Source organism: Ferrovibrio sp., from assembly GCF_964218355.1.
Taxonomy (GTDB): Bacteria; Pseudomonadota; Alphaproteobacteria; order Ferrovibrionales; family Ferrovibrionaceae; genus Ferrovibrio.
This window is the reverse complement of sequence record NZ_CAXPMC010000009.1, coordinates 1-227078: the sequence shown is the minus strand read 5'-3', so window position 1 is coordinate 227078 and position 227078 is coordinate 1. Positions and strand designations below refer to the sequence as shown.

Genomic DNA, 227078 nt, shown 5'->3' with positions numbered 1-227078 from the left:
TGCTGGGTGTCGCATTCGAGGCGGTGCTCGGCGACATCGCCAAGGATTTTGGCCTGGTGATGCTCGGTGTTTTTGCCCTGGTGGGCATCATCCTGTTCTTCGTGCACCGCCGCAGCAAAGCGCGGTTCGAAGCCCGCATCGCCGCCTCCCAGCAGGGCAAGCGGGATACCTCGCCACCGTCCGAGCACTGACCGCAAAGCGGCGCGTCAGCCGTCTTTCTTGGGCAGTGCGCCTTCCTGCACGAGAATCTCGTGAGCGGCCTTGAAGGCCTCCAGCCCCGCCGGGATGCCGCAATAGGCGGTGGCGTGCAGCAGCACTGCCTTGATCTCATCCACCGTCACGCCATTGGTCAGCGCGCCCTTCACATGCAGCTTCAGTTCATGCGGCTTGCCGAGCGCGGTCAGCATGGCGAGGTTGATCAGGCTGCGCGACCGGCGGTCCAGCGTCGGATCGCCCCAGGCCCAGCCCCAGGCCCAACTCGTGGTGGCACGCTGGAACGCCATCATGAAATCGTCGGCCTTGGCCAGCGAGGTATCAACATAATCGGCGCCGAGCACCTCGCGGCGGATCGGCAATCCCTTCTCGAACAATGCGTCATCGGCAGACATGGCCGTTCTCTCTCCCTTCCCCGACCCCTCGACGGTCAGGATAATTCATCCATCCGGCGGTTCAGCTTGTCGATGATACGGTCAAGCTGGGCCGCCTCCTCCGGCTCGAGCGCGGTCAGCAGATCCCGCTCGAAGCCGAGCGCCAGCGGTGCAATCTCACCATAAACGGCCTGCCCGGCCGCCGACAGGGTCAGGTGTGAACGCCGCTTGTCCCCGTCGTCGCGCATCCGGTCCAGCAGACCCTTGCGCTCCAGCGCCGCCACCGCGCGGCTGACCGTCACCTTGTCCATGGCCGAGCGTTCGGAAACCTGGTTGGCACTGAGACCGGGATGGCGCCCGAGATTGGCGATCACCCGCCATTCCGGGATGCTGATACCGAATCGCGCCGCATAATGCCGCGACAATGCGCCACTGATCCGGTTGGTAATCACCGACAGCCGGTAAGGCAGGAATTTTTCCAGTATCAGCGGCCCTTTGGCCATGTCGTCCCCCGAAACGGGCCACAGCCCTTGAAACTAGTTTCAAGTGTAACTATTATGCGACTCAACTGCAATGCCGATCATGGCGCAAACCATAATCCGGGAGGACACCTCTCATGACCGATCTTTTTGAAAATCCCATGGGCACCGACGGCTTCGAGTTCATCGAATATGCCGCTCCTGAGCCCGACAAGCTGGCGGCCCTGTTCGAGCGCATGGGCTTCCAGGCGGTCGCCCGCCATCGGTCGAAGAATGTCACGCTCTACCGGCAGGGCGATGTCAACTTCATCCTGAATGCCGAACCGGCCAGCTTCGCCCAGAGCTTTGCCCGCATCCATGGCCCGTCGATCTGTGCCATGGCCTTCCGCGTCAAGGATGCGGCCCGGGCATTCAAGCGGGCCACCGAATTGGGCGCCTGGGGCGTCGAGCAGCATGTCGGCCCGATGGAACTGAATATCCCGGCCATCAAGGGTATCGGCGACAGCCTGATCTATCTGGTCGACCGCTATGGCAGCCGCGGCACCATCTATGATGTCGATTTCGTCCCGATCGAGGGTGCCGAGCGCAATCCGAAGGGCGTCGGCCTTACCTATGTCGACCACCTGACCCACAACGTGCATCGCGGGCGGATGAACGAATGGGCGGAATTCTACGAGCGGCTCTTCAATTTCCGCGAGATCAAGTATTTCGATATCGAAGGCAAGCTGACCGGCCTGAAATCGAAGGCGATGACCAGCCCCTGCGGCAAGATTCGCATCCCGATCAATGAAAGCTCCGACGACAAGTCGCAGATTGCCGAATACCTCAACGCCTATCACGGCGAAGGCATCCAGCATGTTGCCATGGGCACCGACGACATCTACGGCACCGTCAGCACCATGCGCGGTCGCGACGTGCCGTTCCAGTCGACGCTGGACACCTATTACGACCAGGTTCCGGACCGCGTTCCGGGCCACAACGAGGACCTCGCCCGCCTGAAGGAACTGCAGATCCTGATCGATGGCGCGCCGACCGAAAACCAGGGTCTGCTGCTGCAGATTTTCACCGATACGGTGATCGGCCCGATTTTCTTCGAGATCATCCAGCGCAAGGGCAATGAAGGTTTCGGCGAGGGCAATTTCAAGGCGCTGTTCGAATCGATCGAACTCGACCAGATCCGCCGCGGCGTGCTGAAACCGAACGCCTGAGCTGCAAGACACCCGGGAGGTGACGCCATGGCAAAGACCTGGATTCCGATGATGCATGCGGAGGGCACGGCTTCACGCCAGGCCCATGTCGCCCTGCCCGCCGGCACCTACGAACGCGAGATGGGCAAGGAGGGTTTTTTCGGTCCCGCCGCCCATCTCTATCACCAGAACCCGCCAACCGGCTGGATCGACTGGGAAGGCCCGCTGAAACCCCGCGCCTTTGACACGGCGAAGTTCGCCGAAGCCGCCGACTGCCCCTGGAAGGCACGGCTTCTGATGGGCAATGCCCATGTCAAATACCGCCATCTGCTGCTGACCGCGCCGATGGATCATCTGGTGCGCAACGGCGATGGCGACGAGCTGCTGTTCATCCATGATGGCAGCGGCGAGCTGTTCTGCGATTTCGGTCACCTGTCCTATTCCGAAGGCGACTACGTCATGCTGCCGCGAGGCACCATGTGGCGCCTGGAGCCGGCCACTCCCAGCAAAATCCTGCTGATCGAGGCGACCAACGACAGCTACCGCCTGCCGGAAAAAGGCCTGGTCGGCCCCCATGCGATCTTCGATCCGGGCATCCTGCAGATCCCGGCTCTGGACGACGCCTTCCGCGCCCAGCAGCAGAAGGGTCCGGTTTCCGGGGGGCACAACTGGCGCGTGGTGATCAAGCGGCGCGACCAGCTTTCCACAGTCACCTACCCCTACAACCCGCTCGACGTGGTCGGCTGGAAGGGCGATCTGGCCGTGGTGAAGCTGAACTGGCGCGACATCCGCCCGCTGATGAGCCACCGCTATCACCTGCCGCCCTCGGCGCACACCACCTTCCTTGCGTCGCGCTTCGTTGTCTGTACTTTCGTGCCACGCCCGATCGAGAGCGATCCGGAAGCCCTGAAGGTGCCATTCTTCCATAACAACGACGATTACGATGAGGTCATCTTCTATCACCGGGGCCAGTTCTTCAGCAGAGACAACATTCATCCAGGCATGATTACCCTGCATCCCTGCGGCTTCCCGCATGGCCCGCATCCGAAGGCCTTTGCGGCCGGCGCGAAAGCGGCCCGTAAGGAAACCGACGAAGTGGCGGTGATGATCGATACCCGTGATGCACTGGATGTCGCGCCGGCTGCGGAAAGCGTCGAATTCAAGGGCTATGTCGGCAGCTGGAACCCGGAAGGGTTCCGCCAGGCCGCCGAGTAATCATTTCCAAGTCTGGGGAGTAAACGCGATGAAACTCGCCTCGCTGCGGCATGGCCGCGACGGCCGCCTTGCCGTTGTCAGCCGCGACCTGAAAACCATGCTGCCGGTGGACCAGCTCTGCCCCACCCTGCAGATGGCTCTCGACACATGGTCGGTGATGGCGCCGCGCCTGCAGGCGGTATCGGACGCGCTGAATGCCGGCAAGGCGGCCGGCGCCGTACCTTTCGACGCGGACAAGCTGGCCAGTCCCCTTCCTCGTGCCTATCAGTGGTGCGATGGCTCGGCCTATCTCAATCATGTCGAACTGGTGCGCAAGGCGCGCGGTGCCCAGATGCCGCCGGAATTCCTGCATGACCCGCTGATGTACCAGGGCAGCTCGGATGACTTCCTGCCGCCCACTGCCGACATCCCGGTGGCCGACGAGGCCTATGGCATCGATTTCGAAGGCGAGGTCGCGGCGATCACCGGCGACGTGGCGATGGGGTCGTCTTCGACGGAGGCCGCAAACCAGATCCGCCTGCTGATGCTGGTGAACGATGTCAGCTTGCGCAACCTGATTCCCGGCGAGCTGGCCAAGGGCTTCGGCTTCTTCCATGGCAAACCCAGCACTGCCTTCTCGCCGGTGGCGGTCACGCCCGACGAGCTCGGCGATGCCTGGAAGGATTCGAAAGTCTGCCGGCCGCTGGTCACGCATCTGAACGGCAGGACATTCGGCGAACCCGATGCCGGTGCCGACATGCAGTTCAGCCTCGCCGACCTCGTCGCCCATGCGGCGAAGACCCGCAACCTGAAGGCCGGCTGCATCGTCGGCTCGGGCACCGTCTCGAACCGCGATGCCTCAAAGGGTTTCTCGTGCCTGGCCGAGATCCGCATGATCGAAACCATCAAGGATGGCAAGCCGAAGACCCCGTTCATGAGCTTCGGCGACCATGTCCGCATCGAGATGTTCGATGCCGCCGGCCAATCCATCTTCGGCGCCATCGACCAGGCGGTGGTGAAATATAAGGGCTGACCGGCGCCGGTCGGTCAGCCCGCCCGCCCCAGTGCCCGGTCCGACACGAAGGGGTTGACCTGCCGCTCCTGCCCGAAGGTCGAGAGCGGGCCGTGGCCGGGAACGAAGGTGATGTCGTCGCCCAGCGGAAACAGCCGCTCGCGGATCGAGCGGATCAGGTCGGCATGGTTGCCCTTCGGGAAATCGGTGCGCCCGATCGAGCCCTGGAACAGTACATCGCCGACCAGCGCCACCCGTGACGGCGCATGCACGAAGACCACATGGCCCGGCGTATGGCCCGGGCAGTGGACGACATCGAGTTTCAGGTTGCCCACTTCCACGACATCGCCGTTCTCCAGCCAGCGGTCAGGCGTGAAGCTGCGGCTGGGCGGAAAGCCATACTGCTTTGCCGCCTGTGGCATGCCGTCGATCCAGAAGGCATCGTCGCGATGCGGCCCCTCGATGGGAAGGTTCAGTTTTTCGGCAATGTCCTTCACGGCGCCGGCATGGTCGAGATGACCATGGGTGACCAGCAGTTTTTCCAGCGTCACGCCACGGGCTTCGGCCGCAGCCAGCAGCTCCTCCGGCGCGCCGCCGGCATCCACCAGCGCGCCCTTCATGGTTTCCGGGCACCAGATCAGCGAGCAATTCTGCTGGAACGGCGTGACGGGGTGGATTTCGGCATGCAGGCGTGGAGGCTGGGCTGTCGTCATTGCCTTCCCGGCTTAATCCTCCGGAGCCGCCGGCGCAATGCCCCGGTCAGGGGTCAGGCGCGGGCGTCATAGAGCTGGCCGGCGCTGCCGAAGCCGCCATACAGGCTGCCACCGACAGGATCTGACGGCCGGGCGGCAGCCGCGCCGTCATCCTCAGCAGGGCCGATACGCGTCCGCGACGCCTCGCCATCGGCGCGGATCACGAAACGGTTGCCGCGTTCCTCGTCGTCCTGCTCTCCGGGCGGCTGTACCAGGTAGGTCAGGCTGGGAGTGGCCGGCGGCGGTTCCGACAGTTTCTGTAACGGCTTCAGCTGGTCCTGCACCGACTGGTAGACCGTCACCACCCGCTGCACGATTTCCAGCCGCGGCACCAGAGTGGTTTCCTCCAGCACGCTGACCTCGCGGTCAGGCGGGGTCGGTGGCGTGGCCGGCTGGCCCGGCGTGACGGTGGTCTGGGTGGTCTGGGTGACCGTGGTATACCGGTCGAGGATATCCTGCAGGCCATCGACCGCCCGCTCGCGCAGGCGGTTGTCGCGGCGGCCGGGGAGATTCGGCAAGTCGCCGATCTCGCCGATTGCATCCTGCAGGCGCTGCACTGCCGCGGCGTCGAGGCTGCCATTCTGCAGGTCGGTCAGCGCGTCGCCGAGAATGCCGGCGATCCGGCGGGCATAGCGGCCGTAATCGCCGGGGTTGCCGCCCTGGCCACCGCTCTGTCCGCCGCCGACCCGGCGATCCTGCAGCAGATCGAGGAAATCGTCGACCGCACGGGCCGCATTGCCGTTGCCGGCCAGGCTGTCAGCCAGCTGGTCGATGGCCTCGCCGACCCGGCGTGTGCCGCGGCTGTTGGCGCTGCCATTGCCGAAGGCCGGATCGCCAACGGCGAGGATCAGGTTGCCCAGCGCCTGCGTCGCCCGGCTGCTGCCGGTCTGGCGCTCGAAGTTGCCGAGTCCCTCGATCAGCGTGCCGAACAGGGCCGGGTCGCGGAACAGGTCGAAGAAATCGAGGCCGCCCTTCCCGATCACGCTGTTTTCCAGCCGGCCTATCACCTCGCCGAGATCGCGGCCGGCCCCGCCGCTGCCGAGCCTGTCGCTGAACCGCGCCAGATTGTCCTGCAGGCCGGCAAGGACGGTGCGGTCATAGCCGCCACCGTAACCGCCGCCATGGTCGCGGCCGTAGCGATAACCGCGATCATCATCGCGACCGCGGCCGGAATCGTATCGGCGGCCATAATCACGGTCACGGCCATAGTCGTCGCCGCGCCCATAGCCATAACCATTCCGGTCATCACGGCCCCGGCCATGGTCGTGGCCGTGATGACCATGGCCATGACCGTAGCCGCCGCCGAAGCTGCGGATCAGCACGGCAAGGGCATCCAGCGCGTCGGCCGACAGACTGGTCTGCGTGACCGTGGTCGTCGTCACCTGGTCCGGTGTGCCCGGGCTGCCCGGGCTGCCCGGCGTTTCCGTCTCGACAACACGCCGGCGCAGTTCGAGTTCCAGCGCCTCCCTTTCGACGCCGACCACCTCCTGCCGGGCCACGCTGAGCAGGGCAGAATTCTGCAGCGTGCTGAACACGCCACTGCTGATGCGCGGCACATCGAAACGCAGAATCGGTGACGCCCGCTGTGCGCTCCCCTGCTGGGAGGACGACAACGGGGTCGGCAGCAACGGATTCTTCCGTGTGCTTGTCTGGTTCGCCGAGGAAAGTCCTGTCAGTGAGGCGAGCGCTGCTCGACCCGTGACGGCGTCAACCATGCATTAAGCATAACACCACTTAATATTTCGCGGAATACAGCCATTAACGGGTATTTCGGATTGCACCACCACCCTTAAGGGTGGTTTAAATATCCGAACCCGTTCTAGCACTAGTAAAGGCGACGCTGGGCTGGCGCAGGCGTTCCCGCGGCACCAGCACGGCGATCTCAGTCCCCTTTCCGGGCTGGCTGCGGATCACCAGGTCGCCGCCATGCAGCCGCACGAACTGTCTGGCCAGTGGCAGGCCAAGCCCGGTGCCCTGCACCTTGCGGGCCAGGACCCCGGAAGCCTGCCCGAAAGGGACCAGCGCCCGTTCGAGATCCGCCTCGGACATGCCGATGCCGCTGTCCTGCACCAGCACCCGCAGGGCTCCCTGCTCGGCCAGTTCGGCCCGCATGCTGATCCGCCCCTGTGCCGGCGTGAACTTGATGGCATTGCCCACCAGATTGAGCAGGATCTGCCGCAGCAGCCGCTCATCACCCCAGACCAGCGGCAGGTCGGGATCGCACGCGACGTGCAGCTCCAGCCGGCCCGCCTGCAGCTGCTCACGCAGCAAGCCGCGCACCTGCTCGGTCACACCCTCGATATCGACGAGGCTTTCGACCAGTTCGTAATGTCCGGCCTCGACCTTGGAGAGATCGAGAATGTCGTTGATCACGGCCAGCAGGTGACGGCCGCTGTCGAGGATGCTGGCCGCATATTCCCGGTAGCGTTCGCCGAGCGGGCCGAACATCTGCTGGGTCAGGATTTCGGAAAAACCGATCACCGCATTCAGCGGCGTCCGCAGCTCGTGGCTCATATGGGCCAGAAACTGCGATTTGGCACGATTGGCTTCCTCAGCGACCCGGCGGGCCGACTGGGCTTCCTGCTCGCTGGCGGCCAGTGCTGCTGCCGCCGCCACCGAGGCACGGTACATGGCCAGATCCGCCCGGTAACCGAACCATTCCCGCACAGCCAGCACCACCACCAGCAGGGCTGCTGGCGGCAGCAGCCATGGCATGATGGCCACATCGATATCGTCATGCCGCCAGAAGACCAGGGCGACCAGAACCGCGATCACCCCGACCGGCAGCAACCGGTCGAACACGTAAAGCCCCCGCCCCGCCTTATCGCTGCCGGCCGTGGCAATGACATCCCGGCGCAGGCGGTATTCAAGGGCGGCCCATGAAATGAACCCGAATGCGATCAGCCAGAATATTGAAATGCTGTCGCCGCTGCTGAATGTGCTGTCGAGAAGGCTGGCACAATAGGCACTCGTCACCAGTCCGTGCAGGATAATGCCCAGCAGCAGCAGCAGCAGCGGCAGCCGCTTTGGCCCCCAGCGGAAAACGCCATAGCAGAAGAAGCCGAACAGCAGCGCCGCCAGATACACCACGAGATAGACCAGTGCCAGCGCCACCGCATCGGCCGGCAGTTGTGTCACGCGCAAGCGGTCGGACAGCAGCAGCGGCACGGCGATCAGCAGGCCGCAGAGCAGGATCAGCAGGTTGCAGACCTGCTGCACCGTAACCCCGGGCCGGCCACGCAGCGGCCTGTACAGGGCGATGCCCAGTGCGAAGACTGGGGCAAAGGGCAGGAAGAACCAGTCCGCCGGGGAGGGAAAGGGCGTGAACTGTCGCGTGACCAGTTCCAGCCAGGTCCAGATCAGCTGTCCGCCGAGCCACAGCAGGCAGGCCAGCATGATGACAAACCACGCCCTGGCATCGCTGCGCAGCAGGCTGCTGCGCCAGGCCTGCCAGGCCGAAACCGCCGCCGCCGCCGCCGCCAGCAGCCAGGCCAGATCCGTCCAGGCCGCCTCCAGATAGGGAAACCCGATGAGGCCAACCTGCCCGACCACATACACCGCCAGGCCAAAGCCCCAGGCGGCAAGCAGCAACGTGCGGGAGTGGAAGGTCATCGCGGCCAGATTAACCACAACCGCAGCGCGGGTATAGCTGCAGTATTCTGCGCGAAAGCCTTTCCGGCCCGGCCTTCCGGCCGACGACCCTCCGGGAAACAAAAAACGAACTGGCCGGTTATCATCCGCCGCCCCCTCGCCGGGCCGGCACCGGGCCAACGGGTTGCCCGGCGCCAGCCGATGGTGTACGGCAGGCGCTCGGGCCGGCAGCCGGCCGGATGGAGCGATTCGACGCATGGCAAAGCAACGGGACAAGGCTGGTCGCAGCGGACGCGCAGCAGGCCGCACCGTCTACGTGCTGAACGGCCCCAACCTGAACCTGCTGGGCAAACGCCAGCCCGAAATCTACGGCCGCGACACCCTGGCAGATGTCGAGGCTCTGTGCCGCAAGACCTGCACCAGGCTCGGTCTTGCCCTCGTGTTCCGCCAGAGCAACCACGAGGGCGAACTGGTCGACTGGATCCAGGAAGCGCGCGAGAAGGCCTGCGGCATCGTCATCAATGCCGGCGCTTACACCCATACCTCGGTGGCCCTGCTCGACGCCCTGACGGCGGCAGAAAAACCGGTGATGGAAGTCCATCTTTCCAACATCTTCCGGCGTGAAAGTTTCCGCCACCATTCCTATATATCACTGGCGGCCAGGGGCGTGATCTGCGGCCTCGGCCCGAAGGGCTATGTGCTGGCACTGGAAGCGCTGGCAGAACCGGCCTGATCCTGCAACACCACGCATTATTGGACATCGACTAAGGAGTATCCCATGGCCTCGGCGCCGAAGGACAAGGACAGCAAGTCCGCCAGCAGCCGTATCGATCAGCAGATGATCCGCGATCTGGCGGACCTGCTGAACGAGACCGGTCTGACCGAGATCGAATGGAGCGAGGGCGCGCTGAAGGTGCGCGTCACCAAGGGAGGCAGCATTGCCGCCCCGGTCTATGCCCCGGCCCCGGCCATGGCTGCCGCCCCTGCTGCCACCACGGCGGGCACGCCTGCCGCCGATGACCTTGGCGGGCACCCGGGCGCAGTGAAGTCGCCGATGGTTGGGACGGTCTACGTGGCTGCCGAGCCGGGCGCCGCCGCCTTCGTGAAGGTCGGCGACACCGTGAATGCCGGCCAGACGCTGCTGATCGTCGAGGCGATGAAGACCATGAACCCGATCACCGCCCCCAAGGGCGGCCGGGTCAGCCGCATCCTGATCGAGAACCAGCAGCCGGTCGAATTCGGCCAGGTGCTGATGATCATCGAGTAAGGCGGTCCGCACCATGTTTGACAAGGTGCTGATCGCCAACCGCGGCGAGATCGCGCTCCGCATCCATCGCGCCTGCAAGGAGATGGGCATCCACACCGTGGCGGTGCATTCCACCGCCGATGCCGATGCCATGCATGTGCGCATCGCCGATGAATCCGTCTGCATCGGCCCGCCGCCCTCGAACCAGAGTTACCTGAACATTCCGGCGATCATCTCGGCCGCCGAGATCACCGGCGCCGACGCGATCCACCCTGGCTATGGCTTCCTGTCGGAGAATGCCAAGTTTGCCGAGATCGTCGAGGCCCACGATATCGTCTTCATCGGCCCGACCTCCGAGCATATCAAGCTGATGGGCGACAAGATCACCGCCAAGGAAGCGGCGCGCGATCTCGGCATTCCGGTCGTGCCCGGCTCGAAGGGAGCCGTCGAGGACGAGGCACAGGGCCTGAAGCTGGCGGCCGAGATGGGCTATCCGGTGCTGATCAAGGCCACCGCCGGCGGCGGTGGCCGCGGCATGAAGGTGGTGCGGTCGCCAGAGGAATTCGGCCCGGCACTGGCGCAGGCCCGCACCGAGGCGCGCAACGCCTTCGGCAACGACCAAGTCTATGTCGAGAAATACCTGGCCCGCCCGCGCCATATCGAGATCCAGATATTCGGCGACGGCCAGGGCAGCGCCGTGCATCTGGGCGAACGCGACTGCTCGCTGCAGCGGCGCCACCAGAAGGTACTGGAGGAAGCGCGCTCGCCTGCGCTGAACGAGGCTCAGCGCAGGAAAATCGGCGACATCGCCGCCAAGGCGATTGCCAAGCTGAACTACCGCGGCGCCGGCACCATCGAGTTCCTGTACGAGAACGGCGAATTCTATTTCATCGAGATGAACACCCGCCTGCAGGTGGAGCATCCAGTGACCGAGGCGATCACCGGCCTCGACCTGGTGCGCGAACAGTTGCGCATCGCCGCCGGCGCCCCGCTCGGTTACACCCAGGACGATATCAAATTCAGCGGTCACGCCATCGAGTGCCGCATCAATGCCGAGAACCCGCGCACCTTCGCGCCCTCGCCCGGCCGGGTGACCGAATACCACATGCCCGGCGGCCTCGGCGTGCGGGTCGACAGCGCGCTGTACAGCGGCTACCAGATCCCGCCGCACTACGACAGCCTGATCGGCAAGCTGATCGTGCACGGGACCAACCGCAACGAGTGCCTGATGCGGTTGCGCCGGTCGCTGGAGGAATATGTTATCGGCGGCCTCGAGACGACCATCCCGCTGCATCTGGCCCTGATCAACGAGCCCGACTTCGTCAACGGCGCCTACGACATTCACTGGCTGGAAGAATTCATCGCCCGCCAGGGCTGACCGCGCCGGTGCCGGCTGACGCGCGGCCCGGGCTGCCGTAATCTGTCCGGTGATGAGCCATCGTCAGGAAGCGCTGACCCCGAATCTGCTGCTGCAGGCGTATGCCCGCGGCTATTTCCCCATGGCCGATTCCGCCGAGGATCCCGGCTATTACTGGGTCTATCCGCGGCATCGCGGCATCCTGCCCCTGGAACGCTTCCATCTGCCGCGCCGCCTCGCCCGGGTAGTCCGCAGCAGCCGTTTCCGCGTCGTCGCCGACCGCAATTTTGCCGGTGTGATCGCCGCCTGTGCCGAGCCGACCGACCATCCGCTGCGGCAGAATACCTGGATCAATGCGGCCATCCGCGAGGCCTATACCGGCCTGCACCGCATGGGTTTCGCCCACAGCATCGAAACCTACGATGCCGAGGACCGGATGGTGGGCGGGCTGTATGGCGTACGCATCGGCGCGGCATTTTTCGGCGAGAGCATGTTCAGCCGGCAGACCGATGCCTCGAAGCTGGCACTGGTCCATCTGGTGGCACGCCTGAAAGCCGGCGGCTTCCGCCTGCTCGACACCCAGTTCGTCACCCGGCACCTGACGCAGTTCGGCGCGCTTGAAATTCCCCGTGCCGAGTATCTGGAATTGCTGGCCGCCGCACTGGCACGGCAGGGCGATTTCTACTGCTTCGGGGCAGAAGTGCCGCCGGGCGCCGCCTTGCAGTCGATCACCCAGACATCGTAGACGGGGTGCTCAAGTGAATTGAGCGCCGGCGTGGATGCGAACATCCAGCCATGGAAGCGTTCCACTGGCTGCTCGCCGGGCCGTTGTTCGACGATATCCAGATAGGCGGCGCTTTCCGGCGGATATTCCGGCGGCCGCTTGCGACAGACCCGGACCGTCACCTTCAGGGTGCCGAAGCCGATCGTCTCGCCGACCGGCGCCTCGAAGGTGTAGATGCGGGCCGTGATCTTGTCGAGCCCCTGCAGCACCGTCACCGGCAGCGGGGACGAAGGGTATTCCGGCGTGTTGTCCGGCGGCGTCTGCGCAACGGCCGGCCGGCCGGCCGTGGCCAGACTGGCCGTCAGCAGCAGAAACGCGGCAGTGCGATACAGGAAAACCGTCACGCGGTCAGTTGGCCGTCGGTGCCGGCGTCAGCCCCGGGGGGGCATCATCCTTCGGTTCCTTCGACCCGCCGGCGCCGGTGGCGCTGAAGATCGCCTGGCCGATCAGATCCATCAGATTCACCGATCCCTGGGTGAACTGCACGGCGGCACCGGGCTTCAGCATGGTTTCGCTGCCGCCGGGCTCGACCGACAGATAGTTGCCGCCGAGCAGGCCCTCGGAGGCGATCTTCACCGCCGTGTCCTCTGGCAGCTGGTAACGGCTGTCGACGGTGAAGGTGATGACCGCATCGTAGCTCTTGGGGTCGAGCTTCTGGCCCGTAATGGTGCCGATCTTGATGCCGCTGAGCCGCACATCGCCGCCGGTAACCAGACCGTCGGCGCGGCTGAAGCGGGCCTGCAGTTCATAGCCCGAGACACGGCCGCTGCCGACGCCGGCGGTAGAATAGGCGAAGGCCAGAAAGAAACCGGCGACGGCAAGCACCACCGCACCAATCAGGGTTTCCACCAGATTGCCGCTCATGCTGCCCTTCCTCTGTCACTGACCGTGATGCGTGATGCCGGCATGCCGGCTATTCCGGCTGCCAGGCCTGGTAGTCACCGGTGGCATGCGGGCGTTCGCCGCCCTTGGCGACACTGCCCTGCGGCCGGTAGGCGAAAGGCGTACCCGACAGGTTCGGCAGGTGCTCCTTCTCCCACGGCTTGTGTTCGACACCGTGTACCGGCGCGTCGTCCACCGTGTGATGCAGCCAGGCGTGCCATTCCGGCGGTACCTTCGAGGCTTCCGGCAGGCCCTTGAAGATCACCCAGCGCCGGCGGCCGCCCTTCTCGCGGAAGTAGCGGTTGCCGAACTGGTCCTTGCCGACCAGCTCGCCCTTCCACCAGGTGAAGAGCTTGGTGCCGAGAAGACTCATGGGGGTGCCTGCCTCACGCGGAATCCATAGCCGAAAGTCGGCCGGACTATGGCATCCCGGCCCCGGGCAAGCAAGCCCTGCCCGCCTGCCCGGCCGTGCCGGAAGGGGTCCCGGAATACCTGGATCAGGCCCTCTTTTCAGCCAGATAGCCGCGCCGCACGGCCTCGTCCAGCAGCGCCTCGACATAGGCCCAGAGCCGTGGCGAGGCATCGGCGATCAGCCGCTTGCGGCTGCGGACCTGATCAAGAGTGACGCCGTATTCGCGCCAGGTGCCACCCTCGGTGTGGAAGTTGTGCAGCATCGGCTGGACCCGGTCGAGCGCCCGGGCGAAACGGGCATCGGCGGTCTCGCGTGCCTCGAATTCGTCCCATAAGGCGCGGAAGCCATCGCCCTGCCCGTCCGGCAGCAGGCCGAACAGGCGTTCGGCCGCCTGCTGTTCCCGGGCTTCCTTGTCCGCTTCGGCCACCGCGTCGTAGAGGAAGGTGTCACCGGCATCGATCTCGACCAGGTCATGCAGCAGCAGCATCCGGATCACCCGGCCGATATCGACGCCCGGTTCGGCATATTCCGCCAGCACCATGGCCATCATCGCCAGGTGCCAGGAATGCTCGGCGTCGTTCTCGCGCCGAGACCTGTCGATCAGCAGGGTTCGCCGCAGGATCAGCTTCAGCTTGTCGATCTCGAGGATGAAACCGACCTGCCGGTGCAGGCGGTCGGCGGTGTCGATATCGTCAGACATCCGGTCCATGACCGCGGCCTCCTTCATCGCGCGGTGATCAGGGCGATTTCCTGGGCGAATTCGCGGGCCAGCTCGGCCCTGGCGCTGCCCTCGAAGGCCGGGTATTTCGCCGCCGCCGCCTGCAGCGCCGGGTTGTCGCGCGGCAGGTCCTCCGGCCGCAGGATGTCGCTGCCCTTCACCTGGCCCCTGCTGCCCAGCCCGAGCACGGCCCGGGTGATCGCCGTGGTCAGCAACCGCTGACCCTCGCCGCTGGCGAAATAGGCATCCAGCGCATCCAACTCGCCACGGGTGTAGCTGGCCGCTGCCGCATTGACCACGGCGCTGCGGAAGCGCGGGCCGGCTGTCGGCGCCCGCTCCTTCAGGGTGGTGCTGCGCGCCTTCTGTTCCGGCGTCTCGGCCGGCAGGAAGTTCAGATACAACTGCACGATGGTATCGACCCGTTTTTCCAGCCCGATGGTGGTCATCAGCCGCTCCGCGGCGGCGCGCGTGGCCGCTTTGCCGCCGCCGGCACCGGGCGCGGTCTGGGCCCCGGCCGGCAGGGCCGCCAGGACCAGAAAAAACAGGCCGGCAAGAACAAAGGCGCGACGCATCGGCGAATCCTCACTAACTCAACGAGTCATCTGACAGGGGGAATATGGCAAAACCCTGTCAAATCAGAAATCTACCATATACGGGGGTATGTTTGGTTGACCCTGCGGACCCCGTTCACCTAGATTTAGCAACCGTTGCGGCAGAATGGCGCTAGATGTTGGGTTTTTTCGCCCAGACCGGTCGCCTGCAGAGACCACAACATGTTGTTTTGATTAGGCGACTCGAACCGGGCGGGGAGAATCACGCGATGCGTATCCAGCGGTATTTCACGGTGGCAGGCGACGATGCTTATGCGGGCCTGGAATGGAAGACAACCGCCAGCGAAATCCGCAATCCCGATGGCAGCACCGTGTTCCGTCTCGACCAGCTGGAGGTGCCGGCCCAGTGGTCGCAGGTGGCCGCCGACGTGCTGGCCCAGAAGTATTTCCGCCGCGCCGGCGTGCCGGTCGCACTGCGCGCCGTCCCCGAGGAGGACGTGCCCGAATTCCTGTGGCGGCGCGAGGCCGATGCCGAGGCGCTGGCTGCCCTGCCCGAGAAGGACCGCACCACCCAGGAGATGAGCGGCCGCGAGGTGTTCGACCGGCTGGCCGGCACCTGGGCCTACTGGGGCTGGAAGGGCGGCTATTTCGACAGCGAGGAAGACGCTGCTGCCTATTTCGACGAGATGCGCTTCATGCTGGCCGCACAGATCGCCGCGCCGAACTCGCCGCAATGGTTCAACACTGGCCTGCACTGGGCCTATGGCATCGACGGCCCGGCCCAGGGCCATCACTATGTCGATTTCAGAACCGGCGAGCTGACCCGCTCGGCCTCGGCCTACGAACATCCGCAGCCCCATGCCTGCTTCATCCAGTCGGTACAGGACGACCTCGTCAACGACGGCGGCATCATGGACCTGTGGGTGCGCGAGGCACGCCTGTTCAAATACGGCTCGGGCACCGGCAGCAACTTCTCGAAGCTGCGCGGTGAAAACGAGCGACTGGCCGGCGGCGGCAAGTCGTCAGGCCTGATGAGCTTCCTGAAGATCGGCGACCGTGCCGCCGGCGCCATCAAGTCAGGCGGCACCACGCGCCGCGCCGCCAAAATGGTGATCTGCGACATCGACCATCCGGATATCGAACAGTTCATCGACTGGAAGGTCATCGAAGAGCAGAAGGTGGCCGCACTGGTGGCCGGCTCCAAGCTGGCCAACCGGCACCTGAATGCCATCATGCAGGCCTGCGAAGCCAATAACGGCGATGCCGGTTATGATCCGAAGAAGAATGCGAAGCTGCGCCGCGAAATCGTTGCCGCGCGCAAGGCGATGCTGCCCGAAAACTACATCCAGCGCGTCATCCAGTTTGCCAGGCAGGGCTATACCGAGATCGACTTCCCGACCTACGACACCGACTGGGATTCCGATGCCTATCTCTCCGTCTCGGGGCAGAATTCCAATAACTCGGTACGCGTGTCGGACGACTTCCTGCGTGCCGTCGAGCTGGACCGCGACTGGACCCTGACCCGTCGTGTCGACGGCAAGGTCGCCAAGACCGTCAAGGCCCGCGATCTGTGGGAACGCGTCGGCCATGCCGCCTGGGCCTCCGCCGATCCGGGCATCCAGTTCGATACCAGCATCAACGACTGGCATACCTGCCCGGCCGACGGCCGCATCAACGCGTCGAATCCGTGCTCGGAATACATGTTCCTTGACGACACGGCCTGCAACCTTGCCTCGCTGAACCTGATGTGCTTCCGCCAGGCCGATGGCCGCTTCGATGTGGCCGGGTTCCAGCATGCCGTGCGGCTGTGGACCGTGACGCTGGAAATCAGCGTGCTGATGGCACAGTTCCCCAGCCGCGAGATTGCCGAGCGATCCTACAGGTTCCGCACGCTCGGCCTCGGCTATGCCAATCTCGGCGCGCTGCTGATGTCCTGCGGTCATTCCTACGACAGCGACCAGGGCCGCGCGCTCTGTGGCGCCATCTCCGCGCTGATGACCGGCGTATCCTACGCCACTTCAGCCGAAATGGCCGGCGAACTCGGCCCCTTCCCCGGCTATGCGGCCAATGCCGACGCCATGCTGAAGGTGATCCGCAACCATCGCCGCGCTGCCCAGGGAGACCATTTCGGCTATGAGGACATCGCCACCGCGCCGGTGCCGCTGGATCATGCCAGCTGCGGCGATGCCGCCCTGCTCGCCGCAGCCGAACAGGCTTGGGACCAGGCACTGGAGCTGGGCAGCGAACACGGCTTCCGCAATGCCCAGGTCAGCGTGATCGCCCCCACCGGCACCATCGGCCTGGTGATGGACTGCGACACCACCGGCATCGAGCCGGATTTCGCGCTGGTAAAGTTCAAGAAGCTGGCCGGCGGCGGCTATTTCAAGATCATCAACCGCACGGTGCCGCTTGCCCTGCGCACGCTGGGTTACAACGAAGGCCAGATCGCAGCCATTGTCGACTATGCGGTCGGCCACGGCACCCTGAAGGATGCGCCCGGCATCAACCACGAGACGCTGAAGGCGAAGGGCCTGACCGACGCCGATCTCGCCAGGGTCGAAAAGGGCCTGCGCGGCGCCTTCGACATCAAGTTCGTGCTCAACCGCTGGACGCTCGGCATCGAGGCCTGCCGCGCGCTCGGCTTCACCGACGAGCAGGCCAGCGACCCGGCTTTCGACCTGCTGTCCGCACTGGGCTTCACTGCGGCCGAGATCGCCGCCGCCAATCTCTACTGCTGCGGCGCGATGACGCTGGAAGGCGCGCCCGGCCTGCGCGAGATGCATCTGCCGGTCTTCGACTGTGCCAATCCCTGCGGCAAGGAAGGCACCCGCTTCCTGTCGGCCGAAAGCCATATCCGCATGATGGCGGCGGCGCAGCCCTTCATCACCGGCGCCATTTCCAAGACCATCAACATGCCGAACCTCGCCTCGGTCGAGGATTGCAAGCTGGCCTACATGCTGGCATGGAAACTCGGCTGCAAGGCGATCGCGCTGTATCGTGACGGATCCAAACTGAGCCAGCCGCTGCAGGCGCAGATGCTGGAGGATGATGCGGCCGACGACGCCGTGGCAGAGACCGTCGCCGAGCAGATTGCCGAGGCCCCGGCCGCCCAGCGCGCCCAGATCATCGCCGAGCGCATCGTCGAGAAGCACATCGCCGGCCGGCAGAAGCTGCCCCTGCGCCGCAAGGGCTATACCCAGAAGGCCGTGGTCGGCGGCCACAAGGTCTATCTGCGTACCGGCGAATACGACGAAGGCAAGCTGGGCGAGATCTTCATCGACATGCACAAGGAAGGCGCCGCCTTCCGCAGCCTGATGAACAATTTCGCCATCGCCATTTCCATCGGCCTGCAGTATGGCGTGCCGCTGGAGGAATTCGTCGATGCCTTCACCTTCACCCGCTTCGAGCCGTCGGGCATGGTGGAGGGCAACGACGTCATCAAGATGTCGACCTCGATCCTCGACTACGTGTTCCGCGAGCTGGCGGTCAGCTATCTGGGCCGCACGGATCTGGCCCATGTCCAGCCCGACGACCTGCGCCACGATGCCCTGGGCCAGAAGGAAATCCCGGCCGCGGCGAAAGTCCAGGTCGAGAATGAGATCATCAAGGTGGCGTCCAACGGCTATATCCGCTCCAACCTCTATGTGCTGAAGGGCGGAGCCGGCCGCACCGCCACCGCGGAGCTGCAGGCCACCGGCACCGATGGCCCTTCGGTGGGCGGTCCCGTCATGCATGTTTCGGCCGACAGCCACACCCGTGTCGAGATTTCGGCACCGCTCGGCACCATGGACAAGACGATGGAGCGTATCGCCGAGGCCCGCATGAAGGGCTACGAAGGCGATGCCTGTCCCGAATGCGGCAACTTCACCCTGGTGCGCAATGGCACCTGCCTGAAATGCGACAGCTGCGGCAGCACCACCGGCTGTTCGTAATCCTGCACAAGTTCTCTCCTCCAGAGAAAACCCCGGCCGCCCAGAACAGGCGGTCGGGGTTCCTTGTTTGCGCCCGCCTGCTGTTCCTGCTGGCCCTGCCGGCGGCCTGCGCCCCGGCACCAGCCCCGCCAGCCGCCAGCCCGCAGGCCGCTCCGGCACCCGCCCATCAGGCCAGGCCCGCACCGATGCCGGCACCGCCCATCCTGCTGGCGGTGAATGCCGCACGGCAGCAGCACGGCCTGCCGCCGCTGTCCTGGGATGAACGGCTGGCCGCCGCCGCCGCCCGCCATGGCCAGGACCTGCAGGTCTGCGGCGTCCTCAGCCATACCGGCTGCGACGGCAGCGACCTGGCGGCCCGGCTGCGCGCCGCCGACTTCCCCTACCGCTCCGGCGCGGAGAATCTGGCGGTCTGCGCCTGCGATGCCGCCGAAGCGGTCCGGTTGTGGATGGGCAGTCCCGGCCACCGCGCCAACCTGCTGCAGCCCGAGGCGACGCTGATGGGCGCCGACCGCCGAACCGATGCCGCCGATCCGCGGCGCGAGCAGTGGGTGCTGGTGCTGGGGCGCGAGAGGCCCTAGGCCTGCTCGAAGGCCAGCCTGAGCGCCACGCCCATCTCCGCGATGGCCTGGCCAGCCTGCGGCAGCACCTTGCCCAGCACGACGAAACCATGGATCTGGCCGGGAAATTCGCGGAAGACCACCGGAACCCCTGCCTTCTTCATGGCCATGGCATAGGCCTCGCCCTCGTCACGCAGCGGGTCATGGCCAGCCACCAGCACATAGGCCGGCGGCAGACCTTTGAGCTCTTTCGCACGCAGCGGCGAAGCCCGCCAGTCGTCGCGATCCTGCGGGCCGTTCAGATACTGCTGCTGGAACCAGTCCATTGCCGTGCGGGTCAAGAGATGCCCCTCGCCGTAACGGCGATGCGAGTCGGTGTCCATGTACATGTCGGTGCCGGGATAGATCAGCAGCTGGTAGGCGATCTTCGGCACATGCCCCCTGTCGCGCGCCAGCAGGCTGACCACCGCGGCGAGATTGCCGCCAGCTGAATCACCCCCCACCGCCAGCCGCGCCGCATCGACGCGGAGGAACCTCGCCTCCTCGGCCACCCATTTCGCGGCGGCATAGGCATCATCCACCGCCACCGGAAATTTCGCCTCGGGTCCCATGCGGTAATCGACCGAAACCACGGCACAGCGCGCTTCCGTCGCCAGCAGGCGGCAGACCACGTCATGGGTATCGAGATCGCCGATCACCCAGCCGCCGCCGTGATAGAAGACCAGCACCGGCAGCGCTTCCCGCTTCGGCAGTCCGGCCGGCCGGTAATACCGCAGCGGGATCGGACCATGCGGGCCGGGTGCCGCAAGGTTGTCGACCTCCGACATCTCGGGCGGCTCCGGCGTCACCGCACCACGGGTTTCCTTGTAGAGCTTGCGGGCATCAGCCGGCGACATGGTCGAAAAGTCCGGCCGGTTGGCCAGCCTGACGGCTTCGAGGAAGGCTTGCGCTTCTTTGTCCAGCATGGCGAGGCGTACTTTCTGTTCTGATACCGGTCGCTCTGATACTGGCGGCTCTGAGACCGGCATTCCGTTGCCGGATATGCGCGACCGCCTCAGCCGAGGCCGGGAAACAGGCCGCGCAACCCGTTGGCGAAGATTTGAACCGCTACCGCGGCGAGCAGCAAGCCGAAAATGCGGTTGAGGATGTTCAGGCCGGTCTGGCCGAGTCGGTTGCCGATCGGTTCGGCCGCCTTCAGCACCACCCAGACTGCCAGGCAGATCATGGCCAGCACCCCCACGCTGAGAGCATCATGCACCCAGCCATGCCCCTTCTGCATGTGGATTACCGTTGCGGAAATCGACCCGGGACCGACCAGCAGCGGCAATGCCAGCGGCACCACGCCGACCGCCTCGCGGTCGCCGGCTTCCGCGCTTTCTTCCGGTGTCTGCTGCTGGGGACTGAGCTTGGCATTGATCATGCTGAGCGACATCATGAACAGCACGATGCCACCGCCGACCTGGAAAGCCGGCAGACTGGTGCCCAGCAGCCGCAGGATCAGGTCGCCGGAAAATCCGGCCACCACCAGGCAGACGAACACGGCCAGTGCGGCGGTGCGTGCGGTGCCGGCCCGGTATTTCGCCGAACGGCCGTCAGTCAGCAGCAGAAATAACGGGATTGCCGCGAAAGGGTCGAGAATCGAGAACAGGGTGACGGCGAAGCGGACATAATCGAGAGTGTCGAGCATGTCGCACCGCCGTCACATGATCAGGATTTCTTTTCCGCGTCGGGGGCAACGACGCGGATATGCAGCTCGCGCAGCTGCTTCATCGTCACTTCGCTGGGCGCCTGCATCATCAGGTCCTGCGCCTGCTGGTTCATCGGAAACAGCACGATCTCGCGGATATTCGGCTCGTCGGCCAGCAGCATGACGATGCGGTCGATGCCCGGCGCGATGCCACCATGCGGCGGCGCGCCATACTTGAACGCATTCAGCATGCCGCCGAACTTGCCTTCCACGACCTCGGGGCCGTAACCGGCGATCTCGAAGGCCTTGTACATGATCTCGGGCTTGTGATTCCGGATCGCACCGGATGACAGTTCGACGCCGTTGCAGACGATGTCATACTGGAAGGCGTTGATGGTCAGCGGGTCCTGCGTGTTCAGCGCTTCGAGGCCGCCCTGCGGCATCGAGAAGGGATTGTGACTGAAATCGATCTTCTTCTCATCCTCGTTATACTCGAACATCGGGAAGTCAACGATCCAGCAGAATTTGAAGACGTTCTTCTCGCAGATGTCCAGCTCGTCGCCGATGCGGATGCGGGCCTGGCCGGCCAGTTTCGCGGCCGGCAGTTCCTTGTCGCAGGCGAAGAAGATCGCGTCGCCGTCCTTGACGTTGCCGAGCTGCTTCAGCAGCGCGACACGGTCGGCATCGAGGAACTTGGCGATGGGCCCCTTGGCTTCGCCGTTGTCGAAGATGATATAGCCCAGTCCGGCGGCGCCTTCCTGGCGCGCCCAGTCGTTCATCTTGTCGAAGAAGCTGCGCGGCCGGCCGGCCGCACCTGGCGCCGGAATGCCACGCACGACCGCACCGTTCTCGATATTGCGCACGAACACGCCGAAGCCGGAGCCGCGGAACACCTCGGTCACATCGGCCAGAAGGATCGGGTTGCGCAGGTCCGGCTTGTCGGAACCGTATTTCAGCATCGCTTCGCGATACGGGATGCGCGGGAAATCCACCGGGCCGCAGTCGCGGCCATTGGCGAATTCCTGGAACACGCCATGGATCACCGGACCGACGGCGTTGAACACGTCGTCCTGCTCGACGAAGCTCATTTCGACATCGAGCTGGTAGAATTCGCCCGGGCTGCGGTCCTTGCGGGCATCCTCGTCGCGGAAGCAGGGCGCGATCTGGAAATAGCGGTCGAAGCCCGACACCATGATCAGCTGCTTGAACTGCTGCGGCGCCTGCGGCAGGGCGTAGAAGCGGCCGGGATGCAGGCGGCTCGGCACCAGGAAGTCGCGCGCGCCTTCCGGCGACGACGCCGTCAGGATCGGGGTCTGGAATTCCATGAAGCCCTGATCGGTCATGCGGCGGCGGATCGAGGAGATCACCTTGCTGCGCAGGATGATGTTGTTGTGCAGCCGCTCGCGCCGCAGGTCGAGGAAGCGGTACTTCAGGCGGATGTCTTCCGGGTATTCCTGCTCGCCGAACACCGGCATCGGCAGGTCGGCCGCCTCGCCCAGCACCTCGATCTGCGAAACCACGACCTCGATGCCGCCGGTCGGCAGGTTCGGGTTCATGGTTTCGGCGGTGCGGGCCACCACCTTGCCGGTGACGCTGACCACGTATTCCGAGCGCAGGGCCTCCATGGCGGCAAAGGCCGGGGCGCCGGTTTCGGTGACGCACTGGGTGACGCCGTAATGGTCGCGCAGGTCAATGAACAGCAGGTTGCCGTGATCCCGCTTGCGGTGGACCCAGCCGGCCAGCTTGACCTCGCTGCCGACCTGTTCGGGACGCAGCTGACCACAGGTATGGGTGCGGTAACGGGACATGGCAACCTTCAGCAAGCTTGGGCGGGAATCCGCAGGAAAACCGTGAAAATAGAGGGGGAACAGGCCCTGTCGGGGCCTGAAAGTCAAGACCGATCCTAGGGTAAAATCCGCCGCCCTGCACCTGCCCGGCCATTGGGCAGACGGCCCGGCCATGCTATCAGCCCTGTCATGCATGCCGATCCGACCCCGATTGTCTCCACCGACGACCTGACCCGTTTCTGTGCCGGCCTCGCCACGGCCTCCTATGTGACCGTGGATACCGAGTTCATGCGGGAAACCACCTACTGGCCGAAGGTCTGCCTGATCCAGATCGCCGGCCCCGACGAGGCCCGGGTGATCGACCCGCTGGCCGACGGCCTGTCGCTGGAGCCGCTCTTCGCCCTGCTGCGCAACCGGTCGGTTCTGAAAGTGTTCCATGCCGCCCGGCAGGACCTGGAAATCTTCACCAAGCTGATGGGCGAAGTGCCGGCGCCGCTGTTCGATACCCAGGTCGCCGCCATGGTCTGCGGCTTCGGCGACCAGGTCTCCTACGAGCAGCTGGCCGCCAAGCTGGCCAATGCCCAGATCGACAAGTCGTCACGCTTCACCGACTGGGCACGCCGGCCGCTGACCGAAAAGCAGACCCGCTACGCCCTCTCCGACGTCACCCACCTGCGCAAGGCCTACGAGAAGCTGGCCGCCCGGCTGGAAAAGTCCGGACGGGCCAACTGGCTGGATGCGGAGATGGCGATCCTCGCCGATCCTGCCACTTACGATCTGCCGCCGGAGAATGCCTGGAAGCGGCTGAAGCCGCGCACCACCAAGCCGGAATACCTTGCCGTGCTGCAGGCCGCCGCCGCCTGGCGCGAGGTCGAGGCCCGCAACCGCGACATTCCCCGCCAGCGCATCCTGCGCGACGAATCGCTGATGGAAATCGCCGCCCATCCACCGAAAAGCCCGGACGACCTCGAACGCATGCGCGGCCTGTCGAAGGGCTTTGCCGAAGGCAAGATGGGCACCGGCCTGCTGACCGCCATCGCCGCCAAGCTGGCGGCACCGAGAGACAGCTGGCCGGCGGTCGAGCGCGAGCCCGAGCTGCCGCGCGGAATCGGGCCGCTGGTCGAGCTGCTGAAAGTGCTGCTGAAGATGAAATGCGACCAGCATGACGTGGCCCAGAAGCTGGTCGCCAGCTCGGCCGATCTCGACAAGATTGCCGCCGACGACAATGCCGATGTGCCGGCCATGCAGGGCTGGCGCCGCGAATTGTTCGGCAGCGACGCCCTGCGCCTGAAGCATGGGGAACTGGCACTGGCTGCCAATGGCAGCAAGATCAGGCTGGTCGAACTGAAAGGCTAGTCAGCCAGCGGCCTTCGCGGTCGCCAAACGGATACTCAGCCCGACCAGGATGATGCCACCGCACCAGCAGATCAGCCGCTGCACGCGCTTGCTGCCGCGCAGATGCATCATGGCCCGGTCGGCAAGCAGCACGGTAGCGAGGTCTGCCGAAGAAAAGGCCGCATTCACCACAATGCCGAGCAGCAAGAACTGCAGCCAGACAGGAAAGGCCGCCGCCGGGTCCACAAATTGCGGCAGGAAAGCGAGAAAGAAAATCGCTGCCTTGGGATTCAGGATTTCGACGACAATGCTGTCGAGAAAGGCGCGCCTAGGGCTGTTCGGAGCGAGCTGGGACGCGGCACTGTCCTGGTCACGATGTCGAAGCAGCGACACGCCGAGCCAGGCCAGGTAAAGCGCACCGCCGATTTTCACTGCCAGGTAAAGTGGCGGCACCAGTTCGAACAGTGCCGATAGGCCAAAGACCGCACCCAGCACATGCACATAGCCGCCGCAATGGATGCCGAACGCCGCCATCAGACCGCCACGCCGGCCGCGCGTCATGGTCTGCGCCGCGGCATAAAGCATAGCAGGGCCGGGCATATAAGCGAAAATCGCGGTGGCCGCAGCAAAGGCGAGCATCAGGTCGAGCGACGGCATCGCACCTCCAGATCAGTGGGCCTTGACGATCCGCACCTCGCCGGTGCGGTTCATCGCCTTGGCCAGGGCCTCGACGCGGCGCTGCACCGCCTCGCCATCCAGCACCGCATGCTGGGACGGGATTTCCAGCAGGATGCCGTTGCCGTTCGGCCGCAGCCGGCAATCGGCCAGGATGCCCGGCACACCGCCCGACAGCGTATGGGCCAGCCGGATCGCCAGCCCGATGCGCAGCGCATTGTCGATATGCGGCGCATCCAGCAGCTGCCAGGCAGCGGCGGCGGCCGGGTCGCTGGTGGTGCCGGCATAGCGGGCGAACATGGTCAGCGCCAGCAGCGCGCGTTCGGACTGGGTGATGGCACCGAACGGCGCATGCAGGATCAGGCCCAGCGACTGCTCGCCGCGATAATCGGGATGCACCCGCCACGAGACATCGAACAGGATGCAGGCAGCCAGCCGGATGCGCTGCAGCGCTGCATTATCCTCCCCGAACAGCGGCGCGATGAAGCTGTCGATCTCCTTGCCATGCTCGCCGAAGCGGCTTTCGCGCATCGCCATGTGGATGCAGCTGGCCAGCAGCGGGTCCTCGGCACGCTGCTTCTCGTCCAGCAGCGCATAGGCCAGGCCTTCGCGCAGGCCGTTGGCCGAGAAAACGACCTCTTTCGGGTCCAGTACCTTGAGCAGGCGCCGCAGCACCAGCGCCGCCAGCGGCAGCGAATCCTGGCGTCGCCGCGGCACCCCCTCGACGCGGGCCATCGCCTCGCGGCTCTGGCGGGCGATCAGCCGCGAGAAATCGACCGCCTCGGTACGGCCGAGCGTATACTGGTGGATGATATGCAGCGGACTGTGCTTCTGCGCCATATGCACCCGGGCGATGGCGCGCCACGAGCCTCCGACGGCATAGAGCGTCTTGCCCTTCCACTGCTTCAGCCAGCCGGCCTCGGCGATCTTCTCATCGACGAAGGCCTTCAGCACGCTGTAGGGACCGAGGCTGGCGATGCGCAGCGGCCCGAGCGGCAGGGTGATGCTGTCGCCCAGCTTGTGGCCGTCCAGCGCCACCAGTTCCAGACTGCCGCCGCCCAGATCACCCATCACGCCGCAGGCATCGGGGATGCCCGACAGCACGCCATAGGCGGAATACATCGCCTCTTCATTGCCGGTCAGGATGCGGACCGGCTCGCCGGTATCGCGCTCGACCTGGGCGACGAAGGCCGGGCCGTTGCTGGCATCGCGCACGGCGGCGGTGGCGACGATCTGCAGGCTGTGCACCTGCATCCGCCGCGCCAGCGTGACGAAACGGCGGATCGCCGCCAGGGCCAGCAGCGTTCCCTCGCTGTCCAGCGCGCCGGTCTCGCTGAGGCCGCGCCCGAGGCCGCACAGGACCTTTTCGTTGAACATCGCGGTCGGCAGCCGCAACGGCTCGTCGAAGACGACGAGGCGGACCGAATTGGACCCGATATCGATGACGCCGAATGGCAGTACCGACTGCGCGGGGACAGACTTCAGAACCGATTGCGCAACTGCCATCCGTGATCCGTTACTGTTTTCCGGCAGCGGCTTTCAGCTGCAGGCGTGGAATCGCCTCCGGCTTCTTGAGGGCCTTGCCGCGGCCGGACAGGCTGGGATTGGTCATGAAATAGGTATGGGCACTGAATGCCTCGGGTTCCGACGAGGCGCGGGAATAGAGGTCATCAGGCCCCAGATACCAGCTCTGCGCCTGGTCCTTCAGGTTGGCAACCATGATCTGGTCGAGGATCTGCTCGTGCACCGTAGGGTTCTCGATCGGGATCAGCACCTCGACGCGGCGGTCGAAATTGCGCGGCATCCAGTCGGCCGAGGAGATGAAAATCTTGGCGTCGGCCGAGGGCAGGCCCTTGCCGGCGCCGAAACAGACGATGCGCGAATGTTCGAGGAAGCGCCCGATCAGGCTGCGCACCCGGATATTCTCCGACAGGCCCTTCACGCCCGGCCGCAGGCAGCAGATGCCGCGCACGATCAGGTCGATCTGCACGCCGGCACGGCTGGCCTCGTAGAGCGCGTCGATCACCACCGGGTCGACGACACTGTTCATCTTCGCCCAGATCGCGGCCGGCCGGCCGGCCTCGGCATGGCGGATTTCCTCGCGGATCAGCTCCAGCAGCCGCGGCCGCAGGGTATAGGGCGAGATCGCCACCTTCTTCAGGTTTTCCGGCGGCGCGTAGCCAGTGAGGAAATTGAACAGGTAGGTGGCATCGTGGCAAAGGTCCGGATCGTCGGTGAAGAAGCTGAGATCGGTATAGACCCGCGCCGTATAGGGGTGATAGTTGCCGGTGCCGAAATGGGCATAGGTGTTGAGCAGGCCGCCTTCGCGACGCACCACCAGCGAAATCTTGGCATGGGTCTTCAGCTCGATGAAGCCATAGACCACCTGCACGCCGGCGCGCTCGAGATCGCGGGCCCAGCGGATATTCGCCGCCTCGTCGAAACGGGCCTTCAGCTCGACCAGGGCCGTCACCGACTTGCCGGCCTCCGCCGCCTCGATCAGGGCACGCACGATCGGGCTGTCGTCCGAAGTGCGGTACAGGGTCTGCTTGATCGCCACCACCTGGCTGTCGGCCGCCGCCTGGCGCAGGAACTGCACGACGACATCGAAGCTTTCGTACGGATGGTGGACGACGATGTCCTTGTGACGGATCGCCGCAAAGCAGTCGCCGCCGAAATCGCGGATACGTTCGGGAAAGCGCGGACTGAAGGGAGGGAATTTCAGCTCCGGCAGGTCGTCGACGATTAGCTTCTTGGTATCGGCCAGGCCGAGGATGCCATCGACAACGATCACCGCCTGCGGACTGACCTCGAGTTCCTCGCAGACGAACTTGCGCAGGTCGTCCGGCATCTCGGCATTGATCTTGAGGCGGATCACGCTGCCACGGCGACGGCGCTTCAGTGCCGTCTCGAACAGGCGGACCAGATCCTCGGCCTCTTCCTCGATCTCGATGTCGCTGTCGCGGGTGACGCGGAACTGCCCCTTGCCGAGAATCTCGTAGCCCGGGAACAGCTTGCCGATGAACAGGCCGACCAGCTTTTCCAGCGACAGGAACCGGATCCCCTCGCCCGGCAGGCGCACGAAGCGCTCGACCTGGCCGGGCAGCGGCAGCAGTGCATTCAGGCTGCGACCGTCACGGATCCGTCGCATTTGCATCACCATCGCGAAACCCAGATTGGGGATAAACGGGAAGGGATGCGCGGGATCGATGGCCAGCGGTGTCAGCACCGGAAACACCTGCTCGAGGAAATAATCCTCGAGCCAGCGGATGTCGTCGGGCTTCAGCTCGTTCCGCTCCAGCACGAAAATCCCGGCTTCCGCCAGTTCCGTGCAGAGCGATTTCCAGCAGGCCTGCTGGCGGATCATCAGGTCGCTGGCCGCCTCGTTGATGCGGGCCAGCTGCTGCGCCGGGGTCAGGCCGTCCTGGCTGACTTCCTCGATGCCGGCCTTGACCTGGCCATGCAGGCCGGCGACGCGGACCATGAAGAATTCGTCGAGATTGTTGGCCGAAATCGACAGGAAGCGCAGCCGCTCCAGCAGCGGGTAGCGGGTGTTGTTGGCCTCTTCCATGACCCGCAGATTGAAGGCCAGCCACGACAATTCGCGGTTGATGTACCGCTCACGCGGGCTCAGCTCGCCGGCCGGCCGGGCCGGAACCGCCGCCGTATCTGCCGTCTGGAGATTTTCCGCAATCTGCTGCATATCCATGCCTCTGCCGTTACCGGCGGCCGGTACCCGGCGCGGGACCCTCTGTTCCTGCACCGGCCGGCGCCTTCGGGTATAGGTCTAACGATGCTTTGTGTCAAAGCGGCGACACCGGGCCGGAACGCCGGCCATGCTCCGGAAAAAGAAGGATAACCCGATGCTGCGTCTCTGGCTTCTGCGTCACGCCAAATCGGCCTGGGACGACCCCGGCCTGGACGATTTCGCCCGGCCGCTCAGCCCGCGCGGCAAGAAGGCCTGCCGCCGGCTGGGCCGCCACATGGCCGAACGCGGCATCCGGCCCGACCTCGTGCTCTGTTCGCCCGCCGCCCGCACCCGGCAGACCTGGGAACGGCTGGAAAAGCGCGTCGCCGCCCCGTCCGGCGACGGCGGTGACGGCCCCAAGGTGCGCTTCGAGCCGGCCCTGTATCTGGCCGAGCCGCCGGCCCTGTTCGCCCTGGTCCGCGCCGCCCCGAAACGCTGCCGCGAGCTGATGGTGATCGGCCACAATCCCGGCCTCGAGGATCTCGCCCGCGACCTCGCCGGCAGCAGCAGCGGCGACGCGCTGGAGCGGATGGGCGCCAAATTCCCGACCGCGGCACTGGCCGAGATCGCCTTTCCGGCCATGACCTGGGGCGAAATCACTGCGGGCTCCGGCTTTCTGGCCAGTTTTGTCGTCCCGGCCCAGCTCGACGACTGATTTTCCGGATCTTTTGCCCGCCACCGGCGCGACTTTCGGAGCCAGTTGCGAGCCAATTGCAGCCCATTCCCGCCAATTGGCGCCCATTCCATGCCAATGCGGTCCAATGGGATGCCAGTTCCATCCCATCGGCAGCCGGTTACAGCCGGTGCAAACCAGGCCCGGCCGGAAAACCCGGCCGCCGGCCGCACCCGATGAATAAAGAACATATAGGGATCATCAGGTCGGTTTCAAGGCCCATCGTAATTCATGATTCCGATCACACATATCTGATTAATCGTCTTGCTCGAATTCGCTGGCCGACGCAGTATTGCGATCAATTCGCAACTGAGGGCCCCGCCCATGTCCGCACTCATCACCGCCATCGCCGCCCGCGGCGATACCGGCCGCAGCCCCGCCCTGCAGGCCTATCTGCGCCGGCTGGTCGGACCCGGCCTGCTGGTCGCGGTCGGCTATATCGATCCCGGCAACTGGGCCACCGACATTGCCGGCGGCACCGGCTACGGCTATGCCCTGCTGACCGTGGTGGTGGTGGCCAGCCTGCTGGCGATGGCGATCCAGAGCCTGGTGGTGCGCATCACGGTCGCCACCGGCGAGGACCTTGCCACCCTGACCGGCCGCCTGCTGCCCCGGCCGCTGGCCCTGCTGTCCTGGGCCGCCGGCGAGGCCGCCATCCTTGCCACGGCGCTGGCGGAACTGGTCGGCGGCGCCATCGCCCTGCGCCTGCTGGCCGGCCTGCCGCTGGAAACCGGCCTGGTGGTGACGGCGGCCGCCACGCTGGCGGTGCTGACCCTGTCGAAGCACCGTGCCGGCCTGCAGGAAAGGCTGGTCAGCCTGCTGCTGGGCCTCGTCGCGCTGTCCTTCGTCGCCCTGCTGGTGGCGGCACGGCCGGATGCCGGCGCCATGGCGCGCGACATCGCCGGCGCGGGTCAGGTGCTGGCCGGCGACACCGGTGCGCTGCTGATCGGCCTGGGCATCCTGGGCGCCACCATCATGCCACATAACCTGTATCTGCATTCCGGCCTACTGGCCGAACGCCTGCGGGACCTGCCTGCCGATCTGCGCCGCAGCGGCGAACGCCAGGCCCTGCGCACCGCCACCGGCGACACCGTGCTGTCGCTGGGCCTCGCCATGCTGGTGAATGCGGCGATCCTGATCGTTGCCGCCGCCTCGCTGACCGGCGGCGATTTCACGGTGACCAGCCTCGACGAGGCCCATGCCGCGATGCAGGTGGTGCTGGGTGGCGTGATGGCCACCCTGTTCGCCGTGGCCCTCTATGCGGCCGGCCAGTCTTCGGCGATCACCGGCGTGCTGGCCGGCCGCATGCTGACCCGCGGATTCCGCGGCCGCGAGAGCCGCGGCTGGCTGCGCGGCATCGTCACCCGCGTCATTGCCGTGGCCATCGGCTTCGCGCTGCTGACCCGCGGCGGCGGCCACAGCCCCGACGACCTGCTGGTGCTCAGCCAGGTGGTGCTCTCGCTGGCCCTGCCCTTCGCGCTGGCGCCGCTGGTGCTGATCGCCGCCCGCCGCGACCTGATGGGCCGGCTGGCGCTGGGCCGTGCCAGCATTGCGGCGGCAGCGGCGGTCACCGCGCTGATCATCGGGCTGGACCTCTGGCTGCTGGCCGACGCCCTGCTGTAACGGCGGCGGCTTCGGTGTAGGATGGCGCGACAACCGGGCAACGGGATGGATGCATGGCCGACGTGATCAACCTGAACAAGGCGCGCAAGACGCGGGACAGGCAGGATGCGAAGGCCCAGGCCGCAGCCAACCGGGCCAAGTTCGGGCAGGACAGGGCCGCGAAGGATGCCGCCCGCCGGGAAGACCGGCGCGCCGCCCGCGATCTCGACGGCAAGAAGATCGAAGACTAGCCGTCCGCTTCGAGCAGCCGGCGGGCCAGAACCACGGTCACTGCCCGCCCCTCGGCCAGCGCCGCCGCATCCAGTGCCGCCACCCAGTGCCGCGCGGCGTGGAACGACCGCTCGATGCGCGGCACCAGATAGCGGATCACCTCCTCGCCGACGGCCAGCTGGCGGTCGGCGAACAGTTTGACCAGCACCGCGCCGAGCAGCGCATCGTCCGGCTCGGCAATGCCGACGGCCTGCATCGCCTTCAGCCGCGACATCAGGTCGGGCAGCGTATAGGGCCATTGTGCCGGCGGACGGCTGCCGGTCAGCAGCAGGCCGTGGCCGCGTTCGCGCATCAGGTTGACCAGGTGGAACAGGGCGACCGGATCGGCACTGCCGTCGGCATCGTCGAGGCAGAGCGGCTGGCGCGCCAGCGCATCGACCGTATCGGCCCGCAGGTCGGCCGGGGCGATGATGCGGCCGCCGGCAGCCGCGGCCCAGACATGGGCCAGATGGGTCTTGCCGCAGCCCGGCGCGCCATGCAGCACCAGCGTATGCTGCGGCCAGTCCGGCCAGCGGTCGAGCCAGCCCAGCGCCGCCTCGTTGCCGGGCGCGACAAGGAAGTCCTCGCGCAACCAGGAAACCGGCAGCGCGAGGCCGAGGCTGAGCTGGGCCCTGGTCATGGCTGTGCGGGTGGCCTGCCGCCGTGGAACAGATGGCTGTCGCGGTAGCGCTGCAGCGTGTAGCGGGTCAGCACGCCGATCACCGCCGCCACCGGCACCGCCAGCAACATGCCGAGGAAACCGAACAGCGCGCCGCCGGCGAACAGGCCGAACATGATCCAGACCGGGTGCAGGCCGACACGGTCGCCGACCAGCTTGGGCGTGATGAAGTTGCCTTCGAGGAACTGGCCGAGCGCGAAGATGCCCGCCACCACGGCGATCCAGATCCAGTCGGGCCAGAACTGTGCCAGCGCCACGCCGATCGAGACCAGGAAACCGAGCCCGGTGCCGACATAGGGAATGAAGGAGATGGCGCCGGCGCTCAGGCCGATGAACAGGCCGAACTGCAGGCCGGCCAGTGACAGGCCGATGGCATAGAAGCCGCCGAGGATCAGGCAGACCAGCATCTGGCCGCGCACGAAGCCGGCCAGCACCTGGTCGATCTTGCGCACTTGCTCGCGGATGGTCTCGGCATGGTCGAGCGGCAGGAAGGCGTCGATGCGGGCGACCATGCGATCCCAGTCGCGCAGCAGGTAGAAGCTGACCACCGGGGTCACCACCAGCAGCGACAGCAGGTTGAAGATCGCGGCACCGCCACCCAGCAGGCCGGCGATCAGGCCGTCCAGCACCTTCATCGCCTGGCCGGAGCCACTGCCGATGGCCTGCTTGACGTCGCCGTTCAGGTCGATGCCGAGCCGGCCGATGATCCCCTGCAGATAGGGCAGCACGGTTTCGCGGAAGGCGGCGGCATAGCGCGGCAGATGGGCGATGAAATTATCGAGCTGGTGCTGGACCACCGGCACCAGCACCAGCACCAGCGCGATGGCGGCGGCGAAGAACAGCGCGATGATCAGCAGCGTGGCCAGGGTGCGCGACAGGCCGCGCGCCTCCAGCCGGTCCGCCACCGGGTCCAGCAGATAGGCAATCGCCATCGCCGCCACGAAGGGCAGCAGGATGCCGCGCAGCAGCACCAGCATCAGGATGAAAACGGTGAGGATGACGCCCCAGGCGATCCATTGCTGGCGGGCGGTCACGGCTTGCGCTCCCGCAGGATCCAGTAGCCGTCGCGCTGTTCCAGCACCACGTCGCGCTGCGCCAGCGCCACCGCCAGCTGGCCGGTCTCGCCGTAATAGTCGAGCACCACCTGGGCGTCGCGGTGCGACAGGCGCTGCACGTCGACCCGGCGGATCACCGGCATGGCGCCCAGCGTGGCGCGCAGCCTGGTCCATTCCGCCAGACCGCCAAACACCACGGCGGCAGACAGCTGGCCCTGCTTTTCGAGGTCGAAAACCGTGCTGCGCTTCCAGCGCGCCTCGATGCGCCGCGCGATTTCGATGGCGCCGCCGGTCAGCGCCTCTTCCATCGTGCCGCCGACCGACTGGTAGGTCTGCAGGCGGTCGAGGAAATCGGCGCTGCCGACATGGAAGGGATAGATCTCGACCAGCACGTTGCCCGGCTCCTGCCGCTGCAGCGTCGCCGAAACGACGATCACGTCGTCGAAGCCGCGGCGGCGCGCGAAGGCGGCCAGTTCCTCGGCACTGCCGAGCAGACGGTCGAGCGGCGGGGCATCGGCGCCGTCGACGGCGGCCGGCGCGATGGCCAGCGGCACCAGGCCATCGGCTTCCGGCCGGCGGATCCAGGCCTCGCGCCAGGGATTGTCGGCCTCCCACAGCCGGTTGCCGTCCGGCGCTTGCCAGACCGGCACCACCAGGATCTGCCGGCTGCGGGTCTCGGAATAGGCCAGCCGGTTTTCCTGCAGCAGCTGGCGCACGGCATCCGGGCGGAACTGCACGGTGATCTTCGCGATGTAGCGGGTGGCGGAGGTGCGCTCCTCGCCGATCTCGAAACCGGTGATGATGGCGTTCAGCAGCGCCTCGCTCGGACGCGGCAGGCGCCCGGCATCCTCCGGCAGGGTCAGGCGGCGCAGCAGCAGGATGAAGGCGCGGCGCTGGCCCTCGGCGATGGCCAGCGGGCGGGCGGCGGCGGCGCTGTCGGCACTGGCATCCACCGGCACACCGGCGACGGTGAAGGGATCGGCCGGCCGCGCCGCAGCCGGGGCGGCCATCTGGGCGGGCGCCGGATTCTGCGCCGGTCCCGGCCCGGCCGTCTGGCCATGGACCGGCCATAGCGGCAGGATTGCCAGAAGCGAGGCAAAAAGGATGGAAATACATACCCTTGGCGGGCGGGCCTGGAGCATTGCAAACACAGGGGGAATAAGTATGTTGGCCGGCATCCACCATAGCCCATCGTGGAGGCCACCATCAACACGTCGCCGCTCTATAAGGCCGCCGGGGTCGATATCGACGCCGGCGAGGCTTTGGTCGATGCCATCAAGCCGCTGGCCGCCGCCACCCGCCGCAAGGGGGCCGATGCCTCGCTCGGCGGTTTCGGTGCCCTGTTCGATCTCAAGGCCGCCGGCTTTGCCGATCCGATCCTCGTGTCCTCCACCGACGGCGTCGGCACCAAGCTGAAGATCGCCATCGAGACCGGCCGCCATGACGGCGTCGGCATCGACCTCGTCGCCATGGTGGTCAACGACATCCTGGTGCAGGGCGCCGAGCCCCTCTTCTTCCTCGACTATTTCGCCACCGGCAGGCTGGAGGTCGAGACCGCGAAAAGCGTGATCGCCGGCATCGCCAAAGGCTGCGAGCAGGCCGGCTGCGCCCTGATCGGCGGCGAAACCGCCGAGATGCCGGGCATGTATGCCGCCAAGGATTACGATCTCGCCGGCTTTGCCGTCGGCGCCGCCGAGCGCGGCCGGCTGCTGCCGCAGGACGTGAAGGGCGGCGACGTGCTGCTCGGCCTCGCCTCCTCGGGCGTGCATTCCAACGGCTTCTCGCTGGTGCGCAAGGTGATCGCCGATAACGGCCTCGGTTTCGAGAGCCCAGCGCCCTTCGCGGCCGGCCACAGCCTGGCCGAACTGCTGATGGCGCCGACGCGCATCTATGTGAAGAGCTGCCTGCCGCTGGTACAGGACGGCCTGATCAAGGCGATGGCGCATATCACCGGCGGCGGCCTGGTCGACAATATCCCGCGCGTGCTGCCCGACGGCACCGATGCGATCATCGACGCCACCGGCTGGGACCTGCCGCCGGTCTTCCGCTGGCTGAAGACGGCCGGAAAGATCAACGATGCCGAGATGGCCCGCGCCTTCAACTGCGGCATCGGCCTCGTGGTCGTCGCGGCGGCCGACAAGGCCGAGATCGTCGAACACAAGCTGAAGGCCGCCGGCGAGCAGATCTTCCGCATCGGCGTGATCGAGGCGCAGGAAGACAAGGCCGCCGAGCCGATGGTATCGATGCGCAACACCGATACCGCCTGGGCCTGAGCCATGACGGCCACCGGGGCGGCTTCCGCGGCGGCCCGCAAGGCGGTCGCGATCCTGATCTCGGGGCGCGGCAGCAACATGGCCGCGCTGATCGACGCAGCCGCGGCTGCCGGCTATCCCGCCCGCATCGCGCTGGTGATCTCCAACCGCGCCAACGCGGAAGGGCTGGCCGAGGCCAGGGCGAAGGGCATCGCAACAGCGGTGATCGAGAGCAAAGGCAGGGACCGCGCGGCTTTCGACGCCGAACTGGATGCGCGGCTGAAGCAGGACGGCATCGAGATCGTCTGCCTGGCCGGCTTCATGCGGCTGCTGACGCCGGGCTTCGTGCAGGGCTGGCAGGGCCGGATGATCAACATCCATCCCTCGCTGTTGCCCGCCTTCAAGGGGCTGGACGTGCATCGCCGCGTGGTCGAGGCCGGCGCGAAGATCACCGGCTGCACCGTGCATTTCGTGGTGCCCGAGATGGATGATGGTCCGATCATCGCCCAGGCCGCCGTGCCGGTGCCCGACGGCGCCACGCCGGACGACGTCGCCGCCGCCGTACTGGCACAGGAACATGTGATCTATCCGGCCGCCCTGCGCTGGCTGGCGGAAGGGAAGCTGGCCGTCAGCGGCAACAGCGTGACGATGCGCGGCGCAGGATCGGCAGAAGGCGCACTGATTTCTCCGCGTCCGTAACCGTCACCCTCGGGCTTGACCCGGGGGCCCCATTCAATGGGATGCCCAGATCAGGTCCGGGCATGACAGACAAGAAACGAAAAAGGCCCGGCATCGCTGCCGGGCCTTTCGCATTCCGAAGTCCGGAAAGATTTAGCCGACGATCCCGTCAGCCAACAATTTCCGTGCCCGAGAAGAAGTAGGCAATCTCGACCGCGGCGGTCTCGGCGGCGTCCGAGCCGTGCACCGAATTGGCCTCGATGCTCTCGGCGAATTCCTTGCGGATGGTGCCCTCGGCCGCATTAGCCGGGTTGGTGGCGCCCATCACGTCGCGGTACTTGGCGATGGCATTCTCGCCTTCCAGCACCTGCACGACCACCGGGCCCGAGATCATGAACGAGACCAGATCGTTGAAGAAGGGCCGCGCCTTGTGCACGCCGTAGAAGGTCTCGGCCTGTGCCTTGCTCATCTGGATGCGCTTCTGGGCGACGATGCGCAGGCCGGCAGCCTCGATCTTGGCGTTGATGGCGCCGGTCAGGTTGCGGCGGGTGGCATCCGGCTTGATGATCGAGAAAGTGCGTTCCAGCGCCATGATCGGAAATCCTTTGGGTCTTGGCTAAAATTCGGTGGCGGGTATATAGAGGCTCCGTTCCGTGGCCGCAACTGCCGGCAAAGCCGCCGCCACATTTCCCGATCACCGGCCGCCCTCCCCGGCCCTCGACTTAAGTTGTTATAAATGCTGTCTTTTCGCGACCTGACCTACCGGATTGCCGGGCGTGTGCTGCTGGACCATGTCTCGGCGACGATCCCGGCCGGGCATAAAGTGGGCCTGGTCGGGCGCAACGGCACCGGCAAATCCACCCTGTTCAGGATCATCACCGGCGAGCTGCAGACCGAGACCGGCGGCGTCGAGCTGCCCAACGACTGCAAGATCGCCAAGCTGCCGCAGGAACCGCCGGGCGGCGAGCAGACGCCGCTGGCCTATGTGCTGGCCGCCGACAGCGAACGCGAGGCGCTGCTGATCGAGGCCGAGGCCCTCGAAGACGCCACCAGCATGGAGGATGCCGAGCGCATCGCCGCCGTCCACATGCGGCTGGCCGAGATCGACGCCCATTCGGCACCGGCCCGCGCCGCGGTGATCCTCGCCGGCCTCGGTTTCGACGAGGCGATGCAGAACCGGCCGCTGGACAGCTTCTCGGGCGGCTGGCGCATGCGCGTGGCGCTGGCCGGCTGCCTGTTCTCGGAACCGGACCTGCTGCTGCTGGACGAGCCGACCAACCATCTCGACCTCGAGGCCGCCCTGTGGCTGGAAGGCTATCTGAAGACCTATCCGCGCACGTTTCTTCTCATCAGCCACGACCGCCATTTCCTGAATTCGGCCATCGAGCACATCCTGCATATCGACAACACAAAGCTCGTTCTCTATCGCGGCAATTACGACACCTTCGAGACCGAACGCCGCCTGCGCATGGAACAGCAGTCGGCGTTTGCCGCGCGCCAGGCCGAGCAGCGCAAGCATATGGAAGAGTTCGTCGCCCGCTTCCGCGCCTCGGCCTCCAAGGCGCGGCAGGCACAGAGCCGCCTGAAGATGCTGGCCAAGATGCAGCCGATCGCCGCCGCCATCGAGGATCCGACGGTGATCTTCCGCCTGCCCGATCCGGAGGAGCTGCCGCCGCCGCTGATCGTGCTGGACGGGCTGATGGCGGGATACACGCCGGACCGGCCGGTTCTGCGCAACCTCGACCTGCGCATCGACATGGAAGACCGCATCGCCATGCTGGGCGCCAACGGCAACGGCAAGTCGACCCTGGCGAAAATCCTCGCCGGCACGCTGAAGCCGCAGGCCGGCCGCATCCAGCGCTCGGGCAAGCTGCGCATCGGCTATTTCGCCCAGGACCAGGACGAGGTGCTGGACGAGGCGCGCACGCCGGTCGAGCACCTGGCCGACCTGATGCCGAAATGGACCGTCGAGCAGCTGCGCACCCGGCTGGGCAGTTTCGGCCTGACCCGCGAGAAGGCGCAGACCGCCGCCGGCAAGCTGTCTGGCGGCGAGCGCGCCCGGCTGCTGTTCGCCATGGTCACCCACCATGCGCCGCATCTTCTCATCCTCGACGAGCCAACCAACCATCTCGACATGGATACCCGCGATGCGCTGGTGCAGGCGGTGAACGAATTCAAGGGCGCGGTGATCCTGGTCAGCCATGACCGCCACATGGCCGAGGCCTGCGCCGACCGCTTCTGGCTGGTCGGCGATGGCACCGTGAAGGACTTCGACGGCGATCTCGACGATTACGCCAGGCTGCTGGCCGACCGCCGTCGCGCCGCCGCCACCGTCAAGCTGAAGGGCGGCGGCAAGGGCAGCGCCGATCTTTCGGCATCCGACCGCAAGGCGGATCGCAAGGCCGCCGCCGCCGCGCGGCAGGCCCTCGCCCCCCTGCGCATCGCCGTGCAGAACGCCGAAAAGGCGATGGCGAAGCTGAATGCCGAAATGACGAAGCTGGACGCGAAGCTGGCCGACCCGAAAACCTGGGAGACGCTCTCGCCAGCCGCGCAGGCCGAGCTGCAGAAGCAGCATGCCGAGACGGCGAAAAAGGTCGAGGCCGCCGAGGAAGCCTGGCTCGACGCGCAGGCAAAGCTGGAAGAAGCTCAGGCCGAGGCGGCGTGAGCTTCACCCTTCCGCCTTCTTGACCCAGCCGCCGGTATCTTCCGACTGCTGCCAGTAGGTGAGCTGGTGGCCGGCGTCTTTCGCGCGTTTCCAGCGGCCGCGGGCAGCCTGCACCGCCGCTTCGTCATTGCCGTCGAACAGATCGCAGACCCGCGTATAGGCCGAAACATCGGCGGCATCGGCGCCATCGACCAGGAACAGCAGCTCGGCGTTGTTCGGCCGTTCGTCCTCGATGGTCAGGTAGATCGGCTGGCGGTCGCTGAACCCGTCGGCCCTGATGCCGTGCGGCAGGAAGCTGGCGCGGCCATAGGTCCACAGCTCGCTGTTCAGCTGGGCGATGCGTTCTTCCGATCCGCCCTTGACCACCGCACGCCAGCCGCGCTGTAGGGTTTTCTCCAGCAGCTCCGGCAGCACCTGTTCCAGGCGCCGCCGGGTCAGGTGGTAGAACAGCATTTCAGCCACAATACGCCCCCACATGCTCCCTGCCCGTCATGCCCGGACTTGATCCGGGCATCCCATTCAAAAATGGGACCCGCGGGTCAGGCCCGCGGGTGACGAAAGGAGACATCGGATCAGCGGTCCTCGTAATGGTCGGCAACCAGGCGGTTCAGCAGGCGCACGCCGAAACCGGTGGCGCCCTTCGGCACCGTGGCCCTGTCCTTCTTGCTCCAGGCGGTGCCGGCAATGTCGAGATGCGCCCAGGGCGTCTTGTTGACGAAGCGCTGCAGGAACTGCGCCGCGGTGATCGACCCGGCGCCGAAACCCGGGCCGGCGATATTCTGCATGTCGGCGATCGGCGACTTCAGGCCCTCGTCATAGGCATCGCCAAGCGGCAGGCGCCACAGCGGCTCGTCCTCGGCCTTGCCGGCCGCCGCCAGCCGCTCGGCCAGCACGTCGTTATTGGAGAAGAGGCCGGCATGCTCATGGCCCAGCGCGATGATGATGGCGCCGGTCAGGGTGGCCAGGTCGACCATGAACTGCGGCTTGAACTTCTCCTGACAGTACCACATGGCGTCGGCGAGGATCAGGCGGCCTTCGGCATCGGTATTCAGCACCTCGATGGTCTGGCCGGACATCGACGTGACCACATCGCCGGGGCGCTGGGCATTGCCGTCGGGCATGTTCTCGACCAGGGCCACCACGCCGACGGCATTCACCTTCGCCTTGCGGCCGGCCAGAGCCGCCATGGTGCCGACCACCGCACCGGCGCCACCCATGTCCCATTTCATGTCTTCCATGCCGGCGGCCGGCTTGATCGAGATGCCGCCGGTGTCGAAGCAGACCCCCTTGCCGACGAAAGCGACCGGCTTGCCGCCCTTCTTGCCGCCCAGCCACTGCATGACGACCAGCTGCGATTCGCGCTCCGAGCCCTGGCCGACGCCAAGCAGCGCGCCCATGCCGAGCTTTTTCATCTCGGCCTCGCCCAGCACCTGCACCTTGACGCCAAGCTTGGCCAGCTTGCGGCATTCCGCCGCCAGGCTGGCCGGATAGATCACGTTGGCCGGCTCGGTCACCAGGTTGCGGGTCAGCTCGATGCCATCGGCCAGCTTTGCCAGCGGCAGGTGCAGTTTTTTCGCCAGCGCCACGGCGTTGCTCAGCACGGTGACGGACTTGAGCGACGGCTTGTCCTTCTCCTTCAGCCGGGTGCGGTATTTGTCGAACCGGTAGCTGCCCAGCCGGGCGCCCAGGGCAGCCCGGGCGGCAGCCTCCGCGGCCGGCAGCACGGCGCCCTTCGGCACCTCGGCGGCAATGGCCAGCTCGGTCTCGCCCGACAGTGCCAGCCGGCGCACGGCATCGCCGCCCAGGGCCTCGAAGCCGGCCGGCTTCACCTCGGTCGGCTTGCCCAGGCCCGCCAGCAGCACCCGCGCCAGCCCGCCCCCCGGCACCAGCAGTTCCAGCCACTGGCCCTTCGCCCCGGTAAACCGCGGGGCCGCGGCCATGGCCCGGGTCAGCGCCCCGGCCAGCGCCTTGTCGGCAGCCTGGCCAAAGGTTCCCAGATGCCGGCCCTCGGTAACGGTGAGAACCAGGCTGCCCCGCTTGGGCATCTTGCTGTCGGCAATCTCGATTTTCATGGCATCAATCCGCTGTTTTCACCCGGGCCGGGGGCCGGCTTTCTGCCGCCACTATAGCGGCCGGGGCGGCGCCCGATCAATTGGTCGGGATGCCGCGAATCGCCGAATCTTCTTTATGGACCAAGCCCTTCTTTTCAGTTCGGGGCGGTGGCGGCAGGGCCCGGAATCGGTATACTGCCGGCCATGCGCGGGGTCACGTCCTACATCATGCGGCAGATTGCCTGGCCGCTTGTTTTCGCCACGCTCACCCTGACCGGGGTGATCTGGCTGACCCAGTCGCTGCGTTTCATCGATCGCATCGTCAACAACAACCTCGCGCTGGGCAGCTTCTTCTACCTGACCATGCTGGTGCTGCCGAACGTGACCGCGATCATCCTGCCGGTCGCCACCTTCTGTGCCACCCTCTATGCCTTTCACCGGCTGGCGACCGATTCCGAACTGATCGTGCTGTCGGCATCGGGCTTCAGCCGCTATGCCCTGGCCCGCCCCGCCCTGTATATCGGTGCCGGCGTGATGGTCGCGATGTATGCGATCACGCTGTACCTGCTGCCGCTGTCCTCGCGCACCCTGCGCGACACCCAGTACGAGTTCCGCAACGATCTGGCCGGCATGGCCCTGCTGGAGGGCGTGTTCAACACGCCAACCGACAACCTCACCGTCTATATCCGCGAACGCGAGCCGAACGGCACCATGCTGGGGGTGCTGGTGCATGACAATCGCAACACGGCTTCCCCGGTCACTATGATGGCTGAAAAGGCGACCCTTCTGCGCACCCCGGAAGGCCCCCGCCTGTATATGGTCAACGGCAACCGCCAGCAGGTTGACCCGCAGCGGCATTCCCTGTCGCTGCTGTATTTCGACAATTACAGCCTCGATCTCGATTCCTATGCCAAGAAGGAAACGGAAGGCTGGCGCGAGCCCTCCGAGCGTTTCATCACCGAGCTGTTCAGCCCCGACATGAACAACCCGTCGGATGTCAGCAACTACAACAAGCTGATTGTCGAGGGGCATCGCCGGCTGGTGGCACCGCTTTATGTGCCGGCCCTGATCCTGGTCGCCGTGGCTGGCGTGATCGGCGGGGAATATAACCGCCGCGGCCACGGCCGCCGACTTGCGCTGGGTGCCGTCGCCGCCATCACCCTGCAGGTTCTCAGCCTGGTGGTCGGCTATCTTTCGACCAAATCCACCATCCTGCTGCCGCTGATGTATATCACCCCGGTCATCTTCATTCTGGGTGCCCTGCTGCTGCTGCGCGAACCGGGCCGGGTTCTGTCGGCCAGGAGCGCCTGATGCGGCAGTCGCTGACGCTGACCCTGTATCTTGGCCGGCAGTATCTGGTCGCGATCCTGTCGATCATCATTGTCCTTGCGGTCCTCGCCTACAGCTTCGACACCATAGAATTGCTGCGCCGGGCCAGCAGCCGCGCGGATGCGACGCTGGATCTCGTGCTGCAGATGTCGCTGCTGAAGCTGCCGACGCTGACAACCAAGCTGTTTCCATTCGCCGCCCTGTTCGGCGGCATGCTGGCACTGAGCCGCCTGACCCGCTCGCAGGAACTGACGGTGGCGCGTGCCGCCGGCGTGTCCGTCTGGCAGTTCCTGTTTCCGGGACTCGCCATCACCTTCCTGCTGGGCGCTTTCGTCGTCACCGTTTACAATCCGCTGTCGGCTGCCATGCTGGCCCGCTACGAGAATATCGAGGCCAAGGTCCTGCGTGGCCGCAGCAGCATGCTGGCGCTCTCTCCCTCCGGCCTGTGGCTCCGCGAGGCCGATGCCAGCGGCCAGGTCGTGGTCCATGCCCTGCGAGCCGCGCAGCAGGGTGTCCAGCTCTACGACACGATCCTCTTCTATTATGACAGCAGCGACCGTTTCGTGAAGCGCATCGACGCCGCCACCGCCTTTCTGGAAAATGATCACTGGAGCCTGCAGCAGGCAGTGGTCAGCTATCCGGATCGCCCGGCGGAATGGCACCCGGCCATGACCGTGCCGACAACGCTGACCTTCGACCGGATACAGGAGAGCTTTGCCTCCCCCAGCACGATTTCATTCTGGCAGCTCTCGTCCTTCATCAGCACGCTGGAGTCCGCCGGCTTTTCGGCGGTACGGCACCGTCTGCATTTCTACAGTCTTCTGGCGACACCCGTCCTGCTCTGCGCGATGCTGCTGATCGCGGCCAGCTTCAGTCTGCGGCTGACCCGCGGCGGCGGCATCGGCCTGATGCTTGCCGGCGGCGTTGCCGTGGGCTTCCTGCTGTATTTCAGCGTGGAACTGATGCAGCCCTTCGGCCTGAACGGCACCCTGCCTGCTCCACTGGCCGCCTGGGCACCGACCATCGTCTTTGCCATGCTGGGTATCTCGCGGCTGTTTCATCTGGAGGACGGATGATCCGGCGCCGCCTCGCACTCCCCATCACCCTGCTATCGGTTTCGGTCTGGCTGACATCCGCCCTGCCGGCACGGGCGCAGTCCGACAAAAACCCGGCGCTGGTCACCGCCGACACCCTGAAATACGACCAGTCGCTCGGCCTCGTCACCGCGGAAGGCGGCGTCGAGCTGTCGCAGGACGGCCGTACCCTGCTGGCCGACCTGGTCAGCTACAGCGAACGCGATGACAAGGTCATCGCCAGCGGCAGCGTGTCTCTGATGGAAGCTGACGGCACGGTGCTGTTTGCCGACTACATGGAGCTGACCGGCGGCATGCGCAACGGCTTCATCCGCGATGCAGCCCTGCTGCTGTCCGACAATTCGCGCGGCGCCGCAGCCTATGCCGAACGACGGGATGGCAACCGGACCGTCCTGCGCAAGGCTGTTTATACGACCTGTTCACTCTGCGCCGAAGACCGCAGCAGGGCGCCTCTCTGGCAGTTGAAGGCAGACCGCGTCGTTCACGATCAGCAAGCCCAGGAGATCGTGTACCGCGACGCCCTGTTCGAGATGTTCGGGGTGCCGATCCTGTACATGCCCTATTTCAGCCACCCGGATCCAACCGTAAACCGGCGCAGCGGCCTGCTGCCGCCCAATTATCAGTCGGATACGTTTTTCGGCCAGGCAATCCGCATCCCTTACTATTACGTCATCGACGATTACAGTGACGTCACCATCTCGCCCATGGCCAGCACCAAGGAAGGCGGCCAGCTCTATACGGAATACCGCCAGAGGCTCGCTACCGGCGAGATCCACGCGGACGGCAGCTTCACCTCCAAGGTCGACAAGCGGGATGACAACGGCAACCGTCAGGAGGGCGAGCAGATTCGCGGCCACCTGCGTGCCAATATGGCATTCCGCGCCAATGACGACGTGACATGGGGAGCCAGCATCTTCCGGGCCACCGACGATACCTATGTCAGTCGCTACAGCATCCCTGACCGCCCGTCCTCGAATGCCCTGACCAGCCGCGTCTTTGCCGAGGCCATCAACGACCGGCATTATGCGGCGGCCAATGCCTTCGCCTTCCAGAACCTGCGAACCGGCACATCCGCGGTGGAAGAGCCTCTGGTCGCACCGATCCTGCAATATGCGGTGACAACCGAGCCCGGTGACTACGGCGGTCGCTGGAACTTCGATGTCAACATGGCTGCACTTTATCGGCAGGATGGTGCCGACAGTCGGCGCCTGTCCGCCACGACTGCCTGGTCGCAGCCCTACTTCGCGCCAAGCGGCGAAGTCTATACGGCCACGGCGATGCTGAAGACCGACGGTTACTGGCTGAACAACAGCGAGGAATCTCTGGGCGCCGCCATCAATTCCGGAAATGATGATTTCGCAGGGCGCGCCATCCCGCTTGTGGCCCTCGACTGGCGCTACCCGCTGGTCCGCGATGATGGCAGATACCGGCAACTGATCGAACCCATCATCATGGGCGTCGTTACGCCCTATGGCGGCAATCCGAAAAACATCCCGAACGAGGATTCCCTTTCCTTCGAATTCGATGAAACCAACCTGTTCAGCCTCAACCGGTATCCCGGCTATGATCGCTGGGATGGCGGACCGAAGCTGAATTACGGCCTGCGCAGCGCGGTCTACGGGCCGAGCGGCGGTTATTCCGAACTGCTGGTCGGGCAGTCCCTGCGTGCCAAAGCCGATGATACTTTCGCAGCATCTTCCGGGCTGAACGATCAGCTTTCGGATTATGTCTCCCGACTGACCGTATCGCCGGGACGCTATGTCAGCCTCGTCAACCGGCTGCGCCTCGCACAGAACAAGCAGCTAAGCGTGCAGCGCCATGAAACCAGCGTTACACTGGGAACCGGCCAGACAAACCTGTCAGTTGCTTATGGAAAACTTGGGCCGACCGCTTTCCTGGCCGATTCCGAAGAACGCGAGGCCGCATCTCTGTCCACCCGCCTGCAGCTGAGCCAGTACTGGAGCACTGAATTGCGGCATACCCGCGACCTCGGCGATGAGGGCGGTTCCCTGCTCAATTTCGCCGGCCTGCGCTATACTGACGAATGCTTCGACATCATGCTGTTTGCGCAGCGCACCTTCACCATCAACCGGGATATCCAGCCGACGACGACCGTGGGCCTGCGCTTCCGCATTGCGACTTTCAACTGAGCCGATCATGAAACGCCTGACAGCCGTTACAATCCTCATCGCCTGCATCGGCCTTCTGCCGCTGTGCCGCACCGCCATGGCCCAGCAGCAGAACCAGGACCTGCAGCGCATTGTCGCCCTGGTGAATGACGATGTCATATCCATGCGGGATCTGGTCGAGCGGTCACGCGTCATCATGGTGACTGCGCGACTGCCCGATAACGCCGAGGTTCGCCGGGCCGTGCGCGACCAGGCCATGCGCTCGCTGATCGACGAACGCCTTCAGATGCAGGAAGCCAAGAAACGCGGCATCAGTGTTTCGCAGGAAGAAGTCGATGCCGCCATTGCCCGCCTTGAGGAGCAGAACCGGATTCCGGCCGGGCGGTTCGAGGACTTCGCCATCCGGGCGGGAATCGACCCCGCCATCATGATCAGCCAGATTCGTGCCGAACTGACCTGGGCCCGCATGGTACGGTCCCGCCTTGCCGCGACCACCGTGGTCACGGACCAGGAAGTCGATGAGGCGGTGGCCAAGCTGAAGGCCTCGGCCGGACAGACCGAGGACCTGCTGTCGGAAATCCTCATTCCGGTCGATTCCCCCGATCAGGAAGAACCGCAGCGCCAGGCTGCCGAACGCATCATCGAGCAGCTGCGCAATGGCGGCGCAAGCTTCCCGGCACTGGCCCGCCAGTTCAGCCGCGGCACCACCGCCTCGAATGGTGGCGACATGGGCTGGGTAACCCGGGGAACCCTGCCGGAAGAAACCGAAGCGGCCGCCGCCCGCCTGCAGAAAGGCGATATCTCGGCCCCCATCCGCACCATTGGCGGCTACCAGATCATCGCCCTGCGCGACCGGCGGCGCATCGCGCTGCCGGGTGCCGAAGAAGCCAGGGTCACGCTCAAGCAGATTCTGCTGCCCCTGCCCGCCAATGCCAGCCAGGGCGATATCCAGTCAACGCTCGACCTGGCGCGCACCGTCCGGCCCGGCATCCGCGGCTGTGACGATATCGAGCCGCTGGCCGCCCAGCTGAAGGCCCCGGGTTCGGGATCGCTGGGCACCCTGCGCCTTGCCGATCTGCCGGAGAATTTCCGGCAGGCGGTCGGCAGCCTGAAGGTGAACGAAACCTCCGACCCCGTCGCCACCCCCCGGGCGGTTCACCTTTTCACGCTCTGTGCCCGCGAGGAACCCGACGCCTTCGACCGGAACCAGATTCGCCAGCAGCTGCTGATCCGCAAGGCGGAGCAGCTGTCGCAGCGCTACCTGCGGGAATTGCGGCGCGATGCCACCATCGAGTTCCGCTGAACCCGGCATCCGCCCGGCCGGCCTGCCGCTGGCCGTCACCATGGGCGAGCCGGCCGGTATCGGCGGCGAGATCGCCCTGCAGGCCTGGCTGCGCCGCAACACCGACCGCCTGCCCGCGTTTTTCCTGCTCGACGATCCGGACCGGCTGGCCGCGCTGGCCGCGCGCCATGGCTGGCAGGTTCCGCTGCGACCGGTCGCCACCGCCGCCGAGGCTGCCGGTATCTTTCCCGAATCCCTGCCGGTGCTGCCGGTCCGGCTGCCGGCCGCCGTCACGCCCGGACATCCGGACCCCGCCAATGCCGCCGCCGTTCTGGCGGCAATCGAGCGCGCCACCACGCTGGCCCTGTCTGCCGAAGCCGGCGCGGTCGTGACCAACCCGATCCACAAGGCCGCCCTCTATGGCGCCGGCTTCCGCTATCCGGGCCATACCGAATTCCTTGCCGCCCTGTGCGGCAATGTCACCCCGGTGATGATGCTGGCCTCCGACCGACTGCGCGTCGTGCCGGTAACCATCCATGTCTCGCTGCGCCGGGCCATCGACCTGCTGTCGGCCGACCTGATCGTCGAAACCGCCCGGATCACGGCCGCCGACCTGCGCGAAAAGTTCGGCATCCCGCAGCCGCGGCTGGCCATCGCCGGCCTCAACCCCCATGCCGGCGAGGCCGGCAGCATGGGGGAGGAAGATGCCGCGATCGTGGCGCCGGCTGTCGAACGGCTGCGCGCGGAGGGGCTGGATGTCGCCGGACCGCTGCCGCCCGACACCATGTTCCATCCCGCCGCCCGCGCCGGCTACGACGCGGCCATCTGCATGTATCACGATCAGGCGCTGATCCCGATCAAGACGCTGGATTTCGACAGCGGCGTCAACGTGACGCTCGGCCTGCCGATCATCCGCACCTCGCCCGACCACGGCACGGCCTTCGACATTGCCGGCCAGGGCATCGCCCGCGCCGACAGCCTGGTCGCCGCTTTGCGCATGGCCGGCGACATGGCCCTGCATCGCCAGCATGTCCGCAGCCATTGAGGCCCTGCCGCCGCTGCGCGAGGTGATCGCGCGGCACGACCTGGCGGCGCGCAAGGCGCTGGGCCAGAACTTCCTGCTCGACCTCAACCTCACCCGCAAGATCGCCCGCGCCGCGATGCCATGGACCGGCGCCACCGTGATCGAGATCGGCCCCGGCCCCGGCGGCCTGACCCGCGCCCTGCTGCTGGAAGGCGCGCCGGCGGTGGTGGCCGTGGAACGCGACGAGCGCTGCCTTGCTGCCCTGGCCGACCTGGTAGCGGCAGCGGACGGGACATTGCGGCTGCATCCCGGCGATGCGCTGGAAACCGATTTCGCCGCCCTTGCCCCGCCGCCCTGGCAGGTGGTGGCCAACCTGCCCTACAACATCGCCACGCCGCTGATCCTCGGCTGGATCGCCCGGGCGGAGTGCTTCAGCCGCATCACCGTGCTGGTGCAGAAGGAAGTGGCCGAACGGCTGGCGGCTCCGCCGGGCGGCAAGGATTACGGTCGGCTGGCGGTGGCCGCGCAATGGCGCTGCAGCGTGCGTCTGCTGTTCGATATCGGCCCGAAGGCCTTCGTGCCGCCGCCGAAGGTCACGTCCACCCTGGTTGAACTGGCCCCGCGGCCGGCGCCACTGGCCGAGGCCGACCCGAAGAAGCTGGAGCGCGTGACGGCGGCCGCCTTCGGCCAGCGCCGCAAGATGCTGCGCGCCGCCCTGAAGGGCCTGTGGCCCGATGCCGATGCAAAGCTGGCTGCCGCCGGCATCGATCCGACCCGGCGGGCGGAAACCCTGTCGATCCCGGAATTCTGCAGCCTGGCCCGGCTGCTGTGATCAGCCGCCCTCGCGCAGCCGCTTGACGAAATCGACCAGCCCGAGGCCGCGATGGCGCTTCAGGCGTTCGGCACGCAGGATGGCGTAAACCTGTGCCAGGCAGCGGTCGACATCGTCATTGATCACGATGTAGTCGTATTCGGCCCAGTGGCTGATCTCGTCGGCGGCCTTGCCCATCCGCTTGGCCACCACTTCGGCCGGGTCCTGTGCCCGGGTATGCAGGCGCTTTTCCAGGTCACGCATCGAGGGCGGCAGGATGAAAACGCTGACCAGATCGTCGCGGGCCCGCTGGCGCAACTGCTGGGTGCCCTGCCAGTCGATGTCGAACAGGATGTCCTGCCCCGCCGACAACCGGCGCTCGACCTGCTCTTTCGGCGTGCCGTAGTAATAGTCGAACACCTTGGCATGCTCGAGCAGTTCCTGCCGGTTCACCATCAGGCCGAAATCCTCGGTGCTGATGAAGTGATAGTGCTTGCCGTCTTCCTCGCCCGGGCGGCGCTGCCGCGTGGTGACCGAAACCGACAGGTGCAGGTCGCGATCCATCTCCAGCAGCCGGCGGGAGATCGTGGTCTTGCCCGCGCCGGATGGCGAGGACAGCACCAGCATCAGGCCGCGGCGGGCAATCTCGGCGGGGGTGACGGCATCGGTCATGGCAGCGCCGTCCCTATTCCACGTTCTGGGCCTGCTCGCGCAGGCGGTCGATCACCAGCTTCAGGTCAAGGCCGGTGGCGGTCAGGGCCGCATCGAAGGCTTTCGAGCAGAGCGTATTGGCTTCGCGGTTGAATTCCTGGGCCAGGAAATCGAGCTTGCGCCCCACCCCGCGGGCATCGCCGGCAACGATCAGGCTCCGCACCGCCCCGACATGGGCGTCGAGACGATCGAGTTCCTCGCGCACGTCCAGCCGGGTGATCTGCATGGCCAGCTCCTGCGCCAGCCGGTCCTCGCTGACCGGCGGCTGCAGCGCCAGCAGGTCGTCGAGCTGCTGGCGCAGCCGGCGGCGCAGCGCCTCGGGCCGCACCGCTTCGGTCTCGCGGGCCTTCCCGGCCAGAGCGGCGATCTCGTCGAGCATGCCCCCCATCAGCACCGCCAGCTTGCCGCCCTCGGCGGCACGGCTTTCCACCAGCCGGTCCAGTGCCTGCGCGAAGCCGGCCTTCAGCGCGGCCTCGAATTCCTTGCGGGCGGTCTCGTCCTCGGCAGTGGCGACCGGCTCGACCACGCCGCGTACGGCAAGCAGGCCGTCCAGCCGCGGCGCGCCCACACCCCGGCTTTCCAGCCGGGCCGACAAAGCCAGCAGCTGGTCGAGCAGTCCTTCATTGAGCCGGTAGGCCGGGCCGGCATCGGCTGCCTCGGCGACCTGCAGGTTCAAGGTGATGTTGCCACGCACCAGCCGCGCCTGGGCCTGGGCCCGCAGCTCCGCCTCCAGGCTGTCGAAACCCGGCGGCAGCCGGAAGCGCAGTTCCAGCCCGCGGCCATTGACCGATTTCAGTTCCCAGATCCAGGTCTTGCCGGCCGCACGTCCATCGACGCGGGCGAAGCCGGTCATGCTGATCAGCGACACGGTTCCCCCAAGGGTGTTAATTTGCGCCGAACTATAGTGGCAAACGCGCGGAGGGTCGAGGCTAAGGCATGGCAGAACAACCCCTTTCAGGCATCCTGATCACTGGCGCCTCCAGCGGCATCGGCGAGGCGCTGGCCCGTCTCTATGCCGGCCCGGGCATCCTGCTGGCCCTGACCGGCCGCGATGCCGGACGACTCGACGCCGTGGCGGCTGCCTGTCGTGCCGCCGGTGCCGAAGTCGACGCCCGCACGGTGCCGGTCACCGATACGGCTGCCATGAAGGCTCTGGTGGAGGAGACCGCGGCCCGCGGCCGACTCGATCTGGTGATCGCCAATGCCGGCGTGTCCGGCGGCTTCAGGAGCTGGGAGACGTTCGACTCATATGTCCGCAGCATCACGGCCGTGAATATCGACGGGGTGCTGAACACGGTGAACCCGGCGATTCCGGTGATGGTGCGACAGGGCGGCGGCCAGATCGCCATCGTGTCCTCGATTGCCGGCCTGCTCGCCATGCCCGGCGCAGTGCCCTATTCCTCGACCAAGCATTTTGCCCGCGCCTATGCGGAAGAACTGCGCGGCCGGCTGGCACCGGAGGGCATCCGGGTTTCGGCAATCTGTCCGGGCTTCGTGGTCAGCCGCATGACCGACCGCAACAAGTTCCCGATGCCGTTCCTGATGGAGACGGACAAAGCAGCCCGCATCATCCGCGACGGACTGGCAAGGAACCGCGGCCGCATCGCCTTCCCCTGGCCGATGCTGGCCATGGTGCGGCTGCTGGGTCTGCTGCCCTATCCGCTGCTGGACCGGCTGCTGCGCCGGGCACCGGGCAAGGACTGACCCGGCTGCCTACTGTTTCTGGCTGGCCCGCCAGGCTGCCACATTGCGCAGATGCTGCTCATAGGTTTCGGCAAAGGTGTGACCGCCCTTGCCGCTGGCGACGAAATACAGAAAGCCGTGCATCTCCGGATGCAGCACGGCCAGCAGGCTGGCCCGTCCCGGATGGTTGATCGGCGTCGGCGGCAGACCGTCGATCGCATAGGTGTTCCATGGCGAGGGCTGCGCCAGATCGGCACGGGTCAGCGGCCGGTCACGCTCCGGATCGCCCTTCGTGATGCCGTAAAGTACGGTCGGGTCGGCCTGCAGCCGCATCCCGCGTTTCAGGCGGTTCAGATAGACGCCGGCAACCCGCGGCCGCTCGGCTTCCAGCGGGGTTTCCGCCTCGACGATAGAGGCGAGGATCACGGCCTGCTCCGGGCTGTCCAGCGGCAGGCCCGCATCCCGCTTCGGCCATTCCGCCGCCAGCAGGGCCTGCTGTGCCCTGTGCATGCGCGCAACCAGGTCCGCACGGCTGTCGCCGCGGATGAAATGATAGGTCTCCGGCAGCAGGCTGCCCTCCGGCACCGACAGCGCCGGCCAGTTGCCGGACAGGGTGTCGGCGCCCTCCACGAGCTGCCGGATGGCAAGACTGCTCAGCCCTTCGGGTATGGTCAGCCGGTGTACCAGCACCCTGCCCGCCGCCATGCGTTCCAGCGCCGCCCGCGGCGTCTCCCCCGGCGGGAAGGCGTATTCGCCGGCCTTCAGCTGCGCGGCCAGGCCAGTCTGCCAGGCTGCCAGTTCCAGCAGACGGGCTTCCCCGACCACGCCGGCCCGCTGCAGGTCGCGGGCAATGATGCCAAGGCCGGCGCCGCGCGGAACAAGCACGACGGTTTCATCATGCAGTGGCCCCGGTGCATCCAGCCAGGACAGGAACCAGACATAACCGCCGGCACAGGCCAGCAGCACCGCCAGCATGACCGCCAGCAGGCTGCGGATCGCCGCTTTCATCGGAAGGGTTTAGGCGTCGTACCGCTTCAGCACCAGCGACGCATTGGTGCCGCCGAAGCCGAAGGAGTTCGAGAGAGCCGCCCGCACATCGCGCTGTTTGGCCTTGAGCGGTACCAGGTCGAGTCCCTCGGCCTCTTCGGTCGGGTTCTCGAGATTCAGCGTGGGCGGCACGATGCCGGTCTTGACCGCCAGGGTCGAGAAGATCGCTTCGACCGCACCGGCAGCACCAAGCAGATGGCCGATGGCCGACTTGGTCGACGACATCGACAGGCTGGCCACGGCATTGCCGAACAGCCGCTTCACGGCCTTCAGCTCGATCTCGTCGCCCAGCGGCGTCGAGGTGCCGTGGGCATTCACATAATCGATGTCGGAGGGCTGCAGGCCGGAGCGCTTCAGCGCCGCCTGCATGCAGCGGAAGGCACCGTCACCGCTCTCGTGCGGTGCAGTGATGTGATAGGCATCGCCGGACATGCCGTAGCCGACCACCTCGGCGTAGATCTTGGCGCCGCGGCGCTTCGCATGCTCAAGCTCTTCCAGCACGACGATGCCGGCACCCTCGCCCATGACAAAGCCGTCGCGGCCCTTGTCCCAGGGGCGCGAGCCGGCAGCCGGATTGTCGTTGAAACCGGTCGACAGGGCGCGGGCGGCGGCAAAGCCGGCAACGCCGAGCGGACCGATGGTCGCCTCGGCACCGCCGGCAACCATCACATCGGCATCGTCCCACATGATGATGCGGGCCGCATCGCCGATCGCATGGGCGCCGGTCGAACAGGCCGTCACCACGGCATGGTTCGGGCCTTTGAAACCGTATTCGATGGAAACATGGCCGGAGACGAGGTTGATCAGCCGGCCCGGCACGAAGAACGGGCTGATGCGGCGATGGCCCTTTTCCTTGAGGGTGATCGCCGCTTCCTCGATCCCGTTCAGGCCGCCGATGCCCGAGCCGATCAGCACGCCGGTGCGGCAGCGCTGCTCCTCGTCGGCCGGCTCCCAGCCGGAATCCTGCACGGCCTGCTTCGCCGCCGCCAAGCCGTAGACAATGAAGTCGTCGACACGCTTGCGTTCCTTGGCTTCCATCCATTCGTCGGGATCGAAGGCATCGGCCCGATCCGGGAAATCCGCCTTCAGCGGCACCTGGCCGGCAATGCGGGCCGGCATTTCGGATGCGTCGAACCGGGTGATCGGGCCAAGGCCCGACTCACCATTGATCAGCCGGGTCCAGGTCGCTTCAACGCCGCATGCCAGCGGCGTGACGAGGCCGAGGCCGGTGACGACGACACGACGCATGGCGAAACCTTTCGCGACAGGATCGGACGGAAGAAACTGGCGGCGGCGTCCGCAGGACTTACGCTGCGGAGCGCTCCTTGATGAAGTCGATCGCGTCCTTGACGGTCAGGATCTTCTCGGCCGCGTCGTCGGGAATCTCGACGCCGAATTCCTCTTCGAACGCCATCACCAGCTCGACCGTGTCCAGGCTGTCCGCGCCCAGGTCATCGATGAAGCTGGCAGTCTCGGTAACCTTCTCTTCCTCGACGCCCAGATGCTCGACGACGATCTTCTTCACGCGCTCAGCAATGTCGCTCATTTCCTAAGTCCTTGTGGTTGTGGCTGCCCGCGCCGTCCGAAACGGGGGCAGCCGGCAGATGGGGGCCTCCCTTAGCATAGAAACCCCGCGCTTCCAAGACGTTCCACCGAGGGCGGAACGGCCGATTCCATGCCGGATTTCCGGCTTAAATCATGGCCATACCGCCGTTTACATGCAAGGTCTGGCCGGTCACATAGGCCGCTTCCTCCGAGGCCAGATAGACCACCGCGGCGGCGATTTCCGGGGCCTGGCCGAGTCGGCCGGCCGGAATTTTCTGGGAAATCACGTCTTTCTGCTGGTCGGTCAGAACATCCGTCATTGCCGTCTGGATAAAGCCGGGGGCGACGCAGTTGGCCGTGATGTTCCGCGAGGCGACTTCCTGGGCCAGCGACTTGGTCAGGCCGGTCAGGCCGGCCTTGGCAGCGGCATAGTTCAGCTGGCCCGGATTGCCGGTCGCGCCGACCACCGAGGTGATGCTGACGATGCGGCCCCAGCGGCGCTTCATCATGCCTTTCAGCGAGGCCCGGGCCAGCCGGAAGGCGGCCGAAAGGTTGACGTCCAGAACGGTCTGCCAGTCTTCATCTTTCATCCGCATGGCAAGGCCGTCGCGGGTGATGCCGGCATTGTTCACCAGGATGTCGACCTGGCCCATGGCGGCTTCGGCCTGGCCCACCAGGGCATTCACCGCCTCGGCATCGGCGAGATTGCAGGGCAGCACATGGGCGCGGCCGCCGAGCTTGCCGGCCAGGTCCTGCAGCACCGCCTCGCGGGTGCCGGACAGGGCCACGGTGGCACCCTGGGCATGCAGTGCCTCGGCGATGGCGCCGCCGATGCCGCCGGTGGCGCCGGTGACAAGGGCGAATTTACCGGTCAGATCGAACATGCAGTCTGTCTCCTTGCTGAGGCCTGCTGCTTACAGGCTTTTCGCCCAGGCTTCCAGTTCGGCCGGCGCGCCGACACTGGTCCCTTCGACTTCCTTGTCGATGCGCTTGATCAGTCCGGCCAGCACCTTGCCGGAACCGAGCTCGACGATCTGGCCGACGCCCTGTCCCTTCAGCCACAGCATGCTCTCGCGCCAGCGCACCAGACCGGTCACCTGCTGCACCAGCAGCTTGCGGATGTCATCGGGATCCGACTCACCCTTCGCCGTCACGTTCGAGACCACAGGCAGCTTCGGCGCGGTCATCGTCACCCGGCCCAGTGCCTCGGCCATGGCATCGGCCGCAGGCTGCATCAGGGCGCAGTGGAACGGCGCGCTGACCGGCAGCAGCATGCCCCGCTTGACGCCCTTGGTCTTGGCCAGCTCGATCGCCCGTTCGACGGCGGATTTTTTGCCGGAGATCACCACCTGGCCGCCGCCATTGTCGTTGGCACAGCCGAGCACATCGCCCTGGGCAGCCTCGGCCACCACCTGCTGCGCCAGGTCGAGTTCGGCCCCCAGCAGGGCGGCCATGGCGCCCTCGCCCACCGGCACGGCTTTCTGCATCGACTGGCCGCGCAGCTTCAGCAGGCGCGCGGTATCGGCAACCGACAATGCCCCCATGGCGCAGAGCGCGGAATACTCGCCCAGCGAATGGCCGGCGGCGTAACTTCCTTTGGCGGCAAAGTCGACGCCGAAATCCTTCTCGGCAACACGCACGACAGCCAGGCTGCAGGCCATCAGGGCCGGCTGGGCATTCTCGGTCAGGGTGAGATCCGCTTCGGGGCCACCGAACATCAGGGCCGACAGCTTCTGCGACAATGCGTCGTCGACTTCCTCGAAAACCTGACGGGCCGTGGCGAAAGCCTCGGCCATATCCCTGCCCATGCCGACAGCCTGGCTGCCCTGGCCCGGAAACACGAAGGCGCGACTCATATGCAAAAGCTCCCGATTGCGACCGGCCCCCGGCGGGGTGGCCCGAAATGCCGCGCCAGTCATAAGCGCCGGTCCGGCCCTGTCAAGCGTCCGCTCAGGCGGCGCGGCCCAGCGCCCGTTCGTAAGCTGCTGATATGTCTGCAGTTGTCGGCGTCCGCCAGCGGGCAGCCACATGCTGGTCGGGGCGCAGGAGATAAGCCGTGCCCGGACCAGCGCCATAGCGCCGCGCTGCCGGGCCGTCGGCGGGCAGAACCGCGCGGGCGATGCGGGGATCGGATACCGCAGGCCCGTCGCCGAAGGCGAGCAGCGTGAAGCCGACGTGACAGCGGCCCAGCAGCCAGCCGTCACCATCCGGAGCGTCGATCGCGGCCGCGCCCGGAGGCGGCCCCGCCGCGAAGGCGTCGCGGTCCGGCGTCGACAGCGGTGTGTCGCGGTAGGTCGTCGGCATCGAGAGACGCCCCGAATTCACCATCCGGCGGGCAAAGGGATAGCCGGCGGCAAGCTCAAGCACCGCGTTGCGGAAATGCCGTGCCATGGCATTGCGCGGCACGATGAAATCGGTGCTGCGGGTCGAGTGGCCGATATTCTCGTCGGCAGCCGCGATCCGTTCGCCGTCATAGGTGTCGAGCAGACTGTCCGGCGCCTCGCCACGCAGCACATGGGCCAGTTTCCAGACCAGGTTATCGGCATCCTGCACGCCGGAATTGGCACCGCGGGCACCGAAGGGCGAGACCTGGTGCGCGGAATCGCCGATGAAAAAAACGCGGCCATGGCGGAACCGGTCGAGCCGGCGGCACTGGAAGGTATAGACGCTGACCCACTCGAGTTCGAAGGGCACGTCCTTGCCCAGCATCGCCTTCAGGCGCGGAATCACCCGCTCGGGCTGGCGCTCCGTCTCGGGGTCGGCGTCCCAGCCGAGCTGCAGATCGATGCGCCAGATATCGTCGGGCTGCTTGTGCAGCAGGGCCGAGCCGCCGGCATGAAAAGGCGGATCGAACCAGAACCAGCGTTCCGACGGAAAGCCGGCTTTCATATGCACGTCGGCAATGAGGAACCGATCCTCGAAGACCTGACCGCGGAAATCGAGCCCCAGGCTGCGGCGCAGGGTCGACCGGGCGCCGTCTGCCGCCAGCACATAATCGGCAACCACCGTGTAGGGGCCGTCCGGGGTCTCAACGGACAGACGCACACCGTCATTCCCGGCAATGGCACCCGTCACCCGGTGGCGCCAGCGCAGGTCGACGCCCGTCATCCGGCGGGCTGCTTCAACCAGATACAGCTCCGCGTAATACTGCTGGAGATTGATGAAGGCCGGATACTGATGGCCGCTTTCCGGCAGCAGGTCGAAGCTGTAACGCTGGTCGGGCCCGTGAAAAACCCGGCCAACCTGCCAGGTCACGCCCTTGTCGAGCATGCGCGGACCGATGCCGAGCCGGTCCCAGATTTCCAGGGTACGCTTGGCATAGCAGATCGCCCGGCTGCCGGAGCTGACTGTGCTGTCCTCGTCCAGCAGCACGCAGTCGACGCCATGATGGGCCAGATCCAGCGCCGCGCTCAGCCCGACCGGGCCACCGCCGACAATGGCCACCCGGCAGCGGTCGATGCCGCCGGAGCCTGCCCCGGGCGCGCGATAGCCAAAATCCGGATAGGCGAAATCCGCCATCCTGTCCTCCCCAGACTGCCCTTTTTGGTTACATATGAAACCAAATATAGCGCCCCGACCCGGCTTCCGCGAGCCGGATTTTAACCATACCCGTCAAGAAGATGCGTGAATTTCCTTGGCCCGTGCGGTCCGCACTGGTATTCTTGTTAAGAATTGATCGGAGCATCCCGTGGAAGCGACAGGCGTCAAACAGGAACTGTATCTCGTCGGCCTCAAGGTGGCCCGCGACTCGCAGCTGGCTGTGCTCAGTGCCGTCACCGCCGGGCTCGAGAATATCAAGCAGATCACCAAGGCGGCCGGCCCCACTGCTGCCGGCGTCGGCGGACAGGTTGACATCAGCGTCTGACACCGGAAGCCCGTTACAGGCCGGCAATCCGGCCTGCAATACAAAAGCCGGCCCACAGGGACCGGCTTTTATCATGTCTGCGGCGCCGGCCGGCCGCCGGGAAATGGCTTACTTCTGGTCGAAAGCGCCCGAACGGATCGTATCCGGCAGCTTCTCGAGCCCATGGGCGGTCACCGCCTTGCCGAAGATCGAGGTCAGCTCAGCCAGGGCCATGCTCATGGCAATGGCCGCCACGACCTCGCGGCTGACGCCGCCATTCACCAGAGCTTCCCAGGTCGCGACGAAGGACTCGCGGGTGACCTTGCTCTGCTCTTCTTCCGTCATCGACATTGGGTATCCCCCTCTATTGCGATTCGCAGCGCGTTATTTCGCCACCGTCTTCCTCGCATAATTTGGTTACCGAAACCTGAACCACGCGGCGAAGCGGCAAAACCGGGTTCAGATACTAGCAGATTCCCGCCAGCAGGCGAAGCCGATCCGCCCCTTCAGGGGCGCAGGCCGGCCAGTATCGCCTCCAGCATCGGCCCGGCCCGGGCGATCAGGTCGGCCGTCGTCTCGCCGCGGCCGCTGCGGCAGATATGCACCGAGCCGTACCAGGGGGTCGCCTGCCCCTGCCATCCCCAGTACCAGAGAACCCCCTGTTCATCGGGCAGCAGCAGCAGGGTCGGCCGCCCCAGCGCGCCCGCCAGATGGGCGGCCGCCGTGCTGATGGTGATCACCAGGTCGAGGGCCGCGATCTGGGCCGCCTGATCATCGATACTGGCGATCGGGTCAATTGCGGCATCGTACAGGACCGTCCGTCCGGTGCTGCGTTCTAGTGCGGCGATATCATCCCCGGGGCGGCCATATTGCAGCGAAACCGCCCGCAGACCGGGCCGGCCGAACAGCCCGGCCATATCGGCGAGGTCGAGCGACTTCTTGGCACCATAGGCCCGGTTGCGGCTGCTCCAGGCGATGCCGGCCAGCAGGTCGCCCGGGGCCGCATCGCCAAGATAGCGCTGCCGCAGACGATCTCGCAGGTCCGTATCCACCTGCAGATGCCCGTGCTGCGGATGGCGGGCGAAACTGGCCGCGTCCGGGCGCAGCAATCCGCCGAGATCGCCCAGCGGCCGCTGGCAGGCCAGCCGCAGCGACGCCGGGTCGAGAGTGGCGTCATCGGCGACCACGGTGATGCCGGGGAACGAGCGCCCGAACAGCGGCACGAGGCGCGGATCGGTGGCCAGCACCACATCGGCCCCGGTCGCGGCCAGGTCTGGCAGCAGGCTGCTGTACAGAATCTCGTCACCGACACCCTGCTCGCGCCAGACCAGCAGCCGGCCGGGCGGCGGATGGCTGCCATCCCAGCGGGGCAGCCCGCGACTGCCGGTGGTCGGCGTCGTCCAGCCCGCGCTCTTCCAGCGCCAGTCGTAATGCTGCCAGCCCTCGGCATAGCGCCCCTGCCGCAGCAGCTGTATCCCAAGATTGTTATGGACGGTCGCATCGTCCGGGTCGGCGGCCAGCAGGGACCTGTACAGCTCCTCCGCCTCGTCGAAACGCCTCTGCAGGCCGAGGATATTTGCCAGGTGGGCGCGGGCCACGCCCAGGCCCGGATCAAGCCGCAGGGCTTCCTGGCAGGCCGCCATTGCCGCATCGAGATCGCCGCACCAGGCTTCGGCCGGCGCCAGATCGGCATACAGGCCGGCCCGCTTCGGGTCGAGCCGGATCGCCTGCCGGTAGGCGTCCCGGGCGCCGGCATAATCCTGCTGCCGGAATAGGGCATGGCCCAGATCGAGCCAGACGGACGGCTCGTCCGGCTGCTGCTGCAGAAGCCGGCGCAGCAGGGGAACCGCCTTGCCATAGGCGCCCGTTTCGACCAGCGCACGTCCCAGCAGCGACAGAATCCGCGGGTCGTCGGGCCGGGTCGTGGCTGCCGGCTCCAGCAGCGTCACGGCCTCGGCATAGGCACCGCGCCGGCACAGCAATCCGCCGAGCAGTTCGACGCAGTCCGGCTGACCGGGGGCAAGCAGCAGCGCCCGGCGGCAGTCCTCTTCCGCCGCGCTGTCGTCATTCTGGTTGACCGCGATGGCGGCCTGCAGGAAATACCGCTCGGCGGCGGGAAGCGCATCGGGGGCCATCAGGTCAAGCAGCTGCCTGGCGGCAGCGGCATCCCTGAGACCGAGGCTGCGCTTCACCAGGGCCGTGATCTGCCGCGCGAAGGCCGGCGCTCCGTGCAGGACGGTCCGGAATTCCGGCAGCGCCGCTTCCGGCCGGCCGTCCAGCCAGTCGGTGACGGCCATGTTGAAGCGGGCGGCGGCATAGCCCGGCTCTGCCTGCAGGGCCGCGGCAAAATGTGCCCGTGCGGCATCCCAGGCCATCGTCTCCTGGGCCAGCAGGCCGAGATTGTTGTGGGCCTCCGACAGCGACGGGTCGAGCCGGACGGCGGCAGCATAGGCAGCGCGGGCCGCATCGCGGTTGCCCAGTGTCTTGTGAATGTTGCCGAGGGTGTTGCGGTAGGCCGCCGCATCCGGATCCAGCCCGACCGCCCTTTCGGCAAGCGGCAGCCCCTGTGCCGCCTGGCCGGCCTGCTCCAGCGCCATGGCGAGCAGATGCAGGGCATCGGTATTGTCGGGGCTCGCCGACAGCACGGCCCGGTACAGCGCGACCGCCTCGCCCAGCATGCCACGCTGGTGCCGGTCGACGGCCTGCCGGAGCTGCTGGTGCCAGTCTGCGACCATCCCGCAGCCTCCGCAGCGAATGGCGTTACTTCAGGCCATCCATGATGTTGCGGTTGATCGCGATCAGCGGCTCGATATCCGTCGTCTGGCCCTGGGTGATCCTGTCGGTGTGCTTGTTGACGAAGATACAGATATTGATCAGCGCAACCTTCAGGTCCTTGGACATCGGGTTGGCTTCGTCGAGCACTTCCGGCATCAGATGATTCCAGACATCCCGGTTCCAGCCGATGGCCGAGGCAATCTGGGCCACCTCGGCCGGAAGCTTGCTTTCCATCAGCGGCCGGACATCGATCAATGCACGGGTCACCGAAGAAAACAGCCGGTACTCAATCTGACGGGGGCTTTCCAGCTTGTTTTGAGCTGTCAGGTAGGGGTTTTTTCCCGACATCGATCAGTCTCCTCTCCACCTCGATCAGGCGCCGAGCCAGTTTCAGGAGCTGGAAGTAATCCTTTTGGACCAAAGCGGCCCCAATGCTGGCAACTACCGCATGAGTACTCGGTGCAGCCTTAACGAATTCCAAACAGGCATCCTTGATCTGGGGATAGTATTCGTCGAAGCGTTCTTCCCACAGATAGGCAAGCTGGCACAGATAGTAGATTTTCTTCGCCAGAGTGTCGACGTCCTCCGGCTTCATAATGTGCTTTTCGCGGAGAAACGACGCCTTGTTCTCGATGATGATGCTGGCCGATTTCGAGAGGCTGAGCACCGCCCGGTTGAGGATGAACTTCTCCCCGGCCTTAAGGGTAATAATCAGCGGCACATGCGTCCGGAAGGACCCTGAGCCCCTCCCCTCCGACAGTTAAATCTTTCACAGGGCTATCCGGCTTCGGGGCCGGCGTCAAGGAACCTTGCCGCCGGAGCCCTCACCTGATGCAGGGCCGGCAAAAAAAGAAAGGGGGCCAGAGGCCCCCTTTCCGGTCTGCTTATCGGCTTGCCGATTAGCGGAACAGGCTGAGCAGCGTGTTGGGCTGCTGGTTGGCGATCGACAGCGCCTGGATGTTCAGCTGCTGGCGGACCTGCAGGGACTGCAGGGTCGCGCTTTCGGCCGCCACGTCGGCATCGACCAGAGCGCCGAGGCCCTTCTTGGTCGCGTCGACGAGGTCGTTCACGAAGCCCTTCTGCAGGCTGATCGAGCGGGTCTGCGCCGCAACGGCTGCCGAGATGGAGTTGACGAAGCCTTCGAAGGTCGTCAGCGCCGAGATGGCAACGTTGTAACGGCTGGCAGCGGTGAACTCAGCACCGAACTGGCTGTTGAAGTTGCTGACCTGGGACGACAGGTCGGTACCGACGGTCGAGATGGTCAGGGTGGTGCCGCTGACGTCGGCCACGAAGGTCACGGCCGTACCGCCGGTGCTGGCGCTCAGCAGGTTCTTGCCGTTGTAGGTGGCCTGGCTGACGTAGTTGGTGATCTGACCGATCAGCTGCTTGACGTCGTTGGTGTACACCGCGCGCTGGGTCGCATCCAGCGAGCCGTCGGCGAGGTTGGCGAACTTCGCCTTGATGTCACCGATCAGGTTCGAGATGCCGGTCAGCGCGGCCGCGGTGACCTGGCCGAGGCCTTCACCGGCCGACAGCGAGGACTGCACCGAGGCATAGGCCTTGATGTTACCACGGATGCCCTGGGCAACCGCGAACACGGCGGCGTCGTCCGAAGCATCGGCAACGCGGAAACCGGTCTGGACTTTCTTGGAGGTCTTGTCGAGCTCGCTGTTGATGCCACGCAGAGACGACAGGGCGACGAGGGCGCCAGTGTTGGTATTGACGGAATTCGGCATGACTTTATCTCCTGTTCTAGGATCGAGTTAAGTTGCCTTCTTTTGAAGACTGGGCCGTTAGACCAGATTCCGTCAGCAAGGTCAATATGGAATCTGCTGCCGGCCACTGTGCCCGGGGCGCCTGTTACTGAATTTCAATGCCGGCGGCCGGCACAAAATCCGCGGTGCGCCGTCGCCGGGCGTCCTTGAATTCACAACAACCATTTGAAATATATTGCTAAATCCTCTCATTCCCCAGCTCATCCAGGGCGGCCGGCAGCCTGGCAACCAGCCCCCGCCAGTCACCGGGGGCGGGCTGCCGGACGATCTGCAGACTGCCGTACCAGCGGCTGGCAGTCCCCTCGGCCGGCCAGTACCACAATCTGCCGCGGCCGGCGGGCAGCAGCAGAAGGCCGTCCCGGCCGAGGGCGCCGGCGACGTGAATGCCCGTGCTGCTGACCGAGACCACACCGTCCAGTGCCGCGACCTGAGCGGCAAAGCCATCAAGGTCCTGCAGGCTGTCGATCCGGGCATCATGGTGGATCGTCACGCCCGCCCGCCTGAGGCCGGCCAGCTCATCCTCTGTTGCGTCGGGCTGCAGGGATATCCATTGCACATCCGGGCGCCGCAAGGCCGGCAGCAGATCCTGCAGCGGCAGGCTCTTGTGGCGTCCGATGGTCAGGTTACCGCTGCGCCAGGCCAGACCAAGCAGCCGCCGCTCCGGGCCTGCCAAGTCGCGATAGGTCTGGCGCAACCGGTCCCGGTGACCGACATCCGCCATCAGATAGCGCCCCCCTCCGGAAAAGTCCGATGCCTGGCGGCGCAACAGCGCCCCGAGGCTGCCGAACGGGCATTGCGCAACCGCGTCTATCGCCGTGCCCCGCTCCACCACCGACAGGCCGGTGCCGGCGAAAGAACGGGCGAACAGCGGCACCAGCCGCGCTTCGACAGCGACGACTGGGCGGAGATCGGCGCGGTGCATCAGATCCGGCAGCATGGTGCCGTACAGGATCTGATCCCCTGCACCCTGCTCGCCCCAGACCAGCAGCCCGCCGCCGTTCAGTCCCTCGCCTTTCCAGCGCGGCAGCCCCAGCCCCCAGTCCCGCTCGCGGTATTCGGGATAGCGCCACCGCCATTCATAGTCGCGCCAGCCCGCATCATAGCGGCCCGCGGCCAGGCAGAAGACACCATGGTTCATCCGGCCCAGCGGCCAGTCCGGGGCCTGTTCCAGCAGCCTGTCGAACTGCCGGGCTGCCTCCGCCATATCACCAAGGTCTTCCCACAGCAGCATGGCCAGGTTGTTGCGGGCCATCAGGTGTTGCGGGGCAATCTGCAGGGCATGCCGGAAACTTTCGGCCGCGGCGGCTGTCTCACCCTGCTCGCGCAGCACGTTGGCAAGATTGTACAGCCATTCCGGATTGTCGCGGTCGAGTGCCAGAGCCTGCCGGTAAGCGGCCGCCGCCGCAGCGGCACGACCCGCCGCCAGCAGGGCGGTGCCCAGATTGCCGTGGTAATCGCCGCTGTCCGGTCTGGCCGCAATGGCACGCCCGATCAGGTCAATGGCGGCATCGTGATCGCCCTGCTGGTCGCGCAGGACACCCAGCAGATGCAGGGCGTCCGGGTGATCCGGCTGCTGCCTCAGGACCGCTTCATACCCGGCCCGCGCCTCATCAAGCCGGCCGGACTGGTGATGGGCAACCGCGATTACCAGGAGATTGCCGCGGCCGCTCACGGGGTATGATCCCGGCACCACGACTGCAGCGCCGCCGCAACTTCACCGACCGTCGCGTCCCAGTCATCCGCCCGGCCGAGCGGCTGGCGGAACAGGCGCGCATGCGCATACCACGGGCTGTCTCCGCGGTCGAGAAACCAGTACCACTGGCGGCTGAGGCCGGCTGCCAGCAGCACCCAGACCTCTTTGCCCAGCGCGCCGGCGACATGCACGCCTGTGTTGCTGCTGCCGATCACCAAGTCCATTGCCGCGACCTGTGCGGCATATCTGTCGATGTCCTTGATCGAATCGACGCTGTCGTCATGCAGGATTTCGACCCCGAGTTCGGCCCGGACCTTTTCGCGGTCTTCCGCAGTATCGCCATACTGGAGATCCACGAACAGCACGTCCGGCTGCTGCAGCACCGGCGCCCAGTTCAGCAGCGGGATGCTCTTGTACTGGCCGATATAGGGATTCTTGCTGCGCCAGCTCAGGCCGACAATATGGCGGCGGCCATGGGCGCGATAGCGTTCGCGGAACGCCTCGACCAGTCCTGGATCGGCCTGGAGGAAGGGCCGTGCCGGCGGGAATTCATCCAGCGTCGGCCGCAGAACGGCGCCCAGCTCGCCGACACCGATCTGGACATCGGCCTGTGCCTTCAGCCGTTCGTAGCCGTCTTCCAGAATGGGCTCGAACCGGAATCCGGGGAACGACCGCCGGAACAGCGGCAGCAGCCGCAGATCGAAGGCACAGCAGAATTCCGCACCACGCGCGCCGAGTTCTGCCAGCATCTGCGAAAAGATGATCTGGTCGCCGACCCCCTGCTCGCCCCAGACCAGAAGCCGCTGGCCCGGACGGACGATGCCGTCCCAGTCCGGCAGCAGGTCGAGGAAGATCCTGTTGCGGGGATGCGCATCGCTGACCTGCGTGCGCGACCGGTACAACGGCCAGCCCTCGCGCAGGCGCCCCAGCGACAGCAGCACAAGGCTGAGGCTGAGGTTGATCTTGTGCAGCAGGTTTTCCTGCGGCGGGGGCTGCGTGTGCAGGGCGGTCCGGAAATCCTCCAGTGCCCCAAGGTAGTCGCCGTAATGCTGCCGCAGGGTCCCGTGATGCAGAATGATCTCGCTGTTATCCGGCGCGATGGCCAGGGCACGCTCGCCATCCTGCATCGCCTCGTCGATCCGCCCCAGCAGCATCAGCGCGGAAGACCGGCTGCTCAGCGCGCCGGCATTCTCCGGATCGATTGCAATCGCCCTGTCGGCATATTTCAGAACCTCTCCGGGCTTCTGCAGCTGCAGCATCAGGGCGGCCTGTCCGACCAGCGCGGTAACCCGTTCCGGCTGCCTTGCCAGGACCGCATCGTAGATCCGCGTGGCTTTCGCCAGCGCCTTGGCAGACTGCAGCTTGGTCAGCGCCAGCGCCAGACGCTCCTGGTATTCCAGATTGTCCGGCTCGAGATCCGCCGCCTTGCGGCTGTGCTGGGCCGCTGCCTTCAGCTGCTGGCGGCTGCGCAGCACCAGAGACATCTTGTCATGCAGGTCCGCCGCTGCAGGTTCGAGTTTGAGGGCGATTTCGAGATGCCGCTGCGCGGATTCCATGTCGCGCTGGGCCATCAGCACCATGGCGATCCCGCGATGCGCCTCGCTGTTGCGCGGTGCGCGCCGCAATGCCTCTTCGTAGAATGGCCGGGCATCGGCAAACTGCCGGGCGCGATGCAGCAGCTTGCCGAGGTTGATGTAACCGTCGATATAGTCCGGATCGAGGGTCACCGCCTGGCGGTATTCCGTTTCTGCCCCGGCCTCATCGCCCAGCGCCAGCAGGGCCGTCGCCAGGTTGCCATGCGGGGCGGCGGCCTGCGGCGAGACGGCGATGGCCCGCCGGATCAGGTCGACCGCCTCGGCATGGCGGCCTTCCTGGTCGGCCACGACCCCGAGAAGATGCAGGGCATCATGCTGCTCCGGCGACAGGTGCAGCGCCGCTTCGTAGCAATGCCGTGCGCTGGCGAGATTGCCGGCCTCGTGGGCGCGGATGCCGTCCAGCAGCCAGGCCTGCAGGCTTTTTCCCCGGGGATCAGCACCAGTCATCCAGAACCTCGCTCAGCCTGCGCACGGCACCGCTCCAGTCGCCGGCCTGCGGCTGCCGCACCAGGCGGATCGAATTGTACCATGGCGACCGCTCGCCCTCGCGCGGCCAGTACCACATGCGTCCGCGGCCCGCCGGCAGCAGGACCCAGCACGGCCGGCCAAGCGCGCCGGTCAGATGCACCGTCGAGTTGCTGGTGCTGACCACGCCGTCGAGCGCGGCAATCTGCGCGGCCAGCCCGTCGATATCGCGGGTGGCGTCGATATCCGGATCCTGATGGATGACAATGCCATGGCGGGCGGCAAAGCTTTCCAGCTCGGCGGTCACCTCCCCGTATTGCAGGCTGATCCAGGTGCAGCCCGGCCGGCGCAGCACCGGCAGCAGCGCATCGAGATCCAGGCTTTTCAGGCTGCCAACCACCCAGTTGATGCTGCGCCATGACAGGCCGAGCAGCCGGTCGCCCGGCCGGCCGAGGGCGGCATAGCGCCGGCGCAGCGCCGCCTGGCGGTCTGGCTCTGCCCTGAGGAATACCCCGTCGGAAAAGTCGGCAGCATCGAGCCGGACAAAGGCCCCCATGCTGCCGAACGGGCATTGCGCGCCAGCCCCATGGGGCGCACCGCGGGCGACGACACGAACGCGGTCGCCGGCGAATGCACGCCCGAACAGCGGCACCAGCCGCTCCTCCACCGCAATCGTTGCCAGACCATCCATCCGCGCCAGCAGGTCCGGCAGCATCGTGCCGTAGAGGATATGATCGCCGATCCCCTGCTCGCCCCACAGCAGCACATGCTCCGCCGGCTGCCCGGGGCCGGTCCAGCGCGGCAGGCCGCCTCCCCAGTCCTGCTCATCGAATTTCGGAAACTGCCAGCGATGCTCGTATTCGCGCCAGCCTTCGGCATAGGCGCCGGTCGACAGCAGAAACAGGCCAAAGTCCATGCGGGCCTCGCTGTTCTGTGGCGTCTTTGCCAGCAGGGCCCTGAATTCCGCCTCGGCCTCGTCGAGACGGTTGGCCAGCGAAAGCGTGAAGGCGAGATTCTTGTGGCTCTTGATCATCGTCGGCTGGATCGCAACAGCCCGCCGGTAGCAGTCGATCGCCTCGCCAAACTGCTCCGCCTCCAGATGCTCGTTGCCGATGCCGTTCAGGGCGATGACATCATCCGGCGCCAGTTCCAGCGCCCGGCTGAAGGCCTCGAAGGCTCCGGCCCTGTCGTTCAGCTGCCGCAGGGCCATGCCCAGCATGGACTGGGCCAGCTGGTTTCGCGGCGCCATCGACACGGCACGCCCGAAGACATCGCGGGCCTCGGCAACCCGCCCGAGGTCCATCAGGTTGCGCCCGAACTCAACCAGCGCCGCGACATCATCGGGTGCCTTTGCCAGATATCCGGCCAACAGCGTCTCCGCCCTGTCCGCCTGTCCGGCCTTCCTCCAGGTCTTGGCCAGCAGGACCGGCAGGTCGCGGTCATCGGGCAGCAGCCGCAGCGCGGCGGACAGATGCCCGATCGCCTCGTCGTGCCGGCCTTCCCGCCGGGCGACCTGGCCCAGATAGCTCAGGGTCTGGCCATGCTCCGGCGCCACCCGCAGGATCAACTCGCAGGCCCGGCGCGCATCGGCAAGATGGCCACCATCCAGCAGCTTGCGGACGGCACCCAGCATATGCAGGATTTTATCTGAAGGGACTTCTGGCAGCATGGCGGTCTCTGGCATTGTTATGCCATGAGCGTTAACGGAAGCGAAATCCTCATGCGCCCCCCGGATGGCCCGGCATGACGGACAGGCCCGGCGAATCGATGATCCGGCGCCTTGAATCCGCCACCGCGCCGGAAACCCTGGCCGGGGCCCCGGCCTTCATCGCGGCGCTGCGCCGCGATTACCTCGGCTATCTGGTCTCGCTCGGCCTGCTGAATCTTGGCGGCCTGCTGCTGCTGCCGCTGGCCACGGCCTATCTGTCGCCAGCCGAACTCGGGCTGTACGGGCTGGTCGAAACCGCCCATCTGCAGGGCGTGACCTTCAGCCTTCTGGGCCTGAAATTCGCCTACCTGTACTACTACGCCCATATCCCTGCCGACCAGCGGCCCGCGATGTTCGGCACCACGCTGCTGCTGTCGGGCACCGCCAGCCTGCTGGCGGGCATCGTGCTGTGGGCGCTGTTCGACACTGCGGCGGTCATGCAGCGGTTTGATTCCGCGCCGCTGCCACAGGCATGGCTGATGCTGCCGCTGATGCTGACCGGCGCCACCCTGACCGTGCTGCTGACGGAACTGCGCGCCGCCCGCCAGGTCTGGCTGTCCGGCGCCATTGCCATCCTGCAACTGGCGGTCTGGCTGCTGCTCAGCATCCTGCTGGTCGGCCACCTCGGCACCGGCCTGCCCGGCCTGCTGCTGGCGCAGGCCGCTGCCGGCGGCCTCGCCTGCATCGCCGCCTTTGCCTGCATCGCCCGCCGCCTGCAGTTCCGCTGGCAGCCGCGCCTGCAATGGCAGCTCCTGCGTTACGGAACCCCGATGATGGCCGGGCTGGTGCTGCGCTACAGTCTCGACACGCTCAGCCGGTTCCTGCTGGCCGCCTTCGTTTCCATCGAGGCCGCCGGCATTTTCATGATCTGCATGCGGGTGACACTGCTGTTCGAGAGCCTGCTGGCCCTGCCATTCTTCATGGCCTGGGGTGGTCTGGTGCATCACGCCCTGCGGCAGTCTGCCGCAGCGGTCATCGTCGGACGGGTCACCGGTATCATCCTCGTCAGTTCCGGCCTGCTGGTGCTGATCATGCTGGCCCTGCAGCCCTGGCTGTTCCAGCTGCTCGCCCATGCACCGATGCCGGACGTCGCCCCGCTGTTCTCGCTGCTGCTGCTGGCCCGCGCGGTGCAGCTGGTGAAATCGCCGCTGACATCCGGCATCCTGGTCACCGGCCGCACCGGCTGGTCCACCACCAACAGCCTGCTTGCCCTGGTTGTTTTCTGCCTGCTCTGCTATCCCGCCAGCCGGCTCTGGGAGGCGGCGGGGATGGCGGCCGCCCTGCTGGTGGCGCAGAGCCTGGCCACCGCATGGCTCGTGGCGGAAGCCTGGCGCCATTGCCGGCCGCAGCTGGATTCGAGCAGCCTGCTCTGCGCGGCACTGGGCGGCGGCGGCGCGATCCTGGCCCTGCTGCCCGGTTACAATCCGGTTATGGTCGCACTGCCGCTGGCGGCAGCACTGGCTATTGCGCTGTGGATGTGGCGTCATTCCCTCCGCACTGTTCCAGATGAAAACGGTTTGTCATGACGGTCCGCAATCTCGACAGGATGTTCTCGCCGCGCTCGGTCGCCATTATCGGGGCCTCTGATCGCCCCATGCGGGTTGGCACGGTGGTGCTCGAAAACATCATCCGCGCCGGGTTCACCGGCCATATCTGGCCGATCAATCCGAAATACCGCGCCCTGCATGGCCGCCCCTGCTTTGCGAAGATCAGCGCCCTGCCGGCGCCGCCGGACCTGGCCATCATCTGCACGCCGCCGGAAATCGTGCCAGAACTGATCGCCGCACTGGGCGAATTCGGCTGCCGGGCAGCAGTGGTGCTGACCGCCGGCCTGAGCCAGACCAGGCAATCCGATGGCCGCAGCCTGCAGCAGGCCATGCTGGATGCGGCCCGCCCCCATCTGCTGCGCATTCTGGGGCCGAACTGCGTCGGGATGATGATTCCCGGCCTGCGCCTGAATGCCAGCTTCGCCCATGCCGACGCCCAGCCGGGCCAGCTGGCTTTCGTCAGCCAGTCCGGTGCGCTGTGCACCATCGTGCTGGACTGGGCAAAGCAGCACGGCATCGGCTTCAGCCACTTCATCTCGCTCGGCGATTCCGCCGATATCGATTTCGGCGACATGCTGGATTATCTGGCCAGCGATCCGCAGACACGCGCCATCCTGCTGTATATCGAATCAGTCAAGCATGCGCGCAAATTCATGTCCGCCGCGCGCGCCGCCGCCCGCACCAAGCCGATCGTGGCAGTGAAATCCGGCCGCAACGCCCGGGCCGCACAGGCCGCCGCTTCCCATACCGGCGCACTGGCCGGCGGCGATGACGTCTATTCGGCCGCACTGCAGCGCGCCGGCATCCTGCGGGTGGACGGCATCGAGGAACTGTTCGACGCCGTCGAAACCCTGGCCCGCAGCCGCACACTGCCAGGCGAACGGCTGGCCATCGTCACCAATGGCGGCGGTCCCGGCGTGATGGCCGTGGACAAACTGATCGAGTATGGCGGCCGGCTGGCCGACCTTGCGCCGGAGACCCTGGCCCGACTGGATGAGGCATTGCCCGCGACCTGGTCGCATGGCAATCCGGTCGACATCATCGGCGACGCGCCGAGCGGACGCTATGCCGATGCATTGCGGGCCGTCATCGCCGATCCGGGTGTTGATGCCGTTCTGGTGATGCATGCGCCGACCGCCATCGTCCCTTCCCTGCAGCCAGCCGAGGCCGTCATCGAGGCGGCCAAGGGCTGCGGCAAGAATGTCCTGACCTGCTGGTCTGGCGGCGAGGCGGTGCATGCTGCCCGCAAGGCCTTCGCCGCGGCCGGTCTGCCTTCCTACGATACGCCGGATGCCGCGGCCCGCGCCTTCGTGCATATGGTCGACTACCGGCGCAACATGCAGAGCCTGATGCAGACCCCGGCCGAACTGCCGGAGGATTTCCGCCCTGACTTTGCCGCCACCCGCATGGTGATAGAAACCGCGCTGCGCGAAAACCGTCGCATGCTGAACGAAATCGAAGGCAAACGCATCCTTTCGGCTTACGGCATTCCGGCCGTGCCGACCGAGGCGGCGGCCGACACGGCGGAGGCGCTGGCGGCGGCACGGCGGATCGGGTATCCGCTGGCACTCAAGATCCTGTCGCCGGACATCACCCACAAATCGGATGTCGGCGGCGTTGCCCTCAATCTCGGCAGCGATGCGGAACTGCAGGCCGCAGCGGCGGCCATGCTGGCCCGTGTCCGCGAACACCGGCCGAAGGCACGGATCGACGGCTTTACCCTGCAGCCTATGATTCGCCGGGCCCGGGCCCACGAACTGATCATCGGCGCCCTGACCGATCCGATTTTCGGACCGGCCATCATGTTCGGCCAGGGCGGCGTCGGCGTCGAGGTGATCGGCGACCGGGCCATCGCATTGCCGCCCCTGAATCTGCATCTTGCCGACGACCTGATCGACCGCACCAAGGTCAGCCGCCTGCTGTCGGGGTATCGCGATTTCCCGCCGGTGGACCGTACCGCGCTTGCTACCGTACTGATCCGGGTTGCCCAGCTGGTGGCCGATCATGCTGAAATCCGTGAGCTGGACATCAACCCGCTCTATGCCGACGACCAGGGCATGATGGCGCTGGATGCCCGCATGGTGATCCAGCCCAGCGAAGTGACCGGTCATGACCGGCTGGCGATCCGCCCTTACCCGCGGGCTCTGGAGGAGACCGTTACCCTGCGCGGCGGCGAGACCGTTCTGCTGCGCCCGATCCGGCCGGAAGACGAGCCAACCCATGACGAATTCGTCCGCCGGGTCTCGGCAGAGGATTTCCGGCTGCGTTTCTTCTCGCCGATGCGCCATCTGCCCCATGCCGAGATGGCCCGTTTCACGCAGATCGACTACGAACGCGAGATGGCCTTCATCGCCACGCGTCAGCGGCCGGACGGCCAGGCCGAGACGCTGGGCGTGGTGCGGGCGATTACCGATCCGGACAACATCAAGGCCGAATTCGCCGTGCTGGTGCGCAGCGATTTCAAGGGGCATGGCCTCGGCGATGTGCTGATGAAGAAGATCATTGCCTATTGCCGGCAACGCGGCACCCGCGAGATCATCGGCGACATCCTGCGCGAGAATCAGGCCATGCGCACACTGGCTGGCGAACTGGGCTTCCGCCCCTCGGGCAACGCCACTTCGGATGTCCTGGAAATGCGGCTGGATCTGCAGTCGCCGCCCGGAAACTGACTGTCCCCGACGGATTCCCCGGCGGGGGATTGTCCCCGGGGAACGCCCCCCCTATGTTAGGCGGAACGAAAAGAACCGTTCCCGCCCGTGCCGGCAGACCGAGAGACAGGGCAATGCAGGACCCCTTCGGCCGTTCCGTTTCCTATCTTCGCGTATCGGTCACCGACCGCTGCGATTTCCGCTGCGTTTATTGCATGGCGGAGGACATGTCGTTTCTGCCCAAGGCCGAAGTGCTGAGCCTGGAGGAACTGGACCGTCTGTGCGGCGCCTTCATCCGCATGGGCGTGCGCAAGCTGCGCCTGACCGGCGGCGAGCCGCTGGTGCGCCGCGGCATCATGACCCTGATCGACAGCCTGGGGCGCCGGCTGCAGACCGGCGAACTGGACGAACTGACGCTGACCACCAACGGCAGCCAGCTGGAGAAATACGCCGCCGGTCTTGCCGCCGCCGGTGTGCGCCGGGTCAATGTTTCTCTGGACACGCTGCGAGCCGACCGCTTCACCGAACTGACCCGGTGGGGAAAGCTGGACAAGGTGATGGCCGGCCTGCAGGCCGCAAAGGCCACAGGCCTGCAGGTGAAGATCAATGCCGTCGCCCTGCGCGGCGTGAACGAGGACGAATTCGACGACCTGATCGCCTGGTGCGGTGACGAGGGCTTCGATCTGGTGCTGATCGAGGTCATGCCCATGGGCGAGATCGGCGACAGCGCCCGGCTGGACCAGTATCTGCCACTGTCGATGGCCCGGGCCCGGATCCAGCAGAAATGGACTCTGGACGAAACCGATTACCGCACCGGCGGCCCGGCCCGTTACTATACCGTGCGTGAAACCGGCCGCCGGCTCGGCTTCATCACGCCGCTGACCCACAATTTCTGCGAAAGCTGCAACCGGGTGCGGTTGACCTGCACCGGCACGCTGTTCATGTGTCTCGGCCAGAACGATGCCGCCGACCTGCGCACGCCGCTGCGCAGCTCCGAGGGTGATGCCGCCCTGGAGGAGGCAATCCGTGCCGCCATCGCCCGCAAACCGAAGGGCCACGATTTCGTTATCGACCGCCGCCGGGCCCCGGCTGCCGTTCCCCGGCATATGAGCGTGACCGGCGGCTGAATGGCGGGGCTGGCTCCGGCGCCGGCCCGCCCGCTATACTCCGCCCGCTTCACCCCGCCTCTCCACCCGAACAACGGACCGGCATGACAGGATTCAGCAAAATCGCCTTCGTTGCGGCCAGGGGCGAGCCGGCCATGGCGGCGCGCGAACGGCTGGCAACCCGTTATGGCGAGATCAGACCGACCGAAGCCGATGTCATCGTGGCGCTTGGCGGCGATGGCTTCATGCTGCAGACCCTGCACAAATACATGACCCGCGACGTGCCGATCTACGGCATGAACCAGGGAACCGTCGGCTTCCTGATGAACGAATACAACGAGGATGCCCTGCCCGAGCGCCTCGCCGAGGCCAATGTGGCCGAGGTGCATCCGCTGCGGATGCGGGCCATCTCGGAGGGCGGGGCCGAATACGACGCCCTCGCCATCAACGAAGTGGCGCTGCTGCGGCAGACCCGGCAGACAGCAAAACTGCGGATTTCCATCGATGGCCGGGTGCGTGTCGATGAACTGATCTGCGATGGCGCCCTGGTTGCCACACCGGCAGGCAGCACGGCCTATAACCTTTCCGCGCATGGCCCGGTCCTGCCGCTGAATGCCGGCGTCCTAGCTCTGACGCCGATCAGCGCCTTCCGGCCGCGCCGCTGGCGCGGCGCGCTGCTGCCGCGCGGCGCGAAAGTCCGCTTCGAGGTCCTGGACAATTTCAAGCGGCCGGTCTCCGCCACCGCCGATTTCAATGAGGTGCGCGACGTCGTCGAAGTGGAAGTCGAGGAAGCCCGGGATATCCGCCTGCGCCTTCTGTTCGATGCCGGCCACGATCTTGAGGAACGCATCCTCAGCGAACAGTTCGTCTCCTGAAAAGAAAAACGCCGCGGCTTGCGCCGCGGCGTTGTCCGTCAGGTGTGCGGCCCTGTTACTCGGCCTTCACGCCATTGGCAAAGGTATACTGGTCGGCCCGGGCCTTGTAGGTGAGTCCCTTGCGGGTCGCCCAGGGCGTGACTTCGATATGGATCGGGATCAGTGCCTGGTCGTCCATGGCCATCTTCGAGGCCTGCTGCAGCAGGCTTTCGCGCTTGGCATCATCGACGGTCTTCAGCGCCTCTTCCAGAACCGCGTCCATCTTCGGGTTCGAATAACGGCCCTTGTTGGTGGTGCCGAAACCCTTCTCCTTGATCGGCGTGGCCACCAGCGCACGCAGCGGGTCCGACATCTCACCAGTGCCTGCACCCCAGCCTGCCAGATAGGCCGAGTACTTGTAGTCGTCGCGGTTCTTGAAGAACACGGTCTTGGTCACGGCCTCGACCTTGGTCTTCACGCCAATGCGGGTCCACTGCGACGCCACAGCCTGCGAGACTTCGGCGTCGTTGATGTACCGGTCATTCGGCGTGCCGAGCGTGATCTCGAACCCGTTCGGATAGCCGGCTTCGGCGAGCAGCTTCTTGGCGGCTTCCGGATCATACTTCTCCGGCTTGGCATCCTTGCGGGTGCCAAACATCGGATACGGCAGGAAATCGCCGGTCGGCTGGCCGAGGCCTTCCATGATACGGCTGGCAATGGCATCGCGGTTGATCGCCATCGACAGCGCCTTGCGGACCCGCACATCCTTCAGCGGGTTCTTGCCCTTGACATCCGGAATGCCTCCGGCCTCGTCGCTGTGGCTGTCGAGGTGGATATAGATCAGGCGGTTGGACACTGCCTGGCTGATATTCACCTTCGGATTCTCGCGCAGCTTCTTCAGGTCGGCCGGCGGCGGATTCTCGATCATGTCGACATCGCCGGCGAGCAGGGCTGCCACACGGGCGGCATCATTCGACATCGGCCGGTAGGTAACCTTGTCCCAGGACGGCTTGCCGCCCCAGTAATCCTTGTTGCCTTCAAGCACGAGCCGGTTGCCACGCACCCACTCGACATATTTGTAGGGGCCGGTACCGACGAGGCCTTCGCCGTTGCTCAGCGCTTCGGTGGTCATGCCCTCGGCAACGCCGCTCTTGGCTGCTTCGGCCGACATGATGGCAATGCGGCTGAGGTCCGTCGGCAGCAGCGGATGCGGCGCCTTGGTGACGAACTGGACCGTATAATCATCGACCGCTTTCATTTCAGCGATGGAGCGGGTGAAGATGATCATCGACGATGGACTGTTCGGAACCTTGCCCGGACGGTTGATCGAGAAGATCACGTCCGCGGCGTTGAATGCCGAACCGTCATGGAACTTCACACCCTGACGCAGCTTGAATTCCCAGGTCGTCTCGTTGACCGGCTTCCAGCTGGTGGCCAGACCCGGCACCAGCTTCTGGTTTTCGTCCTGCAGGATCAGGGTGTCGAAGATCGTGTAGGCAATCTGGTTGTTGGGACCGAGATTGTGATAATGCGGATCCAGCGCGCTCGGCTCGGCCGACAGGCCGACCTTCAGTTCTGCGGCCTGAACCGGCTGCGCCGCCACCGACATCGCCCCGATCGACATCAGGGCGGCCGCAGTCAGCGACTTCCATTGCATGGTCATGTACGAGTCTCCCCTCATTGCGCATTGCGCGCCTTTCTGAGGCAGGCAGATTGCCGATTCAGGCGGTCGCTGACAAGCGCCTCAGATGACGAGTGCGAATGCGAAGGCGATCAGGACGGCGCCGGCGATCCGGTTAATCCAGCGCTTCGATTCGTCGGTGATGCGCTGCCGCAGGACGGCTGCGCTGGCACTTAGGACTGCCCACCAAAGCAGCGAACCGGTGAAAACACCGGCAAGCACGGTTGCCGCCGCCGCCATAGATGGATTCTCGCCCAGCCCGAGGCCGGCGAACATGGCCACAAAGGACAGGATGGTTGCCGGATTGCTCATGGTCAGTGCGAAAGTGACGGCGAACAGCCGCAGCGGCCGCGCCGAAGCCGGCCCCGCCGCCGGGGCCGGAACCATTGCCGGACCATTGACCACCGGCGCCTGCAGCGTACGCCAGCCCAGCCAGGCAATGAACGCGGCGCCGCCCCAGCGCAGCCAGTCCTGGACATCGCCCATGGGCTGCACCAGCGCGGCAAAACCGGCCGCGGCCAACCCGGCATAAACGGCATCGGCGACCGCCGTGCCGATGCCGCCGCTGAAACCCGCCCAGAAACCGCCGGACAGGCTGCGCTGGATGCACAGCACGCCGATCGGCCCGACCGGCGCCGCCACAGCCAGCCCCAGCAGCACGGCCCGCAGCAGCAGTTCCGCCTGTTCGCTCATGCCGGGCCGGCCGGGACAGGCAGCGCCGGGCTGTCCTTGGCGGAGGACAGCACCACCACGCTGTGGCTGCGCGGAATGCCCGGCAGCTGCTTGATCCGCCGCGCCAGCAGCCGTTCGAGCGCCGCCATGTCCGGCACCCGGACCTTCAGCAGATACGACCAGTCCCCCGTCACATGATGGCATTCCAGGATTGCCGGCTCGTCGCGCACCAGCGCCAGGAAAGCCGGTTCGTGCTCCGGCCGCTCGATCATCACCTGCACGAAGGCAAGAACCGGGCAGCCGGCGGCAACGGGGTCGATCAGGGCGGTCCAGCCGCGGATTGCCCCCTGCCGCTCCAGTTTTTTCAGCCGCTCGTTGACCGCCGAGACCGACAGGCCGGCAGCCGCCCCGATCTCGGCATAGGACGCCCGGCCGGAAGCCTGAATGTATTCAATTATTTTGCGGTCAATATAATCCATGACCGCAAAATATACTTAATTATACAGAAATACCAGAAAATCTATGCGTCCGTGGTCAATCCGACAGGGCAGGCCACCCCCGTGCCGCCGAGCCCGCAATACCCGCCCGGATTCTTGGCCAGATACTGCTGGTGATAATCTTCGGCATAGTAGAAATCCGGCGCATCCAGGATTTCGGTGGTGATGCGGCCGCGGCCGGCCCGGGTCAGGGCCTGCTGATAGGCATCGCGGCTCTGCCCGGCCTGTGCGCGCTGGGCAGCCGAATACACATAGATGCCGGACCGGTACTGGGTGCCGACATCATTGCCCTGCCGCATGCCCTGGGTCGGATCATGGCTTTCCCAGAAAACCTGCAGCAGTGCGGCATAGGAGATCCGCGCCGGATCGAACACCACCCGGACCACCTCGTTATGGCCGGTCAGACCGCTGCAGACCTCTTCATAGGTCGGATTCGGGGTATAGCCGGCGGCATAGCCCACCGCCGTCGAATGAATTCCGGGCCCGGCCTGCCAGAATTTGCGCTCTGCCCCCCAGAAACAGCCGAGACCGAACAATGCCAGTTCCAGTCCTTCCGCAAAGGGCGGCAGCAGAGGATTGCCGTTCACGAAATGCCGGGCCGGCACTGCCATGGGCGTGTCCCGTCCGGGCAGAGCCCGGCTGCGATCGGGCATCTCTATCTTGTGGCGGGGGGTGCTGAACCACATGGCATCGCTCCTGGGCAGATCGGGGGGACGGGCACTGCCCTAGAATGGTGCGCCCTGCATTGCGGTCAAGGCTGGGCTGCGATACCGGCCATTCACGAGGTCGCGATACCCGGATATGGTGGCGGCGGAAAAACAAGCACAATGAGTCTCGCCTCCTCCCCATTCCGCCCCGGCGCCCTGTATGGTCGCCTGTTCGGCTTCGGCACCCGTCGCGGCATTGCCTCGATGCTGCTGGGCATGGCTGCCTTCGTGACCAACGACACCATGATCAAGCTGGCCAGCACCAGTCTGCCGACCGGCCAGCTGATCGCCACCCGCAACGTGATTGCCACCCTGCTGATTCTTGGCCTGATCCTCATCACCGGGCATGCCGGCCAGCTTCGACGGATCGGCGACCGGGTTGTGCTGCTGCGCAGCGCACTCGATGTGGTGGCCACCATCCTCTACCTTGTGGCGCTGTTCCACATGCAGATCGGCAACATCACGGCGATCAACATGGCGACACCACTGGTGATGACGGCTTCGGCGGCGGTGTTCCTGCGGGCCCCGGTCGGCTGGCGGCGCTGGAGCGCGGTCGCGGCCGGTTTCATTGGCGTGATGCTGATCGTGCAGCCGAAGGCCAGCGGCTTCAACGCCTATTCGCTGCTGGCGCTGGCGGCGGTGGTCTTCATTGTCGCCCGCGACCTCACCACCCGCCGCCTGGATACCGGCATCCCGTCGCTGGTCGTCACCCTGGCGAATTCCCTGTTCGTGCTGATCAGCGCCCTGGCGCTGTCTGCCGTCGAGGGATGGGCATCCATCGGCGGACGCGAATTCACGCTGCTGGCTAGCGCGGCCCTGTTTCTGATCGGCGGCTATCTCCTGATCGTCGATGCCTTCCGCCACGGCGACCTGACCATCGTAGGTCCATTCCGGTACACCGCCCTGATCTGGGCCCTGCTGTTCGGCTTCCTGATCTGGGGCGAGATCCCCAACCCTCTGGCCATGGCCGGCATCGCCATCGTCGTGGCCAGCGGCCTCTATGTGCTGCATCGCGAGCGCCTGAAGGGCTCCGCCGCCGGGACAGGATGACCTGATGAGCGAAGCCCGCCTGAAAACACAGATTCTTGTTCAGGCCATCCTGCGCCGCTACGACCTGGAAAGCATCCCGGTCTATATCCGGCGCAAGGGCGACCCGGATGCCGGCACCATCCTGCTGAAGATCGCCATCAGTCGCGACAGTGCGATCATTCTCAGCCAGGCGCGCGATGCCGAGGGCCGGGCCGGCTGGCTGCGGCTGGGCGGCGATGCGCCATTGTCAGAGGCCGAAGCCGAAGCGGCACTGGAAAAAGCGATACGCCGCGACCCCGACCTCTACGTCATCGAGGTCGAAGACGGCAAAGGCCGCATCCTGGTCGATGGCGTGATCCTGTAGGCTGCCCGCCCTAGCGGAACAGACTCTCGATATAGGCGGCGCCGATACCGACCGCCTCGTAATGCCCCTTGCACATGGCAATATAGTTGTGGACATCGAAATATCCGTTCGCGTTGCCATCCTCGTCGAGCCACACCAGCGGCCCCTTGACGATGAAAAACACTTTCATCGGGTCCCTGTGCGCATAGGCGACCAGCGTATGGCCCTCCCCGGGGGTTTCGTAGACGAAATCCCCCGCCGTCGCCGTCCAGTCATGCTCGAGATATCCCCATTTCCCCGAGATGGTATAGGCAAATACCTCATGCGGGTGGTAATGCCGGTTCACCAGGCCGGCGCTTTTCGCCATCAGGATGTCGCACCATTTGTTCTGGGACGGCGAGATCCACAGCGGCCGCGACGACACCGTATCGGTGAACGGGACATAATAGCGTTCGTCTTCCGTGGGTGCATTGGCGATATAGGCCTCGGGCAGGGCATCGGGCTGGAAGACCTGCGCAATCGGCTTGAGGTCCTTCCAGAATTCGGTTGTGGCAAGCTCGGGCATGGGGCACTCCTCTCCCGTGGTCTGCGTCCTGGTCAGATATGCATGCCGCCATCGGCCATCAGCACGCTGCCGGTGGTGAAGCTGCTCTGGTCGGATGCCAGGAACAGCACGGCACGGGCGATTTCATCCGCCCGGCCATGGCGGCCGAGCGGAATGATCGAATCGAGAAACCGGGTCGCGTCGCGGCCGATGGCCGCACTCAGCCCCTTCTCGATGTCCAGCTGGAAACCGTTGTCGACCGGCCCCGGCGCCAGCACATTCACCCGGATGTTGCGTGGCGCCGCCTCCTTGGCCACTGTCCGCATCAGTCCGATCACTGCATGCTTGGACGTCGCATAGGCGCAGATACCGGGATCGCTGGTCACGCCCACCACGCTGGCCGTGATCACGATGCTGCCGCCGTCCTTCATCTGCGGCAGGCCATACTTGCAGGCCAGGAAAGAGGCCCGCACATTCACGGCCATGACCCTGTCGAAAACCTCTTCGGGATAATCGGTGACGGGGCTGATCACACCGCTGAGCCCGGCATTGCTGAACAGCACATCCGCCTTGCCCCAGCGGGCCGCGGTTTCAGCGATGTAGTGCCGGGTGGCCGTGGCATCGGCCACATCCGCGGCACAGATGGCAACGCCATCGCCGATGCCGCCGAGCGTATCCGCGGCCTTGCGCAGCGCGGCTTCCTCGAGGTCGACCAGCATCACCCGGCCGCCTTCCCGCCGCAGCAGGGCCGCCGCCGCCAGGCCGAGACTGCCGGCCGCACCGGTGACAATGCAGATCTTCCCATCCATCGCGCCCATCGTCTGTCCCCGTTCAGATCGGGTATCGTCCGGGCTGGGTCTCGATGGTGATCCAGCGCAGGTCGGTGAATTCCTCGATGCCGGCCCGGCCGCCGAACCGGCCGTAACCCGATGCCTTGACGCCGCCGAAAGGCATCTGCGCCTCGTCATGCACGGTCGGGCCATTGATGTGGCAGATGCCGCTTTCGATCCGCCGCGCGACACCCATGGCGCGCGCAATGTCGCGGCTGAATACCGCGGCAGACAGGCCGTATTCGGTATCGTTGGCGATGCGGACGGCGTCGTCGGCATCCCGGGCGCGTACCACGCAGACCACGGGACCAAAGGATTCCTCGTGATAGATGCGCATATCCGGCGTGACATGGTCGAGCACAGCGGCATCCATCAGCGCGCCCTCGGCACGTCCGCCGGCGACCAGCTTCGCGCCCCGGGCCGTCGCATCGGCGATCAGATCCTGCACCCGCACCACCGCTTCCCGGCTGGCAACCGCGCCCAGCGGGGTATTGCCCTTATGCGGATCGCCGGCGACCAGCGTTTCGGCCTTGGCGGCAAATTTCGAGACGAAATCATCGGCCACGGTGCGGTCGACCACCAGCCGCTCGGTCGACATGCAGATCTGGCCCTGGTTCATGAAGGCACCGAAAGCCGCCGCCTTCACCGCTTCATCAAGATCGGCATCGTCCAGCACCAGCATTGGCGCCTTGCCGCCCAGTTCCAGCAGTACCGGCTTGAGATGGCGTGCTGCCGTTTCGGCGATGATGCGGCCGACCTTCGTCGAGCCGGTGAAATTGACCCGCCGCACGGCCGGATGCGCAATCAGCGCCTCGACCACGGCCGCAGCGTCTTCCGGGGCATTGCTGACCACGTTGACCACGCCGGCCGGAATGCCGGCATCGACCAGGCATTCCGCGATCAGACGGTGGGTCCCGGGGCAGAGCTCCGACGCCTTCAGCACCACCGTATTGCCGCAGGCCAGCGGCATGGCAACGGCACGGGTGCCGAGGATCACCGGTGCATTCCATGGCGCGATGCCGAGCACCACGCCAGCCGGCTGGCGGACTGCCATCGCCACGCAGCCCGGCTTGTCGGAAGGGATCACCTCGCCGCCGATCTGGGTGGTCATCGCCGCCGCTTCGCGCAGCATGCCGGCGGCAAGATGCACATTGAATCCGGCCCAGCCGGCCGTGGCGCCGATCTCGGCCGCCATGCGGGCAACAAAGTCACCGGCCCGCGCCGCCAGGGCATCGGCCGCTTTCAGCAACATCGCCCGGCGTTCGTTCGGCCCCATTGCCGACCAGGCCGGAAACGCGCGGGCAGCCGCATCGGCAGCGGCGATGGCATCGGCAGTCCCCGCCGCAGCGGCGCGGCTGGCCACGGCATCATTCAGCGGGTTCCGGCGTTCGAAGCTGCGGCCGCCGGCCGCCGGCAGGGTCTTGCCGTCAATCAGCAGGTCGATCTGGAACATGCGGCTCTCTCCGTCATTGGCAAATCTTTTCAATGGGCCGGCGTGGCCACGCCGAGATAGGCCCGCTGCACGGCGGGGTCGTCGCGCAGGGCCGCCGCCGTGCCGGCACCGACGATGCGTCCGTTCTCGATCAGATAGCCGCGATCGGCGATGGCCAGGCTGCGGCGGGCATTCTGCTCGACCAGCAGCACGCCGATGCCGGCCTCGCGGATGCGGCCAAGCGCGCCGAACAGTTCGCCGCACATCAGGGGCGACAGGCCGAGCGAGGGCTCGTCCAGCAGCAGGATATCCGGCGACGACATCAGGGCGCGGCCGATGGCCACCATCTGCTGCTCGCCGCCGCTCATGGTCCGGGCCGCCTGCTCCATACGCTCGGCCAGACGGGGAAACAGCGTCAGCACCCGCTGCAGGTTGCTGCCTTCGCCATTGCGGGCACGGCGCGCAAAGGCGCCCAGCGCCAGATTCTCGCGCACCGTCAGTTCGCCGAAAATGCCGCGCCCTTCCGGCACCAGCGCCAGCCCGGCCTCGACGATGCGATGCGCGGCCAGCCGGGTCAGGTCTTGTCCCCCAAGGCGGACCTGGGCACCGGGCCGGGTGGCCTGCACGCCAGCCAGTGCCTTCAGCAGGGAGGTCTTGCCGGCGCCGTTGGCGCCGAGGATCACCACGATCTCTCCGGATGCAACCGTCAGAGCGACATCATCGACAGCCTGGTGCTTGCCATAGGCGACCGAGAGTCTTGCCACCTCAAGCATCGGCCTCTCCCAGATAGGCCCGGACCACCTCGGGTTCGGCCAGTACCGCGGCCGGCAGGCCGTCGGCGATCTTGCGGCCGGCATTCATCACCACGCAGCGGTCGCATAGCGAGCGGATCGCATCCATCACATGCTCGACCATCAGGATCGACAGGCCCTGCGCGCGCAGGGAACGCACCAGTTCGATCCCCTGCTGCAGCTCGGTGGGATTGAGCCCGGCCAGCCATTCATCCAGCAGCAGCAGTTCCGGCCGCAGGGCCAGTGCACGCGCCAGTTCGAGCCGTTTCTGGTCGATATACGTCAGCTCGCCGGTCATGGTGGCGCCGCGCCCGCCCAGGCCGACCTGGGCCAGCAGATCATCGGCCGCCTGGTCCGCGGCCGCTCCCCATTGCCGGCTGTGGCCGAAGGCAAGGCCAGCCAGCACATTCTCCCGGCAGGTCATCGAGCCGAGCACGCGCACCAGCTGGAAAGTGCGGGCGACGCCCAGCCGCGCAATCCGGTAGGGCGGCAGGCCGGCAATCTCCCGTCCCTTCAGCAGGACGCGGCCGGCATCCGGGGCCAGTGCGCCGGAGACCAGATTCAGCACCGTGGTCTTGCCGGAGCCATTCGGCCCCAGCAGGCCGACGATCTCGCCGGACCGCACCGACAGGTCGACGCCATCCACGGCGACGAGGCCGCCGAAACGCCGGGTCAGACCGGCCACATCCAGCAGGGCAGCCGTGTTCATGATCCGCCTCCCCCGCTGCGGCCCAGCAGCCGGCCAGCCTGTTCGGCCAGGCCGGCGATGCCGCGCGGGATCGCATAGACGATCAGCATGAAGGCAAGGCCGAGCAGGATGCTGAAATGATTCGGGAAGTTCGCCAGCAGGAATTCAAACAGCAGGGCCAGCGGAATCACGCCCAGCACAGGCCCATAAAGCCGGTGCACACCCCCCAGCAGCGCCATGATCAGCACCTGGAAGGAGACTACCGGATTGAAGGCAATGGCCGGGTCGATATAGGTCCAGCGCGGCGCCATCACCGCACCGGCCAGGGTCATGAAAGCGGCGCTGAGCGTGAACAGCGCGACCTTGGCAATCGTCGTGTTGATCCCGACATGGCGGGCCACGGCCTCGTCATCGCCAATCACCCGCAATGCCAGGCCCAGCCGCGAGCGCCGGATCAGGAGGCCGGCTGCAAAGACCAGAACGACCAGTGCCAGCAGCTGCCAGTAGATCTGCTCGGTGGTGATGTCGATGAAGACATAGCGGCCGAGCGTGCGGGTGACATTGACCTCCCACCAGGTGACCAGCTGGCGGACCAGTTCAGCCAGGCCGAAGGTGAAGATGACGAAATAGACACCGGACAGGCGCAGGGTGGACAGACCGACGATCAGTGCCACCGCCATACCGATGCCCAGCGCAATCAGCAGGATCAGCGGCCAGGGGAGAATCTCGCTGAACACCGCAACCGTATAGGCGCCGATGCCGAAAAAGGCGACCGTGGCCAGGGATACGTAGCGGGTCGGGCCCGAGAACAGGGCCCAAGCGGTCGACAGCACGGTATAGTTCATGATGCTGATGGCCAGGGACAGCTGGTAGCCATCGGCCACCAGGGGAACCGCAGCCAGCGCCGCAACCAGAAACGGTATGCCGGCTGCACCGGCAAACAGACGCGCATTCATCGGGCGGCCCGGCCGAACAGGCCCTGCGGACGGACCAGCAGGATGCCGAGGAAGATCGTGTAGGTGGCCGCCAGGGTCAGGCCCGGATCGATCCATGTCGCCACGAAGGTTTCGGTCAGGCCGAGGATCAGTCCCGCAACCAGGCAACCGAGCAGATTGCCGACTCCGCCCATGATCACCACGATCAGCGCCTTCATGGTGAAGACGACGCCGATATTGGCGTTGAATGTCAGGAACATCGAGACCAGAACACCGCCCACCGCCACCAGCGCCCCGCCCAGCGCAAAGGCTGCTGCCGCTGTCGCACGCACATCGATGGCAACCAGCTGAGCTGCGACGGGATCGACCGCCACGGCCCGTACGGCGGTGCCGATCCGCGTGCGGGTCAGGCCGATATAGAGGGCAAGGCCGATCACTGCGGCGAAAGCAAGAGCCAGCAGACGGTTGGCTGCCAGCGATACGCCGAAAACATCGACCGCGAAAGCCAGGAAGCCGTAGCTGTAATAGGCGCCACCGAACAGCACCAGCATCACGCCCTGCACGACGAACAGCAGGCCGAACGTGGCAAGAATGCTGTCGACTTCCAGCGCATCGCGGCTGGGGGCGCGACGAACCAGCGGCACCAGCAGGATACGGTAGATCAGCCAGCTGAGCAGCGCCGCGGCAGGTGCCACGACAACCAGGCCAAGAACCGGGCTTACGCCTGCGGCGGTGAACAGCCAGAAAGCGGCAAAGGACGCAGCAACCAGCAGTTCGCCGTAAGACAGGTTCATGATGCGCGCGACGCCGTACTGGAGCGTCAGCCCCATCGCCACCAGCGCATACATCCCCCCGAGGGTCAGTCCGGAGAGGAGTGCCTCAACCAGCATCGCAGACAACCTTGACAGAAACAGGAAACAGACGGGTGGCCACCGGACGGGCGGCCACCCGCATCACGTCACTTCCAGGCGGGCTTCGGCACCACCAGGCCTGCCGCGCCGGTCCGGTCCGGCGCCACGCCGGTATAAAAGCCGTCCTGCCACTGGCCGATCAGCCAGAAGGCGTCCTTCGGCATGTTGTCTTCCAGCTTGATCTTGCCGAGGACGGTATCGAAGGTTCCGGTCTGCAGCTCCTTGATGATTGCCGGACGGTCGATGCTGCCGACCCGCTCGATCGCCTGCTCCAGCATCTGCAGCGACGCATAGCCGACCTGGCTGCCCCAGTAATCGGGATCACGACCATGCATGGCATTGTGCTTCTTGCGATACTCCGCCGTGCCGGCATTGTCCTTCGACCAGCCACCCAGAGACATCACGCCTTCGATGCTGGCGCCGAATTTCTGCGGATAGAGCGGAAAGCCGACGCCGACACCGAGGAACATGATCTTCGGGGCGAACGACGCGATCTTCGACTGGTCGGTCAGGGCTATGGTATCCGGCGGATAGCTGAAGGCGACGAAGCTGTCTGCGCCGGAACGCTGCGCCTCGCCGATCAGCGGCGACATATCCTGGGTGCCGATCGGATAGCTCTTGTCATAGACCAGCTTGAGACCGGCCTTGGCAAAGCTGTCGCGCGCCGCCTTGGACAGGTCGATGCCGAATCCGTCCGAGATGCTGACCATGGCGACGTTGCCATTGACCTTGCCGGCCTTCTGCTGCTTGGCGATCAGGCCGGCCAGGGCATCCACGTACATGTGGCTGGTGCCCAGAAACCAGAAGCTGTTCGGCCAGCGCTTGACCAGCTGCGGCGCGAGATCGGTCACCGCACTGAAGGCCAGCTGCGGATAGCCGTATTTGTGGAAGACCGGGCCGACGGCCAGATTCAGGCCGGTGCCCCATGGCGGGAACAGCAGGTCCACCTTGTCCTGGGTCACCAGGCGCTCGACCGCGCGCACCGCCTCTTCCGAGTTGGAGCGGTCATCATATTCGATCACTTCGATCGGCACGCGCTTGCTGCCGATTTTCAGGCCGCCCTTGTCGTTCACCTCCTTCACCCAGAGCTGGTAGTTCGGAATCTGGGTGATATTGGCACCGCCGGCATTCGGGCCGGTCTTCGAGATGGCATAGCCGATCTTGATCTTGTCCTGGGCCGACGCGCCCATACTCGTGGCCAGCAGGGCGAAAGCCGCCGTTGCCGCCAGCATGCGGAAACCGTGTTTCATCTTTTTCTCCTCCCAAGACACGACTGCCAGTCGCAGCATGTCGCCGTGAACGGCACACTGCCTGTCGCTGCCCGGCTTGCTGCCGGTGCATTCCCTGTACCGATACCCCCGATTCCGCCGCGCTTCTTGCCCGAGAGCGAACCTTCACTTGACTGTGACGGTACCGGCATCCGCCCACGAACGATCTGTTGCGCCGCAGCATGGGCGGTATCCGCACGTCTATGCGCGGGGCTGGGCCGCGACATCATCGAAAAGCCTTAACGCACCTGCTCCGCCGCGTTAGACTTCGGATAGTTGGATATCCAACGGCGGGGAGGATATGAGCGCGGTATCGGTTGTGGCCACATCGGACGTCGCTTCGGCGGACCGGCTGGCGCTCTGGGGCGATTTCGTGGCCCGCCATATCGGCCGGCTGCAGTCGGACACCTATGGCGACGAGAATTTCGATGGCCGGCTCGAACTCGGTGATATCGGCGGGTTGAAGCTCTGCCGCATTCTGGCCAGCCGCCATCGCGTGGTGCGCACGCCAAACCTGATCCGCCGCGATGATCGCGGCTATGTGAAGATCGTCGCCCAGATCGAGGGGGCCGCCTGCTTCGAGCAGAACGGCCGCCGACTGATTCTGACGCCCGGTGAATGGAGCATGTACGACACGACCAACACCTATGTCGTGTCCAACCCCGAACGCATCAACCAGATTGCCCTGCTGCTGCCGCGCGACTGCCTGACCCGGCTGGGGCTGGACATGACCGAACTGTCGGTGCGGCGCTTCTCCGGTCAGAGCGGTGTCGGCCGCCTGGTCTTCCAGTTTCTCTCTTCTGCCTTCGCGGATCTGCCGGCGATTGCCGGCCCTCATGGCGGCGCCGAGATGGGCGAGACCATCGCCCAGATGGTCAGGCTGGCCGCACTCGACCTGCAGGGCATCGCCACCGATGTCTCACTCGGGGAAACCAGCCGGGCGCGGGTGCGGACCTTCATCGCCCAGCACCTGCGTGATCCGCTGCTGTCGCTTGACCGGGTTGCCGCCGCCGTCGGCTGCAGCAAACGCAACCTGCACAAGCTGTTCAGCCGCGAGGGCACCACCCTGAACAGCCACATCTGGAACAGCCGGCTGGAACGGGTTTGCAGCGACCTCGCCAACCCGGCCCTGCGGCACCTGTCCATCACCGACATCGCTTTCAGCTGGGGCTTCAATTCCTCGGCCCATTTCAGCCGCTGTTTCCGCGACCGCTATGGCGTGTCGCCGCGCGCCTTCCGCGCGATGACCGCCGGCAGCCCCGCCTACTGGCTTGCCGGCCGGGCCTGAATCCGGGCCGCGCCTTTCCCGCCCGCCGCATTTCGGCTAGCGTCGCGCCCTGACACCACAGCGGACGGTTTCCCATGAAGGGCATTATTCTCGCAGGCGGCACCGGCAGCCGGCTGCATCCGGCAACCACCGTGATCAGCAAGCAGCTGCTGACCATCTACGACAAGCCGATGATCTATCATCCGCTGACCACCCTGATGCTGGCCGGCATCCGCGATATCCTGGTGATCACCACACCGCGCGACCAGGAGGCTTTCCGTACCCTGATGGGCGATGGCAGCCAGTGGGGATTGCGGATCGAATATGCCGTGCAGCCGGAGCCCCGGGGCATTGCCCAGGCTTTCCTGATCGGGCGCGATTTCATTGCCGGCGACGCCTGCGCCCTGGTGCTGGGCGACAACATCTTCTACGGCGAGGGCTTCGTCGAAGTGCTGCAACGGGCTGCAGCCAGAGCCGACGGCGCCGTGGTTTTCGGCTACTGGGTGGCCGATCCGGAACGGTACGGCGTGCTCGAACTCGGCCCCGGCCGGACGCCGCGCGCAATCATCGAAAAGCCGAAGATTCCGCCAAGCAACTGGGCCGTAACCGGCCTGTATTTCTACGACCGGCATGTCTGCGACATTGCCGCCGGCCTGCAGCCTTCAGCACGTGGCGAACTTGAGATCACCGATCTGAACAATGTCTACCTGCAGCAGGGCAAGCTGCATGTGGAACTGTTCGGCCGCGGCTTTGCCTGGCTGGATACCGGCACGCCGGACAGCCTGCTGGATGCGTCGAACTTCATCGCCACCGTGGAAAAGCGGCAGGGGCTGAAGATCGCCGTGCCGGAAGAGGTCGCCTGGCGTCTGGGCTTTATCGACACCGCCAGGGTCGAGCGCATCGCAGACAGCTACGGCAGCAATGCCTATGCCCAGTATCTGCGCCGCATCGTCCGCGAGAAATTCGAACCCTGACCTTCAGACCGGCCGGGCGTCGAGGCGGCCGCGCAGGACGCGCTTCAGCAGTTTGCCGTTGGCGTTGCGCGGCAGGGGTTCGTCCAGCAGGGTGAAGCTTTCCGGCACCTTGTAATCCGCCAGCCGCTCGGCACAGAAGGCTTTCAGCTCGGCCTCCCCGACCCCGGCGGCCTGCCGCCGGCTGACGAAGGCATGCACACGCTCGCCCAGTACCGGGCAGGGTTTCGCCACGATGGCGCTTTCCAGTACGCCAGGGTGATAGCTCAGGGCATTCTCGACCTCGACCGAGAATATCTTGTAGCCGCCCCGGTTGATCATGTCCTTCACCCGGTCGAAAACCCGCACGAAACCATCCGCATCCATCGAGCCGATATCGCCGGAATGCCAGAAACCGGCCGTGAAGGATTGTGCTGTCGCCTCCGGGTTCCGCCAGTATCCCGCCACCACCATGGGGCCGCGAATCCAGATTTCACCGGCCTCGCCAGGCGGAACCTCCCGGCCTGCCGCATCGACGATGATCACATCGCCGCAGGGCACCGGCCAGCCGACACTGTCGGCATGCGTCGCCGTATGCACCGCCGGCATGATGGTGGTCGGCGAGGTGGTCTCGGTGGCGCCATAGGCATTGGCAAGCCCCAGCTGTGGCAGCTTCCGTGCCAGGGCGGCAATCGTTGCTTCCGGCATCGGCGCGCCGCCATAGCCGCCGATCCGCCAGCTGCCAAGGTCGTAGCTGTCGAAATCCGGCTGCAGCAGGCAGAGATTGTACATCGCCGGCACCATCACGGTGTAGGTCAGCCGTTCACGGGCGGCCAGTGCCAGAAAGTCGCGCGCCCGGAATTCCGACATCATGATGATGGCGCCGCCAACAAGCCAGGCCGTCATGATGACGGCGACCAGCCCGGTGACATGGCTGGCCGGAACCGAAAGCAGGATGCGGTCCTCCGCCGTCAGTGCCATGCAGTGCCGGAAATGCAGGGCCGAATGCACGATCCCCAGATGCGCCAGCATTGCGCCCTTCGGCCGGCCGGTTGTGCCGGAGGTATAGAGAATGACCGCGGTATCATCCTCGGCTGGCGCGACAGGTGGCAGGGATTCAGTGCTGTCTGCCGCCAGCACCGCGAAATCCTCTGCTCCGGTGCAAGGGCCCCCGACCGCAAAACGGAAACGCAGCGCCGGGACTTCCGCCCCTTCCGGCAGACGGTCCGCCAGATCCGCCTCATGCACCAGTGCGACAGCACCCGCGTGGTCGAGGATGTAGGCGATTTCCGGTTTCTGCAGCCGGGTCCCCAGCGGCACGGCGATCGCCCCCAGCCGCAGCGTCGCCAGCAGCGACAGGATAAATTCCACACGGTTGCCAAGCAGCAGCGCGACCCGGTCGCCGGCACCGATGCCACGCGCGGCCAGACCGGCAGCGTGCCGTTCGGCCGCCAGGGCCAGCTCGCCATAGCTCAGTCGCAGGGAGCCGCAGACCAGTGCCTCGCGGTCAGGCTGCCGTTCTGCTGCGGCTGCAAACATCGCGTAGCAATGGCCCGGGCGATCCGTAAAACAGCGCAGAACCCGGTCGCCGTGATGCACTTCGTGACGGATTCCAATGGCAGGCGGCAATGTCCACGCCATGGCCGGCCCTCCCGTGCCGGATCATTCTGACTGGCCGGAGGCTGCCGCCGAATACCCGCAGAGTCAACAAGATGGCCACATCGCAATCCATAACCATCTGACAAACAAAAGAATTTCATCTTCAGGCAGGATGGAAAGCCCGCTTTCCGCTGCGGCGGCCTCATGATAAGTTAACAAATCATGAGCGTCGTCGATATTATTCCGCGCCTGCCCTATGAATCGGCCCCGCTTGGCATCGGCATTGGGCCGGTGCCGCAGTCGCGTGCCGAGATCGTGTCCGCCGGGCAGCCATCCGGCGTCGAAACCATGCTGCAGCAGCTGCTGGTCATACGCGGCGAACTCGGCGGCCCCGACAAGGCCCGGGCCGAGCGCGAAGCTCCGTTGCGAGAGTTTCACGGCGCGCCGATCACCTATGACGGCTTCGCAGTCGCGCGCAGACCACCGACAATGTCGGTTTACCTGCTGGCCTGACCGGCCTATCCCGCCACTGGCGGGCCCGCTGTCTTGTCAAAGACCGTAAATCCCTTTAATCCGGCCTGATACGCCCGTGCCAGCCAGCGGTCCCGCCTTTTCTTATGCAAGCTTCTCCGGACATCAGCTTCGTCCTGCCGGTCTACAACAAGGCCGATATCCTGCCGGCTGTTCTCCGTGCGCTGGCGGCCCAGACAATCGATGCGCAGGCCGAGTTCATTTTTGTCGACGACGCCTCGACCGATGGCTCTCTCCCGCTGCTGCAGGACCGCACGGCCGGTCTGCCGCGCGCCAGGGTTGTCGCCAACAGCCAGAATGCCGGCCCCAGCATCCGCCTCAACCAGGGCGCCGCACTCGCTGCAGGCCGGTATCTGTGCCTGCTCGATGCGGATGAGCTGGTTGCGCCGAACGCCATCGCGACAATGCTTCACCTGTTGCGCGACCATGCAGCTCCCATGGTCCACGGCAAGGTCGCGATCACCGATCAGCCCGGCGAAAGTTTCATCCCCCCGGCCCTGCCGTCATCGCCTCCTTTCGCCCTGCTTTCCCCGGTTCTCCCTGCCCTGCTGGGCAACCGCGGCTTTGTCCGCATGTGCTGGCTGGTGGAAACCGGGCTGTTCCGGTCTGCCGGCGGCTGCGACCCCCGCCTGTTCATCCAGGATGAAGCCCTGCCGTTGCGGTTGGCCCTGAGCGCCGCACGGATGGTCGATCTGCAGGCCCCTGCGACCTATGCCCCGCCAGCCCGGAAACGATTGTCGGCAGACAAAGGACAGCAGCATCATGACCGGTTCTTTGCGCACTATCTCCTGTTCCGCGATCATCCGGAACTGCCGCCCGTGCTGCAGCGGCAATTGACCCGGAAATGCATGTCGACAGCATGGAAAGCGGTTCGCAGCGATAATTCCGGACGTCACAGGCTGGCAGTGTTTTTCAGGTACGCCGCATCAAGACTCGGCCCGTTGAGCGTTCCCGAAAAGTGGCTGGCAGAATCCGTTGCATATTTTGCAGCCCGCCCGGGGATTCGGCGGACTCCGGAATTCTCTGAAAAAGGGCTGGCGCGCGTATGAATGACGCCCCCTATTCTCCCGCAGCCGAGCCGTATGCCCGGCTGCGCCAAACCAATCTGCTGCTGCTCGGACTGATGCCGGCCGCCCTTCTGCTGGCCCGTGGCGGTGCAGAAGTGATCATGGCGGTCATCGGGCTGTCTTTCCTGTGGTCGACACTGGCGCAGCGCAGGTGGGAGAATTTCGGCATCGTCAGTGTTGTCATCCTGATTGCGACTTACTTCATCCTCAACCTGATTGTCTCGCCGGCGGCCGCCGATGTGGCAACATCCTTTTCGCGCTCCCTGCTCTGGCTGCGATTTGTCATGTTCTTTGCCGCAATGGTCACATGGCTGCTGCGGTCGCCATCCGATATCCGGCTGATCGTGGTCATGTGGGGGGCCACCCTGGCACTGGCCATGGCCGACGGATACGTTCAGCTGGCCACCGGAATCTCCTTGACCGGCCAGCCAATCGACGGGCGCAGGCTGACCGGGCCGCTGGATCGGCCGAATATCGGCATGTTCATAGCGCGCATCGGCGCACCGCTGGTCGCCGCGACCATTCTGCTGACGCTTGGCAGGACCAGCCGCCGCTATTGGTACCTCGCCTCCGCCCTCGTCGTCCTCATCGCTTTCGCCTTCATCATTCTCAGCGGTGAGCGCACGGCAACGATCCTGACCATCCTGGCTTTTCTGGCAGCGGCAAGCATTGCCATCATGTTCATGCCCGGCCGCAGGCTTCACATCCTTGGCCTTGTCGCGGTCATTCCGCTCTGCCTGCTCGCCCTGTATGCCCTCAGCCATTCCGTTCAGATGCGAGTCGAGAATCTCCAGACGGATGTTTCCGGATTCTGGACATCCCCATACGGGCGGATTTTTCACACGGCTTTCCGTATCTGGCTTGAAAATCCCCTGACTGGCAGCGGACTGAAGGGATTCCAGGATGCCTGCTTCGCTCTCGGACTAAGCTTCCCGTGTCACCCGCATGCCCATAACATCTATCTGGAATGGCTGTCTGAAAGCGGCATCATTGGACTCGCCTGTTTTCTTGCCTTCGTGGCCAGCCTGACCTGGCCGGTTCTTCAGATCATCTTCCGCCGGCCGGGCAAGCGGCTGGTCGGAGCGGCCCTCTGTGGCGGCCTGATCCTGACCCTGTTCCCGGTTTCTGCGACCCAGAGCTTCTTCAGCAACTGGCCGGCGATGGTCATGTGGACGGCGCTTGGCATGATCGCCGCCACAACCCGCCTGGCGCTGCAGCCCTCTTCCGCAGAAGCGGGACCTGCTGCCAGCAGACCGGTCCTGGTGATCAAGCATTCGGCCCTGGGCGACATGATCATGGCCCTGCCCCTGTTCCGGGCGATTCGCGACCATCATCCCGGGCAGACGCTGATCCTGCTGACGACAAAGCCTTACGCCGAACTGGCCCGCATGACGGGCTGCTTTGATGAAATCTGGACTGACAGCCGTCCGAAACTTTGGCATCTGCGCCCGATGCTGGCGCTGCTGAGACAGCTGCGCAGCCGTCGATTCCAGCGCATCTACGACCTGCAGGGCAATCAGAGAACCCGTCTCTACTACTCGCTGCTCGGCTCGCCGCGGAATATCTGGGTCGGCAACGCCATGGGCTGCGCCTATTTCATTCCCGACCCTGTCGAGCCGGTCCATATCGCCGAACACCGGAAACGGCAGCTTGCTCTTGTCGGCATCCCTGATCCGGGACTGCCCGACCTGTCCTTCCTGCAGGCCGATATAACCGCTTTCGGCCTTCCTGACTCTTATGTCCTGCTCGTTCCGGGGGGGGCACCACACCGTCCGGCCAAGCGCTGGCCGGCGGAAGCCTTCGGCCAGCTGGCCAGACATTTCGCAGACCGCGGCATGACCCCGGTGCTGATCGGCCAGACAGCCGAAGCCGCTGCGATCGAAGCCATACAGGCGGACTGTCCGCAGGCAGTCAGCCTGATGAACCGGACCTCGATTGCCGAACTGGCCACGCTTGCACGTGGAGCCGCCATGGCCGTTGGCAACGATACCGGCCCGATGCATATCATCGCCGCCACCGGCTGCCCGGTGCTGGTGCTGTATTCTGAAGAGTCCGACCCGCGCAGGATTGCTCCGCGCGGTGACTGGGTCCGCCTGCTGCAGCAGCCCTCCCTGCAGGATCTGCGCGCGGCCGATGTAATCGCCAGCCTGCCGCCGCCGCGCGGAGCCTGAAAAATATGCAGCGCCTCCGCTTTCAGCGGAATCTGGCGCAAATCGGCAGAAAAAATCCCCTGGCGCTTGCGAGGCCGGGCTGGCAGGCGAATACTTGATCCGCTGGCCCGGATGGAGACTTGCTCCCGGCGAGGGTCACGTCCGCCCCTGCCCTGGCCGCCTCAAAGACTGACCATGCCTCACAGCACTCCGACCTTCCTGCGCCGCATCTGGTTCAACCGTTATATCTGGCAGCGGCGCGGCATTTTCTGGATCGGCGGCCTGATGATCGGCGTGGTGACGGTCGGCTTTGCCTTTGCCGCGGATTACGCACAGCATCTCTTCAAGACGGTCAACAATGCCTACCCTTATGCACCGCTGCTGCTGACGCCAGCCGGCCTGGCTGCCTCCTACTGGGTCACGCGCCGCTTCTTTCAGAATTCCCAGGGCAGCGGCATTCCCCAGGCGATCGCCGCCCGCCATCTTGCCGACGAGAATGATCGCAGCAAGCTGCTGTCGCTGCGGATCGCCTTCGGCAAGATACTGCTGACCGTTTTTGCCCTCGGCTGCGGTGCATCCGTCGGGCGCGAGGGGCCGACAGTGCAGGTCGGCGCCTCGATCATGCATGCCCTGGGCAAGGGGCGTTTCCGCAAGCACCAGGGACTGGTTCTGGCCGGCGCCGCAGCCGGTATCGCCGCCGCTTTCAACACGCCTCTGGCCGGCCTGGTCTTCGGCATCGAGGAAATGAGCCGCTCCTTCGAGCACCGTCTCAGCGGCTTCGTGCTTGGCGCCATCATTGCCGCCGGTCTGGTCTCGATGTTTTTCCTCGGCAATTATGTCTATTTCGGCCGTACCGAGGTGGCGTTGACCGGCTATGGCGACTTCCCCGCCATCCTTGCCTGCGGCATTGCCGGCGGCTTTCTCGGCGGGCTGTTCAGCCGCACGCTGCTGTATGTCCTGGGCGGCCCGGCCGGCCGTCTCGGCAATTTCATCCGCCGGCATCCGGTTGTCTTCGCGGCGCTCTGCGGTCTGGGCACGGCCATCTGCGGATTGCTGTCCGGCGGCACCACCTATGCCACCGGCTATGACGAGGCCCGCCTCATCCTGCAGGGCGAAGGCACCCTGCCTTGGCAGTTCGGCATCCTGAAGATGATCGCCACCACGCTGTCGGCCATTTGCGGCATTCCCGGCGGCATCTTCTCGCCGTCGCTGTCGATCGGCGCCGGCTTTGGTGCCAATCTGGCGACCCTGTTCCCGCATATCGACCCAGGCACCATCATCCTGCTGTTCATGGCCAGCTACCTTGCCGGCGTCGTGCAGGCTCCGATCACTTCCTTCGTCATCGTGATGGAGATGACCAGCAGCCACGGCATGATCCTGCCGCTGATGGCAACCTCGATGCTGGCCTTCGCCACCTCACGGATGATCTGCCCGACCCCCCTCTATCATGGGCTGGCGCAGAACTTCATCCGCAACGCACGGGCATTGCGCCGCACGCCGCCCCAGACCGCAGCAGGCAAGGATCCAGTCTGACCGGCGCTCAGCGCCCTTCGGCGGAGACCGCAGGCGCCAGCAGCATCCGGACATGGCTTTCCGCGCCGGACGGCAGGGGGGCACGCACCGGATCGGCAATCCAGGCCGCGATATCCCGCCAGACCGTCTCGGCCTGCAGGTCGCGCAGCAGCATATGCCAGCCTTCGGGGTAGACGGCAATGCGCAGGCCGGCCGGTGCATCGCTGCGCAGGGCATCGACATAGCGGGCAACGGGCTGCCGCGGGATGATCTCGTCCTTCGCCCCGTAAAGCAGCAGCACGGGTAGCCCCGCCGGCCGGCTGGCCGCCGCCATGTCCATCAGATCGACCAGGCCGTGAATCGCGTCCACCCGGGTGGCCTTGATCACCTGCGGGTCGCGCGACAGCCGGCGCAGCATCGGAATGTTGTCCGATGCCTGCACATTCAGTCCCTGGCCGGTGAAGGTCTTCCAGGGAATCGTATGGGCGGCCAGCCACAGCGACAGGCGATACAGCAATGGCATGCTGTCCCGCCCCCAGACGGCCGGCGCCGACAGGATCATGCCATCGGGCCTGACATCCTCCGCCTGCTGCCAGGCCGCCAGCGCCAGGGCGCCGCCCATGCTCTCGCCGAGCCAGTAGAGCGGCCGGCCGGGATAGCGCTGCCGCAGCAGGCGGGTCAGATCGGCCGCGTCCCGGATCATGCGTGTCCCGCCGGCCCAGAGGCCGCGATAGGGTGCGGCACCGAACCCGCGCTGGTCCGGCGCGTATGTGGCGATGCCGCGGTCCGCCCACCAGGCAGCGGGCTCGGCAAAGGCCATGCCATAGTCATTGAATCCGTGCAGGGCCAGGATCACCACGGCCGGCGGCCCATCGGGCAGCCACCTGCGCAGCGGCAGAACCCACCCGTCATCTGCCTGCCAGCTGTCGGCGGCCGGATCGAGCACCGCCGGTCCGGCCGGCTCTCCCGGCGGCTGCAGCCGCGGCGCACAGGCCGCCAGCAGGGCCAGCAGCAGGAAAGGAACGAGGTACCGACCGCCCCTCACGCCGCTCCCGCCAGCGGGCGGGTCCGTGCAGCCGGAAAAATCAGCGTCGCCGTGGTTCCCGCGCTTTTGCGGCTGGCCAGCTGGATGCGGCCGCCATGCAGTTCGATCAGCCGGCGAGTGATCGGCAGGCCAAGGCCGGTGCCGCCCATCTCGCGCGCCCGCATCGAATCGTCATGGGAAAACGGCTCGAAAACCCGATGCAGCTGCGCATCCGACATGCCTATACCGGTGTCGCGGACCCGGATGGCAACATCGCCATCGCTCAGCAGGGCGGCAGCCACCTCGACCTGGCCGCCCTCCGGGGTGAACTTGATCGCATTGCTGAGGAGATTGAGCAGCATCTGGCGCAGGACCCGAGGATCGGCATGAATCGCAGGCAGGCCGGCGGGAACCGCCCGCCGCAGCTGGATACCCTTGCTGTCCGCGGTGACCGCCACGAGCGCCGCCGCTTCCTCGATTGCCAGATCGAGCCTCACATCCTCTTCGGCCAGCTCGAGCCGGCCGGCTTCGATGCGCGACATGTCGAGCACGTCGTTGATCAGGGCCAGAAGATGCTCACCGCTGGTGACAATGCCCTCGATATAGCCAGTATAGCGGTCGCTGCCGACCGGCCCGAACAGTCGCTGTCGCATGATGTCGGCAAAGCCGATGATGGCATTCAGCGGAGTGCGCAGTTCATGGCTCATGGTGGCAAGGAAATTCGACTTGGCGCGGTTGGCCTCCTCGGCCAGACGGCGGGCCTGCTCGAGATCCGAGGTCAGCCCGGCCAGTTCCGCATGGGCGCTTTCCGTCTCGCGCAACTGGCGCATCAGCACGAAGGCAAAACCGAAAACCAGCATCCAAGTCAGGGCCGCCACCCCGATCAGGATGTTGTAGAGGCGGTTCAGGCGCTGCCGGGCCTCGTCGATCCGCTTCATGCCGATCATGTTCACGTCGGAAGCAAAGGCACTGAAATCCGGATCGAGGCGCCGCGCGGCCTCGGCTACCGCTTCGCCGCTGTCTCGCCTGCCCTCGCGCAGGAAGGATGCCAGCGGTGCCTCCCATGCCCGGACTTCAGGATCGATGCGTGCCAGCAGCTGACGCAGCATCGGCTCGGCATTGTAGGTCTCGGCGGCACGGCTCTCGCCCAGCAGGGTCAGCCGACCGTACAGGATGTCATACCGGCGCTGCACTTCTTCCGGCGAGGCACCGGCCGCACCGATCAGCAGCTCCAGCAGGGCGGCACGGAAAGCCTGGTGTTCGTTGCGGATCTGCGCCCCCTCCCAGACGATATTCTGGAATGAGAAGCGGTTGTATTCCCGCTGCTGGGCATAGAAATAGGCCGCCAGCACGCCGGACAGGCCGATCACCGTCGCCACCAGCACCAGCACGAAACGCCGCCCGGCACCACCCAGATCGCCGGAGCGCGCCATGACCCTGCGGAGACCGGCGGATTGCGACGTCACTGGATTTCCAGCCGCCGCAATTGCCAGACCGAACGGGAATACATGACATCCGACCGCAGCGCTGCGTCGGTATCATAGGGATAGACGATGAAAACCGGTCCCTTGTCGCGCAGCCCGAGCTGGTGGCCATTGGCGCGCAGCGCCAGGATCATGTCGTAACGGACGGCATCGTCGCGTGGAATATTGGCCGTGTATTCGTTATGCGCCACGGCATAGAGCCGGTCGCCGCTTGCCCCGACCTCTTCCAGCAGCCGCCGCACCAGCACGCCCTCGAAACGCACCCGGCCCCGGTGCCACGGCGTCGCCGTAACGAATTCGGTGATCCCCAGATGCTGCAGCATGGCCAGATCAAACCGGGCCTCCGGCCGGCCGGCCGCATCCTGGCCGTTGCTGCGGCTGATCTTGCCGGCCACCGTCAGAACCACCGCGTCGCCGGGCTGGGGCAGCGTGTCTGCCACAGCCCCTCGCGCCAGCAGCAGGGCCAGCAGCAGGACCGCCAGCCCAAGGCATCCTGTCCCCGGCCGGAATCCCGGAACCCCCGATATGAACGAACTGATCCGCATGCCTCCGAGTGGCATTCCGGCGCGAAAAAATCAATAGAGTTCCGGGCTCACAGGGTCCGGGTCACGCCGCCATCGACGTCCAGGATGGCCCCCTGGACATAGGCGGCCCGGGGAGAGGCGAGAAAGGCGACAGCCTGCGCAATCTCAGCGGGCTCGCCGAACCGGGCGACATTCATCGCCCGCGGCAGCCGCCGGGCCGCCTCGGCCTCGTCGATCCCCTGTTCCTGGGCAAAGCTGCGGATACGCACCAGCAGCCGTTCGGTGGCGATCGCACCGGGGTTGATCACATTGACGCGCACGCCATCCGTGATCCCGCGGTCGGCCAGCACCTTGGTCAGGTTCATGCAGGCGGCATTGACCGCGCCGCCGATGGCGAATTCCGCACTGCCGGTGCGGCCGCCGACGCCGACGATGCTGACGATACTGCCCTGCCGCGCCGCCAGCTGGGGCCAAGCCGCCCGGCTGAGGCGCATGGCGCCGAAGAATTTCAGGGCAAAGCCGTCTGCCCAGTCGTCGTCGGTCAGGGTCATGAAATCCCCGCGCTTGGTGGCACCGGCATTGTTCACCAGCAGGTCGATGCCGCCGAAGCGCTGCACGGCTGCCGCCACCAGTGCCGCCGGCGCCGCCGGGTCGCGCAGGTCGACCGCCTGCACCAGACAGTCGGTCGCCAGGCTGCCCGCCAGTCCGTCGAGCAGCTCGCGCGACCGCGCCGCCAGCACCAGCTTCATGCCTTCGGCGGCCAGGGTTTCGGCAATGGCACGGCCGATGCCCTTGCTGGCCCCGGTGATGATGGCGACTTTGCCGGTCAGTTGCAGGTCCATGATGCGGGCTTTCCTCTGCGGGGTTGATCTTCTTCTTCGTCTTTGGGCTAATCCAAAGCCAGAACATATGCAAGGGAGGCTTCATGTTCCGCGCGGATCTGTTCAAGGGCAAACGCATCCTCGTCACCGGCGGCGGCACCGGGCTGGGCAAGGCCATGGCCGGGCGGCTGATGGAACTGGGGGCGGAACTGCATATCTGCGGCCGGCGCGAGGGGGTGCTGAAGGATACCGCCGCCGAGCTGGCCGGCAGGACCGGCGGCCGCATCTTCACATGGCCCTGCGATATCCGCGTCGCCGCGGCCGTGGACGAGATGATCGGCCGCATCTGGCAGGACCACGGGCCGCTGGACAGCCTGGTCAACAACGCGGCCGGCAATTTCATTGCGAAAACCGAGGACCTCAGTCCCCGCGGCTTCGATGCCATTGCCAACATCGTGCTGCATGGCAGCTTCTATGTCACCCAGGCCACCGGCAAACGCTGGATTGCCGCAGGCCGCGGCGGCAGCGTCGTTTCCATCGTCACCACCTGGGTCTGGACCGGTTCGGCCTTCGTCATTCCCTCGGCGATGTCCAAGGCGGGCATCGCGGCCATGACCCAGTCGCTGGCCGTCGAATGGGGTCCGAAGGGCATCCGGCTGAATGCCATCGCGCCCGGCCCCTTTCCTACCGAGGGCATGACCAAGCGGCTGGCACCGACCGAGGAACTCGAGCGCCGGATGATCGGGGCGATCCCGATGCGGCGGGTCGGCAACCTGGAGGAACTGGCCAACCTGGCCGCTTTCCTGCTGGCCGACGACGTCGGCTATATCACCGGCGAAGTGATCGCCATCGATGGCGGCCAGTGGCTGAACGGCGCCGGCGGTTTCGGCGCCCTGACCGAGCTGTCCGATGCCGACTGGCAGCAGATCCGCACCGCGATCGAGGCCACCAATGCGAAGGACCGCGCACAACGCACGGTATAGAGACGTCGATCTGGTTTGTTTGCATGTAAAATCATTAATGATTTCAACGAAATAAACTTTACCAAAGACTTCGCTTTGACGTTGCGTCAGCGCAGAATGGGCCCGTCGTCCAGACCGCTTGCAACGAGGCAGGAGCATCATGAGCAGCGAAACAGCGACCGGCAGCGGCAATCCCGGCCAGCAGCAGCCGGTGCCCGGCGCGACCCCGACCCGCATGGAGCATGATTCGCTCGGCGAGATGGAAATCCCCGCCGCCAGCTATTACGGCATCCAGACCCAGCGGGCGATCGACAACTTTCATATCTCCGGCGTCGGCATCAACCACTATCCCAACCTGATCCGTGCCTTCGGCATGGTGAAAAAGGCCTGCGCCGCCGCAAACAAGAAGCTGGGCTACCTGTCACCCGAAAAATACAAGGCCATCGCCCAGGCCTGCGACGAACTGGCCGCCGGTCAGCTGCATGAATGGTTTTCCATCGACGTGTTTCAGGGCGGCGCCGGCACCTCCACCAACATGAATGCCAACGAGGTGATCGCCAACCGGGCGCTGGAACTGCTGGGATTCCACAAGGGCGAATACCAGCATCTGCACCCGAATGACGACGTCAACCTGTCGCAGTCGACCAACGACGTGTATCCCACCGCCGTGCGCCTCGCCGTCCTGCTGAGCCACGCCGAACTGATGACGGCGCTGGATGACCTGTCCTACGAATTCCGCCAGCGCGGCGTCGAATTCGCCGACATCATCAAGCTGGGGCGCACCCAGCTGCAGGATGCGGTGCCGATGACCCTGGGCCAGGAATTCGAGGCCTTTGCCATCAACATCAAGGAGGACGTCGCCCGCGGCGACGAAATCGTCAAGCTGTTCCGCGAGATCAACCTGGGCGGAACGGCGGTCGGCACCGGCATCAACACCGAACCGGAATATTCCAACCTCGCCATCGGCGAACTGACCCGCATCTGCGGCATCGAGATGAGCCGCGCCAGCAACCTGATCGAGGCCAGCTGGGACATGGGGGCCTTCGTTCTGTATTCCGGCATGCTGAAGCGCATCGCGGTGAAGCTCAGCAAGATCGCCAACGACCTGCGGCTGCTGTCGTCGGGGCCGCGTGGCGGTCTCGCCGAGATTTCGCTGCCGCCGATGCAGCCCGGCTCGTCGATCATGCCGGGCAAGGTCAATCCGGTGATCCCGGAAGTGGTCAACCAGGTCTGCTTCCAGGTGATCGGCAACGACGTGGCGGTGACCATGGCGGCTGAAGCCGGCCAGCTGCAGCTGAACGTGATGGAGCCGGTCATCGTCTATAACGTGCTCGATTCGATGCATATGCTGGTGCGGGCGGCCCGCACCTTCGCCGAGAAATGCGTGGCCGGCATCCAGGCCAATCCGGAGAATGCCCGTCGCCATGTCGAGGCCAGCGTCGGCATCGTCACCGCGCTGAACCCCTATATCGGCTACGAGAAGGCGGCCGCCCTGGCCAAGGAAGCCCTGAAGACCGGGCGCACGGTGCGCGAACTGGTGGTCGAGAAAGGCTGGCTGACCGAGGCCCAGCTCGACGACATCCTCGATGTCGCCAAACTGACGGCGCCGCGCCGCCGCGGCCGCAAGATCGTGCCAGGCAACGCATGATTGGCAACGCCTGACCGGCAACGGTCAGCCGAACCGCGCCTCTGCCGTCATCGCCAGCGCATTGCCGGCATCGGCGATCCACAGCGACAGACGATCGTCGCTTTCCGCCCTCGCCCGCAGGCGGAAGGGCTGTCCGTCCAGCACGGGCCGGCGGCCGCGGAAGGAAAATGCCGACAATGCCTGTCCCGGCCGCAACCCGCAGGCAAAATCGCAGAGCAGAGTCGCCAGCAGCGGCCCGTGCACGACCAGGCCGCCATACCCCTCGACGTCGCGGGCATAGTCGCGGTCGTAATGGATGCGGTGGCCGTTGAAGGTGAGCGCCGAATAGCGGAACAGCAGCACCGGGTCGGCCGTGAAGCCGTCTTCCCATTCATGGTCGGCCGGTGCCGGTTCCGGGGTCGGCAGCGCTGCGCTGCCGCGGCCCGCCTTCTCCTCGCGGTAGACGATGTCGTGCCGGTCGGTGATCGCGAGGACGCCGGCATGATCGGAAATCTCGTGCCGCACGGTCACGAAGACCAGCCGGCCGCTGCGGCCCGCCTTCTCCGCGATGGCCTCGATCACCGACAGTCGACGGGCGGGCTGGCCCAGCACCAGCGGCCGGTGCAGGTCGATGCGGCTGCCGGCCCACATGCGCCGCGTGGCACTGCCGCCCCAATAAGCACCGATATCGGGCAGGAAGCCGCCCAGCGCCGGATGCCCGTCACGGCCGAGCCGGCCGCGCGGCACGACCTCCTGGAAATGCAGCCAGTGCCGCAGCGGCGGCAGCATCGCTCCGCCGGCAATCGCGTCCGCCGGCTGGTCGAGCGCGGCCGCCAGCGCCGCGCTGCGGTCCGCCAAAACGAGATCGGCGGCTTCCTGCGAGCCGCCGACCCAGTTCCTGAGGTCCGGTTTCCCGGTCATCGCCGCTCCGTCAGCTGCGCGCCTTGCCGACCGCCTCGCGCAGCAGCAGGTAGACCTTGCCGATATCCGCCGTGACGAAGGCGGAGGTCAGCAGCTCCTCGTGCTCGACGCCCTTGGCACCGGCCAGCACGCGCTCGAACTCGGCGATGTAGCGGTCGGTGAAGTCGCGGAACTCGGCATTGTCCTGGTACTTGCCGCGGATCTTGTCGAGGTCGCGCTGGTCGATCAGCTTGCGGGTGAACAGGCCGCGTTCGCCCTTGTAATAGCGCCGCCACAGGTCTTCCGACAGGTCGCGGTTCAGCAGGCGGGTGATGTCGATGGCCATCGAGTTGAGATGGCCGGTGATGAAGGCGGCGGTCTTGAGGAACTGCTCGCCGCGCAGCGCCTGGGTCGCCTTGCGCAGGGACTCGGCCTCGACGCTGGCGGTGCGCGCCGCTTCGGCCAGCGCCTTCGAATCCGCCTTCAGGCTGGCTTCGGCATTGGCCGCCTCGCTGGCGGCGCGGGCCGCGGCCGAGGACAGTTCCTGCGCACGGCGGGCCAGCACCTCGGCGGTTTCCGCGGCACGCGCCGTGGCGCGGTCGGTGACGGCGCCGAACTCGTTGCCGGTGCGGGTCAGCCGCTCGCCGATCTCGGTGACCTTCTCGCCCAGCCGCGATGCGCGGGTATCGACCTCGTCGGCCTGGCGGCGGAAGCCGTCCGACATGCGGTCGGTCTGCTTCATCGCATCCTCGACGATGTTGGCCAGCTCGCGGGTGCGGTTGCGCAGCAGCTCGCTGGCATCGTCGATGCGGCCCGAGGCATTGCCGACGGCCAGGTTGATCTCGCGGGCACGGGCATCGAAGGCGGTGCCGACCTGGTCGACGCGGTTGACCGCCTCGTCGGAGACGCGGGCCACTTCCTGCGCCTGGCGGCGGAAGCTGTCGCCGATATTGGCGGTCTTGAGGATCGCCGCATCGGAGGCTTCGGCCAGTTCCTGCACGCGGCCGCGGAAATTCTCGCGGATATTCTCGGCCTGGCGGCTCAGTTCGCCGGCCAGGTCGCTCAGCGCCCCGGCCTGCTCGTGGATGGTGCTGCGCAGTTCCAGCGTGCGGTCGACCACGCTGCCGGCGGCGGCGCTGAGCTGCGCCGAACGCTCCTGCGCGGTGTCGCCCGCGGTGACGATGCTGGCCGTCGCCTTCTCGGCGACATCGTTCAGTGCGGTGGCCTCGGCCTGCGCCTTCTCGCTCATGCCGACCAGCGCCACGGTCTGTGCCTGCGCCTTCTCGGCCAGCCGCGCCATCGCCTCGGCAACGCCGGCGGCCAGGTCCTGCAGGTCCTTGGCGCGGGCCTGTGCCGCGCTGCCGGCCAGCTGGGCCTCCATTGCCGCACGTTCGGACGCCGCGCCGAGCGCATGGGCCTGGGTCTGTGCGGTTTCGCTGACCTGGTGCAGACGCTGGGCGGCACGCTCGGCCGCGGCCTGCAGCTGCACGGCATCCTGGCCGGCGCTCTCGCCGGCGGCGCGCAGCCGCTGGGCGGTGCGGGCGGCGGCCTGGTCGAGACCGTCGACCTGGTCGCGCATGCGTTCGCCGGATTCGCCGATCTGTTTCGACAGGCTGCCGACGGTGACCTCCATCTGCATCGTGTGATCGCGCAGCAGGCCGCCGGCCTGCGCCACCTGGTCCTGGGTGCGCTGGGTGGCCTGGGCCAGCAGGTCGTTGGCCTGCGCCATCGTCTCCTGTACCTGCGCCGCCATGGCCATCGCGTCGCGGCCCGCCTGGCCGAGGCCTTCGATCCGCTGCTTCACGATCTCGTCGGCCTGGGACAGCTTGTCCAGCGCACGGCCGGCCGTCTCATCAAGGCTTTCGGCGCGCTGCTTCAGGTCGTCGCCGGCCCGCGTGCCGCGTTCGGCGATCTGCTGCAGCGACGACATCATGTTGCCGGCCTCGCGGCGCAGGGCATCGCCGGCCTGCGCCAGCCGCTGGTCGGCCAGTTCGGCGGCATGGCCAAGCTGGTCGGTCTGGTGGCGCACCAGATCCCCGGTCAGCTTCAGGCGCTGCTCGGCCTGGGTGGCGGCCTCGGCAAAGGCTTCCGCCTGACGGCTGGCGCCGGCACCGGCCTGCTCCAGCGCGCCGGTGCGCATGCGCATGTCATCGGCAGAGAGCCGCAGCCGCTCGCTGACCCGGGCACCCTGCTCGTCCAGCGCGCCGACCTCGGACCGCACGGTCTCGCCGATATCGCGGATGCGGCCGATGGTGCTGCTGGTCGCCTGCTCGATCTCGCGGACACGTTCGCGCAGCACGGTGCCGGCGGCCTCGGCGCTGCCGATCACCTTTTCGCTGGCCGCCGTAAACAGCTGGGTCTCGCGGCCGAAGCTTTCGCCGGCGGCCTGGGCGCGGGCCACGGTCACCTCGGCTGCCGAGGTGATCGCCTGCGCCGATTCCGCGAAGCTGACGCCGATGCGGCCGGCCTCGCCACTGGCACGGCTGACCGCCTGTTCCAGGGTGACGATCTTCTGTTCCAGCTCGCCGGCGATCTGCTGCGCGACTTCCGCCGCGCGCTGCACCGCCTGGTCCATCAGCTCGCCATGGCGGCGCGACAATTCCTCGACGCGCTCGTTCTGGAACTGGATCGCCGAGGTGATGCGGGAAATCTCGGAGGCCTTGGTCTGGAAGATGCCGCGGGCGGTTTCCACCTCGCGCACGATCACGTCGGCGGCCTGCAGCAGCACCTGGGCCTGGGTCGAGACGGTATGCCCGAGCCCGCTGACCTTGGCATTCATTTCGGTGCCGACCTTCTCGGCAGCCTGCAGCAGCACGGCGCTCTGTTCCTCGAACTGGCCCGCCAGCCCCTTCACGGTGGCATCGAGGTCGCGGTTGACCTGCTCGGCGGCGGCCACCAGCACGCGCGACGACTGGCCCAGCGTGCCGGCCAGCTCGCGGGTCTGCGTCGAAATCTGTTCGCCGGCGCCCGAGGCGGCAGCCAGCAGGGCCTGCTGCTGGCCCGACATGGTCTCACCCAGGGCCGCCATCTGCTCGGTGGCCGACTGTGCAGCCTCTTCCATCTCCCGCGCCTGGCGGCGCAGGGCGCCCGACAGGGCCGAGACACGGCGTTCGGCTTCCGGCGTCGGGTAGCTGAGATCGAGCAGCACCTGGTGCAGGGCGGCGGCCTGGCGGCGGACGGCGGCGCCGCGCCACATGTTCAGCAGCAGCAGCCACAGGAAGGCCAGCGGCGCGGCCGCACCGGCCAGGAAGGCACCGAATTCATGAGGCAGCATGTGCCAGAGATTGGTCCAGCCGATGGCGGTCTGGACATAGAGGGCGCAGATGCCGAGCCAGAGCAGCGACAGGGCGGCGCCGATGCCGACCAGCAGATAGCGGCGGCGCTCCAGGGCCGGCAGGCCGATCAGGGCGGCCGCCTCGGCTTCGGCCTGCGCATGGGCAGACTCGCTGGCCGGCTTGCCGGCATTGGCCGCCATATCGGCGCGCGGATGTTTGATCAGCATCGCAACCTCCCCCGCCGGACCGGACCCAGTGCCGGTACCGCTCGGATCGCGTAAGGCCCGCATTGAACCACCAAATTCACCAGACACAAAGGGCGGCCGGCGGACCGTCCGGTCCCGCGCCGCAGCCCGCGGCGGGCCGGCGCGACCACCCGGACCTGACAGCTACAGGGGAATGGTTAACGCCCGATTGCGGTGTGTGTATCCGAATTCATGCCCGGAGAAGTTATCCCCGTTATCCACAGCAAAAAATCCGCGGCAGGCCGGCCGCGCGCGACACGGCATAAAACCGGGGGGTTCACGCTGCGGCCGACTCGTCAACCACTTTTTTTACAGCTGTGCGGCATACATCGTATTGACGCTCCCTTAACCGTCGATACCATATGTTGTGTTCGTTGACCTGTTTCGTTTGACGTTGCGCCGCTTCCCAAGTCTGATTTTTCGCGGTTTTCCGGGAAGTGAATAGGCGGGGTGTGCAGCGCCGGGCGGGTTTTGACGGCGAAGTCATTGGTTTCATAGAGCGGCCGGTATCTGCGACCACAAAATGTGGTGCCGGACCGCGATAACGAGGGGAAGCAAATCGTGCTGAACACTCTGCAGACCGAGCGCGGCATCCGCATCGATGTCGACCGCAGCCGCGACCGCCTGATCACCGATTTCGGCAAGGCCACGCTGGACGACCGCTACCTGCTGCCCGGCGAATCCTACCAGGACCTGTTCGCCCGCGTCGCCAGCCACTATGCCGACGACACCGCCCATGCCCAGCGCATGTACAGCTATATCAGCAAGCTGTGGTTCATGCCGGCCACCCCGGTGCTGTCCAACGGCGGCACCAGCCGCGGCCTGCCGATCAGCTGCTTCCTGAACGAGGCCAATGACAGCCTGGATGGCATCGTCGGCCTGTGGAACGAGAATGTCTGGCTGGCGGCCCGCGGCGGCGGCATCGGCAGCTACTGGGGCAACCTGCGCTCGATCGGCGAGAAGGTCGGTCAGAACGGCAAGACCTCGGGCATCATTCCCTTCATCCGCGTGATGGACAGCCTGACCCTGGCGATCTCGCAGGGCTCGCTGCGCCGCGGCTCGGCCGCCTGCTACCTGCCGATCGACCATCCGGAAATCGAGGAATTCATCGAGATCCGCCGGCCGACCGGCGGCGACCCGAACCGCAAGGCGCTGAACCTGCATAACGGCATCCTGATTTCGGACGCCTTCATGCGCGCCGTCGAGGCCGACGAGATGTGGGCGCTGGTCAGCCCCCATGACGGCACCGTGCAGCGTACCGTTTCGGCCCGCGCGCTGTGGATCCGCATCCTGACCGCCCGCATCGAGACCGGCGAGCCTTACATCGTCTATATCGACCATGTGAACCGCGCCCTGCCCGAGCACCACAAGCTGGCCGGGCTCAGCGTCAAGACCTCGAACCTGTGCAGCGAGATCACCCTGCCGACCGGTATCGACCAGCACGGCAATGCCCGCACCGCGGTCTGCTGCCTGTCGTCGCTGAACCTCGAATACTTCCACGAATGGAAGGAGCATCCGCTGTTCGTCGAGGACTGCCTGCGCTTCCTCGACAACGTGCTGCAGGACTTCATCGACAAGGCGCCCGACAGCATGGCCAAGGCGCGCTATGCCGCCGAGCGCGAGCGTTCGGTGGGCCTGGGCGTGATGGGCTTCCACTCCTTCCTGCAGGCCAATGGCGTGCCGTGGGAAAGCGTGATGGCGAAGGTGTGGAACCGCACCATCTTCAAGCATGTCAAGGATGCCGCCGATGCCGCCTCGCGCAAGCTGGCGGAAGAGCGCGGTCCCTGCCCCGATGCCGCCGAATACGGCATCATGGAGCGCTTCTCGCACAAGATGGCGATCGCGCCGACCGCGTCGATCTCGATCATTGCCGGCGGCGCCAGCCCGGGCATCGAGCCGAACGTGGCCAATGCCTTCACCCACAAGACGCTGTCGGGCAGCTTCTCGGTGCGCAACCGCTATCTTGAGAAGACGCTGGAACAGTATGGCAAGAACGACGACGAGACCTGGTCGTCGATCACCACCAGCGGCGGCTCGGTCCAGCATCTCGACTTCCTGTCGGATGACGAGAAGGCCGTGTTCAAGACCGCCTTCGAGATCGACCAGCGCTGGCTGATCGACCTGGCGGCCGACCGCACGCCGTTCATCTGCCAGGCCCAGAGCCTGAACGTCTTCCTGCCGGCCAACGTGCACAAGCGCGATCTGCACCAGATCCACATGATGGCGTGGAAGAAGGGCGTGAAGAGCCTGTATTACTGCCGCTCGATGTCGATCCAGCGGGCCGAGACGGTGTCGGGCAAGTCTGCCGCCGACGCGGCCACCAATGTCGTGTCGATCCCGTTCAACGGCCGCGTCAATGACGGCGAGCGGCCGCAGGGCCCGGCGGAGGTTGAACTGCCGCTCGCGGCCGCCCCCGCCGGCGCCATGACCGGCGGCCCGCGCGAGACGGTCGATTATGACGAATGCCTTGCCTGCCAGTAACCAGCAGCCGTAACCGTGCGTATCGACGGCCCGGGCGCAAGCCCGGGCCGTTTTGTTTTGCCGCGATAGTTCCGCCGCTTTCCTGCCGGGCTCAGCTGCGCGGGCGGCTCTGCCAGACTTCCAGCACGGCGACCGCCACCACCAGGATGCCGATGGCCAGATGTGCCAGCCTGGCCGGATCATAGAGCGCGAAGCCGAGCAGCCAGGGCGACAGGATCAGCCAGACGCCAAGTCCGGCGCTGATATAGGCCTCCCAGTCGTCCAGCAGGGTCAGCGACAGCGCCGACAGGGCGAAAACCAGGAAGCCGATGATGACGGCATTCATGGTGGCGCCCTCCAGCGGGGCATAGCCGAACAGCCAGGGCGACGCGACCATCAGGGCGCCCAGGATCATGTTGACCCAGTCCTGCCAGTGCCGGGCGGGTTCGTGATGATGGGTGATATGGGCCATGACACACCTCCATCCGGGCCACGGCCTGCCTCGGCCTTGCCCGGTCCTGTGCGGTGCATCGGACCTGCTTCCTCCGTTTCCGGGTCTGTCTGGCCCGGCTCCCCCCGTGCAGCGATGCACGGCGTATCTTTTATATGGGGTCTGTATACGGCTTTTTCCAGTGGCCGCAGGTGCCCCGGATGGCCGCTGGCGGCCATCCGGGGGGGGCTGACACCGCATCAGGCGGCGAGGTCGAACCGGTCTGCGTTCATGACCTTCGTCCAGGCGGCCACGAAGTCCTTCACGAACTTCTCCCGGTTGTCGTCCTGGGCATAGACCTCGGCATAGGCGCGCAGGATCGAGTTCGATCCGAACACGAGGTCCATGCGCGTCGCCGTCCACCTGGCCTTGCCGGACTTCCTGTCGCGGATTTCATAGACGCCGCCGGTGGTCGGGTGCCAGCTGTTGCCCATGTCGCACAGGTTGACGAAGAAGTCGGTGGTCAGCGCCCCGACCCTGTCGGTCAGAACGCCGTGCCTGGTGCCGCCATGGTTGGTGCCCATCACCCGCATGCCGCCGACGAGGACGGTCATTTCCGGTGCCGTCAGGCCCATCAGCTGGGTGCGGTCGAGCATCAGCTCTTCCGGCTTCACGGCGTAATCCTTCTGCAGGTAATTGCGGTAGCCGTCATGGATCGGCTCCATCACGCCGAAGGAGTCGCCGTCGGTCTGGGCGTCGGTGGCATCGCCGCGGCCCGGCGCGAAGGGCACCTTGACATCGAAGCCCGCGGCCTTGGCCGCCTGTTCGACGCCGACATTGCCGGCCAGGACGATGATGTCCGCGATGCTGGCGCCGACGTCTTTGGCGATCGGCTCCAGCACGCCCAGAACCTTCGCCAGGCGTTTCGGCTCGTTGCCGTCCCAGTCCTTCTGCGGGGCCAGGCGGATGCGCGCGCCATTGGCGCCGCCCCGCATGTCGGAGCCGCGGAAGGTGCGCGCGCTGTCCCAGGCGGTGGCGACCATGTCGCCGATGCTGAGGCCGCTGGCGGCGATCTTCGCCTTCGCGGCTGCGACGTCATATCTGGCGTTGCCGGCCGGAACCGGATCCTGCCAGATCAGGTCTTCCTTCGGCACGTCGGGGCCGACATAGCGGGCCTTCGGACCCATGTCGCGATGGGTCAGCTTGAACCAGGCGCGCGCGAAGGTGTCCTTGAAATACTCGGGATCGGCCATGAACTTCCGGCAGATCTTGTTGTAGACCGGGTCCACCTTCATGGCCATGTCGGCATCGGTCATGATCGGGTTGTGGCGGATCGAGGGGTCGCTGGCATCCACCGGCTTGTCCTCTTCCCGGATGTTGACCGGCTCCCACTGCCGGGCGCCGGCAGGACTGGTGCGGATTTCCCACTCGTAGCCGAACAGCAGGTCGAAATAGCCCATGTCGAACTGCGTCGGATGGGTCGTCCAGGCGCCCTCGATGCCGGAGGTCACCGCGTTGGCCGCCTTACCGCCCATTTTCGGATTGGCCCAGCCGAAACCCTGCTGGTCGACATCGGCAGCTTCCGGATCCGGACCCAGCAGCTTGGCATCGCCGTTGCCGTGGGTCTTGCCGACCGTGTGCCCGCCGGCGGTCAGCGCCACGGTTTCCTCGTCGTCCATCGCCATGCGCGCAAAGGTCACGCGAACGGCCTCCGCCGTCTTGCGCGGATCCGGCTTGCCGTTGACGCCTTCCGGGTTGACGTAGATCAGGCCCATCTGCACGGCGGCCAGCGGATTCTCGAGCGAGGATTCGTCGTTGCCGTCCGCGTAGCGGTCCTTGCCGAGCCATTCCTTTTCGGCACCCCAGTAGATGTCCTTTTCCGGATGCCAGATATCCTCGCGGCCGAAGCCGAAGCCGAAGGTCTTCAGCCCCATGGTTTCATAGGCGACGGTGCCGGCCAGGACGAGCAGGTCGGCCCAGCTGACGCGGTTGCCGTATTTCTTCTTCAGCGGCCACAGCAGGCGGCGCGCCTTGTCCAGGCTGACATTGTCCGGCCAGGAATTCAGCGGCGCGAAACGCTGGTTGCCGGTGCCGCCGCCGCCGCGGCCGTCGGCCAGCCGGTAGGAACCGGCGGCGTGCCAGGACATGCGGATCATCAGGCCGCCGTAATGGCCCCAGTCGGCCGGCCACCAGTCCTGGCTGTCGGTCATCAGGGCCTTCATGTCTTTCTTGAGGGCAGCGAAGTCGAGCTTCTTGACCTCTTCGCGGTAATCGAAATCCGGCCCCATCGGGTCGGTCTTGGTGTCGTGCTGGTGCAGGATGTCGAGATTGAGGGCCTGCGGCCACCACTCCGTCACCGAGCTGCTGGTCGCCGTGTTGCCGCCATGCATGACGGGGCATTTGCCGGATGCTGGTGCTGCCTTGCTGTTCATCGGGTCCTCCGCGGGTAGCTGAAACGGCCGGTTTGAATTGGTGGGCCGGGGGCCTGCGAGACGGGGCCTGCGCGGAACCGCGCGTCTCGCCTCGGGTCTCAAGTATATGCCGCGGACGGGGCTTGAGAAGGCTATTTTAGAGCAATTCTAATGAAAGTTTCCGATCAGTCTGATCGACCGGATGGATCGGATTTCCGGGAAAAACGATGCGTATGCGGTGCGTCTGCCTGGCCGCCTGGCCGGCGCACACCACCAGACCCATGGCCGGTTACACATTTTTCTATTGTATATCATACCGCAGCAGGCGTGATCCCTGTCACAGGCATTTAACTTGTGTGCGATCTAATTGCTCGCTATCTTTATGCCCGTAACCGACGCCCATCTCCCGCAACCAACCAACAACCCACGGAGTTTCCCATGTCCATCACCCCGCTCTATTCCACCACCGCCACCGCCACCGGCGGCCGCTCGGGCCAGGTCAAGTCGGCCGACGGCATCATCGACATGACCCTGGCCATGCCGAAGGAACTCGGCGGCCCGGGCAATGCGGCCAATCCGGAGACCTTCTTCGCCTCCGGCTATGCCGCCTGCTTCCAGGGCGCGCTCGGCCTCGTCGCCCGCGGCCAGAAGGTCGCCCTGCCCGAGGGCAACACCGTCACGGTGACCATCGGCATCGGCAAGGACGAGACCAGCTTCGGCCTGAATGCCAGGATCTCGGTCAAGCTGCCGGGCATGGACAAGGCCCAGGCCGAGGCGCTCACCGCCGCCGCCCATGCGGTCTGCCCGTATTCCAAGGCGACCAAGGGCAATATCGAGGTCGCCCTCGAAACCGTGGTCTGACCGGGCCGTCCGAAGACGCTGACAGGCCCGCGGCGCCGGATGGACAGCCCGTCCGGCGCCGCCTAACCTCGATACCGCCATGACCGACCAGACGACTCCCCTCGGCCTCGACCAGCAGCTCTGCTTCGCGCTCTATGCGGCGTCGAACGCGATGACGCGCCTGTATCGCGACCTGCTGGAACCGCTCGGCCTGACCTATCCGCAGTATCTGGCCATGCTGGTGCTGTGGGAGCAGGCGCCGCTGAACGTGAAGACGCTGGGCGAGCGGCTGCAGCTCGATTCCGGCACGCTGACCCCCATGCTCAAGCGCATGGAGCAGGCCGGGCTGGTCACCCGCCGCCGCGATCCCGCCGACGAGCGCCAGCTGCAGGTCGCGCTCACCCCGGCCGGCGCGGCGATGCGCCCGGCGGTGGCCCGCATGCAGGCCGAGCTGGCCTGCCGGCTGCCGCTGCCGCTGCGCGAGGCGGCCCGCCTGCGCGGCGAGCTGCAGGGGCTGGCCGCCGGCCTGAATGCCGGCCAGCAGGCCCGCGCGGCCGAGTAATCCACAGATAATCCACAGGTCTTTCTCCCCCATATCTGGGGTTTGCGCTTGCCGCCCCCACCAGATATTGCGATAGTCTCCCGTCGAATGAATCGCTGCCGCGGGGAATAGAGTCATGTCGCTTCTGGATGCCAAGCCGGTCTACAAGCCCTTCCAGTATCCGTGGGCCTACGAGGCCTGGATGACCCAGCAGCGCGTTCACTGGCTGCCCGAGGAAGTGCCGCTGGCCGACGACGTCAAGGACTGGCAGAAGAAGCTGACGCCGGGCGAGAAGAACCTGCTGACGCAGATTTTCCGCTTCTTCACCCAGGCCGACGTGGAAGTGAACAACTGCTACATGAAGCACTACGCGCGGGTGTTCAAGCCCACCGAGGTGCAGATGATGCTGGCCGCCTTCGCCAACATGGAGACGGTGCATATCGCCGCCTATTCCCACCTGCTCGACACCATCGGCATGCCGGAAGAGGAATACTCGGCCTTCCTCCGCTACAAGGAGATGAAGGACAAGTACGACTACATGCAGCAGTTCGGCGTCGAGACCAAGGCGGACATCGCCAAGACGCTGGCGGTGTTCGGTGCGTTCACCGAAGGCCTGCAGCTGTTCGCCAGCTTTGCCATCCTGCTGAACTTCCCGCGCTTCAACAAGATGAAGGGCATGGGCCAGATCGTCTCGTGGAGCGTGCGCGACGAGAGCCTGCACACCAATTCGATCGTCAAGCTGTTCCGCACCTTCATCGACGAGAACCCGGAAATCTGGACGGAAGCCTTCCAGCGCGACCTTTACGTGGCCTGCTCGACCATCGTCGACCACGAGGATGCCTTCATCGACCTCGCCTTCGAGATCGAGGGCGTGCAGGGCCTGACCGCGCAGGAAGTGAAGGACTATATCCGCTGGACCGCCGACCGCCGGCTGCTGCAGCTCGGCCTGCAGCCGATGTACCGGATCGAGAAGAACCCGCTGCCCTGGCTGGATGCGATCCTGAACGGCGTCGAGCACACCAATTTCTTCGAGAACCGCGCCACGGAATACTCGAAGGCCTCGACCCAGGGCAGCTGGGAAGAAGCCTTTTCCTGAGCCGGCCGCCACGCCCTACCGCATCCGCCCGGCCCGCCCCGGCGAGGCGGCGCTGCTGTGCGCCATCGAGCGCGCCGCCCAGCGCGCCTTCGCCACGGCCGGCTATCCGGAACTGGCCGACGGCGCGGTGACGGCGGAAGCCGTGCTGGCCGATGCGGCGCGCGCCGGCCTGCTGCCCGTCATTGCCGATGCCGCTGACCGCCCGGCCGGCTTCGCCCTGCTCTGCCCGCTCGACGGCGACCTGCATGTGCGGGAGATCGACGTGCATCCCGGTCATGCCGGCCGCAGGCTGGGTGCCCGGCTGCTGGACGAGGCCGCCGCCATCGCGCGGGCCCGCGGCCTGCCGGCCCTGTCGCTGACCACCTTCCGCTCGGTGCCGTGGAACGCGCCCTATTATGCCCGGCTCGGCTTCCGCGCCATGGCGGCGGGGGAATACGGCCCGGAGCTGCGCACCGAGATGGCCCGCCAGCAGGCCGCCGGGCTGGCCATGGCCGACCGGCTGGCGATGCGGCGGGAGATCCCGTCCTAGGCGAGGATATCGATGAAGCGGCCCTGCTGGCCGAGTGTCGCCTGCAGCGCCAGCGCCGCGGCGCTGCCGGCGCCCTGCGCGCCGTGCAGGATCGCGGCGGCCTGGGCGATGGCATCGGGATCGAGGCTGCCGCTGCCCACCGCACCAATCGCGGCATTGGTCGCACGCTCGGCCTGACGCAGGCCGTCCAGCGCCGTGGCGATGCCACCGCTGAAGCTGAGTCCGGAGATCATGCCCCGAGCCTAGCCCGCGCCGCCGGCCCGGACAACGCGCGGCCGGCAAGCCGCGGCCCGGCCGGCATTTTTCTGTCGCCCGGGCGGCGATATTTCCCGGCCGACCGGCTATAAAACCCGGCGGCCCTCCGGCCGCGCCCCGTTCCAGACCCTGACAGGCTTTCCGTATCCGATGAGCGCCCTGCCCGAGAATCCCCTGCTGCCGATCCCGATCACCCAGTACCGCGAGGGCAATACCGGCATCCCCTATGCCTTCCAGTTCGATTCCGGCAGGCCCGGGCCCCATGTCGGCATCACCGCGCTGGTGCATGGCAACGAGGTCTGCGGCGCCCATGCGCTGGACCTGCTGCTGCGCGAGAAATTCCGCCCCGCCCGCGGCAGGCTGACCCTGGCCTTCTGCAACGTCGCCGCCTATTCGCGCTTCGACCCGGCCGACCCGGCCGCCTCGCGCTTCATCGACGAGGATATGAACCGCATCTGGGGCACCAATGCGCTGGACAGCGAGCGCCGCAGCATCGAGCTGGACCGCGCCCGCGAGCTGGAGCCGCTGATCGGCGAGATCGACCTGCTGCTCGACATCCATTCGATGCAGCAGTTCTCGCCGCCGCTGATGCTGTCCGGCCCGCTGGCGAAGGGCCGCGCGCTGGCGGCGCAGGTCGGCGTGCCGGCCACCGTGGTGGCCGACCGCGGCCACAAGGCCGGCCTGCGCATGCGCGACTATGGCGGCTTCGGCGATCCGTCGAGCCAGAAGAATGCCCTGCTGGTGGAATGCGGCCAGCACTGGGAACAGGCCAGCCGCCGGGTTGCCATCGAGACCATGTTCCGCTTCCTCGCCGCCACCGGCCTGGCCGATGCGGCGCTGCTGGCGCGGCACGGCATCGAGGGTGCGCCGGCGGCGGCGCAGCAATTCGTCGAGGTGACCGACGCGGTGACCATCGAGACCGGCGACTTCGCCTTCGCCGGCAGCTATACCGGCCTCGAATGCATTCCGGCCGCCGGCACGGTGATCGCCAATGACGGCGGCCGCGCCATCGCCACGCCCTACGACAACTGCGTGCTGATCATGCCGACCAGGCGGCTGAAGCCCGGCCAGACGGCGGTGCGGCTCGGCCGCTACATCCGCGCCTGAGGCACCGGCATGGGTCCGCTGCCGCGGCACCTGCTGAAAGCCTGCCGCGACGCGCTGCCCTCGCTGGCGGTCGGCGCGGTGGGCGGCGCGCTGTTCGTGCTGATCGGCATGCCGCTGGCCTGGATGCTGGGCAGCATGGTGCTGGTGGCCGCGGTGGCGCTGGCCGGCGGTGCCAGGCGGATGCCGATGCGGGTGCCGGCGCGGCTGCGCGAGGTGATGGTGGCGATCATCGGCGTGATGCTGGGCAGCGCCTTCCGCCCCGACATGATCGACCGCGCCGGCGAATGGGCCGGGCTGATCGCGCTGATGCTGCTGTATGTGCCGCTGGTCACCGCGCTGTGCTACGGGGTGTTCCGCTGGCTCGGCCGGCTCGACCCGGTGACCAGCTATTTCTCGGCCACCCCCGGCGGCCTGCAGGAAATGACCCTGATCGGCGAGCATTACGGCGGCGATGCCCGCAGCATCGTGCTGACCCATGCGATCCGCATCTTCGTGGTGGTGATGACGGTGCCGGTGTATTTCCGCTTCATCGAGGGGCTCTCGGTGCCCTCGATGGCGCCGGGCATGCATCTGGCCGACATGCCGCTGAAGGAGGCGGCGCTGCTGGTGGGCGCCGGCATCGCCGGCTGGTTCGGCGCCAGCTTCCTGCGCATCCCCGCCGCCCGCCTGGTCGGCCCCATGCTGGCCTCCGGCGCCGTGCATCTGGCCGGCCTGTCCCATGCCCAGCCGCCGCCGGAGCTGGTGGCGGTGGCGCAGGTGGTGATGGGCACGGCGCTGGGCTGCCGCTTCGCCGGCGCCGACTGGCGCGCGATCGGCCGCATCGCCGGGCTGGCCTTCCTCTCGACCCTGATCATGCTGGCGGTCAGCCTCGGGCTGACGCTCGGCGCCGCCGGGCTGGTCGGCGCGCCGACCCGTGCCCTGATGCTGGTGCTGTCGCCGGGCGGCCTGGCCGAGATGAGCCTGGTGGCGCTGGCGCTGGGGGTGGACGTGGCGATCGTGTCGTCCATGCATGTCTTCCGCATCGTCGTGGTGGTGATCCTCGCCCCCGTGGCCTTCCGGCTGAGCCGGCTGAAAAGGTCCGGCGGCTGACGATTTCCGGGACCGGCCGCTGCGGACCGTTTCTGGCCGTTACGGACCGCTGGTGACCGTTACTGACCGATGGTGACCGCTGGTGACCGCTGCGGTTCGTTCGTGACCGCTGGTGACCGTTTCTGACCGCTGCGGTTCATTCCGGTTCGTTCGGGCTTATTGCACCTCGTAGTGGTTTGAGGCCGGCCCCTTCACAGCTGCCGGGCGGGCCGACACGGCACTACAACTAGAAGTGATTTCAATGCCGTATAATCATATATTTCTCTACCTGAGAGACACATTTCTCTCGACACGATTGGAACATATATAGTACATTTGGGCGCAAGGTCAACGAGTCAGCATGCGGAACCCGAAGGGTTGCCCGCGCGGCCGGCCATGGGCAACGCCCCCTACTGCCCGATCAGCCCCAGCAAAGCCGGCACCAGCAGAGCAGTCAGCAGGGCATTCAGCCCCATGGCGATGCCGGCAAACGTGCCGGCCAGCGGATGCACCTGGAAGGCGCGCGCCGTGCCGATGCCATGCGAGGCGAGCCCGGCGGCGAAGCCGCGCGCCCGCCAGTCGCGGATGCGGAAGGCATTCATCAGCGGTGTGACGATGATGGCACCGAGAATGCCGGTCAGCATCACCAGCACCGCGGTCAGCGCCGGGTCGCCGCCGAGCGTTTCGGAGATACCCATGGCCACGGCCGCCGTGACCGATTTCGGCGCCAGCGAGACCAGGATGTCATGCGGCACGCCGAAGGCGCGTGCCACCAGCACGGCGGAAGCCAGAGCCACAACCGAACCCACCACGAGGGCCGCCAGCATCGGCAGCATGGCCCGCAAAACCACCCGGCGGTGTTCCCAGAGCGGGAAGGCCAGCGCCACCGTGGCCGGGCCGAGCAGGAAATGTACGAACTGCGCACCCTCGAAATAGGTCTGGTAGGGCGTGCCGGTCAGCCACAGCAGCAGCGCGATGGCAACCACCGCCAGCAGCACCGGATTGACCAGCGGGTTGCGATGGCTCAGTGCCGACAGCCGGTCGGTCAGCGCATAGGCCCCCAGCGTGACGGTCAGCCACAGCAAGGGCGTGCGCGACAGGAACACCCACAGGGCGAAATCCGGCGGCGGCATCGTCGTGGTCATGCCTGCCCGCCTTCCGCCGCGCCGCCATCCTCGCCGCCACCCAGCAGCCGGCTGACGGCGACGAAGGTCAGCACGGTGGCGAGCAGAGCCAGCGCGGTCGAGACCACCAGCGCCACCGCCAGGGCCACGCCCCACTGGCCGAAGACATCCAGCCGCTGGACGACGCCGACGCCGGCCGGCACGAACAGCAGCGACAGATGCGCGAGGATGCCGCGCCCGGTGGCCTCCAGCCGGTCGCCGGTGAGGCTGGCCGGCAACTGGTCGCGCCAGCGCTCGCGCGCCGCCAGCAGGCCCAGCATGATCACCATTCCCACCACGGGGCCTGGCAACGGCAGGACAAGGCCACGCACCAAAGCCTCGCCGGCAAGCTGGCACAGCAGAATCACGGAGAAGGCAGCGATCATGTCGCCAGCCTGACCCGGCCGGGGCCGCGGGTAAAGGGTTCTTACGCCGGCTTCTGTGCCAGCCTGCCGGCTTACGCCGGCTTCTGTGCCAGAATGAACAGGCGGCGGAACGGAAACAGCGTCCGCCCATCTGCTTCCTTCGGATAGGCCGCGCCGACGCGGCGGCGGTAATCGGCCTCGAAGGCATCGCGCTCAGGCCCGGCTTCCAGCCGGTCGAGGAACTGCTTCAGCCAGGTGCCCTTGGTGTATTCCGCCACCGGGTGATCCCCCGACAGAACCTGCAGGTATTCGGTCTCCCAGATTTCCAGCGAAGCCGCGCGGCCCTGCAGCATCCGCCAGTAGACGCCGGGTTCGGCCACCGGCGCGCGGCGCAGATGCGGCTCCAGCTTCGCCCGCCACGGCCCCTGCTCGATCGTATCGGTGATGCAGGTATGCGACGGGGCGCCGAAATTGCGCGGCATCTGGATGGCCAGCCAGCCGCCGGGCTTCACGCATTCCAGCAGGCCGGGAATCAGTGTTTCGTGGCCATCGAGCCAGTGCAGGGCGGCGTTGGTATAGAGCAGATCAACGGGTTGCGCGGGTCGCCAGGTGGCGATGTCGGCCTCGACGAAGCTGGCCTGCGGATAGTCGGTGCGGGCTTTCGCCAGCATGGCCGGCGAGGAATCCACACCGGTCAGCTTTGCCCGCGGCCAGCGCTGCAGGATCAGCGGCGAGAGATTCCCGGCGCCGCAGCCGAGATCGACCACCGTTTCCGGATTCGTCAGCGGCACCCGGCCGAGCAGGTCGATGGCCGGCCGCAGGCGTTCGCCGGCGAATTTCAGGTATTGCGTCGGGTCCCAGCTCATGGGAGGAAGCTAGCGGGAGAAACGCAGACGACAAAGGCCAAGTTTATGAATTCCTCTCAAGCCGCCCCCAGTTCGATTCAACCGGTCGATTTCACCCAGCCCCTCGCACTCGACGGCATGGCGGTGAAGCCCGACCATATCGATGCCAACGGGCATATGAATGTCGGCTATTACAACGTGATCTTCGACCAGGCGCTGGATGAGCTGCTCAGGCCGCTCGGGCTCGACTGGTCCTACATGGAGCGGACGAATTTCTCGACCTTCGCGCTGGAAACCCATGTCTGCTATCTGCAGGAGGTGGTCGAGGGCGACGTGCTGCGCTTCACCTTCCGGCTGCTCGACTGCGATGCCAAGCGCGTGCACTGCTTCCTGGAGATGCATCACGCCGAGAAGGGCTATCTCGCCGCCACCTCGGAACAGGTGCTGATGAATATCGACATGGCGACCCGCCGCTCGGCCCCCTTCCCGCCGGAATACCAAGCGCTGCTCGCCCGCCTGAAGGAAGGCCATGACCGGCTGCCGCGCCCGCCGCAGGCCGGCCGCAGCATCGGGCTGGCGCGGAAATAACCGCCTTTCATCAATCGTCATCCCCGCGCAGGCGGGGATCCAGGCGGCGACACAACTGGGTCCCCGCTTGCGCGGGAACGACGGGCAGGACCTACAGCTTGATCTCGACCTCGACGAAGGCCATCGGCGCCGGGCCGGCGTTGATCACGTCATGGGCCACGCCTTTGGGCCGCGAATAGCTGCCGCCGGCCTGCATCTCGATGATGCTTTCCCTGCCGTCCTTGTCGATCAGCCGCATGGTCGCATCGGTCAGGTAGGTCACGGCATAGGGATATTCGTGCACATGAAAGCCGGTGGCGGCGCCGGGGGCGAAATCCCAGCGGGTGATGCGCACCCGCTCGTCATCCGCCTGCTGGGTCGGAACTGCCTGAAGGGTCATTGCCGGTCTCCGTCTGCTGGGGCTGCCGTCTTTTGCTGTAGGGTGCCCTGAGCGGCCGGCCCTGCGCAATGGCTTTCAGCATGCCGCGGAAGGTGTTCACTTCCTGCGCCGCCAGCGGCACCCGCTGCAGCACACTGCGCAGGTTGCGCAGGATGGCGCCGCGCTTGGGCTCGACATTGTGGAAGAAACCCGAGGCATCGAGTTCGGCCACCAGGTGGTCGTACAGCCCCTGCAGCTCGGCCTGGGCGGCGAAGCCGCCGCGCACGGTGTCCATGCGGCTGGGCGGCGTGTCGTCCTGGGCGGTGAACCATTCGTAGCCGACCAGCAAAACCGCCTGGGCGAGGTTCAGCGACGAGAAGCCGGGATTGAGCGGCACGGTGATCGCGGTATGGGCCAGGGCCACATCCTCGTTGTCGAGCCCGGTGCGTTCGCGGCCGAAGAGGATCCCGACGCGATTCCCCGCGCCCGCCTCGGCATGCATGCGGGCGGCCGCCTCGCGCGGGGTGACGGCCTCTTTCATCATGTCGCGGTGCCGCGCCGTGGTGGCATAGACACGATGCAGGTCGGCCACCGCATCGGCGGTGCTGCGGAACACGCTGACGGCATCCAGCACCGGATCGGCCTTGCTGGCCAGCACATAGGCGGCCGGGTTGGGCCAGCCGTCGCGCGGATTGACCAGCCGCAGCTCGGTGATCCCGCAATTCAGCATGGCGCGCGCGGCGGCGCCGATATTCTCGCCCAGCTGCGGCTCGACCAGGATGATGACGGGCCCGCGCCGCAGCGGCCCCGGCGGCGCCAGCTTGCCGAGCTTCGGTCTGTTGGTACCGCTCATCGGGCTATTTCTGCCGGGAGGGTGTGGCGCCGTCGCGCAGCAGCTTCCACTGGATCGAATCCATCAGTGCCACGAAAGCCGCGTCGATGATGTTGGGCGACACGCCCACCGTGAACCAGCGGCTGCCCTCGCCATCCGTGCTCTCGATCATCACCCGGGTGGTGGCTTCGGTGCCGCCATTGAGGATGCGCACCTTGAAATCCGCCAGCCGCAGATCGTCGATATAGCCCTGGTAGCGGCCGAGATCCTTGCGCATGGCCTGGTCCAGCGCGTTGACCGGGCCGTTGCCTTCCGCCACCGAGAACAGCGTCTCGCCATCCACATTCAGCTTCACCGTGGCTTCCGACATGGTGACCAGCTGGCCGCGGGCATTGAAACGCCGCTCCACCGTGACGCGGAAACTGCGCACGTCGAAGAAGGTCGGCATCAGGCCGAGCGCGCGGCGGGCGAGAATCTCGAAACTGGCCTCGGCACCGTCGTAGCTGTAACCCTCGGCCTCGCGCTGCTTCACATCTTCGAGCAGGGCGTTCAGCCGGCTGTCGTCGGGATTGAAGGGAATGCCGGCCTCGGTCAGGCGGACGAGAAGATTCGAGCGGCCGGCCTGGTCGGAGATCAGAACCTGCCGCTTGTTGCCCACCGTCTCCGGCGGGATATGCTCGTAGGTGCGCGGGTCCTTCATCACCGCCGAGACATGCAGCCCGCCCTTGTGGGCGAAGGCCGAGGCGCCCACATAAGCCGCGTGGCGGTTCGGCGCCCGGTTCACCAGCTCGTCCAGCATGCGCGAGGTGGCGGTCAGGTGGGTCAGGTCCTGCTCGCTGAGGCCGATCTCGACATGGTCGCGGAACCACGGCTTCAGCATCAGCGACGGGATCAGCGCGATGAGATTGGCATTGCCGCAGCGCTCGCCAAGACCGTTCAGCGTGCCCTGCACCTGGCGCACGCCGGCCTTCACCGCGGCCAGCGAATTGGCAACGGCGTTTTCGGTGTCGTTATGGGTGTGGATGCCCAGCCGCGACGCATCGCCGAGCTTCGCGGCCAGCTCGCCGACGATGCGTTCGACCTCGTGCGGCAGCGTGCCGCCATTGGTGTCGCACAGCACGGCCCAGCGGGCGCCGGCATCGAGTGCCGCCTGCACGCATTGAATGGCGAAATCCGGATTGGCCTTGTATCCGTCGAAGAAATGCTCGGCATCGAACATCGCCTCGCCGAATTTCGCATGGGCGGCGGCGATGCTGTCGGAGATCAGTTCGATATTCTCCGCCTGGCTGATGCCGAGCGCGACATCGACCTGGAAGTCCCAGCTCTTGCCGACCAGGCAGGCGGCATCGGCGCTGGCGCCGAGGATCTGCGCCAGTCCCGGATCGTTGGCAGCCGAGCGGCCCGGCCGCTTGGTCATGCCGAAGGCGACGAATTTGGCGCGCTTCAATGGCGGCTTCGTGGTGAAGAACTCGCTGTCGGTGGGATTGGCGCCGGGCCAGCCGCCCTCGATATAAGCGACGCCCAGCCGGTCGAGCGCCCCGGCAATAATGCGCTTGTCCTCGACGGAGAAATCCACCCCCTGCGTCTGCGCGCCGTCGCGCAGCGTCGTGTCGAAGAGATAAACGCGATCCTTTGCCATGGTCTCCTCTATTTCCCGGTCAGCCGGGCCAGCACCCGGTCACGGCCGATCAGCGGCAGCAGGGCCGCCATTTCGGGCCCCTTGTCCTGCCCGGTCAAGGCCAAACGCAGCGGATGGAACAGGCTGCGGCCCTTCGCGCCCGTCCTGGCGGAAACCGCCGCGGTCCAGGTCTTCCATGTGGCACCGTCCCAGGGTGCGGCCGGCAGGGTCTCGGCAGCGGCGGCCAGCAGCGCCTCATCCTCGCGCGGCCCGGCAATCTCGCCGGCCACCACATCCCACCAGACGGCGAGGTCGGACAGCCCGGTGATATTGCCGCGCACCGCCAGCCAGAAGGCTTCCGTGGCGCCGGGCGGCAGGCGGTCGCGGATCGCGGCGAACTCCGTCTCGTGCAGGATTTTCGCGTTCAGCAGGTCCAGCTCGTGCGGATCGAGCCGGGCCGGGGCGCGGCTGAAGCGGCCGAGATCGAAGCCCTCGACCAGGGCCGCCATGTCGCGGCATGGCACCACCGGATCGGCGCTGCCCAGTCGGGCCAGCAGGGAATTCAGCGCCATCGGCTCGATGCCCTGGCCGCGCAGATCGGCCAGGCTGAGCGAGCCGATGCGTTTGGACAGGCCGGCGCCCTCGGCATCCAGCAGCAGCGAGAAATGCCCGAAGACCGGGACGGCATGGCCGAGCGCGCGGAAGATCTGGATCTGCGCGGCGGTATTGGTGATGTGATCCTCGCCGCGGATCACATGGCTGATGCCGAGCTCGCCGTCATCGGCCACCGAACTGAGCGTATAGAGCGGATAGCCGTCCGAACGCACCAGCACCGGATCGCTCAGAGACGCCGTGTCGATCTCGACATGGCCATGCACGAGATCGTCCCAGGCGGTGTGTTCGTGGTCGAGGCGGAAGCGCCAGTGCGGCCGGCGCCCCTCCGCCTCCAGCCTGGCGCGGTCGGCATCGCTGAGTTTGAGCGCGGCGCGGTCGTAGACCGGCGGCTTCTTCTGGCCGAGCTGAATCTTGCGGCGCAGCTCCAGCTCCTCGGCGGTCTCGTAGCAGGGATAGAGCCGCCCGGCCTTCTTCAGCGCCTCGGCGGCGGCGGCATAATGGCCGAGCCGGTCCGACTGGCGGACGAAACTGTCCCAGTCGAGGCCGAGCCAGCGCAGGTCGTCGGCGATGCCGGCCGCGAATTCGGCGGTCGAGCGCGCGGCATCGGTATCGTCCATGCGCAGCAGGAAGCTGCCGCCGGTCTTGCGGGCATAGAGCCAGTTCAGCAGCGCGCCGCGCGCATTGCCCACATGCAGCCGGCCCGTGGGGCTCGGCGCGAAACGCACGGCCGGGCCGGTCATTTCCTCTGGTCCCGGAAGCCGTTGGTGATCGGATAGCGGCGGTCGCGGCCGAAATTGCGGGCGGTGATCTTCACGCCCGGCGGCGCCTGGCGGCGCTTGTATTCGGCGACATACAGCAGATGCTGCACCCGGCGCACCACATCCTCGGGCTGGCCGGCGGCGACGATGTCGCGCACCGCCATCTCCTTCTCGACCAGCATCTCGAGGATCGCATCCAGCTGCTCGTAGGGCGGCAGGCTGTCCTGGTCGGTCTGGTCCTCGCGCAGCTCGGCCGAGGGCGGCCGCTGGATGATGCTGTCGGGGATGACGATGCCGTCCGGCCCGAGCGCGCCGGCGGGTTTCGCCGTGTTGCGCCAGCGCGACAGGTCGAAGACCGTCATCTTGTAGACGTCCTTCAGCACGGAATAGCCGCCGCACATGTCGCCGTAGAGCGTGGCATAGCCGACCGACATTTCCGACTTGTTGCCGGTGGTCAGCACCATATGGCCGAACTTGTTGGAAAGCGCCATCAGGGTGACGCCGCGTACCCGGCTCTGCAGGTTCTCTTCGGTGATGTCGGGCGCACGCCCCTGGAAGGCCGGCGCCAGCATGCCGGTGAAGGCCTGCACCGCCGGCTCGATCGGGATGGTCTCGTAGGAGACGCCAAGCGCCCCGGCGCAGGCCGCGGCATCGTCGAGGCTGAGCTGCGAGGTGTATTTCGACGGCAGCATCACGCAGCGCACCCGGTCGGCACCCAGCGCATCCACCGCCACCGCCGCCGACAGCGCGGAATCGATGCCGCCGGACAGGCCGAGCACCACGCCGGGAAAGCGGTTGCGGTTCACATAGTCGCGCAGGCCCAGCATCATCGCCTCGTAGATGCGCGGCATCTGCGCCAGCGGTTCGGCCTTGCGGCCGGGGGCGCAGCGCCAGTGCTGGCTGCCGCGCTGCCATTCGGTGATTGTCAGGTCTTCGGCGAATTCCGGCAGCCGCACTGCCATGCTGCGGTCGGCATTCAGCACGAAGCTGGCACCATCGAAGACCAGTTCATCCTGGCCACCGACATAGTTCACGTAGATCAGCGGCAGGCCGGTCTCGACCACCCGGGCGACACCGAGATTGAGCCGCACATCCCATTTGGCGGTATCGAAGGGCGAGCCGTTCGGCACCACGAGGATTTCGGCACCGGTCTCGCCGAGACATTCGGCAACATCGGCGAACCACATATCCTCGCAGACCATCAGGCCCAGCCGCACGCCGCGGAACACCGCCGGCCCCGGCAGCGGACCGGCCTCGAAGACGCGCTTCTCGTCGAACACGCCGTAATTGGGCAGTTCATGCTTGTAGCGGATCGCCGCGATGGCGCCGCCATCCAGCAGGGCCGCTGCATTGTACAGCTTGCCGTTCTCCCGCCAGGGCGTGCCGACCACCAGGCCGGGACCGCCATCGGCGGTCTGCGCGGCGAGGTCGCGGATCGCCGCCGCGCAGGCTTCCTGCACCGCCGGGCGCAGCACCAGATCCTCGGGCGGATAGCCGAGGATGGCGAGTTCGGGAAAGACGACGAGATCGGCCCCGGCCGCGGCGGCCTTCGCGCGGGTGGTGGCGATCAGGGCGGCATTGCCGGCGATGTCGCCCATGACGGGATTCACCTGGGCAAGCGCGATGCGGAGCTGGTCGGGCGGGGCGGCGGTCATGGCGGACAGGGTTAACCCTACGGCAGGCTTATCTCAATAGCTGCGGCAGTTTACAGTGTCCGCGACTGCCTTAGATAGCCCTGCGCCAGGGCAATCAGGGGCCAAATCGGGGCCGGAAATCCGGCCGGGACATGTGAAAGGGAAACGCCATGAGCGGGAAAAACACCCAGGTTCTGATGAAACAGCACCCCAAGGGCTGGGTCACCGAGGCGGATTTCGAGATCGTCGCCCGCGACATCCCGAAGCCGGGTCCGGGCCAGGTGCTGGTGCGCAATATCTGGCTGTCGCTGGACCCCTACATGCGCGGCCGCATGGACCCGGTGCGCTCTTACGCGGCGCATCTGAAGCCCGGCGACATGATGGGCGGCGGCACGGTCGGCACGGTGATCGAGAGCAACGATGCCGCCCTGCCCGTCGGCACGTATGTCAACGGCATGCTGGGCTGGCAGGAATACGGCGTCGCCACGGCGAAGGAATTGCGGGTGCTGGACCCGAAGATCGCCCCCGTCTCCACCTCGCTGGGCGTTCTGGGCATGCCCGGCTGCACCGCCCATTACGGCCTGATGGCGCTGGGCCAGCCCAAGGCCGGCGAGACCGTGGTGGTCTCGGCGGCCAGCGGCGCGGTCGGCTCGGTGGTCGGCCAGATCGCCAAGATCAAGGGCTGCCGCGTGGTCGGCATCGCCGGCGGCCAGGAGAAATGCGACTACGTGGTCAACGAGCTGGGCTTCGATGCCTGCATCGACTACAAGGGCCCGGACATGCATGCCGCCTTCAAGGCTGCGACGCCGGACCGCGTCGATGTCTATTTCGAGAATGTCGGCGGCGAGATCATGGAAATGGTGTTCGGCCGGCTGAACGGCTTTGCGCGTGTCTCGATCTGCGGCCTGATCGCCCAGTATAACGGCCAGCCCTTCCCGTTTACCGGCATGCGCCATGTGCTGGTGAACCGCGCGAAGGTGCAGGGCTTCATCATTTCCGAGCATATGGAATACTGGCCGGGCGCGATCATGGAGATGGCCGGCTGGATCAAATCCGGCAAGCTGAAATACCGGGAAGATGTGGCCGACGGCCTGCAGAATGCGCCGGCGGCCTTCATCGGCCTGCTGAAGGGCAAGAATTTCGGCAAGCAGCTGGTGCGGATCGGCCCCGACAAGGCCTGAGCGGATCCAGTCGTCGTCCCCCCCCCCGCGGGGACCCCGCACCCGGCCACGGGCGGGGGGGCCCCCGGAACCGTGCCTCGGGCTGGGCTCCCGCTTTCGCGGGAGCGACGGTTCTTGCTTTCAGCCCACCCCGAACAGGAAGATCAGGGCGGCGCCGGCAATCCCGGCGCCGGCCCGGAGCAGCAGGCTGCCGGTGCTGCCGATCAGGCCCCAGGACAGCAGCACGAGGCCGGCGCCGATCTTGGCGGCGGCCAGCATGGCCAGCCAAGGCTGGCCGGCCAGGTCCATCAGCGCGGGATTGGCGACGAAGCCGAGCGGGATCAGGAACAGCCCGAGGCCGATGCGCATGGCCATGCCGGCCACCGGCAGCCAGGGCGTGCCGGCAATGGAGGCGGCGACGAAGACCGTGCCGCAGACCGGCGGCGTGATCGTGCAGAGCAGCGCATACCAGAACACGAACATATGGGCATGCAGTTCCGGCAGGCCCAGCCTGACCAGAGCCGGACCGGCGACGGCCACGCAGATCAGGTAGGCCGCCGTGGTCGGCAGCTCCATGCCGAGGATCACGCAGGCCAGGGCGGTCAGCGCCAGCGCCGCCCACAGGTTGCCGCCCGAAAGGTCGAGGATCAGGCCGGTGATCTTCACGCCGAGGCCGGTGGCGTGGAAGACGCCGACGATCAGGCCCGAGCAGATGATGATGGCGGCGATCAGCGCGATCTGCCGCGCCGCATCGACCAGTGCCACCATGAAGCGGCCGGCAAAGATCGCCGGCGACAGCCGCTTCGTCCTGCCGTCCCAGACCAGCATGGCCACGGTGACGGCCGTGGCCATCATCGCCGAATAGGCCGGCGAATAGGCCAGCACCAGCAGCATGACGATCAGGATCGCCAGCGGCAGGGCGAAGAACGGCGCGGTGGCCGAGGCGATGCGCCAGCCCGGCAGCTCGTCGGCCGGCAGCGCCTTGAGGCCGAAGCGCAGAGCGAAGTAATGCACGCCAACCCAGGCGACGAAGAAGAACAGCACCGCCGGCAGCACCGAGGCGACGGCAATGTCGGCATAGGGCTTGCGGATCAGTTCGGCCATGATGAAGGCGGCCGAGCCCATCACCGGCGGCATAATCTGGCCGCCGGTGGAGGCGACGGCCTCCACCGCCGCCGATAACGGCCGCGGATAGCCCATGCGGATCATGCCCGGGATGGTGATGGCGCCGACCGAGGCCACGTTGGCCGAGGCCGAGCCGGAGATGGTGCCGTACAGGGCCGAGGCCAGCACCGAGACTTTGGCCGCGCCGGCACGGTAGCCGCCGGCCAGCTGGGTCGCCAGCGCCATGAAGCCGCGACCGGCCTCGCCGGCCGAGACCACGGCGCCGAGGATCATGAACGGTACGATCAGGTCGATGGAAATGCCGGTCAGCTGGCCCCACAGGCCGCCCTCGGCCAGCACCAGGCTGCCAAGGAAATAATCCGCCGGCAGGCCGGGATGGCCGAGCGTGCCGGGCAGATGCTGGCCGAAAAAGCCGTACAGCAGGCACAGCACGGCCACGGCCGGCAGCACCGGCTGCACCGCGCGGCGGGCCATTTCCAGCGCCACGGCGATCAGGCCGAAGGCCAGCACGAACTGCCACAGGCTGCCGTCCAGCGAACCATACTGGTCCAGCACCGCCTTGCGGTCGACGATCAGGTAGGCGGCGCCGGCCAGGCCGAAGGCGCCGGCGGCGAAGCCGGTCCACCGCTCGATGCCGTTGCGGGCCCGGGCAAAGACGAAAATCCAGGGCAGAGCCGCCGCAAAATGCAGCGGCCGGCTGACCAGGTTGGGCACCAGGCCGGTGAAGATCAGCCAGACATGGATGCCGACGGTGATCGCGGCACAGAGAAGAAGAACGCTGCCCGGCCGCGCGCCGGCATCCTGGGACTGCATGATCCGGCCTGGTGCTCCGTCCTGCTGCTTACTGCATGCCGGCCGGGATGGTGACGCCGGCCTCCTTGTAATACTTCAGCGCGCCGGGATGCAGCTTGGTGTTGCCCAACGCCCCGATCAGCTGCGGGCTGACCGCCGCCCACCACGGGTTGGTCTTGGCCATCTCGTCCTTCTTGGCCCAGAAGGCCTTGACGATGGCATAGGCCGTCGCGTCGTCCATATGGGTGGTGCCATAGGCGCCGACCGGCACGCCGACGGTGGGCACATCGACATCGACGCCCTTGTAGGTGCCCTTGGCGATGGTGATCGGGCTGGAGGACGGGTCGTTCTTCACCAGCACGTCGGCCTGCTCGGCGCTGATCGGCAGGATGCGGATCGCGGTGGTGGTGGCCAGTTCCTGCAGCTGCGGCGTCGGATGCGACGAGCAGGTGGCATAGCCGGTGATCTTGCGGTTCTTCAGCGCATTGTCGGCCGAGGCCAGCTCGACATCGACGAAATTGACCTTGTCCTCCAGGCCGAGCAGCTTGAAGATCGTGCGCGTGCGGCCGTCGCAGAAGGTGCCGCGGCCGCCGGAGATGAAGTCCTTGCCGGCCAGGTCGGCGATCTGCGCAACACCGCTGTCCTCGCGCACCACGAAATGCACGGTCACGTAGGGCATCACGAACAGGGTGCGGATCACGTCATAGCCGGTTTCGCCCTCGAAGGGCTTCTTGCCCTCGCGGGCGGCGGCGATCAGGCTGGGCGGCGTGGTGAAGACGAAATTGCCCGGCCGCTTGCCGGCTTCCTTCACATTCTGGACCGAACCCTGGCTTTCCTCGACGGTGGCCTGGATCTGGCCCTTGGTCTCGGCCCGCAGAACCTCGCCCAGCTGCACCATCATCACGTAGTAGGACGACGATGCCGTGGCGGATTTCAGGGTGATGCGGCTCTGGGCCTGGGCCGTGGCGGCAAGGCCGCCGGCAGCAAGGGCGACGACGGAAACGGCGAGCGCGAGGCGCGCGGCAAGACGACGCATGGGTTCCTCCCCCCAATAGTTCATTTGTAGGCGGACAGTTTTGGCTCAGCCGCCCTGTTTCTGCAACAGGAATTCGCGGCCGACCTTCACGCTGGGCACACCGTCATAGGCGACGATATCCGCGGTGGCGTAAGTCTCGGTCCAGCTGTCGGGAAGGTAGGAGCCGGTGCCGACAATGTCGATCGGCGCGGCCACGCTGGCCATCACCTTGCACTTGGCGGCGTTGAAGCCCGACGAGGCGACGATCTTCACGTTGAAAAAGCCGGCCCGATCCAGCGTGGCACGCATGTGGTAGATCGCCGCCGCCGACACGCCGGTGCCGACCAGCCAGCGCAGCTCAGCCTCGGTACGGTACTGGCGGATGGCGTTGGGCACATGGCGCTCCAGCACGGCATAGGATGCCTGCGGGTCCAGCCCCTCGACATAGCGGCCGCCATGGGTATCGAGCCGCACGGCCAGCCGGCCTTCCTGCGCCGCCTCGGGGAAGCGGTTGCAGACCGCCAGCGCGTCGGTGACCTCCTGGCCGAAATAGTCGACCAGCACGGTCATCTGCTCGCCGGGGAAGGTCTCGGCATACAGCTCGGCGGCGCGCAGGGTGCTGCCGGCATAGCCGATCAGGGCATGCGGCATGGTGCCGAAGCCCTTGTCGTTGCCGAAATAATGCGCGGTGGCATCGGTGGCATTGCCGATGAAGCCGGCGGCGCCGACATCGCGCCGCGCCGCGCGGCCGCCGACGGATGCCGCATAGGCCATCATCTCGGCCATCTCGGCACCGGCGCAGTGGCGCGCATCCATGGCGAGGAAGCGCGCATTGGGCAGGTCGCAGCACATCGAATAGGCGTTGTAGGCGGCAACGCAGGCGGCGCCCAGCTTCTGCAGGTACAGGGTTTCGAGATCGACGATCTGCGACATCGGCCCGGTCAGGTACAGCAGCGGCTCGCCGGCGCCGACCCAGGTGCCTTCCTCGTGGCGCAGCTGGATGTCGAAGCGGACGCCGCGCGCCGCCGCCACCTTTTCCAGCCATTCCACCACCAGGCGCGGACAGAAGATCACCGGACGGCGCATGAACACCGCATAGGTGACCGTCTTGTCGCCGGTGCGCCCGACGATCTCCTTGGTCTTCTTGAAATAGGCGTCGGTATGATCGGCGATCTGACGCTCCAGCTCGGCCGCCTGGGCCGGCGGCACGAGCTGGGTCACGCCGGCCTGGCCGACCGCCGTGCGGCTGCCGTCAGGCCTGTGCGGCATGGCGCAGGACACCGCGGTTGCCGCGCTCGATCTTCAGCATCTCGGCGATCAGGAAGGCCAGTTCCAGCGACTGCGAGGCATTCAGCCGCGGGTCGCAATGGGTGTGGTAGCGGCTGGACAGGTCGTCGTCGCCGATCGCCTGGGCGCCGCCCATGCATTCGGTGACATCCTGGCCGGTCAGTTCCAGATGGATGCCGCCGGCATGCGTCCCCTCGGCCAGATGCACCTCGAAGAACTGGCGCACTTCCGACAGGATGCGGTCGAACGGCCGGGTCTTGTAGCCCGAGGCGGCGGTCAGGGTGTTGCCATGCATCGGATCGCAGGACCACACCACCTTGCGGCCTTCCTGCGCCACCTTGCGCACCAGCGCCGGCAGGTGCTTGTGCACCTTGTCGTGTCCCATGCGGGCGATCAGGGTCAGGCGGCCGGGCTTGTTCTGCGGGTTCAGCGCATCGATCAGGCGGATCAGCTCGTCCGGATCGGTGGTCGGGCCGCATTTCAGGCCGATCGGGTTGATCACGCCGCGCAGGAACTCGACATGGGCGCCGTCCGGCTGGCGGGTGCGGTCGCCGATCCACAGCATGTGGGCCGAGGTGTCGACCCACTCGCCCGAGGTGGAATCCACGCGGGTCATCGCCTGCTCGTAGCCCAGCAGCAGAGCCTCGTGGCTGGTGTAGAAATCCACCGTGCGCAGCTCGTTGGTCTTGTCCGGGGTGATGCCGCAGGCCTCCATGAAGGCTAGGCATTCGGTGATGCGCGCGGCCAGGTCCTGCCAGCGCTCGGCCTCCGGGCTTTTCGCCACGAAGCCGAGATTCCAGCCATGCACCCGGTGCAGGTCGGCATAGCCGCCATGGGCGAAGGCGCGCACCAGGTTCAGCGAGGCGGCGGCCTGGCTGTAGGCCTCCAGCTGCCGGTTCGGGTCCGGGATGCGGGCCTCGGGGGTGAAATCCATGCCGTTGATGATGTCGCCGCGATAGCTGGGCAGCTCGACATCGCCGCGCTTTTCGGTCGGCGAGGACCGCGGCTTGGCGAACTGGCCGGCCATGCGGCCGACCTTGACCACCGGCAGCGAGGCACCGAAGGTCAGCACCACCGCCATCTGCAGCAGCACGCGGAAGGTGTCGCGGATCTTGTTGGCGTTGAACTCGGCGAAGCTCTCGGCGCAGTCGCCGCCCTGCAGCAGGAAAGCACGGCCTTCGGCCACCTCGGCCAGCGACGCCATCAGGTTGCGGGTCTCGCCGGCAAAGACGAGCGGCGGAAACTTGGCAAGCTTGTCCTCCACGGCGGCCAGCGCCGCGGCGTCGGGATAATCCGGCACCTGCCGGATCGGTTTGCCTCGCCAGGATTCCGGCGACCAGTTGCGCGCACTCATCAGTGACCTCGTCTCGACCTTTCTGCCGCAACAGTTACGGTTGTAACTGCTTTGTATGCCTACGGCTTTTCTTCAGGAATTCCAGAATAGGGCGTCGGCCCGGGCTTTTCCAGTCGCCCGAGTCGCCACGCCGAATTTCCCGGTAAGCGGCCGGGAAACCGGCCCTGCCCCCTGCCTGGCGCCGGGCCCGGCCCCGGCGCCCCGCCGGCCGCTATCCCTTGGCCCCCAGCATGGCCTTGTATTTGTGCTGCACCGGCCAGACCGGCGGGCGGTCGTCGATGCGCTCGGCCGCCACATAGAGGATGCCGTTCAGGGGGGCGGCGAAGCGCCGGAAGGCATCGACCGGAAAGCTCTTGTGGCTGCCATCGGCCTGCAGGGCCTGGCCGCCCAGGTAATGCAGCTTGAAGCCGTTGGCGTCGAAATAGTCGGGATAGACGGTGGGCGAGAAATTCCAGAAGCCGTGGTTGATGAAGGTGAACGGCGCGTTATGGACGAGGAAGCCGCCCGGCCCGACCGCCTCGCAGACATTGCGGAAGGCCATGCCGACATTGAAGCAATGCTCGCAGGTGCCGGGGTCGATCACCAGGTCGAAGCGCCGCCGCAGGTCGTCAGGCAGCGGGTCGTTGAGGTCGATGATCCGCTCGATGCCGCGCAGGGCGACGACATCGACGATGGCCAGATCGATGCCCAGCCGGTCCAGCAGGGCCATGGAATCGTAGACTGGGCCCGAGCCGCCATGCATCTTGCGCACCGCGGCACTGTCCGGCCGCTCCGGCAGGCCCTGCACGAAATCGGCGCCCAGCACCTGTTCCAGCGCCTCCTTCGGCATGATGAAGTCGGGATAGGCGAAAGCCAGTGCCGACAGCCGCCGCTGGCCGGCCCGCTCGCGCAGCAGCTGGACCGACTTCGCCGTCAGCTGGAACAGCAGCGTGTTGATCGCCATGTCGCTGCCGGTCCTACAGGCTGAAGATCTTGCCGGGATTGAGCAGGTTGTCGGGATCGAGCGCCTTCTTGATCGCCCGCATCACGCCGACCGCCTCGCCATGCTCGGCGGTCAGATACTTCATCTTGCCGCGGCCGATGCCATGCTCGCCGGTGCTGGTGCCCTCCATGCGCAGGGCACGATGCACCAGCCGCTCGTTGAAGGCCTCGATGGTGGCGACCTCGTCGGGATTGTTGCGGTCGAGCACGATGGCGAGATGGAAATTGCCGTCGCCGACATGCCCCACGAGAGGCGCAGTCAGCCCGGTTTTCACGACATCCTCCTTGGTTTCGAGGATGCATTCGGCCAGCCGCGAGATCGGCACGCAGACATCGGTGGCCCAGACCTCGGCGCCCTTGCGCAGCGCCTTCGCGGCATAGGCGGCATCGTGGCGCGCCTGCCACAGCTTGGCGCGCTCCTCGGCCTTGGTGGTCCACTGGAAATTGTTGCCGCCATGGTCGCTGGCGATGGCCTGCACCATCTCGGCCTGTTCGGCCACGCCGGCCTCGCTGCCGTGGAATTCCAGCATCAGCAGGTTCTGCACCGGCATGTCGGTCTTGGAATAGCGGTTGATGGCATCGACCTGCACATCGTCCAGCAGTTCGATGCGCGCCACCGGAATGCCGGCCTGGATGGTCTGGATCACGGTGTTCACCGCGCCCTCCAGGGTGGCAAACGAGCAGATTGCCGACGACATCGCCTCGGGGATGCCATACAGCTTCAGGGTGACCTCGGTGATGATGCCGAGCGTGCCCTCGGCGCCGGTGAACAGCCGGGTCAGGTCATAGCCGGCCGCCGATTTCTTGGCCCGCTTGGAGGTGCGGATGATGCGGCCGTCGGCCATCACCACGGTCAGCGCCAGCACATTCTCGCGCATGGTGCCGTAGCGCACGGCGTTGGTGCCGCTGGCGCGGGTCGAGACCATGCCGCCGATCGAGGCATTGGCGCCGGGATCGATCGGGAAGAACAGGCCGGTATCGCGCAGGTATTCGTTCAGCGCCTTGCGGGTGACGCCGGGCTGGCAGACGACGTCGAGATCCTCGGCATTGACCTTGAGCACCTTGTCCATCTGCATCAGGTCGAGGCAGACGCCGCCCTGCATGGCGGAGACATGGCCCTCCAGCGAGGTGCCGGCACCATAGGGAATGATCGGCAGGCCATGGGCGGCGCAGATCTTCACGATCTCGGCCACTTCCTCGGTGCTGTGCGGGAACAGCACGGCATCGGGCGGGAAAGGCGGGTTCCACGATTCGTCGCGGCCATGCTGCTCGCGCACCGCCTGGGCGGTGGTGAAGCGGTCGCCCAGCAGGGTTTTCAGCGCGGCGAGCGCCACTTCGGTGGCGGCGGGGGACAGGCGGGGCTGGACGGCGGCGACGGCCATGGCGGTTTCTCCTTGGATTATCAATAGAGGTACCGCGTTGCAGCCGGCGGGGCAATTGCCGAAGGGCCCGGCCTGGCACCGGCCCCGCAAAGGTGGCCCGGCAGGGCCGCATGGGTTATGTAGGCGGCATGTCCTCCGACCCCTTCGACCTGTCCGGATTCGAGCCGGAAGCGGCCGCGCCGCCGCCGGAAGCCGCGCGCGGCGCCACCCTGCCCGCCCCCGACTGGCTCAGCCGCCTGAACGAGGCCCAGGGCGAGGCCGCGGCCCATCTGGACGGCCCGCTGCTGGTGCTGGCCGGGGCCGGTACCGGCAAGACCCGCGTGCTGGTGTCGCGGCTGGCCAACATCCTCTACCGCCGGCTGGCCTGGCCGAGCCAGATCCTCGCCGTCACCTTCACCAACAAGGCCGCCCGCGAGATGCGCGAGCGTGTCGGCCAGCTGGTCGGCGATGCCGTCGAGGGCCTGTGGCTGGGCACCTTCCACGGCATCGCCAACCGTATCCTGCGCCGCCATGCCGAGCTGGTCGGCCTGAAGCAGAATTTCACCATCCTCGACGACGACGACCAGCTGCGCCTGATCCGGCAGATCATCGAGGCCGAGGGGCTGGACGAAAAGCAGCTGCCACCGCGCCTGCTGAAGGCACAGTTCGACCGCCTGAAGGACCGCGGCCTCGCCCCGGCGAAGCTGCCCGACAGCGAGAAGGGCTTTGCCGAGGGCAAGGGGCCGCAGCTCTACCGGCTGTACTGCGAGCGCCTGCTGCAGCTGAATGCCTGCGATTTCGGCGACCTGCTGCTGCATAACCTGACGCTGTTCCGCGAACACGAGCAGGTGCTGCAGAAATACCAGCACCAGTTCCGCTACATCCTGGTCGACGAATACCAGGACACCAACGTGGCGCAGTATCTGTGGCTGCGCCTGCTGGCGCAGAAGCACCACAACATCTGCTGCGTGGGCGATGATGACCAGTCGATCTACGGCTGGCGCGGCGCCGAGGTCGGCAACATCCTGCGTTTCGAGACCGACTTTCCCGGCGCGAAGATCGTGCGGCTGGAACGCAACTACCGCTCGACGCCGCATATCCTCGGCGCCGCCTCGGGCCTGATCGCCCATAACGAAAGCCGGCTGGGCAAGACCCTGTGGACCGACCTCAACGAGGGCGAGAAGGTCATCGTGCAGGGCGTATGGGACGGCGACGAGGAAGCCCGCGTCGCCGGCGAGGAGATCGAGACGCTGGAGCGCGAGGGCGTGTCGCTGAACCAGGTCGCCATCCTGGTGCGCGCCGGCCACCAGACCCGTGCCTTCGAGGAGCGGTTCATGACCATCGGCATGAAATATCGGGTGGTCGGCGGCCTGCGTTTCTACGAACGGCGCGAGATCCGCGACGCCATCGCCTATTTCCGTGTGGTCATGCAGCCCGACGACGACCTCGCCTTCGAGCGCATCGTCAATGTGCCGAAACGCGGCCTCGGCGAAACCACGATCCAGATGCTGCACAGGGCGGCGCGCGCCGCCGGCAAATCCCTGACCGCAACACTGGCCGACCTGCTGCAGACCGACGAGATCAAGCCCAGGCAGCGCAACACCCTGAAGGGCCTGCTCGGCGATTTCGAGCGCTGGCGCCGCCAGGCTGCCGAACTGCCGCATACCGAGGTGGCCGAGATCATCCTCGATGAATCCGGCTATACCCGCATGTGGCAGGAAGACAAGTCGCCCGAAGCGCCGGGCCGTCTGGAAAACCTGAAAGAGCTGATCGGCGCGCTGGGCGATTTCGAGAATTTCGCCGGCTTCCTCGATCACGTGGCGCTGGTGATGGATACCGAGAATACCGAGGATGCCGAGATGGTCAGCCTGATGACCCTGCATGCGGCGAAGGGCCTCGAATTCGACTATGTCTTCCTGCCCGGCTGGGAGGAGGAGCTGTTCCCCAGCCGCCGCGCGCTGGAGGGCAGCGGCACCGCCGGCCTGGAAGAAGAACGGCGGCTGGCCTATGTCGGCCTGACCCGCGCCCGCAGGCGCGCCCATGTCAGCTTTGCCGCCAACCGCCGCATCTACAACCAGTGGAATTCGGCAATCCCCTCGCGCTTCATCGACGAGCTGCCGTCCGAGCATGTCGAACAGCGTTCGCAGGCCGGGCTCTACCGCGACATGCAGGGCGGCTATGGCGGCTTTGCCGAGGATGCGGCACCGGCGCCGGGCGGCCGTGCCGGTTATGCCGGCCATACCTGGAATTTCGCGCCGCAGGCGCGCCGGCCGGCTGCCGGGGCCGGCCTGATCGAAGGGCGCGCGCGGCGCATCGAGGATGATGTCCCCCAGCACAGTCCCGACGACCTTGCCTTCGGCATCGGCGACCGCGTCTTCCACCTGAAATTCGGCTATGGCCGCATCCGCGCCATCGAGGGCAACAAGCTTCTCATTGCCTTCGAGAAGGCCGGCGAGAAGCGGGTCATTGCCTCCTTCGTCGAGAAAACCTGACAGCGAACGTCCGGTCCCTTAGAAAGCTCTGGCCATGCCGCTCTCTCCCGAATTCTGGTCGGTCGAACTGGACGTGCCGGTCGGCCTGGTTGCCGCCGCCGAGGACCTGCTGGGCGAGGCCGGCATCGCCGTCACCTCCTATGAAGTCCTGAAGCCCGGCGTGGCGGTCAGTCCGGACTGGCGGGTGCAGGTGCTGTTCGATGCACCGCCCGACGAGGCGGCATGGCGCGCGCGGCTGGCGGAAGTTGCGGCCGCGCTCGGCCTTGCGCCGGTGATCCGCTTCGCCCATCTGCCGCCGCAGGACTGGGTGCGCCATACCAATGTGGTGAATGCGCCGATCGCGGCCGGGCGCTTCTTCGTCTTTGGCAGCCACGACGCCGATGCGGTGCCGCCGGGCGCCCTCGCCCTGCTGCTGGATGCCGGGCTGGCCTTCGGCACCGGCCGCGCGCCCTCGACCTATGGCTGCCTGATGGCCATCGATGCCCTGTGCCGGCGGCAACGTCCGCGGCGCATGCTGGATATGGGAACCGGATCGGGGATTCTGGCCATGGCGGCGGCAAAGGCCGGCGCCCGCGGGATTGTCGCCGCCGATATCGACCCGGTGGCGGTGGCCGTCACCGCGGCGAACGTGCGGCGCAACGGACTGGCCGGCCGCATCCGCGCCCTGACCGCAAGCCGGCCCGCGGATCCGCGTCTTGCCGGCCGCTATGATCTGGTGGTGGCCAACATCCTGGCCGACCCGCTCTGCCGCATGGCGACCGGGCTGGCCCGGCGGGTGGCGCCGGGCGGGCATCTCGTCCTCTCCGGGCTGCTGGCCCGCGAGGAGCGGCTGATCGTCGCCCGCTACCGGGCGACCGGGCTGGTGCTGCAGCGGCGCATCGCCCGCGAGGGCTGGCACACGCTGGTTTTCAGCCGGCGGCGATCCTGACGCCGCCCGCCGGAGCCCCCCCCGCTCCGGCTGCGGCCTGCGGATCAGGCGGCGGCTTCCGCCTTCACCTTCAGGGTCTGCACCTTGGCGGCAGCGGCGTCATTCGACGGTGCACCGGGGCGCCAGACTTCGCCGGCCACGGCGGCCGGGATGCTGGAGCGGTTCAGGCCCATGTCATGCAGGGTGCGGTCGTCCAGGCTGCGCAGCTCGGCCTCGGCAACCTGGCGACGGAAGCTGTCGGCCAGATAGCGCCAGGCATGACGGATGGCGCCGGCAATGGCGCGGGCGCGCATGCGGCGGGCTTCCATCTCCAGCTGAACGAAATCGCTCAGGCCGAGATAGTGGTAGGAATAGCTGTTGAGGCTGTTGGTCTGCTCGATCGGGGTTTTCATGGCCATCTCCTTGCTTGGATGAAGCCGCCCCGGGTGTTCCTCCGTCATGCCTTGCACTCTTCAAATCATGTCAGCATGACTGTCGTAAATATTGCACTGCACAAAGTGATTCGCAAGCGGAATTTTTATGAAATCTGCAACAGAATCAATTGTGTAGAAAAAATGACCATCCTGCCTCGGATCGCTGCCCGGAAATTGATCAGCCTAGAGAGGATGCAGATTCGCGCTGAAATCGGGGCTGCCATGCGCATAGCGAATGGCTCCGGACAGACAAAAGGCACAGCCTGGGCTGTGCCTTCTGAACTCGGTCGCCGGATCGCGTCACACCCAGACGGGGGGAGGGGGACGCTGGGAAAACAGGGCGCGATCCGGCGCCGAAATCGGGTTCCAAGGGGGACAGGAACCCGTAAAAGCGTATGACCAGGCTGCCGCCTCAGGCCGCTTCGCGCGGCACCAGGCGGGTCACCTTGCCGGCCTGGTTCTCGTTGACGGCGAGGATCGGCCGCTCGATCAGGCCGGCCACGGCCGCCGGGATCTCCGAACGGCTGAGGCCGATATCGCGCAGCATCTGGTCGTCCAGGGCCGACAGCTCGTCGATGGCGCGGCGCTGCGCCAGATAGGTGCCGAAGCGGCCGGCAATGGCGGTCAGGCGGGTCCAGCCGGCGGCAATCAGCCGGGCCAGGGTTTCGGCGCGGACACGACGCGCATAAGCCTCGATTTCGGCGGGGCTCAGCGGCGCCAGGTTCGCCGGAAAGGCATAAACGGTCTCGGTGCGCAGGGTCTGCATGGTCGTCTCCAGTTTCTGTGGCCGGGCTGTTCTGTGCATCGCGGCCACGACGGGAATATTGCACTGCACCCTATAAGAAACAACGGGTTAGCTCTGATTGTTTGCCTACACAGTATTGCAGAAAACGCATAGCTGGGCATGGACAGTTTTTGACTTCCGCCCCATTATCCTATTGAGTCACCAACAGGTTATCCGATGACCCTGCACCAGCCGGACCTGACCGCCCTGCCCGCCGACCTCGCCGCCCTGCTGCGCGGCGTCGCCGCGGCCCCGCCCGCTTTCGGCAAATTTCCCGGCCTCGCCCTGCTGCCGCGTGCTCTGCCGCTGGCCCCCGGCGCGGCCGAGCAGACGGTCGCCGCGCTGGCCGCGCAGTATGCCGCCGCCATCGAGGACCGCGCCGCCATTCCCGGCCGGCTGGCTGCACTGCGCGCCGAACTGCAGCGTCAGGATCTCGCCGGCTTCGTGGTGCCGCTGACCGACGAATACCAGAGCGAATACGTGCCGCTGCGGGCGCAGCGGCTGAGCTGGCTGACCGGCTTCACCGGTTCAGCCGGCATCGCCATCGTGCTGCGCGACCGCGCCGGCATCTGGAGCGACGGTCGCTACACCCTGCAGCTGGAGCAGCAGGTCGATGGCAGTCTGTGCGAGCGCCGCCATATTTCCGACGATCCGCCGGCCGACTGGCTGAAGACGGCGCTGAAGCCGGGCGACCGGCTCGCCTGCGATGCCTGGCTGCATACCGAGGACGGACTGAAGAAGCTGGAAGCCGCCTGCCGCAGCGCCGGCGCCACGCTGGTCACCGCCGACCGCAACCTCGTCGACATCGTCTGGACCGACCAGCCGCCGCCGCCGCTGAGCCCGGTGATCGTGCAGGACGACGCGCTGGCCGGCCGCGATGCCGCCGGCAAGCGCGGCCAGATCGCCGCCGCCGTGCAGGCCAGGGGCGCCGCCGCCGTGGTGCTGACCCTGCCGGAATCGATCGCCTGGCTGCTGAACATCCGCGGCAGCGACGTGCCGCATACCCCCCTGCCGCTGTCGATGGCGATCCTGCATGCCGATGCGGCCGTCGACCTGTTCATCGACGGCCGCAAGCTGGGCGACGAGGTACGCCGCCATCTCGGCGCGGCCGTGCGCCTGCAGGCACCGGAGGCTTTCGCCGCCGCGCTGGATGCGCTGGGGACGGCAAAGCAGACCGTGCAGGTCGATCCGGCCACCAGCGGCGCCGCCCTGCTGCACCGGCTGGAGGCCGCCGGCGCCACGCTGCTGCGCGCCGAGGATCCCTGCCTGCTGCCCAAGGCCTGCAAGACCGATGCGGAACTGGATGGCAGCCGCGCGGCCCATCGCCGCGACGGTGCCGCGGTCAGCCGTTTCCTTGCCTGGCTGGACGCGGAAGCGCCGAAGGGCCATGTCGACGAGATCGCCGCAGCCGGCAAGCTGGAAAGCTTCCGCCGGCTGTCCAACGAACTGCGCGACCTGTCCTTCACCACCATTTCCGGGTCCGGCCCCAACGGCGCCATCGTGCATTACCGGGTGACCCCGCAGACCGCCCGGCTGCTGGAACCCGGCAATCTCTATCTGGTCGATTCCGGCGGCCAGTATCCCGACGGCACCACCGACATCACCCGCACGGTCTTCATCGGCGACGGCCAGCCCGCGCCGGAGATGCGCGACCGCTTCACCCGCGTGCTGAAGGGCCATATCGCCCTGGCCCGCGCGCGTTTCCCCGAAGGCACCTCGGGCCAGCAGCTCGATGCGCTGGCGCGGCATTGCCTGTGGGAGGCCGGCCTCGATTACGATCACGGCACCGGCCATGGCGTCGGCAGCTATCTGTCGGTGCATGAAGGCCCGCAGCGCATCGCCAAGCTGGGCAGCGCGGTGCCGCTGAAGCCCGGCATGATCGTCTCCAACGAGCCGGGCTACTACAAGACCGGCGCTTACGGCATCCGCATCGAGAATCTGGTGGCGGTGCGCGTGGAGACCGAAAAGGCCGAGAACGGCAGGCGCTGGCTCGGCTTCGAGACCCTGACCCGCGCGCCGATCGACCGGCGGCTGATCGACCTGACCCTGCTGACCCCGCAGGAGGTGGGCTGGATCGATGCCTATCACGCGCTGGTCTGGCAGGAGATCGCGCCGCAGGTGGACGACGATACCCGCGCCTGGCTGAAACAGGCGACCGCCCCGTTAGGGGCATAACGGCTGCTACCCCGTTAGGGGCATAGCGGCTGCCGCGCCGTCAGCGCAGCCAGAGCGGCAGGCGGTGACGGCGGAAGGCGGCACGCCGTTCCGACGACGACGAACAGGGTTCGTGGTAGCCGGGTTCCAGCCGGCCCGGCCGGATGCCCAGCGCCGGCAGGCTTTCGTCCAGGGTGGCTTTCTCCTGTGCCGCCATGGCCGCCAGTGCGATGCCGGCACAGGCCGCCGCGTCGCTGTCGGCGGCGTGATGCCGCAGCTCCAGCCCCAGATGCCCGGCCACGGTGGGCAGCCTGTGGTCCGGCAGGTCGGGCCATTGGGCGCGGGCGATCTTGACCGTGCAGAGATAGGCCAGCCGCGGCGGCTCGATGCCGTAAAGCTTCAGTGCCGTCCGCAGCACGCCGATATCGAAACCGGCATTATGCGCCAGCAGCAACGGCGTCTGCTCCAGATGCGGCAGCAGCTCGTCCCAGAGGCCGGGGAATTCCGGCTCGAATTCCACGTCATGGGGCCGGATGCCGTGGATGGCGACATTCATCGGATGAAAGCGCATGTCGTGAGGCCGCACCAGCCTGTGTGCGGTATGGGTCACCCGCCGGTCAGCCCCGATCCAGGCCAGCCCGGCCGAGCAGACCGCGCCGGGCGCCGCGCTGGCGGTTTCGAAATCGAGTGCAATGGCGATGCTGCCGGCCGTGGCGGCAATGGGCGGGATCGGCTGCTCGGTCAGCATCGGCTCACCCGCCGATCAGCGCGAGCCACTCATCCTCGGTCAGCACCGCCACGCCGTGCTTCTGGGCCTCGGCCAGCTTGCTGCCGGCGCCGGGGCCTGCCACCAGATAATCGGTTTTCCTGGAGACCGATCCGGCCACCTTGGCACCGAGGCCGAGCGCGCGGGCCTTGGCCTCGTCGCGGGTGAAGCGCTCCAGGCTGCCGGTGAAGACGACCGTCTTGCCGGCCACGGGCGAATCCTGTGCCGGCCGCTCCGGCGGCACCACCTCGGTCAGTTCCTTCAGCAGGGCCTCGATCACCGCACGGCTCTGCGGCCGGGTGCAGAAACCGACGATGGCATCGGCCACCACCTCGCCCATCTTGTCGATGCTGTTGAGATCGGCCCAGGCCTCGCCCGCGCGGTCCTTCGCGGCATCCATGGCATCCAGCCAGCTGCGCACGTCCGGGTAATGCATGGCGACGAGGCGCGCGCGCTCCTGCCCGACATGGCGGATGCCCAGCGCATGGATGAAGCGGTCGAAGCCGATGGTCCGCCGCTGACCGATGGCGGCCATCAGCTTGGCCACCGATGTCTCGCCGAAGCCGTCCTTCTTCTGCAGCTCGGCGGCATGGTCCTGCAGGCGGAAGATGTCGGCCGGCTGCTTCACCCAGCCCCATTCGTAGAAAGCCGTGATCTGCTTCTCGCCCAGCCCCTCGATGTCGAAGGCACTGCGCGATACGAAATGGCGCAGGCCCTCCATCGCCTGGGCCGGGCAGCTGACGCTGCCGGTGCAGCGACGCACGACATCCTCGGCCCCCGATGCATCTGCCTCGCGTTCGGCCGGCTGGCCGCAGACCGGACAGCGGGTCGGGAAGACGAATTCACCGGCGCCTTCCGGCCGGCGGTCGAGCACGACACTGACCACCTGCGGGATCACGTCGCCGGCACGCTGCACGATCACGGTGTCGCCGATGCGCACATCCTTGCGGCGGATCTCGTCCTCGTTATGCAGGGTGGCATTGGAGACCAGCACGCCGCCGACATTCACCGGCTTCAGCTTGGCGACGGGGGTGAGCGCGCCGGTGCGGCCGACCTGGATATCGATATTCTCCAGCACGGTCTGTGCCTGTTCGGCCGGGAATTTATGGGCGATGGCCCAGCGCGGGGAACGGCTGACGAAGCCGAGCCGCTCCTGCCAGTCCAGCCGGTCGACCTTGTAGACCACGCCGTCGATGTCGAAGGGCAGCGTCGCGCGCTGTGCCGCGATGTCGCGGTAATAGGCGATCAGCTCGTCGTGGCTGCGGCAGACCGCCACCGGGCTGTTCAGGGTGAAACCCCAGCCTGCCAGCCTGTCGCGCACCTCCGTCAGCCGAGCCCCCAGCGGCGCGGAGACCTCGCCCCAGGAATAGCCGAAGAACCGCAGCGGGCGTTTCGCGGTGATCGTGGCATCGAGCTGGCGCAGGCTGCCGGCGGCGGCATTGCGCGGATTGGCGAAGATCTTGGCACCGGCCTTTTCCTGCGCGGCATTCAGGGTGAGGAAATCCGCGCGGGTCATGTAGACCTCGCCGCGCACCTCCAGCACATCCGGCCAGCCTCTGCCCTTCAGCCGGTGCGGCACATCCTGCTGCAGGGTGCGGATATTGGCGGTGACATCCTCGCCCTCCTGGCCGTCGCCGCGGGTGGCGGCGCGCACCAGTTCGCCCTTCTCGTAGCGCAGGCTGGCCGACAGGCCGTCGATCTTCGGTTCGGCCAGCAGCACCAGCTCGTCATCGATCTTCAGGTTGAGGAAGCGGCGGATGCGGCCGAGAAAATCCGCCACCTCGCCCTCGGCGAAGGCATTGTCGAGCGACAGCATCGGCCGGGCATGCCGCACCTTGGCGAAACCGGCCGCCGGAGCCGCGCCGACGCGGGCCGAGGCGCCGCCGAGCGTGGCAAGATCGGGGAACCGCTCTTCTATTTCCAGCAGACGACGCTTCATCGCGTCGTATTCGGCATCCGAAACCGTGGGCGCATCCTGCTGGTGATAACGCCTGTCGTGTTCGGCGATTTCCTCTTCCAGCCGGGCATGCTCCAGCTTTGCCTGGCGCGGCCCCAGATCGGCGACCGGCTTCTCGCGCTGGCGGCTCATCAAGCCCGGCTCCTCATGCCTCGTGCCCGGCCAGCAGGCTGTCGGCAGCGGCGCGGGCCGCATCGGTGATGGTGGCGCCGGCCAGCATGCGGGCGATTTCCTCGCGGCGGTCGGGTGCGGCCAGCGGTGCCACCTCGGTCAGGGTGCTGCGGTTCTTCGCCGGGCCGGTCTCGCGTTTGGCGATGCGCCAGTGCTGGCCGCCCTTTGCCGCCACCTGCGGCGAATGGGTGACCACCAGCACCTGCACGCGGTCGGCCAGCCGGGCCAGCCGCTCGCCCACGGCCGCCGCCGTGGCACCACCGACGCCACGATCCACTTCGTCGAAGATCAGCGTTCCCGCAGCACCGCGCCCCGCCAGAACCACGCGCAGGGCCAGCATGAAGCGGCTGAGCTCGCCGCCCGATGCGATCTTCGCCAGCGACCCCGGCGCGGTGCCCGGGTTGGTGGCGGCCAGAAACTGCACGCGGTCGGCGCCCTCGGCACTCCATTGCTCGGGCGGCAGCGCCTCGACGGATGTCGTGAAGACCGCGGCCCCGAGCTTCAGCGGACCGAGTTCGCCGGCCACCGCCCTGTCCAGCTTTGCCGCCGCCTTGCGCCGCGCCGCCGAAATGGTGCCGGCCTTCGCCTGGTAGGCCGCCTTCGCCTCGGCGGCAGCCTTTTCCAGCTTTGCCAGCGAGGCGGTCTGGTTGTCGATCAGGGCCAGCCTCTCGGCGTAGCGTTCCGCCAGCGCGGCGAGGTCATCGACCGCCACGTTATGCTTGCGGGCCGCCGCGCGCAGGGCAAACAGCCGCTCCTCGACACGCTCCAGCCGGCCCGGATCGAGATCGAGTTCGCGCGCCGTGCTGTCGATCGCGGCAGCCAGCTCGCCGGCCTGCAGCAGCACCTGGTCGGCCTGGGCGATCAGGGCGTCCAGCTTGCCGGCCGCCCGCTCCGCCACCCGTTCCAGCGCACGCAGGCAGGCCCGCAGCCGGGCATCGACACCGCCGCCCTGTTCCAGCGCACCCTGCGCCTCCTGCATGGCGGCCGCCAGTTTCTCGCCGGCCTGCAGCAGACTGCGCTGCTGGGCCAGCTCCTGCTCCTCGCCTGGCTGCGGCTTCAGCGTCTCGAGTTCGGCCGTGACGTGGCGCAGGAAATCTTCCTCGCGGCGGGCCTGCTCGGCCGCTTCCGCGGCGCCGGCCAGAGCCGCCTCCGCCGCCCGCATCGCCTGATAGGCATCGCGCAGGCCGGCCACATCGCGGTCCAGACCCGCATACTCGTCCAGCAGCGCCCGGTGCACGGCGGCATCGGTCAGGCCCTGCTCGTCATTCTGGCCGTGAATCTCGACCAGCGTATCGCCGATGCGGCGCAGCAGCGCGACGCTGACCGGCTGGTCGTTGATGAAGGCGCGGCTCTTGCCATCGGCGCCCAGCACGCGGCGCAGCACCAGTTCGTCGCCGGCCTCGTCAATGCCCTGCTCGGCGAGCAGGGCCCGCGCCGGGTGCTTCGCCGGCAGGTCGAAAGCGGCGGAGACCACGCCCTGCGTGGCGCCGCTGCGCACGAGACCGGCATCGGCACGGCGGCCAAGCGCAAGCCCCAGCGCATCCAGCAGGATCGATTTGCCGGCGCCGGTCTCGCCGGTCAGCACGCCGAGACCCGCATCGCAGGCCAGATCGAGGCGCTCGATCAGCACGATGTCGCGGACGCTCAGGTTGGTCAGCATGGTGGCCCGCCCGCTCGGCGCCGTCCGGCGCTCAGAAAATGGATCGCCAGGTCCGGCCGAACCAGCCCTCGCCTTCCTTCGGGCTGTCGCCCGAGGCGACCTTCTGGCCGGTCAGCAGGCTGTAGGTGTCGGCATACCATTCGCTGCCGGGATAATTGTAGCCCAGCACGGCAGCGACATTCTGCGCCTCGCTCAGCACGCCGAGCGACAGATAGGCCTCGGTCAGGCGATGCAGGGCTTCCGGCACATGGGTCGTGGTCTGGTAATTCTCGATCACGGCGCGGAAGCGGTTGATGGCGGCGATATACAGGCCCTGCCGCAGGTAATAGCGGCCGATGGTCATTTCCTTGCCGGCCAGATGGTCGCGGGTCAGGTCGATCTTGAGGCGCGCATCGCGGGCATATTCGCTGGACGGATAGCGGCGCACCACTTCCTCCAGCGCGGCCAGCGCCTGCTGGGTGATCTTCTGGTCGCGGCCGACATCGGTGATCTGCTCGTAATAGCAGAGCCCGATCAGATAATAGACATACGGCGCATCCTTATTGCCGGGATGCAGCTGCAGGAAGCGCTGGGCCGCGGAAACGGCCTCGGTGTAGTTGTTTTTCTGGTAATAGGCATAGGCTGCCATCACCTGGGCCTTGGTCGCCCAGACCGAATAGGGATGCTGGCGCTCGACCTCGTCGAAACCGCGGGCGGCGGCCTCCCAGTTGTTGGCCGCGACCGCGTTCATGGCCCCGTTGTAGAGATCCTCGACCGGCCGCTCGACATAGGGCGGCTCGGACTTGTCGCAGGCTGCCAGCGCCAGCGCCACGAACGCGACGGCGAGGGCCTGTCGCAGCGGCATCAGCAGGCGCGACGAATCCGGTCTGGCGAGCATCGGCATGGCCGAATTCTGTCGCATGCCACCCCGGCAAAATCAAGCCGGGCACCGGAAATGCCGGGCGTGACTCGGGCGGCAAATCCCTGCCGCGACTACGCCTTTCGGACAGGCCATGGCCTCCGGATGGCGGCGGAAGAACTATTCCCGGTTTTCCGGGTAAAACAGCCACCTATACTTCTGAACGATTTTCCTGCGTGAGTTATTCGCGTATTAGAGGTAGAGATGTCTCTGCGGTCATTGTTCAGGCAGGGTTTAATCCCGCCAAGCGGGTAGAATGCCCTGCCGGAGGACCTTGCGGTCCGGACCATGCCCTGCTCACGAGATATCCGGGACGGACTATATCCTGCCTGCGGGTGCTGAGGCGCCTGTCCGGCGCCCGCCCCAGTACCGGAATCTCGCGGTTCCGTTCTGCGCCATCTGGGCCCCTCATCCGGCAGGGCCCTGGTGACGGAACCGGCCTTGCCCGGATGCTTTTACGGACAGAATCGTCCGCCGCCAGAAGAGACGAACAAGAACCAAAGGCTTCGCCAAGGGGTATGACAGATGGGAAAGATTGCCACGCGTGTTGACGAGTATGTCGGCGAGCGGATCCGGTCGCGCCGGACCGAACTGGGCCTGACCCAGGAGGAACTCGCCAACTCGCTGAAGATTTCCTACCAGCAGGTCCAGAAATACGAGACCGGCGCCAACCGTGTCAGCGCCGGCCGCCTGTTCGAGATCGCCCAGCGCCTGAATGTCGACATGGCCTATTTCTTCGACGGCCTGAAGGACACGCTGGAAAGCCGTCCGATGGAGCATGGCGGCAAGAACCGTTCGACCATCGAGCTGGTGCGCAATTTCAGCGACATCGAGGACACCACGATCCGCTCGGCCGTGGCCGGCCTGATCAAGAGCATTGCCAGCCGCTACAAGGACGAGGAGACCGGCGAGGCCGGCCTTCCCGTCACCGGCAACTGACCAGCGGCAGCCATCCGCCTTCCGGACCGCGAGGTTCGGCGTCCAGCGCCGTCGGGGAAATCCCGGCGGCGTTTTTTTATGCGCCGGGCGATTTCATCCGCCAAAAGAAAAAGCCCCGCTTGGGCGGGGCTTCCATGCAGGGCGGCAGGTCAGCCGGTCAGTGGGACGCGTCGGCCACCGCCGGATGCAGCCCGGTGCCGATATCGGCCGCCGGCAGCAGGCGGGGCATGTCGCGGGCCGGCTCGCGGCCCTTGGCATGGGTGGTCCAGGCGAAGGCCGCGCTGTCGGCAAACAGCGCCTTCAGCAGCCGGTTGTTCAGGGCATGGCCGGAGCGGCGGCCCTCGTAGCGGCCGATCAGCGGCGCGCCGGCCAGATACAGGTCGCCCAGGGCGTCGAGAATCTTGTGGCGGACGAATTCATCATCGTAGCGCAGGCCGTCATCGTTGAGGATGCGGTCATGGCCGAGCACCACGGCATTCTCCAGCGACCCGCCGCGGGCCAGGCCCATGGCGCGCAGCTGCTCGACTTCCTGCACGAAACCGAAGGTGCGGGCACGGGCGATATCGGCCTTGAAGCGGCCCGGCTCCAGATGGAAGGCCGCGCTCTGGCGGCCGATCATCTTGTTGGCGAATTCGATCTCGAAATCGATGGCAAAGCCTTCGGCGGGCAGCAGGGCGGCACTCGCCTCGCCGTCGCGCACCTCGACCTTCTTCAGAATCTTCAGGTAGCGGCGCGGCGCCACCTGGTCGATCAGGTCGGCGCATTCGATCAGGAACACGAAGGGCGCGGAGGAGCCGTCCATCACCGGCACTTCCGGGCCGTCGATGTCGATCAGCACGTTGTCGACGCCCAGGCCCGCCAGCGCGGCCATCAGATGCTCGACGGTGCCGACCGCGATGCCTTCACCGGCGGCGACCGTGGTGCACATGCGCAGGTCGGTGACCTGGTCATGCTTCGCGCGGATCAGCGGCTGGCCGGGAAGATCGGTGCGGCGGAACACCACGCCGGTATCCGGCGCGGCCGGGTTCAGCACCATATGCACCATCGCCCCGCTATGCAGTCCGATCCCCGAACACTTGATCCGGTTCTTCAGGGTCTTCTGGGCGATCTTGCCGGTATGGGCCACGCGGCTGCTCCTCGAGGGGGCCGCCGGCGAATCGGGGCGGCCCGTAAAAACAGAAACCGGGGATGGTTGTAGCAACCACCCCCGGCAACAACAAATCACTCTCTGTTTCTAACTGTAACGCTGCCGAAACAGGATAACCGTCTGCCCCGGCGGCGCTTTTCGTCCCTCAGTTGGCCTGCCGGCGCAGGAAGGCCGGGATGTCCAGCAGGTCGTCCTGCGGCCGCGCGGGCGCCGGCCGTTCAGCCCCGCCCAGCAACCCCAGATCGGTCTGCCGGGGCGCCGGCACAGCCTCCGGCATTGCCGCCGGTGCCGGCGCGGCCGGCTGGCGGGCAAATTGCGGCTCGGCATGGCGGGCCGGCTCGGCACGGGCCGCCCCGGTGATCCGCTCAAACAGGCCGAGCTTGCGGCGCGGCTCGGCCGGACGGTTGACCATGTCCGCCTCGGCGAAGGGGTCCGGCTGGCCGGCAGCGGTCCCGGCCGTCCGCGGCGGCATCGGCTGGGCCGGCGGCGGCACGAAATGGCCGGTGGCGGCGGCTTCCGCTGCCAGTTCGGCGGCGAAAGGCCGGGCGGCCGGCGGCGGCGCATCGAAGTTGATCGGCTGGACCGGGGTGGTGACCGGGTCGGCCAGCGGGGCTTCGAGGCCGGCCGGCAGCTGGCCCGGCGCCGGCAGGTCGTCGCCGGCCGGCGCCGCAATGGCAACCGGCTCCGGCATCGCCAGGGCGGTGGCGCCGGCGGAAACCGGCTGGGCCGCCATGGTGGCCGGGACGGACTGGCCGGTCGCCGGCTGCATGGCTGCCGGCGGCATCGCCGGCTTCGGCGCGGCGGCACCGAAATTCACCGGCTTGGCCTGCGGCGGGGTCACCAGCCGCAAAGCCGGGGTGGCCTGCGGCTTCTGCTCCGCCTGGGCGGCGGCATCGATGCCGGTGGCCACCACGGAAACCCGCATGCGGCCTTCCATATTGGCATCCAGCGTCGAGCCGACGATGATATTGGCCTCGGGATCGACCTCCTCGCGGATGCGGTTGGCCGCCTCGTCCACCTCGAACAGGGTCAGGTCGGGGCCGCCGGTGATGTTGATCAGCACGCCGCGGGCGCCCTTCATCGAGATGTCGTCCAGCAGCGGGTTGGCAATCGCCCGCTCGGCTGCCTCGATGGCGCGATGATCGCCATCGGCCTCGCCGGTGCCCATCATCGCCTTGCCCATCTCGCTCATCACCGAACGGACATCGGCGAAATCGAGGTTGATCAGGCCCGGCATCACCATCAGGTCGGTGATGCCGCGCACGCCCGACTGCAGCACGTTGTCGGCCATCTTGAAGGCATCCGCGAAGGTGGTCTTCTCGTTGGCGACCCGGAACAGGTTCTGGTTCGGGATGATGATCAGGGTGTCGACATATTCCTGCAGCTCGCGGATGCCGGCATCGGCCAGGCGCATGCGCTGGCTGCCCTCGAAGGAGAAGGGCTTGGTGACCACGCCGACGGTCAGGATGCCCATTTCCTTGGCAGCCCGGGCGATCACCGGGGCGGCGCCGGTGCCGGTGCCGCCGCCCATGCCGGCAGCGACGAAGGCCATGTGGCAGCCCTGCAGGTGCTCGACGATCTGCTCGATCGATTCCTCTGCCGCCGCCCGGCCAACATCCGGCTTGGCGCCGCAGCCCAGGCCCTGGGTCAGGCCGACCCCGAGCTGGATGCGCCGTTCGGTCAGCGACATGTTGATCGACTGCGCGTCGGTATTGGCCGCCACGAACTCGACGCCCTCGAGCTGGGCGTTGATCATGTTGTTCACGGCGTTGCCGCCGGCCCCGCCGACGCCGAAGACGACGATGCGGGGCTTCAGCTCCCGCGTGGTCGGCATGCTAAGATTGATACCCATGTTCTCCTCCAGGGTTAACCATTGCAATGACCAAAGTCGCTTCGCGATGCAAGCGACGTTTCGCAAACCGCATGGATGCTGATCATTTCGATCATCGTGTTTGGCGTCCTTGCCATGCGGTCAGAAATTCGCGCGCAGCCAGCGGCCGATTCGCGCGATCGCACCATGCGGTGCGGGCTCCGGTTCGGGCAGGCGGATCATGCGCTCCGCTCCCTGTTGCTGCGCATATGAGAGAAGCCCGGCGCAGGCCGAGAAGGCCGGGCCACCGGTCGCCTCGGCCAGTCCGCCCACACGGATGGGGCGGCCCAGCCGGACCTGTTTGTCGAGAATGCGGGCGGCCAGTTCGCGCACGCCCTGCAGCTGGCTGGCACCGCCGGTCAGCACGACCCGGCGGCCTGCCAGCTTCTCGAATCCGGATTGTGCGAGACGCTCGCGCACCTGCTCGAGCGTCTCCTCGAGTCGCGGCTTGATGATGCCGGTCAGGATCGAGCGCGGCACCTGGTTATGGGCATGCTCGTCGGTCTCGCCGACCTGGGGCACGTCGATGGTCTCGGTATCGTCCGACGGACTCGGCAGCACGGTGCCGTACAGGGTCTTCAGCCGCTCGGCATGGGCCAGCGGGGTGGACAGGCCGCGGGCGATGTCGTTGGTGACATGGGCGCCGCCCAGCGGCACCACGTCCACATGCACCAGCTGGCCGTCGTAGAACACCGCCAGGCTGGTGGTGCCTCCGCCCATGTCGATCAGGGTGACGCCGAGGTCCATCTCGTCCTCGACCAGGCAGGCCAGCCCGGCGGCGAACGGTGCCACCACCCGGCCGGCAATACGCAGATGCCCGCGGGCGACGCAGGTCGACAGGTTGCGCAGCGGGCCGGCCCCGGCGGTGATGATGTGCATGTTCACACCCAGCCGCTCGCAGGCCATGCCGCGCGGGTCCTTGATGCCGCGCGAGCCGTCGATGGTGTAGCCGACCGGAATCGAGTGGATCACCTCGCGGTCGCCCGGATGCTCGTGCCGGCGGCCCTGGTCGAGGACCAGGCCGACATCGTGCTCGGTGACCTCGTGCCCGTCGATGGCGACCTCGACCCCGACGGTCAGCGACTGCGGGTTGCCAGCATTGATGCTGACATAGACGTCGCGGATGGTCTCGCCGCACATCCGTTCGGCGGTTTCCACCGCCGCCCGGATCGACTGTTCGGCGCCGTCCATGTCGATGACATTGCCGTTGCGCAGGCCGCGCGACAGCTGGTGGCCGATACCGATCACCCGCAGCGTGCCGGCATCGGCCCGCGCGATGAAGCAGCATACCTTGGACGACCCGACATCCAGCGCGGCTATCAGTCCGCTGCGCGAAACCGCCATGATCCTACTTCCCCTCGTTGCCGGTATGCGACGTCATGTCCGCTTCCCCGGCGTTTTCTTTGCAGGCGCGGCCTGGTTCGCGGCGGCGGCGGCCTCGGCCTCCGGGCTCAGCCGCACGATCAGGCGATCCTCGAGCCGCAGGTCGACCATCACGATGTCGCGCCGCAGCAGGCCCTCGTTCTTTTCCAGTGCCGCCAGCCGCGCCCAGGCCGCCTCCGGATTCTCCTCCGGCAGCCGGGCGACGACGCCATTGTCGAACTGGATGTCCCAGCGCCGGCCGCGCAGGCGGATCGCCGCCACCACATGGCCGGCCAGCAGCGGATCGGTCTGCAGCATCGCCATCAGGTCATGGGCCTTGTCGGAAGCGCCGGCCCCCACCAGCAGCAGCAGACCGGCGAAATCCGCCTGGTCGATCTCCTGCAGCACCCGGCCATCCTCGTCCACGAGATAGACGCGGCCATCGATCTGCCAGCGGGCGAAAGGCTCGCGCTCCTCGATCTCGATATGCAGGGTGTCGGGCAGCTGGCGCCAGACGGTGGCCTGCCGGACCCAGCCGATCGTCTCCAGCCGGCGCCGCAGGGAATCCAGGTCCAGCGACAGGATCGGATCGCCGCGCTCGACCTCGACGGCGGCGGCCAGCATTTCCAGCGGGGCATGTCTGCGCCCGCGCAGATTCACCTCGCCGACCCGCAGGTCGACATTGGCACCCGCCTTGCCCATCGCCTGCTGCAGCGCCAGCCGGGCCTGCGCCGGCAGGTCGGTCTGGAACCAGGCGAAGGTGCCGCCGCCGATGGTGCCGGCCAGCAGCACGGCCAGAAGACCCCAGCGGATGCGGCGCCAGAACACCGAGCGCGGCTTGCGGCGCGCCGGCGGCAGCGGCCGGCAATAGCCCTTCGGTCGTGGCGGCGGCAGGGTCGGCGCGCAGGGGGCGCAGGGGCGGTCTTCCGGCAGCACGATCAGCGACCGCATGAGGCATCCTCCACCATCCAGCGCACCAGCTGGCCGAACGAGATGCCGCCATGGGCGGCGATTTCCGGCACCAGCGACAGCGGCGTCATGCCCGGCTGGGTATTGATCTCGAGCAGGTAGAAACGGCCCGGCTCGCCGGCAGTGTCGTCGTAACGCCAGTCCGACCGCGTGGCACCGCGGCAGCCCAGCAGCTGGTGCGCCTTCAGGGCCTGGACGCAGATCTCGTCATAGACATCCCGGTGAACCGGCGCCGGCATCAGATGGGTGGCCTTGCCGTCGGTGTATTTGGCTTCGTAATCGTAGAAACGGCCATGAGCGCGGATCTCGATGGCGCCGAGCACCCGGTCGCCCAGCACGGCAACCTGGATCTCGCGGCCAGGGATGTAGCGCTCGACCAGCACATGCTCGCCGAATTTCCAGTCGGCATCGTCCTGCGGCTGGTAATTGTCGTTCTCGAAGACGATATGCACGCCGACCGAGCTGCCCTCGTTGAGCGGCTTGATCACGTATGGGTGCTGCATCACCGGCCCGGCCAAGAAAGCCGAGCGATGCACGACCTTGCCCTCGGCCAGCGGCAGACCGTGGCTGCGCCATATATCCTTGGCCATCGGCTTGTTCATTGCCAGCGCCGAGGCCATCACGCCGGAATGGGTATAGGGAATGCCCATCACCTCCAGCAGGCCCTGCACGCAGCCATCCTCGCCGAAGGGGCCATGCAGCGCATTGAAGGCGACATCGGGCCTGACCTTCGCCAGCTGTTCGGCGATGTCGCGGCCGACATCGATCTCGCTGACGGCGAAGCCTTCCTCGCGCAGGGCCTTCGCGCAGGCACGGCCGGAGGTCAGCGAGACCTCACGCTCCGACGACCAGCCGCCCATCAGGACCGCCACATGCTGCTTACTCATGGCTGCCCTCGCCCTTCTGCACACCAATGCGGCGGATTTCCCAGCGCAGGCTGACACCGCTGCTGTCCTTCACCCGCCGGCGCACGGTCTCGCCCAGCATTTCGAGATCGGCGGCCGTGGCACCGCCGCGGTTGATCAGGAAGTTGCAATGCTGCTCGGAGACCTGGGCATCGCCGACGACGAGGCCGCGGCAGCCGGCGGCATCGATCAGCTGCCAGGCCTTGTGCCCTTCCGGGTTGGCGAAGGTCGAGCCGCCGGTGCGCGAGCGGATCGGCTGGCTGCCCTCGCGCGCGGCCTGGATCTCGTCCATGCGGGTCTGGATCGCCGCCGGATCGCCGGCCGTGCCCTTCAGCCGGCAGGCAATGAAAATCCAGTCCTCCGGCACGCCGCAATGGCGATAGGAGAAGCCCATATCGGCGGGCGACAGGCGGTGCAGGTTACCCTGGGGGTCGAGTGCCTCGGCCCAGACCAGCACGTCGCGGAACTCGCGGCCATAGGCGCCGGCATTCATGCGCAGGCCGCCGCCGATGGTGCCGGGAATGCCGCGCAGGAATTCAAGCCCGGCAATGCCGGCGCGCTGCGCGGTCATCGCCACATTCACATCGGGCGCACCGGCACCGGCAACAATCTCGTCGCCTTCGGCCGTCACCTCGACGAAACCCCGCCCCAGCCGGATCACCACACCGGGGATGCCGCCGTCGCGCACCAGCGTATTGGAACCGACGCCGAGCACGGTGACCGGCACATCGGCCGGCCGGTTCTTCAGGAACGCGACCAGATCCTCGCGGTCGGCCGGGCGGAACATCACTTCCGCCGGGCCGCCGACGCGGAACCAGGTCACATCGGCCAGCGGCGCCTGCACGGCCAGGCGACCGCGCAACGGCGGCAGCCGTGCGATCAGGTCGTCCGGCCGGAGCTGCGCCGCCGCCATCATGCCGCCCCCCTGCCCAGCAGCGCCTGCAGCTCGCCCGGCAGCGCGTTGGCCCAGGTGGTGATGTTGCCGGCACCGAGGCAGACCACGAGGTCGCCGGCCACGGCTTCCTTTGCGACGATCGCGGCCAGCTGGTCCGGCGCCGGCAGCGCGATCACCCGGCGATGGCCGCGCACCCGCAGGCCCTCCACCAGCGCGTCGCGGCTGACGCCCTCGATCGGGTTTTCGCCGGCGGCATAGACGTCGGCGACGATCACCGTATCGGCATCGTTGAAGCAGGAGCAGAAATCCTCGAACAGGTCGCGCAGGCGGGTGTAGCGATGCGGCTGCACCACGGCGATCACCCGGGCGGTGTCGCGCCCGGTCAGGGCCTGGCGGGCGGCCGACAGCACGGCGGAGATTTCCACCGGATGGTGGCCGTAATCGTCGACCACGGTAATGCCGCCGGCCTCGCCGGTGATGGTGAAGCGACGCTTGACGCCCTTGAAGCCGCCGAGCGCGCGGCGCACCACGTCCGCATCAAAGCCCATCTCGCTGGCGATGGCGGCCACGACCAGGGAGTTCTGCACGTTATGTCGGCCGAACATCGGCAGGTGCACGCCGGTGATGGTCTCGACGGCGGTGTGGGCGCGGTCGGCAATCTGGATGTCGTAATGGGCGCCGCGGTTGTCGAAACGCAGGTTGACCGCGCGCACATCGGCCTGCGGCGAGAAGCCGTAGGTCACCACGCGCCGGTCGGTGATCCTGCCGATCATCGCCTGCACTTCCGGATGGTCGATGCACAACGTGGCGAAGCCGTAGAACGGGATGCTCTCGATGAACTGACGGAAACCGTCGCGCACCCTGTCGAAGCTGCCATAATGGTCAAGATGCTCGGGGTCGATATTGGTGACCACGGCAATCGTCGCCGGCAGCTTGAGGAAAGTACCGTCGCTCTCGTCGGCCTCGACCACCATCCATTCACCGGCCCCGAGCCGGGCATTGGTGCCGTACGCATTGATGATGCCGCCGTTGATCACGGTCGGGTCCATCCCGGCCGCCTCCAGCAGGGCGGCAACCAGCGAGGTGGTGGTGGTCTTGCCATGGGTGCCGGCAATGGCGATGGCCCATTTCAGGCGCATCAGCTCGCCCAGCATCTCGGCGCGGCGCACCACCGGGATCAGGCGGGCACGGGCCGCCTTCACTTCCGGATTGTCAGCCTTTACTGCCGACGAGATCACCAGAACCTCGGCCTGCTCGACATTTTCGGCCCGATGGCCTTCGAAAACGGTGATGCCGAGATCGCGCAGGCGCTTGACGTTATAGTTGGCGGCGATGTCGGAACCCTGCACCTGGTAGCCCAGGTTGTGCATCACCTCGGCAATGCCCGACATGCCGATGCCGCCGATGCCGACGAAATGGATGATCCCGATATCGAGCGGCAAAGCCCTCATGCCGCGTTCCTTTTCACTGATGGAGTCCTGCGGGTGGTCTGCGGTGCCGGTGCGGCCGGCTTCACGGCGGCCGGTTCGGCGATCATGCGTTCGACCAGGTCGGCCAGCGCCTGTGCCGCCAGCGGGCGGCCGACGCTGCGGGCGGCAGATGCCATGCGCGACAGGGCGGCCGGATCGGACAGCAGGTCGGTGAAGGCGGCGGCCACGCGCTCGACGGTGAAGCGGTCCTGGGCGATCACCACGGCACCGCCGGCCTGGGCCAGCGCCTGGGCATTGGCGGTCTGATGGTCGTCGGTGGCATGGGCATAGGGCACCAGCAGCGACGGCCGGCCGATCACGGCGATTTCCGCCGTGCTGCCGGCACCCGAGCGGCTGACGACGAGGTGGGTGGCCGCCAGCCGCTCGGCGACATCGCCGAAGAAGCCGGCCACGTCCGCCTCGATCCCGGCGGCCGCATAGGCGGCACGCACGCGCTCGAGATCCTCGGGCCGGCATTGCTGGGCAACACGCAGGCGACGGCGCAGCTCCGGCGCCAGCGCCGCCAGCGCGCCGGGCACCACATCGGACAGCACCCGCGCCCCCTGGCTGCCGCCGATCACCAGAATGCGGATCGCCTGTCCGGGTTCGCTGTAGGGAACATCGGCGGCGGCGAGGATGGCCGGGCGGACTGGATTGCCGGTCACCGTTGCCGCCGCCGAGGCCGGCAGGAAACGCGTGGCGGGAAATGATGTGGCGATGCGGCTGGCGCGCTTTGCCACCAGCCGGTTGACGCGGCCGAGCACCGCATTCTGCTCGTGCACCAGCACCGGCAGCCGGCGCAGGCGGGCCGCCAGCAGCAGCGGCAGTGCCGGATAGCCGCCGAAGCCGACCACCGCGGCCGGCCGGGTCAGACCCAGCAGCGCCAGCGCGGCAACCACGCCGCGCGCGATGTCGATGGCCGCCATCAGCTTGCCGCCAAGGCTGCGGCCGGTCGGGGTGCCGGCGGGAATGCGGTAGAGCGGCAGATCGGGCAGGTTCTGGCCGAAACCCTTGCCGCGCGTGTCGGTGACCAGACCGACGCGATGGCCGCGGCGCAGCAGCTCGGCTGCCAGCGCCTCGGCCGGGAAGACATGGCCGCCGGTGCCGCCGGCAGCAAGCAGGACGGGCTGGTCGAGCATGCGCGGATTGCCGGTCGCCGTCATCGCAGCACCCCGTTCTCGGGCCGCCAGCGGGTCAGTGCCAGCAGCATGCCCATGGCCAGCGCCAGCGCCAGCAGCGACGAACCGCCATAGGAGATGAAAGGCAGCGTCATGCCCTTGGTCGGCAGCAGGTGCAGATTGACGCCGATATTGATCAGCGCCTGCAGGCCGAACTGGGTGGTCAGACCGGCGGCGGCCAGCAGCACGAACAGGTTGTTCTCGGTCATCAGCCGCGAGAAGCAGCGCAGCACGATGAAGGCAAAGACGCCGACGATGGCCAGGCAGACCAGCAGCCCGAATTCCTCGCCGGCGACGGCGAAGATGAAGTCGGTATGGGCATCGGGCAGCACGCTTTTCACCGAGCCCTCGCCCGGGCCGCGGCCCCAGATGCCGCCGGCAGCGAAGGCATCCATGGCGCGCTCGATCTGGTAATTCTCCTTCGCCGCCGGATCGAGGAACTTGTCGATGCGGGCGGCCACATGCGGGAAGACCAGATAGGCGCCGAAGATGCCGGCCAGGCCCAGCGCGCCGAGACCCAGCGCCAGCACGATCGGCAGACCGGCAATGAAGAACTGCGCCAGCCAGACCGCCGTGACCACCACCGCCATGCCGACATCCGGCTGCTGCAGCAGCAGCAGCACGGTCAGGCCGCAAAGCCCGGTCGAGATCGCCCAGCCGGGAAAGCCGGTGCCCTTGCGCCATTCGGCGAACAGCCAGGCGGCAACCACGGCAAAGGCCGGCTTGACGAATTCGGAGGGCTGCACGCTGAGACCGCCGAGATACAGCCAGCGATGCGCGCCCTTGACCTCGACGCCCATGAAGAAGGTCAGCACGACGCCGCACAGGGCCGCGATGAAGGTGACGGTGGCGATGCGGCGCACGCTGACCGGATCCAGCAGCGAGACGCCGACCATGATCAGCAGTGCCGGCACCAGGAAGACGATCTGGCGCTGCACGAAGTGGAAACTGGGCAGGCCGATGCGCACCGCCACCGCCGGCGAGGCGGCCAGGGTCAGCACGGTGCCGATGGCGATCAGGACCGCCACCGCGATCAGCAGCCAGCGGTCGACCGTCCACCACCAGCGGCCGAGCACGGAAGTATCGGTGCGCGAAAAGGTGATCATGCCGCCGCTCCCTCGGCCTGCCCGGCGCGCATGGCGACCAGGCGGATGAATTCGTCGCCGCGGTGCTCGAAGCTTCGGAACTGGTCGAACGACGCGCAGGCCGGCGACAGCAGCACGACCGCATCCTTCAGGCCGTCGCGCCGGGCGGCGGCCAGCGCATCGTCCAGCGCCCTGTCGAGCGTGGCGCAGATGGCGTGCGGCACGGCATCGCCCAGGGTGGCGGCGAAATCGGCGGCAGCCGCGCCGATCAGGCTGGCATGGCGGATGCGCGGGAAATACGGGCGCAGCGCGGCGATGCCGCCCTCTTTCGGCTTGCCGCCGGCGATCCAGTAGATGGCCTCGAAGGAGGCGAGCGCGCGGGCCGTCGATTCCGCATTGGTCGCCTTGGAATCGTTGATGCAGGGAATGCCATCGACCATGCCTGCCCGCTGCAGCCTGTGTTTCAGGCCGGGGAAGCCGGCGATGGCAGCGCGGATCGCGTCCGGCTCCAGTCCGGCCGCCCGCGCCGCAGCATAGGCGGCGGCGATATTCTGGCCGTTATGGGCGCCCGGCAGCGCCGGGAAATCCAGTGCGAAAACCGGCCGACCATTCTCGTGCAGCATGCCGCCGACGGCGCTGACCCCCTCGTCCAGCACGCGCTCGATCGACACGGGCACGATGTGGCGGCCGCTGTTCCCGGCCGCCAGCCGCGCATGGATGACGCGGCAGGGTTCGTCGTCGACGCCGATCACGGCGGTGTCGCCCGGCCCCTGGCCTGCGAAGATCCGCGCCTTGACCGCAGCATAGTTTTCCATCGTGCCATGGCGGTCGAGATGGTCCGGCGTGATGTTGAGCAGCACGGCGATGCGGGCATGCCAGCCCGGCGTCAGGTCGATCTGGTAGGACGACATCTCCAGCACGTAGCTGCCCTCGCCCGCCGCCAGCCGCGGCAGATCGAGTACCGGCACGCCGATATTGCCGCCCAGCACCGCGCGCTGCCCGGCCGCCTGCAGGATATGGGCCAGCAGGGCCGTGGTGGTCGACTTGCCGTTGGTGCCGGTAACGCCATAAACGACGGGGGCCACTTCGCGCAGCAGCAGTTCGATATCGCCCACCACCGGAATGCCGAGGCGGGCGGCGGCCGCGGCCACGTCATGCGGCGCCGGATGGGTCAGCGGCACGCCCGGCGCCAGCAGCAGCCCGGCGCAGCCCGCCAGCGCGGCATCGTTCAGCGGCACGGTCCGGAAGCCGGCCGCCTCGGCGGCGACACGCGAAGCGGCATTGTCGTCGCCCAGCCGCACCCGTGCCCCGCCGGCAACCAGCGCCCGCGCCGCCGCCAGCCCGCTGCGCGCGAGGCCGAACACCGCCCAGGTCTGTCCGCCGGTATGGGTGAGCGCGATCATGCGGTCCTCAGCGCAGCTTCAGGGTGGACAGGCCGGCCAGCGCCAGGATCACCGCGATGATCCAGAAGCGGATGACGATCGTCGGCTCCTTCCAGCCCTTCTTCTCGAAATGGTGGTGCAGCGGCGCCATGCGGAAGACCCGCTTGCCGGTCAGCTTGTAGGAGGCCACCTGCACCATCACCGACACGGTTTCCAGCACGAACAGGCCGCCGATGATCGCCAGCACCAGTTCGTGCTTGGTGATCACGCTGATGGTGCCGAGCGCGCCGCCCAGCGCCAGCGAACCGGTATCGCCCATGAACACCGTGGCCGGCGGCGCGTTGAACCACAGGAAGCCAATCCCTGCACCGAGCAGGGCACCGCACAGCACCACCAGTTCGCCGGCGCCGGCGACATAGTGGATCTGCAGGTAGTTGGCGAAGACGGTATTGCCGACCAGATAGGCGATCAGGCCGAAGCTGGCTGCCGCGATCATCACCGGCACGATGGCCAGGCCGTCGAGGCCATCGGTCAGGTTGACGGCATTGGAGGCACCGATCATCACGAAGACGGCGAATGGCAGCATGAACCAGCCGAGATTGAGCAGCACGTCCTTGAAGAAGGGCACGGCGAGACTGGTATTCAGCGGTGCGGCAGCGATGGCATAGATCCATGCTGCGGCACCGCCGGCAATCACCAGCTGCAGGCCGAGCTTCAGCTTGCCCGGCACGCCTTTCGGATTCTGCTTGGTCACCTTCAGGTAGTCGTCGTAGAAGCCGATCAGGCCGAAACCGAAAGTGACCAGCAGCACCACCCAGACATAGCGGTTGCCGAGATCGGCCCACAGCAGGGTGCCGACGCCGAGGCCGAGCAGGATCAGGAAACCGCCCATGGTCGGCGTGCCGCGCTTGGTCAGCAGATGGCCTTCCGGTCCGTCATCGCGGATCGGCTGGCCCTTGCCCTGGCGGGCCCGCAGCCAGTTGATCAGCGGCTCGCCGATCAGGAAGGCCAGCACCATCGCGGTCAGGATGGCGCCGCCGGTCCGGAAGGTCAGATACCGGAACAGGTTGAAGATCGTGAATTCGTCGGCCAGCGGATAAAGCAGAAGATAGAGCATCGGTCGCGGTTGTCCTTGTCACCAGCCGTTGGCGGCGCGCGGCTGCGGCGCCGGGTTGAGCAAATCCTCGACAATCCGGCCCATGCGGCTGCCGAGCGAACCCTTGACCAGCAGCACGTCGCCACTGCGGATCGCGCGGCGCAGCGGCTGGACCAGTTCCAGCGAATTGGCGGCATGATGGCCCCGCATTGCCGCCGGCAGCGCGTCGTACAGCGCCCGCATCAGCGGCCCGGCGGCAAACACCTGGTCGATCCCCTCGCGCTGCAGGTCGGCAGCGAGGCCGGCATGGGCGGCTTCGGCCTCGGGGCCGAGCTCCAGCATGTCGCCCAGCACGGCGATGCGGCGGCCGCGCGGGCCCGGCTTCGCCATCGCCAGCACCGAAAAGGCGGCACGCATGCTGGGCGGGCTGGCATTGTAGCTGTCGTCGATCAGCTCGATGCTGCCGCCATCGCGCCAGTCGATGGTATGCCGTTCGCCGCGGCCCTTCGGCGCGGTGACGCCGGCCAGCGCCATGCCGGCCTCGGCCAGGTCGGCGCCGACGATCTGCACGGTGGCCAGCACGCCGAGGGCGTTCAGCACCCAGTGCCGGCCGGGCGCACCGATCTTGAAGGTGATTTCATGGCCGAGAATCTCGGCGGTGACGCAGGAGCAGGTCGAATGCGGCACGTATTTCACCAGTCGCGCCTGTGCCTCGGGGTGCTCGCCGAAGCCGATCACGTCGGCGGCGCCGGCGGCACGGGCGCGGGCCGCAACCCGCTCGAAATGCGGATTGTCGCGGTTGATGACGGCGACGCCGTCGACCTGCAGGCCGGCGAAGATTTCGGCCTTGGCATCGGCGATCTCCTCCACCGAACCGAAATTCTCCAGATGCACCGCCTCGACCGCGGTGACGATGGCAATATGCGGTCGTGCCAGCAGGCTCAGCGGCTCTATCTCGCCGGCATGGTTCATGCCCATCTCGATCAGCGCGAAGCGGCTGTCGACCGGCATCCGTGCCAGCGTCAGCGGCATTCCCCACTGGTTGTTGAGATTGCCCATCGTGGCATGGGTAGCACCCTGCCGGCTGAGCACGTGACGCAGCATTTCCTTGGTCGAGGTCTTGCCGACACTGCCGGTTACCCCGATCACACGGGCTCCGCAGCGCTGGCGCGCCGCAGCCGCCAGGTCGTTCAGGGCCTGGAAGGTGTCGCGCACCTTCAGGATGTTGGCGCCCGGCGGCAGGGTTTCCGGAATGCGGTCGACCACCGCGGCGGCGGCACCCTTGGCCAGGGCATCGGCCACGAAGACATGACCATCGAAATTCGGCCCGCGCAGCGCGAAAAACAGGTCGCCGAAAGCGACGCTGCGGCTGTCGATCGAAACGCCGGTGGCAGTCCAGAAGCCGGCAGTGCTGCCCTGTGTGGCGCTGGCGGCTTCGGCGGAGGTCCAGAGCGCGAAAGCTTCCATTAATATTTACCCCCATATGGTGCGATGCCCGGACCAGAACCCGCATCCGCCGCTGCCACGGCATCGCGCGCCACCCGCACATCGTCGAAGGGATGCGTTTCGCTCCCCACGATCTGGCCCTGCTCATGTCCCTTGCCGGCCACCAGCAGCAGATCGCCCGGCTGCAATCCGGCCACGGCCGTATGGATCGCCACTCCGCGGTCGCCGATCTCGATGGCATCCGGGCAGGCGGCAAGGATCGCGGCGCGGATCACCGCCGCATCCTCGCTGCGCGGATTGTCGTCGGTGACGATGACGCGGTCGGCCAGGCGGGCCGCAATCTCCCCCATCAGCGGACGCTTGCCGCGGTCGCGGTCACCCCCGCAGCCGAACACCGTGACAAGACGGCCGGCGGCATGCGGCCGCGCCGCCTTCAGCGCGGTCTCCAGCGCATCGGGGGTATGGGCATAATCGACGAACACCGCCGCGCCGTTGCGCCGCATGGCGGCCGCCTGCATACGGCCCGGCGCGCCGGCCAGGCCGGGCAGCAGATCCCAGGCCGCGGCGACATGGTCGCCACAGCCGGCCACAAGACCGAGCGCCGCCAGCACATTGCCGGCCTGGAAGCCGCCGATCAGCGGCAGCTGTGCCGTCCGGCGCACGCCGAAAGCCTCGACTTCGATATCGAGGCCGGCAGCATGCGGCACCGCCGACAGCAGCCGCAGCTCGGTGCCGAGCTGGCCGTAACGGATCAGCCGGTGGCCACGCCTGGCGCAGACCGCCTCGACCTGGGCGCCGACGGCGCTGTCCATGTTGATCACCGCGGCGGCCCCCGGCGGCAACAGCACTTCGAACAGCCGCAGCTTGGCCGCCAGATAGGCCTCCACCGTCGGGTGGTAGTCCATATGGTCGCGGGTCAGGTTGGTGAAGGCGGCCGCCTTCGGCACGATGCCGTCCAGGCGATACTGGTCGAGGCCGTGGCTCGAAGCCTCCAGCGCCAGATGCTCGACGCCGGCCTGCCTGGCCCGCGCCAGCAGTTCATGCAGGCGCACCGGATCCGGCGTGGTATGCGCGACCGGCTCGTCGATGCCGTCGCCATGCAGGCCGAGCGTGCCGAGACTGGCGCTGCGCAGGCCGAGGCCGGCCCAGAGCTGCGCCGTGAAATGCGCCACCGAGGTTTTGCCGTTGGTGCCGGTAACGGCGGCGATGGTCGCGGGCTGGGCGCCGAAGAAAGCCGCCGCCATCAGCGCCAGGCGGCGCCGCGGATTGGTGTCGGTGACAAAGGGTATCTGCTGCGCCAGCACCGGATCGGCATGGTCGCTGAGCACGGCGACGGCGCCCTTGGCGCGGGCGTCCGGGATGAAGCGGTGGCCATCGGCATGGCTGCCGCGCAGGGCCGCAAAGACAAAGCCCGGCCGCACGGCGCGGCTGTCGGCGGTCAGGCCGGCGACATCCAGGCGGGCCAGATGCGGGGCGAGCGGCAGGTCGCGGCAGAGATCACTGAGACGCAAGTTTCTTCTCCTGCGTCTGGCCCGGGCCGGGCTGGCCGGGAATCGGGACATACATCGCCTGCTTGATGGCAGGCGAGTTCTCGTCGACCGGAGCCACGCCCAGCAGCGGTGCGATCCGGCTGATGATGCGGCCGGCGGCCGGCGCCGAGGTCCAGCCGGCACTGGCGAAGCCATAGGTGCTCTTGTTACCCTTCGGCTCGTCCAGCATCACCTGCACGATGTAGCGCGGGTTGTTCATCGGAAAGCCGGCGATGAAGGTGTTGAACAGCGCCTTGCGGTTATAGCCGCCATGGGCGCCGACCTTTTCCGAAGTGCCCGTCTTGCCGCCGACCAGATAACCGTCGACGCCGGCCTTCTTGCCGGTGCCGTCCTCGACCACCAGCAGCATCAGCTTGCGCATGGTGTCGCTGACGTCGCGCCGGATCACCTGGCGGCCTGGCGCCGGCAGGCCCGGCGGCCGCTTGATCAGGGTCGGCGGATGCAGCACGCCGCCATTGACGATGGCCGCCGTCGCGGTGGCGAGCTGCAGCGGCGTCACCGACAGGCCGTGACCGAAGGAGATCGTCATCGTCTCGGTGGTCTTCCAGTTGCGCGGCACCAGCGGCGCACCGACCTCCGGCAGCTCGATGGCCGGCCGCGACAGCATGCCCAGCCGCGCCATGAAGTCGCGCTGGCGGTCGGCACCGACATCGACGGCCATTTTCGCCGAACCGATATTCGACGAATACATGTAGATTTCCGGCACGCTGAGCCAGCGGCGCTTCGGATGATCGTCGTGGATGGTGAAGCGGCCGACCTGGATCGGATGGGTGGCGTCATAACCGCCGGACAGTTTGACGGTGCCGTAATCCAGCGCCATCGCGGTGTTCAGCGTCTTCATGGTCGAGCCCATCTCGTAGACGCCCAGCGTGATGCGGTTGAAGCGCGCATCCTTGCTGGCGTTGCCGGGATCGGCCGGATCGAAATCCGGCAGGCTGACCATCGCGAGAACCTCGCCGGTATAGACATCCATGACGATGCCGCCGCCGCCGATCGCCTGGAAGTTGTCGATCGCGCGGGCAACCTCGTCGCGCATCACATGCTGGACGCGGATGTCGATGCTCAGTTCCAGCGGATCGCCGGTGCGCGCGGGATCGCGCAGCTGTTCGTCGAAATGCTGCTCGATGCCGGAAATACCCTTGCCGTCGATATCGGTATAGCCCAGCACATGCACGGCCAGCGGGCCCTGCGGATAGACGCGGCGCTGCTCGTCGTGGAAATACAGCCCGGGAATGCCAAGCCGGTTCACCTGATACTGCTCGCGCGGGGTCAGGCCGCGTTTCAGCCAGACAAAGCTGCGGCCCGAGGCAAGCCGGGCCTGCAGTTCGCCGGCCGACAGGTCGGGCAGCACCTGGGCAAGACGGACCGCTGCCTCAGCCGGGCTCAGCACCTTGCGCGGATCGGCATAGAGCGAAGCAATCTTCAGGTTGGTGGCAAGGATGTTGCCGCTGCGGTCGACGATCGGCTGGCGATCCATCAGCGCGGTGCGGGCGGCAAGGTCCGGGTTGACGCTGCGCACCGCCACCGTCTCGGCTTCGCCATGCAGCACCGTCAGCTCGACCAGCCGGCCGGCCAGCAGCGTGAAGGCCAGCGAAAACAGGCCGATGCCGATCACCAGGCGGCCGCGGCTGAGATCCAGCGCCTGCTTGGCGGCCCCTTCGAGGCGCACAAGCCCCGGCCGCCCCGGAAGATCGGACGGGGTGCAGGGCATCTTCGGCTTCGGCTGGCGGCGGAACGGGGCCATCACGGCGTCCTCCCGCCGGATTTGCCGGACGGCGCCAGCGACCGCTGCATGGCCCCCAGCACGGCGGAGACCTCGGCTTCCAGATTGGGCGACGCCGTATCGGCAGGCCGGGCGGCGACGCGCAGCGGCGCCACGTCCGGGCGATCCTGCGGCAGCGGCACGCCCGCCACGGCGGCAGCGGCGGCCGGAGCTGTCGGCGCTGGCATGGAGGCCATCGGCGGCAGGGCCTGCCCGGGCGCCGCCGGCCTGTCCGGGGTGCCGCGATCCTGCCGCCAGGGCAGGCTGTCCACGGTGACGATGTCCTTCGCGGTGGCGGGGCGCATCTCCAGCAGGCGCTGCGCCTTTGCCTGCAGGTAATCCGGGCGGGTCAGGTAGCTCCACTCGGCCTGCAGCACGCCGATGGTCTCGCGTTCCTGCAGCAGGGCGCGGTTCAGTTCGGACAGTTCGTCCTCCAGCCGCTGCACCTCGTAGGACAGCTGGTAGAGGCCGAAGGACACCACGGCCAGCAGCAGCAGGGCGAAAAGGGACAGGCCGCGGCTCATGCAGCCTCCTGCAGATCGTCGGCCGGCCAGGCCGGCGCGGCCGTGCGGATTGCCGCCCGCAGCTTGGCCGACCGGGCCCGCGGATTGGCAGCCACCTCCGCCTCGCCGGCAGCCAGGGCGCCCTTGTGCAGCAGCCGGAAGGACGGTGCGCGCGGCGCGACATCGGCCACCGGCAGATGGCGCGAACCGCCGGCCATCTTGCCGGTACGGCGGTCGAGGAAGCGCTTGGCCACACGGTCTTCCAGCGAATGGAAGGTGACGATGGCCAGCCGCCCCTCGGGGCGCAGCAGGGCCTCGGCACCGGCCAGGCCGCGGCGCAGTTCGCCCAGTTCGTCGTTCACCGCGATGCGCAGGGCCTGGAAGGTGCGGGTTGCCGGATGGATGCCGGGCTGGCTGCGCACCACGCGGGCGACGATCTCGGCCAGCTGGCGGGTGCGCACGATCGGCGCCTCGGTGCGGGCGGCAACGATGGCGCGGGCGACGGCGCGCGAGCGGCGCTCCTCGCCATAGAGATAGATGATGTCGGCCAGCTCCGCCTCGTCGCGGGTGTTCACCAGGTCGGCAGCCGTCTCGCCGGTATCGCCCATGCGCATGTCGAGCGGACCGTCCTGCTGGAACGAGAAGCCGCGCGCGGCCTGGTCGAGCTGCATGGAGGAAACGCCGATATCGAGGGCGACGCCGTCCACGGCTTCGATGCCGATGCCGGCCAGCAGGCCGGCCATGTCGCCGAAACGGCCCTGCAGCAGGCGGAAACGGTCGGGATGGGCAGCCGACAGTCGGTCGGCATGGACCTGCACGGAAGGGTCGCGGTCGATGCCGATGACCCGGCAATCGGCCGCCGCCAGCAGGGCAGCCGAATAGCCGCCGGCACCGAAGGTGCCGTCGACATACACCTCGCCGGCACGGGGATCGAGCGCCGACACCACTTCCGCACACATGACTGAGAGATGCGCCGCCTTCGCGGCATTTTCATGGCCGGCGGCAGCGCGGTTGCGATCCGCCGCGCTCACGATCCGCTCCCGCCGCGCAGCCAGGCGGCGGCCTTCGCCCGCGCCTCGGCGGCACGGGCCTCCCAGGCCTTCGGTTCCCAGATCTGGAAGGAGTGGCGGCGGCCGACAAAGACCGCCTCGCCCGGCGAAGCCAGCCCGGCATGGCCGAGGAACGGGGCGCCAAGCTGCACCCGGCCTTCCTGGTCGAGACTGAGTTCGCTGAGAAAGGGCAGCAGGCCGTCGATCAGCATCTCGCGTTCCGGATGCAGGTCGGGCAGCTCGTCGATCCGGCGGTTGAGGCCGTCGAGATAGTCGCGGCCGCCGGCCACCAGGGCCGGTGCGGTGATGTCGGGGCCGAGGATCAGGCCGCCCTCGGCGCTTTTGCGGGCCAGCAGGGCACGGTACGGCGCCGGGACGGAAACCCGGCCCTTGGCGTCGATCTTGTTCCGAAAGGTTGAGAGGAAGAATTCCACCCCAGCCGCCCCTGTCCATACGCTCCCAGGGCTACCCCCGTCGGGCAGTCTCGGCCTGGGATGAGATGGGATAACATGGTGCTATATGGGCGTCAATGGATTTTAACCCTTCCTTCATGGCGATTCGCCTTAATGTTCTCCGATACTTGCGGCCAGCAATGTCCTAATAAATTCCCAAAATGTTCTCTTTATATTCCATATCTGCCAGCTTGTGCCGGCCCCGACCCGGCTCTAAACCGGTAGCCATGACCCTGCCCCGGAACCAGACCGCCCCCGCCTGCCGTTCCGGCCTGCCATCCGCGCCGGCTGCGGCGCTGCTGCTGCGGGCCCTGCTGTCCCTGGTCCTGCTGCTGCCGGCAGCCATGCCCGGCGCGCAGGCCGCCAGCATGAACGAGTTCCTGCCGCGCGATGTGCCGGTTCTGAAGCGGTTTTCCGTGGTCGCGTCCACCGCCAACAACCAGTGCCTGACCACGCAGCTGGTGCGCAACGACCCGAAGCGGGTGCTGGCGGCCGTATTGCTGCAGCCCTGCGAGTTCAGCCTCGACAACCAGACCCAGGGATTTTTCATCAGCCGGCCGCTGGTGGAGCGCGGCTTCCAGATCTTCTTTGCCGCCAATCCCGCCTACTGCATGGCGATGGAGCCGCGCAGCCGGCTGCTGGTCGTTTCCGGCTGCGCGCTGAACAACCAGATGCTCGACGAACTGCCGCAGCTCTGGGACATCCGCGGCGGCGGGCTGTCGCTGCGCGATACGCAGGGCAAGAGATGGTGCCTCGACACCCGTGCCAAGCAGGGCTTCTCGATGCTGTTCGAGCCGCATTTCATCGAATGCCCCGACATCATCCCCGATGCCTTCATCCTGCGGGTGAACCGCTGAACTTCAGCGCCGCCCGGGCCGGCGCCGCAGCCGGCGCCAGCCGATCACGATGCCGCTGACCGAGATCACCAGCCCCGCTCCCGACATCGTCCACAGCAGGATGTCCCAGGCCGGCCGCCCGCGCAGCAGGACCGCGAAGTCGAAGCTGTGCAGCGCATTGAACAGCCAGCGATAGGCGCGCCGGCTGGCATCGCTGCGACCGAGGATTTCTCCGGTTTCGGGATCGAGGTGGAACCAGGTCGCCTCGGGATCATCGAAGACCGCGCGCAGCACCGGCAGCCGGCGCCGGTGATGATGCGAGTACCAGTAGGCATCTTCCTCGGTCAGCAGGTCCTGCCGCCGGAGGCCGGCCTCCGGCATCAGTGCCCGCGCCGCCGCGAAGATCCCGGCTGCGGCGGCGCCACCGGCGACATGGCGGCGGCCGGCTGCGTCGTGACCGGCCAGCAGCGGGTGGCCGCCGAGCCAGGTCAGGTGCAGGTCGACCAGATCTGCTGCCGGCCAGACGGCCGGCAGCGGGAAATCCGGCGCCGCATGGCCGGCGTAACGCTGCAGGGCGGCATCGGGTGTGCCGCCCCCGCCGAACCAGTGATTGGGATTCATCGACAGCCAGCCGCTGAATATCCACGCCACCAGGAACAGGCTGCCGATCAGCCCCGAAAGGTGATGCCACTGCATCCAGCCGCGATAAGGCGTGATGCGCCCGCGGCTGTAGCGACGGCGCAGCCGCAGCCGCTGGATGCCGATCCAGAGCCCGCTGACGGCGACGACAATACCGGGGCCCGACAGCCACAGCACAACATCCCGCCACAGAGGCGCATCCGCCCGCAGAGGCGTGAAATAAATCCAGTGCGGAATGGCGCCGAGCCAGTTCCACAGCCTTTCGCTGCGCGTCGTGTCGAGTGCGATCTCGCCGGTGGCGGCCGAAACATAGAGTTCGGTGCCGGCCGCGTCGTGGAGCGCCACCAGATGGAAGGGCCGCAGGGAGTCATAACGCGCCGTCACCGTCCACTGGTCGCGCGTCACCGCGCCGGCCGGCGTTGCGTCAGGAGCCATCATGCGGATCGCCGCCAGCGCCTGCGCGGCAGGCACAGTGTCGATGCGGCGGCCGTCGGCGGCCGACACCGCCTGCCTGCGGCCATCCCAGCCGGTCAGGCGCCAGACCGGCTCCACACCCAGCATCTCCAGCCGCAGGGTGCGGGGAAACCGCCCCTGCCCGGCCGCCGACAGCGCGGCGGCCGGATCGATCCGGACCAGGCCGGGATCGAGCGGCGGCAGCCATTGCCGCCGCTCGTCATCCGACAGGGCCGGAAACTGCACATACATCATCACCACGCCGGAGACGAACCACGCGGCGAAGAGGATGCAGCTGCCGATGCCGAGCCAGCGGTGGCTGAGATACAGCCACCGCTGGAACAGCCGGCCCGCCCGGTGCGAGACCCGGACCATCAGAAGCGGATGCTGGTCGAGACCATGGCGGTGCGTGGCCGGCCGAGCAGCCACTGGTCGCCGCCATAGGCATTGGTGGCATAGACCTCGTCGAAGATGTTGAACACCTTCAGGGCCACGCTGGTGTTTTCCTCCGGCGACCAGGCGATACCGAGATCGACGACGGCATAGTCCGGCCGCTTCAGCGTGTTGGCATTGTTGCTGTAGGTCTCGCCCACATACTGCACGCCGCCCATTGCCTTCCAGTCCGGTGCGAACCCCCAGGTCAGCCACAGATTGGCCAGCCGCTCCGGCACGTTGGACGGCGTGTTGCCGGCGCGGGAGACGGCGACGCCCCCCGAGCTTTCCCTGAAGTCGTCGAAGCGGGCATCCAGCAGGCTGGCATTGGCCTCCAGCCGCAGATTCTCCAGCAGGTCGAACGCGAAGGCCAGCTCGACGCCCCGCGAGGATTGCTGGCCGATCTGCTGGGTAACGTTGGGATTGGCCGTATCGCGCGACAGCAGGTCGTGCTTGACGATGTGGTAGCCGGCCAGCGTCCATTCGCCGCGGCCGTTCAGGATCGACTGCTTGACGCCGATCTCGGCCTGTTCGGCCGTGGCCAGCGTGAAGGCGCTGCTGGCGGCAGACAGCGTAACGATACCGCCGACCGGGTCGACGGCGGTGGCATACTGCCCGTAGATGGCCGTGGTATCGGTGAGATCGTACACCGTGCCCAGCCGCCAGGTGACATTGGCAAAGGTCTTGCTGAACCCGTTCGACGCCGTGATCAGATCCTCGCGGGTCATGTGCACATTGTCGTAGCGCAGGCCGCCGACCACCGACCAGCGGTCGGTCAGGCTGAGCCGGTCTTCGGCGAACAGCGCATATTGCGTGGTGTCGGTGTCGTATTTTGGCTTGGTGATGTCCGGACTGCTGAACAGCCCCGGATCGAAACTGTAGGGATCGACCGACGACGAGCCGCCATAGGGCGAGTTGTTGGTGTGGCGGAAATCGATCCGGCTGACATCCAGGCCGACCGTGGTCTGGTTGCGCAAGCCGAACAGGCTGTTCTCCAGGCTGGCATCGGCACGGTTGCCGTACTGCTCCTGCGCATGCAGGATTTCCAGGTAATCGGCACGGTTGATCAGGCCACTGCCGGAGTTATGCGTGTAATCCTCGATGTTGCGCCAGTGCCGGTCGCTGACCAGCAGGTAGCTGGTATTGGTCAGCGTCAGGGCATCGGTGGCCTCCCATTCCATCTTCAGCTGGGTCCAGTTGTCGCGATAGGTGATCACGCTGTCGAGCGCGTTGTAGCTCTTCTTCCGCAGCGATTCATCCAGCGCGCCATTGACCAGCGGTGTGCCGAAATAGCGCATCGGCTCCTGGTTGCCGTAATCGTTGCGCAGGGTGACGGCAAAACTGTCGGAAATATCGGCCCGCAGGGCCAGCGACAGGGCGAGGCTTTCGGAATCGCCGCGGTCGATCCAGCCATCCGACTGGCGCCTCGACACATCGGCCCGGTAGGACAGCCTGTCGGTGAGCGGCCCGCCGCTGCCGGCCGCCGCATGCCAGGTCATGTCGGACCCGAAGGACAGGGCCGCCTCGTGCTCGTAGCGGGTGCGGTTCGGCGCCTTCGGGATCACGTTGACGGCACCGCCGACCGCGCCCGCGCCGTACATCACCGAGGCGGGACCATGCAGCACCTCGATGCGGTCCAGCGTCCAGGTGTCGAAGGGAAAGGTGACGGTGCCGGCACCGACGGCAAACTGGGTGCCGTCATAGAGCTGCACCACCGAGCTGTGACCGCTGAAGCCGCGTGCCGACAGGGCGGTGCCGCCATTGCCGGGCGATGCGGAGGTGCTGAACCCCACGGCGCGGGCGGCCGCATCGTTCACCGAGGTGGCGCCGCGTTCGCGGATGGTGGCGCCGGGGATGATCTCGACGCTGGCCGGGGTTTCCATCGGCGTCAGGCCGAGCCGGCTGCCGGTGCTGGCCGGGACATTCAGGTTCAGGCTGTTTTCCTGCGGCGCATTCGCCTCTTCGGGCGCCTTGTCCGCAGAGACCGTGATGGCCGGCAGCTGCGCCGGCCGGTCTTGCGCAGCAGCAGCCGACAGGATGGACAGGAAAGCCGCGCCGCCCAGAAGGGCGGGCAAACGGATGGACTGCATGTCTTACCCCCAGGTCAGGATTCTTTGGATTACCGGGATATTGATATATGTAATGTTATAACATTACATATATGCAGCCATGCAAGCCCATGTCGATACGGGCCATTGCGTGGCAACCGGAGTCAGATACGGACCGGGCGGACAACGCCTGGGCCGCAGCACCGCTAACGGGGAGAGGGAACGGGTACGGTCATGGGTCGGACCTCGGGCAACGTGTGGCACGTCACCGCGAACAAGGCCCTCTCCGGCATGCACAGACCCGGCATGCGGAGAAAACACCCATCGAGACACCCCGCCCGACGCGTTCGCGTGTGACCACGACTGATGGCAGGTCTCCTGGCTCGCGGGTCGGTGCCTGCCGCCGCCTTCCCGGCGCCGATGCGCCAGTGGCTGATGTGACGGAAGACTCGCCGCTTACAGTTGCGGGGGCAGCCGCGGCTTCGGACGGATCGTCCTCACCGCGTTCCCTGTTAGGCCCTTGCGGGCACCATCGGCGCGGACACTGCCAGCAGCCGTGCTGCGAGTCAATTGCAAAGCATCCGCGGAAAAGCGTGCCAGACGGCCTGTAAGCCGGGTTCTGTCCACCCACTCGCATGGGCTGGACGGCCATTCCTCTGGGATGCCCGTTGCCGGACACCTCGCGCGACCGACCCGGATGGCAAGCCGGAAACCGCTCCGCAGGCTCACGCCTGCCGCCATCCCTATTTGGTCTTGCTCCCGGTGGGGTTTGCCGTGCCGCTTCCGTTGCCGGTCGCGCGGTGCGCTCTTACCGCACCCTTTCACCCTTGCCATATGGCTTGCGCGATATGGCGGTCTGCTCTCTGTGGCACTGTCCCTGGGGTCGCCCCCGCCGGGCGTTACCCGGCACCGTGTTTCCGTGGAGCCCGGACTTTCCTCGATGTCTTGCAACACCGCGGCCGTCCAGCCGTCTGGCACCGGGCACAGGTACGGCCCCGGCCGGTCGCCGTCAAGCCGGGAAATCGCCGCCGCCGGAACGAAGCCGGCGTCAGGCGTCGGCTGGCCGGCCGGCGCCGACCCGGCGCACCGTCACCTGTTCGGCAATATGGTGGATGAGGCTGGTGGTCTCGGCATCGCTGATGCCATCGACCTGGGCCGGGCGCCAGTGCCGCTGGAATGCGCGCACCACCGCCTCGGTCAGCGGGTCATACAGGCCGCTGCCCTCGATGCCGTACCCGATGCGGTCGAGCGCCAGCTGCAGTTCCAGCACGGCGCCGTTGCGCTCGCCCGCCGCCAGCACCGGTGCATGAGGCGAGACGCGGAAACTGTCGGCCCACCAGCGGCCGAAGCCCGCCGCCGCCAGCCGGTGCCAGGGGAACAGCTCGCCCGGATCTTCCTTGCGCTGCGGCGCGATATCGGAATGGCCGACATAGTTGCCGGGCAGAATTTCATAGCGCTGCGCGATATCGCCCAGCAGCGCCAGCAGGGCATCAACCTGCGGCTTGGGAAACTCGCGATAACCGAATTCATGGCCCGGGTTGACCAGCTCGATGCCGATCGAGCGGGCATTGACGTCACGCACGCCGCGCCAGAAGGAGATGCCGGCATGCCAGGCGCGCTTGCCCTCGTCGACCAGGCGATAGGTCGTGCCGTCCTCGTCGATGCAGTAATGCGCGCTGACTTTGGCCTCGGGGTCGCACAGCCGCTGCAGCGCCGCCTGCGCGGTCGGCATGCCGGTATAATGCAGCACCACCGTATCGACCGGCCGGCGGCAGTTGCGATCGTCGAAATTCGGCGATGGCCGATCGACCAGCCTGATCATTCCCCGGCCGCCTTCTCCGATGCAGGCGCCAGCGCGGCTTCGCCCGGGCGGGCACCACGGGCCTCGGCGACCTTGGCCTCGCGCAGCGTCACGATCAGCACGCCGATCAGCGTCATCGCCGAGCCGATCACCACGCGCTCGCTGAGGCGCTCGTCGAGGAACACGATCCCCGACAGGATGCCGAGGATCGGCGCCAGCGTGAAACCGGGATTGACGATGCTGACCGGATAGCGGCGCAGCAGGAAATAGGCGCCGCCATGGCCGACCAGCGACACGCCGAGCACGGCATAGACGATCATGGCCCAGTGTTCCCACTCGGCGGACAGCATGCTGGCGGTCTGCCCGCTTTCGGCCAGGAACGAGATCATCAGCAGGCTGGGTGCGCTGACCAGGCCGACCCAGGCCTGCATCTCGAAGGTGCCGACATCACGGATGCGCCGCACCAGTATCTGGCCGAACGACATGGCGAGGACGCTGCCGATGCAGAACAGGATCGCGGTGTGATAGCCCATCACCTTCGGGTCGAAGCTGATTACCATGGTGCCGAGGAAAGCAAGGGCTATGCCAAGTCCGCGCTTCCAGCGCACCCGCTCGCCCAGCATGCCCCAGGCCATCAGGGTGGAGATCGGCACGCCGAGCTGGATCACCACCGCCACCACGGCGACATCGTCGGCCAGGGCGATGCCGTTGAACATCAGGGTGAAATGCAGCGTGCCCATCAGCAGCGCCGCGGGGATGACCAGCCGCATCTGGCCCGGCTGCCATTTCAGCCAGGGCAGCATCAGCAGGCCGACGCCAAGAAAGCGCAGCCCGGTGAAGAAGACGGGCGGAAACTGCGTGACCGCGATCTTCGATGCGACAAAGTTAAAGCCCCAGATCGTGCAGATCAGCAGCATCAGGGCGAGATGTTGAGGCTTCATGGGCCGGGACCCTAGCAAACCGGGCTGCTGGCGGGCTACGGTTGTTTACCCACCGGGCCATGCGCTGGCTGCAAGGGGGGTATGCGGGGCAGCAACGGATGCCGCGCCCTGCCCGCTTTCGAGGCACCGCGAACAGGGAAACAGCATGGCCAGAGCGAAAAGTTCCGCCGCCCGGACGCCCGCCGCTACCGGGCGCAAATCCGCTGCCGGCAGCCCGCGCCGCGCCATCGTCTCCTCCGCGCATCTGGCCAGCGAAAAACTGGAAGGTCTCAGCGAGTTCGAATTCGCCCTGATGATGACCGGCAATGCCTTTGCCCGCTGGATCGTGCGCTGCATGGGCGCCGCCAATGCCGCAATGGACGGCCAGGGCGACCTCGCGGCGCTGGATGTGATGGTGCTGCACGGGGTGAATCACCGCGAACGGCCGAAACGGCTGGCCGATCTCTGCCTCGTGCTGAATGTCGAGGATTCCCATACCGTCAATTACGGCCTGAAGAAGATGGTCCGCCTCGGCCTTGTCTCCGGCACCCGCAAGGGCAAGGAAATCTTCTACAGCACCACCCCGAAGGGACAGGCCCTGTGCCTGGAATACCGCAAGATCCGCGAACAGCTGCTGGGCCAGGCCTTTGCCCTGATCGGCCAGCCCCGGGCCGGACAGGCACAGGGCGACCTGTCGCGGGTGGCCGAGCTGATGCGGGCCCTGTCGGGTATCTACGACCAGGCGGCCCGTTCCGCCGCCTCGCTGTAGGCATCTGCCGGACGTTGACAATTTGTCAACGTTTTGTAACCGTCTGCCTCCACTGCCACCGCGCCCCGGAGCCTGCCATGACCCAGACCGCCAATCCCGCCGCCGGCCCCCAAACCGCCGGCCAGTGGGAATTCTGGATCGACCGCGGCGGCACGTTTACCGACATCGTCGGCCGCCGGCCGGATGGCGGCGTGGTGACCCACAAGCTGCTGTCGGAAAACCCGGAGCGCTACAAGGATGCCGCCGTGCAGGGCATCCGCGACCTGCTGGGCCTGAAGTCCGGCGAGGCTCTGCCGAAAGGCGCCGTCAGCGCCGTGAAAATGGGCACCACCGTGGCCACCAATGCGCTGCTGGAGCGCAAGGGCGACCGCGTGCTGCTGCTGGTCTCCGAAGGCTTCGCCGACCAGCTGCGCATCGGCTACCAAACCCGGCCCAATCTCTTCGCCCTGCATATCGTGCTGCCCGAGATGCTGTACGAGCGCGTGGTGGAAATCCCCGAGCGCGTGCGCGTCGATGGCAGCATCGAGACGCCGCTGGACCTCGCCGCCGCCGAGGCGGCACTGAAGGCGGCCCATGCCGACGGCATCCGCAGCTGCGCCATCCTGTTCATGCATGGCTACCGCTACACGGAGCACGAGGCGAAGGTCGCGGAGCTGGCCCGCAAGCTCGGCTTCACCCAGGTCTCGGCCAGCCACCAGGTCTCGCCGCTGATCAAGTTCGTCAGCCGCGGCGACACCACCGTGGTCGATGCTTACGTGTCGCCGATCCTGCGCCGCTATGTCGACCAGGTGGCCGGTGAGCTGAATGCCGCCGAGGCCGGCCTGCGGCTGATGTTCATGCAGTCGAATGGCGGCCTTGCCGATGCCAATTTCTTCCAGGGCAAGGACAGCATCCTCTCGGGCCCGGCCGGCGGCGTCGTCGGCCTGGTCGAGACATCGACCCGGGCCGGCTTCGGGAAGGTGATCGGCTTCGACATGGGCGGCACCTCCACCGATGTCAGCCATTATGCCGGCGAATACGAACGCGCCTTCGAGACCATGGTGGCCGGCGTGCGCATGCGCGCACCGATGATGATGATCAACACCGTGGCGGCCGGTGGCGGCTCGATCCTGCATTTCGACGGCGCCCGCTACCGCGTCGGACCGGACTCGGCCGGCGCCAATCCGGGCCCCGCCTGCTACCGCCGCGGCGGGCCGCTGGCGGTGACCGACTGCAACGTGCTGCTGGGCAAGCTGCAGCCCGATTTCTTCCCGGCCGTCTTCGGCCCCGATGGCGACCAGCCGCTGGATGCCGGCATCGTGCGCGAGAAATTCGCCGACCTGCAGGCGCGCATCAGGGCCGAGACCGGCGATACCCGCTCGGTCGAGGAAATGGCGGAAGGCTATCTCGCCATCGCCGTCGAAAACATGGCCAACGCGATCAAGAAGATCTCGGTCGCCCGCGGCTACGATGTCACCAAGTATGTGCTGTCCAGCTTCGGCGGCGCCGGCGGCCAGCATGCCTGCCTGGTGGCCGACGCGCTGGGCATGACCGAAGTGCTGCTGCATCCGCTGGCCGGCGTGCTGTCAGCCTACGGCATGGGTCTCGCCGACCAGCGCGTGCTGCGCGAGAAATCGGTCGAGGTCGCGCTCGATGCCGCCGCGCTGCCGCAGCTCGGCGCCGAGATCGAGGCGATTGCCGCCGAGGCGAAGGCCGAGATGCTGGCCCAGGGCGTGCCGGACAGCCGCATCACCGTGCTGCGCAAGCTGCATGTCCGCTATGGCGGTTCGGATTCCGCACTGGAGGTCGAGTTCGGCGATCTTGCCGCGATCCGGGCCGCCTTCGAGACGGCGCATCGCCAGCGCTTCGGCTTCATCAGCCCCGAAAAGGCGCTGATCGCCGGCTCGGTGGCGGTCGAGGTGGTCGGCGCCGGCGAGCGCGCGCCGGACCATGTCGAGGCCGCCGGCACGCCACGCGCACAGGCGCAGATCCCGAGCCTCGCGCAGCGCCAGGCCTATATGGCCGGCGCCTGGCGCGACACCCCGGTCTACGACCGCGCGGCCCTGCGGCCGGGCGAGGTCCTGAAAGGCCCGGTGATCGTCACCGAGCCGACCAGCACGATCGTTGTGGAGCCGGGCTGGCAGGCCCGCCTGACCGAGCGCCGCGACCTGGTGCTGAAGCGGATCGAAGCCCTGCCCCAGCGCAAGGCCATCGGCACCGAGGTCGACCCGGTGATGCTGGAGATCTTCAACAACCTGTTCATGTCGATCGCCGAGCAGATGGGCAGCGTGCTGGAGAAGACCGCCTATTCGGTCAACATCAAGGAGCGGCTGGATTTCTCCTGCGCCATTTTTGACCTCGACGGCGAACTGATCGCCAATGCGCCGCATATGCCGGTGCATCTGGGCTCGATGTCCGAAAGCATCAAGACGGTGATGCGCAAGCGCGCCGGACAGATGAAGCCGGGCGATGTCTACATGCTGAACGCACCTTACGCGGGCGGCACGCATCTTCCCGATGTCACCGTGATCACCCCGGTCTTCGACCGGGCCGGCAAGGAGGTTCTGTTCTATCTGGGCAGCCGCGGCCATCATGCCGATATCGGCGGGACGACTCCCGGCTCGATGCCACCCGATTCCCGCACGGTGGAAGACGAAGGCGTGCTGCTCGACAACGTGCTGCTGGTCGATGGCGGAACATTCCTCGAGGAAGAGGCGGTCGCCATCCTCAAATCCGGCAAATACCCGTCGCGCAATCCGGCACAGAACATCGCCGACCTGAAGGCGCAGATCGCCTCCTGCGAAAAGGGTGCGCAGGAGCTGCGCAAGATGGTCGACCAGTTCGGCCTCGATGTCGTGCGCGCCTACATGAACCACGTACAGGACAATGCCGAGGAATCCGTCCGCCGCGTCATCTCGCGCCTGAAGAACGGAAAATTCGTCTATCCGATGGATGACGGCTACGAAATCCATGTCGGCGTGACCGTCAACCACGAAGCGCGCACGGCGAAGATCGACTTCACCGGCACATCCGGCCAGCATCCGACCAACTACAACGCACCCAAGGCGGTCTGCGTCGCGGCCGTTCTGTATGCCTTCCGCTGCCTGGTCGACAGCGACATCCCTCTGAATGGCGGCTGCTTAAAACCACTTGAAATCGTGATCCCGGCCGGCTCGATGCTCGATCCGCAATTCCCGGCCGCCACGGTGGCCGGCAATGTCGAGACCAGCCAATGTATTACGGACGCCGTGTTCGGCGCCCTCGGCGTGATGGCCGCCGCCCAGGGCACCATGAACAACTTCACCTTCGGCAACGACGAATACCAGTATTACGAAACGATCTGCGGCGGCAGCGGTGCCGGCCCGGATTTCGACGGCTGCGACGCCGTGCATACCCACATGACCAATGCCCGGCTGACCGATCCCGAAGTGCTGGAATTCCGCTTTCCCGTCCTGCTGGAAAGCTTCCGCATCCGCCGCGGCTCGGGCGGCAGGGGCCGGCACCGGGGCGGCGACGGCACCATCCGCCGCATGCGCTTCCTGACCGAGATGACGGCCACCCTGCTCTCTTCGCACCGCACCGTGCCGCCCTTCGGCCTCGAAGGCGGCGCGACCGGCGAGACCGGCCGGCAATGGGTGGAGCGGACCAGCGGCGAGAGGCAGGTCCTCGAAGGCCGCTGTTCGGTGCCGATGCAGCCGGGCGATGTCTTCGTGATCTCGACGCCGTCGGGCGGCGGCTTCGGCAAGGCGGAAGGGCTGAAACAGGCGGCCGAATAGCTGGCGCTCAGCCCGCCGGCCTGGCGCGGGGTATGCCCAGCTCTTTCATGATCTGCGCCGCCGCCGCGGCGGGCTGCAGCCGGCCGGTATCGATCCGCACCTCGGGCTTCGGCATATGGGACGTGGCGAAGACGCCTTGGGATTCCAGCTTCTCGTAGACCTCGTGCGAGGTCAGCTTGCCATGCTGGCGGCGCGACTGGTTGTCGATGCGGCGGTAGACCTCGTCCATGGCGCAGACCAGCTCGACGAAGCGCACCCGGCTGCCGGCGGTGGCCACCATGTCGACGGTGCGGCTGACGAAATCCGGCTGCACCGTGGTCTCGGGCGCGAAGGTGAAGATCAGGCCATGCTCGCGCTGCTTCGCCGCGGCCTCGAACACCATCAGCCAGATCCTTTCGCGCAGATCGACGAAGGGCCGGCTGCCGAACTCGAAGACCGGCAGCAGCAGGTCGACCGTCAGGTGGTTGTGGAACAGCCTGTAGCCGGTGAGCGCGGCCAGCTCGCGGGCTACGGTCAGCTTGCCGGTGGCCGGCTTGCCATAGAGAAACAGCAGGTTCATGGCGGCAGTGTAGAATCCGGCCGCGGGGCCGGGAAACCTCCGGATGCGGAAAACCCGCCGGCGGGGCGGATAATATCAGTGACAGCAGTGATAGCACCGGCATCCCCGGAGAACCGGCCAACCGCCTGATCCCGCTGGCGACCGTTCGTGACCGTTTCTGACCGCTGGTGACCGTTCGTGACCGCTGCGGACCGCTGGTGCCCGCTGCGGACCGGCGGACCGGGGCCGGCTGCCGGCCGGCGGCAAGGCTGCCGCAGCCTCCATATAGGCGCCCCCCGGCGGCTTCAAGACACCACGATCTTCCTGCTTGCCGAAAGAAGTGAACCATGTTTCACTTCTTGGCAGGGAGAAACGCATGGCCTATCGCCGCACCGAAGCCGTGGTGGCACGGCTGACCGAGACCCGCGAGCGCATCGTCGATGCGGCGCTGGCGCTGGTGGCGCGCCATGGCTATGGCGGCACCGGGATTCCGGCCATCGCCGCCGAGGCCGGGCTGTCGACCGGCGCCCTCTACCGCTATTTCCCCTCCAAGGCCGAATTGTTCGACGAGGTGTTCCGCCGCGGCTCGCAGCGCGAGATCGATGTCTGCGCCGAGGCCGCGCGGCAGCCCGGTCCGGCGCGCGAGCGGCTGGCCCGGGTGGTCGAGGTCTTCGCCCGCCGCGCGCTGAAGGGCCGCCGGCTGGCCTGGGCCCTGCTGGCCGAGCCGGTCGATCCGCTGGTCGAGGCCGACCGGCTGCGTTACCGCCTGCCCTATCGCGACATCTTTGCCGGCATCATCGAAGACGGGATTTCCGCCGGCGAGATCGCGCCGCAGGATGCCGTGCTGACCGCTTCGGCGATGACCGGCGCGCTGAACGAGGCGCTGATCGGCCCGCTGGCGCCGCAGGCGAAACGCACCGACCAGGACATGCTGATTGCCGGCCTCGCGCGCTTCTGCGTGCAGGCGGTCGGACCAGACCCGAGATCATCCCGAAAGGACAGACCATGACGGCCCTGCTGCCCCCGGCCAATGCCGCCTTCGACACCCACGAGGTGCTGAACCAGCCGCCGGCCCTGGAAGACTACAACCTCTTCGCCACCGACAGGGGCCTGGTGAATGCGGCCGAGGTGAACGGCGCCGGCTGGGCGAAGGACCAGCTCGCCGCCTATGGCGCGAAACTCGGCAGTGCCTGGGCCATCGAGCAGGGCCGGCTGGCGCACCGGTTTCCGCCGCAGCTGAAGCTGTTCGACCGCTTCGGCCATCGCCGCGACGAGGTCGAGTTCCATCCCGCCTGGCACAACATCATGGGGCTGATCATCGGCGAGGGCCTGCACAGCGCACCCTGGGCCGATCCGAAGCCCGGCGCCCATGTCGCCCGCGCGGCGGCCTATGTGATGCATGCGCAGATCGAACCGGGCAGCCAGTGCCCCACCACCATGACTTATGGTTCGGTGCCGGCGCTGAAGCGCGATGCGGCGATTGCCGCCGAATGGCTGCCGAAAATCTACAGCCGCAGCTACGACCCGGCGATGAAGCCGGTGGCGCAGAAATCCGGCGCCCTGATCGGCATGGGCATGACCGAGAAGCAGGGCGGCTCGGACGTGCGCGCCAACACCACGCGGGCCCTGCCCGCGGGCGCCGGCGGCCCGGGCCAGGAATATGTCATCACCGGCCACAAGTGGTTCTTCTCCTGCCCGCAGATCGACGCGCATCTGGTGCTGGCGCAGGCACCGGGGGGGCTGAGCTGCTTTTTCATGCCGCACTGGCTGCCCGACGGCACGCCGAACGCCATCCGTATCCAGCGCCTGAAGGACAAGGTCGGCAACAAATCGAATGCCTCCTCCGAGGTCGAGTTCGAGAATGCCCATGGCTGGCTGCTGGGCGAGGAAGGCCGCGGCGTGCCGACCATCATCGAGATGGGCACGTATACGCGGCTCGACTGCGCGCTGGGCTCGGCCGGCCTGCTGCGCGGCGCGGTGGCCCAGGCGCTGCATCACGTCTATCACCGCCGCGCCTTCCAGCGGCACCTGATCGACCAGCCGCTGATGACCAATGTGGTGGCCGACCTGGCGCTGGAATCCGAGGCGGCCACCCTGCTCGCCCTGCGGCTGGCGCGTGCCTTCGACCGCGCGGAAGCCAGCGAGCAGGGCGCCGCCTTCCGCCGGCTGTGCACGCCGGCGGTGAAATACTGGGTGTGCAAGCGCGCGCCCAATGCCGTGGTCGAGGCCATGGAGGTGCATGGCGGCAACGGCTATGTCGACGAGGGGCCGCTTGGGCTGCTGTACAAGGAAATCCCGCTCAACTCGATCTGGGAGGGATCGGGCAACGTGATGTGCCTCGACGTGCTGCGCGCCCTGCAGAAGCATCCGGACAGCATCGAGGCCTATTTCGCCGAGCTGATTCCGGCCCGCGGCAACGACAAGGCGCTGGATGCGGCGATCAACGACCTGAAGGCCGAATTCGCCGACACCGCCGAGATGGAACACCGCGCCCGCCACGTGGTCGAGAAGATGATGGTCACGCTGCAGGGCGCCCTGCTGGTGCGCCATTCGATCCCCGCCGTGGCCGATGCCTTCTGCGCCAGCCGGCTGGGCGGCGACTGGGGCCGCGCCTTCGGCACCCTGCCCAAAGGCACGGATACCCGGGCGATTGCCGACCGCGCCCGGCCGGTGTGAAAGGGGCCTGTGTGAAAAGAGCCTGTGTGAATGGGGCCGGAATGAACACGCCCGGCACGGAACGCCCCTCTCCGTCGTACCCGCGCAAGCGGGTACCCGGTCGCGCCGCCGGGCTGGGCTCCCGCATCCGCGGGAGCGACGATAAAGACAGCGGCTACCCCTCCGCCGGCATGCGCACCTTCAGGGCGCGCGGGCCGACGCGGTAATGCACCGGGCCGGGCAGCATCTCGATCTCGCCGTCGCTGGCCACCGGCTTCGCCCGCGGAAAGCCGATGCGCAGGCTGTGCGCCTTGATCACTTCCAGCGCCGGATCGGCCTCCAGCGTGCCGAGGAACAGCCGGGCAAGCTGGCCGGCTGAACCGAACCAGCGTTTCTCGTGGCTGACATAGACGGTCAGTTCGCCGGTCTGCAGGTCGGGCCGGCCGAACAGCCGCGCGGCATGGAATTCGTATTCGCCCACCGCCACCACGATGGCCGGCGAGACGATCTCGCGTTCGCGGCCGCCATGTTCCAGCGTGATCTCCATCATCCGGTGGCGCCGCAGCGCCCGCCAGGCCGAACGGGCCATTGCCGGCCATTTCGCCAGCCCGAACAGGCGGCGGCGGCGTTCGCGGTCGACGATCATCTCCGGGTACAGGCCGAGCGCCGACTTGTTGAGGAACAGCCCGTCATTGACGCGGCCGACATCGATTGCGGCAACCTCGGCGCCGCACAGGGCCTGCACCGCGCGGTCGATCTCGAGCGGGATATTCAGGTCGCGGGCCAGCAGGTTCATGGTCCCCAGCGGCAGCACGCCGAGCACGCCGCGGTGCCGGATCATCAGCGCGGCGGCGGAACGCAGGGTGCCGTCGCCGCCGCCGACCCAGACTTCCGGCGACCGCGCCGCGGCGGCCGCCAGCGCATCGGGCAGCGCCTGCGGCGCCACCACGTCGACCGTCACATGGGCGCGGCCGGCTTTCGTTGCCGTTTCGGCGATCAGGTCGCGCAGGGCGCCGGCGCCGTAATGCTGCGCGGTGCCGGAGGCGGCATTGATGACGACGGAGAGGGTCATGCCGTCCCGCTCCCTACCAGGGCAGATAATCGGCCAGGCCGTGGCCGGCCTGCACCGCGCCGATGCCGAGCCCGACGAAGACGGCGGCACTGGCCAGCCCCACGGCATGGCCCGCCAGCGCACCGAGCCCGTCGCCGGTCAGGAGGCCCAGCGCGATCAGCACGATGCCGAGCGCGAAAGGCAGGTTGCCGAAGGGCAGCGGCAGCGCGAGGCCGACCGCCTGCACGGCGATGCCGAGCGCGGCCAGCACGAGGCCGAGACCGCTGACCGCCCAGCGCAGGCGCGGCCGGAACCAGCGTTCCAGCCGGCGCACGAAGGGAATGGCAAAGGCCATGAACCGGCGCAGCAGCCCGGGCGACAGGTGCCGGCGGGCCAGCGCCGCCGGGATCGGCGGCCGGCCCGGCCGCAGCAGCATGCCGAAGGCGACACAGATGATGGCCAGTCCGGTGATCATGCCCAGCGGCAGGCCCGGTGACGGCACGAAGCCGAGCAGCCCGAGGAACAGCAGCAGCAAAGGCGTCGAGCGGCCGGCGAAACTGTCCACCGCCTGCTGCAGGGTCACGCCATCGGTGCGGCCGCGGCAGCGCAGGCGCGACAGGTCGCGGGCGATGCTGGGCGGGCGCCGTCCGCTTTGCCGCGACGGGGCGGCATGGTCCGGTATCGGCGGCGACGATGGCAAGGCGGTTTCCATGACGGCGGCCACCCTGCCCGGCGAATGCGGCCAAAACGCGGCCGGATCGCGGCAGCAAATCTGCCGCGATCCGGTGGCGCGTCAGTCGCCCGCGTCAGTCGCTTTCGGTCCTGCCATCCGGATCGCGGATGTCGCGGAAGGGCCGGCTGAGCTGGGCCCGGCGCGAGGCCATGTTCAGCATCTCGACCGCCACCGAGAAGCCCATGGCGCCGTAGATCATGATCTTCGGGATCTCGACATCGAAGCCCTCGGCCACCAGCGCCATGCCGATCATGACGAGGAAGGACAGCGCCAGCATCACCACATTGGGATTGCGGTTGACGAAACGCGCCAGCGGCTCGGCCAGGATCACCATGATGATCACCGACAGCAGCACGGCGGCCACCATGATCTCGATCTGGCGCGACAGGCCGATGGCGGTGATCACGCTGTCCAGCGAGAAGACAATGTCGAGGATGGCGATCTGGCCGATCACCGCCCAGAAGGCCGGATAGCGCTTCGGCCCGGCCGCCTTCTCCTCCAGCTCGTCGGAATCCTTCGGCGTCACACGCTCGTGGATTTCCATGGTGGCCTTCCAGATCAGGAACAGGCCGCCGAGGATCAGCACCAGGTCGCGCCCCGATATCTCGATATCGAAGAGCGTGAACCACGGTGCGGTCAGGGTGATCAGCCAGGCCGCCGACAGCAGCAGCATGATACGGGTGACCACCGCACCCATCAGGCCGAGGCGACGGCCCATCTTCTGCTGTTCCGGCGGCAGGCGGCCGGTGAGGATGGTGATGAAGATCAGGTTGTCGACGGCCAGCACGAGTTCGAGCGCGACGAGGCCGGCCAGCGCCAGCAGGGCAGCCGGCTGCAGGAAGACGGAAAGGTCCATGGGATCGTGAATCCTGGGCGGGTGGCTTTATGGAAGCCGTCCGACATCGCTGCCATCCCGATTCACAGCAGCCAGAGGGGCCCGGACGTGGCTCCGTACTTAAGCCACCGGGCGGAAAATTCAAGCCGAAAGAACGGCGGTCCGGCGGAAACCGCGGCCACCCTGCCGACACCGGAGGCCGGCGGCCCGGCGCGGCAGGTTGAAAGGCGGTTTCCTACCGCCGCATCACGTGCCGGCCGCCGGCTGCGGTGTCCGCAATTCGCGGCGGGCATGGCCGATCACCTGCACGGCGCTCCAGATCGCCAGGCCGGCCATCAGCGCCGCCACCGCGATATCCGGCCAGGGCGTGCCGGTGGCGAAGACGCCGCTGGCCGCCGCCAGCACGGCGAGGTTGCCGATGGCGTCGTTGCGGCTGCACAGCCACACCGCGCGCATGTTGGCATCGCCGGTGCGGAACCGGTACAGCAGCAGCGCCACACCAACATTCACCGCCAGCGCCGCGACGCCGACCGCACCCATGGTGGCGGGTTCCGGCACGGTGCCGGCGATGGCATGGCTGAGGGCCATGGCGATCACCCAGAGCCCGAACAGGCCCATGGACAGCCCCTTCAGCAAAGCCACCCGCGCCCGCCAGACCAGCGCCAGCGACAGCACCGCCAGCGCCAGCCCGTAATTGGCGGCATCGCCGAGGAAATCGACGGAATCGGCCAGCAGCGCGGTCGAACCGGCCGCCAGCCCGGCCGCCACCTCCACCGCGAACATGCCGGCATTCAGGACCAGCGCGATCCACAGGGCGAAACGCGGGCTGCCGGTGCCATGATCGTGGTCATGCCCGTGATGATCGTGATGGTGATGGCCGCAGGCGGCACTCATGGATCAGTCCTTCTCTTCCGGGTGCGGCTCGGCGACATGGGCGACCATGTCGGCCAGCATGTGATGCACGTGGCTGTCGGCGATGCCGTAGACGATCCGGCGGCCGCGCCGTTCGGCCCGCAGCAGACGGGCGGCGCGCAGCAGCCGCAGATGATGGCTGGCCAGCTGCGGCGACATGCCGGCTGCCTTCGCCGCCTCGGTGGCCGGCAGGGCACGGTCGCAGAGCACCGTCACCAGCCGCAGCCGGCTGGGATCGCCGAGCAGCCGGAACATGTCGGCCAGCTGGACGAGGTGGGGATGTGCGATAGGCCCGATCTCAAACATTTAAACAGCTGTTTAAATGTTTTCAGGTTTTGAGTCAAGCAGGGCAATTCCGCCCTCGCGCTGTCCGACTGATCGGTCTAAGCTGCCGGACGAAAAAGAAAAACTGCTCTCGCCCGATGCTGTTGCCATGACCGTCCGCACCTGTGTTCCCGAAGTGTTTCACGTGAAACACCCCCAATGTATCCCTTTGACGAAGGTAACGCGCTGGGAGTAGAGTCCGGCGCATGCTTGGCTGGCTTGCATCGAGGGCTGCGGACGGGATCGCCAGAACCCTGCTGGGTAAATTTTGTCTATGGGCAATCCTAGTGGTGGCTGCTGATCTCGGAATTACGACAGCAAACATTGCTGGGTGGCTGTCTAACCCGGTCACCCGGATCATTGTCGAGTTACTCATCGCCGGGGTCATAACGCTAACGATTGCGTGGCTATTGAGCCGCTTTAGAAATCCTGGCGATTGGTCCGCACGAGATGCCGTCCGTTATATTGCCTTTGATTCCGCGTGGGGCTGGTGGAAATACGCAACCAGCGGAGAGTGGTGGCTGGTGCATATGCAGGCCGTTATGGAGTTCGATAAAGCCGCAATGAACGGCGACATTGAGCCGCGCGGCCTGTTTATGGGTGGGAATGAAATAACCAAGCCGACAAAGGATTTTTGGCGCCTTAACAAACTAGATAGTGTTTTTGTTCTGGAGCCGGATGCTCCTGATGGCGGCAGGACGGAACCCAGAGATATTCTCTCTGCACCGCAGCCGATTCTAAATAGAGTAATTGTTCCTGTTGGGCAGGTGAGGAAAACATGGGGAGCAGCAAGCAAACCATTCCAGTGGATATGTGGATTGATCGCGCTATGCGTTCGGAAGTATCAACACATCAGGATGACGCAGAACTGAGGTTCGACGCCCTGCTAATGGCGATGGCTAAAACGACAGCAGCAGACGGCCCAGCATCTTCTCCGGATGCTTCCGCATGTTGTGACGATACTCAAACTCGCCCAGATACTTCGGCAGGTGCTTCGCGGAAACGCTGATATGCGTGCTGCGGATTGACCGCTTGAGCAGGCCCCAGAAGCTTTCAATCGAATTGGTGTGGTGCTTGCCGCGTACCCATTCCTCGGCACGGTGATTGAGCGCAACGTGCCTGTAGCCGTCCCGCAGATCGTTATAGGCCGGATGCTCGTCAGTGTTGACGGTGCTGCCTTCCTCGACCAGATCGCGGATGATGGGTTCCAGCGTGACACGGCGGGAATTGGGGACCACCTTGGTGAACAGGTTGCCGGCCCGCTCGACAATGCCGAACACGGTGGCCTTGCCCTTCATCTTGTTGGCGCGACCTTCGCCACGGTTCTTGCCGCCGATATAGGTCTCGTCAATCTCGACATGGCCGCCCATGGGAGGAGTGCCGTCAACGGCAGCCATGTACTTGCGGATTTCGTGGCCGATCCGCCACGCCGTCTTGTAGGTCACGCCTAGCTGGCGCTGCAGTTCCTTGGCCGACACGCCATGGCGCGACGTGGTGAACAGGTACATGGCATAGAACCACTTCTGCAGCGGGGTATGCGTCCGCGCAAAGGGGGTGCCGGCCATGGGGTGGATATGGTGGCCGCAACGGGGCGTCGGGCAGGCATAGGCCGGAATGCCGGTGATCCGGACAAACCGTCCGGACTTGGAACACTTCGGGCACGTCACCCGCTCGCCATAGCGGACAGTCATAAGATGGTCCAAGCAGGCGTCATCATCCTTGAAGCGGCGGAAGAAGTCTTGGACAGTGAACTGCTTAGCCATATCGGGCCTCCTATGAAGACCAATATAGTCTCGCCGCTTACTTACGTCAAGGGGATATTCCGGAAACACCCCCCCTGCCCTCTGTGTCGCGGGGCCGCCGCATGATCCGCCTGCTGGATTTCCTGGGCCGCCACGCCACCAAATGCCTGTTCGGCGGCGTGCTGATCGGCCTGGCGGTGCCGCCGCTGGCCGCCCTGCTGCGGCCGGGCCTGGTGGTGTTCCTGCTGCTGCCGCTGACTTTGGCGCTGATGCGGCTGGACTGGGGTGCCTTCCGGGCTTACGCGAAACGCCCGCTGCTGACTGTGCCTGCCGTGGCCTTCCTGCTGCTGGCCTGCCCGCTGCTGGTCTGGGCGGCGCTGGCGCCGCTCGGCCTGCCGCAGCCGCTGACCGAGGCCATCGTGCTGATGGCGGCGGCGCCGCCGATCACCGGCACGGTGGCGATCGCGCTGATCCTCGGGCTGGATGCCGCGCTCGCCGTGATCGTGATGGTGCTGGCCACCGCGCTGGTGCCCGTCACCCTGCCGCCGCTGGCTTTGTGGCTGCTGGATATCGAGGTGCAGATGTCGCTGGCCGAATTCATGGCCCGGCTCGGCCTGATGGTCGGCGTCGCCTTCGGCGGTGCCCTGCTGGCCCGCCGGCTGACCCCGCCGGGCTGGCTGCAGCAGAACAGCCGGCTGGTCGACGGTGCCTCGGTGCTGGCACTGGTGCTGTTCGCCGTCGCCATCATGGACGGGGTGACCGACAAGCTGCTGGCGCAGCCGGGTTACGTGATCCTCGCCACCGTTTCGGCCTTCGTCGCCAACCTGGCACTGCAGGTGCTGGGCTATGCGGTCGGACGCTGGATCTTCCGGCTCGGCCAGCCGGCGGCGCTGACGCTGGGCATCCTCGCCGGCAACTGCAACATGGGTCTGGTGATGGTGGCGCTGGCCGACCGCGCGGTCTTCGACATGGTGATCTTCTTCGCCATGGGCCAGCTGCCCATGTACATGCTGCCCGGCCTGCTGCAGCCGCTCTATCGCCGCATGGCGGCCCGCGCCATCCCGGTCTAGACTGTTTCACGTGGAGGACCCGCCATGCCGACCCTGCTGATTTCCGGCGCCAACCGCGGCATCGGGCTCGAGTTGACCGCGCGCTATCTGGCCGATGGCTGGGACGTGATCGCCTGCTGCCGCGACCCGCAGGCGGCCACCGCACTGGCCGGCCTGAAAGGCAGCCTTGCCATCGCACCGCTGGAGGTCACCGACGATGCCGCCATCGATGCGCTGGCGGCGAAATACCGCGACCGCGCCATCGACCTGCTGATCAACAATGCCGGCATCTACGGCAACCGCGACGGCGCCCGGGCGATCAGCGATTTCGACGGCTTCCGCCGGGTGCTGGCGGTGAATGTCGTGGCGCCGATGAAAATGGCGCTGGCCCTGCTGCCATCGCTGCAGAAGGCGAAGACGGCGAAGATCGCCACCATCTCCAGCCGCATGGGCTCGATCGCGGAAGCGCCCGGCGGCTCTTACGTGTACCGCACCTCGAAGGCGGCGGTGAATGCCGCCATGCGCAATCTCGCCATGGACCTGAAAGCCGACGGCATCGCCTGCTTCACCCTGCATCCGGGCTGGGTGAAGACCGACATGGGCGGCCCCTCGGCCGCCATCGATGTGGCCACCAGCGGCGCCGGCCTGAAAAAGGTGATCGACGGCGCGACCATGAAAGACACCGGGAAGTTCTTCAACTACGACGGCAGCGAGATCCCATGGTGAAACAGCTGAAGCCGGCGAAGCATATCCTGATCACCGGCGGCAGCCGCGGCATCGGCCGCGCCGTTGCCATCGGCGCCGGCGAGCGCGGCTGGTCGGTCGGCGTCAATTATGCCGGCAACGAAAAGGCGGCCGCCGAAACCGTGGCTGCCGTCAAGGCCGCCGGCGGCCAGGCCATCGCCATCCAGGGCGACGTGGCCAGCGAGGCCGACGTGATTGCCATGTTCGATGCGACCATGGCCGCCTTCGGTCCGCTGGACGGGCTGGTCAACAATGCCGGCATCGTCGGGCCGAAACAGGCCTTCGCCGACTATTCGCTGGAGCGCATGAAGCGCATCTTCGACATCAACGTGCTGGGCGCCTATCTCTGCGCCCGCGAGGCGGCGCGGCGCATGTCGACATCCCGCGGCAGCCAGTATGGGGCGCGCGGCGGCAGCATCGTCAATCTCTCGTCGATGGCGGCACGGCTCGGCTCGCCCGGCGAATATGTCGACTATGCCGGCTCGAAAGGCGCCATCGACACGATGACGGTGGGACTGGCGCGCGAGCTGGCGCCGGAAGGCATCCGCGTGAATGCCGTGCGGCCGGGCCTGATCGATACCGAGATCCATGCCAGCGGCGGCCAGCCCGACCGCGCCGCCCGGCTGGGCGCCACCACGCCGATGGGGCGTGCCGGCACCGCCGGCGAAGTGGCGGCGGCGGTGTTGTGGCTGCTGGAGGATTCCTGCGACTACCTGACGGCGTCGCTGCTCGACGTGGCGGGCGGACGCTGAGCGGTCAGGCGGCCGGCTTGTCGCGCGAGGTCAGCAGCACCGGCTCCGGGTCCTTGGCGCTCTTGTAGACGAACAGCGCGAATTCCGCTGTCGATCCGGTTGCCGCCTTGCGCGCGAAGAAACGCTGCCGCCACCAGTCGACATCCTTGAGCGTGACATGGACGTTGGTGCCGTCCGGGAACAGCTTCAGCGCCGGCCAGGTCGAGATGCTGGCGAAGACCAGGCGGCGGGCATGGGTGAACAGCTCGTCGATCACCCAGTCGAGATCCTGCTCCGGGATATGCTCCATCACGTCGGTGCAGATCACCGCATCGAAGACGCGGTCGGGCAGCACCGCATCGGGATCGTTGCCGGGATCGTACAGCACGATCTCGTCGACGCCCCAGTAGGCCTTCACCCCCTGCACCTGGCTGCCATCCGGCAGCTTGAAGGCCGTGCGCGTATAGGCCATCCCCTTGCCGGAGCCGTAATCCAGTACGGTACGGATGCCCATCTTGCGGAACAGCTCGTTCAGGAACATCGCATGGGGGATCAGGTTGCGGCCGTCGAACATCTCGTCCGCCGGAATCTCATGCGCGGCATCGCCCTCGGCATGCATCTGCTGATAGAAACCCAGCAGCTCGCGATAGCGTGGGCTGGGATTTTCCCGGCTGTAGGTCATGGGCAACAGCATCCTTTCGACCGGTAGTGAGCCCCCGGCGGCATCCTAGACCAATCGGCGCCGGCCGGACAGTATGACTGCGGCCCGGTCATTGCGGCCGCGGGAACGAGGTCAGGATTTCCGGGGCCTTGTCGCTGGCATCGCGATAGACCACCAGGATGAACTCGGCATCCGAGCCCAGCGCCGCCTTGCGCGCGCGGAAGCGCTGCAGCCACCATGCGGAATCCCGCAGGGTGACATGGACATTGCTGCCATCGGGAAAATGCTTCTGGGCCGGATAGGTGGAAATGCAGGCATAGACCATGCGCTCGGCAAAGCCGAACAGCTCGTCGATCACCCAGTCGACATCCTCTTCCGGGATATGCTCCATCACGTCGGTGCTGATGACGGCATGGAACCGGCGCGCGGGCAGCGTCGCATAGGGTTCGTAGCCGGGGTCGTACAGCACCACCTCGTCGACCCCCCAGTATTCCTTCAGCCCCCTGGCTTTGCTGCCATCCGGCCGCTTGAACACCGCGCTGGTATAGGCCATCGCCTTGCCGGCCCCGTAATCGAGCACACTGCGGCAGCGGAATCCCTCGATCAGGTCGCGCAGGAAACCGGCATGGGCCATGATGGCATGACCGTCGAACATCTCCTCCGGCGGGATCGCCATCTCCGGATCGCCGCCGTCATGCAGCTGCCGGTAAAAACCCAGCAGCTGCTGGAAGCGCGGGCTGGGATTCTCCCGGGTATAGGTCATCGTCAGGGTCTCCGGCGGCCGGCCGGTTGCGGCCGGGCGTGGTACTGGATTCTAGCATATTCAGCCATGGCCGCCGTAAAGAAAGCGTTGCCGCGCCATATGCCGGATCCCTGGCGGCCCGGCCTTGGCCGCGCTCCCGGGCCGTGCCCCCGGCGATGGCCCTAATGCAGATCGAGCTTCATGCCGACATGGCTGGCCTTGAAGCCCAGCTTCTCGTAGAAGCGGTGGGCATCGGTCCGCGTCTTGTCGGAGGTCAGCTGCACCACGCCGCAGCCCTTCGCGCGGGCCCGGTCGACCGCCCAGCGGATCAGCGCGCTGCCCAGACCGCTGCCACGCAGCGGGCTGTCGATGCGCACCGCCTCGATGATCGCCCGTTTCATGCCCTGCTTCGAGATGCCGGGGATGTACGTCAGCTGCATCGCGCCGATCACCCGGCCGCCCTGCTCGGCGACGATCTGCTCGGTGCCCGGCATCGCCTCGACCTCGGCAAAGGCGTCGTAGTAGGCCTGCGGCAGCGGATCGGACCAGGCCTCGCGGGCCGCCCCCAGCATGTCGTCGGCCAGCATGCGCACGATGGCCGGCACGTCGGCGCGGGTGGCGACGCGGATGGTGAGGGTCATGGTTCGGTGCCCCGGTGCGAGGATGGTTATTCGGCGGCGTCGGCTTCCGGCCGGGCCGGATCATAGGCGAGGTTCGGCGCCAGCCAGCGTTCCATCTCGGCCAGGTCGCGGCCCTTGCGGCGGGCATAGTCGGCCACCTGGTCGCGCTGGATCCGGCCGATGCCGAAATACTGCGCCTCCGGATGGCTGAAATACCAGCCCGAAACCGCCGCCGAGGGCCACATGGCAAAACTCTCGGTCAGGGTGATGCCGGCATTCCTGGTGGCATCCAGCAGGCCGAACAGGGTGGCCTTCTCGGTATGGTCCGGACAGGCCGGATACCCCGGCGCCGGGCGGATGCCGCGGTATTTCTCGGCGATCAGATCGTCATTCGACAGCGTCTCGCCGGCGGCATAGCCCCAGAATTCCTTGCGCACGCGCTCATGCATGTGCTCGGCAAAGGCTTCCGCCAGCCGGTCGGCCAGCGCCTGCGCGAGAATGCCGGAATAATCGTCGTGCTTGGCGGTGAATTCCCGTTTGATCCACTCGTCCAGCCCGATGCCGGCAGTGACGGCGAAGGCGCCGACATAATCGGCCGGGCCGCCATCGGCGGGCGCGACGAAATCGGCCAGGCTGTAATTGGCGCGGTCGTTGCTGCGCTTCATCTGCTGGCGCAGCATGTGCAGCCGTGCCGCCTCGGCCTTGCGATCCTCGCCGGAAAAGATGGCGATGTCGTCGTCATTCACCTGCGCGGCCGGCCAGAAGCCGATCACGGCGGAAGCGCGGATCGGCTTTTCCTCGACGATGCGTTTCAGCATCGCCTGGGCATCGCGGTAGAGGTTGCTGGCCGCCTCGCCCACCACGGTGTCGGTGAGGATGGCGGGGAATTTGCCGCGCAGTTCCCAGGAGGAGAAAAACGGCGTCCAGTCGATCCGCTCGACCAGCTCGGCGATCGGATAATCCTCGAATACCTTCAGGCCCAGGAAGGACGGCTTCGGCGGCACATAGCCGGCCCAGTCGATCTTCGCCTTGTTGGCGCGGGCCTCGGCAATGCTCTGGCGCGGCCCGGTATTGCGGTCGCGGGCATGGATCTCGCGGATTTTCTCGTATTCCTGCGCCACCTCGGCGGTGTAGGCCGGGTTGTCGTTGACCGAGACCAGCTTGCCGGCAACGCCGACGGCGCGCGAGGCATCGGTCACATAGACCACCGGGCCCTTGTAATTGGGCGCGATCTTGACGGCGGTGTGCACCTTCGACGTGGTGGCGCCGCCGATCAGCAGGGGCAGGTTCAGTCCCTCGCGCTGCATCTCGGAGGCGACATAGCACATCTCGTCCAGGCTCGGCGTGATCAGGCCGCTGAGGCCGATGATGTCGGCCTTGTGCTTCTTCGCCTCTTCCAGGATGCGGGCACAGGGTACCATGACGCCGAGGTCGATCACCTCGTAATTGTTGCACTGGAGGACGACGCCGACGATGTTCTTGCCGATATCGTGCACATCGCCCTTCACGGTCGCCATCAGGATGCGGCCGTTGCTCTGGGCCGGCCCCTCGCTTTTCTCGGCCTCGATGAAGGGCAGCAGATAGGCCACCGCCTTTTTCATCACGCGGGCGGATTTCACCACCTGCGGCAGGAACATCTTGCCGGAGCCGAACAGGTCGCCGACCACGTTCATGCCGTCCATCAGCGGACCTTCAATGACTTCCAGCGGCCGGACGGCCTGCTGCCGGGCCTCTTCGGTATCGGCATCGATATAATCGGTGATCCCGTGCACCAGCGCATGGGCCAGGCGCTCGTTCACCGGCTTTTCGCGCCAGCGCAGGTCCTGTTCCTGCGCCTTGCCCTTGCCGCGGAAGCGCTCGGCGATCTCCAGCATCCGCTCGGTGGCGTCCTCGCGGCGGTTCAGCAGCACGTCCTCGACGCGCTCGCGCAGGTCCGGATCGATATCCTCATAGACCGGCAGCTGGCCGGCATTGACGATACCCATATCCATGCCGGCCTTCATGCCGTGATACAGGAAGGCGGCATGCATGGCTTCGCGCACCGGCTCGTTGCCGCGGAAGGAGAAGGAGACGTTGGAGACGCCGCCCGAAATATGGCAATGCGGCAGGTTCTCGCGGATCAGCCGCGCCCCCTCGAAAAATTCGACGGCGTAGTTGTTGTGCTCCTCGATGCCGGTGGCAACCGCGAAGATGTTGGGATCGAAGATGATGTCTTCCGGCGGGAAGCCGATCTTCTCGGTCAGCAGCCTGTAGGCACGGGCGCAGATCTCGTATTTGCGCGCCGCGGTATCGGCCTGGCCCTGCTCGTCGAAGGCCATCACCACGGCGGCGGCACCGTAGCGGCGCACCTTGCGGGCCTGTTCGAGGAACTGTGCCTCGCCCTCCTTCAGGCTGATCGAGTTGACGATCGCCTTGCCCTGCACGCATTTCAGGCCGGCCTCGATCACCTCCCACTTGGAGCTGTCGATCATGATCGGCACGCGCGAGATGTCCGGTTCGGAGGCAATCAGGTTGAGATACTTCACCATCGCCGCCCTGGAATCGAGCATGCCCTCGTCCATGTTGACGTCGATGATCTGGGCGCCGCTCTCGACCTGCTGGCGGGCGATGGCCAGGGCCGCCTCGTAATCCCCGGCCTGGATCAGCTTGCGGAACTTCGCCGACCCGGTGACGTTGGTGCGCTCGCCGATATTGATGAAGACGGGCCCGTTGAAGCCGGGACGCGCGGCGGGATCGGAAGACTGGGTCATGCGGCTGGCACGGAAAAGGGTTCGAGGCCGCTGAGCCGGAGCTGCGGCGGGATGACGGGGACCTTGCGCGGTTTCACGCCCTTCACGCTGTCGGCGATGGCGCGGATATGGTCGGGCGTGGTGCCGCAGCAGCCGCCGACGATGTTGACCAGCCCGTGTTCGGCCCATTCGCGCAGATGCGCGGCGGTGGCATGGGGCGGTTCGTCATATTCGCCGAACTGGTTGGGCAGGCCGGCATTGGGATAGGCACTGACCCGCACGTCGGCGACACGGCTCAGCTCGGCCACATAGGGCCGCATCTGCTGGGCGCCGAAGGCGCAGTTCAGGCCGACCGAGAAGGGCTGCGCATGGCGCAGGCTGTTCCAGAAGGCCTCGGTGGTCTGGCCCGACAGGGTGCGGCCCGAAAGATCGGTGATGGTGCCCGAAATCATCAGCGGCCATTCCTCGCCAAGCTCGTCGAACAGCTCGTAGATGCCGAACACGGCCGCCTTGGCATTCAGCGTGTCGAAGACGGTCTCGACCAGCAGCAGGTCGGCGCCGCCCTCGGTCAGCCCGCGGGCCTGTTCCTTGTAGGCATCCTTCAGCTCGTCGAAGCTGATGTTGCGGAAATCCGGCCGGTTCACATCCGGCGACAGCGACGCCGTGCGGTTGGTCGGACCCAGGGCGCCGGCGACGAAGCGCGGCCTGGACGGGTCCTTCGCCGTATATTCGTCGGCAGCCTGGCGGGCCAGCTTCGCCCCCTGCAGGTTGATGTCGTGCACGGCGGCTTCCAGATGGTAATCCGCCTGGCTGATCCAGGTGCCGCTGAAGGTGTTGGTCTCGATGATGTCGGCACCGGCCTCGAGATACTCGCGATGCACGTCGAGGATCACGTCCGGCCGGGTGATGTTGAGAATGTCGTGATTGCCCTTGAGGTCGCTGTTGGCGCCTTTAAACCGGTCGCCGCGGTAATCCGCCTCGACCAGCTTGCGCCGCTGCAGCATGGTGCCCATGGCACCATCGAGCACGAGGATACGGTCCTTCGCGGCGGCATAAAGGGCGGCGCGGCGCGCCTTGCGGTGATCGGCAGTCTCGGTCATGGCAGGCCTCCTACGCTGCCGCTTCGCCGGCACCGGCCTGCGGCCTAACGCCCAGCACATGGCAGATCGCATAGGTCAGGTCGGCACGGTTCAGCGTGTAGAAATGGAATTCGTCGATGCCGGCCGCCTGCAGCCGGCGGCATTGCTCGGCGGCGACATGGGCGGCGACCATGCGGCGGGTGTCGGCATCGTCGTCCAGCCCCTCGAACATGTCGGCCAGCCAGGCCGGCACGCTGGCGCCGCAGGCGGCAGAGAAGCGCACCACCTGGCGGAAATTGGTCACCGGCAGGATGCCGGGCACGATCGGCACGGTGATACCGGCGGAACGGGCACGGTCGAGGAAGCGGAAATAGACATCCGTGTCAAAGAAGTACTGCGTTATGCAACGCGTGGCACCGGCATCGACCTTGCGCTTGAGGTGATCGAGCTCGACGCGTGGCGACGAGCTGTCGGGATGACCCTCCGGATAGCAGCCGACGCTGATCTCGAAATCGCCGATCTTCTTCAGGCCGGCGATCAGGTCGGTGGAATTGGCATAGCCGTCCGGATGCGGGCTGAAGCCGCCACTGCCTTCCGGCGCATCGCCGCGCAGGGCGACGATATGGCGGATGCCCGCCTCCCAGTAATGCCGGGCCACCTCGTCGACCTCGGCTTTCGGCGCCCCGACGCAGGTCAGGTGCGCCGCCGGCTTCAGGCCGGTTTCCTTCAGGATGCGCACCACGGTGCTGTGGGTGCGCTCGCGGGTCGAGCCGCCGGCACCGTAGGTGACCGAGACGAAACGGGGCCCGAGCGGCGCCAGGCGCAGCACGCTGCGCCACAGGCTCTCCTCCATCTCGGCAGTCTTCGGCGGGAAGAACTCGAAGGAGACCTTCAGCGGGCCGGCGCGGCGGGCGGCATAGGCAGTGGCATCGGGCAGGGTCATGCAGCGGCACTCTTGGCGGACGGAGACGGAACGGCGGCGGTGACGGCGACCGGCTTGCGGGCACGCCAGATATGGACGGTCAGCGGCTGGCCCGGCAGTGCCAGCACCGGGTCGGCCGCGAGGCCGGCGGACTGGCACCAGGCACGGACTTCCGTATCGGAAAAGCCGAGCCGGCGATGGGCATGGCGGGCCCGCAGGTCTTCCAGGTCATGCGGCGCGAAATCGACGATGACGATCTGGCCCCCGGGCTTGACCACGCGGGCGGCCTCGTGGATCACCTTCTGCGGCTCGTCGGCGAAATGCAGCACCTGGTGGATCACTGCGACATCGGCCGCGGCATTGTCCACCGGCAGGGCATACATGTCGGCCTGGCGCACCTGGCAGTGGCGGATGCCGGCGCGCTCCAGATTGGCCCGGGCGATGCTGAGCATGTCGCGGCTGAGATCGATGCCCAGGCCGTGCTTCGTCTGCGGTGCCAGCACCTCCAGCAGCCGGCCGGTGCCGGTGCCGATATCGAGCAGGCTCTCGGCTGGCGCCTCGGCCACCAGCCGCGCCACCGCGGCCTCGACCTGTGCCTCGTCGACATGCAGCGAGCGGATCGCCGACCATTGCGCGGCGTTGTCGCGGAAATACTGCTCGGCGGTCTCGGCGCGGCTGCGCCGCACGGCGGCCAGCCGCTCGCCGTCGCGGGCCAGCGTGGCATCGCCGGCCGGCAGCAGCGTGCTGAGCGCATGCACCAGCGGCGCGCCGGACAGCCGGTCGCCGACACGATAGAAGGCCCAGGTGCCTTCCGGCACGCGTTCCAGCAATCCGGCCTCGCAGAGCAGTTTCAGATGCCGCGACACCCGGGGCTGGCTCTGGCCGAGGATCTGGGTAAGCTCGGTGACCGTCAGTTCCGTCTGGGCGCAGAGCGCCAGCAGCCGCAGCCGGGTCGGCTCGGCGGCCGCCCGCAGGGCTGCCATCAGGGTATCGAGGGTCATGGCCGGTACCTGGGTCATTGCGGCACTACATAAACATATCTTTATGTATTTGTATAGCCCTGAAAATCTCCCGTCGCGCCATAAAAGAATCATGGCCTTGGCCGGCCCGGAACGCTATTTTCACCCTCGTTTCGCTTCCCGGCGGCACCCCGGAAAAACATTGTCGGACCACATCTTACCGGTCCGGCTGTCGTCCGGCACAACCGCCTCCGATATCGCTTCTGCCGCAAGATTGGTTTCCGATGCCTGTTGCCCGCCGCCTGCCCCGCCGCCTGCTGCTTGCCTGCCTCGCCCTCTGCGGCCTGGCCGTTCTGACCGCGGCGCCCGCCCGTGCCACCATGTCGCCGGACGAGTTCGTCCGCGCGGTCGGCACCGATACGCTGAAGGCCCTCAGCGACCGCGGCCTGACCAGCGAGAAGCGCGAGGGCCTGGTCCGCACCCTGCTGACCACCCATCTCGATCTCGAGGCGGTCGGCCGCTTCTGCCTCGGCCGCTATGCCCGCAACCTCAGCGACGCCCAGCGCAAGGAATACCGGGATGTCTTCGAGGATTACCTGGTCAAGGTCTATGCGCAGCTGCTGTCGCAGTATAACGGCGAGACCCTGACCGTGCGCGAGGGCACCCGCGGTGCCGGCGGCGACAGCCTGGTGGAATCGCAGATCAACCGGCCCAGCGGCCCGCCGATCCGCGTGGAGTGGAAGCTGCACGAGAAGGACGGCAAGCTGCTGCTGACCGACGTGATCGTCGAGGGTGTATCGATGGCCTTCACCCAGCGCCAGCAATTCGAATCGGTGATCCAGAATAACGGCGGCAAGGTGCAGGCGCTGCTGGACGCCATGAAGAAGCAGATCGCCAGCCGCCGCTGAACGGCAGGCCCGCGCCGATGAAAAAAAGCCGGCCGCAGGGCCGGCTTTTTCTATGCTGCACGATTGCCGTCAGGCGTTGGTCAGCGCCCCCGCCGGGGTCAGTTCCAGCGCATAGCCGGCCGAACGCACCGTGCGGATGATGTCGGTCTCGCCAGAGCCGTTCAGCGCCTTGCGCAGGCGGCGGATATGAACGTCCACCGTGCGCTGCTCGACATAGATGTCGCGGCCCCAGACCGCGTCCAGCAGCTGGTCGCGCGACAGCACCCGGCCCGGATGCTCGAGGAAATAGCGCAGCAGGCGGAACTCGGTCGGCCCCAGATGCACGTCGCGGCCGTTGCGGGTGACCTTGTGGGTGGCGATGTCCATCACCAGCCCGCCATAGGTCAGCACCTCCTCGGCCAGGGCCGGCCGGATACGGCGCAAGACCGCGCGGATGCGGGCCAGCAGCTCGCCGGGGCTGAACGGCTTGGCGATATAGTCGTCGGCGCCGGCATCGAGGCCGCGCACCCGGTCGGCTTCCTCGCCACGGGCGGTCAGCATGATGATCGGCACATTGCGCGCATTCGGGTCGCGGCGCAGCTGCCGGCAGACCTCGAGGCCGGACAGCCGCGGCAGCATCCAGTCGAGCAGGATCAGGTCGGGCAGATGTTCGGCCACTTTCAGCAGCGCCTGCTCGCCGTCCATCGCCTCGTCGACCGTGTAATTCTCCTTTTCGAGGTTGTAGCGCAGCAGCGCCAGCAGGGCCGCTTCATCCTCGATCACGAGGACGCGCGGTTTGACGGCAACATTCATCGCGTGCCTCCCGGCGCCGTGACAACTGCATAGGCGGTGTCGTCGCCCTTCGGACGGTCCTCGGTCAGCATCTCGCCCTTGACCGTGTAGTGGATCAGTTCGGCGATGTTGGTCGCATGATCGCCGATGCGCTCGATATTCTTGGCGATGAACAGCAGATGCGTGCAGGCGGTGATCGAGCGCGGATCCTCCATCATGTAGGTCAGCAGCTCGCGGAACAGACTGGTATAAAGCTCGTCGACTTCCTCGTCGCGGGCCCAGACCGCATCGGCCTTCGCCGAGTCGGCGGTGATATAGGCATCCAGCACGTCCTTGATCAGGCCCTGCACCAGGCCGGCCATGCGCGGCACCGCATGCACCGGGCGCACCATTGGCGCCTGATTCAGCGCAATGCTGCGTTTGGCGACATTCTTGGCATAATCGCCGATGCGCTCGATCTCGGAGGAAATCCGCAGGGCCGAGACGATCAGCCGCAGGTCGTTGGCCAGCGGCTGGCGGCGGGCCAGCAGCTCGATCGCCAGGTCATCGACCTGGTCGCGCAGCGCGTCGATCTTGGTGTCGTTCTGGACGGTGTCTTCCGCCAGGCTGCTGTCGCGCTTGACCACCGCCTCGACGGCACAGGCCAGCTGCGATTCGGCAATGCCCCCCATCTGGACGATCATGGTCGACAGCTTCTTCAGCTCGTCGTCATAGCTCTGGACGATATGTTGTGTCGGCATCTGTCTGTCCTCGCGCTACTCAGCCGAACCGGCCGGTGATGTAACCCTGGGTACGCTCGTCCTTCGGGTTGGTGAAAATAGTCCGGGTATCGCCGGTTTCCACCAGGGTGCCGAGATGGAAGAAGGCGGTTTTCTGCGAGACACGCGCCGCCTGCTGCATCGAATGCGTGACGATGACGATGGTGTAGGTCTCGCGCAGTTCGTCCATCAGTTCTTCGATATGCGCCGTGGCGATGGGGTCGAGCGCCGAACAGGGCTCGTCCATCAGGATCACCTCCGGCGATACGGCGATCGCGCGGGCGATGCAGAGGCGCTGCTGCTGGCCGCCCGACAGGCCGGTGCCGGAATCGTCGAGCCGGTTGCCGACCTCTTTCCACAGGCCGGCCTGCTTCAGCGCCGTCTCGACGATATGGTCCAGCTGCTCGCTGGAATCGGCCAGCCCGTGGATGCGCGGACCGTAGGCGACATTCTCGTAGATCGATTTCGGGAACGGGTTCGGCTTCTGGAACACCATGCCGACCCGGGCCCGCAGCTGCACCACATCCACCTGCTTGCTGTAGATGTCGAGCGCATCGAGATGGATGTCGCCCTCGACCCGGCAGCCGCGCACGGTGTCGTTCATCCGGTTCAGGCAGCGGAGGAAGGTCGACTTGCCACAGCCCGAAGGCCCGATCAGCGCCGTGACCGACCGCGCCGGGATTTCAAGGTCGACCCCCTTCAGGGCATGCTTGTCGCCGTAATACACGTCGACATGCTTTGCCGACATCTTGATCTCGATCTCGGAATTGCGGAGATCCGGGTTGTTGCCGTTCAGCATGGATGATCCTTATTGCTTCGGGTCTTGCCAGATAGCTTTGTCTTACCAGCGGCGTTCGAACCGCTTACGCAGCAGGATCGCTGCGAGATTCATCACCAGGAGGAAAACCAGCAGCACGATGATCGCTGCCGAGGTTTTCTCGACAAAGCCGCGCTCCGGGCTGTCCGCCCACATGAAAATCTGCACCGGCAGCACCGTCGCCGCGTCGGCCGGCGTCACCGGAACGTCGACGATGAAAGCGACCATGCCGATCATCAGCAGCGGCGCGGTTTCGCCCAGGGCATGGGCCATGGCAATGATGGTGCCGGTCAGGATGCCCGGCATCGCCAGCGGCAGGACGTGGTGCATCACCGTCTGCAGCGGCGAGGCGCCAACGCCGAGCGCGGCATGCCGGATCGAGGGCGGCACCGCGCGCAGGGCGGCGCGGGACGCGATGATGATCACCGGCAGGCTCATCAGCGCCAGCACCAGGCCGCCGACGAACGGCGCCGAACGCGGCATGCCGAAGAAGCCGATGAACACCGCAAGACCAAGCAGGCCGTAGACGATCGACGGCACGGCCGCGAGATTGTTGATGTTGACCTCGATGATCTCGGTCAGCCGGTTCTTCGGTGCGAATTCCTCGAGGTAGATCGACGCCATGATGCCGAGCGGGAAAGCCACCGCGAGGCAGACCAGCAGCGTGTAGATCGAACCGACGACGCCGCCCCAGATGCCGACCAGCTCCGGTTCGCGGCTGTCGGCGCCGGTGAAGAAGCGGGTGTTGAAGCGCAGCTCCAGGTCGCCGCTGGCCTGCAGCGCATTGATCCAGCCGACCTGGATATCCTTGACCCGGCGCTCGTCTTCCGGCGCCGTGGTATCAACCTGCTTCTTGACGAACACGTCGATATCCGAGGTGGTCGGCAGCCAGATCTGGACGGTCTGCCCGATCAGCTCCGGATCGGCGGCAACCATGCGGCCGATCTGCGATTCCGCACCGGGGCTGATCAGCGAACCGAGGCGGCGCTGGTCGCGGCGGCTGGTGACCTCCGGAAAGCGCTTTTCCAGGGCTTCGCCGATGATGCGGCCATAATTGCCCTGCATGATCCTGGTGAAGTCGGTGGTGCCCACCGGCGCGATCTGCTCGGCCGACAGGTCGAGGGTGAGCCGCACATGCGTCTGCTGAAAGGCCGTGAAACCGTTGGAGGCAATGGTCACCAGCAGCGTGGCCAGCGCCGCCAGCGAGAACAGGATCGCGGCCAGGCCCAGATAGCGGAAGCGACGCTCGGCGCTATAGCGGGCCTTCAGCCGCTGCTTGGCCTTCTCGGTCATATGGACGCCGGTGGTGCCCTGGGCAGGCATGGCGGCGACGGGAGTCTCTACGGCCAGGTCAGTCATATTGTTCCCGGTATTTCTTGACGATGCGGAGCGCAACGATGTTCAGGCTGAGGGTGACGGCGAACAGCACCAGGCCGAGTGCGAAAGCGGCCAGCGTCTTGGGGCTGTCGAATTCCTGGTCGCCGACCAGCAGGGTCGCGATATGCACCGTCACGGTGCTGACCGCGGCCAGCGGATTGGCGGTCAGGTTGGCGGCGAGGCCGGCAGCCATCACCACGATCATGGTTTCGCCGAGCGCGCGGCTGAATGCGAGGATCACCGAGGCGGCAATGCCGGGCAGCGCCGCGGGCAGGATGACGCGCTTGACCGTTTCCGACTGGGTGGAGCCCAGGGCATAGGAGCCGTCGCGCAGGCTCTGCGGCACGGCGTTGATCACGTCGTCGGACAGCGAGGAGACGAAGGGGATGATCATGATGCCCATCACCAGGCCGGCCGCGAGGGCCGACTGCGACGCCACTTCGAGGCCGATCCCCTCACCGGCAAGGCGGACGGCCGGCGCCACCGTCAGGGCGGCAAAGAAGCCATAGACCACGGTCGGGATGCCGGCCAGCACTTCCAGTGCCGGCTTCGCCCAGGCGCGCAGCCGGGGCCCGGCATATTCGGCCATGTAGACCGCGGCCATCAGGCCGACCGGCACGGCCACCAGCATGGCGATGGCGGCGATCAGCAGGGTGCCGGTGAACAGCGGCACGGCGCCGAAAGCGCCGGACGAGCCGACCTGGTCGGCGCGGATCGCCATCTGCGGCGACCAGGTGAGTCCGAACAGGAATTCCAGCGGCGAGACGGCGGCAAAGAAACGCAGCGCCTCGAAGATCAGCGACAGCACGATGCCGACCGTGGTCATCACCGCGATGGTGGAACTGACGATCAGCAGGATATTGGCAATCGACTCGACGCGGTTGCGGGCACGGAATTCCGGCGACAGGCGGCTGCGGCCCCACAGGATGCCGACCATGCAGATGCTGATCGCGACAACCCACAGCGACGAGGTCCCCAGCTGCCGCAGGCTTATGTAATGATCGACGATCGGCCGGGTGATGTCGTCGGCCTTCGACAGCGGGATGTTGCCATAGGCCATGTTGCGGATGTCGGAGATGATCAGGCCAAGCCGGTCGGCCGGCAGTTCGCGCATCGCCTGCGGCAGCTCGGCCACCACCAGATTGCGGATGATCGAGTCTTCCAGCGCGATCCAGAAGCCGAAGAGCAGCAAAGCCGGCAGACCGCACCAGACAACAACATACCAGCCGTAGAAGCCCGGCAGGGAATGGAGGTTGCTGGCCTTGCCCCCGGCCATGGCCAGGGCACGGGACCTGCCCAGATAGAAACCGACAAGCGTCAGGCCGAGAATGACAAGGAACAAAAGCGGCAGGGTCATGACAGCTCCGGTTTCCAGAAAAGCTGCCTCGGAGCGCCAGCCGGCTGCCGGCACCAGGGCAGAAAATCCGGCGGCCGGGTCTCCCCGGCCGCCGGCTGCGGCTTACATCGCGAAGTTGGTCAGACCGGTGACCTGCGAACGGACCTTCTCGAGCTCAGCCTTCGGCAGAGCGACGAGGCCCTTCTTCTCCAGGTAACCGCCCTTGCCCATGGAACGCTCGCTGGTGTACTCGGCCAGGTATTCCTTCATGCCCGGCACGACGCCGACATGGGCCTTCTTGATGTACACGAACAGCGGGCGCGACACCGGGTAGCTGCTGTCGGCGATGGTGTCGAAGGTCGGCTCGACGCCTTCGACCTTGGCACCGATCAGCTTGTCGGCATTCTCCTCGAGGAACGAGAAGCCGAAGATGCCCATCACGCCGGTCTGGCCGGACGCCAGACGCTGCACGATCAGGTTGTCGTTCTCGCCGGCCTCGATGAAAGCGCCGTCTTCACGCATCTTGCTGCAGGCCGCGCCGCGGGCCTTGGAGTCGGCAATCGCCTTGATCTCGGCGAAACCCTTGCAGCCCTCGTCCATGACCAGTTCCACGAAGGCGTCGCGGGTGCCCGAGGTCGGCGGCGGACCCATCACCTCGATCTTCCAGTCCGGCAGGCTGGCATCGACCTGCTTCCAGGTCTTGTAGGGATTGTCGACCAGCTGGCCACCCTGCGGCACCTTGGCGGCGAGGCCGAGCCAGAGCTGGGCGCGGGTCAGGTTGACCGGGGTCGCGCCCTTCTTCAGGGCCACCGCGATGCCGTCGTAACCGACCTTCATCTCGACGATTTCCTTGACGCCGTTCTTCTGGCAATCCTCGTACTCGCCCTTCTTGATGGCGCGCGAGGCATTGGTCATGTCGGGATGCTGGGTGCCGACGCCGGCGCAGAACAGCTTCATGCCGCCGCCAGTGCCGGTCGACTCGACGATCGGCGCCTTGAACTTGCCGGCCTGGGAGAAGCGCTCGGCGACAGTGGTGGTGAAGGGATAGACGGTCGACGAGCCGACAACGCGGATCTGGTCGCGCGCCTGCTGGGCAGCGGCCGGTTCGACGAGCGCCAGCGACGCCAGTGCCGCCATGCCCGCGAGGAGAAGAGCCTTCTTGGTCACGGTTTACCTCTTGTGGTTTGCGTGGACGCGGGAACTCGCGCCGGTAGGTACCAGTCCGGGCCGCTTTGGGTCGCCGACCGGCGGGAGAACTCGTAGTCCGCCGCGGTGACATGCTTATGTCAGTAATATTACAAGCAAATGACAGTGCTAGACCGCCTGCGCGGTTGTCGCGAACATAACCTATACGTGAGGAATACGTACAGAGAATGTACTGCCCGCACCCGGCTCGGATTCGATGACAAGCCGGCCCCGGTGGCGGTTGATAATGTGCTTCACGATGGCGAGTCCCAGCCCGGTTCCGCCCATGTCGCGGCTGCGGGCCGTGTCGACCCGGTAGAATCGTTCGGTCAGCCGCGGCAGGTGTTCGCGCGGGATGCCCTCGCCGTGATCGCGGATCGCCACTTCCAGCCAGTCCGGACCGATGGCGGCCAGCCGCACCTCCACCGGACTGTCCGGCCGGCCGTATTTGATGCCGTTGTCGATCAGGTTCTGGAACACCTGCATCAGTTCGTCGCGCGCACCGCGGACCGGCGGCAGGCTTTCATCCAGCTGCAGGTCGATCCGCATGCTGCGGGCACGGGCCTGCGGCTCCAGGGCCGCCGCCGTGTCGCGCAGCAGCGGCGCCAGCGCCACCGGATCGGCGGGATGGTCGTGCTCGCGCATCTCGATCTGCGACAGCGACAGCAGGTCGTTGATCAGCCGCGACATGCGCGCCGCCTGCTCGCGCATGATGCCGAGAAACCGCAGCCGCGCGGGCTCGTCATCACGGGCCGGCCCCAGCAGCGTTTCGATGAAGCCTACCAGCGAGGCCAGTGGCGTACGCAGCTCATGGCTGGCATTGGCAACGAAATCGGCGCGCATCTTCTCGGCCTTGCGCAGGGCCGTCACGTCATGCAGGGCCAGCACGGCGACCATGTCCTCGCGCGCCGCCGGCAGGGCGACCACACGCAGCGAAAAGCTGCGGCCATCCGGCACCGGCAGGGTGAAATCGGCCGCCACCAGGCCGCTTTCACCGGCCAGCACGGTATCGGCGGCGTCCAGCACCGCCGGATGGCGCAGGGCCGCCGACAGGTCGCGGCCGATCATGTCGTTGCCGAAGAACTTGCGGGCGGCAAAATTGGCGCGGGCAATCTGGCGCCGGGAATCGAGCAGCAGGATCGAGTCCGGCAGGGCGTTCAGGATGGCATCGGCCGTGGTGCTCTGCAGCGCCACCTGGCCCTTCTCGTCCAGCAATGTCTGGCGCAGCCGCTCGACCGTCGCACCCAGCTCACCCAGCATGGTCAGGGCGTCCCAGTCGGCGCCGACACGGTGTTCACGGCCGAGAATCTCGTCGGTCCGCCGCAGCACGCCCCAGGCGACATGGGTATGCCAGAGGGTGAACAGGCCGACCACGCCGAGCAGTGCCGCGCCCAGCCACAGAGCCGCCGGAACCGTCAGCGCGCCGGCCAGACAGGCCAGCCAGACCACCAGGCTGACCGGCAGGCCGAGAATCAGGAACAGCGCCAGCCAGCGGGCGAAGGGAATGCGGGTGCGGGGCGCCTCGTTGACCATTGCGGAGACCTCAGGCCGGCCGCCAGCCGAGCAGGCCATCGACCAGCCGCTGCAGCAGGGCGATCAGCGGCGCGGCCTTTCCGGCATCCCAGCGGACATGGTCGTCCTCGTGCATGTAGCTGTCGCGGGCGATTTCCAGCTGCAGGGCATGCAGGCCCTCGGCCGGCCGGCCATACTGGCGGGTGATGTAGCCGCCCTTGAAACGGCCGTTATGGACATGGCTGAAACGGTCCTGGCCGCCGAGGATGTCACAGGCCAGGGCCGCCAGGGCCGGCGCGCAGCTGCGGCCGTCGTTGCTGCCGAGGTTGAGGTCGGGCAGCCGGCCCTCGAAAAAGCGCGGCACTTCGGCAGCGATGCTGTGGCCGTCCAGCAGGATGGCAAAGCCGTGGCGGGCGCGGATCGCATCCAGTTCGGCAGCCAGCCGGGCATGGTAGGGACGCCAGTATTCGTCGACGCGGCGTGCCACCTCGGCCTCGTCCGGCTCCTGCCCGCTGCGGTACAGCGGCGCGGTATCAAAGCCGCGGGTCGGGCAGATCTCGGTATTGTCTGCCCCCGGATAGAGCGCACGGCCGGCCGGATCACGGTTCAGGTCGACCACATAACGCGAATGGGCGGCCACCATCAGCCCGGCTCCCGCCTTGGCGGCGAATGCATACAGCTTGTCCACATGCCAGTCGGTATCCGCCAGGGCCAGGGCCGCATCGGTCAGCCGGCCATCCAGGCCGGGCGACAGGCCCAGGCCGGCATGCGGCACATCGATCAGCAGCGGTGTGCTGCCGGGTGTCAGGGAGAACAGCGGGGCGGGTGCGGACATGAACGGATCACCGGACAAAGGGCCACATAGGTAACAAAGCCGCCGGGCGGCGCCAAGGCGGCAGCGGCGGCGTCCAGGAGAATTCACACTGCGCCGGAATCCCGCCCGCAGCGGCCGGTGCCGGCAAAAAACCGGCGGCGGAGGTTTGAGGCGGGCGGGTGGTTATCCTAAACTCATGCAGCATAACAACAACCGCCCCTCCGCCATTTCGCAGCAGGCTCATGGATCTCTCCCTTTTCGGCATCACCGTCAGCGCGTCTGAAATTTCCGCGTTCCTGCAGGTGATCATGATCGACGTGATCCTGTCGGGCGACAATGCCATTGTCATCGGCCTGGCAGTGGCCGGCCTGCCGGCAGCGAAACGCAACCGCATCATCGTGATCGGCATCCTGGCTGCGACCGTGCTGCGCATCCTGTTTGCCGGCATCGCCATCGAGATGCTGCAGATCATCGGCCTGACCCTGGCCGGCGGCATCCTGCTGCTGTGGGTGGCCTGGCGGATGTGGCGCGAACTGCGCGCCCAGGCAAAGGCCGAGAATGGCGGCAAGGACCATGCCGAGGGCGGCAGCCGCCCGCCGCCCAAGACCCAGCGCCAGGCCATCGTGCAGATCGTGATGGCCGACCTGTCGATGTCGCTCGACAACGTGCTGGCCGTTGCCGGCGCAGCGCGCGAACACCCCTTCATTCTCGGCTTCGGTCTGGCGCTGTCGATCGCGCTGATGGCGGTGGCGTCGAAATTCATCGCCCGCCTGCTCGACCGCTATCACTGGATCGCCTATGTCGGCCTGCTGATCATCACCTATGTCGCCCTGCGCATGATCTGGGATGGCGGCTGGCAGGTGGCGCCAGTGGTCGAGGACGCGATCAGCCGGCTCTGACCGGCGGCGCTATTCCTGCCAGAAGGCGGCAACCGCATCGGCGAGATCCTCGCCGAACAGTTCCTGGAAGAAATGGTCGGCTGCATCGACCGTCACCACCTTCAGGCCGGCGGGTTTCCGCGCTGCCGCCAGTTTCTGCGGCAGATCGCGCACCACCTCGTCGCCGCCGGCCAGCACGACCAGCACGGGCCGGCGGATCGCGGCAAGCTGGCTCGGCGCGTCGTTGCGGCCATCGCCGCTGTGATAGTCGAGAAAGGTATCGGCCGCGACGCTGGTCTTCGGGCAGTACATGAAATCGGTCTGCTGCATCAGTTCGCCGCCCCGTCCGGCAGCGGCCATTGCCTGTGCCTGCTTCAGCACGGCGTCGAAATCGCCGCCGAACCGGGCACGGTAGTCGGCCGGCGCCCGTGCGGCGTCAAAGGTGGTTGGCGCCGCCAGCACGATCCGCTGCACCGCCGCCGGCAGCGCATCGCCGCCGCGCGCGGCATACAGGGCCACCTGGGCGCCGCCGCGGGAATGGCCCAGCAGGCCGATTTTCGCCGCGCCCTGCCGCTGCGCCCAGCCGACCCAGGCCGCGATCTCGGCCACCGCCTGGGCATTGCCGTGCCGGTGCGGCAGCGCGCAGTCATACATGCCGCTGCGGTCCGGCAGGCCCAGCGACAGCGTGACCGCCAGCGTGGAGATGCCGCGCTCGCCCAGCAGTGCCTGCAGGTCCCGCATGATCTCGAGGCGGTTATGGGCCAGGGTGCCGTGCACCAGCAGCATCACGCCCTGGCCGATGCCGGCACCGCCGGCCAGCTGCAGGTTGCCGTTCAGCTGGCGTCCCTCGAAATCGAGCCGGACCGGTTCGGCGCGGGTCGGCGCCGCTGCCGCCAGGCCCAGCAGGGCACCGAACAGGCAGGCGCGGGCGATGCGGATAGCAGATGGCAGCATGGCGATTCCTCCGGGGACCGAGCGTATTGATTGCCGCCGGCAGATCAAATAACATTAGCGCATGTCGTTTTTTCGCATTGCACAATTTGCATGTGTTCTTGCTGCGGCCCTGTTCGCGGGCCCCGCGCTGCCGGCGGGGACCGATCCCGTGCGCCTGCTGGTGATGGCGGAGCGGGCCGATTGCCAATGGTGCCGCGCCTGGCATGCCGAGATCGGCCCCGGCTATCCCCTGTCGGACGAGGGCCGGCTGGCACCGCTGCGCCGGGTCGATCTCGACCAGCCCTGGCCGGCCGGGCTGCCGAAACCGGCCGGACTGATCTATACTCCGACCTTCGTGCTGCTGGCCTGCGGCCGCGAGGTCGGCCGGATCACCGGATATCCCGGCGCCGACTTCTTCTATCCGTATATGGCGCGCCTGCTGGACCAGTTACAGGCCGCTGAAAGGGCTGCCGTCTCATGCAGTTAGCCCGCCCCGGAAAAATTACCACTTGTGTATTGTGGAATAACTTTGATATGGATTCGGCTGCAAGCAGCCGGACGAGCTGCGCTGTCCGCCCCGGCAGGACGGCAGATACAGAGGGAGGAACGATGCGCCTGCACCGACGCATGCCTGATCGACGCACCGCCGGCCTGTTTGCCGCCGCGGCCCTGGCTGTCCTGACTGCCGGCCCGGCTGCCGCGCAGGAAGTGCGCGAGCCCGGCCTCACCCCCTATGTGATCAAGGATTATGCGGTCGAGAAGCCGCTGACCGGCAAGCCGGGCGATCCGGCCCAGGGACGCAAATGGGCCATCACCAGCGGCCAGGGCAACTGCGTGATCTGCCACCGCCTGCCGATCCCGGAGGTCGAGTTCCGCATCGGCAATGTCGGTCCCGACCTGACCGAGGTCGGCAGCCGCCTCAGCGCCGCCGAGATCCGGCTGCGCATCATCAATCCGAAAACCGTCAACGAGCTGACCATCATGCCGGCCTACTATCGGGTGACCGGACTGCACCGCGTCGACGACAGAGTTGCCGGCAAGCCGATGCTGAGCGCCGAACAGGTCGAAGACCTGGTCGCCTACCTGTCCAGCCTGAAGTGACCCCGCGTTTCCCCGCGCCATGCGAACTGGAGCCCCTGTCATGACCCACCCCATCACCCATACCGGGATCAGCCGCCGCCGGGCCGTGGCCACCCTCGGCCTCGGCGGCCTTGCCGTCACCCTGGTGCCGCTCAGCGCCGAGGCGACACCCGATTCCGCCAAAAAGCTGCTGTCCGACCTGGTCAAGGCCGCGCCGAAGGCCGGCAAGGTGCAGATCAAGACCCAGGAGATCGCCGAGAACGGCAACACCGTGCCGGTCCGCATCACTGTCGACAGCCCGATGACCGATGCGGACTACGTGAAGGAAATCCATGTCGTGTCCGACCAGAACCCGCAGCCGGGCGTGGCCAGCTTCAGGCTGACCCCGGCCAGCGGCAAGGCCGAGGTGGAATTCCGCATGCGCATGGCGGAAACCCAGAATGTCATCGCGGTGGCGGTGATGAGCGATGGCAGCGCCTGGACCGCCGCCCGCGAGGTCAAGGTCACCATCGGCGGCTGCGGCGGCTGATCCGCCTGCCCCGCCCCACCGAACAGCAAAAGGAAAACCGCCATGGCCGACATCAAACCGAAAATCCGCCTGCCCAAGGACGCCAAGAAGGGCGACATCGTCGAGATCAAGACCCTCGTGCCGCATCCGATGGAATCCGGCCAGCGCAAGGATTCGAAAGGCCAGGTCATCCCGCGCAAGATCATCAACAAGATGACCGTCGCCTTCAACGGCAAGCCGGTCTTCGAGGCGAAGCTGGAGCCGGCCATCTCGGCCAATCCCTATATCAGCTTCTTCTTCAAGTGCAGCGAAAGCGGCACCATGGATTTCGCCTGGACCGACGACGACGGCAGTGTCTACAAGGCGAGCGAACCGCTCACCGTCGCCTGAGCCGCGTGACCGCCGCGACACCGAACTAGGGGGAACAATGACCGGGACCAGCAAGCTCCTGACCGCCACCGCCGCGCTGGCAATCGCCGCCGGCCTTGCCGCCTGCGGCATCGAGCAGTCGAAGGACAAGGCGATGGCCGACAGCGGCGATCCGATTGCCCAGTACAAGGCCAATCCGAAATTCGCCAAGTTCATCGTCGGCGAGAAGATCTCGGGCTATGTTTTCGCCTCGCCGGAAACCCAGGCGATGCAGGACGACGAGTTCGAGAATCCCGGCATGCTGGCCGTGCAGGACGGCGAAGCGGAATGGGCCAAGGTGGAGGGCGCCGCCGGCAAGTCCTGCGCCTCCTGCCACGGCGCCGACGGCAAGAGCATGAAGGGCGTGGCCGTTGCCTACCCGAAATTCGAACCGAAGACCGGCAAGCTGGCGGCCATCGAGCACCGCATCAACCTGTGCCGCACCGAATTCATGAAGGCGCCGGCGCTGCGGTGGGATTCCAAGCCGCTGCTCGGCCTGACCGCCTTCGTCGAATACCAGTCGCGCGGCCTGCCGATCAGCGTGAAGGTGGATGGTCCTGCCGCGCCCTTCTTCGAAAAGGGCAAGGAATTCTACTATACCCGCCGCGGCCAGATGGACATCGCCTGCGCCCAGTGCCACGAGCAGAATGCCGGCAACAGCATCGGCGTCGAGAATCTCAGCCAGGGCCAGTCGAACGGCTATCCGACCTACCGCCTGAAATGGCAGTCCTTCGGCTCGCTGCATCGCCGCTTCGAGGGCTGCAACCAGGAAGTCCGCGCCGAGCCTTTCCCGCGTGGTTCCGACGAATACACCAATCTCGAACTCTACGTCGCCTGGCGCGGCAACGGCCTGTCGTCCGAAGCGCCCAGCGTCCGCCGCTGACACAGTAGAAGCGGCCGCCCCTTTCCGGGGCGGCCGTGTTTCCAGTTTGTACATAATTTTACTGGTGATCCTGCATTCCGGAGTCCAGCGAGATGCGCAGCGCCTGCCCCCGACACAACAACCAGAAAGCACCGTCATGCTGAGCCGCCGCGACATCCTGCAGGCCAGTGCCGCGGCTGCCGTCATCATGGGCGGCATGCCACGGCTGGGCGCCGCCGCCGCCGCGCAGAGGATCACCCAGGCCGATCTGCTGCGCTTCCAGCCACTGGGCCAGGTCACGCTGCTGCATTTCACCGATATCCATGCCCAGCTGGTGCCGCTGCATTTCCGCGAACCCAGCGTCAATATCGGTGTCGGCGAGGCGCTTGGCCTGCCGCCGCATCTGGTCGGCCGGCATCTGCTGCAGAAATACGGCATCAAGGCATCGTCGCCCGAAGCCCACGCCCTGGCCTATCCCGACTTCGTGCAGCTGGCACAGGATTACGGGCGGCTCGGCGGCGTTGCCCATATGGCGACGCTGGTGAAAGCGATCCGGGCGGAGCGGCCGGGCAACACGCTGCTGCTGGATGGCGGCGACACCTGGCAGGGCAGCTATACCTCGCTGGCCACGAAGGGCGCCGACATGGTGCAGGTGATGGAGGCGCTGGGCGTCGATGCCATGACGGCGCACTGGGAATTCACCTACGGCGCCGACCGGGTGAAGGAACTGGCCGAGGGCATGAAAATCCCCTTCCTCTGCGGCAACGTGAAGGATACCGGCTTCGGCGACCCGGTTTTCGAGGCGACGAAATTCTTCGAGCGCGGTGGCGTGAAGATCGCGATGATCGGTCAGGCCTTCCCCTACACGCCGATCGCCAACCCGCGCTACATGATCCCGGACTGGTCCTTCGGCATCGATGAAGAGAAAGTGCAGGAGCATGTCGATGCCGCCCGCGCCAAGGGCGCCGACCTCGTCGTGCTGCTGAGCCATAACGGTTTCGATGTCGACCGCAAGCTGGCGGCCCGGGTGGCGGGCATCGACGTGATCCTGACCGGCCATACCCATGACGCGATTCCGGAGCCAGTGATCGTCGGCAGGACGCTGCTGGTGGCACCCGGCAGTCATGGCAAGTTCCTCGCCCGGCTCGATCTCGACGTGAAGGACAGGAAGGTGGCCGGCTGGCGCTTCCGGCTGATCCCGGTCTTCGCCGATGCCATCGCACCGGACCCGGCCATGGCAAGGCTGATCGACGGCATCCGGGCCCCGCATAGGGGCGTGATCGACAAGGTCTATGGCACGGCGGATTCGCTGCTGTACCGCCGCGGCAATTTCAACGGCACCTTCGACGACCTGATCTGCCAGGCGCTGATCGACGGACGCGATGCCGAGATCGCGCTGTCGCCCGGTTTCCGCTGGGGCGCCACCCTGCTGCCCGGCCAGCCGATCACCGGCGATGCCCTCTATTCGCAGACGGCGATCACCTACCCGAATGTCTACCGCACCCAGATGACCGGCGAATATCTCAGGACCGTGCTGGAAGATGTGGCCGACAACCTGTTCAACCCGGATCCCTATTACCAGCAGGGCGGCGACATGGTGCGGGTCGGCGGCCTTGCCTACACCATCGATGTCGGCAAGCCGATCGGCCAGCGCATCTCGAACATGACGCTGCTGCGCAGCGGCCAGGCCGTCGATCCAGCGAAGACCTACACGGTGGCCGGCTGGGCCTCGATCAACGAAGGCACCGAGGGCCCGCCGGTCTACGACCTGGTGGGGAAATACATCGCCGCGCAGAAAACCGTGAAGATACCGGAAAACCGCAGCGTGACGGTACGTGGCGCCGACCCGAGCGGCATTGCCGGCTGAACGGCCGGGCCGGCAGGAGGAGGAAACGAGCATGCAGAAACCGACCAGACCAATGCCCGCAGGCCCCTCGCGACGCAGCTTCCTGACCCGTTCGGCCGCGGCCGGCGGCATGACCCTGCTGGGAGGCGCCGGCATCGGCGAGGCGATGGCGGCCGGCGACGACAACCTGCCGCCCAACATTCCGGAATGGATGCAGTATCTGGGCGAAGGCGTCACCGCACATCCCTACGGGGTGCCCTCGGCATTCGAGAAGGATGTGGTCCGCCGCAATGTCGGCTGGCTGACCGCGACGGAGGAATCCTCGATCAACTTCACGCCGATCCAGGATCTCGACGGCATCATCACGCCGAATGGCCTGTGCTTCGAACGCCATCACGGCGGCGTGCCGGTGATCGACCCGGAGCGGCACCGGCTGATGATCCACGGACTGGTCGACCGGCCGCTGATCTTCACCATGGACGAACTGATGCGCTTTCCTTCGGTCAGCCGCATCCATTTCCTCGAATGCCCGGCCAATGGCGGCATGGAATGGAAAGGCGCGCAGATGGATGGCGTGCAGTTCAGCCATGGCATGGTGCATTGCTGCGAATGGACCGGCGTAAAGCTGTCGACCCTGCTGGCCGAGGTGGGCGTGCAGAAGGCCGCGAAATGGCTGCTGGCCGAAGGCGCCGATGCCGCGGCGATGACCCGCAGCATCCCGCTGGCGAAGGCGATGGACGACATCATCGTCGCCTATTCGCAGAATGGCGAGCGCATCCGGCCCGAGAACGGCTATCCGCTGCGCCTGCTGGTGCCTGGCTGGGAAGGCAACGTCAACATCAAGTGGCTGCGCCGCATCAAGCTGGGTGACCAGCCCTGGCACCACCGCGAGGAAACCTCGAAATACACCGACCTGATGCCGGACGGAAAAGCGCGGCAGTTCACCTTCGTGCAGGAGGCGAATTCGGTGATCACGTCACCCTGTCCGGAAAAGCCGATGAAATTCGGCAAGGGCTTCTACGAGATCCGCGGCATCGCCTGGTCGGGCTACGGAAAGATCAGGAAGGTGGATGTCAGCATCGATGGCGGCATGAACTGGAAGACCGCCGAACTGCAGAGCCCGGTCCTGTCGCGGGCGCTGACCCGCTTCCGCCTGCCTCTGCAATGGGATGGCCGGCCGATGCTGCTGCAGAGCCGCGCCACGGACGAGAGCGGCTATGTACAGCCGACCATCGAAGCGCTGCGGGCGGCACGCGGGCTCAACTCGATCTACCACAAGAATTCCATCCACACCTGGCGGGTGAAACCCGATGGCGAGGTCGAAAATGTCCAGATCGCTTAAGGCCCTCGCCCTCCTTGGCGGCCTGGCCATCGCCCTGTCTGCCGCCCCGCCGGTCCTTGCGCAGGACAGGGCGCAGGACAGGGCACACAAGCCCTTCGGCATCGGCAAGCCCGCCACCCGGGAGCAGATTGCCGGCTGGGACATCGACGTGCGCGGCCCGGATGGCGCCGGCCTGCCGCCGGGCAGCGGCACGGTGGAGAAAGGCGAGGAGCTTTACATGGCGCAATGCGCCGCCTGCCATGGCGAATTCGCCGAAGGCGCCGGCCGCTATCCCGAACTGATCGGTGGCAAGGGCACGCTGAAATCGGAAGATCCGCGCAAGACCATCGACAGCTACTGGCCGCATGCGCCGGGCCTGTTCGACTACATCCGCCGCGCCATGCCTTTCGGCGCGGCACAGACCTTGACCCCTGACGACACCTATTCCATCGTGGCCTGGCTGCTCAATCAGGCCGACCTGTGGCCGGCCGACAAGGACCTGGATGCCGAGGGGCTGCGCAAGGTGAAACTGCCGAACCGCGACGGCTTCATCGTCGGTGGCGACCCCCGGCCGGATGTGAAACCCGACACATGCATGACCAACTGCCGCAAGACTCCGCCCAGAATCACCAGCGACCTCGCCGCACGGCTGGGCGTGACGCCCACCCAGAAGACCAGCGACTGACCCGGAGATGCCTGGTCGCGCTGGCTGCAGCGGCCATCGCGCTGGCCATTGGGCCCGGTGGCGGCGCGGCGGCGGCCGAGCGGTCCGGCAAATTCGCCGACCCGCAGCCGACCATCGACGCCCCGCGCAGGATCGTCATCAGCCTTGCCGAGGACGACCCGAAACGGATCAACGCGGTGCTGAGCAATATCGTCAATATCCAGAAATACTACGACGCCGCGCAGGTGAAGCTGGCGGTGATCGCCTATGGCCCCGGCATCGCCGCCGTGCTGAAGGATGCCAGCCCGGCAGCCCCGCGCATCGAAAGCCTGCAGGCCCTGGAGGTCGAGTTCATCGCCTGCGGCGCCACGCTGGAAACCCTGCACAAGACACCGGCCGACCTGCTGCCCGACGTGCATGTGGTGCCGAACGGCCTGCCGGAAATCGTCGAGCGCAGCCTCGGCGGCTGGATTCATCTGCGCCCGTGACCCGGGCTGGAGGCCTGTCATGATCCGTCCCCGTCTTACCCGCCGCTCGCTGCTAGCCCTGCCTGCCACCCTCGCGCTTGCCCCCGCCCTGGCGCGCGCGGCCCGCCTGAATGACGACGGCCTGCATGTGCAGGACTGGCTGCTGGACAGCTTTCTCGATCTCAACCAGGACATCGAGGATGCCGCGGCGAAGGGCAAGCGGGTGGTGCTGAGTTTCGAGCAGCGCGGCTGCATCTTCTGCGCCGAGATGCACGAGAAGCACCTCGCCAGCCCGGTCATTGCCGGCTACATCCGCAAGCATTTCGAGATGATCCAGCTCAACATGTTCGGCGCCCGCGAGGTCACCGACCTCGACGGCAGGGCTCTGCCCGAAAAGGACATGGCGCGCAAATGGGCCGTGGCCGCAACCCCGACCCTGTTTTTCCTGCCGCCGACGAAGGCCGCCACCACGGTGCGGGATGCCGCCTCCGCCCGCATGCGCGGCCTGCTGCCACCCCCGGCCTTTCTGGCGATGTTCCGGTTCGTGGCCGACAGGGCATACGAAAAGATGGAATTTCCGGCCTATCTGGCGCAGCATGGCGATGCCCTGGGCAAGGCCATTGCCGCGGGCACGCCCATCAACTGAGCCTTGCTCATTCTGCCCTGCGAGATGTTGTGAGCCGGTACCGGCAGGCCGTTTACGGCCTCACCCTGTTTCTTACCTCCGCCGCCGCGCTGGTCGTCGAGATCGTCGCCGGCCGCATGCTGGCCCCCTATGTCGGCATGTCGCTCTATACCTGGACCGCGGTGATCGCCGTGGTGCTGGCCGGCCTGTCGGTCGGCCACTGGATCGGCGGCCGGCTGGCGGCCCCGCAGATCGCCGCGGCGACCGCATTGCGCGGCATCGCCGCAGCCCTGGCGCTGGCCGGGCTGACGGCGGCCGGCGCCGGGCCGCTGCTGCGATTGCTGGCGGCCTGGCTCGGCGAGAGCGGCACGCCGCCCCTGCTGCTGATCGTCCTGCTGGCCGGCGGCGTCTTCCTGCTGCCCAGCCTGTTCGTCGGCGTGGTCTCGCCGGTGCTGACCAAGCTGGCCATCGACGATATGCCGCAGCAGCAGGGCCCCGTGATCGGCCGCATGTTCGCACTGGGCGCCGCCGGCAGCATCCTCGGCACACTGGCAGCCGGCTACCTGTTCATCTCCTGGATCGGCTCGGCCGGCACCCTGCTGGCGGTGGCGGCGCTGTATCTTGCCTTTGCCGTGCTGTTCTGGCTGCGCGGCCGCAAGAGCTTTGTCGCCGCGCCGGTGATCGGGCTGATGGTGCTGGCCAGCTTCGGGCTGGCGCGGCAGCCGGGCTTCGCCGCCCCCTGTCTGGCCGAGAGCGACTATTACTGCATCCGCGTGGTGGATTTCGCACCGCAGAGCGGCCGGCCCTCGGCTGCCATGGTGCTGGATCATCTGGCCCACAGCATCAACGACCGCGACGACCCCACCCTGCTCTACAGCCCCTATCTCGACTTCGTCGCCCGCCGCACCGAGGCACGGCTGCAGGGCCGGCCGCCGAAGGCCTATTTCATCGGGGGCGGGGCCTTCACCCTGCCGCGGGCCTGGGCTGCGCGCTTTCCTGCCGCAGACCTGACGGTGGCCGAGATCGACCCCGCCGTCACCCGTGTGGCAGCCGACGCCATGTGGCTCGATGTGGCGGCACCGGCTCTGCGCATCATCCATGCCGATGCCCGCAGCACGCTGGCCGGCCTGCCGGCCGGACAGCGTTTCGACCTGATCCTCGGCGACGCCTTCCACGATTTCTCGATCCCGCCGCATCTGGTGACCCGCGAATTCCACCAGCTGCTGCTGCGCCGGCTGGCACCGGGCGGCGCCTATGCGATCAATGTGATCGACCAGAGCGAGGATCCGCGCTTCACCTTCGCACTGGTCAAGACGATGCAGCAGGATTTCCCGGTGGTGGAGGTCTGGCTCGACGACGAAAGCCGGCGCCGCGGCGGCCGTGTCACCTTCGTCGTGCTGGGACTGACCGAAGCGAGCCCGGCCCCGGTGATGCGCGCGACCGAGCCCTTCCCGCGCATCTGGCTGCGCTGGCCGCCGGCCGATCTGGCGGCGCGGATCACCGCCGACGGCCTGCCTGTGCTGACCGACGATTTCGCGCCGGTCGACCGGCTGATGGCGGGCTTCCTGCTGCGGCCGGACGAAGCCCTGCACTGACCTGCTGCCAGACAACCCGCTGCTAGACGGCTGGCAGTTCCCCGGCCGCCTGCGCGGCCCTGCGGGCCCGGAAGCGGTCGACCGCGGCCGCAACCTCATGGGCCAGCGCCGAGGTCTCGCGGTCGGGATTGAAGAAGGCCAGCACGGCGTCGCCCAGCGCCTTCACCAGATCGAAGGTCTTCTGCGAATCCGCCGCATAGGGGAAATCCGCTCCCGCTTCGGCCATCTGCCGGGCCGGCACCAGCAGCCGCTCGCACAGGTCGGCGACATGAGCCATGTCGGTTCCGGCAACGCGGTCGCGGATATCCTCGGTGGAGGCAATCAGGTCGTCCAGCAGAGTCAGGGTCGCCGGATCGGGCACATTCTGCGCCTTGTAGCGCGGGATGATCTGCGCCGTGACGAAAGCGATGCGGAAGGCGGACGCGCGCAGGCGCTGGCCTGACACGGCATCATTCGCATCCATGATCTCGCGCTGCAGCGCGTCGGGGTCGATCGGCAGGCCCAGCATCTTGTTGCGCAGCGGGTTGGGCACCGGGATCAGCGGCACGCTGCTGTCGCGCCGCTGCACCGCCTTGCGCCGGTCCGGGCCGATATAGTCGGAGGTCACCACGAACGGCTTGCGATGCAGCGCCACCGTCTCGATGCGATCGAGGATCAGCCGGATCGACAGCGGCTTGACCAGCAGGTCGTCGGCACCGGCATCGACCACGCGGCGCACCAGCTGCGCTTCCGGCTCCCAGGTGGTCAGGATGATCGGCATGTAGGGCGACACGCCAAGCCGGCCATGACGCAGCGTTTCCACCAGTGCCACGGCGTCGCCGTCGGGCATTGCGACATCCATAAACACCAGATCCGGCCGGGCCACGGCCAGCAGATCGGCAAACCCCTTCAGGCTGTCGAATTCCCGCAGGTCGTGGTAGCCGGCCCCCATCAGGGCCTGGCGATACAGGCCGCGGGTTCCCTGCCCGGAATCGCCGAACAGGATCCGGACATCGCCACGGAACTCATCAAAGCTCATAAGGCGATCCTAATGATCCGCGGGGACGGCAACAAGCCGCAGCCGGTCTCATCGGGTTGGCAGGTGGAGGGCATGTGACTCCCCGGTGACAGTCAGCTGCCGGCCGGCAGCGCACCACTGGCCAGAGCCGTCTGACGGGTACGGAACCGGGCGATGGCGGCGGCGACATCCGCGGCCAGCGCGTGCGCATCACGGTCCGGGTGGAAATGCAGCAGCAGCTGTGTTGCCGCTTCCTGCAGGGCGGTCATGCGGCTGCAATTCTCCCGCGTCCCATTCATGCCGGCCTCGGCCAGCGGCCGGGCCGTTTTCAGCAGCGTATCGCAGAGCGCATGCGCAGGTGCCTGGTCAGCCTCATCCACGGTGCGGCCGTGTATCTCCATGGCAGAAACCAGCAGACCGTCCAGCAGCATGGCCGCCGTTTCCGCCGCCGCGCCTTCCGGCTGGAGACTGTCGCCGAGCTGCCCGGCCGCAAAAGCGATGCGAAAGGCCGCGGCACGCAGGCGCAGACGGCTGATCTGGCTGCGCATACTGGCAACCTGGCTGAGAAAATCGTCGCCGTTGGTCGCCACGCCATCAAGCTTGGCGCGCAGCGGATTGGGCACCGCCAGCAGGGCCGCCGAATTGTCGCTGCGGCCACCGCTGCGCCGCCGGTCCGGCCCGATATAGTCCGCAGTGACCACAAAGGGCTTGCGCCCGCTGGCCAGCGCCTGGATGCGCCCGCTGATCGCCTGGGTCGACAGCGGCTTGACGAGAATGTCGTCGGCGCCGCTGTCGATGATCCGGCGCACCACCGGCCGGCTGGCATCCCAGGTGGCCACAATCACCGGCACGAAGGGATTGTCGCTGAGTTCACCATGCCGCAGGGCATGCACCACGCGGGTGGCATCGCCGGCCGGCATCGCCGCATCCATGAAAACGAGATCGGGCTGCGCCTGTTTGAACAGCGCCGGAAAGTTCTCCAGGGTGTCGAATTCATGCAGCCGGGTGAAACCCTCGCTGCGCAGGGCGGCACGGTACTGCATGCGCATGCCCCGGTTCGGGTCGCCGAACAGGATGCTGATCTCGCGGCGGCGCTCGAAGCTCATGGGGGGATACTAGAAAGCGGCGGCGACGGCGCCAAGTCCGGAAAATCCTGCCGCAACGATCATGACCGCGGCCTTGGCTTGGCCCGTGTCGTCGGCGTCGCCGCCAGCGGATCATCGGGCCAGGGATGCTTCGGGTATTGGCCCCGCATTTCTGCCCGCACCGCGCGATAGCTCGACTGCCAGAAGCCGGCAAGGTCGCTGGTCACCTGCAGCGGCCGCCGCGCCGGCGATAGCAGATGCAGGACCAGCCTCACACGGCCGCCGGCAATCGCCGGTGTGTCGGCACAGCCGAACATCTCCTGCAGGCGGACAGCCAGCACGGGCATATCCCCATGATCGTAATCTATCGGGATATTCGACCCTGTCGGCACGCGCCAATGAGTAGGCGCCTCGGCCTCGAGCAGTTTCTGCTGCGCGTAATCGAGCTGGCGGGTCAGTGCCCCGTGCAGGTCGATGCCGGAGAGCTGCGACAGTTTCACGACGCCATCGAGCCAGGGACCGAGCCACTCTTCCAGCCGCCCGGTCAGCGCCGCGTCGCTCATATCCGGCCAGTCGGCCGCCGCCGGCAGATGCGCGCGCAGCAGGGCGACACGGGCCTGCCACTGACGCAGGCCGGGCGTCCAGGGCAGCGTCGCCTCGATCCCGGCCTTGCGGATGGCAGCGATGATGGCCGCCCGGATCGTTTCCTGCGGCGGGTCGGCCAGCGGCCTCTCGCGCAGCACCAGGGCACCGAGCCGGCGCTGCCGCCGGGCCAGCACGGCCTGGCTGCGCTCGTTCCATTCGACCGCGTCGCGGGTCTCGATGGCATCGCCGAGATGTGCCTCGATCTCCGCCTCGGAAACTGGCGCGGCGAGGAAGATACGGGCATCCGCCTGGGCGGCATCCACTTCGGCAACCGCAAGGAAAGCCTCGCTGCCCAGCGTATCCTGCGGATCGAGCCGCGCGCCGCGGCCGTTGCTGAGCAGATAGCTGCCGGCCGAACGCCGGCGGGCAACGCGGTCAGGATAGGCTAAGGCGACGAGAATGCCGGCCTCGTCGCTGCTGCCGGCATGGGCCGCGGCGCCGATCTGACGGCGCCAGTCCGCCGCCAGCCGGCGAATCTGCCGCACCGCCGTCATGTCCACGCGCTGGCCGTGCGGAGCCGCGTCACGCTCACCTTCGCCCAGCACGATGTCGAGGCGCCAGCGCAGGTCGGCATCGCGCGGCTGGCCGCTGCCACGGGCGATGTCGCGTTCCGCCAGCAGGGCCGCCAGCGAACAGGCCAGGCCGCCAAGACCGAGAGCATGGCCGCGGATCACCATATGAGCCAGCCGCGGATGCAGCGGCAGCCGGGCCATGGCCCGGCCATGAGCGGTGATGATGCCATCGGCATCGACGGCGCCGAGACCGCGCAGCAGGTCGCGGGCATGCCCCAGCGCGGCGGCCGGCGGCGGATCGAGCCAGGCCAGCGCGGCGGCATCGCGCACGCCCCAGGCCGCCAGGTCCAGTGCCAGCGGTGCCAGATCGGCCACCGCGATTTCCGGCGCCGTGAAGGCAGGCAGGCCGCCATGGGCAGCCTCGGCCCACAACCGGTAGCAGATACCTGGCGCGAGACGGCCGGCCCGGCCCCGGCGCTGGTCGGCCGAGGCCTGACTGACCCGCAGGGTTTCCAGCCGGCTCATGCCCGTGGCGGGTGAGAACCGCGGCTGCCGCATGTAGCCGCTGTCGACCACCACGCGCACGCCCTCGATGGTCAGCGAACTCTCGGCAATCGAGGTCGACAGCACCACCTTGCGCCGGCCGGCCGGCGATGGTTTCAGCGCCCGGTCCTGCTGGTCGCCGGTCAGGTCGCCATAGAGCGGCACGACATCGGTGGCGGCCGGCAATCCCCCGGCCAGCATTGCCTCGACCCGGCGGATCTCGCCCACGCCCGGCAGAAAGACCAGCATGTCTCCCTCGGTTTCGTCCAGGGCCGTGCGTACTGCCGCAGCGGTGCTCTGGTCCAGCCGGGCCTGCGGCGCCGGCGGGTGCCAGCGGGTCTCGACCGGAAAGCTCTGGCCGGCGCCGGTCACCACCGGACACGCCCCCATCAGCGCTGCAAAAGGAGCCGCATCCAGCGTCGCCGACATCGCCACCAGCCGCAGGTCGGGCCGCAAAACCGCCTGCGCCTCCAGGCAGAGCGCCAGTGCGAGATCGGATTCGAGGCCGCGCTCGTGGCATTCGTCGAACAGCACGGCAGCGACGCCCTTCAGCTCGGGATCACGCTGCAGCCGGCGCAGGAAAATACCGTCGGTATTCAGTTCGATGCGTGTCTGCGGTCCGGCACGGCTGTCCAGACGCACCCGGTAGCCGACGGTTTCGCCGACCGCTTCGCCCAGCAGGCCGGCCATGCGCCGCGCCGCCATGCGGGCGGCCAGCCGGCGCGGCTCCAGCACGATGATGCGCCCGCCGGCGGCCCAGGCCTGGTCCAGCAGGGCCAGCGGCAGCAATGTGGTCTTGCCGGATCCCGGCGGTGCCTGGACGACGAGATTCCCCGGCTGTGCCAGCGCCGCCTGTACGTCAGGCAGGATGGCCGCGACCGGCAGCGCATGGGAGCCCTGCAATTTTTGCAATATTCGCATGTCCGCCAAGCTGAAATGCTGGCCGCTCAGCCAACCTCCCGGAAAAATGTCCGATATTCCATTGACATCTGCCCGTCCCGCCGCGTCGCCGCTGTTGCGGGCCATGGGCCTCATGCTGGCCTCGACCCTGTGCTTCGTTTGCATGCATGCCTTGGTTGCCAGGGTGTCGCAAGAGCTGCCGGCGATCGAGGTGGCGTTTTTCCGCAACCTGTTCGGCTTCGTCGCCCTGCTGCCGGCCCTGATCCGCTGCCGCTTTGCTGCCTTCCGCACCAACCGGCTGCATCTGCATGCCCTGCGCGGCACCGTCAACAGCATCTCGATGATGATGTTCTTCACCGCGCTGGCGATCACGCCGCTGGCCCAGGCCACCGCGCTGGCCTACACGGCGCCGCTGTTCATGACCATCGGCGCCGTCTTCATCCTCGGCGAGACCCTGCGGGCGCGCCGCATCACCGCGCTGGTGATCGGCTTCATCGGTGCGCTGATCGTGCTGCGGCCGGGGATCGTTCCGCTCGATCTCGGCCCCATGCTGGTGGTCGGTTCGGCGGTGTTGTGGGCGGTCTCGATGATCGACATCAAGATTCTGTCCCGCACCGATTCCAGCCTGACCATTGCCACCTACATGCTGGTCTTCGTCACGCCGATCACCTTTGTCGTCGCCCTGTTCGACTGGCACTGGCCGAATCTCGAACAGTTCATTCTCATGTTTGCCCTGGGCTGCCTTGGCTCGGCCGGCCACATCATGTTTGCCGAAGCCTTCAAACGGGCCGACACCACGGTCCTGATGCCGCTGGATTTCACCAAGCTGATCTGGGCCGCCGTCATCGGCTTCCTGGTCTTCGGGCAGATCCCCGACCTGTGGACCTGGATTGGCGGCACGGTGATCTTCGCCAGCGCCACCTACATCTCGTACCGCGAGCACCAGCTGGCCCGCCGGGCGGCCGCGCCCGACCGCTGACTGCCGAAAAAACAGGCTGGCCGCACAAAAAAGTTAAACCGCCCTAGCTATTTACAGGCGCGGCCGAATCCGCTTCCATACGGACGATACTCCGCAACTGCAGGGTATTCCGGGAGGCAAACAAGGATACGGTCCATGGCCGAGGAGTACATCCTCACGACCACAGGGCTGACGAAGGAATTTGCAGGCTTCGTCGCCGTCAAAGATGTCAATCTGAATGTCCGCCGTTTCAGCATCCATGCGCTGATCGGGCCGAATGGCGCGGGCAAGACGACATGCTTCAACCTGCTGACCAAGTTTCTCAGCCCGAGCCGCGGCCGCATCACCTATAACGGCCGCGACATCACCAGCCACAAGCCGGCGGATATCGCCCGCAGCGGCCTGGTGCGCTCCTTCCAGATTTCAGCGGTATTCCCGCACCTCAGCCTGCTGGAGAATGTGCGCGTGGCGCTGCAGCGCCCGCTGGGCACCTCCTTCCATTTCTGGAAAAGCGAGCGCAGCCTCGACGGCCTGAACGACCGCGCCGAGGAACTGCTGGAAGCCGTCGGCCTCGCCGATTACCGCAGCCACACGGCCGTCGAACTGCCCTATGGCCGCAAGCGCGCCCTGGAAATCGCCACCACCCTGGCCCTCGAACCCGAGATGATGCTGCTGGACGAACCGATGGCCGGCATGGGGCACGAGGATATCGAGAAGATTTCCGACCTGATCAAGCGGGTCGCCCAAAAGCGCACGGTCCTGATGGTCGAGCACAACCTGAGCGTGGTGGCCAAGCTGTCCGACACCATCACGGTGCTGCGGCGCGGCGAAATTCTGGCCGAAGGCGATTACGATACCGTGTCGCGCAATCCGGAAGTGATCGAAGCCTATATGGGGACCGGCCATGCATGATGGCGCCATGAACGGCAGCGAGCTGGCGGTGCGCGACCTGCATGCCTGGTATGGCGAAAGCCATATCCTGCACGGCATGGATTTCGCCGTGAACAAGGGCGAGGTCGTCACCCTGCTGGGTCGCAACGGCGCCGGCAAGACCACGACCATGAAAGCGGTGATGGGCATGATCCAGAACCGCAAGGGCTCGGTACAGTTCGAGGGTCAGGAGCTGATCGGCCAGACCTCGAACCGCATCGCCCGGCTCGGCCTCGCCTTCTGCCCCGAGGAACGCGGCATCTTCTCCAGCCTGAATGTGGCGGAGAACCTGACCCTGCCGCCGGTGGTGAAGCCCGGCGGCATGAGCCTTGATGACATCTACCAGATTTTCCCGAACCTGAAGGAGCGGCTGCGCAGCCAGGGCACCAAACTGTCCGGCGGCGAGCAGCAGATGCTGGCGATCGGCCGCATCCTGCGCACCGGCGCCACCTTCCTGCTGCTGGACGAACCGACCGAAGGCCTGGCCCCGGTGATCGTGCAGCAGATCGGCGCGATGATCCGGCTGCTCAAGCAGAAAGGGTTCACGGTCCTGCTGGTGGAGCAGAATTTCCGCTTCGCCAGCACGGTGGCCGACCGCCATTATGTGGTCGAGCATGGTAAGGTGATCGACATGATCCCCAATGACCAGATCGCCGCGAATACAGAAAAGCTCGAGTCCTATCTCGGCGTATAACCGTTCAACCAGGAGGAAGCGACCATGCGTATGAAGCATATGTTTGTGACGGCGGCGGCCGTGCTTGCGGCAGGGACCGCCCATGCCCAGTACTCCGACGGCGTCATCAAGATCGGCGTCATGAACGACCAGTCCGGCCTCTATGCCGACGTGTCAGGCCCGGGCGGCACCTGGGCAGCCAAGAAGGCCGTCGAGGATTTCGGCGCGGCCGGCAAGGGCATGAAGGTCGAAGTCGTGTTTGCCGACCACCAGAACAAGCCCGATATCGGGTCCAACATCGTCCGCCAGTGGCTGGATGTCGACAAGGTCGACGTCGTCGTCGACGTCCCGACCTCGTCGGTGGCGCTGGCCGTCAACGAGATCACCAGGGAAAAGAACAAGGTTTTCCTGATCTCGGGTGCCGCCTCCGCGGATCTGACCGGCCCGAAATGCTCGCCGAATTCCGTGCACTGGACCTATGACACCTGGGCGCTGGCCAACGGCACCGGCAAGGCGATCGTGCAGACCGGCGGCAAGAGCTGGTTCTTCATCACCGCCGACTATGCCTTCGGCCATGCGCTGGAGCGTGACACCAAGGCGGTGGTCGAGGCCAATGGCGGCAAGGTGCTCGGTGCCGTCCGCGCGCCCTTCCCCGGCACCGACTTCTCGTCCTTCCTGCTGCAGGCGCAGGCCTCGAAGGCGCAGATCATCGGCCTTGCCAATGCCGGCGGCGACACCATCAACTCGATCAAGCAGGCGGCGGAATTCGGCATTGTCGAAGGCGGCCAGAAGCTGGCCGGCATGCTGATGTTCATCACCGACGTGCATGCGCTGGGCCTGAAGACCGCCCAGGGCCTGAACTTCACCACCGCCTGGTACTGGGATGCGAATGACAACAACCGCGCCTTCGCCAAGGAGTTCGCGGCGGCCAACGGCGGCAAGTACCCGACCATGGTGCATGCCGGCATCTATTCGTCGGTCATCCACTACCTGAAAGCCGTGGAAGCGCTGAAGAGCGATGCCGACGGCATCAAGGTGGTCGACCAGATGAAGGCGATGCCCTCCGAAGACAAGCTGTTCGGCAAGGGCTCGGTCCGTGTCGACGGCCGGCATCTGCATGACATGTACCTGGTCGAGGTCAAGAAGCCTTCGGAATCGAAGGGCCCCTGGGATTACATGACCGTCAAGAAGACCATCCCGGCGGCGGAAGCCTTCCGCCCGCTGGCTGAAGGCAAGTGCCCGCTGGTCAAGAGCTGAGTGCAACCCGCCTGCCGGAGCCGCGTGGCGGCTCC

Annotated in this window: 203 protein-coding genes, 1 other RNA gene, 1 pseudogene and 1 riboswitch (1 of these 206 running past the window's edge); of the genes and pseudogenes, 78 read left to right on the top strand and 127 right to left on the bottom strand. The window is 66.8% G+C overall.

Going from position 1 to position 227078, the window contains the following annotated elements; genetic code table 11:
- Positions 1-191: the 3' end of a DedA family protein gene (locus ACEQZY_RS05130; RefSeq protein WP_370152764.1), read on the top strand. 445 nt of this gene lie to the left of the window's left edge; only the last 191 of its 636 coding nucleotides appear in the window; the start codon falls outside the window, past its left edge; it ends in the stop codon at positions 189-191.
- Between the two features lie 15 nt (positions 192-206).
- Here the strand turns inward: ACEQZY_RS05130 and ACEQZY_RS05125 are convergent, their stop codons facing one another.
- Both ACEQZY_RS05125 and ACEQZY_RS05120 read right to left on the bottom strand, forming a co-directional pair.
- Positions 207-608: a carboxymuconolactone decarboxylase family protein gene (locus ACEQZY_RS05125; RefSeq protein WP_370152762.1), complete on the bottom strand. Its 402-nt coding sequence runs from the start codon at positions 606-608 to the stop codon at positions 207-209.
- 35 nt (positions 609-643) lie between these two features.
- Entirely contained in the window at positions 644-1090 is a 447-nt protein-coding gene (locus ACEQZY_RS05120; protein WP_341703338.1) for a MarR family transcriptional regulator, read from the bottom strand.
- Between the two features lie 113 nt (positions 1091-1203).
- Between ACEQZY_RS05120 and hppD the strand changes: the two genes are divergently transcribed.
- From hppD to ACEQZY_RS05105, 3 genes are read left to right on the top strand one after another with little or no spacing between them, the layout of a single operon-like run.
- Positions 1204-2274, top strand: coding sequence for a 4-hydroxyphenylpyruvate dioxygenase (gene hppD / locus ACEQZY_RS05115; protein ID WP_341703339.1), 1071 nt, complete (start codon positions 1204-1206; stop codon positions 2272-2274).
- A gap of 27 nt (positions 2275-2301) precedes the next feature.
- On the top strand, positions 2302-3468 hold the full coding sequence (locus ACEQZY_RS05110) for a homogentisate 1,2-dioxygenase (RefSeq protein WP_370152759.1): 1167 nt from the start codon (positions 2302-2304) through the stop codon (positions 3466-3468).
- Between the two features lie 28 nt (positions 3469-3496).
- On the top strand, positions 3497-4480 hold the full coding sequence (locus tag ACEQZY_RS05105) for a fumarylacetoacetate hydrolase family protein (protein ID WP_370152758.1): 984 nt from the start codon (positions 3497-3499) through the stop codon (positions 4478-4480).
- A 14-nt stretch (positions 4481-4494) separates the two neighbouring features.
- On the opposite strand, the gene ACEQZY_RS05100 is transcribed toward ACEQZY_RS05105, so the two are convergent.
- From ACEQZY_RS05100 to ACEQZY_RS05090, 3 genes are all read right to left on the bottom strand, one after another.
- The gene (locus ACEQZY_RS05100; RefSeq protein WP_370152756.1) at positions 4495-5172 is read right to left on the bottom strand and encodes an MBL fold metallo-hydrolase; all 678 of its coding nucleotides are present in this window, start codon (positions 5170-5172) and stop codon (positions 4495-4497) included.
- 53 nt (positions 5173-5225) lie between these two features.
- A complete protein-coding gene (locus tag ACEQZY_RS05095) occupies positions 5226-6767 on the bottom strand; it encodes a hypothetical protein (protein ID WP_370152754.1) in 1542 nt (513 codons plus the stop codon).
- 244 nt (positions 6768-7011) lie between these two features.
- Positions 7012-8823 (bottom strand): sensor histidine kinase, encoded by a 1812-nt coding sequence (locus tag ACEQZY_RS05090; protein WP_370152752.1) that lies wholly within the window; start codon positions 8821-8823, stop codon positions 7012-7014.
- Between the two features lie 235 nt (positions 8824-9058).
- Here ACEQZY_RS05090 and aroQ point away from each other — a divergent pair, with 235 nt between their 5' ends.
- From aroQ to aat, 4 genes are read left to right on the top strand one after another with little or no spacing between them, the layout of a single operon-like run.
- Positions 9059-9535, top strand: a complete 477-nt coding sequence (gene aroQ, locus ACEQZY_RS05085) for a type II 3-dehydroquinate dehydratase (protein WP_341703346.1) — start codon at positions 9059-9061, stop codon at positions 9533-9535.
- 45 nt (positions 9536-9580) lie between these two features.
- Positions 9581-10069 carry an acetyl-CoA carboxylase biotin carboxyl carrier protein gene (gene accB / locus ACEQZY_RS05080; RefSeq protein ID WP_341703347.1) on the top strand — a complete coding sequence of 163 codons (489 nt, stop codon included), beginning with the start codon at positions 9581-9583 and terminating at the stop codon, positions 10067-10069.
- A gap of 13 nt (positions 10070-10082) precedes the next feature.
- The gene (gene accC / locus ACEQZY_RS05075) at positions 10083-11426 is read left to right on the top strand and encodes an acetyl-CoA carboxylase biotin carboxylase subunit (RefSeq protein WP_341703348.1); all 1344 of its coding nucleotides are present in this window, start codon (positions 10083-10085) and stop codon (positions 11424-11426) included.
- 52 nt (positions 11427-11478) lie between these two features.
- Complete coding sequence (gene aat, locus ACEQZY_RS05070) at positions 11479-12150, top strand: leucyl/phenylalanyl-tRNA--protein transferase (RefSeq protein WP_341703349.1); 672 nt, start codon at positions 11479-11481, stop codon at positions 12148-12150.
- Here aat and ACEQZY_RS05065 read toward each other — a convergent pair.
- The 5 genes from ACEQZY_RS05065 to ACEQZY_RS05045 all read right to left on the bottom strand — a co-directional run bounded on the left by ACEQZY_RS05065 (position 12087) and on the right by ACEQZY_RS05045 (position 14773).
- Positions 12087-12533, bottom strand: coding sequence for a DUF2155 domain-containing protein (locus ACEQZY_RS05065; RefSeq protein ID WP_341703350.1), 447 nt, complete (start codon positions 12531-12533; stop codon positions 12087-12089). The two genes, aat and ACEQZY_RS05065, sit on opposite strands and share 64 nt — an antisense overlap.
- 4 nt (positions 12534-12537) lie before the next feature.
- The gene (mlaD, locus tag ACEQZY_RS05060; RefSeq protein WP_341703351.1) at positions 12538-13053 is read right to left on the bottom strand and encodes an outer membrane lipid asymmetry maintenance protein MlaD; all 516 of its coding nucleotides are present in this window, start codon (positions 13051-13053) and stop codon (positions 12538-12540) included.
- Between the two features lie 49 nt (positions 13054-13102).
- Positions 13103-13444, bottom strand: a complete 342-nt coding sequence (locus ACEQZY_RS05055; protein WP_341703352.1) for an NADH:ubiquinone oxidoreductase subunit NDUFA12 — start codon at positions 13442-13444, stop codon at positions 13103-13105.
- 124 nt (positions 13445-13568) lie between these two features.
- Complete coding sequence (locus ACEQZY_RS05050) at positions 13569-14192, bottom strand: HD domain-containing protein (RefSeq protein WP_341703353.1); 624 nt, start codon at positions 14190-14192, stop codon at positions 13569-13571.
- Positions 14193-14206: 14 nt separating this feature from the next.
- Positions 14207-14773: a hypothetical protein gene (locus ACEQZY_RS05045; RefSeq protein ID WP_341703354.1), complete on the bottom strand. Its 567-nt coding sequence runs from the start codon at positions 14771-14773 to the stop codon at positions 14207-14209.
- Between the two features lie 248 nt (positions 14774-15021).
- On the opposite strand from ACEQZY_RS05045, the gene ACEQZY_RS05040 reads away from it, so the two are divergent.
- On the top strand, positions 15022-18684 hold the full coding sequence (locus tag ACEQZY_RS05040; RefSeq protein WP_341703355.1) for a vitamin B12-dependent ribonucleotide reductase: 3663 nt from the start codon (positions 15022-15024) through the stop codon (positions 18682-18684).
- A 185-nt stretch (positions 18685-18869) separates the two neighbouring features.
- The gene (locus tag ACEQZY_RS05035) at positions 18870-19262 is read left to right on the top strand and encodes a CAP domain-containing protein (RefSeq protein WP_370152748.1); all 393 of its coding nucleotides are present in this window, start codon (positions 18870-18872) and stop codon (positions 19260-19262) included.
- Here the strand turns inward: ACEQZY_RS05035 and ACEQZY_RS05030 are convergent.
- The 3 genes from ACEQZY_RS05030 to aspS all read right to left on the bottom strand — a co-directional run bounded on the left by ACEQZY_RS05030 (position 19259) and on the right by aspS (position 22736).
- Positions 19259-20206 (bottom strand): alpha/beta hydrolase, encoded by a 948-nt coding sequence (locus ACEQZY_RS05030; protein WP_341704282.1) that lies wholly within the window; start codon positions 20204-20206, stop codon positions 19259-19261. The two genes, ACEQZY_RS05035 and ACEQZY_RS05030, sit on opposite strands and share 4 nt — an antisense overlap.
- A gap of 89 nt (positions 20207-20295) precedes the next feature.
- Positions 20296-20928: a MarC family protein gene (locus ACEQZY_RS05025; protein WP_370152747.1), complete on the bottom strand. Its 633-nt coding sequence runs from the start codon at positions 20926-20928 to the stop codon at positions 20296-20298.
- A gap of 20 nt (positions 20929-20948) precedes the next feature.
- Positions 20949-22736 carry an aspartate--tRNA ligase gene (aspS, locus tag ACEQZY_RS05020; protein ID WP_370152745.1) on the bottom strand — a complete coding sequence of 596 codons (1788 nt, stop codon included), beginning with the start codon at positions 22734-22736 and terminating at the stop codon, positions 20949-20951.
- Between the two features lie 168 nt (positions 22737-22904).
- Here aspS and rnd point away from each other — a divergent pair, with 168 nt between their 5' ends.
- Complete coding sequence (gene rnd / locus ACEQZY_RS05015) at positions 22905-24071, top strand: ribonuclease D (RefSeq protein ID WP_370152743.1); 1167 nt, start codon at positions 22905-22907, stop codon at positions 24069-24071.
- Here the strand turns inward: rnd and ACEQZY_RS05010 are convergent, their stop codons facing one another.
- From ACEQZY_RS05010 to ACEQZY_RS05000, 3 genes are read right to left on the bottom strand one after another with little or no spacing between them, the layout of a single operon-like run.
- Positions 24072-24707 carry a LysE family translocator gene (locus ACEQZY_RS05010; protein WP_370152741.1) on the bottom strand — a complete coding sequence of 212 codons (636 nt, stop codon included), beginning with the start codon at positions 24705-24707 and terminating at the stop codon, positions 24072-24074.
- Positions 24708-24719: 12 nt separating this feature from the next.
- The gene (locus ACEQZY_RS05005; protein ID WP_341704277.1) at positions 24720-26231 is read right to left on the bottom strand and encodes a Ppx/GppA family phosphatase; all 1512 of its coding nucleotides are present in this window, start codon (positions 26229-26231) and stop codon (positions 24720-24722) included.
- A 10-nt stretch (positions 26232-26241) separates the two neighbouring features.
- Positions 26242-28428, bottom strand: coding sequence for an RNA degradosome polyphosphate kinase (locus tag ACEQZY_RS05000; protein ID WP_370152739.1), 2187 nt, complete (start codon positions 28426-28428; stop codon positions 26242-26244).
- A 160-nt stretch (positions 28429-28588) separates the two neighbouring features.
- Between ACEQZY_RS05000 and ACEQZY_RS04995 the strand changes: the two genes are divergently transcribed.
- The 3 genes from ACEQZY_RS04995 to ACEQZY_RS04985 all read left to right on the top strand — a co-directional run bounded on the left by ACEQZY_RS04995 (position 28589) and on the right by ACEQZY_RS04985 (position 30999).
- The gene (locus tag ACEQZY_RS04995; RefSeq protein WP_341704275.1) at positions 28589-29128 is read left to right on the top strand and encodes a histidine phosphatase family protein; all 540 of its coding nucleotides are present in this window, start codon (positions 28589-28591) and stop codon (positions 29126-29128) included.
- 342 nt (positions 29129-29470) lie between these two features.
- A complete protein-coding gene (locus ACEQZY_RS04990) occupies positions 29471-30769 on the top strand; it encodes an Nramp family divalent metal transporter (RefSeq protein ID WP_341704274.1) in 1299 nt (432 codons plus the stop codon).
- A 53-nt stretch (positions 30770-30822) separates the two neighbouring features.
- Positions 30823-30999: a DUF4169 family protein gene (locus ACEQZY_RS04985; protein WP_341704273.1), complete on the top strand. Its 177-nt coding sequence runs from the start codon at positions 30823-30825 to the stop codon at positions 30997-30999.
- Here ACEQZY_RS04985 and ACEQZY_RS04980 read toward each other — a convergent pair.
- From ACEQZY_RS04980 to ACEQZY_RS04970, 3 genes are read right to left on the bottom strand one after another with little or no spacing between them, the layout of a single operon-like run.
- On the bottom strand, positions 30996-31658 hold the full coding sequence (locus ACEQZY_RS04980; protein WP_370152736.1) for a DnaA ATPase domain-containing protein: 663 nt from the start codon (positions 31656-31658) through the stop codon (positions 30996-30998). The two genes, ACEQZY_RS04985 and ACEQZY_RS04980, sit on opposite strands and share 4 nt — an antisense overlap.
- Positions 31655-32731: an AI-2E family transporter gene (locus ACEQZY_RS04975; RefSeq protein ID WP_370152734.1), complete on the bottom strand. Its 1077-nt coding sequence runs from the start codon at positions 32729-32731 to the stop codon at positions 31655-31657. The genes ACEQZY_RS04980 and ACEQZY_RS04975 overlap by 4 nt, the downstream gene beginning before the upstream one ends.
- A complete protein-coding gene (locus ACEQZY_RS04970; protein WP_370152732.1) occupies positions 32728-33762 on the bottom strand; it encodes a DUF2066 domain-containing protein in 1035 nt (344 codons plus the stop codon). The genes ACEQZY_RS04975 and ACEQZY_RS04970 overlap by 4 nt, the downstream gene beginning before the upstream one ends.
- A 183-nt stretch (positions 33763-33945) precedes the next feature.
- On the opposite strand from ACEQZY_RS04970, the gene purM reads away from it, so the two are divergent.
- Both purM and purN read left to right on the top strand, forming a co-directional pair.
- Positions 33946-35025 (top strand): phosphoribosylformylglycinamidine cyclo-ligase, encoded by a 1080-nt coding sequence (gene purM, locus ACEQZY_RS04965; protein ID WP_370152730.1) that lies wholly within the window; start codon positions 33946-33948, stop codon positions 35023-35025.
- A gap of 3 nt (positions 35026-35028) precedes the next feature.
- Positions 35029-35703: a phosphoribosylglycinamide formyltransferase gene (gene purN / locus ACEQZY_RS04960; protein ID WP_341702362.1), complete on the top strand. Its 675-nt coding sequence runs from the start codon at positions 35029-35031 to the stop codon at positions 35701-35703.
- A gap of 148 nt (positions 35704-35851) precedes the next feature.
- Here purN and ndk read toward each other — a convergent pair whose 3' ends face one another.
- The gene (gene ndk / locus ACEQZY_RS04955; protein WP_341702363.1) at positions 35852-36274 is read right to left on the bottom strand and encodes a nucleoside-diphosphate kinase; all 423 of its coding nucleotides are present in this window, start codon (positions 36272-36274) and stop codon (positions 35852-35854) included.
- A gap of 144 nt (positions 36275-36418) precedes the next feature.
- On the opposite strand from ndk, the gene ACEQZY_RS04950 reads away from it, so the two are divergent.
- A complete protein-coding gene (locus ACEQZY_RS04950; RefSeq protein ID WP_370152728.1) occupies positions 36419-38347 on the top strand; it encodes an ATP-binding cassette domain-containing protein in 1929 nt (642 codons plus the stop codon).
- Positions 38348-38350: 3 nt separating this feature from the next.
- On the opposite strand, the gene ACEQZY_RS04945 is transcribed toward ACEQZY_RS04950, so the two are convergent.
- Both ACEQZY_RS04945 and ACEQZY_RS04940 read right to left on the bottom strand, forming a co-directional pair.
- The gene (locus ACEQZY_RS04945; RefSeq protein ID WP_370152726.1) at positions 38351-38824 is read right to left on the bottom strand and encodes a DNA polymerase III subunit chi; all 474 of its coding nucleotides are present in this window, start codon (positions 38822-38824) and stop codon (positions 38351-38353) included.
- 95 nt (positions 38825-38919) lie between these two features.
- Positions 38920-40419, bottom strand: a complete 1500-nt coding sequence (locus ACEQZY_RS04940; RefSeq protein ID WP_341702366.1) for a leucyl aminopeptidase — start codon at positions 40417-40419, stop codon at positions 38920-38922.
- Positions 40420-40602: 183 nt separating this feature from the next.
- Between ACEQZY_RS04940 and lptF the strand changes: the two genes are divergently transcribed.
- The 6 genes from lptF to rsmA are packed head-to-tail and all read left to right on the top strand — an operon-like array spanning position 40603 to position 48088.
- Positions 40603-41709: an LPS export ABC transporter permease LptF gene (lptF, locus tag ACEQZY_RS04935; protein WP_341702367.1), complete on the top strand. Its 1107-nt coding sequence runs from the start codon at positions 40603-40605 to the stop codon at positions 41707-41709.
- On the top strand, positions 41709-42803 hold the full coding sequence (gene lptG, locus ACEQZY_RS04930) for an LPS export ABC transporter permease LptG (RefSeq protein ID WP_341702368.1): 1095 nt from the start codon (positions 41709-41711) through the stop codon (positions 42801-42803). Before lptF ends, lptG begins: the two co-directional genes overlap by 1 nt.
- Positions 42800-44971: an LPS-assembly protein LptD gene (locus tag ACEQZY_RS04925; RefSeq protein ID WP_370152723.1), complete on the top strand. Its 2172-nt coding sequence runs from the start codon at positions 42800-42802 to the stop codon at positions 44969-44971. Before lptG ends, ACEQZY_RS04925 begins: the two co-directional genes overlap by 4 nt.
- Positions 44972-44978: 7 nt before the next feature.
- Positions 44979-46253, top strand: a complete 1275-nt coding sequence (locus ACEQZY_RS04920; protein ID WP_341702370.1) for a peptidylprolyl isomerase — start codon at positions 44979-44981, stop codon at positions 46251-46253.
- The gene (gene pdxA / locus ACEQZY_RS04915) at positions 46231-47277 is read left to right on the top strand and encodes a 4-hydroxythreonine-4-phosphate dehydrogenase PdxA (RefSeq protein WP_341702371.1); all 1047 of its coding nucleotides are present in this window, start codon (positions 46231-46233) and stop codon (positions 47275-47277) included. The genes ACEQZY_RS04920 and pdxA overlap by 23 nt, the downstream gene beginning before the upstream one ends.
- Positions 47261-48088, top strand: coding sequence for a 16S rRNA (adenine(1518)-N(6)/adenine(1519)-N(6))-dimethyltransferase RsmA (gene rsmA / locus ACEQZY_RS04910; RefSeq protein ID WP_370152720.1), 828 nt, complete (start codon positions 47261-47263; stop codon positions 48086-48088). Before pdxA ends, rsmA begins: the two co-directional genes overlap by 17 nt.
- Here rsmA and gmk read toward each other — a convergent pair whose 3' ends face one another.
- Complete coding sequence (gmk, locus tag ACEQZY_RS04905) at positions 48089-48739, bottom strand: guanylate kinase (RefSeq protein WP_370152718.1); 651 nt, start codon at positions 48737-48739, stop codon at positions 48089-48091. It lies immediately after the preceding gene.
- Between the two features lie 13 nt (positions 48740-48752).
- Complete coding sequence (locus ACEQZY_RS04900) at positions 48753-49646, bottom strand: YicC/YloC family endoribonuclease (protein WP_370152716.1); 894 nt, start codon at positions 49644-49646, stop codon at positions 48753-48755.
- 68 nt (positions 49647-49714) lie between these two features.
- On the opposite strand from ACEQZY_RS04900, the gene ACEQZY_RS04895 reads away from it, so the two are divergent.
- Entirely contained in the window at positions 49715-50482 is a 768-nt protein-coding gene (locus tag ACEQZY_RS04895) for an SDR family NAD(P)-dependent oxidoreductase (protein ID WP_341702375.1), read from the top strand.
- A 9-nt stretch (positions 50483-50491) separates the two neighbouring features.
- Here ACEQZY_RS04895 and mltG read toward each other — a convergent pair whose 3' ends face one another.
- From mltG to ACEQZY_RS04865, 6 genes are all read right to left on the bottom strand, one after another.
- Positions 50492-51469, bottom strand: coding sequence for an endolytic transglycosylase MltG (gene mltG / locus ACEQZY_RS04890; RefSeq protein ID WP_341702376.1), 978 nt, complete (start codon positions 51467-51469; stop codon positions 50492-50494).
- A gap of 9 nt (positions 51470-51478) precedes the next feature.
- On the bottom strand, positions 51479-52756 hold the full coding sequence (fabF, locus tag ACEQZY_RS04885; protein WP_341702377.1) for a beta-ketoacyl-ACP synthase II: 1278 nt from the start codon (positions 52754-52756) through the stop codon (positions 51479-51481).
- Positions 52757-52814: 58 nt separating this feature from the next.
- Positions 52815-53054 carry an acyl carrier protein gene (locus tag ACEQZY_RS04880; RefSeq protein WP_341702378.1) on the bottom strand — a complete coding sequence of 80 codons (240 nt, stop codon included), beginning with the start codon at positions 53052-53054 and terminating at the stop codon, positions 52815-52817.
- Between the two features lie 145 nt (positions 53055-53199).
- Positions 53200-53937 carry a 3-oxoacyl-[acyl-carrier-protein] reductase gene (gene fabG, locus ACEQZY_RS04875; RefSeq protein WP_341702379.1) on the bottom strand — a complete coding sequence of 246 codons (738 nt, stop codon included), beginning with the start codon at positions 53935-53937 and terminating at the stop codon, positions 53200-53202.
- A gap of 30 nt (positions 53938-53967) precedes the next feature.
- Positions 53968-54909 carry an ACP S-malonyltransferase gene (gene fabD / locus ACEQZY_RS04870; RefSeq protein ID WP_370152713.1) on the bottom strand — a complete coding sequence of 314 codons (942 nt, stop codon included), beginning with the start codon at positions 54907-54909 and terminating at the stop codon, positions 53968-53970.
- A 94-nt stretch (positions 54910-55003) separates the two neighbouring features.
- Positions 55004-56572, bottom strand: a complete 1569-nt coding sequence (locus ACEQZY_RS04865) for an FAD-dependent oxidoreductase (RefSeq protein ID WP_341702381.1) — start codon at positions 56570-56572, stop codon at positions 55004-55006.
- Between the two features lie 169 nt (positions 56573-56741).
- Here ACEQZY_RS04865 and ACEQZY_RS04860 point away from each other — a divergent pair, with 169 nt between their 5' ends.
- Positions 56742-56918 carry a hypothetical protein gene (locus tag ACEQZY_RS04860; RefSeq protein ID WP_341702382.1) on the top strand — a complete coding sequence of 59 codons (177 nt, stop codon included), beginning with the start codon at positions 56742-56744 and terminating at the stop codon, positions 56916-56918.
- A 108-nt stretch (positions 56919-57026) separates the two neighbouring features.
- Here ACEQZY_RS04860 and ACEQZY_RS04855 read toward each other — a convergent pair whose 3' ends face one another.
- The 8 genes from ACEQZY_RS04855 to ACEQZY_RS04820 all read right to left on the bottom strand — a co-directional run bounded on the left by ACEQZY_RS04855 (position 57027) and on the right by ACEQZY_RS04820 (position 66833).
- Complete coding sequence (locus ACEQZY_RS04855; RefSeq protein WP_341702383.1) at positions 57027-57248, bottom strand: hypothetical protein; 222 nt, start codon at positions 57246-57248, stop codon at positions 57027-57029.
- A gap of 155 nt (positions 57249-57403) precedes the next feature.
- On the bottom strand, positions 57404-59632 hold the full coding sequence (locus tag ACEQZY_RS04850; RefSeq protein WP_370152710.1) for a tetratricopeptide repeat protein: 2229 nt from the start codon (positions 59630-59632) through the stop codon (positions 57404-57406).
- Positions 59633-59657: 25 nt separating this feature from the next.
- A complete protein-coding gene (gene flaF / locus ACEQZY_RS04845; RefSeq protein WP_341702385.1) occupies positions 59658-60020 on the bottom strand; it encodes a flagellar biosynthesis regulator FlaF in 363 nt (120 codons plus the stop codon).
- Positions 59959-60393 carry a flagellar biosynthesis repressor FlbT gene (locus tag ACEQZY_RS04840; protein WP_341702386.1) on the bottom strand — a complete coding sequence of 145 codons (435 nt, stop codon included), beginning with the start codon at positions 60391-60393 and terminating at the stop codon, positions 59959-59961. Before ACEQZY_RS04840 ends, flaF begins: the two co-directional genes overlap by 62 nt.
- Before the next feature lie 178 nt (positions 60394-60571).
- The gene (locus tag ACEQZY_RS04835) at positions 60572-61408 is read right to left on the bottom strand and encodes a flagellin (RefSeq protein ID WP_341702387.1); all 837 of its coding nucleotides are present in this window, start codon (positions 61406-61408) and stop codon (positions 60572-60574) included.
- A 217-nt stretch (positions 61409-61625) separates the two neighbouring features.
- Positions 61626-63119: a tetratricopeptide repeat protein gene (locus ACEQZY_RS04830; protein WP_370152707.1), complete on the bottom strand. Its 1494-nt coding sequence runs from the start codon at positions 63117-63119 to the stop codon at positions 61626-61628.
- Positions 63116-65182 carry a tetratricopeptide repeat protein gene (locus ACEQZY_RS04825; RefSeq protein WP_370152705.1) on the bottom strand — a complete coding sequence of 689 codons (2067 nt, stop codon included), beginning with the start codon at positions 65180-65182 and terminating at the stop codon, positions 63116-63118. The genes ACEQZY_RS04830 and ACEQZY_RS04825 overlap by 4 nt, the downstream gene beginning before the upstream one ends.
- A complete protein-coding gene (locus ACEQZY_RS04820) occupies positions 65169-66833 on the bottom strand; it encodes a tetratricopeptide repeat protein (protein ID WP_370152703.1) in 1665 nt (554 codons plus the stop codon). Before ACEQZY_RS04820 ends, ACEQZY_RS04825 begins: the two co-directional genes overlap by 14 nt.
- A 110-nt stretch (positions 66834-66943) precedes the next feature.
- Here ACEQZY_RS04820 and ACEQZY_RS04815 point away from each other — a divergent pair, with 110 nt between their 5' ends.
- From ACEQZY_RS04815 to ACEQZY_RS04800, 4 genes are all read left to right on the top strand, one after another.
- Positions 66944-68434, top strand: a complete 1491-nt coding sequence (locus ACEQZY_RS04815; protein WP_341702391.1) for an oligosaccharide flippase family protein — start codon at positions 66944-66946, stop codon at positions 68432-68434.
- Complete coding sequence (locus ACEQZY_RS04810; protein ID WP_341702392.1) at positions 68431-71124, top strand: bifunctional acetate--CoA ligase family protein/GNAT family N-acetyltransferase; 2694 nt, start codon at positions 68431-68433, stop codon at positions 71122-71124. The genes ACEQZY_RS04815 and ACEQZY_RS04810 overlap by 4 nt, the downstream gene beginning before the upstream one ends.
- A gap of 113 nt (positions 71125-71237) precedes the next feature.
- Complete coding sequence (gene moaA, locus ACEQZY_RS04805; RefSeq protein ID WP_370152700.1) at positions 71238-72230, top strand: GTP 3',8-cyclase MoaA; 993 nt, start codon at positions 71238-71240, stop codon at positions 72228-72230.
- 83 nt (positions 72231-72313) lie between these two features.
- Entirely contained in the window at positions 72314-73084 is a 771-nt protein-coding gene (locus ACEQZY_RS04800; protein ID WP_370152698.1) for an NAD kinase, read from the top strand.
- A 55-nt stretch (positions 73085-73139) separates the two neighbouring features.
- Here the strand turns inward: ACEQZY_RS04800 and ACEQZY_RS04795 are convergent, their stop codons facing one another.
- The 4 genes from ACEQZY_RS04795 to msrA all read right to left on the bottom strand — a co-directional run bounded on the left by ACEQZY_RS04795 (position 73140) and on the right by msrA (position 76599).
- Entirely contained in the window at positions 73140-74726 is a 1587-nt protein-coding gene (locus ACEQZY_RS04795; protein WP_341702395.1) for an ABC transporter substrate-binding protein, read from the bottom strand.
- A gap of 81 nt (positions 74727-74807) precedes the next feature.
- A complete protein-coding gene (locus ACEQZY_RS04790; RefSeq protein ID WP_341702396.1) occupies positions 74808-75437 on the bottom strand; it encodes a LysE family transporter in 630 nt (209 codons plus the stop codon).
- Entirely contained in the window at positions 75434-75895 is a 462-nt protein-coding gene (locus tag ACEQZY_RS04785; protein ID WP_370152696.1) for an Lrp/AsnC family transcriptional regulator, read from the bottom strand. The genes ACEQZY_RS04790 and ACEQZY_RS04785 overlap by 4 nt, the downstream gene beginning before the upstream one ends.
- A 41-nt stretch (positions 75896-75936) precedes the next feature.
- On the bottom strand, positions 75937-76599 hold the full coding sequence (gene msrA / locus ACEQZY_RS04780; RefSeq protein WP_370152694.1) for a peptide-methionine (S)-S-oxide reductase MsrA: 663 nt from the start codon (positions 76597-76599) through the stop codon (positions 75937-75939).
- A 141-nt stretch (positions 76600-76740) separates the two neighbouring features.
- Between msrA and ACEQZY_RS04775 the strand changes: the two genes are divergently transcribed.
- On the top strand, positions 76741-77670 hold the full coding sequence (locus tag ACEQZY_RS04775; RefSeq protein WP_370152692.1) for a DMT family transporter: 930 nt from the start codon (positions 76741-76743) through the stop codon (positions 77668-77670).
- A gap of 4 nt (positions 77671-77674) precedes the next feature.
- The gene (locus tag ACEQZY_RS04770) at positions 77675-78013 is read left to right on the top strand and encodes a DUF1491 family protein (RefSeq protein ID WP_341702400.1); all 339 of its coding nucleotides are present in this window, start codon (positions 77675-77677) and stop codon (positions 78011-78013) included.
- Between the two features lie 10 nt (positions 78014-78023).
- Here the strand turns inward: ACEQZY_RS04770 and ACEQZY_RS04765 are convergent, their stop codons facing one another.
- The 8 genes from ACEQZY_RS04765 to ACEQZY_RS04730 all read right to left on the bottom strand — a co-directional run bounded on the left by ACEQZY_RS04765 (position 78024) and on the right by ACEQZY_RS04730 (position 85373).
- Positions 78024-78557, bottom strand: coding sequence for a 2,4'-dihydroxyacetophenone dioxygenase family protein (locus ACEQZY_RS04765; RefSeq protein ID WP_341702401.1), 534 nt, complete (start codon positions 78555-78557; stop codon positions 78024-78026).
- 32 nt (positions 78558-78589) lie between these two features.
- Positions 78590-79345, bottom strand: coding sequence for an SDR family oxidoreductase (locus ACEQZY_RS04760; protein ID WP_341702402.1), 756 nt, complete (start codon positions 79343-79345; stop codon positions 78590-78592).
- Between the two features lie 22 nt (positions 79346-79367).
- On the bottom strand, positions 79368-80819 hold the full coding sequence (locus tag ACEQZY_RS04755; protein WP_341702403.1) for an aldehyde dehydrogenase: 1452 nt from the start codon (positions 80817-80819) through the stop codon (positions 79368-79370).
- A 29-nt stretch (positions 80820-80848) separates the two neighbouring features.
- Positions 80849-81571 carry an ABC transporter ATP-binding protein gene (locus ACEQZY_RS04750; protein WP_370152688.1) on the bottom strand — a complete coding sequence of 241 codons (723 nt, stop codon included), beginning with the start codon at positions 81569-81571 and terminating at the stop codon, positions 80849-80851.
- Positions 81564-82298 (bottom strand): ABC transporter ATP-binding protein, encoded by a 735-nt coding sequence (locus tag ACEQZY_RS04745; RefSeq protein WP_341702405.1) that lies wholly within the window; start codon positions 82296-82298, stop codon positions 81564-81566. The genes ACEQZY_RS04750 and ACEQZY_RS04745 overlap by 8 nt, the downstream gene beginning before the upstream one ends.
- Positions 82295-83233, bottom strand: a complete 939-nt coding sequence (locus ACEQZY_RS04740; RefSeq protein ID WP_341702406.1) for a branched-chain amino acid ABC transporter permease — start codon at positions 83231-83233, stop codon at positions 82295-82297. Before ACEQZY_RS04740 ends, ACEQZY_RS04745 begins: the two co-directional genes overlap by 4 nt.
- Entirely contained in the window at positions 83230-84102 is an 873-nt protein-coding gene (locus tag ACEQZY_RS04735) for a branched-chain amino acid ABC transporter permease (RefSeq protein ID WP_370152686.1), read from the bottom strand. Before ACEQZY_RS04735 ends, ACEQZY_RS04740 begins: the two co-directional genes overlap by 4 nt.
- Positions 84103-84170: 68 nt before the next feature.
- The gene (locus tag ACEQZY_RS04730; protein WP_341702408.1) at positions 84171-85373 is read right to left on the bottom strand and encodes an amino acid ABC transporter substrate-binding protein; all 1203 of its coding nucleotides are present in this window, start codon (positions 85371-85373) and stop codon (positions 84171-84173) included.
- Between the two features lie 319 nt (positions 85374-85692).
- Between ACEQZY_RS04730 and ACEQZY_RS04725 the strand changes: the two genes are divergently transcribed.
- Both ACEQZY_RS04725 and rfbA read left to right on the top strand, forming a co-directional pair.
- Positions 85693-86679, top strand: a complete 987-nt coding sequence (locus ACEQZY_RS04725) for a helix-turn-helix domain-containing protein (RefSeq protein WP_341702409.1) — start codon at positions 85693-85695, stop codon at positions 86677-86679.
- Between the two features lie 74 nt (positions 86680-86753).
- Complete coding sequence (rfbA, locus tag ACEQZY_RS04720) at positions 86754-87632, top strand: glucose-1-phosphate thymidylyltransferase RfbA (RefSeq protein ID WP_341702410.1); 879 nt, start codon at positions 86754-86756, stop codon at positions 87630-87632.
- 3 nt (positions 87633-87635) lie between these two features.
- Here rfbA and ACEQZY_RS04715 read toward each other — a convergent pair whose 3' ends face one another.
- Complete coding sequence (locus ACEQZY_RS04715) at positions 87636-89249, bottom strand: class I adenylate-forming enzyme family protein (protein ID WP_370152683.1); 1614 nt, start codon at positions 89247-89249, stop codon at positions 87636-87638.
- 180 nt (positions 89250-89429) lie between these two features.
- Between ACEQZY_RS04715 and ACEQZY_RS04710 the strand changes: the two genes are divergently transcribed.
- The 4 genes from ACEQZY_RS04710 (at position 89430) to ACEQZY_RS04695 (ending at position 94488) form a co-directional block, all read left to right on the top strand.
- Positions 89430-89720, top strand: coding sequence for a hypothetical protein (locus ACEQZY_RS04710; RefSeq protein ID WP_341702413.1), 291 nt, complete (start codon positions 89430-89432; stop codon positions 89718-89720).
- A 104-nt stretch (positions 89721-89824) separates the two neighbouring features.
- On the top strand, positions 89825-90787 hold the full coding sequence (locus ACEQZY_RS04705) for a glycosyltransferase family 2 protein (protein WP_341702414.1): 963 nt from the start codon (positions 89825-89827) through the stop codon (positions 90785-90787).
- A complete protein-coding gene (locus tag ACEQZY_RS04700) occupies positions 90784-92976 on the top strand; it encodes a glycosyltransferase family 9 protein (protein ID WP_370152680.1) in 2193 nt (730 codons plus the stop codon). The genes ACEQZY_RS04705 and ACEQZY_RS04700 overlap by 4 nt, the downstream gene beginning before the upstream one ends.
- Positions 92977-93150: 174 nt before the next feature.
- On the top strand, positions 93151-94488 hold the full coding sequence (locus ACEQZY_RS04695) for a chloride channel protein (protein WP_370152678.1): 1338 nt from the start codon (positions 93151-93153) through the stop codon (positions 94486-94488).
- Between the two features lie 7 nt (positions 94489-94495).
- Here the strand turns inward: ACEQZY_RS04695 and ACEQZY_RS04690 are convergent, their stop codons facing one another.
- From ACEQZY_RS04690 to ACEQZY_RS04675, 4 genes are read right to left on the bottom strand one after another with little or no spacing between them, the layout of a single operon-like run.
- Positions 94496-95512, bottom strand: coding sequence for an alpha/beta fold hydrolase (locus ACEQZY_RS04690; RefSeq protein WP_370152676.1), 1017 nt, complete (start codon positions 95510-95512; stop codon positions 94496-94498).
- A complete protein-coding gene (locus tag ACEQZY_RS04685) occupies positions 95509-96924 on the bottom strand; it encodes a sensor histidine kinase (RefSeq protein ID WP_370152674.1) in 1416 nt (471 codons plus the stop codon). The genes ACEQZY_RS04690 and ACEQZY_RS04685 overlap by 4 nt, the downstream gene beginning before the upstream one ends.
- A gap of 29 nt (positions 96925-96953) precedes the next feature.
- A complete protein-coding gene (locus tag ACEQZY_RS04680; RefSeq protein WP_370152672.1) occupies positions 96954-97520 on the bottom strand; it encodes a molybdopterin-dependent oxidoreductase in 567 nt (188 codons plus the stop codon).
- Positions 97521-97567: 47 nt separating this feature from the next.
- On the bottom strand, positions 97568-98341 hold the full coding sequence (locus ACEQZY_RS04675) for an SDR family oxidoreductase (protein WP_341702420.1): 774 nt from the start codon (positions 98339-98341) through the stop codon (positions 97568-97570).
- An 83-nt stretch (positions 98342-98424) separates the two neighbouring features.
- On the opposite strand from ACEQZY_RS04675, the gene ACEQZY_RS04670 reads away from it, so the two are divergent.
- Positions 98425-99303 (top strand): SDR family oxidoreductase, encoded by an 879-nt coding sequence (locus ACEQZY_RS04670; protein ID WP_341702421.1) that lies wholly within the window; start codon positions 98425-98427, stop codon positions 99301-99303.
- Positions 99304-99517: 214 nt separating this feature from the next.
- Entirely contained in the window at positions 99518-100930 is a 1413-nt protein-coding gene (locus tag ACEQZY_RS04665) for an aspartate ammonia-lyase (RefSeq protein ID WP_370153123.1), read from the top strand.
- 24 nt (positions 100931-100954) lie between these two features.
- On the opposite strand, the gene ACEQZY_RS04660 is transcribed toward ACEQZY_RS04665, so the two are convergent.
- Together ACEQZY_RS04660 and ACEQZY_RS04655 are read right to left on the bottom strand one after the other, a co-directional pair.
- Positions 100955-101830, bottom strand: a complete 876-nt coding sequence (locus tag ACEQZY_RS04660) for an acyl-CoA dehydrogenase (RefSeq protein ID WP_370152670.1) — start codon at positions 101828-101830, stop codon at positions 100955-100957.
- Positions 101831-101840: 10 nt separating this feature from the next.
- Complete coding sequence (locus tag ACEQZY_RS04655; protein ID WP_370152668.1) at positions 101841-105311, bottom strand: hypothetical protein; 3471 nt, start codon at positions 105309-105311, stop codon at positions 101841-101843.
- 576 nt (positions 105312-105887) lie between these two features.
- Here ACEQZY_RS04655 and ACEQZY_RS04650 point away from each other — a divergent pair.
- Entirely contained in the window at positions 105888-107810 is a 1923-nt protein-coding gene (locus tag ACEQZY_RS04650) for a ribonucleoside-diphosphate reductase subunit alpha (protein WP_370153121.1), read from the top strand.
- A gap of 91 nt (positions 107811-107901) precedes the next feature.
- Here the strand turns inward: ACEQZY_RS04650 and ACEQZY_RS04645 are convergent, their stop codons facing one another.
- Positions 107902-108261: an SPW repeat protein gene (locus ACEQZY_RS04645; RefSeq protein ID WP_341705364.1), complete on the bottom strand. Its 360-nt coding sequence runs from the start codon at positions 108259-108261 to the stop codon at positions 107902-107904.
- Positions 108262-108479: 218 nt separating this feature from the next.
- Positions 108480-110651: a catalase/peroxidase HPI gene (katG, locus tag ACEQZY_RS04640; protein WP_341705365.1), complete on the bottom strand. Its 2172-nt coding sequence runs from the start codon at positions 110649-110651 to the stop codon at positions 108480-108482.
- Positions 110652-111068: 417 nt separating this feature from the next.
- Here katG and ACEQZY_RS04635 point away from each other — a divergent pair, with 417 nt between their 5' ends.
- The 4 genes from ACEQZY_RS04635 (at position 111069) to ACEQZY_RS04620 (ending at position 113636) form a co-directional block, all read left to right on the top strand.
- Positions 111069-111491, top strand: a complete 423-nt coding sequence (locus ACEQZY_RS04635; protein ID WP_341705366.1) for an organic hydroperoxide resistance protein — start codon at positions 111069-111071, stop codon at positions 111489-111491.
- Positions 111492-111570: 79 nt separating this feature from the next.
- The gene (locus ACEQZY_RS04630; RefSeq protein WP_370152665.1) at positions 111571-112032 is read left to right on the top strand and encodes a MarR family winged helix-turn-helix transcriptional regulator; all 462 of its coding nucleotides are present in this window, start codon (positions 111571-111573) and stop codon (positions 112030-112032) included.
- A gap of 115 nt (positions 112033-112147) precedes the next feature.
- Positions 112148-113107, top strand: a complete 960-nt coding sequence (locus ACEQZY_RS04625; RefSeq protein WP_370152663.1) for a ribonucleotide-diphosphate reductase subunit beta — start codon at positions 112148-112150, stop codon at positions 113105-113107.
- A gap of 127 nt (positions 113108-113234) precedes the next feature.
- The gene (locus ACEQZY_RS04620; protein ID WP_370152661.1) at positions 113235-113636 is read left to right on the top strand and encodes a GNAT family N-acetyltransferase; all 402 of its coding nucleotides are present in this window, start codon (positions 113235-113237) and stop codon (positions 113634-113636) included.
- On the opposite strand, the gene ACEQZY_RS04615 is transcribed toward ACEQZY_RS04620, so the two are convergent.
- Positions 113633-113869, bottom strand: coding sequence for a hypothetical protein (locus ACEQZY_RS04615; protein WP_370152659.1), 237 nt, complete (start codon positions 113867-113869; stop codon positions 113633-113635). The two genes, ACEQZY_RS04620 and ACEQZY_RS04615, sit on opposite strands and share 4 nt — an antisense overlap.
- A 172-nt stretch (positions 113870-114041) precedes the next feature.
- Between ACEQZY_RS04615 and ACEQZY_RS04610 the strand changes: the two genes are divergently transcribed.
- Positions 114042-114998, top strand: a complete 957-nt coding sequence (locus tag ACEQZY_RS04610) for a succinylglutamate desuccinylase/aspartoacylase family protein (protein WP_341703520.1) — start codon at positions 114042-114044, stop codon at positions 114996-114998.
- A 9-nt stretch (positions 114999-115007) separates the two neighbouring features.
- Positions 115008-116087, top strand: a complete 1080-nt coding sequence (locus tag ACEQZY_RS04605) for an AbrB family transcriptional regulator (protein WP_341703519.1) — start codon at positions 115008-115010, stop codon at positions 116085-116087.
- Between the two features lie 389 nt (positions 116088-116476).
- On the opposite strand, the gene ACEQZY_RS04600 is transcribed toward ACEQZY_RS04605, so the two are convergent.
- The 3 genes from ACEQZY_RS04600 to ACEQZY_RS04590 form a co-directional block, all read right to left on the bottom strand.
- Positions 116477-117211 (bottom strand): LrgB family protein, encoded by a 735-nt coding sequence (locus ACEQZY_RS04600; protein ID WP_370152656.1) that lies wholly within the window; start codon positions 117209-117211, stop codon positions 116477-116479.
- Positions 117208-117615, bottom strand: a complete 408-nt coding sequence (locus tag ACEQZY_RS04595) for a CidA/LrgA family protein (protein WP_341703516.1) — start codon at positions 117613-117615, stop codon at positions 117208-117210. Before ACEQZY_RS04595 ends, ACEQZY_RS04600 begins: the two co-directional genes overlap by 4 nt.
- Before the next feature lie 71 nt (positions 117616-117686).
- Complete coding sequence (locus ACEQZY_RS04590) at positions 117687-118460, bottom strand: methyltransferase domain-containing protein (protein ID WP_370152654.1); 774 nt, start codon at positions 118458-118460, stop codon at positions 117687-117689.
- Positions 118461-118505: 45 nt separating this feature from the next.
- Here ACEQZY_RS04590 and ACEQZY_RS04585 point away from each other — a divergent pair, with 45 nt between their 5' ends.
- The gene (locus ACEQZY_RS04585; RefSeq protein WP_370152652.1) at positions 118506-119027 is read left to right on the top strand and encodes a thioesterase family protein; all 522 of its coding nucleotides are present in this window, start codon (positions 118506-118508) and stop codon (positions 119025-119027) included.
- Positions 119028-119118: 91 nt separating this feature from the next.
- On the opposite strand, the gene ACEQZY_RS04580 is transcribed toward ACEQZY_RS04585, so the two are convergent.
- The 5 genes from ACEQZY_RS04580 to ACEQZY_RS04560 are packed head-to-tail and all read right to left on the bottom strand — an operon-like array spanning position 119119 to position 124863.
- Positions 119119-119406: a cupin domain-containing protein gene (locus ACEQZY_RS04580; protein ID WP_341703513.1), complete on the bottom strand. Its 288-nt coding sequence runs from the start codon at positions 119404-119406 to the stop codon at positions 119119-119121.
- The gene (locus tag ACEQZY_RS04575) at positions 119369-120238 is read right to left on the bottom strand and encodes an RNA methyltransferase (protein ID WP_341703512.1); all 870 of its coding nucleotides are present in this window, start codon (positions 120236-120238) and stop codon (positions 119369-119371) included. Before ACEQZY_RS04575 ends, ACEQZY_RS04580 begins: the two co-directional genes overlap by 38 nt.
- A gap of 4 nt (positions 120239-120242) precedes the next feature.
- Positions 120243-121856, bottom strand: a complete 1614-nt coding sequence (gene cimA / locus ACEQZY_RS04570; protein ID WP_370152649.1) for a citramalate synthase — start codon at positions 121854-121856, stop codon at positions 120243-120245.
- 8 nt (positions 121857-121864) lie between these two features.
- Positions 121865-123190 carry a glutamate--tRNA ligase gene (gene gltX / locus ACEQZY_RS04565; RefSeq protein ID WP_370152647.1) on the bottom strand — a complete coding sequence of 442 codons (1326 nt, stop codon included), beginning with the start codon at positions 123188-123190 and terminating at the stop codon, positions 121865-121867.
- Entirely contained in the window at positions 123187-124863 is a 1677-nt protein-coding gene (locus ACEQZY_RS04560) for an NAD+ synthase (RefSeq protein ID WP_370152645.1), read from the bottom strand. Before ACEQZY_RS04560 ends, gltX begins: the two co-directional genes overlap by 4 nt.
- A gap of 149 nt (positions 124864-125012) precedes the next feature.
- Here ACEQZY_RS04560 and ACEQZY_RS04555 point away from each other — a divergent pair, with 149 nt between their 5' ends.
- Positions 125013-126023 (top strand): NADP-dependent oxidoreductase, encoded by a 1011-nt coding sequence (locus tag ACEQZY_RS04555; protein ID WP_341703508.1) that lies wholly within the window; start codon positions 125013-125015, stop codon positions 126021-126023.
- A 120-nt stretch (positions 126024-126143) separates the two neighbouring features.
- Here ACEQZY_RS04555 and ACEQZY_RS04550 read toward each other — a convergent pair whose 3' ends face one another.
- The 6 genes from ACEQZY_RS04550 to ACEQZY_RS04525 all read right to left on the bottom strand — a co-directional run bounded on the left by ACEQZY_RS04550 (position 126144) and on the right by ACEQZY_RS04525 (position 133938).
- Entirely contained in the window at positions 126144-127940 is a 1797-nt protein-coding gene (locus ACEQZY_RS04550; protein ID WP_370152643.1) for a TRAP transporter permease, read from the bottom strand.
- A gap of 28 nt (positions 127941-127968) precedes the next feature.
- Complete coding sequence (locus ACEQZY_RS04545) at positions 127969-128955, bottom strand: TAXI family TRAP transporter solute-binding subunit (RefSeq protein WP_370152641.1); 987 nt, start codon at positions 128953-128955, stop codon at positions 127969-127971.
- A 45-nt stretch (positions 128956-129000) separates the two neighbouring features.
- Positions 129001-130203: a nicotinate phosphoribosyltransferase gene (locus ACEQZY_RS04540; protein ID WP_370152639.1), complete on the bottom strand. Its 1203-nt coding sequence runs from the start codon at positions 130201-130203 to the stop codon at positions 129001-129003.
- A complete protein-coding gene (locus ACEQZY_RS04535; RefSeq protein ID WP_370152637.1) occupies positions 130187-131575 on the bottom strand; it encodes a class II 3-deoxy-7-phosphoheptulonate synthase in 1389 nt (462 codons plus the stop codon). The genes ACEQZY_RS04540 and ACEQZY_RS04535 overlap by 17 nt, the downstream gene beginning before the upstream one ends.
- A gap of 211 nt (positions 131576-131786) precedes the next feature.
- A complete protein-coding gene (locus ACEQZY_RS04530) occupies positions 131787-132518 on the bottom strand; it encodes a hypothetical protein (protein WP_341703503.1) in 732 nt (243 codons plus the stop codon).
- Between the two features lie 13 nt (positions 132519-132531).
- Positions 132532-133938: an FAD-binding oxidoreductase gene (locus tag ACEQZY_RS04525; RefSeq protein ID WP_370152635.1), complete on the bottom strand. Its 1407-nt coding sequence runs from the start codon at positions 133936-133938 to the stop codon at positions 132532-132534.
- 110 nt (positions 133939-134048) lie between these two features.
- Here ACEQZY_RS04525 and ACEQZY_RS04520 point away from each other — a divergent pair, with 110 nt between their 5' ends.
- Entirely contained in the window at positions 134049-136409 is a 2361-nt protein-coding gene (locus ACEQZY_RS04520) for an ATP-dependent helicase (protein WP_370152633.1), read from the top strand.
- Between the two features lie 34 nt (positions 136410-136443).
- The gene (locus tag ACEQZY_RS04515) at positions 136444-137337 is read left to right on the top strand and encodes a 50S ribosomal protein L11 methyltransferase (RefSeq protein WP_370152631.1); all 894 of its coding nucleotides are present in this window, start codon (positions 136444-136446) and stop codon (positions 137335-137337) included.
- 44 nt (positions 137338-137381) lie between these two features.
- On the opposite strand, the gene ACEQZY_RS04510 is transcribed toward ACEQZY_RS04515, so the two are convergent.
- Together ACEQZY_RS04510 and ACEQZY_RS04505 are read right to left on the bottom strand one after the other, a co-directional pair.
- Positions 137382-137729 carry a DUF1127 domain-containing protein gene (locus ACEQZY_RS04510; protein ID WP_370152629.1) on the bottom strand — a complete coding sequence of 116 codons (348 nt, stop codon included), beginning with the start codon at positions 137727-137729 and terminating at the stop codon, positions 137382-137384.
- A 433-nt stretch (positions 137730-138162) separates the two neighbouring features.
- The gene (locus tag ACEQZY_RS04505) at positions 138163-138516 is read right to left on the bottom strand and encodes a DUF1127 domain-containing protein (RefSeq protein WP_341703498.1); all 354 of its coding nucleotides are present in this window, start codon (positions 138514-138516) and stop codon (positions 138163-138165) included.
- A 195-nt stretch (positions 138517-138711) separates the two neighbouring features.
- Between ACEQZY_RS04505 and ACEQZY_RS04500 the strand changes: the two genes are divergently transcribed.
- Positions 138712-140709: an aminopeptidase P family protein gene (locus ACEQZY_RS04500; RefSeq protein ID WP_370152627.1), complete on the top strand. Its 1998-nt coding sequence runs from the start codon at positions 138712-138714 to the stop codon at positions 140707-140709.
- Between the two features lie 40 nt (positions 140710-140749).
- Here ACEQZY_RS04500 and ACEQZY_RS04495 read toward each other — a convergent pair whose 3' ends face one another.
- From ACEQZY_RS04495 to ACEQZY_RS04480, 4 genes are read right to left on the bottom strand one after another with little or no spacing between them, the layout of a single operon-like run.
- Positions 140750-141436, bottom strand: coding sequence for a 3'-5' exonuclease (locus tag ACEQZY_RS04495; protein ID WP_370152625.1), 687 nt, complete (start codon positions 141434-141436; stop codon positions 140750-140752).
- Between the two features lie 4 nt (positions 141437-141440).
- Positions 141441-143543, bottom strand: coding sequence for an NAD-dependent DNA ligase LigA (gene ligA, locus ACEQZY_RS04490; RefSeq protein ID WP_370152623.1), 2103 nt, complete (start codon positions 143541-143543; stop codon positions 141441-141443).
- Positions 143544-143556: 13 nt separating this feature from the next.
- Positions 143557-145242: a DNA repair protein RecN gene (gene recN / locus ACEQZY_RS04485; protein ID WP_341704847.1), complete on the bottom strand. Its 1686-nt coding sequence runs from the start codon at positions 145240-145242 to the stop codon at positions 143557-143559.
- 31 nt (positions 145243-145273) lie between these two features.
- Complete coding sequence (locus ACEQZY_RS04480; protein WP_370153119.1) at positions 145274-146119, bottom strand: outer membrane protein assembly factor BamD; 846 nt, start codon at positions 146117-146119, stop codon at positions 145274-145276.
- Between the two features lie 546 nt (positions 146120-146665).
- On the opposite strand from ACEQZY_RS04480, the gene ACEQZY_RS04475 reads away from it, so the two are divergent.
- Positions 146666-147079, top strand: a complete 414-nt coding sequence (locus ACEQZY_RS04475) for a helix-turn-helix transcriptional regulator (RefSeq protein ID WP_341704846.1) — start codon at positions 146666-146668, stop codon at positions 147077-147079.
- A 157-nt stretch (positions 147080-147236) separates the two neighbouring features.
- On the opposite strand, the gene lpxC is transcribed toward ACEQZY_RS04475, so the two are convergent.
- The 17 genes from lpxC to ACEQZY_RS04390 all read right to left on the bottom strand — a co-directional run bounded on the left by lpxC (position 147237) and on the right by ACEQZY_RS04390 (position 167181).
- The gene (gene lpxC, locus ACEQZY_RS04470) at positions 147237-148205 is read right to left on the bottom strand and encodes a UDP-3-O-acyl-N-acetylglucosamine deacetylase (RefSeq protein ID WP_370152620.1); all 969 of its coding nucleotides are present in this window, start codon (positions 148203-148205) and stop codon (positions 147237-147239) included.
- Positions 148206-148371: 166 nt separating this feature from the next.
- On the bottom strand, positions 148372-150078 hold the full coding sequence (gene ftsZ, locus ACEQZY_RS04465; RefSeq protein ID WP_370152618.1) for a cell division protein FtsZ: 1707 nt from the start codon (positions 150076-150078) through the stop codon (positions 148372-148374).
- 120 nt (positions 150079-150198) lie between these two features.
- Positions 150199-151440 (bottom strand): cell division protein FtsA, encoded by a 1242-nt coding sequence (gene ftsA / locus ACEQZY_RS04460; RefSeq protein ID WP_341705000.1) that lies wholly within the window; start codon positions 151438-151440, stop codon positions 150199-150201.
- Between the two features lie 33 nt (positions 151441-151473).
- Entirely contained in the window at positions 151474-152409 is a 936-nt protein-coding gene (locus ACEQZY_RS04455; protein WP_370152616.1) for a cell division protein FtsQ/DivIB, read from the bottom strand.
- Complete coding sequence (locus tag ACEQZY_RS04450; RefSeq protein ID WP_370152614.1) at positions 152397-153314, bottom strand: D-alanine--D-alanine ligase; 918 nt, start codon at positions 153312-153314, stop codon at positions 152397-152399. The genes ACEQZY_RS04455 and ACEQZY_RS04450 overlap by 13 nt, the downstream gene beginning before the upstream one ends.
- Positions 153307-154248 (bottom strand): UDP-N-acetylmuramate dehydrogenase, encoded by a 942-nt coding sequence (gene murB, locus ACEQZY_RS04445; RefSeq protein WP_370152612.1) that lies wholly within the window; start codon positions 154246-154248, stop codon positions 153307-153309. The genes ACEQZY_RS04450 and murB overlap by 8 nt, the downstream gene beginning before the upstream one ends.
- Positions 154245-155678 (bottom strand): UDP-N-acetylmuramate--L-alanine ligase, encoded by a 1434-nt coding sequence (murC, locus tag ACEQZY_RS04440; protein WP_370152610.1) that lies wholly within the window; start codon positions 155676-155678, stop codon positions 154245-154247. Before murC ends, murB begins: the two co-directional genes overlap by 4 nt.
- Positions 155675-156859, bottom strand: a complete 1185-nt coding sequence (murG, locus tag ACEQZY_RS04435) for an undecaprenyldiphospho-muramoylpentapeptide beta-N-acetylglucosaminyltransferase (protein ID WP_370152608.1) — start codon at positions 156857-156859, stop codon at positions 155675-155677. Before murG ends, murC begins: the two co-directional genes overlap by 4 nt.
- Positions 156856-157980 (bottom strand): putative lipid II flippase FtsW, encoded by a 1125-nt coding sequence (gene ftsW, locus ACEQZY_RS04430; protein WP_370152605.1) that lies wholly within the window; start codon positions 157978-157980, stop codon positions 156856-156858. Before ftsW ends, murG begins: the two co-directional genes overlap by 4 nt.
- Positions 157977-159362 (bottom strand): UDP-N-acetylmuramoyl-L-alanine--D-glutamate ligase, encoded by a 1386-nt coding sequence (gene murD, locus ACEQZY_RS04425; RefSeq protein ID WP_370152603.1) that lies wholly within the window; start codon positions 159360-159362, stop codon positions 157977-157979. The genes ftsW and murD overlap by 4 nt, the downstream gene beginning before the upstream one ends.
- A 7-nt stretch (positions 159363-159369) precedes the next feature.
- Entirely contained in the window at positions 159370-160458 is a 1089-nt protein-coding gene (gene mraY / locus ACEQZY_RS04420) for a phospho-N-acetylmuramoyl-pentapeptide-transferase (RefSeq protein ID WP_341705219.1), read from the bottom strand.
- 18 nt (positions 160459-160476) lie between these two features.
- A complete protein-coding gene (locus ACEQZY_RS04415; protein ID WP_370152600.1) occupies positions 160477-161904 on the bottom strand; it encodes a UDP-N-acetylmuramoylalanyl-D-glutamyl-2,6-diaminopimelate--D-alanyl-D-alanine ligase in 1428 nt (475 codons plus the stop codon).
- Positions 161904-163394 carry a UDP-N-acetylmuramoyl-L-alanyl-D-glutamate--2,6-diaminopimelate ligase gene (locus tag ACEQZY_RS04410; protein WP_370152597.1) on the bottom strand — a complete coding sequence of 497 codons (1491 nt, stop codon included), beginning with the start codon at positions 163392-163394 and terminating at the stop codon, positions 161904-161906. The genes ACEQZY_RS04415 and ACEQZY_RS04410 overlap by 1 nt, the downstream gene beginning before the upstream one ends.
- On the bottom strand, positions 163381-165177 hold the full coding sequence (locus ACEQZY_RS04405; protein ID WP_341705220.1) for a penicillin-binding protein 2: 1797 nt from the start codon (positions 165175-165177) through the stop codon (positions 163381-163383). The genes ACEQZY_RS04410 and ACEQZY_RS04405 overlap by 14 nt, the downstream gene beginning before the upstream one ends.
- Entirely contained in the window at positions 165177-165719 is a 543-nt protein-coding gene (locus ACEQZY_RS04400; protein ID WP_370152594.1) for a hypothetical protein, read from the bottom strand. Before ACEQZY_RS04400 ends, ACEQZY_RS04405 begins: the two co-directional genes overlap by 1 nt.
- The gene (rsmH, locus tag ACEQZY_RS04395; RefSeq protein WP_370153117.1) at positions 165716-166657 is read right to left on the bottom strand and encodes a 16S rRNA (cytosine(1402)-N(4))-methyltransferase RsmH; all 942 of its coding nucleotides are present in this window, start codon (positions 166655-166657) and stop codon (positions 165716-165718) included. The genes ACEQZY_RS04400 and rsmH overlap by 4 nt, the downstream gene beginning before the upstream one ends.
- 68 nt (positions 166658-166725) lie before the next feature.
- A complete protein-coding gene (locus ACEQZY_RS04390; RefSeq protein WP_341705805.1) occupies positions 166726-167181 on the bottom strand; it encodes an MraZ family transcriptional regulator in 456 nt (151 codons plus the stop codon).
- Between the two features lie 245 nt (positions 167182-167426).
- On the opposite strand from ACEQZY_RS04390, the gene ACEQZY_RS04385 reads away from it, so the two are divergent.
- Positions 167427-168056, top strand: a complete 630-nt coding sequence (locus ACEQZY_RS04385; RefSeq protein ID WP_370152591.1) for a hypothetical protein — start codon at positions 167427-167429, stop codon at positions 168054-168056.
- Positions 168057-168059: 3 nt separating this feature from the next.
- On the opposite strand, the gene ACEQZY_RS04380 is transcribed toward ACEQZY_RS04385, so the two are convergent.
- From ACEQZY_RS04380 to ACEQZY_RS04360, 5 genes are all read right to left on the bottom strand, one after another.
- Positions 168060-169556 carry a PepSY domain-containing protein gene (locus ACEQZY_RS04380; RefSeq protein ID WP_370152588.1) on the bottom strand — a complete coding sequence of 499 codons (1497 nt, stop codon included), beginning with the start codon at positions 169554-169556 and terminating at the stop codon, positions 168060-168062.
- The gene (locus tag ACEQZY_RS04375; protein WP_370152586.1) at positions 169502-171649 is read right to left on the bottom strand and encodes a TonB-dependent receptor; all 2148 of its coding nucleotides are present in this window, start codon (positions 171647-171649) and stop codon (positions 169502-169504) included. The genes ACEQZY_RS04380 and ACEQZY_RS04375 overlap by 55 nt, the downstream gene beginning before the upstream one ends.
- A 308-nt stretch (positions 171650-171957) precedes the next feature.
- Positions 171958-172156: riboswitch (cobalamin riboswitch) on the bottom strand.
- 43 nt (positions 172157-172199) lie between these two features.
- An RNA gene (gene rnpB / locus ACEQZY_RS04370) (RNase P RNA component class A) lies at positions 172200-172582 on the bottom strand.
- Between the two features lie 73 nt (positions 172583-172655).
- On the bottom strand, positions 172656-173429 hold the full coding sequence (locus ACEQZY_RS04365; protein WP_341704291.1) for an N-acetylmuramoyl-L-alanine amidase: 774 nt from the start codon (positions 173427-173429) through the stop codon (positions 172656-172658).
- A complete protein-coding gene (locus ACEQZY_RS04360; RefSeq protein WP_341704290.1) occupies positions 173426-174349 on the bottom strand; it encodes a DMT family transporter in 924 nt (307 codons plus the stop codon). Before ACEQZY_RS04360 ends, ACEQZY_RS04365 begins: the two co-directional genes overlap by 4 nt.
- Before the next feature lie 145 nt (positions 174350-174494).
- Between ACEQZY_RS04360 and ACEQZY_RS04355 the strand changes: the two genes are divergently transcribed.
- Both ACEQZY_RS04355 and ACEQZY_RS04350 read left to right on the top strand, forming a co-directional pair.
- Complete coding sequence (locus ACEQZY_RS04355; RefSeq protein ID WP_370152582.1) at positions 174495-175097, top strand: winged helix DNA-binding protein; 603 nt, start codon at positions 174495-174497, stop codon at positions 175095-175097.
- 77 nt (positions 175098-175174) lie between these two features.
- Positions 175175-178852 (top strand): hydantoinase B/oxoprolinase family protein, encoded by a 3678-nt coding sequence (locus ACEQZY_RS04350; protein ID WP_370152579.1) that lies wholly within the window; start codon positions 175175-175177, stop codon positions 178850-178852.
- A gap of 7 nt (positions 178853-178859) precedes the next feature.
- Here the strand turns inward: ACEQZY_RS04350 and ACEQZY_RS04345 are convergent, their stop codons facing one another.
- Positions 178860-179411 carry an AAA family ATPase gene (locus ACEQZY_RS04345; protein ID WP_370152576.1) on the bottom strand — a complete coding sequence of 184 codons (552 nt, stop codon included), beginning with the start codon at positions 179409-179411 and terminating at the stop codon, positions 178860-178862.
- Between the two features lie 355 nt (positions 179412-179766).
- Between ACEQZY_RS04345 and ACEQZY_RS04340 the strand changes: the two genes are divergently transcribed.
- The gene (locus ACEQZY_RS04340) at positions 179767-180399 is read left to right on the top strand and encodes a TetR/AcrR family transcriptional regulator (protein ID WP_341704286.1); all 633 of its coding nucleotides are present in this window, start codon (positions 179767-179769) and stop codon (positions 180397-180399) included.
- A complete protein-coding gene (locus tag ACEQZY_RS04335) occupies positions 180396-182066 on the top strand; it encodes an isovaleryl-CoA dehydrogenase (protein ID WP_370152574.1) in 1671 nt (556 codons plus the stop codon). The genes ACEQZY_RS04340 and ACEQZY_RS04335 overlap by 4 nt, the downstream gene beginning before the upstream one ends.
- Positions 182067-182220: 154 nt before the next feature.
- On the opposite strand, the gene ACEQZY_RS04330 is transcribed toward ACEQZY_RS04335, so the two are convergent.
- The 5 genes from ACEQZY_RS04330 to ACEQZY_RS04310 form a co-directional block, all read right to left on the bottom strand.
- On the bottom strand, positions 182221-183117 hold the full coding sequence (locus ACEQZY_RS04330) for a diacylglycerol kinase family protein (protein ID WP_370152573.1): 897 nt from the start codon (positions 183115-183117) through the stop codon (positions 182221-182223).
- 13 nt (positions 183118-183130) lie between these two features.
- Positions 183131-183808 carry an exopolysaccharide biosynthesis protein gene (locus ACEQZY_RS04325; RefSeq protein WP_370152570.1) on the bottom strand — a complete coding sequence of 226 codons (678 nt, stop codon included), beginning with the start codon at positions 183806-183808 and terminating at the stop codon, positions 183131-183133.
- A 94-nt stretch (positions 183809-183902) separates the two neighbouring features.
- Positions 183903-184685: a TerC family protein gene (locus tag ACEQZY_RS04320; protein ID WP_341703690.1), complete on the bottom strand. Its 783-nt coding sequence runs from the start codon at positions 184683-184685 to the stop codon at positions 183903-183905.
- Between the two features lie 225 nt (positions 184686-184910).
- On the bottom strand, positions 184911-185558 hold the full coding sequence (locus ACEQZY_RS04315) for a cation transporter (protein WP_370152567.1): 648 nt from the start codon (positions 185556-185558) through the stop codon (positions 184911-184913).
- A gap of 3 nt (positions 185559-185561) precedes the next feature.
- Positions 185562-185882 (bottom strand): ArsR/SmtB family transcription factor, encoded by a 321-nt coding sequence (locus ACEQZY_RS04310; RefSeq protein WP_370152564.1) that lies wholly within the window; start codon positions 185880-185882, stop codon positions 185562-185564.
- A gap of 224 nt (positions 185883-186106) precedes the next feature.
- Between ACEQZY_RS04310 and ACEQZY_RS04305 the strand changes: the two genes are divergently transcribed.
- Positions 186107-186772, top strand: coding sequence for a hypothetical protein (locus tag ACEQZY_RS04305; protein ID WP_370152561.1), 666 nt, complete (start codon positions 186107-186109; stop codon positions 186770-186772).
- A 27-nt stretch (positions 186773-186799) separates the two neighbouring features.
- Here the strand turns inward: ACEQZY_RS04305 and ACEQZY_RS04300 are convergent, their stop codons facing one another.
- Positions 186800-187663: an IS1595 family transposase gene (locus tag ACEQZY_RS04300; RefSeq protein ID WP_370152558.1), complete on the bottom strand. Its 864-nt coding sequence runs from the start codon at positions 187661-187663 to the stop codon at positions 186800-186802.
- A gap of 101 nt (positions 187664-187764) precedes the next feature.
- On the opposite strand from ACEQZY_RS04300, the gene ACEQZY_RS04295 reads away from it, so the two are divergent.
- From ACEQZY_RS04295 to ACEQZY_RS04285, 3 genes are read left to right on the top strand one after another with little or no spacing between them, the layout of a single operon-like run.
- Positions 187765-188712 carry a hypothetical protein gene (locus ACEQZY_RS04295; RefSeq protein ID WP_341703687.1) on the top strand — a complete coding sequence of 316 codons (948 nt, stop codon included), beginning with the start codon at positions 187765-187767 and terminating at the stop codon, positions 188710-188712.
- 24 nt (positions 188713-188736) lie between these two features.
- Positions 188737-189417: an SDR family oxidoreductase gene (locus ACEQZY_RS04290; RefSeq protein WP_370152555.1), complete on the top strand. Its 681-nt coding sequence runs from the start codon at positions 188737-188739 to the stop codon at positions 189415-189417.
- Positions 189411-190187, top strand: coding sequence for an SDR family oxidoreductase (locus tag ACEQZY_RS04285; RefSeq protein ID WP_341703685.1), 777 nt, complete (start codon positions 189411-189413; stop codon positions 190185-190187). Before ACEQZY_RS04290 ends, ACEQZY_RS04285 begins: the two co-directional genes overlap by 7 nt.
- 4 nt (positions 190188-190191) lie before the next feature.
- Here the strand turns inward: ACEQZY_RS04285 and ACEQZY_RS04280 are convergent, their stop codons facing one another.
- The 6 genes and pseudogenes from ACEQZY_RS04280 to ACEQZY_RS04255 all read right to left on the bottom strand — a co-directional run bounded on the left by ACEQZY_RS04280 (position 190192) and on the right by ACEQZY_RS04255 (position 197938).
- On the bottom strand, positions 190192-190848 hold the full coding sequence (locus tag ACEQZY_RS04280) for a hypothetical protein (protein WP_341703684.1): 657 nt from the start codon (positions 190846-190848) through the stop codon (positions 190192-190194).
- An 88-nt stretch (positions 190849-190936) separates the two neighbouring features.
- Positions 190937-191590, bottom strand: coding sequence for a hypothetical protein (locus tag ACEQZY_RS04275; protein ID WP_341703683.1), 654 nt, complete (start codon positions 191588-191590; stop codon positions 190937-190939).
- Between the two features lie 161 nt (positions 191591-191751).
- Positions 191752-192210 carry an N-acetyltransferase family protein gene (locus tag ACEQZY_RS04270; protein ID WP_370152553.1) on the bottom strand — a complete coding sequence of 153 codons (459 nt, stop codon included), beginning with the start codon at positions 192208-192210 and terminating at the stop codon, positions 191752-191754.
- 26 nt (positions 192211-192236) lie between these two features.
- Positions 192237-195931: pseudogene (gene metH / locus ACEQZY_RS04265) on the bottom strand (methionine synthase).
- Positions 195932-196028: 97 nt separating this feature from the next.
- The gene (gene metF, locus ACEQZY_RS04260; protein ID WP_370152551.1) at positions 196029-196940 is read right to left on the bottom strand and encodes a methylenetetrahydrofolate reductase [NAD(P)H]; all 912 of its coding nucleotides are present in this window, start codon (positions 196938-196940) and stop codon (positions 196029-196031) included.
- Positions 196937-197938: a metalloregulator ArsR/SmtB family transcription factor gene (locus ACEQZY_RS04255; protein ID WP_370152549.1), complete on the bottom strand. Its 1002-nt coding sequence runs from the start codon at positions 197936-197938 to the stop codon at positions 196937-196939. The genes metF and ACEQZY_RS04255 overlap by 4 nt, the downstream gene beginning before the upstream one ends.
- Before the next feature lie 224 nt (positions 197939-198162).
- Between ACEQZY_RS04255 and ACEQZY_RS04250 the strand changes: the two genes are divergently transcribed.
- On the top strand, positions 198163-198786 hold the full coding sequence (locus ACEQZY_RS04250) for a phospholipid-binding protein MlaC (protein WP_370152547.1): 624 nt from the start codon (positions 198163-198165) through the stop codon (positions 198784-198786).
- Positions 198787-198855: 69 nt separating this feature from the next.
- Here the strand turns inward: ACEQZY_RS04250 and phoB are convergent, their stop codons facing one another.
- The 8 genes from phoB to hutG form a co-directional block, all read right to left on the bottom strand.
- Complete coding sequence (gene phoB, locus ACEQZY_RS04245; protein ID WP_341703677.1) at positions 198856-199578, bottom strand: phosphate regulon transcriptional regulator PhoB; 723 nt, start codon at positions 199576-199578, stop codon at positions 198856-198858.
- Positions 199575-200297, bottom strand: coding sequence for a phosphate signaling complex protein PhoU (gene phoU, locus ACEQZY_RS04240; RefSeq protein WP_341703676.1), 723 nt, complete (start codon positions 200295-200297; stop codon positions 199575-199577). The genes phoB and phoU overlap by 4 nt, the downstream gene beginning before the upstream one ends.
- 19 nt (positions 200298-200316) lie before the next feature.
- The gene (pstB, locus tag ACEQZY_RS04235; RefSeq protein ID WP_370152544.1) at positions 200317-201114 is read right to left on the bottom strand and encodes a phosphate ABC transporter ATP-binding protein PstB; all 798 of its coding nucleotides are present in this window, start codon (positions 201112-201114) and stop codon (positions 200317-200319) included.
- A 42-nt stretch (positions 201115-201156) separates the two neighbouring features.
- Positions 201157-202491, bottom strand: coding sequence for a phosphate ABC transporter permease PstA (gene pstA / locus ACEQZY_RS04230; RefSeq protein WP_370152541.1), 1335 nt, complete (start codon positions 202489-202491; stop codon positions 201157-201159).
- A complete protein-coding gene (gene pstC / locus ACEQZY_RS04225) occupies positions 202484-203866 on the bottom strand; it encodes a phosphate ABC transporter permease subunit PstC (RefSeq protein WP_370152539.1) in 1383 nt (460 codons plus the stop codon). Before pstC ends, pstA begins: the two co-directional genes overlap by 8 nt.
- 102 nt (positions 203867-203968) lie before the next feature.
- Entirely contained in the window at positions 203969-205012 is a 1044-nt protein-coding gene (locus tag ACEQZY_RS04220) for a PstS family phosphate ABC transporter substrate-binding protein (RefSeq protein WP_370152537.1), read from the bottom strand.
- Between the two features lie 180 nt (positions 205013-205192).
- Positions 205193-206563: an ATP-binding protein gene (locus tag ACEQZY_RS04215; RefSeq protein ID WP_341703672.1), complete on the bottom strand. Its 1371-nt coding sequence runs from the start codon at positions 206561-206563 to the stop codon at positions 205193-205195.
- 10 nt (positions 206564-206573) lie between these two features.
- Positions 206574-207377, bottom strand: a complete 804-nt coding sequence (gene hutG / locus ACEQZY_RS04210; RefSeq protein ID WP_370152534.1) for an N-formylglutamate deformylase — start codon at positions 207375-207377, stop codon at positions 206574-206576.
- 221 nt (positions 207378-207598) lie between these two features.
- Between hutG and ACEQZY_RS04205 the strand changes: the two genes are divergently transcribed.
- Entirely contained in the window at positions 207599-208255 is a 657-nt protein-coding gene (locus tag ACEQZY_RS04205) for a TerC family protein (RefSeq protein WP_341703670.1), read from the top strand.
- Between the two features lie 9 nt (positions 208256-208264).
- On the opposite strand, the gene ACEQZY_RS04200 is transcribed toward ACEQZY_RS04205, so the two are convergent.
- Positions 208265-209188: an alpha/beta hydrolase gene (locus ACEQZY_RS04200; RefSeq protein WP_370152531.1), complete on the bottom strand. Its 924-nt coding sequence runs from the start codon at positions 209186-209188 to the stop codon at positions 208265-208267.
- Between the two features lie 148 nt (positions 209189-209336).
- On the opposite strand from ACEQZY_RS04200, the gene ACEQZY_RS04195 reads away from it, so the two are divergent.
- The 11 genes from ACEQZY_RS04195 to ACEQZY_RS04145 all read left to right on the top strand — a co-directional run bounded on the left by ACEQZY_RS04195 (position 209337) and on the right by ACEQZY_RS04145 (position 218543).
- Complete coding sequence (locus ACEQZY_RS04195) at positions 209337-209654, top strand: hypothetical protein (protein WP_341704903.1); 318 nt, start codon at positions 209337-209339, stop codon at positions 209652-209654.
- Between the two features lie 140 nt (positions 209655-209794).
- Positions 209795-210268 (top strand): sulfur oxidation c-type cytochrome SoxX, encoded by a 474-nt coding sequence (soxX, locus tag ACEQZY_RS04190; protein ID WP_341704904.1) that lies wholly within the window; start codon positions 209795-209797, stop codon positions 210266-210268.
- A 40-nt stretch (positions 210269-210308) separates the two neighbouring features.
- Positions 210309-210776 (top strand): thiosulfate oxidation carrier protein SoxY, encoded by a 468-nt coding sequence (gene soxY, locus ACEQZY_RS04185; protein ID WP_341704905.1) that lies wholly within the window; start codon positions 210309-210311, stop codon positions 210774-210776.
- Between the two features lie 42 nt (positions 210777-210818).
- Positions 210819-211145 carry a thiosulfate oxidation carrier complex protein SoxZ gene (soxZ, locus tag ACEQZY_RS04180; protein WP_341704906.1) on the top strand — a complete coding sequence of 109 codons (327 nt, stop codon included), beginning with the start codon at positions 210819-210821 and terminating at the stop codon, positions 211143-211145.
- 37 nt (positions 211146-211182) lie between these two features.
- Positions 211183-212046: a sulfur oxidation c-type cytochrome SoxA gene (gene soxA / locus ACEQZY_RS04175; protein WP_370152523.1), complete on the top strand. Its 864-nt coding sequence runs from the start codon at positions 211183-211185 to the stop codon at positions 212044-212046.
- Positions 212047-212182: 136 nt separating this feature from the next.
- Positions 212183-213892 (top strand): thiosulfohydrolase SoxB, encoded by a 1710-nt coding sequence (gene soxB, locus ACEQZY_RS04170; RefSeq protein ID WP_370152520.1) that lies wholly within the window; start codon positions 212183-212185, stop codon positions 213890-213892.
- A gap of 31 nt (positions 213893-213923) precedes the next feature.
- On the top strand, positions 213924-215213 hold the full coding sequence (soxC, locus tag ACEQZY_RS04165) for a sulfite dehydrogenase (protein ID WP_370152517.1): 1290 nt from the start codon (positions 213924-213926) through the stop codon (positions 215211-215213).
- On the top strand, positions 215197-215877 hold the full coding sequence (locus ACEQZY_RS04160; RefSeq protein WP_370152515.1) for a c-type cytochrome: 681 nt from the start codon (positions 215197-215199) through the stop codon (positions 215875-215877). Before soxC ends, ACEQZY_RS04160 begins: the two co-directional genes overlap by 17 nt.
- Positions 215784-216344, top strand: coding sequence for a DsrE family protein (locus ACEQZY_RS04155; protein ID WP_370152513.1), 561 nt, complete (start codon positions 215784-215786; stop codon positions 216342-216344). Before ACEQZY_RS04160 ends, ACEQZY_RS04155 begins: the two co-directional genes overlap by 94 nt.
- A 19-nt stretch (positions 216345-216363) precedes the next feature.
- Positions 216364-216969, top strand: a complete 606-nt coding sequence (locus ACEQZY_RS04150) for a thioredoxin family protein (RefSeq protein WP_341704913.1) — start codon at positions 216364-216366, stop codon at positions 216967-216969.
- Positions 216970-216998: 29 nt separating this feature from the next.
- The gene (locus ACEQZY_RS04145; protein WP_370152511.1) at positions 216999-218543 is read left to right on the top strand and encodes a fused MFS/spermidine synthase; all 1545 of its coding nucleotides are present in this window, start codon (positions 216999-217001) and stop codon (positions 218541-218543) included.
- Between the two features lie 22 nt (positions 218544-218565).
- Here ACEQZY_RS04145 and ACEQZY_RS04140 read toward each other — a convergent pair whose 3' ends face one another.
- From ACEQZY_RS04140 to hrpB, 3 genes are all read right to left on the bottom strand, one after another.
- Entirely contained in the window at positions 218566-219561 is a 996-nt protein-coding gene (locus ACEQZY_RS04140) for a response regulator (protein ID WP_341705386.1), read from the bottom strand.
- Between the two features lie 92 nt (positions 219562-219653).
- Complete coding sequence (locus tag ACEQZY_RS04135) at positions 219654-220646, bottom strand: response regulator (RefSeq protein WP_341705387.1); 993 nt, start codon at positions 220644-220646, stop codon at positions 219654-219656.
- A gap of 59 nt (positions 220647-220705) precedes the next feature.
- Entirely contained in the window at positions 220706-223228 is a 2523-nt protein-coding gene (gene hrpB, locus ACEQZY_RS04130; RefSeq protein WP_370152508.1) for an ATP-dependent helicase HrpB, read from the bottom strand.
- Positions 223229-223349: 121 nt separating this feature from the next.
- Here hrpB and ACEQZY_RS04125 point away from each other — a divergent pair, with 121 nt between their 5' ends.
- The 4 genes from ACEQZY_RS04125 (at position 223350) to ACEQZY_RS04110 (ending at position 227043) form a co-directional block, all read left to right on the top strand.
- Entirely contained in the window at positions 223350-224204 is an 855-nt protein-coding gene (locus tag ACEQZY_RS04125; protein WP_341704833.1) for a DMT family transporter, read from the top strand.
- Between the two features lie 135 nt (positions 224205-224339).
- Positions 224340-225095, top strand: coding sequence for an ABC transporter ATP-binding protein (locus ACEQZY_RS04120; RefSeq protein WP_341704832.1), 756 nt, complete (start codon positions 224340-224342; stop codon positions 225093-225095).
- Positions 225096-225102: 7 nt separating this feature from the next.
- Positions 225103-225807, top strand: a complete 705-nt coding sequence (locus ACEQZY_RS04115; protein WP_370152505.1) for an ABC transporter ATP-binding protein — start codon at positions 225103-225105, stop codon at positions 225805-225807.
- 24 nt (positions 225808-225831) lie between these two features.
- On the top strand, positions 225832-227043 hold the full coding sequence (locus ACEQZY_RS04110) for an ABC transporter substrate-binding protein (RefSeq protein ID WP_341704830.1): 1212 nt from the start codon (positions 225832-225834) through the stop codon (positions 227041-227043).
- Positions 227044-227078 lie beyond the last annotated feature (35 nt).

Bases quoted from the DNA above. Each gene is read 5' to 3' on its own strand.
- ACEQZY_RS05125 (WP_370152762.1), bottom strand. From the start codon at position 608: ATGTCTGCCGATGACGCATTGTTCGAGAAGGGATTGCCGATCCGCCGC.
- ACEQZY_RS05120 (WP_341703338.1), bottom strand. From the start codon at position 1,090: ATGGCCAAAGGGCCGCTGATACTGGAAAAATTCCTGCCTTACCGGCTG.
- hppD (WP_341703339.1), top strand. From the start codon at position 1,204: ATGACCGATCTTTTTGAAAATCCCATGGGCACCGACGGCTTCGAGTTC.
- ACEQZY_RS05110 (WP_370152759.1), top strand. From the start codon at position 2,302: ATGGCAAAGACCTGGATTCCGATGATGCATGCGGAGGGCACGGCTTCA.
- ACEQZY_RS05105 (WP_370152758.1), top strand. From the start codon at position 3,497: ATGAAACTCGCCTCGCTGCGGCATGGCCGCGACGGCCGCCTTGCCGTT.
- ACEQZY_RS05100 (WP_370152756.1), bottom strand. From the start codon at position 5,172: ATGACGACAGCCCAGCCTCCACGCCTGCATGCCGAAATCCACCCCGTC.
- ACEQZY_RS05090 (WP_370152752.1), bottom strand. From the start codon at position 8,823: ATGACCTTCCACTCCCGCACGTTGCTGCTTGCCGCCTGGGGCTTTGGC.
- aroQ (WP_341703346.1), top strand. From the start codon at position 9,059: ATGGCAAAGCAACGGGACAAGGCTGGTCGCAGCGGACGCGCAGCAGGC.
- accB (WP_341703347.1), top strand. From the start codon at position 9,581: ATGGCCTCGGCGCCGAAGGACAAGGACAGCAAGTCCGCCAGCAGCCGT.
- accC (WP_341703348.1), top strand. From the start codon at position 10,083: ATGTTTGACAAGGTGCTGATCGCCAACCGCGGCGAGATCGCGCTCCGC.
- aat (WP_341703349.1), top strand. From the start codon at position 11,479: ATGAGCCATCGTCAGGAAGCGCTGACCCCGAATCTGCTGCTGCAGGCG.
- mlaD (WP_341703351.1), bottom strand. From the start codon at position 13,053: ATGAGCGGCAATCTGGTGGAAACCCTGATTGGTGCGGTGGTGCTTGCC.
- ACEQZY_RS05055 (WP_341703352.1), bottom strand. From the start codon at position 13,444: ATGAGTCTTCTCGGCACCAAGCTCTTCACCTGGTGGAAGGGCGAGCTG.
- ACEQZY_RS05050 (WP_341703353.1), bottom strand. From the start codon at position 14,192: ATGGACCGGATGTCTGACGATATCGACACCGCCGACCGCCTGCACCGG.
- ACEQZY_RS05045 (WP_341703354.1), bottom strand. From the start codon at position 14,773: ATGCGTCGCGCCTTTGTTCTTGCCGGCCTGTTTTTTCTGGTCCTGGCG.
- ACEQZY_RS05040 (WP_341703355.1), top strand. From the start codon at position 15,022: ATGCGTATCCAGCGGTATTTCACGGTGGCAGGCGACGATGCTTATGCG.
- ACEQZY_RS05035 (WP_370152748.1), top strand. From the start codon at position 18,870: ATGCCGGCACCGCCCATCCTGCTGGCGGTGAATGCCGCACGGCAGCAG.
- ACEQZY_RS05030 (WP_341704282.1), bottom strand. From the start codon at position 20,206: ATGCTGGACAAAGAAGCGCAAGCCTTCCTCGAAGCCGTCAGGCTGGCC.
- ACEQZY_RS05025 (WP_370152747.1), bottom strand. From the start codon at position 20,928: ATGCTCGACACTCTCGATTATGTCCGCTTCGCCGTCACCCTGTTCTCG.
- aspS (WP_370152745.1), bottom strand. From the start codon at position 22,736: ATGTCCCGTTACCGCACCCATACCTGTGGTCAGCTGCGTCCCGAACAG.
- rnd (WP_370152743.1), top strand. From the start codon at position 22,905: ATGCATGCCGATCCGACCCCGATTGTCTCCACCGACGACCTGACCCGT.
- ACEQZY_RS05010 (WP_370152741.1), bottom strand. From the start codon at position 24,707: ATGCCGTCGCTCGACCTGATGCTCGCCTTTGCTGCGGCCACCGCGATT.
- ACEQZY_RS05005 (WP_341704277.1), bottom strand. From the start codon at position 26,231: ATGGCAGTTGCGCAATCGGTTCTGAAGTCTGTCCCCGCGCAGTCGGTA.
- ACEQZY_RS05000 (WP_370152739.1), bottom strand. From the start codon at position 28,428: ATGCAGCAGATTGCGGAAAATCTCCAGACGGCAGATACGGCGGCGGTT.
- ACEQZY_RS04995 (WP_341704275.1), top strand. From the start codon at position 28,589: ATGCTGCGTCTCTGGCTTCTGCGTCACGCCAAATCGGCCTGGGACGAC.
- ACEQZY_RS04990 (WP_341704274.1), top strand. From the start codon at position 29,471: ATGTCCGCACTCATCACCGCCATCGCCGCCCGCGGCGATACCGGCCGC.
- ACEQZY_RS04985 (WP_341704273.1), top strand. From the start codon at position 30,823: ATGGCCGACGTGATCAACCTGAACAAGGCGCGCAAGACGCGGGACAGG.
- ACEQZY_RS04980 (WP_370152736.1), bottom strand. From the start codon at position 31,658: ATGACCAGGGCCCAGCTCAGCCTCGGCCTCGCGCTGCCGGTTTCCTGG.
- ACEQZY_RS04970 (WP_370152732.1), bottom strand. From the start codon at position 33,762: ATGGCCGCCCCGGCTGCGGCGCGGCCGGCCGATCCCTTCACCGTCGCC.
- purN (WP_341702362.1), top strand. From the start codon at position 35,029: ATGACGGCCACCGGGGCGGCTTCCGCGGCGGCCCGCAAGGCGGTCGCG.
- ndk (WP_341702363.1), bottom strand. From the start codon at position 36,274: ATGGCGCTGGAACGCACTTTCTCGATCATCAAGCCGGATGCCACCCGC.
- ACEQZY_RS04950 (WP_370152728.1), top strand. From the start codon at position 36,419: ATGCTGTCTTTTCGCGACCTGACCTACCGGATTGCCGGGCGTGTGCTG.
- ACEQZY_RS04945 (WP_370152726.1), bottom strand. From the start codon at position 38,824: ATGTGGGGGCGTATTGTGGCTGAAATGCTGTTCTACCACCTGACCCGG.
- ACEQZY_RS04940 (WP_341702366.1), bottom strand. From the start codon at position 40,419: ATGAAAATCGAGATTGCCGACAGCAAGATGCCCAAGCGGGGCAGCCTG.
- lptF (WP_341702367.1), top strand. From the start codon at position 40,603: ATGCGCGGGGTCACGTCCTACATCATGCGGCAGATTGCCTGGCCGCTT.
- lptG (WP_341702368.1), top strand. From the start codon at position 41,709: ATGCGGCAGTCGCTGACGCTGACCCTGTATCTTGGCCGGCAGTATCTG.
- ACEQZY_RS04925 (WP_370152723.1), top strand. From the start codon at position 42,800: ATGATCCGGCGCCGCCTCGCACTCCCCATCACCCTGCTATCGGTTTCG.
- ACEQZY_RS04920 (WP_341702370.1), top strand. From the start codon at position 44,979: ATGAAACGCCTGACAGCCGTTACAATCCTCATCGCCTGCATCGGCCTT.
- pdxA (WP_341702371.1), top strand. From the start codon at position 46,231: ATGCCACCATCGAGTTCCGCTGAACCCGGCATCCGCCCGGCCGGCCTG.
- rsmA (WP_370152720.1), top strand. From the start codon at position 47,261: ATGTCCGCAGCCATTGAGGCCCTGCCGCCGCTGCGCGAGGTGATCGCG.
- gmk (WP_370152718.1), bottom strand. From the start codon at position 48,739: ATGACCGATGCCGTCACCCCCGCCGAGATTGCCCGCCGCGGCCTGATG.
- ACEQZY_RS04895 (WP_341702375.1), top strand. From the start codon at position 49,715: ATGGCAGAACAACCCCTTTCAGGCATCCTGATCACTGGCGCCTCCAGC.
- mltG (WP_341702376.1), bottom strand. From the start codon at position 51,469: ATGAAAGCGGCGATCCGCAGCCTGCTGGCGGTCATGCTGGCGGTGCTG.
- fabF (WP_341702377.1), bottom strand. From the start codon at position 52,756: ATGCGTCGTGTCGTCGTCACCGGCCTCGGCCTCGTCACGCCGCTGGCA.
- ACEQZY_RS04880 (WP_341702378.1), bottom strand. From the start codon at position 53,054: ATGAGCGACATTGCTGAGCGCGTGAAGAAGATCGTCGTCGAGCATCTG.
- fabG (WP_341702379.1), bottom strand. From the start codon at position 53,937: ATGTTCGATCTGACCGGTAAATTCGCCCTTGTCACCGGCGCCACCGGC.
- fabD (WP_370152713.1), bottom strand. From the start codon at position 54,909: ATGAGTCGCGCCTTCGTGTTTCCGGGCCAGGGCAGCCAGGCTGTCGGC.
- ACEQZY_RS04865 (WP_341702381.1), bottom strand. From the start codon at position 56,572: ATGGCGGATTTCGCCTATCCGGATTTTGGCTATCGCGCGCCCGGGGCA.
- ACEQZY_RS04855 (WP_341702383.1), bottom strand. From the start codon at position 57,248: ATGTCGATGACGGAAGAAGAGCAGAGCAAGGTCACCCGCGAGTCCTTC.
- ACEQZY_RS04850 (WP_370152710.1), bottom strand. From the start codon at position 59,632: ATGGTCGCAGACTGGCACCAGCAGCTCCGGCAGGCCGTCGACCGGCAC.
- flaF (WP_341702385.1), bottom strand. From the start codon at position 60,020: ATGTCGGGAAAAAACCCCTACCTGACAGCTCAAAACAAGCTGGAAAGC.
- ACEQZY_RS04835 (WP_341702387.1), bottom strand. From the start codon at position 61,408: ATGCCGAATTCCGTCAATACCAACACTGGCGCCCTCGTCGCCCTGTCG.
- ACEQZY_RS04825 (WP_370152705.1), bottom strand. From the start codon at position 65,182: ATGACTGGTGCTGATCCCCGGGGAAAAAGCCTGCAGGCCTGGCTGCTG.
- ACEQZY_RS04820 (WP_370152703.1), bottom strand. From the start codon at position 66,833: ATGCTGGGTGCCGTCCGCAAGCTGCTGGATGGTGGCCATCTTGCCGAT.
- ACEQZY_RS04815 (WP_341702391.1), top strand. From the start codon at position 66,944: ATGACGGACAGGCCCGGCGAATCGATGATCCGGCGCCTTGAATCCGCC.
- ACEQZY_RS04810 (WP_341702392.1), top strand. From the start codon at position 68,431: ATGACGGTCCGCAATCTCGACAGGATGTTCTCGCCGCGCTCGGTCGCC.
- moaA (WP_370152700.1), top strand. From the start codon at position 71,238: ATGCAGGACCCCTTCGGCCGTTCCGTTTCCTATCTTCGCGTATCGGTC.
- ACEQZY_RS04800 (WP_370152698.1), top strand. From the start codon at position 72,314: ATGACAGGATTCAGCAAAATCGCCTTCGTTGCGGCCAGGGGCGAGCCG.
- ACEQZY_RS04795 (WP_341702395.1), bottom strand. From the start codon at position 74,726: ATGACCATGCAATGGAAGTCGCTGACTGCGGCCGCCCTGATGTCGATC.
- ACEQZY_RS04790 (WP_341702396.1), bottom strand. From the start codon at position 75,437: ATGAGCGAACAGGCGGAACTGCTGCTGCGGGCCGTGCTGCTGGGGCTG.
- ACEQZY_RS04785 (WP_370152696.1), bottom strand. From the start codon at position 75,895: ATGGATTATATTGACCGCAAAATAATTGAATACATTCAGGCTTCCGGC.
- msrA (WP_370152694.1), bottom strand. From the start codon at position 76,599: ATGTGGTTCAGCACCCCCCGCCACAAGATAGAGATGCCCGATCGCAGC.
- ACEQZY_RS04775 (WP_370152692.1), top strand. From the start codon at position 76,741: ATGAGTCTCGCCTCCTCCCCATTCCGCCCCGGCGCCCTGTATGGTCGC.
- ACEQZY_RS04770 (WP_341702400.1), top strand. From the start codon at position 77,675: ATGAGCGAAGCCCGCCTGAAAACACAGATTCTTGTTCAGGCCATCCTG.
- ACEQZY_RS04765 (WP_341702401.1), bottom strand. From the start codon at position 78,557: ATGCCCGAGCTTGCCACAACCGAATTCTGGAAGGACCTCAAGCCGATT.
- ACEQZY_RS04760 (WP_341702402.1), bottom strand. From the start codon at position 79,345: ATGGATGGGAAGATCTGCATTGTCACCGGTGCGGCCGGCAGTCTCGGC.
- ACEQZY_RS04755 (WP_341702403.1), bottom strand. From the start codon at position 80,819: ATGTTCCAGATCGACCTGCTGATTGACGGCAAGACCCTGCCGGCGGCC.
- ACEQZY_RS04750 (WP_370152688.1), bottom strand. From the start codon at position 81,571: ATGCTTGAGGTGGCAAGACTCTCGGTCGCCTATGGCAAGCACCAGGCT.
- ACEQZY_RS04745 (WP_341702405.1), bottom strand. From the start codon at position 82,298: ATGAACACGGCTGCCCTGCTGGATGTGGCCGGTCTGACCCGGCGTTTC.
- ACEQZY_RS04740 (WP_341702406.1), bottom strand. From the start codon at position 83,233: ATGAATGCGCGTCTGTTTGCCGGTGCAGCCGGCATACCGTTTCTGGTT.
- ACEQZY_RS04735 (WP_370152686.1), bottom strand. From the start codon at position 84,102: ATGCTGGTTGAGGCACTCCTCTCCGGACTGACCCTCGGGGGGATGTAT.
- ACEQZY_RS04730 (WP_341702408.1), bottom strand. From the start codon at position 85,373: ATGAAACACGGTTTCCGCATGCTGGCGGCAACGGCGGCTTTCGCCCTG.
- ACEQZY_RS04725 (WP_341702409.1), top strand. From the start codon at position 85,693: ATGAGCGCGGTATCGGTTGTGGCCACATCGGACGTCGCTTCGGCGGAC.
- rfbA (WP_341702410.1), top strand. From the start codon at position 86,754: ATGAAGGGCATTATTCTCGCAGGCGGCACCGGCAGCCGGCTGCATCCG.
- ACEQZY_RS04715 (WP_370152683.1), bottom strand. From the start codon at position 89,249: ATGGCGTGGACATTGCCGCCTGCCATTGGAATCCGTCACGAAGTGCAT.
- ACEQZY_RS04710 (WP_341702413.1), top strand. From the start codon at position 89,430: ATGAGCGTCGTCGATATTATTCCGCGCCTGCCCTATGAATCGGCCCCG.
- ACEQZY_RS04705 (WP_341702414.1), top strand. From the start codon at position 89,825: ATGCAAGCTTCTCCGGACATCAGCTTCGTCCTGCCGGTCTACAACAAG.
- ACEQZY_RS04700 (WP_370152680.1), top strand. From the start codon at position 90,784: ATGAATGACGCCCCCTATTCTCCCGCAGCCGAGCCGTATGCCCGGCTG.
- ACEQZY_RS04695 (WP_370152678.1), top strand. From the start codon at position 93,151: ATGCCTCACAGCACTCCGACCTTCCTGCGCCGCATCTGGTTCAACCGT.
- ACEQZY_RS04685 (WP_370152674.1), bottom strand. From the start codon at position 96,924: ATGGCGCGCTCCGGCGATCTGGGTGGTGCCGGGCGGCGTTTCGTGCTG.
- ACEQZY_RS04680 (WP_370152672.1), bottom strand. From the start codon at position 97,520: ATGCGGATCAGTTCGTTCATATCGGGGGTTCCGGGATTCCGGCCGGGG.
- ACEQZY_RS04675 (WP_341702420.1), bottom strand. From the start codon at position 98,341: ATGGACCTGCAACTGACCGGCAAAGTCGCCATCATCACCGGGGCCAGC.
- ACEQZY_RS04670 (WP_341702421.1), top strand. From the start codon at position 98,425: ATGTTCCGCGCGGATCTGTTCAAGGGCAAACGCATCCTCGTCACCGGC.
- ACEQZY_RS04665 (WP_370153123.1), top strand. From the start codon at position 99,518: ATGGAGCATGATTCGCTCGGCGAGATGGAAATCCCCGCCGCCAGCTAT.
- ACEQZY_RS04660 (WP_370152670.1), bottom strand. From the start codon at position 101,830: ATGACCGGGAAACCGGACCTCAGGAACTGGGTCGGCGGCTCGCAGGAA.
- ACEQZY_RS04655 (WP_370152668.1), bottom strand. From the start codon at position 105,311: ATGCTGATCAAACATCCGCGCGCCGATATGGCGGCCAATGCCGGCAAG.
- ACEQZY_RS04645 (WP_341705364.1), bottom strand. From the start codon at position 108,261: ATGGCCCATATCACCCATCATCACGAACCCGCCCGGCACTGGCAGGAC.
- katG (WP_341705365.1), bottom strand. From the start codon at position 110,651: ATGAACAGCAAGGCAGCACCAGCATCCGGCAAATGCCCCGTCATGCAT.
- ACEQZY_RS04635 (WP_341705366.1), top strand. From the start codon at position 111,069: ATGTCCATCACCCCGCTCTATTCCACCACCGCCACCGCCACCGGCGGC.
- ACEQZY_RS04630 (WP_370152665.1), top strand. From the start codon at position 111,571: ATGACCGACCAGACGACTCCCCTCGGCCTCGACCAGCAGCTCTGCTTC.
- ACEQZY_RS04625 (WP_370152663.1), top strand. From the start codon at position 112,148: ATGTCGCTTCTGGATGCCAAGCCGGTCTACAAGCCCTTCCAGTATCCG.
- ACEQZY_RS04615 (WP_370152659.1), bottom strand. From the start codon at position 113,869: ATGATCTCCGGACTCAGCTTCAGCGGTGGCATCGCCACGGCGCTGGAC.
- ACEQZY_RS04610 (WP_341703520.1), top strand. From the start codon at position 114,042: ATGAGCGCCCTGCCCGAGAATCCCCTGCTGCCGATCCCGATCACCCAG.
- ACEQZY_RS04605 (WP_341703519.1), top strand. From the start codon at position 115,008: ATGGGTCCGCTGCCGCGGCACCTGCTGAAAGCCTGCCGCGACGCGCTG.
- ACEQZY_RS04600 (WP_370152656.1), bottom strand. From the start codon at position 117,211: ATGACCACGACGATGCCGCCGCCGGATTTCGCCCTGTGGGTGTTCCTG.
- ACEQZY_RS04595 (WP_341703516.1), bottom strand. From the start codon at position 117,615: ATGATCGCTGCCTTCTCCGTGATTCTGCTGTGCCAGCTTGCCGGCGAG.
- ACEQZY_RS04590 (WP_370152654.1), bottom strand. From the start codon at position 118,460: ATGAGCTGGGACCCGACGCAATACCTGAAATTCGCCGGCGAACGCCTG.
- ACEQZY_RS04585 (WP_370152652.1), top strand. From the start codon at position 118,506: ATGAATTCCTCTCAAGCCGCCCCCAGTTCGATTCAACCGGTCGATTTC.
- ACEQZY_RS04580 (WP_341703513.1), bottom strand. From the start codon at position 119,406: ATGACCCTTCAGGCAGTTCCGACCCAGCAGGCGGATGACGAGCGGGTG.
- ACEQZY_RS04575 (WP_341703512.1), bottom strand. From the start codon at position 120,238: ATGAGCGGTACCAACAGACCGAAGCTCGGCAAGCTGGCGCCGCCGGGG.
- cimA (WP_370152649.1), bottom strand. From the start codon at position 121,856: ATGGCAAAGGATCGCGTTTATCTCTTCGACACGACGCTGCGCGACGGC.
- gltX (WP_370152647.1), bottom strand. From the start codon at position 123,190: ATGACCGGCCCGGCCGTGCGTTTCGCGCCGAGCCCCACGGGCCGGCTG.
- ACEQZY_RS04560 (WP_370152645.1), bottom strand. From the start codon at position 124,863: ATGACCGCCGCCCCGCCCGACCAGCTCCGCATCGCGCTTGCCCAGGTG.
- ACEQZY_RS04555 (WP_341703508.1), top strand. From the start codon at position 125,013: ATGAGCGGGAAAAACACCCAGGTTCTGATGAAACAGCACCCCAAGGGC.
- ACEQZY_RS04550 (WP_370152643.1), bottom strand. From the start codon at position 127,940: ATGCAGTCCCAGGATGCCGGCGCGCGGCCGGGCAGCGTTCTTCTTCTC.
- ACEQZY_RS04545 (WP_370152641.1), bottom strand. From the start codon at position 128,955: ATGCGTCGTCTTGCCGCGCGCCTCGCGCTCGCCGTTTCCGTCGTCGCC.
- ACEQZY_RS04540 (WP_370152639.1), bottom strand. From the start codon at position 130,203: ATGCCGCACAGGCCTGACGGCAGCCGCACGGCGGTCGGCCAGGCCGGC.
- ACEQZY_RS04535 (WP_370152637.1), bottom strand. From the start codon at position 131,575: ATGAGTGCGCGCAACTGGTCGCCGGAATCCTGGCGAGGCAAACCGATC.
- ACEQZY_RS04530 (WP_341703503.1), bottom strand. From the start codon at position 132,518: ATGGCGATCAACACGCTGCTGTTCCAGCTGACGGCGAAGTCGGTCCAG.
- ACEQZY_RS04525 (WP_370152635.1), bottom strand. From the start codon at position 133,938: ATGGCCGTCGCCGCCGTCCAGCCCCGCCTGTCCCCCGCCGCCACCGAA.
- ACEQZY_RS04520 (WP_370152633.1), top strand. From the start codon at position 134,049: ATGGGTTATGTAGGCGGCATGTCCTCCGACCCCTTCGACCTGTCCGGA.
- ACEQZY_RS04515 (WP_370152631.1), top strand. From the start codon at position 136,444: ATGCCGCTCTCTCCCGAATTCTGGTCGGTCGAACTGGACGTGCCGGTC.
- ACEQZY_RS04510 (WP_370152629.1), bottom strand. From the start codon at position 137,729: ATGAAAACCCCGATCGAGCAGACCAACAGCCTCAACAGCTATTCCTAC.
- ACEQZY_RS04505 (WP_341703498.1), bottom strand. From the start codon at position 138,516: ATGCAGACCCTGCGCACCGAGACCGTTTATGCCTTTCCGGCGAACCTG.
- ACEQZY_RS04500 (WP_370152627.1), top strand. From the start codon at position 138,712: ATGACCCTGCACCAGCCGGACCTGACCGCCCTGCCCGCCGACCTCGCC.
- ACEQZY_RS04495 (WP_370152625.1), bottom strand. From the start codon at position 141,436: ATGCTGACCGAGCAGCCGATCCCGCCCATTGCCGCCACGGCCGGCAGC.
- ligA (WP_370152623.1), bottom strand. From the start codon at position 143,543: ATGAGCCGCCAGCGCGAGAAGCCGGTCGCCGATCTGGGGCCGCGCCAG.
- recN (WP_341704847.1), bottom strand. From the start codon at position 145,242: ATGCTGACCAACCTGAGCGTCCGCGACATCGTGCTGATCGAGCGCCTC.
- ACEQZY_RS04480 (WP_370153119.1), bottom strand. From the start codon at position 146,119: ATGCTCGCCAGACCGGATTCGTCGCGCCTGCTGATGCCGCTGCGACAG.
- ACEQZY_RS04475 (WP_341704846.1), top strand. From the start codon at position 146,666: ATGGGAAAGATTGCCACGCGTGTTGACGAGTATGTCGGCGAGCGGATC.
- ftsZ (WP_370152618.1), bottom strand. From the start codon at position 150,078: ATGGGTATCAATCTTAGCATGCCGACCACGCGGGAGCTGAAGCCCCGC.
- ftsA (WP_341705000.1), bottom strand. From the start codon at position 151,440: ATGGCGGTTTCGCGCAGCGGACTGATAGCCGCGCTGGATGTCGGGTCG.
- ACEQZY_RS04455 (WP_370152616.1), bottom strand. From the start codon at position 152,409: ATGCGGTCGCTGATCGTGCTGCCGGAAGACCGCCCCTGCGCCCCCTGC.
- ACEQZY_RS04450 (WP_370152614.1), bottom strand. From the start codon at position 153,314: ATGAGTAAGCAGCATGTGGCGGTCCTGATGGGCGGCTGGTCGTCGGAG.
- murB (WP_370152612.1), bottom strand. From the start codon at position 154,248: ATGATGGCGGCGGCGCAGCTCCGGCCGGACGACCTGATCGCACGGCTG.
- murC (WP_370152610.1), bottom strand. From the start codon at position 155,678: ATGAGGGCTTTGCCGCTCGATATCGGGATCATCCATTTCGTCGGCATC.
- murG (WP_370152608.1), bottom strand. From the start codon at position 156,859: ATGACGGCGACCGGCAATCCGCGCATGCTCGACCAGCCCGTCCTGCTT.
- ftsW (WP_370152605.1), bottom strand. From the start codon at position 157,980: ATGATCACCTTTTCGCGCACCGATACTTCCGTGCTCGGCCGCTGGTGG.
- murD (WP_370152603.1), bottom strand. From the start codon at position 159,362: ATGATCGCGCTCACCCATACCGGCGGACAGACCTGGGCGGTGTTCGGC.
- mraY (WP_341705219.1), bottom strand. From the start codon at position 160,458: ATGCTCTATCTTCTGCTTTATCCGCTGGCCGACGAATTCACGATCTTC.
- ACEQZY_RS04415 (WP_370152600.1), bottom strand. From the start codon at position 161,904: ATGGAAGCTTTCGCGCTCTGGACCTCCGCCGAAGCCGCCAGCGCCACA.
- ACEQZY_RS04405 (WP_341705220.1), bottom strand. From the start codon at position 165,177: ATGGCCCCGTTCCGCCGCCAGCCGAAGCCGAAGATGCCCTGCACCCCG.
- ACEQZY_RS04400 (WP_370152594.1), bottom strand. From the start codon at position 165,719: ATGAGCCGCGGCCTGTCCCTTTTCGCCCTGCTGCTGCTGGCCGTGGTG.
- rsmH (WP_370153117.1), bottom strand. From the start codon at position 166,657: ATGTGTGCGGAAGTGGTGTCGGCGCTCGATCCCCGTGCCGGCGAGGTG.
- ACEQZY_RS04385 (WP_370152591.1), top strand. From the start codon at position 167,427: ATGACCCTGCCCCGGAACCAGACCGCCCCCGCCTGCCGTTCCGGCCTG.
- ACEQZY_RS04375 (WP_370152586.1), bottom strand. From the start codon at position 171,649: ATGCAGTCCATCCGTTTGCCCGCCCTTCTGGGCGGCGCGGCTTTCCTG.
- ACEQZY_RS04365 (WP_341704291.1), bottom strand. From the start codon at position 173,429: ATGATCAGGCTGGTCGATCGGCCATCGCCGAATTTCGACGATCGCAAC.
- ACEQZY_RS04360 (WP_341704290.1), bottom strand. From the start codon at position 174,349: ATGAAGCCTCAACATCTCGCCCTGATGCTGCTGATCTGCACGATCTGG.
- ACEQZY_RS04355 (WP_370152582.1), top strand. From the start codon at position 174,495: ATGGCCAGAGCGAAAAGTTCCGCCGCCCGGACGCCCGCCGCTACCGGG.
- ACEQZY_RS04350 (WP_370152579.1), top strand. From the start codon at position 175,175: ATGACCCAGACCGCCAATCCCGCCGCCGGCCCCCAAACCGCCGGCCAG.
- ACEQZY_RS04345 (WP_370152576.1), bottom strand. From the start codon at position 179,411: ATGAACCTGCTGTTTCTCTATGGCAAGCCGGCCACCGGCAAGCTGACC.
- ACEQZY_RS04340 (WP_341704286.1), top strand. From the start codon at position 179,767: ATGGCCTATCGCCGCACCGAAGCCGTGGTGGCACGGCTGACCGAGACC.
- ACEQZY_RS04335 (WP_370152574.1), top strand. From the start codon at position 180,396: ATGACGGCCCTGCTGCCCCCGGCCAATGCCGCCTTCGACACCCACGAG.
- ACEQZY_RS04330 (WP_370152573.1), bottom strand. From the start codon at position 183,117: ATGACCCTCTCCGTCGTCATCAATGCCGCCTCCGGCACCGCGCAGCAT.
- ACEQZY_RS04325 (WP_370152570.1), bottom strand. From the start codon at position 183,808: ATGGAAACCGCCTTGCCATCGTCGCCGCCGATACCGGACCATGCCGCC.
- ACEQZY_RS04320 (WP_341703690.1), bottom strand. From the start codon at position 184,685: ATGGACCTTTCCGTCTTCCTGCAGCCGGCTGCCCTGCTGGCGCTGGCC.
- ACEQZY_RS04315 (WP_370152567.1), bottom strand. From the start codon at position 185,558: ATGAGTGCCGCCTGCGGCCATCACCATCACGATCATCACGGGCATGAC.
- ACEQZY_RS04310 (WP_370152564.1), bottom strand. From the start codon at position 185,882: ATGTTTGAGATCGGGCCTATCGCACATCCCCACCTCGTCCAGCTGGCC.
- ACEQZY_RS04305 (WP_370152561.1), top strand. From the start codon at position 186,107: ATGCTTGGCTGGCTTGCATCGAGGGCTGCGGACGGGATCGCCAGAACC.
- ACEQZY_RS04300 (WP_370152558.1), bottom strand. From the start codon at position 187,663: ATGGCTAAGCAGTTCACTGTCCAAGACTTCTTCCGCCGCTTCAAGGAT.
- ACEQZY_RS04295 (WP_341703687.1), top strand. From the start codon at position 187,765: ATGATCCGCCTGCTGGATTTCCTGGGCCGCCACGCCACCAAATGCCTG.
- ACEQZY_RS04290 (WP_370152555.1), top strand. From the start codon at position 188,737: ATGCCGACCCTGCTGATTTCCGGCGCCAACCGCGGCATCGGGCTCGAG.
- ACEQZY_RS04285 (WP_341703685.1), top strand. From the start codon at position 189,411: ATGGTGAAACAGCTGAAGCCGGCGAAGCATATCCTGATCACCGGCGGC.
- ACEQZY_RS04280 (WP_341703684.1), bottom strand. From the start codon at position 190,848: ATGACCTACAGCCGGGAAAATCCCAGCCCACGCTATCGCGAGCTGCTG.
- ACEQZY_RS04275 (WP_341703683.1), bottom strand. From the start codon at position 191,590: ATGACCTATACCCGGGAGAATCCCAGCCCGCGCTTCCAGCAGCTGCTG.
- ACEQZY_RS04270 (WP_370152553.1), bottom strand. From the start codon at position 192,210: ATGACCCTCACCATCCGCGTCGCCACCCGCGCCGACGTGCCGGCCATC.
- metF (WP_370152551.1), bottom strand. From the start codon at position 196,940: ATGACCCTGCCCGATGCCACTGCCTATGCCGCCCGCCGCGCCGGCCCG.
- ACEQZY_RS04255 (WP_370152549.1), bottom strand. From the start codon at position 197,938: ATGACCCAGGTACCGGCCATGACCCTCGATACCCTGATGGCAGCCCTG.
- ACEQZY_RS04250 (WP_370152547.1), top strand. From the start codon at position 198,163: ATGCCTGTTGCCCGCCGCCTGCCCCGCCGCCTGCTGCTTGCCTGCCTC.
- phoB (WP_341703677.1), bottom strand. From the start codon at position 199,578: ATGAATGTTGCCGTCAAACCGCGCGTCCTCGTGATCGAGGATGAAGCG.
- phoU (WP_341703676.1), bottom strand. From the start codon at position 200,297: ATGCCGACACAACATATCGTCCAGAGCTATGACGACGAGCTGAAGAAG.
- pstB (WP_370152544.1), bottom strand. From the start codon at position 201,114: ATGCTGAACGGCAACAACCCGGATCTCCGCAATTCCGAGATCGAGATC.
- pstA (WP_370152541.1), bottom strand. From the start codon at position 202,491: ATGACTGACCTGGCCGTAGAGACTCCCGTCGCCGCCATGCCTGCCCAG.
- pstC (WP_370152539.1), bottom strand. From the start codon at position 203,866: ATGACCCTGCCGCTTTTGTTCCTTGTCATTCTCGGCCTGACGCTTGTC.
- ACEQZY_RS04215 (WP_341703672.1), bottom strand. From the start codon at position 206,563: ATGGTCAACGAGGCGCCCCGCACCCGCATTCCCTTCGCCCGCTGGCTG.
- hutG (WP_370152534.1), bottom strand. From the start codon at position 207,377: ATGTCCGCACCCGCCCCGCTGTTCTCCCTGACACCCGGCAGCACACCG.
- ACEQZY_RS04205 (WP_341703670.1), top strand. From the start codon at position 207,599: ATGGATCTCTCCCTTTTCGGCATCACCGTCAGCGCGTCTGAAATTTCC.
- ACEQZY_RS04200 (WP_370152531.1), bottom strand. From the start codon at position 209,188: ATGCTGCCATCTGCTATCCGCATCGCCCGCGCCTGCCTGTTCGGTGCC.
- soxX (WP_341704904.1), top strand. From the start codon at position 209,795: ATGCCTGATCGACGCACCGCCGGCCTGTTTGCCGCCGCGGCCCTGGCT.
- soxY (WP_341704905.1), top strand. From the start codon at position 210,309: ATGACCCACCCCATCACCCATACCGGGATCAGCCGCCGCCGGGCCGTG.
- soxZ (WP_341704906.1), top strand. From the start codon at position 210,819: ATGGCCGACATCAAACCGAAAATCCGCCTGCCCAAGGACGCCAAGAAG.
- soxA (WP_370152523.1), top strand. From the start codon at position 211,183: ATGACCGGGACCAGCAAGCTCCTGACCGCCACCGCCGCGCTGGCAATC.
- soxB (WP_370152520.1), top strand. From the start codon at position 212,183: ATGCTGAGCCGCCGCGACATCCTGCAGGCCAGTGCCGCGGCTGCCGTC.
- soxC (WP_370152517.1), top strand. From the start codon at position 213,924: ATGCAGAAACCGACCAGACCAATGCCCGCAGGCCCCTCGCGACGCAGC.
- ACEQZY_RS04160 (WP_370152515.1), top strand. From the start codon at position 215,197: ATGTCCAGATCGCTTAAGGCCCTCGCCCTCCTTGGCGGCCTGGCCATC.
- ACEQZY_RS04155 (WP_370152513.1), top strand. From the start codon at position 215,784: ATGCATGACCAACTGCCGCAAGACTCCGCCCAGAATCACCAGCGACCT.
- ACEQZY_RS04150 (WP_341704913.1), top strand. From the start codon at position 216,364: ATGATCCGTCCCCGTCTTACCCGCCGCTCGCTGCTAGCCCTGCCTGCC.
- ACEQZY_RS04140 (WP_341705386.1), bottom strand. From the start codon at position 219,561: ATGAGCTTTGATGAGTTCCGTGGCGATGTCCGGATCCTGTTCGGCGAT.
- ACEQZY_RS04135 (WP_341705387.1), bottom strand. From the start codon at position 220,646: ATGAGCTTCGAGCGCCGCCGCGAGATCAGCATCCTGTTCGGCGACCCG.
- ACEQZY_RS04125 (WP_341704833.1), top strand. From the start codon at position 223,350: ATGGGCCTCATGCTGGCCTCGACCCTGTGCTTCGTTTGCATGCATGCC.
- ACEQZY_RS04120 (WP_341704832.1), top strand. From the start codon at position 224,340: ATGGCCGAGGAGTACATCCTCACGACCACAGGGCTGACGAAGGAATTT.
- ACEQZY_RS04115 (WP_370152505.1), top strand. From the start codon at position 225,103: ATGAACGGCAGCGAGCTGGCGGTGCGCGACCTGCATGCCTGGTATGGC.
- ACEQZY_RS04110 (WP_341704830.1), top strand. From the start codon at position 225,832: ATGCGTATGAAGCATATGTTTGTGACGGCGGCGGCCGTGCTTGCGGCA.